Origin of the sequence: Saccharopolyspora thermophila (genome assembly GCF_014646075.1) — a bacterium.
Lineage (GTDB): Bacteria > Actinomycetota > Actinomycetes > Mycobacteriales > Pseudonocardiaceae > Saccharopolyspora > Saccharopolyspora thermophila.
Map to the genome: position 1 here is coordinate 1 of NZ_BMMT01000005.1, position 229,772 is coordinate 229,772.

At 70.6% G+C, this 229,772-nt stretch carries 208 protein-coding genes, 7 tRNA genes and 3 pseudogenes (1 of these 218 running past the window's edge); 94 read left to right on the forward strand and 124 right to left on the reverse strand.

Going from position 1 to position 229,772, the window contains the following annotated elements; translation table 11 throughout:
• The 4 genes and pseudogenes from IEY17_RS09135 to IEY17_RS09150 all read left to right on the forward strand — a co-directional run.
• Positions 1-530 (forward strand): annotated as a pseudogene (locus IEY17_RS09135) (hypothetical protein); the annotation flags it as partial.
• A gap of 122 nt (positions 531-652) precedes the next feature.
• Complete coding sequence (locus IEY17_RS09140; protein WP_188986894.1) at positions 653-2,113, forward strand: replication initiator; 1,461 nt, start codon at positions 653-655, stop codon at positions 2,111-2,113.
• A 2-nt stretch (positions 2,114-2,115) separates the two neighbouring features.
• Positions 2,116-2,298, forward strand: a complete 183-nt coding sequence (locus tag IEY17_RS09145) for a helix-turn-helix domain-containing protein (RefSeq protein WP_188986895.1) — start codon at positions 2,116-2,118, stop codon at positions 2,296-2,298.
• Positions 2,298-3,509: a tyrosine-type recombinase/integrase gene (locus IEY17_RS09150; RefSeq protein WP_188986896.1), complete on the forward strand. Its 1,212-nt coding sequence runs from the start codon at positions 2,298-2,300 to the stop codon at positions 3,507-3,509. The genes IEY17_RS09145 and IEY17_RS09150 overlap by 1 nt, the downstream gene beginning before the upstream one ends.
• 103 nt (positions 3,510-3,612) lie before the next feature.
• Here the strand turns inward: IEY17_RS09150 and IEY17_RS09155 are convergent.
• The 4 genes from IEY17_RS09155 to IEY17_RS09170 form a co-directional block, all read right to left on the reverse strand.
• Positions 3,613-3,685, reverse strand: a tRNA-Arg gene (locus tag IEY17_RS09155).
• Positions 3,686-3,726: 41 nt separating this feature from the next.
• Positions 3,727-3,816: transfer RNA gene (locus IEY17_RS09160), tRNA-Ser, on the reverse strand.
• Positions 3,817-3,918: 102 nt separating this feature from the next.
• Positions 3,919-5,913 carry an acetoacetate--CoA ligase gene (locus tag IEY17_RS09165; protein ID WP_188986897.1) on the reverse strand — a complete coding sequence of 665 codons (1,995 nt, stop codon included), beginning with the start codon at positions 5,911-5,913 and terminating at the stop codon, positions 3,919-3,921.
• A gap of 49 nt (positions 5,914-5,962) precedes the next feature.
• Positions 5,963-6,661 carry a dienelactone hydrolase family protein gene (locus IEY17_RS09170; protein WP_188986898.1) on the reverse strand — a complete coding sequence of 233 codons (699 nt, stop codon included), beginning with the start codon at positions 6,659-6,661 and terminating at the stop codon, positions 5,963-5,965.
• A 203-nt stretch (positions 6,662-6,864) separates the two neighbouring features.
• On the opposite strand from IEY17_RS09170, the gene hisC reads away from it, so the two are divergent.
• Positions 6,865-7,926 (forward strand): histidinol-phosphate transaminase, encoded by a 1,062-nt coding sequence (hisC, locus tag IEY17_RS09175; protein WP_188986899.1) that lies wholly within the window; start codon positions 6,865-6,867, stop codon positions 7,924-7,926.
• A gap of 226 nt (positions 7,927-8,152) precedes the next feature.
• Here hisC and IEY17_RS09180 read toward each other — a convergent pair whose 3' ends face one another.
• The 5 genes from IEY17_RS09180 to IEY17_RS09200 form a co-directional block, all read right to left on the reverse strand.
• Entirely contained in the window at positions 8,153-8,668 is a 516-nt protein-coding gene (locus IEY17_RS09180) for a hypothetical protein (protein ID WP_188986900.1), read from the reverse strand.
• A gap of 49 nt (positions 8,669-8,717) precedes the next feature.
• Positions 8,718-9,503 (reverse strand): L,D-transpeptidase, encoded by a 786-nt coding sequence (locus IEY17_RS09185; protein WP_188986901.1) that lies wholly within the window; start codon positions 9,501-9,503, stop codon positions 8,718-8,720.
• Between the two features lie 432 nt (positions 9,504-9,935).
• Entirely contained in the window at positions 9,936-10,706 is a 771-nt protein-coding gene (locus tag IEY17_RS09190; protein WP_188986902.1) for an ABC transporter permease, read from the reverse strand.
• Positions 10,703-11,686, reverse strand: a complete 984-nt coding sequence (locus IEY17_RS09195; protein WP_188986903.1) for an ABC transporter ATP-binding protein — start codon at positions 11,684-11,686, stop codon at positions 10,703-10,705. Before IEY17_RS09195 ends, IEY17_RS09190 begins: the two co-directional genes overlap by 4 nt.
• Positions 11,670-12,143, reverse strand: coding sequence for a MarR family winged helix-turn-helix transcriptional regulator (locus tag IEY17_RS09200; protein WP_229679972.1), 474 nt, complete (start codon positions 12,141-12,143; stop codon positions 11,670-11,672). The genes IEY17_RS09195 and IEY17_RS09200 overlap by 17 nt, the downstream gene beginning before the upstream one ends.
• A 100-nt stretch (positions 12,144-12,243) precedes the next feature.
• Here IEY17_RS09200 and IEY17_RS09205 point away from each other — a divergent pair, with 100 nt between their 5' ends.
• The gene (locus IEY17_RS09205) at positions 12,244-12,708 is read left to right on the forward strand and encodes a MarR family winged helix-turn-helix transcriptional regulator (protein ID WP_188987099.1); all 465 of its coding nucleotides are present in this window, start codon (positions 12,244-12,246) and stop codon (positions 12,706-12,708) included.
• 49 nt (positions 12,709-12,757) lie between these two features.
• Positions 12,758-12,842: transfer RNA gene (locus tag IEY17_RS09210), tRNA-Ser, on the forward strand.
• Between the two features lie 334 nt (positions 12,843-13,176).
• Here IEY17_RS09210 and IEY17_RS09220 read toward each other — a convergent pair.
• Together IEY17_RS09220 and IEY17_RS09225 are read right to left on the reverse strand one after the other, a co-directional pair.
• Positions 13,177-13,560, reverse strand: coding sequence for a hypothetical protein (locus IEY17_RS09220; RefSeq protein ID WP_229679973.1), 384 nt, complete (start codon positions 13,558-13,560; stop codon positions 13,177-13,179).
• Positions 13,561-13,690: 130 nt separating this feature from the next.
• Positions 13,691-14,104 (reverse strand): hypothetical protein, encoded by a 414-nt coding sequence (locus IEY17_RS09225; RefSeq protein ID WP_229680004.1) that lies wholly within the window; start codon positions 14,102-14,104, stop codon positions 13,691-13,693.
• A gap of 164 nt (positions 14,105-14,268) precedes the next feature.
• On the opposite strand from IEY17_RS09225, the gene IEY17_RS09230 reads away from it, so the two are divergent.
• Entirely contained in the window at positions 14,269-14,556 is a 288-nt protein-coding gene (locus IEY17_RS09230) for a hypothetical protein (protein ID WP_229679974.1), read from the forward strand.
• A gap of 68 nt (positions 14,557-14,624) precedes the next feature.
• Here IEY17_RS09230 and IEY17_RS09235 read toward each other — a convergent pair whose 3' ends face one another.
• Entirely contained in the window at positions 14,625-15,785 is a 1,161-nt protein-coding gene (locus IEY17_RS09235; RefSeq protein ID WP_188986904.1) for an endonuclease/exonuclease/phosphatase family protein, read from the reverse strand.
• A gap of 60 nt (positions 15,786-15,845) precedes the next feature.
• Entirely contained in the window at positions 15,846-17,360 is a 1,515-nt protein-coding gene (locus tag IEY17_RS09240) for a M28 family metallopeptidase (protein ID WP_188986905.1), read from the reverse strand.
• Positions 17,361-17,526: 166 nt separating this feature from the next.
• Between IEY17_RS09240 and IEY17_RS09245 the strand changes: the two genes are divergently transcribed.
• Positions 17,527-18,504: an NAD(P)H-quinone oxidoreductase gene (locus tag IEY17_RS09245; RefSeq protein WP_188986906.1), complete on the forward strand. Its 978-nt coding sequence runs from the start codon at positions 17,527-17,529 to the stop codon at positions 18,502-18,504.
• 112 nt (positions 18,505-18,616) lie between these two features.
• Here IEY17_RS09245 and IEY17_RS09250 read toward each other — a convergent pair whose 3' ends face one another.
• Entirely contained in the window at positions 18,617-19,816 is a 1,200-nt protein-coding gene (locus tag IEY17_RS09250; RefSeq protein WP_188986907.1) for a cysteine desulfurase-like protein, read from the reverse strand.
• Positions 19,817-20,044: 228 nt separating this feature from the next.
• Here IEY17_RS09250 and IEY17_RS09255 point away from each other — a divergent pair, with 228 nt between their 5' ends.
• The 6 genes from IEY17_RS09255 to IEY17_RS09280 all read left to right on the forward strand — a co-directional run bounded on the left by IEY17_RS09255 (position 20,045) and on the right by IEY17_RS09280 (position 27,372).
• Entirely contained in the window at positions 20,045-20,575 is a 531-nt protein-coding gene (locus IEY17_RS09255; protein ID WP_188986908.1) for a bacterial proteasome activator family protein, read from the forward strand.
• Between the two features lie 102 nt (positions 20,576-20,677).
• A complete protein-coding gene (gene wzm / locus IEY17_RS09260; RefSeq protein ID WP_188986909.1) occupies positions 20,678-21,529 on the forward strand; it encodes a galactan export ABC transporter permease subunit Wzm/RfbD in 852 nt (283 codons plus the stop codon).
• A gap of 17 nt (positions 21,530-21,546) precedes the next feature.
• Entirely contained in the window at positions 21,547-22,365 is an 819-nt protein-coding gene (gene wzt / locus IEY17_RS09265) for a galactan export ABC transporter ATP-binding subunit Wzt/RfbE (RefSeq protein ID WP_188986910.1), read from the forward strand.
• Positions 22,362-23,276, forward strand: a complete 915-nt coding sequence (gene glfT1, locus IEY17_RS09270) for a galactofuranosyltransferase GlfT1 (RefSeq protein ID WP_188986911.1) — start codon at positions 22,362-22,364, stop codon at positions 23,274-23,276. Before wzt ends, glfT1 begins: the two co-directional genes overlap by 4 nt.
• Before the next feature lie 213 nt (positions 23,277-23,489).
• Positions 23,490-26,792 carry an arabinosyltransferase domain-containing protein gene (locus tag IEY17_RS09275; protein ID WP_188986912.1) on the forward strand — a complete coding sequence of 1,101 codons (3,303 nt, stop codon included), beginning with the start codon at positions 23,490-23,492 and terminating at the stop codon, positions 26,790-26,792.
• A gap of 310 nt (positions 26,793-27,102) precedes the next feature.
• Positions 27,103-27,372: a hypothetical protein gene (locus IEY17_RS09280; RefSeq protein ID WP_188986913.1), complete on the forward strand. Its 270-nt coding sequence runs from the start codon at positions 27,103-27,105 to the stop codon at positions 27,370-27,372.
• Positions 27,373-27,521: 149 nt separating this feature from the next.
• On the opposite strand, the gene IEY17_RS09285 is transcribed toward IEY17_RS09280, so the two are convergent.
• A complete protein-coding gene (locus IEY17_RS09285; RefSeq protein WP_308423967.1) occupies positions 27,522-27,953 on the reverse strand; it encodes a GtrA family protein in 432 nt (143 codons plus the stop codon).
• A 176-nt stretch (positions 27,954-28,129) separates the two neighbouring features.
• On the opposite strand from IEY17_RS09285, the gene dprE1 (IEY17_RS09290) reads away from it, so the two are divergent.
• Genes dprE1 (IEY17_RS09290) through dprE2 form a run of 3 tightly spaced genes read left to right on the forward strand, consistent with a single transcriptional unit; the run spans position 28,130 to position 31,598 of the window.
• Positions 28,130-29,494, forward strand: coding sequence for a decaprenylphosphoryl-beta-D-ribose oxidase (gene dprE1, locus IEY17_RS09290; RefSeq protein ID WP_188986915.1), 1,365 nt, complete (start codon positions 28,130-28,132; stop codon positions 29,492-29,494).
• Positions 29,491-30,846 carry a decaprenylphosphoryl-beta-D-ribose oxidase gene (gene dprE1 / locus IEY17_RS09295; protein WP_188986916.1) on the forward strand — a complete coding sequence of 452 codons (1,356 nt, stop codon included), beginning with the start codon at positions 29,491-29,493 and terminating at the stop codon, positions 30,844-30,846. Before dprE1 (IEY17_RS09290) ends, dprE1 (IEY17_RS09295) begins: the two co-directional genes overlap by 4 nt.
• Complete coding sequence (gene dprE2, locus IEY17_RS09300) at positions 30,843-31,598, forward strand: decaprenylphospho-beta-D-erythro-pentofuranosid-2-ulose 2-reductase (protein WP_188986917.1); 756 nt, start codon at positions 30,843-30,845, stop codon at positions 31,596-31,598. The genes dprE1 (IEY17_RS09295) and dprE2 overlap by 4 nt, the downstream gene beginning before the upstream one ends.
• Positions 31,599-31,650: 52 nt before the next feature.
• Here the strand turns inward: dprE2 and IEY17_RS09305 are convergent, their stop codons facing one another.
• Positions 31,651-32,010 (reverse strand): hypothetical protein, encoded by a 360-nt coding sequence (locus IEY17_RS09305; protein WP_188986918.1) that lies wholly within the window; start codon positions 32,008-32,010, stop codon positions 31,651-31,653.
• Between the two features lie 431 nt (positions 32,011-32,441).
• Here IEY17_RS09305 and IEY17_RS09310 point away from each other — a divergent pair, with 431 nt between their 5' ends.
• Positions 32,442-32,651, forward strand: coding sequence for a DUF397 domain-containing protein (locus IEY17_RS09310; RefSeq protein ID WP_188986919.1), 210 nt, complete (start codon positions 32,442-32,444; stop codon positions 32,649-32,651).
• On the opposite strand, the gene IEY17_RS09315 is transcribed toward IEY17_RS09310, so the two are convergent.
• On the reverse strand, positions 32,627-32,968 hold the full coding sequence (locus IEY17_RS09315; protein WP_188986920.1) for a hypothetical protein: 342 nt from the start codon (positions 32,966-32,968) through the stop codon (positions 32,627-32,629). The genes IEY17_RS09310 and IEY17_RS09315 overlap by 25 nt on opposite strands.
• Complete coding sequence (locus IEY17_RS26060) at positions 32,965-33,201, reverse strand: HC3 family zinc finger protein (protein WP_373289861.1); 237 nt, start codon at positions 33,199-33,201, stop codon at positions 32,965-32,967. The genes IEY17_RS09315 and IEY17_RS26060 overlap by 4 nt, the downstream gene beginning before the upstream one ends.
• A gap of 211 nt (positions 33,202-33,412) precedes the next feature.
• Here IEY17_RS26060 and IEY17_RS09325 point away from each other — a divergent pair, with 211 nt between their 5' ends.
• Together IEY17_RS09325 and IEY17_RS09330 are read left to right on the forward strand one after the other, a co-directional pair.
• Complete coding sequence (locus IEY17_RS09325) at positions 33,413-34,252, forward strand: helix-turn-helix domain-containing protein (protein WP_188986921.1); 840 nt, start codon at positions 33,413-33,415, stop codon at positions 34,250-34,252.
• 15 nt (positions 34,253-34,267) lie between these two features.
• Positions 34,268-34,465 (forward strand): DUF397 domain-containing protein, encoded by a 198-nt coding sequence (locus IEY17_RS09330; protein ID WP_188986922.1) that lies wholly within the window; start codon positions 34,268-34,270, stop codon positions 34,463-34,465.
• 54 nt (positions 34,466-34,519) lie between these two features.
• On the opposite strand, the gene IEY17_RS09335 is transcribed toward IEY17_RS09330, so the two are convergent.
• Positions 34,520-36,613: an ATP-binding protein gene (locus IEY17_RS09335; RefSeq protein WP_188986923.1), complete on the reverse strand. Its 2,094-nt coding sequence runs from the start codon at positions 36,611-36,613 to the stop codon at positions 34,520-34,522.
• A 378-nt stretch (positions 36,614-36,991) separates the two neighbouring features.
• Positions 36,992-38,482, reverse strand: a complete 1,491-nt coding sequence (locus tag IEY17_RS09340; RefSeq protein ID WP_188986924.1) for a glycosyltransferase family 87 protein — start codon at positions 38,480-38,482, stop codon at positions 36,992-36,994.
• A gap of 183 nt (positions 38,483-38,665) precedes the next feature.
• On the opposite strand from IEY17_RS09340, the gene IEY17_RS09345 reads away from it, so the two are divergent.
• The 5 genes from IEY17_RS09345 to IEY17_RS09365 all read left to right on the forward strand — a co-directional run bounded on the left by IEY17_RS09345 (position 38,666) and on the right by IEY17_RS09365 (position 47,721).
• Positions 38,666-41,842, forward strand: coding sequence for an arabinosyltransferase domain-containing protein (locus IEY17_RS09345; protein ID WP_229679975.1), 3,177 nt, complete (start codon positions 38,666-38,668; stop codon positions 41,840-41,842).
• A gap of 186 nt (positions 41,843-42,028) precedes the next feature.
• Entirely contained in the window at positions 42,029-45,052 is a 3,024-nt protein-coding gene (locus tag IEY17_RS09350; protein ID WP_229679976.1) for an arabinosyltransferase domain-containing protein, read from the forward strand.
• A 2-nt stretch (positions 45,053-45,054) separates the two neighbouring features.
• Complete coding sequence (locus IEY17_RS09355) at positions 45,055-46,056, forward strand: glycosyltransferase family 2 protein (protein WP_188986925.1); 1,002 nt, start codon at positions 45,055-45,057, stop codon at positions 46,054-46,056.
• The gene (locus tag IEY17_RS09360; RefSeq protein ID WP_188986926.1) at positions 46,043-46,444 is read left to right on the forward strand and encodes a GtrA family protein; all 402 of its coding nucleotides are present in this window, start codon (positions 46,043-46,045) and stop codon (positions 46,442-46,444) included. The genes IEY17_RS09355 and IEY17_RS09360 overlap by 14 nt, the downstream gene beginning before the upstream one ends.
• Complete coding sequence (locus IEY17_RS09365; RefSeq protein WP_188986927.1) at positions 46,441-47,721, forward strand: NAD(P)/FAD-dependent oxidoreductase; 1,281 nt, start codon at positions 46,441-46,443, stop codon at positions 47,719-47,721. The genes IEY17_RS09360 and IEY17_RS09365 overlap by 4 nt, the downstream gene beginning before the upstream one ends.
• A 63-nt stretch (positions 47,722-47,784) precedes the next feature.
• Here IEY17_RS09365 and IEY17_RS09370 read toward each other — a convergent pair whose 3' ends face one another.
• The 5 genes from IEY17_RS09370 to glf all read right to left on the reverse strand — a co-directional run bounded on the left by IEY17_RS09370 (position 47,785) and on the right by glf (position 54,573).
• Positions 47,785-49,365: an alkaline phosphatase D family protein gene (locus IEY17_RS09370; protein WP_188986928.1), complete on the reverse strand. Its 1,581-nt coding sequence runs from the start codon at positions 49,363-49,365 to the stop codon at positions 47,785-47,787.
• A 237-nt stretch (positions 49,366-49,602) separates the two neighbouring features.
• On the reverse strand, positions 49,603-50,724 hold the full coding sequence (locus tag IEY17_RS09375) for a decaprenyl-phosphate phosphoribosyltransferase (RefSeq protein ID WP_188987105.1): 1,122 nt from the start codon (positions 50,722-50,724) through the stop codon (positions 49,603-49,605).
• A 91-nt stretch (positions 50,725-50,815) separates the two neighbouring features.
• Positions 50,816-51,397: a phosphatase PAP2 family protein gene (locus IEY17_RS09380; RefSeq protein WP_188986929.1), complete on the reverse strand. Its 582-nt coding sequence runs from the start codon at positions 51,395-51,397 to the stop codon at positions 50,816-50,818.
• 22 nt (positions 51,398-51,419) lie between these two features.
• A complete protein-coding gene (locus IEY17_RS09385; RefSeq protein ID WP_308423968.1) occupies positions 51,420-53,381 on the reverse strand; it encodes a glycosyltransferase in 1,962 nt (653 codons plus the stop codon).
• 1 nt (position 53,382) lies between these two features.
• Positions 53,383-54,573, reverse strand: a complete 1,191-nt coding sequence (gene glf, locus IEY17_RS09390; protein ID WP_188986930.1) for a UDP-galactopyranose mutase — start codon at positions 54,571-54,573, stop codon at positions 53,383-53,385.
• Between the two features lie 318 nt (positions 54,574-54,891).
• Here glf and IEY17_RS09395 point away from each other — a divergent pair, with 318 nt between their 5' ends.
• The gene (locus IEY17_RS09395; protein ID WP_229679977.1) at positions 54,892-56,115 is read left to right on the forward strand and encodes a glycosyltransferase 87 family protein; all 1,224 of its coding nucleotides are present in this window, start codon (positions 54,892-54,894) and stop codon (positions 56,113-56,115) included.
• 75 nt (positions 56,116-56,190) lie between these two features.
• Here IEY17_RS09395 and IEY17_RS09400 read toward each other — a convergent pair whose 3' ends face one another.
• A complete protein-coding gene (locus IEY17_RS09400; RefSeq protein ID WP_188986932.1) occupies positions 56,191-57,003 on the reverse strand; it encodes an HAD family hydrolase in 813 nt (270 codons plus the stop codon).
• 195 nt (positions 57,004-57,198) lie between these two features.
• Between IEY17_RS09400 and IEY17_RS09405 the strand changes: the two genes are divergently transcribed.
• The gene (locus IEY17_RS09405) at positions 57,199-58,071 is read left to right on the forward strand and encodes an LLM class flavin-dependent oxidoreductase (RefSeq protein WP_188986933.1); all 873 of its coding nucleotides are present in this window, start codon (positions 57,199-57,201) and stop codon (positions 58,069-58,071) included.
• A 1-nt stretch (position 58,072) separates the two neighbouring features.
• Here IEY17_RS09405 and IEY17_RS09410 read toward each other — a convergent pair whose 3' ends face one another.
• From IEY17_RS09410 to IEY17_RS09425, 4 genes are all read right to left on the reverse strand, one after another.
• Positions 58,073-58,678, reverse strand: a complete 606-nt coding sequence (locus tag IEY17_RS09410; RefSeq protein ID WP_229679978.1) for a helix-turn-helix domain-containing protein — start codon at positions 58,676-58,678, stop codon at positions 58,073-58,075.
• Positions 58,679-58,770: 92 nt separating this feature from the next.
• Positions 58,771-60,033, reverse strand: a complete 1,263-nt coding sequence (serS, locus tag IEY17_RS09415) for a serine--tRNA ligase (RefSeq protein WP_188986935.1) — start codon at positions 60,031-60,033, stop codon at positions 58,771-58,773.
• A gap of 54 nt (positions 60,034-60,087) precedes the next feature.
• Positions 60,088-61,257 (reverse strand): glutathionylspermidine synthase family protein, encoded by a 1,170-nt coding sequence (locus IEY17_RS09420; RefSeq protein WP_188986936.1) that lies wholly within the window; start codon positions 61,255-61,257, stop codon positions 60,088-60,090.
• 3 nt (positions 61,258-61,260) lie between these two features.
• Positions 61,261-61,944: a hypothetical protein gene (locus IEY17_RS09425; RefSeq protein WP_188986937.1), complete on the reverse strand. Its 684-nt coding sequence runs from the start codon at positions 61,942-61,944 to the stop codon at positions 61,261-61,263.
• A gap of 178 nt (positions 61,945-62,122) precedes the next feature.
• On the opposite strand from IEY17_RS09425, the gene IEY17_RS09430 reads away from it, so the two are divergent.
• Positions 62,123-63,058 carry a septum formation family protein gene (locus IEY17_RS09430; RefSeq protein WP_229680008.1) on the forward strand — a complete coding sequence of 312 codons (936 nt, stop codon included), beginning with the start codon at positions 62,123-62,125 and terminating at the stop codon, positions 63,056-63,058.
• A 19-nt stretch (positions 63,059-63,077) separates the two neighbouring features.
• A complete protein-coding gene (locus IEY17_RS09435; RefSeq protein WP_188986939.1) occupies positions 63,078-63,428 on the forward strand; it encodes a metallopeptidase family protein in 351 nt (116 codons plus the stop codon).
• Positions 63,429-63,495: 67 nt separating this feature from the next.
• Here the strand turns inward: IEY17_RS09435 and IEY17_RS09440 are convergent, their stop codons facing one another.
• Both IEY17_RS09440 and pheA read right to left on the reverse strand, forming a co-directional pair.
• On the reverse strand, positions 63,496-64,146 hold the full coding sequence (locus tag IEY17_RS09440; protein WP_188986940.1) for a histidine phosphatase family protein: 651 nt from the start codon (positions 64,144-64,146) through the stop codon (positions 63,496-63,498).
• The gene (gene pheA, locus IEY17_RS09445; RefSeq protein WP_188986941.1) at positions 64,143-65,066 is read right to left on the reverse strand and encodes a prephenate dehydratase; all 924 of its coding nucleotides are present in this window, start codon (positions 65,064-65,066) and stop codon (positions 64,143-64,145) included. The genes IEY17_RS09440 and pheA overlap by 4 nt, the downstream gene beginning before the upstream one ends.
• Positions 65,067-65,191: 125 nt before the next feature.
• Here pheA and IEY17_RS09450 point away from each other — a divergent pair, with 125 nt between their 5' ends.
• From IEY17_RS09450 to IEY17_RS09460, 3 genes are all read left to right on the forward strand, one after another.
• Positions 65,192-65,803, forward strand: coding sequence for a macro domain-containing protein (locus IEY17_RS09450; protein ID WP_229680009.1), 612 nt, complete (start codon positions 65,192-65,194; stop codon positions 65,801-65,803).
• Positions 65,804-65,970: 167 nt separating this feature from the next.
• Positions 65,971-66,477, forward strand: coding sequence for a DoxX family protein (locus IEY17_RS09455; RefSeq protein WP_188986943.1), 507 nt, complete (start codon positions 65,971-65,973; stop codon positions 66,475-66,477).
• Positions 66,478-66,534: 57 nt separating this feature from the next.
• On the forward strand, positions 66,535-67,197 hold the full coding sequence (locus tag IEY17_RS09460; RefSeq protein WP_188986944.1) for a response regulator: 663 nt from the start codon (positions 66,535-66,537) through the stop codon (positions 67,195-67,197).
• 8 nt (positions 67,198-67,205) lie between these two features.
• Here IEY17_RS09460 and IEY17_RS09465 read toward each other — a convergent pair whose 3' ends face one another.
• From IEY17_RS09465 to IEY17_RS09495, 7 genes are all read right to left on the reverse strand, one after another.
• Complete coding sequence (locus tag IEY17_RS09465) at positions 67,206-68,357, reverse strand: GAF domain-containing sensor histidine kinase (RefSeq protein WP_188986945.1); 1,152 nt, start codon at positions 68,355-68,357, stop codon at positions 67,206-67,208.
• Positions 68,358-68,412: 55 nt separating this feature from the next.
• Positions 68,413-71,715 (reverse strand): thiol reductant ABC exporter subunit CydD, encoded by a 3,303-nt coding sequence (gene cydD / locus IEY17_RS09470; RefSeq protein ID WP_188986946.1) that lies wholly within the window; start codon positions 71,713-71,715, stop codon positions 68,413-68,415.
• Between the two features lie 75 nt (positions 71,716-71,790).
• Entirely contained in the window at positions 71,791-72,801 is a 1,011-nt protein-coding gene (cydB, locus tag IEY17_RS09475) for a cytochrome d ubiquinol oxidase subunit II (RefSeq protein ID WP_188986947.1), read from the reverse strand.
• 17 nt (positions 72,802-72,818) lie between these two features.
• On the reverse strand, positions 72,819-74,318 hold the full coding sequence (locus IEY17_RS09480; protein ID WP_188986948.1) for a cytochrome ubiquinol oxidase subunit I: 1,500 nt from the start codon (positions 74,316-74,318) through the stop codon (positions 72,819-72,821).
• A 184-nt stretch (positions 74,319-74,502) separates the two neighbouring features.
• Positions 74,503-75,189 (reverse strand): IclR family transcriptional regulator, encoded by a 687-nt coding sequence (locus tag IEY17_RS09485; RefSeq protein ID WP_188986949.1) that lies wholly within the window; start codon positions 75,187-75,189, stop codon positions 74,503-74,505.
• A gap of 4 nt (positions 75,190-75,193) precedes the next feature.
• A complete protein-coding gene (locus tag IEY17_RS09490) occupies positions 75,194-76,399 on the reverse strand; it encodes a fumarylacetoacetate hydrolase family protein (RefSeq protein ID WP_188986950.1) in 1,206 nt (401 codons plus the stop codon).
• Positions 76,396-77,262, reverse strand: a complete 867-nt coding sequence (locus tag IEY17_RS09495; RefSeq protein WP_268240315.1) for a hypothetical protein — start codon at positions 77,260-77,262, stop codon at positions 76,396-76,398. Before IEY17_RS09495 ends, IEY17_RS09490 begins: the two co-directional genes overlap by 4 nt.
• A gap of 329 nt (positions 77,263-77,591) precedes the next feature.
• Between IEY17_RS09495 and IEY17_RS09500 the strand changes: the two genes are divergently transcribed.
• Positions 77,592-78,371, forward strand: coding sequence for a DUF2470 domain-containing protein (locus IEY17_RS09500; protein WP_188986951.1), 780 nt, complete (start codon positions 77,592-77,594; stop codon positions 78,369-78,371).
• Positions 78,372-78,435: 64 nt separating this feature from the next.
• Here IEY17_RS09500 and IEY17_RS09505 read toward each other — a convergent pair whose 3' ends face one another.
• Positions 78,436-78,792 (reverse strand): hypothetical protein, encoded by a 357-nt coding sequence (locus IEY17_RS09505; RefSeq protein WP_229679979.1) that lies wholly within the window; start codon positions 78,790-78,792, stop codon positions 78,436-78,438.
• Between the two features lie 122 nt (positions 78,793-78,914).
• Here IEY17_RS09505 and IEY17_RS09510 point away from each other — a divergent pair, with 122 nt between their 5' ends.
• From IEY17_RS09510 to IEY17_RS09520, 3 genes are all read left to right on the forward strand, one after another.
• Positions 78,915-79,724, forward strand: a complete 810-nt coding sequence (locus IEY17_RS09510) for a CPBP family intramembrane glutamic endopeptidase (protein WP_229679980.1) — start codon at positions 78,915-78,917, stop codon at positions 79,722-79,724.
• Between the two features lie 116 nt (positions 79,725-79,840).
• A complete protein-coding gene (gene arcA, locus IEY17_RS09515) occupies positions 79,841-81,043 on the forward strand; it encodes an arginine deiminase (protein ID WP_188986952.1) in 1,203 nt (400 codons plus the stop codon).
• A 255-nt stretch (positions 81,044-81,298) separates the two neighbouring features.
• Positions 81,299-81,862 (forward strand): ferritin, encoded by a 564-nt coding sequence (locus IEY17_RS09520; RefSeq protein WP_188986953.1) that lies wholly within the window; start codon positions 81,299-81,301, stop codon positions 81,860-81,862.
• Between the two features lie 58 nt (positions 81,863-81,920).
• Here IEY17_RS09520 and IEY17_RS09525 read toward each other — a convergent pair whose 3' ends face one another.
• From IEY17_RS09525 to IEY17_RS09550, 6 genes are all read right to left on the reverse strand, one after another.
• Positions 81,921-82,409 carry a hypothetical protein gene (locus IEY17_RS09525; protein ID WP_188986954.1) on the reverse strand — a complete coding sequence of 163 codons (489 nt, stop codon included), beginning with the start codon at positions 82,407-82,409 and terminating at the stop codon, positions 81,921-81,923.
• Complete coding sequence (locus tag IEY17_RS09530; RefSeq protein WP_373289862.1) at positions 82,409-82,987, reverse strand: SigE family RNA polymerase sigma factor; 579 nt, start codon at positions 82,985-82,987, stop codon at positions 82,409-82,411. Before IEY17_RS09530 ends, IEY17_RS09525 begins: the two co-directional genes overlap by 1 nt.
• Before the next feature lie 140 nt (positions 82,988-83,127).
• Positions 83,128-84,078, reverse strand: a complete 951-nt coding sequence (locus IEY17_RS09535; RefSeq protein WP_188986955.1) for a DUF5926 family protein — start codon at positions 84,076-84,078, stop codon at positions 83,128-83,130.
• 21 nt (positions 84,079-84,099) lie between these two features.
• Positions 84,100-84,951 (reverse strand): glycerophosphodiester phosphodiesterase, encoded by an 852-nt coding sequence (locus tag IEY17_RS09540; RefSeq protein WP_188986956.1) that lies wholly within the window; start codon positions 84,949-84,951, stop codon positions 84,100-84,102.
• Between the two features lie 75 nt (positions 84,952-85,026).
• Positions 85,027-85,938, reverse strand: coding sequence for a DUF4328 domain-containing protein (locus tag IEY17_RS09545; protein ID WP_229679981.1), 912 nt, complete (start codon positions 85,936-85,938; stop codon positions 85,027-85,029).
• The gene (locus tag IEY17_RS09550; protein WP_188987112.1) at positions 85,935-86,258 is read right to left on the reverse strand and encodes a rhodanese-like domain-containing protein; all 324 of its coding nucleotides are present in this window, start codon (positions 86,256-86,258) and stop codon (positions 85,935-85,937) included. The genes IEY17_RS09545 and IEY17_RS09550 overlap by 4 nt, the downstream gene beginning before the upstream one ends.
• 232 nt (positions 86,259-86,490) lie before the next feature.
• On the opposite strand from IEY17_RS09550, the gene IEY17_RS09555 reads away from it, so the two are divergent.
• Complete coding sequence (locus IEY17_RS09555; RefSeq protein WP_188986957.1) at positions 86,491-86,766, forward strand: hypothetical protein; 276 nt, start codon at positions 86,491-86,493, stop codon at positions 86,764-86,766.
• Here the strand turns inward: IEY17_RS09555 and IEY17_RS09560 are convergent, their stop codons facing one another.
• From IEY17_RS09560 to IEY17_RS09605, 10 genes and pseudogenes are all read right to left on the reverse strand, one after another.
• Positions 86,767-88,389 (reverse strand): solute symporter family protein, encoded by a 1,623-nt coding sequence (locus IEY17_RS09560; protein WP_229679982.1) that lies wholly within the window; start codon positions 88,387-88,389, stop codon positions 86,767-86,769. It abuts the gene before it with no gap.
• Positions 88,390-88,568: 179 nt separating this feature from the next.
• Positions 88,569-88,871 (reverse strand): annotated as a pseudogene (locus IEY17_RS25305) (DUF485 domain-containing protein); the annotation flags it as partial.
• Positions 88,872-89,191: 320 nt separating this feature from the next.
• Positions 89,192-90,940 carry a sodium/solute symporter gene (locus IEY17_RS09570; protein ID WP_188986958.1) on the reverse strand — a complete coding sequence of 583 codons (1,749 nt, stop codon included), beginning with the start codon at positions 90,938-90,940 and terminating at the stop codon, positions 89,192-89,194.
• 26 nt (positions 90,941-90,966) lie between these two features.
• Complete coding sequence (locus tag IEY17_RS09575) at positions 90,967-91,374, reverse strand: hypothetical protein (RefSeq protein WP_188986959.1); 408 nt, start codon at positions 91,372-91,374, stop codon at positions 90,967-90,969.
• Positions 91,375-91,390: 16 nt separating this feature from the next.
• Positions 91,391-92,218 carry a LytR/AlgR family response regulator transcription factor gene (locus IEY17_RS09580; RefSeq protein ID WP_188986960.1) on the reverse strand — a complete coding sequence of 276 codons (828 nt, stop codon included), beginning with the start codon at positions 92,216-92,218 and terminating at the stop codon, positions 91,391-91,393.
• A 289-nt stretch (positions 92,219-92,507) separates the two neighbouring features.
• Positions 92,508-93,416 carry a S49 family peptidase gene (locus tag IEY17_RS09585; protein WP_188986961.1) on the reverse strand — a complete coding sequence of 303 codons (909 nt, stop codon included), beginning with the start codon at positions 93,414-93,416 and terminating at the stop codon, positions 92,508-92,510.
• Positions 93,417-93,425: 9 nt separating this feature from the next.
• Entirely contained in the window at positions 93,426-94,679 is a 1,254-nt protein-coding gene (locus tag IEY17_RS09590; RefSeq protein WP_188986962.1) for a GAF domain-containing sensor histidine kinase, read from the reverse strand.
• Positions 94,680-94,843: 164 nt separating this feature from the next.
• Positions 94,844-95,695: an Fpg/Nei family DNA glycosylase gene (locus tag IEY17_RS09595; protein WP_188986963.1), complete on the reverse strand. Its 852-nt coding sequence runs from the start codon at positions 95,693-95,695 to the stop codon at positions 94,844-94,846.
• A 46-nt stretch (positions 95,696-95,741) separates the two neighbouring features.
• Entirely contained in the window at positions 95,742-96,179 is a 438-nt protein-coding gene (locus tag IEY17_RS09600) for a DUF983 domain-containing protein (RefSeq protein WP_188986964.1), read from the reverse strand.
• A gap of 182 nt (positions 96,180-96,361) precedes the next feature.
• On the reverse strand, positions 96,362-96,943 hold the full coding sequence (locus IEY17_RS09605) for an RNA polymerase sigma factor (RefSeq protein ID WP_188986965.1): 582 nt from the start codon (positions 96,941-96,943) through the stop codon (positions 96,362-96,364).
• A 70-nt stretch (positions 96,944-97,013) separates the two neighbouring features.
• Here IEY17_RS09605 and IEY17_RS09610 point away from each other — a divergent pair, with 70 nt between their 5' ends.
• Both IEY17_RS09610 and IEY17_RS09615 read left to right on the forward strand, forming a co-directional pair.
• The gene (locus IEY17_RS09610; protein WP_308423969.1) at positions 97,014-97,469 is read left to right on the forward strand and encodes a PPOX class F420-dependent oxidoreductase; all 456 of its coding nucleotides are present in this window, start codon (positions 97,014-97,016) and stop codon (positions 97,467-97,469) included.
• A gap of 73 nt (positions 97,470-97,542) precedes the next feature.
• Positions 97,543-97,615 (forward strand) — tRNA-Gly (locus IEY17_RS09615).
• An 84-nt stretch (positions 97,616-97,699) separates the two neighbouring features.
• Here the strand turns inward: IEY17_RS09615 and IEY17_RS09620 are convergent.
• Complete coding sequence (locus IEY17_RS09620; RefSeq protein ID WP_188986966.1) at positions 97,700-97,936, reverse strand: dodecin; 237 nt, start codon at positions 97,934-97,936, stop codon at positions 97,700-97,702.
• A gap of 72 nt (positions 97,937-98,008) precedes the next feature.
• Here IEY17_RS09620 and IEY17_RS09625 point away from each other — a divergent pair, with 72 nt between their 5' ends.
• From IEY17_RS09625 to IEY17_RS09650, 6 genes are all read left to right on the forward strand, one after another.
• On the forward strand, positions 98,009-98,563 hold the full coding sequence (locus IEY17_RS09625; protein ID WP_188986967.1) for a TIGR03086 family metal-binding protein: 555 nt from the start codon (positions 98,009-98,011) through the stop codon (positions 98,561-98,563).
• Between the two features lie 313 nt (positions 98,564-98,876).
• Complete coding sequence (locus tag IEY17_RS09630) at positions 98,877-99,185, forward strand: YbaB/EbfC family nucleoid-associated protein (RefSeq protein ID WP_188986968.1); 309 nt, start codon at positions 98,877-98,879, stop codon at positions 99,183-99,185.
• Positions 99,186-99,191: 6 nt separating this feature from the next.
• On the forward strand, positions 99,192-99,497 hold the full coding sequence (locus IEY17_RS09635) for a hypothetical protein (protein ID WP_188986969.1): 306 nt from the start codon (positions 99,192-99,194) through the stop codon (positions 99,495-99,497).
• The gene (locus IEY17_RS09640) at positions 99,494-99,811 is read left to right on the forward strand and encodes a hypothetical protein (RefSeq protein ID WP_188986970.1); all 318 of its coding nucleotides are present in this window, start codon (positions 99,494-99,496) and stop codon (positions 99,809-99,811) included. Before IEY17_RS09635 ends, IEY17_RS09640 begins: the two co-directional genes overlap by 4 nt.
• Positions 99,812-99,836: 25 nt before the next feature.
• Positions 99,837-100,511 carry a hypothetical protein gene (locus IEY17_RS09645; protein WP_229679983.1) on the forward strand — a complete coding sequence of 225 codons (675 nt, stop codon included), beginning with the start codon at positions 99,837-99,839 and terminating at the stop codon, positions 100,509-100,511.
• Positions 100,512-100,834: 323 nt separating this feature from the next.
• Positions 100,835-101,116 carry a hypothetical protein gene (locus IEY17_RS09650; protein ID WP_188986971.1) on the forward strand — a complete coding sequence of 94 codons (282 nt, stop codon included), beginning with the start codon at positions 100,835-100,837 and terminating at the stop codon, positions 101,114-101,116.
• A 417-nt stretch (positions 101,117-101,533) separates the two neighbouring features.
• Here the strand turns inward: IEY17_RS09650 and msrA are convergent, their stop codons facing one another.
• Positions 101,534-102,208: a peptide-methionine (S)-S-oxide reductase MsrA gene (gene msrA / locus IEY17_RS09655; RefSeq protein ID WP_188986972.1), complete on the reverse strand. Its 675-nt coding sequence runs from the start codon at positions 102,206-102,208 to the stop codon at positions 101,534-101,536.
• A gap of 21 nt (positions 102,209-102,229) precedes the next feature.
• Entirely contained in the window at positions 102,230-104,326 is a 2,097-nt protein-coding gene (locus IEY17_RS25765) for an acyltransferase family protein (protein WP_188986973.1), read from the reverse strand.
• Positions 104,327-104,547: 221 nt separating this feature from the next.
• Here IEY17_RS25765 and IEY17_RS09665 point away from each other — a divergent pair, with 221 nt between their 5' ends.
• Positions 104,548-105,744 carry a hypothetical protein gene (locus IEY17_RS09665; RefSeq protein ID WP_188986974.1) on the forward strand — a complete coding sequence of 399 codons (1,197 nt, stop codon included), beginning with the start codon at positions 104,548-104,550 and terminating at the stop codon, positions 105,742-105,744.
• Between the two features lie 262 nt (positions 105,745-106,006).
• On the opposite strand, the gene IEY17_RS09670 is transcribed toward IEY17_RS09665, so the two are convergent.
• Positions 106,007-109,228 carry a glycosyltransferase gene (locus IEY17_RS09670; RefSeq protein ID WP_188986975.1) on the reverse strand — a complete coding sequence of 1,074 codons (3,222 nt, stop codon included), beginning with the start codon at positions 109,226-109,228 and terminating at the stop codon, positions 106,007-106,009.
• Between the two features lie 201 nt (positions 109,229-109,429).
• On the opposite strand from IEY17_RS09670, the gene IEY17_RS09675 reads away from it, so the two are divergent.
• The 3 genes from IEY17_RS09675 to IEY17_RS09685 are packed head-to-tail and all read left to right on the forward strand — an operon-like array spanning position 109,430 to position 111,793.
• Positions 109,430-109,666: a hypothetical protein gene (locus IEY17_RS09675; RefSeq protein ID WP_188986976.1), complete on the forward strand. Its 237-nt coding sequence runs from the start codon at positions 109,430-109,432 to the stop codon at positions 109,664-109,666.
• Positions 109,656-111,134 carry a sensor histidine kinase gene (locus tag IEY17_RS09680; protein ID WP_188986977.1) on the forward strand — a complete coding sequence of 493 codons (1,479 nt, stop codon included), beginning with the start codon at positions 109,656-109,658 and terminating at the stop codon, positions 111,132-111,134. The genes IEY17_RS09675 and IEY17_RS09680 overlap by 11 nt, the downstream gene beginning before the upstream one ends.
• Positions 111,131-111,793: a response regulator transcription factor gene (locus IEY17_RS09685; RefSeq protein WP_188986978.1), complete on the forward strand. Its 663-nt coding sequence runs from the start codon at positions 111,131-111,133 to the stop codon at positions 111,791-111,793. Before IEY17_RS09680 ends, IEY17_RS09685 begins: the two co-directional genes overlap by 4 nt.
• A 5-nt stretch (positions 111,794-111,798) precedes the next feature.
• Here the strand turns inward: IEY17_RS09685 and IEY17_RS09690 are convergent, their stop codons facing one another.
• Positions 111,799-112,920 (reverse strand): baeRF11 domain-containing protein, encoded by a 1,122-nt coding sequence (locus IEY17_RS09690; RefSeq protein ID WP_188986979.1) that lies wholly within the window; start codon positions 112,918-112,920, stop codon positions 111,799-111,801.
• A 322-nt stretch (positions 112,921-113,242) separates the two neighbouring features.
• Here IEY17_RS09690 and IEY17_RS09695 point away from each other — a divergent pair, with 322 nt between their 5' ends.
• Entirely contained in the window at positions 113,243-114,142 is a 900-nt protein-coding gene (locus IEY17_RS09695) for a DMT family transporter (RefSeq protein WP_188986980.1), read from the forward strand.
• Between the two features lie 158 nt (positions 114,143-114,300).
• On the opposite strand, the gene IEY17_RS09700 is transcribed toward IEY17_RS09695, so the two are convergent.
• From IEY17_RS09700 to IEY17_RS09710, 3 genes are all read right to left on the reverse strand, one after another.
• Positions 114,301-114,894, reverse strand: a complete 594-nt coding sequence (locus tag IEY17_RS09700) for a hypothetical protein (RefSeq protein WP_188986981.1) — start codon at positions 114,892-114,894, stop codon at positions 114,301-114,303.
• A 507-nt stretch (positions 114,895-115,401) separates the two neighbouring features.
• On the reverse strand, positions 115,402-117,210 hold the full coding sequence (locus tag IEY17_RS09705; RefSeq protein ID WP_188986982.1) for a gamma-glutamyltransferase family protein: 1,809 nt from the start codon (positions 117,208-117,210) through the stop codon (positions 115,402-115,404).
• A gap of 97 nt (positions 117,211-117,307) precedes the next feature.
• On the reverse strand, positions 117,308-118,600 hold the full coding sequence (locus IEY17_RS09710) for a UDP-glucose dehydrogenase family protein (RefSeq protein ID WP_188986983.1): 1,293 nt from the start codon (positions 118,598-118,600) through the stop codon (positions 117,308-117,310).
• Positions 118,601-118,737: 137 nt separating this feature from the next.
• Here IEY17_RS09710 and IEY17_RS09715 point away from each other — a divergent pair, with 137 nt between their 5' ends.
• The 3 genes from IEY17_RS09715 to IEY17_RS09720 all read left to right on the forward strand — a co-directional run bounded on the left by IEY17_RS09715 (position 118,738) and on the right by IEY17_RS09720 (position 120,800).
• A complete protein-coding gene (locus IEY17_RS09715; RefSeq protein WP_188986984.1) occupies positions 118,738-119,694 on the forward strand; it encodes an aldo/keto reductase in 957 nt (318 codons plus the stop codon).
• A gap of 120 nt (positions 119,695-119,814) precedes the next feature.
• Positions 119,815-119,937: a hypothetical protein gene (locus IEY17_RS25770; protein ID WP_268240316.1), complete on the forward strand. Its 123-nt coding sequence runs from the start codon at positions 119,815-119,817 to the stop codon at positions 119,935-119,937.
• 104 nt (positions 119,938-120,041) lie between these two features.
• Positions 120,042-120,800 (forward strand): SDR family NAD(P)-dependent oxidoreductase, encoded by a 759-nt coding sequence (locus tag IEY17_RS09720; protein ID WP_188986985.1) that lies wholly within the window; start codon positions 120,042-120,044, stop codon positions 120,798-120,800.
• Between the two features lie 85 nt (positions 120,801-120,885).
• Here the strand turns inward: IEY17_RS09720 and IEY17_RS09725 are convergent, their stop codons facing one another.
• Positions 120,886-122,517 (reverse strand): TM0106 family RecB-like putative nuclease, encoded by a 1,632-nt coding sequence (locus tag IEY17_RS09725; RefSeq protein WP_188986986.1) that lies wholly within the window; start codon positions 122,515-122,517, stop codon positions 120,886-120,888.
• 172 nt (positions 122,518-122,689) lie between these two features.
• Between IEY17_RS09725 and IEY17_RS09730 the strand changes: the two genes are divergently transcribed.
• Positions 122,690-123,301, forward strand: a complete 612-nt coding sequence (locus tag IEY17_RS09730) for a DUF6474 family protein (RefSeq protein ID WP_229679984.1) — start codon at positions 122,690-122,692, stop codon at positions 123,299-123,301.
• 52 nt (positions 123,302-123,353) lie between these two features.
• Here the strand turns inward: IEY17_RS09730 and IEY17_RS09735 are convergent, their stop codons facing one another.
• From IEY17_RS09735 to IEY17_RS09760, 6 genes are all read right to left on the reverse strand, one after another.
• Positions 123,354-124,358: a glycine betaine ABC transporter substrate-binding protein gene (locus IEY17_RS09735; RefSeq protein ID WP_229679985.1), complete on the reverse strand. Its 1,005-nt coding sequence runs from the start codon at positions 124,356-124,358 to the stop codon at positions 123,354-123,356.
• Positions 124,355-125,122, reverse strand: coding sequence for an ABC transporter permease (locus tag IEY17_RS09740; protein ID WP_188986987.1), 768 nt, complete (start codon positions 125,120-125,122; stop codon positions 124,355-124,357). Before IEY17_RS09740 ends, IEY17_RS09735 begins: the two co-directional genes overlap by 4 nt.
• The gene (locus tag IEY17_RS09745) at positions 125,119-126,294 is read right to left on the reverse strand and encodes an ABC transporter ATP-binding protein (protein ID WP_188986988.1); all 1,176 of its coding nucleotides are present in this window, start codon (positions 126,292-126,294) and stop codon (positions 125,119-125,121) included. Before IEY17_RS09745 ends, IEY17_RS09740 begins: the two co-directional genes overlap by 4 nt.
• Positions 126,287-126,934 carry an ABC transporter permease gene (locus IEY17_RS09750; RefSeq protein WP_188986989.1) on the reverse strand — a complete coding sequence of 216 codons (648 nt, stop codon included), beginning with the start codon at positions 126,932-126,934 and terminating at the stop codon, positions 126,287-126,289. The genes IEY17_RS09745 and IEY17_RS09750 overlap by 8 nt, the downstream gene beginning before the upstream one ends.
• A gap of 3 nt (positions 126,935-126,937) precedes the next feature.
• On the reverse strand, positions 126,938-128,602 hold the full coding sequence (locus tag IEY17_RS09755; protein ID WP_188987119.1) for a BCCT family transporter: 1,665 nt from the start codon (positions 128,600-128,602) through the stop codon (positions 126,938-126,940).
• Positions 128,603-128,972: 370 nt separating this feature from the next.
• Positions 128,973-129,188: a hypothetical protein gene (locus tag IEY17_RS09760; protein ID WP_188986990.1), complete on the reverse strand. Its 216-nt coding sequence runs from the start codon at positions 129,186-129,188 to the stop codon at positions 128,973-128,975.
• 328 nt (positions 129,189-129,516) lie between these two features.
• Between IEY17_RS09760 and IEY17_RS09765 the strand changes: the two genes are divergently transcribed.
• Both IEY17_RS09765 and IEY17_RS09770 read left to right on the forward strand, forming a co-directional pair.
• Entirely contained in the window at positions 129,517-130,227 is a 711-nt protein-coding gene (locus tag IEY17_RS09765; RefSeq protein WP_188986991.1) for a YcnI family copper-binding membrane protein, read from the forward strand.
• A complete protein-coding gene (locus IEY17_RS09770; protein ID WP_188986992.1) occupies positions 130,224-130,760 on the forward strand; it encodes a copper resistance CopC family protein in 537 nt (178 codons plus the stop codon). The genes IEY17_RS09765 and IEY17_RS09770 overlap by 4 nt, the downstream gene beginning before the upstream one ends.
• A gap of 69 nt (positions 130,761-130,829) precedes the next feature.
• On the opposite strand, the gene IEY17_RS09775 is transcribed toward IEY17_RS09770, so the two are convergent.
• The 6 genes from IEY17_RS09775 to IEY17_RS09800 form a co-directional block, all read right to left on the reverse strand.
• Positions 130,830-131,027, reverse strand: a complete 198-nt coding sequence (locus IEY17_RS09775) for a DUF397 domain-containing protein (RefSeq protein WP_188986993.1) — start codon at positions 131,025-131,027, stop codon at positions 130,830-130,832.
• Positions 131,028-131,045: 18 nt separating this feature from the next.
• Entirely contained in the window at positions 131,046-131,249 is a 204-nt protein-coding gene (locus IEY17_RS09780) for a DUF397 domain-containing protein (protein ID WP_188986994.1), read from the reverse strand.
• Positions 131,250-131,553: 304 nt separating this feature from the next.
• Positions 131,554-134,211 (reverse strand): L-tyrosine/L-tryptophan isonitrile synthase family protein, encoded by a 2,658-nt coding sequence (locus IEY17_RS09785; RefSeq protein WP_229679987.1) that lies wholly within the window; start codon positions 134,209-134,211, stop codon positions 131,554-131,556.
• Between the two features lie 393 nt (positions 134,212-134,604).
• Entirely contained in the window at positions 134,605-134,904 is a 300-nt protein-coding gene (locus IEY17_RS09790) for a hypothetical protein (RefSeq protein ID WP_188986996.1), read from the reverse strand.
• 148 nt (positions 134,905-135,052) lie between these two features.
• On the reverse strand, positions 135,053-135,958 hold the full coding sequence (locus tag IEY17_RS09795) for a phosphotransferase enzyme family protein (RefSeq protein ID WP_188986997.1): 906 nt from the start codon (positions 135,956-135,958) through the stop codon (positions 135,053-135,055).
• Between the two features lie 52 nt (positions 135,959-136,010).
• The gene (locus tag IEY17_RS09800) at positions 136,011-137,381 is read right to left on the reverse strand and encodes a helix-turn-helix domain-containing protein (protein ID WP_188986998.1); all 1,371 of its coding nucleotides are present in this window, start codon (positions 137,379-137,381) and stop codon (positions 136,011-136,013) included.
• Between the two features lie 315 nt (positions 137,382-137,696).
• Between IEY17_RS09800 and IEY17_RS25315 the strand changes: the two genes are divergently transcribed.
• Both IEY17_RS25315 and IEY17_RS09810 read left to right on the forward strand, forming a co-directional pair.
• Complete coding sequence (locus IEY17_RS25315; protein ID WP_229679989.1) at positions 137,697-137,849, forward strand: hypothetical protein; 153 nt, start codon at positions 137,697-137,699, stop codon at positions 137,847-137,849.
• Between the two features lie 13 nt (positions 137,850-137,862).
• Entirely contained in the window at positions 137,863-138,201 is a 339-nt protein-coding gene (locus tag IEY17_RS09810) for a hypothetical protein (RefSeq protein WP_188987000.1), read from the forward strand.
• Positions 138,202-138,606: 405 nt separating this feature from the next.
• Here the strand turns inward: IEY17_RS09810 and IEY17_RS09815 are convergent, their stop codons facing one another.
• Entirely contained in the window at positions 138,607-142,041 is a 3,435-nt protein-coding gene (locus IEY17_RS09815; protein ID WP_229679990.1) for an L-tyrosine/L-tryptophan isonitrile synthase family protein, read from the reverse strand.
• Between the two features lie 526 nt (positions 142,042-142,567).
• On the opposite strand from IEY17_RS09815, the gene IEY17_RS09820 reads away from it, so the two are divergent.
• Complete coding sequence (locus tag IEY17_RS09820; protein WP_308423972.1) at positions 142,568-143,146, forward strand: TetR/AcrR family transcriptional regulator; 579 nt, start codon at positions 142,568-142,570, stop codon at positions 143,144-143,146.
• Here the strand turns inward: IEY17_RS09820 and IEY17_RS09825 are convergent.
• Positions 143,116-144,294, reverse strand: a complete 1,179-nt coding sequence (locus IEY17_RS09825) for an alanine racemase (protein WP_188987002.1) — start codon at positions 144,292-144,294, stop codon at positions 143,116-143,118. The two genes, IEY17_RS09820 and IEY17_RS09825, sit on opposite strands and share 31 nt — an antisense overlap.
• A gap of 85 nt (positions 144,295-144,379) precedes the next feature.
• Between IEY17_RS09825 and IEY17_RS09830 the strand changes: the two genes are divergently transcribed.
• The gene (locus tag IEY17_RS09830; RefSeq protein WP_188987003.1) at positions 144,380-145,684 is read left to right on the forward strand and encodes a D-arabinono-1,4-lactone oxidase; all 1,305 of its coding nucleotides are present in this window, start codon (positions 144,380-144,382) and stop codon (positions 145,682-145,684) included.
• Here the strand turns inward: IEY17_RS09830 and IEY17_RS09835 are convergent.
• The 5 genes from IEY17_RS09835 to IEY17_RS09855 all read right to left on the reverse strand — a co-directional run bounded on the left by IEY17_RS09835 (position 145,657) and on the right by IEY17_RS09855 (position 149,382).
• Complete coding sequence (locus tag IEY17_RS09835) at positions 145,657-146,334, reverse strand: SDR family oxidoreductase (protein ID WP_188987004.1); 678 nt, start codon at positions 146,332-146,334, stop codon at positions 145,657-145,659. The genes IEY17_RS09830 and IEY17_RS09835 overlap by 28 nt on opposite strands.
• A gap of 171 nt (positions 146,335-146,505) precedes the next feature.
• Positions 146,506-147,135: a hypothetical protein gene (locus tag IEY17_RS09840; RefSeq protein ID WP_188987121.1), complete on the reverse strand. Its 630-nt coding sequence runs from the start codon at positions 147,133-147,135 to the stop codon at positions 146,506-146,508.
• Between the two features lie 293 nt (positions 147,136-147,428).
• Positions 147,429-148,217, reverse strand: coding sequence for an IclR family transcriptional regulator (locus IEY17_RS09845; RefSeq protein WP_188987005.1), 789 nt, complete (start codon positions 148,215-148,217; stop codon positions 147,429-147,431).
• A 214-nt stretch (positions 148,218-148,431) separates the two neighbouring features.
• Positions 148,432-148,878 (reverse strand): HD domain-containing protein, encoded by a 447-nt coding sequence (locus IEY17_RS09850; protein ID WP_188987006.1) that lies wholly within the window; start codon positions 148,876-148,878, stop codon positions 148,432-148,434.
• A 421-nt stretch (positions 148,879-149,299) separates the two neighbouring features.
• Positions 149,300-149,382: transfer RNA gene (locus IEY17_RS09855), tRNA-Leu, on the reverse strand.
• A gap of 212 nt (positions 149,383-149,594) precedes the next feature.
• Here IEY17_RS09855 and IEY17_RS09860 point away from each other — a divergent pair.
• Genes IEY17_RS09860 through pknB form a run of 7 tightly spaced genes read left to right on the forward strand, consistent with a single transcriptional unit; the run spans position 149,595 to position 159,084 of the window.
• The gene (locus IEY17_RS09860; RefSeq protein WP_188987007.1) at positions 149,595-150,956 is read left to right on the forward strand and encodes an FHA domain-containing protein; all 1,362 of its coding nucleotides are present in this window, start codon (positions 149,595-149,597) and stop codon (positions 150,954-150,956) included.
• A gap of 53 nt (positions 150,957-151,009) precedes the next feature.
• Positions 151,010-151,474 carry an FHA domain-containing protein FhaB/FipA gene (locus IEY17_RS09865; protein WP_188987008.1) on the forward strand — a complete coding sequence of 155 codons (465 nt, stop codon included), beginning with the start codon at positions 151,010-151,012 and terminating at the stop codon, positions 151,472-151,474.
• The gene (locus IEY17_RS09870) at positions 151,471-152,925 is read left to right on the forward strand and encodes a PP2C family protein-serine/threonine phosphatase (RefSeq protein WP_188987009.1); all 1,455 of its coding nucleotides are present in this window, start codon (positions 151,471-151,473) and stop codon (positions 152,923-152,925) included. The genes IEY17_RS09865 and IEY17_RS09870 overlap by 4 nt, the downstream gene beginning before the upstream one ends.
• Positions 152,925-154,349: an FtsW/RodA/SpoVE family cell cycle protein gene (locus IEY17_RS09875; protein WP_188987010.1), complete on the forward strand. Its 1,425-nt coding sequence runs from the start codon at positions 152,925-152,927 to the stop codon at positions 154,347-154,349. The genes IEY17_RS09870 and IEY17_RS09875 overlap by 1 nt, the downstream gene beginning before the upstream one ends.
• The gene (locus IEY17_RS09880; protein WP_188987011.1) at positions 154,346-155,800 is read left to right on the forward strand and encodes a peptidoglycan D,D-transpeptidase FtsI family protein; all 1,455 of its coding nucleotides are present in this window, start codon (positions 154,346-154,348) and stop codon (positions 155,798-155,800) included. The genes IEY17_RS09875 and IEY17_RS09880 overlap by 4 nt, the downstream gene beginning before the upstream one ends.
• Before the next feature lie 3 nt (positions 155,801-155,803).
• Positions 155,804-157,126: a serine/threonine-protein kinase gene (locus IEY17_RS09885; protein ID WP_188987012.1), complete on the forward strand. Its 1,323-nt coding sequence runs from the start codon at positions 155,804-155,806 to the stop codon at positions 157,124-157,126.
• Positions 157,123-159,084, forward strand: a complete 1,962-nt coding sequence (gene pknB / locus IEY17_RS09890) for a Stk1 family PASTA domain-containing Ser/Thr kinase (RefSeq protein ID WP_188987013.1) — start codon at positions 157,123-157,125, stop codon at positions 159,082-159,084. Before IEY17_RS09885 ends, pknB begins: the two co-directional genes overlap by 4 nt.
• Positions 159,085-159,140: 56 nt before the next feature.
• Here pknB and IEY17_RS09895 read toward each other — a convergent pair whose 3' ends face one another.
• The gene (locus IEY17_RS09895) at positions 159,141-159,782 is read right to left on the reverse strand and encodes an aminodeoxychorismate/anthranilate synthase component II (protein WP_188987014.1); all 642 of its coding nucleotides are present in this window, start codon (positions 159,780-159,782) and stop codon (positions 159,141-159,143) included.
• 237 nt (positions 159,783-160,019) lie between these two features.
• Here IEY17_RS09895 and crgA point away from each other — a divergent pair, with 237 nt between their 5' ends.
• Entirely contained in the window at positions 160,020-160,286 is a 267-nt protein-coding gene (crgA, locus tag IEY17_RS09900; protein WP_188987015.1) for a cell division protein CrgA, read from the forward strand.
• Positions 160,287-160,439: 153 nt separating this feature from the next.
• The gene (locus IEY17_RS09905) at positions 160,440-160,853 is read left to right on the forward strand and encodes a PH domain-containing protein (RefSeq protein WP_229679991.1); all 414 of its coding nucleotides are present in this window, start codon (positions 160,440-160,442) and stop codon (positions 160,851-160,853) included.
• Here the strand turns inward: IEY17_RS09905 and IEY17_RS09910 are convergent.
• Together IEY17_RS09910 and IEY17_RS09915 are read right to left on the reverse strand one after the other, a co-directional pair.
• A complete protein-coding gene (locus tag IEY17_RS09910; RefSeq protein WP_229679992.1) occupies positions 160,850-161,776 on the reverse strand; it encodes a rhomboid family intramembrane serine protease in 927 nt (308 codons plus the stop codon). The two genes, IEY17_RS09905 and IEY17_RS09910, sit on opposite strands and share 4 nt — an antisense overlap.
• 33 nt (positions 161,777-161,809) lie before the next feature.
• The gene (locus IEY17_RS09915; RefSeq protein ID WP_188987016.1) at positions 161,810-162,358 is read right to left on the reverse strand and encodes a peptidylprolyl isomerase; all 549 of its coding nucleotides are present in this window, start codon (positions 162,356-162,358) and stop codon (positions 161,810-161,812) included.
• 143 nt (positions 162,359-162,501) lie between these two features.
• Between IEY17_RS09915 and IEY17_RS09920 the strand changes: the two genes are divergently transcribed.
• The gene (locus IEY17_RS09920; RefSeq protein ID WP_188987017.1) at positions 162,502-163,071 is read left to right on the forward strand and encodes a hypothetical protein; all 570 of its coding nucleotides are present in this window, start codon (positions 162,502-162,504) and stop codon (positions 163,069-163,071) included.
• Positions 163,072-163,164: 93 nt separating this feature from the next.
• On the forward strand, positions 163,165-163,656 hold the full coding sequence (locus tag IEY17_RS09925; protein WP_188987018.1) for an SRPBCC family protein: 492 nt from the start codon (positions 163,165-163,167) through the stop codon (positions 163,654-163,656).
• A 245-nt stretch (positions 163,657-163,901) separates the two neighbouring features.
• Here IEY17_RS09925 and IEY17_RS09930 read toward each other — a convergent pair.
• The 11 genes and pseudogenes from IEY17_RS09930 to dnaA form a co-directional block, all read right to left on the reverse strand.
• Positions 163,902-163,977, reverse strand: a tRNA-Ala gene (locus tag IEY17_RS09930).
• A gap of 131 nt (positions 163,978-164,108) precedes the next feature.
• Positions 164,109-164,216, reverse strand: a pseudogene (locus IEY17_RS25320) (DLW-39 family protein); the annotation flags it as partial.
• A gap of 63 nt (positions 164,217-164,279) precedes the next feature.
• Positions 164,280-164,353, reverse strand: a tRNA-Ile gene (locus IEY17_RS09935).
• 116 nt (positions 164,354-164,469) lie between these two features.
• Positions 164,470-165,228 (reverse strand): DUF3566 domain-containing protein, encoded by a 759-nt coding sequence (locus IEY17_RS09940; RefSeq protein ID WP_188987019.1) that lies wholly within the window; start codon positions 165,226-165,228, stop codon positions 164,470-164,472.
• 54 nt (positions 165,229-165,282) lie between these two features.
• Entirely contained in the window at positions 165,283-167,781 is a 2,499-nt protein-coding gene (gene gyrA / locus IEY17_RS09945) for a DNA gyrase subunit A (RefSeq protein ID WP_188987020.1), read from the reverse strand.
• A 74-nt stretch (positions 167,782-167,855) separates the two neighbouring features.
• Entirely contained in the window at positions 167,856-169,832 is a 1,977-nt protein-coding gene (gene gyrB, locus IEY17_RS09950) for a DNA topoisomerase (ATP-hydrolyzing) subunit B (RefSeq protein WP_188987021.1), read from the reverse strand.
• Between the two features lie 400 nt (positions 169,833-170,232).
• Positions 170,233-170,772 carry a DciA family protein gene (locus IEY17_RS09955; RefSeq protein ID WP_229680013.1) on the reverse strand — a complete coding sequence of 180 codons (540 nt, stop codon included), beginning with the start codon at positions 170,770-170,772 and terminating at the stop codon, positions 170,233-170,235.
• Positions 170,773-170,893: 121 nt separating this feature from the next.
• Positions 170,894-172,069: a DNA replication/repair protein RecF gene (recF, locus tag IEY17_RS09960; protein WP_188987023.1), complete on the reverse strand. Its 1,176-nt coding sequence runs from the start codon at positions 172,067-172,069 to the stop codon at positions 170,894-170,896.
• 167 nt (positions 172,070-172,236) lie between these two features.
• The gene (gene gnd, locus IEY17_RS09965) at positions 172,237-173,124 is read right to left on the reverse strand and encodes a phosphogluconate dehydrogenase (NAD(+)-dependent, decarboxylating) (protein WP_188987024.1); all 888 of its coding nucleotides are present in this window, start codon (positions 173,122-173,124) and stop codon (positions 172,237-172,239) included.
• A gap of 134 nt (positions 173,125-173,258) precedes the next feature.
• Positions 173,259-174,383, reverse strand: coding sequence for a DNA polymerase III subunit beta (gene dnaN / locus IEY17_RS09970; protein ID WP_188987025.1), 1,125 nt, complete (start codon positions 174,381-174,383; stop codon positions 173,259-173,261).
• Positions 174,384-175,553: 1,170 nt separating this feature from the next.
• Positions 175,554-177,272, reverse strand: coding sequence for a chromosomal replication initiator protein DnaA (dnaA, locus tag IEY17_RS09975; RefSeq protein ID WP_188987026.1), 1,719 nt, complete (start codon positions 177,270-177,272; stop codon positions 175,554-175,556).
• 589 nt (positions 177,273-177,861) lie between these two features.
• On the opposite strand from dnaA, the gene rpmH reads away from it, so the two are divergent.
• The 8 genes from rpmH (at position 177,862) to IEY17_RS10015 (ending at position 183,209) form a co-directional block, all read left to right on the forward strand.
• Complete coding sequence (gene rpmH, locus IEY17_RS09980; RefSeq protein WP_081722460.1) at positions 177,862-178,005, forward strand: 50S ribosomal protein L34; 144 nt, start codon at positions 177,862-177,864, stop codon at positions 178,003-178,005.
• A gap of 13 nt (positions 178,006-178,018) precedes the next feature.
• Positions 178,019-178,453: a ribonuclease P protein component gene (rnpA, locus tag IEY17_RS09985; protein ID WP_188987027.1), complete on the forward strand. Its 435-nt coding sequence runs from the start codon at positions 178,019-178,021 to the stop codon at positions 178,451-178,453.
• Positions 178,453-178,779: a membrane protein insertion efficiency factor YidD gene (gene yidD / locus IEY17_RS09990; protein ID WP_188987028.1), complete on the forward strand. Its 327-nt coding sequence runs from the start codon at positions 178,453-178,455 to the stop codon at positions 178,777-178,779. Before rnpA ends, yidD begins: the two co-directional genes overlap by 1 nt.
• Positions 178,780-178,784: 5 nt before the next feature.
• Positions 178,785-179,714, forward strand: coding sequence for a membrane protein insertase YidC (gene yidC / locus IEY17_RS09995; protein ID WP_188987029.1), 930 nt, complete (start codon positions 178,785-178,787; stop codon positions 179,712-179,714).
• Between the two features lie 33 nt (positions 179,715-179,747).
• A complete protein-coding gene (locus IEY17_RS10000) occupies positions 179,748-180,278 on the forward strand; it encodes a Jag family protein (RefSeq protein ID WP_373289863.1) in 531 nt (176 codons plus the stop codon).
• 245 nt (positions 180,279-180,523) lie between these two features.
• Positions 180,524-181,222 (forward strand): 16S rRNA (guanine(527)-N(7))-methyltransferase RsmG, encoded by a 699-nt coding sequence (rsmG, locus tag IEY17_RS10005; protein WP_188987030.1) that lies wholly within the window; start codon positions 180,524-180,526, stop codon positions 181,220-181,222.
• A 101-nt stretch (positions 181,223-181,323) separates the two neighbouring features.
• A complete protein-coding gene (locus IEY17_RS10010; protein ID WP_229679994.1) occupies positions 181,324-182,223 on the forward strand; it encodes a ParA family protein in 900 nt (299 codons plus the stop codon).
• Positions 182,220-183,209 (forward strand): ParB/RepB/Spo0J family partition protein, encoded by a 990-nt coding sequence (locus IEY17_RS10015; RefSeq protein ID WP_188987031.1) that lies wholly within the window; start codon positions 182,220-182,222, stop codon positions 183,207-183,209. The genes IEY17_RS10010 and IEY17_RS10015 overlap by 4 nt, the downstream gene beginning before the upstream one ends.
• 111 nt (positions 183,210-183,320) lie before the next feature.
• On the opposite strand, the gene IEY17_RS10020 is transcribed toward IEY17_RS10015, so the two are convergent.
• Together IEY17_RS10020 and IEY17_RS10025 are read right to left on the reverse strand one after the other, a co-directional pair.
• On the reverse strand, positions 183,321-184,271 hold the full coding sequence (locus IEY17_RS10020) for a D-alanine--D-alanine ligase family protein (RefSeq protein WP_188987032.1): 951 nt from the start codon (positions 184,269-184,271) through the stop codon (positions 183,321-183,323).
• Positions 184,272-184,359: 88 nt separating this feature from the next.
• Positions 184,360-185,703, reverse strand: a complete 1,344-nt coding sequence (locus tag IEY17_RS10025) for an aminotransferase-like domain-containing protein (protein ID WP_188987033.1) — start codon at positions 185,701-185,703, stop codon at positions 184,360-184,362.
• 310 nt (positions 185,704-186,013) lie between these two features.
• On the opposite strand from IEY17_RS10025, the gene IEY17_RS10030 reads away from it, so the two are divergent.
• Positions 186,014-186,640, forward strand: a complete 627-nt coding sequence (locus IEY17_RS10030) for a GNAT family N-acetyltransferase (protein ID WP_188987034.1) — start codon at positions 186,014-186,016, stop codon at positions 186,638-186,640.
• 116 nt (positions 186,641-186,756) lie between these two features.
• Here the strand turns inward: IEY17_RS10030 and IEY17_RS10035 are convergent, their stop codons facing one another.
• The 9 genes from IEY17_RS10035 to IEY17_RS10075 form a co-directional block, all read right to left on the reverse strand.
• Complete coding sequence (locus IEY17_RS10035) at positions 186,757-187,905, reverse strand: N-acetylmuramoyl-L-alanine amidase (RefSeq protein ID WP_188987035.1); 1,149 nt, start codon at positions 187,903-187,905, stop codon at positions 186,757-186,759.
• Between the two features lie 288 nt (positions 187,906-188,193).
• Positions 188,194-188,523, reverse strand: coding sequence for a thioredoxin (gene trxA, locus IEY17_RS10040; RefSeq protein WP_188987036.1), 330 nt, complete (start codon positions 188,521-188,523; stop codon positions 188,194-188,196).
• A gap of 34 nt (positions 188,524-188,557) precedes the next feature.
• Positions 188,558-189,550: a thioredoxin-disulfide reductase gene (trxB, locus tag IEY17_RS10045; RefSeq protein WP_188987037.1), complete on the reverse strand. Its 993-nt coding sequence runs from the start codon at positions 189,548-189,550 to the stop codon at positions 188,558-188,560.
• A 168-nt stretch (positions 189,551-189,718) separates the two neighbouring features.
• On the reverse strand, positions 189,719-190,510 hold the full coding sequence (locus IEY17_RS10050) for an anti-sigma factor (RefSeq protein ID WP_188987038.1): 792 nt from the start codon (positions 190,508-190,510) through the stop codon (positions 189,719-189,721).
• Complete coding sequence (gene sigM / locus IEY17_RS10055; RefSeq protein ID WP_188987039.1) at positions 190,507-191,115, reverse strand: RNA polymerase sigma factor SigM; 609 nt, start codon at positions 191,113-191,115, stop codon at positions 190,507-190,509. Before sigM ends, IEY17_RS10050 begins: the two co-directional genes overlap by 4 nt.
• A 257-nt stretch (positions 191,116-191,372) precedes the next feature.
• The gene (locus IEY17_RS10060; RefSeq protein ID WP_188987040.1) at positions 191,373-192,950 is read right to left on the reverse strand and encodes a protein kinase family protein; all 1,578 of its coding nucleotides are present in this window, start codon (positions 192,948-192,950) and stop codon (positions 191,373-191,375) included.
• Positions 192,951-193,049: 99 nt separating this feature from the next.
• Positions 193,050-194,903: a murein biosynthesis integral membrane protein MurJ gene (gene murJ, locus IEY17_RS10065; RefSeq protein ID WP_188987041.1), complete on the reverse strand. Its 1,854-nt coding sequence runs from the start codon at positions 194,901-194,903 to the stop codon at positions 193,050-193,052.
• Between the two features lie 99 nt (positions 194,904-195,002).
• Entirely contained in the window at positions 195,003-197,255 is a 2,253-nt protein-coding gene (locus IEY17_RS10070) for a DUF6049 family protein (RefSeq protein ID WP_188987042.1), read from the reverse strand.
• The gene (locus IEY17_RS10075; protein ID WP_188987043.1) at positions 197,252-197,809 is read right to left on the reverse strand and encodes an NUDIX hydrolase; all 558 of its coding nucleotides are present in this window, start codon (positions 197,807-197,809) and stop codon (positions 197,252-197,254) included. The genes IEY17_RS10070 and IEY17_RS10075 overlap by 4 nt, the downstream gene beginning before the upstream one ends.
• Before the next feature lie 218 nt (positions 197,810-198,027).
• Between IEY17_RS10075 and IEY17_RS10080 the strand changes: the two genes are divergently transcribed.
• Both IEY17_RS10080 and IEY17_RS10085 read left to right on the forward strand, forming a co-directional pair.
• Positions 198,028-199,464 carry a CCA tRNA nucleotidyltransferase gene (locus tag IEY17_RS10080; protein ID WP_373289866.1) on the forward strand — a complete coding sequence of 479 codons (1,437 nt, stop codon included), beginning with the start codon at positions 198,028-198,030 and terminating at the stop codon, positions 199,462-199,464.
• A 140-nt stretch (positions 199,465-199,604) separates the two neighbouring features.
• A complete protein-coding gene (locus IEY17_RS10085) occupies positions 199,605-200,180 on the forward strand; it encodes a YqgE/AlgH family protein (protein ID WP_188987045.1) in 576 nt (191 codons plus the stop codon).
• Between the two features lie 134 nt (positions 200,181-200,314).
• Here the strand turns inward: IEY17_RS10085 and IEY17_RS10090 are convergent, their stop codons facing one another.
• Entirely contained in the window at positions 200,315-200,728 is a 414-nt protein-coding gene (locus IEY17_RS10090; RefSeq protein ID WP_188987046.1) for an SdpI family protein, read from the reverse strand.
• Between the two features lie 66 nt (positions 200,729-200,794).
• On the opposite strand from IEY17_RS10090, the gene IEY17_RS10095 reads away from it, so the two are divergent.
• A complete protein-coding gene (locus IEY17_RS10095; protein WP_188987047.1) occupies positions 200,795-201,862 on the forward strand; it encodes an esterase-like activity of phytase family protein in 1,068 nt (355 codons plus the stop codon).
• 196 nt (positions 201,863-202,058) lie between these two features.
• Positions 202,059-204,959, forward strand: a complete 2,901-nt coding sequence (gene leuS, locus IEY17_RS10100; protein WP_188987048.1) for a leucine--tRNA ligase — start codon at positions 202,059-202,061, stop codon at positions 204,957-204,959.
• A gap of 48 nt (positions 204,960-205,007) precedes the next feature.
• On the opposite strand, the gene IEY17_RS10105 is transcribed toward leuS, so the two are convergent.
• Positions 205,008-205,526: an ester cyclase gene (locus IEY17_RS10105; protein WP_188987049.1), complete on the reverse strand. Its 519-nt coding sequence runs from the start codon at positions 205,524-205,526 to the stop codon at positions 205,008-205,010.
• A gap of 385 nt (positions 205,527-205,911) precedes the next feature.
• On the opposite strand from IEY17_RS10105, the gene IEY17_RS10110 reads away from it, so the two are divergent.
• Positions 205,912-206,244 (forward strand): glutaredoxin family protein, encoded by a 333-nt coding sequence (locus IEY17_RS10110; RefSeq protein ID WP_188987050.1) that lies wholly within the window; start codon positions 205,912-205,914, stop codon positions 206,242-206,244.
• A 334-nt stretch (positions 206,245-206,578) separates the two neighbouring features.
• Here the strand turns inward: IEY17_RS10110 and IEY17_RS10115 are convergent, their stop codons facing one another.
• Positions 206,579-206,863, reverse strand: a complete 285-nt coding sequence (locus tag IEY17_RS10115; protein ID WP_188987051.1) for a hypothetical protein — start codon at positions 206,861-206,863, stop codon at positions 206,579-206,581.
• A gap of 211 nt (positions 206,864-207,074) precedes the next feature.
• Between IEY17_RS10115 and ptsP the strand changes: the two genes are divergently transcribed.
• On the forward strand, positions 207,075-208,715 hold the full coding sequence (gene ptsP, locus IEY17_RS10120) for a phosphoenolpyruvate--protein phosphotransferase (RefSeq protein ID WP_188987052.1): 1,641 nt from the start codon (positions 207,075-207,077) through the stop codon (positions 208,713-208,715).
• Between the two features lie 55 nt (positions 208,716-208,770).
• On the opposite strand, the gene IEY17_RS10125 is transcribed toward ptsP, so the two are convergent.
• The 8 genes from IEY17_RS10125 to IEY17_RS10160 all read right to left on the reverse strand — a co-directional run bounded on the left by IEY17_RS10125 (position 208,771) and on the right by IEY17_RS10160 (position 216,028).
• Entirely contained in the window at positions 208,771-209,043 is a 273-nt protein-coding gene (locus tag IEY17_RS10125; RefSeq protein ID WP_188987053.1) for a hypothetical protein, read from the reverse strand.
• Positions 209,044-209,341: 298 nt separating this feature from the next.
• The gene (locus tag IEY17_RS10130) at positions 209,342-210,121 is read right to left on the reverse strand and encodes an AfsR/SARP family transcriptional regulator (protein ID WP_188987054.1); all 780 of its coding nucleotides are present in this window, start codon (positions 210,119-210,121) and stop codon (positions 209,342-209,344) included.
• Between the two features lie 235 nt (positions 210,122-210,356).
• The gene (locus IEY17_RS10135) at positions 210,357-211,712 is read right to left on the reverse strand and encodes a hypothetical protein (RefSeq protein WP_188987055.1); all 1,356 of its coding nucleotides are present in this window, start codon (positions 211,710-211,712) and stop codon (positions 210,357-210,359) included.
• Between the two features lie 175 nt (positions 211,713-211,887).
• On the reverse strand, positions 211,888-212,073 hold the full coding sequence (locus IEY17_RS10140; protein WP_188987056.1) for a hypothetical protein: 186 nt from the start codon (positions 212,071-212,073) through the stop codon (positions 211,888-211,890).
• Between the two features lie 89 nt (positions 212,074-212,162).
• Positions 212,163-212,363 (reverse strand): hypothetical protein, encoded by a 201-nt coding sequence (locus tag IEY17_RS10145; RefSeq protein WP_188987057.1) that lies wholly within the window; start codon positions 212,361-212,363, stop codon positions 212,163-212,165.
• A gap of 402 nt (positions 212,364-212,765) precedes the next feature.
• On the reverse strand, positions 212,766-213,440 hold the full coding sequence (locus IEY17_RS10150) for a response regulator (RefSeq protein WP_188987058.1): 675 nt from the start codon (positions 213,438-213,440) through the stop codon (positions 212,766-212,768).
• On the reverse strand, positions 213,437-214,621 hold the full coding sequence (macS, locus tag IEY17_RS10155) for a MacS family sensor histidine kinase (RefSeq protein ID WP_229679995.1): 1,185 nt from the start codon (positions 214,619-214,621) through the stop codon (positions 213,437-213,439). The genes IEY17_RS10150 and macS overlap by 4 nt, the downstream gene beginning before the upstream one ends.
• A gap of 219 nt (positions 214,622-214,840) precedes the next feature.
• Positions 214,841-216,028, reverse strand: a complete 1,188-nt coding sequence (locus IEY17_RS10160; RefSeq protein WP_188987060.1) for an AI-2E family transporter — start codon at positions 216,026-216,028, stop codon at positions 214,841-214,843.
• A 198-nt stretch (positions 216,029-216,226) separates the two neighbouring features.
• On the opposite strand from IEY17_RS10160, the gene IEY17_RS10165 reads away from it, so the two are divergent.
• Positions 216,227-217,039 (forward strand): hypothetical protein, encoded by an 813-nt coding sequence (locus IEY17_RS10165; RefSeq protein WP_188987061.1) that lies wholly within the window; start codon positions 216,227-216,229, stop codon positions 217,037-217,039.
• 172 nt (positions 217,040-217,211) lie between these two features.
• Positions 217,212-218,450: a hypothetical protein gene (locus IEY17_RS10170; protein WP_188987062.1), complete on the forward strand. Its 1,239-nt coding sequence runs from the start codon at positions 217,212-217,214 to the stop codon at positions 218,448-218,450.
• 58 nt (positions 218,451-218,508) lie between these two features.
• Here IEY17_RS10170 and IEY17_RS10175 read toward each other — a convergent pair whose 3' ends face one another.
• Entirely contained in the window at positions 218,509-219,816 is a 1,308-nt protein-coding gene (locus tag IEY17_RS10175) for a glycosyltransferase 87 family protein (RefSeq protein ID WP_188987063.1), read from the reverse strand.
• 292 nt (positions 219,817-220,108) lie between these two features.
• Here IEY17_RS10175 and IEY17_RS10180 point away from each other — a divergent pair, with 292 nt between their 5' ends.
• Complete coding sequence (locus IEY17_RS10180) at positions 220,109-220,972, forward strand: sensor domain-containing diguanylate cyclase (RefSeq protein WP_188987064.1); 864 nt, start codon at positions 220,109-220,111, stop codon at positions 220,970-220,972.
• Positions 220,973-221,134: 162 nt separating this feature from the next.
• Here the strand turns inward: IEY17_RS10180 and IEY17_RS10185 are convergent, their stop codons facing one another.
• Together IEY17_RS10185 and IEY17_RS10190 are read right to left on the reverse strand one after the other, a co-directional pair.
• Complete coding sequence (locus IEY17_RS10185; RefSeq protein WP_188987126.1) at positions 221,135-222,232, reverse strand: inositol-3-phosphate synthase; 1,098 nt, start codon at positions 222,230-222,232, stop codon at positions 221,135-221,137.
• Positions 222,233-222,252: 20 nt separating this feature from the next.
• Entirely contained in the window at positions 222,253-222,822 is a 570-nt protein-coding gene (locus IEY17_RS10190; protein WP_188987065.1) for a PadR family transcriptional regulator, read from the reverse strand.
• Positions 222,823-223,045: 223 nt separating this feature from the next.
• Here IEY17_RS10190 and IEY17_RS10195 point away from each other — a divergent pair, with 223 nt between their 5' ends.
• The 4 genes from IEY17_RS10195 to IEY17_RS10210 all read left to right on the forward strand — a co-directional run bounded on the left by IEY17_RS10195 (position 223,046) and on the right by IEY17_RS10210 (position 228,587).
• Entirely contained in the window at positions 223,046-223,450 is a 405-nt protein-coding gene (locus IEY17_RS10195) for a DUF5318 domain-containing protein (protein ID WP_229679996.1), read from the forward strand.
• A gap of 102 nt (positions 223,451-223,552) precedes the next feature.
• On the forward strand, positions 223,553-226,591 hold the full coding sequence (locus tag IEY17_RS10200) for a transglycosylase domain-containing protein (protein ID WP_188987066.1): 3,039 nt from the start codon (positions 223,553-223,555) through the stop codon (positions 226,589-226,591).
• Between the two features lie 67 nt (positions 226,592-226,658).
• Complete coding sequence (locus IEY17_RS10205) at positions 226,659-228,299, forward strand: glycosyltransferase family 87 protein (protein ID WP_373289865.1); 1,641 nt, start codon at positions 226,659-226,661, stop codon at positions 228,297-228,299.
• A gap of 96 nt (positions 228,300-228,395) precedes the next feature.
• Positions 228,396-228,587, forward strand: a complete 192-nt coding sequence (locus IEY17_RS10210; protein WP_188987067.1) for a PspC domain-containing protein — start codon at positions 228,396-228,398, stop codon at positions 228,585-228,587.
• Positions 228,588-228,648: 61 nt separating this feature from the next.
• Here the strand turns inward: IEY17_RS10210 and IEY17_RS10215 are convergent, their stop codons facing one another.
• On the reverse strand, positions 228,649-229,772 hold the 3' portion of the coding sequence (locus IEY17_RS10215; protein ID WP_188987068.1) for a M20/M25/M40 family metallo-hydrolase. It continues 292 nt past the right edge of the window; the window shows 1,124 of its 1,416 coding nt (coding positions 293-1,416); the start codon falls outside the window, past its right edge — the gene reads right to left on this strand; its stop codon occupies positions 228,649-228,651.

Here is a 229,772-nt window from a genome sequence, read left to right on the forward strand (position 1 = left end):
ACGTCATCCCGCAAGTTATGCCGCTGATCCGCGGGCAGTGGGAGACGTTCAACCCGGGTTCGGCGGCGGTGCACGCCATCATCCCGGTGATCGTCTACGGCATCGCCGAGGTCATCCCGGTCATCCAAGCCCGGCAGCGACAGGTCCTCCTGCTGATCTACCAGGCCGCCGACACCGCCCACGTCGACGGCGACCAGGCCGACGACACCACTGACGGCGACGAGGACCAGGCCGACGAGCACGACCGGGCCGACGTCGACCAGTCCCGACCGGTCGACCAAGCCCCGGCACCCGCGGTTCCGGCACCGGCGCAGGAACCGCCGGCGGTGTCCCCGCCCCGGGTTCCGGGAACCGCGCTGCGACTGCCGCCGGACATGCTCCAGGCAGTCAAGGACGCCTACACCCGCGTCGCCAGCGAGGGCCGGGAGTTCACCACCGCCGACGTCCGCCAGGCCGCCCGGGTACCTGAACAGCTGGCGGAAAAGATCGTGGCCGAGTTCCAGCTCCACAATGGCCACACCTTCGCCTGAAAACCGCTACGACACAACTGAATACGCGATCCGTTCCACCACGCTCGGCGGGCAGTACCGCACAGGGCAACGGGGCTCGGGCGGCTGCTGTCCGCCGGGCCTTGCTCCATGGAGGTCACTGCATGGTGTTGCCCGCTGTCCCTGATGTGGACCGCATGAAGCGGCGCATCCAATCCCCCGACTACCGCGACTGGCGCAAGAAGGTCGAAGACATCTACGGCTGCCTGCACCCGGTCCGGCTGACCGGGCTGTGGGAGATCGCGGACAAGACCTCCGGCGAAGTCCTCAAAAGCACCGGCGGGCACATCTTCGCCCCCTGCGGCAACCGCCGCGAGAGCGTCTGCCCCGCCTGCTCCGACCGCTACGCCGCCGACGCCTTCCACCTCCTACGGGCGGGCCTCTCGGGGGGCTCGAAGGGCATCCCGGTCGAGGTCGCGGACAAACCGCGGCTGTTCGTCACCCTCACCGCCCCGAGCTTCGGCCCGGTGCACAACCGCCGGACTCGTCACGGCAAGCTCCTGCCTTGCCGCTGTGGCCGGTACCACCACGAGCACGATCCGCTGATCGGCCAGCCGGTCGACCCCGAGTCCTACGACTACGTGCGGCACGTGCTGTGGCAGGCGCACTCCGGCAAGCTCTGGAACCTGTTCACCAAGGCGCTGCGGCGTCAGATTGCCCGGGCCGCGGGGATCACCGTCCGCGAGTTCGGCGCCCACGCGCGGCTGTCTTACGCCAAGGTGGCGGAGTTCCAGCGGCGGGGCGTCATCCACTTCCACGCCGTGATCCGCCTCGACGGCCCCGACGGTGCGGTCGACACCACCCCAGCATGGGGCACGACCGAGTTGCTCGCCGACGCTGTGCGGGCCGCCCACGCGGTCACCGAGGTCACGATGAAGACCTTCACGATCGACGGGGCACCCGTGCGGTTCACCTGGGGTGACCAGGTCGACGTCCGGCCGATCCGGGCTGCCGATGCCCACCAGGTCGAAGAGGCCGACGGCACGATCAGTGATGACCGGATCGCCTCGTACGTGGCCAAGTACGCCACCAAGGGCACCGGCAAGTCCGGATCCGCCGACCGCCCGATCCGCTCCCGCGCCCAGATCGAGCGCCTGGCCACCACCGAACACCACAGGGAGATCATGCGCACCGCGTGGGACCTCGGCGCGCCGGTCGTCTGCCCGGACTGCCACCCCCACGGTCCCCACCAGGTCGACGGCTGCGGCTGCGCCGGGATCGACCACTGCGCCACCTGCGGCAACGGCGGGTACATCCCCGGCCCGCTGGACGGGCTCAACCTGCGGCGCTGGTGCCACATGCTCGCCTTCCGCGGGCACTTCCTGTCCAAGAGCCGTGGGTATTCCACCACCTTCAAGCGGCTCCGCGAAGACCGGCAGATCTGGCGGTTTGAACAGAACCTCGCCGACCTCGGCCGCTCCGCCGACACGGTCACCGTGATCAACCACTGGGACATGACCAGCGTCGGCCACCGCAGCGACGAGGAACGCGAGCTGGCAGCTGCCATCGCCGAACGCACCCGCGCCGCCCGCAAACACCGCTACCAGACCGAGAGGAAAGACTGACCATGATCCGCAACCTGTGGGGCATCGAGGACGTCTCCAACTACCTCGGCGTGCCCGTGAACACCCTTTACCAGTGGCGCACCCGCGGCTACGGGCCGACCGGCCGCAAGATCGGCAAGTACCTCCGGTTCAAGCCCGATGACGTCGAACGATGGTTCGAGTCCCAGGCAGAGGGGGTGATCTGATGGCCGGTCGACTCCCGCTTCCGCTGGGCGGCACGGGCGAGATCTCGGTGAAGAAGGTCGGCACCTCCTGGTCCGCCCGCGTCCGCTACCGCCGCGAGGACGGCACCTACTCCGACGTGCGCCGCCGGGGCCGGACCAAGGAACTGGCCAAGCAGGCCGTCCGGGATGCGATCAAGAACCTCGCCCCCTCGGCGGCTGCCGGTGCGCAGGTGACGGCCATGTCGCTGGTTGATGAGGTGGCGCAGTTGTGGCTGGCGCAGTTCCGGGCTGATGCGGAGAACGGGATCTACTCGCTCGGGTCGGTGGACACCTACAGCGACACCTACCGCAATCACGTCAAGCCCGCGCTGGGTCGCCTGCGGGTGTTCGAGGTGACGACCCCGGTTGTCGACAGGCTGTGCCAGGCGAAGCTGAAGGAGCACAGCGTGAGCCTCGCCAAGCACGTTAAGGCCGTGATCAGCCACATCATGACCTTCGCGATGCAGGCCGAAGCGATCGAGAGGAACCCGGTCCGCGGTATCGCCCCGTTGACGGAGCGGAAGGCCAAGACCAAGCGGAAGAAGGCGCGAGCCCTCACCAAGGACCAGGTGGTGGACTTGCTGGGCAAGCTCGATGCTGATGAGGAAGCCCGGCGGCGGGATCTGCCGGACCTGGTGCGGTTCTTCATCGCGACCGGAGAGCGGCGCGGGGAGGCGCTGGGCGCGCACTGGGAGGACTTCGACCCCGAGGCGAAGAAGCTTCGGATGAGCGGCAACATCATCCAGGCGCGCGGCAAGGGCGTTGTCCGCAACGACGGCAAGTCGGAGTCCTCGGCTCGGGACATCGCTCTGCCGGACTGGTGCGTGCAGATGCTCCTGGAGCGCATGGCCCGGCTGGGGGTCACCGACCTGTCCAAGCCGATCTTCACCAACACGCGGGGCGGCTACCTCAATTTCGCCAACGTGACCAACCGGGTGTGGCTGCCGTTCCGCACACGGGCCGGGTACGAGTGGGTGACCTTCCACACACTCCGCAAGACGTTCGCGACCCTGCTCGATGAGGCCGGGCTGACCGCCCGCCAGGTGGCCGACCTGCTGGGGCACTCGCAGGTGTCGATGACGCAGGACAACTACTTCGGCCGGGGGCAGGAGTCCCGCGCGGGCGCTGAGGCGCTGGCCTTTCTGGAGGACTTCCAGGAGCCCGGCGAGCGACCGAGGAAAGTTGGCAATTAGTTGGCAACCGGGGCTTGAGCGGCTGGCAGCCGCCCGCCCGTTCAGGCCCCGGAAAAACAAGAAACCCCCTGGTCAGGGGGTTTCTTGCTGTCTCGACCAGACGCGCGCCCGTAGGGATTCGAACCCCAAACCTTCTGATCCGTAGTCAGATGCTCTATCCGTTGAGCTACGGGCGCATGTTCAGTTTTGGGCTCCCACCTGGCGGCGGGAACCGCTGCGGAGGCTCCGGGATTTGAACCCGGGAGGGGGCATAACCCCCAACCGCATTAGCAGTGCGGCGCCATAGACCAGACTAGGCGAAGCCTCCCGGCGTCCTTCGCGGCCACCGGTGAAAAGACTACACAACCCCGCAACCGCCCCGCACAGGGGGGTCGATATTGGGCCACCGCAGGGTCCCCACGGCGGCCGATCACCTCGCCATCTCGGCTCTGAGCTGCACGAACGGCTCCAGGGCCGCCGGGTTCTGCAGGGCGTCGCGGCTGACCGCCCGCTCCGGCGGGGTGCCCGTGAGGATCTTCTTCACCGGCACCTCCAGCTTCTTGCCGTTGAGGGTGCGCGGCACCTCGTCGACGGTGACGAAGCGGTTCGGCACGTGGCGGGGCGACAGCTCGGTGCGCAGGGCCGCCCTGAGCCGTGGCTCGACGTCCGCCAGCGCGGCGCCCTCGGCCAGCACCACGAAGCACAGGAGTTCACCGTCGGTCTCACCGGCACCGGAGGTGTCGATCACCAGTGAGTCGACGATCTCGTCGAAGCCCTCCACCACCCGGTAGAACTCCGCGGTGCCCATCCGGATGCCGCCGCGGTTGAGGGTGGAGTCGCTGCGGCCGTAGATCACCAGGGTGCCGCGGTCGGTGATCTTCACCCAGTCGCCGTGTCGCCACACGCCGGGGAAGGTGTCGAAGTAGGCGTCGCGCAGCCGGGAGCCGTCCGGGTCGTTCCAGAAGAACACCGGCATCGTCGGCATCGGCCTGGTCAGCACCAGCTCCCCGACCTCGCCGTGCAGCTCCCTGCCGCGCTCGTCGTAGGAGGCCACCGCCGCGCCGAGCATCGGGCAGGAGATCTCACCCAGCCACACCGGCACGTCCGGGGCCGCGCCGACGAACGCCGTGCACAGGTCGGTGCCGCCGGAGACACTGGCGATCTGCACGTCCTCCCCCACCGCGTCGGCCACCCAGCGGAACCCGTCGGTGGTCAGCGGCGCGGCCGTGGAGCCGACCGCCCGCAGCGCGGAGAGGTCGAACTCGTCGCGCGGCCGCAGTTCGTGCTTGAGGCAGCTCTGGATGAACGGCGCCGAGGTGCCGAAATAGGTGACCCGGTGGCGCGCCGCCAGCTCCCACAACACGGACAGCGACGGGTAGCCCGGGCTTCCGTCGTACAGCACCAGCGCGGCACCCGCGAGCAGGCCGCCGACCAGGAAGTTCCACATCATCCAGCCGGTGGTGGTGAACCAGAAGAACCGGTCGCCCGGCCCCAGGTCGCAGTGCAGCCCGATGGCCTTGAGGTGCTCCAGGACCATGCCGCCGTGGCCGTGCACGATGCCCTTCGGCAGGCCCGTGGTGCCCGACGAGTACAGCACCCACAGCGGGTGGTCGAACGGCACCGGGTCGAACTCCAGCGGGGCACCGCGGTGGCGCGCCAGCAGCTCGTCCCACCGCTCGCTGCCGGCGAGCTCGGCACCTCGGCCGAGGTAGTCGATCAGCACCGTGGCCGCCAGGCCCGGCATCGCCGCGCGCAGCTGCTCGACGGTGGACCGGACGTCGAAGGTGCGGCCGCCGTAGCAGTAGCCGTCGACCGCGATGAGCACCTTCGGCTCGATCTGCACGAAGCGGTCGGCCACCGCCCGCGCGCCGAAGTCCGGCGAGCAGGACGACCAGGTCGCGCCGAGACTCGCCGCGGCCAGGAACGCCACCAGCGTCTCCGGGCTGTTCGGGGCCAGCGCCGCCACCCGGTCGCCCGTCCGCACGCCCAGTTCCACCAGGGCGGCGCGGGCGGCGGCGACCCGGGCACGCAGCTCGCCGTAGGTGATCTCCTCGGTGCGGCCGTCCTCCCGCACGAAGATCACCGCGAGGTCGCCGTCCGCCTTGCCCTCGCCGTCGCGCAGCGCGTGCTCGGCGTAGTTCAGGGTCGCGCCCGGGAACCACTCCGTGCCCGGCATGACCTCGGCGACCAGCACCTGCTCGGCGCGGTCGTGGAAGCGGACGTCGAAGAAGTCCGCGACCGCACCCCAGAAGGCACTCAGATCGGACACCGACCACTGCCACAGCGCCCGGTAGTCCCGCAGGTCCAGGTCCCGTTCGGCGCGCAGCCAGGCGCGGAACGCCGCCATCCGGCTGGCCGCCGCGCGCTCCGGGCTCGGTTGCCAGAGCAGCTCGGGGGTCGGTTCTGGCTGTGTGCTCGACGTCATAGCTTCTTCCTAGCCCACGAACACCTCGTTCAGCCAGACTCCGCCGCGGTCAGCGCAGGTGCAGGTCGAACCAGTTGCGGGCGCGCTGCCACGCCTCCGCCGCGGCGTCGGGATCGCGGTCGAAGCGGTGCCCGACACCCGGGTAGCGCACCACGTCGGTGGCCACCGGCGCGGTGTCGGTGACCTCGCGGAGCTTGGCGACCTCGCCCGGCTCCAGCTCCCCGTCGCCGTACAGGCCCAGCCACGGGCAGGCCAGTTCGCCGGCGATCTCCACCAGCGGCGGCAGGGTCTCGGTCAGCGGGTCGAGGATGCCGCGACCGCCGATGCTGACCGCCGCGCCGATGGTGCGGCTGGCCGCCACCACCAGTGCGGCTGTCCCGCCGATGTCGAAACCGATGACGCCCTGCCGGTCGGCGGCCACGCCCTGGTCGGACAGCCACACGAAGGACGTGTCGGTGTCGGTCAGGATTGATTCGCCGGACAATCGCTGCACCTGGGCGTGCACGTGTTGCTCCGGGTGGTGGTCGGGGAACTCGTCGGTGCCGTCGCGGTGGTAGAGGTGCGGCGCGACGGTGAGCCACCCCTCCGCGGCGAGGGCGCTGCTCAGGCGACGCACCCGCGCGGTGACACCACGGGCCTCGTGCAGCACGACCAGCCCACCGCGGACCACCCCGTCCGGTTCGGCGACGGTGAGCCGGAGCTGGTTTCCATCGGTGAGCGCAAGCGTCTCGGTCCGGGTCTGGGTCATGCCGTGCAGGTAATCACGCCGAGATGAACACGAGACAACGAGATCAGCCGGTTGGACGAGCGTTTTCCCTCGATGATCACCGAAACGAGGCCCCACATTCGCCTGTCCGACGGACAACGGTCGTCGAGGGTGCGGTGGTGCTCGACACCCCTGGGGCGAGCTACCGTCCCACTGCGGTGACCCACCGGAACTAGGAGATGCCAATGAGCGTGCGCACCCGTGCCGACCTCGATCAGCTGCCCGCCTACGTCGCGGGACGCACCGTTCCCGGTTCGATCAAGCTGGCCAGCAACGAGGTCTCCGAGGGCCCGCTGCCCAGCGCGGTGGCGGCCATCAACCAGGCCGCGGGTGAGGTGCACCGCTACCCGGACATGGGCGTCGGGCGGCTGACCGAGGCGCTGGCGGCGAAGTACGACGTGCCCGTGGAGCGGATCGCCGTGGGCTGCGGTTCGGTGGCGCTGTGCGAGCAGCTGGTGCAGGCCACCTGCACCGCCGACGACGAGGTCGTCTTCCCGTGGCGGTCGTTCGAGGCGTACCCGATCATCACCCAGGTCGTGGGCGCCAAGCAGGTCCGCGTGCCGCTGACCGGCGAGCACGCGCTGGACCTGGCGGCGATGGCGGCGGCGATCACCCCGGCGACCCGGCTGGTGTTCGTGTGTACGCCGAACAACCCGACCGGCACCCTGCTGCGGCGCGCGGAGCTGGAGGCGTTCCTGGACCGGGTTCCCGAGGACGTGCTGGTGGTGCTGGACGAGGCGTACTTCGAGTTCGTCACCGACCCGGAGGCACCGGACGGTGTGGAGATCGCCAAGCGCCGCGGCAACGTCGCGTCGATGCGCACGTTCTCCAAAGCCTATGGGCTGGCCGGGCTGCGGGTCGGCTACACCGTCGCGCCGGTGGAGGTGGCTGCGGCGCTGCGGAAGGTGTGCATCCCGTTCAGCGTCAACGCGTTGGCCCAGGTCGCCGCGATCGCATCGCTGGACGCCCAGGACGAGCTGCGCAAGCGGGTCGCCAACGTGGTGGCCGAGCGGGAGCGGGTGCACCGCGAGCTGGTCGCCCTCGGTTACGAGGTCCCCGAGACGCAGGCGAACTTCGTGTGGCTGCCGCTGGGCGAGCGCACCGCGGAGTTCAACAAGCACTGCCTGGACAACCGGGTCGTGGTCCGCGCGTTCGCCGGCGACGGCGCGCGCGTCACCATCGGACGGCCCGAGGAGAACGACGCCTTCCTCGCCGCGGCCCGGTCGTTCCGCCGATCGGCTCGGTGATCGTGCGACGGATCGCCGATTCCGGTGCGGTGATGCCCGGCGAAGAGAGGGGGATTACTCCGCCGGGCATCACCGTTGGGGTGTGGTCGTCCGAGCCGAACCGACCACGTGGAGTGCGTAGCGATCTACGCAGCACCGGAATCTAGTGACGTCAGCCGGGGCCTGCCAGCGACACTCGCGACCTGTCCCCCTTCGAGTGATCGCTGGCCGGTCCTGCCCGGGTCGCTCAGCCGGTGACCGCGTGGTGCCCGCGGACCGCGACCGGCGTCGGAGCGGTCGGCACGGACGGGTCGGTCACCGACGATCCGGTGTCCCGGTCGTGCATCGGGGGCTGCCCGACGCCCGGGGGCTGCGTGCAGTGGTCCGGCCACTGGCCCCACTTGTCGTGCCACTGGCCCCACTTGTCCGACCACTGGCTGCCCGGCCACTGGATCGGCGCCCACTCCTCGCAGGTCGGAGGCGTCGGCGGCTTCGGGTCGTGCGTCGGCGGCTTCGGGGTGCTCGGGTGGTCGACGATCGGCGCGTTGCCGCAGTGGTTCAGCTGCGGCGAGAGCAGGGAGACGACCGCCCCGAGCACCGCGACGTTGTTGCCGCACAACTGGACCGGCAGCACGCTGAGGTTGTTGTCGTTGCCGATGTTGATGCCGTCGTTGTCGGCACTGTCGGCGAACGCCGGTGCGGCACCGGCGAGCACTCCGGCACTCGCGGCGACAACGCCCGCGAGGCCCACTGATTTCCGCATCAATCGCACATCCTTCTCGTGTGTTCTTCGGGGGTTCCGCCAGCGGTGTTCACCGCAGGTGGACGAGGGTGCCCAGCGGCAGGGTGGCCAGCAGACGCAGTGCGTCGTCGGGCACCCGGACGCATCCGTCGCTGCTGGCCTTGCCGAAGACCGCGGGGTCGGGCCAACCGTGCAGGGCGACCGTGCCCGGGCCTCCGCCGTAGGTGCTGAAGGTGTCCGAGTGCGCGCCCAGCGGCAGGATGATCGGGCTGAACGTGGTCACGGTCTCCTGGATCGCCGCCATGATGTAGGTGCGTCCGCGGGGGGTCGGCGAGTCGGGTGAGCCGACGCCGACGACCCATTCGCCGACGACCGCGCCGTTGTTGCGCACCACGAGCCGGCGCGCGTCGATGTCGACGTCGATGGCGTAGGGGGTGCGGGCGCGTTCGACGGCGCCGTCGGTGCGGATCCAGCCGGTGGAGCCGTTGGGGCGGGACGGCAGGAGCACCTGCGCCCATGGGCCGCGTTCGGCGATGACCGGCACCCAGGTGGGGTTGTCCAGCTGGGTGGCGGGCAGGCGCGCGAACACCGCGCCGTCGGGCGCGTCGTGCACGGCGATGTCCCGCGTGACGTGCAGGACGATGCCGTCGGTCCCGGCATCGGGTGCCGGGTCCCGCGGCGCGGCGGGGAAGTCCGCGAAGGTGGTGGCGGACGACTGCATGCCGAGGTCGGCGCGGGCCATCGCATGCGCCGGTGCGGGTGGCGGGGGCGTCGCGCAACCGGCGAGCGCCAGGCACAGCGCCCCGATCGCGGCCACCGCGGCGGCGCGTCTGGCACGACTCGTACGACGATTCATGATCGGCTCCTGGCCCGAGTGGCATACCTGGTTTGGGCAGCGTCCGGCGAAGGCCGCGAAGCACCTGTTGCGGACGACCTGACCTGGGAGATCAAGTGCCGAACGGAAGCTAACGCGGGCCCCAGGCCCACCCGGCCACCGCCAGCGCTGCGGGACAGACCGGTGCAGCGGGTCTGATCAGGACAAACGAGTCAGAAAACCTGTCGACTGTGGAGTGTTACACAAAGTCGGTCACTCGATGGTGTGGGGTTTTTACCTCTGTTGAGCGACAAAAAGCCGGGCCGACCGAGTCGAGGGGACGCCTCGGACGGCCCGGCTCGGACCGCGTCACCTCCGGATGGCGACGGTGACGTCGGTGCCCGGCGGAACGCGAAAACCCGCTTCCACCGGGTGCTCGCGGAGCCGGAGTCGGCGCTGCGGTGAACGGGCTGGTCAGTCCAGCGCCCGGCGGAGGAAGAACCGGATGCCGAGTGCGCCGAAGACCACGCACGACGCCAGCAGCGCCAGCACACAGATCCACGGCGGCATGTGCGGGACGTCCGGCAGGAGCGCTCCGCGCATGCCCTCGCTGACGTAGGTCAGCGGGTTGATCGCGCACAGGACCTGGAACCAGCGCAGGTGCTCCAGCTGGGCCCACGGGAACTGGGTGGCGCCGGTGAACATCAGCGGCGCGAGGATCACCGCGAACATGATGTTGATGCGCCGCGGGGGCACCGCCGCCCCCACCGTCAGCCCCACCGCCGCACCGGCCAGCGACCCCAGCAGCATGCACAGCAGGGCGAACGCCAACCCGCCGAGGTGCCAGTCGATCTCGCCGAGCATCACCATGCCGATCGGCACCATCAGCACCGCGGCCAGCAGCCCGCGCAGCGCGCCGAACAGCATCTTCTCCACCGCCACCCAGCTGATCGGCAGCGGCGCGAGCAGCCGGTCCTCGATCTCGCGGGAGTAGGAGAAGTCGAGCACCAACGGGAACGACGTGTTCTGCAGCGACACGAGGAACGCGTTGAGCGCGATCATCCCGGGCAGCAGGATCTGCGCGTAGCCGGGTTGGGCGTAGCCGAGTTCGCTGAGGACCTTGCCGAAGATGAACAGCAGGGCGACCGGCTGCACCAGCACCTGCGCCAGGAAGCTCGGCAGTTCCCGGCCGGTCACGAAGACGTCGCGGCCGAGCACGGCCGTGAACGCGCGAACCGGACTCATCGCAGTTCCCTCCCGGTCAGGTCGATGAAGACGTCTTCGAGCGTGGCGGTGCCCAGCGACAGGTCGGTGACCGCCACCTGCCGCTCGTGCAGGGCCTGCGCGACCGGCCCGAGCAGACCCGCGGGCTCGCCGCCCACGTAGAGCCGCAGCCGCAGCTCGGCGGCGCCGTCCGGGGTCGTGTTCGCCGCGATCTGCTCGACCCGCTGCACGCCGCGCACCTCGGCGAGCAGGTCGGAGATCTTCGCGGCGTCGTAGCCGTCGGGCCGCAGCGTGGCGTCCACCGTGCCGCTGCCCGGTAACGCCCGGATCAGCGCCTCGGGAGTGTCCAGGGTCAGCAGCTTGCCGTGGTCGACGACGCCGACCCGGTCCGAGAGCTTCTCGGCCTCGTCCATGTCGTGCGTGGTGAGCACGATGGTGACGCCCTCGGCGCGCAGTTCGTTGATGCGGTCGTGGACGAACAGCCGCGCCTGCGGGTCCAGTCCGGTGGACGGCTCGTCCAGGAACAGCACCTCCGGGCGGTGGATCAGGGCGCGGGCGATCATCAGCCGCTGCGCCTGCCCGCCGGAGAGTTCGTCGACGCGGGCCTTCGCCTTCTCCCCCAGGCCCATGCGCTCCAGCAGCTCGTCGGCCCGCCGACGCCGCTCGGCGCGCGGGACGCCGTGGTAGGCGGCGTGCCAGAGGAGGTTCTGCCGCGCGTTCAACGACCGGTCGAGGTTGACCCGCTGCGGCACCACGGCGACCTTGCTGCGTGCGCCGACCGGATCGGCGGCCACGTCGACGCCCGCGACGCGGGCGGTTCCGCTGGTCGGCAGCACCCGGGTGGTCAGGATGCCGACGGTGGTGGTCTTGCCTGCGCCGTTGGGGCCGAGCAGGCCGAAGATCTCGCCGGCGGCGACCTGGAAGCTCAGGCCGTCCACGGCGTTGGTGGAACTCTTGGGGTACCTCTTGACCAGGTCGATCACTTCAACCGCTGGGGTCACATCCGCCTTCTTCCTCGTCCAGTCCACTCAGGACGGCAAGCAGGTACTTCCTGATCACGTCCGCTTCGGCCGGGTTGATCTCCGGCTCGATCCGGTGGAACTCCGCCCCCACCCCCTGCCACGCGGAGTGCAGCGCCGCGCGCCCCGCCGGAGTGATGCGCAGCCGCACGACGCGCCGGTCAGCGGTGTCGCGCTGCCGGGTGAGCAGCCCGTCGGCCTCCAGGGCGTCGATGACCGGGGTGAGCGTCGCCGGGCGCACCCAGCAGTGCTGCGCGACCTCGCGGTGCGTCCGACCGTCCTGCTCGTCGACCGCGGTGAGGGCGATCAGCGCGGTGCGGCTGAGGTCGGTGCTGCGTGCCACGGCCCGTTCCCAGTGCTGCGTCAGGCGCCGTCCGACCAGTGCGACCAGTCCGGTCAGCGGCATCCGCCGCGGATCGCGCTCCAGGAACCCGGCCACACCGAGATCGTAGCCGGAAAGAATGGTTAGGTGGCAAATCGTTTTTCGCTCGCGGCGAAGAGGCACCCAGTGCCGGTAACCTGATCGAGTGACCGAGGTGATGGGGCAGCGGACCCATTGGCTGGACGACTGCGAAATGGCCTCCTGGCGCGCCTACATCGTCGGCAGCGCGCTGCTGGAGTACCGGCTCAACCGCGAACTGCAGCAAGCCCACGGCCTGTCGCTCGCGGACTACGAGATCCTGGTCCGCCTGTCCGAGCGACCCAACCGCCAGATGCGGATGAGCGAGCTGGCCAAGGACATCGCGCACTCCAAAAGCCGCATCTCGCACCAGATCCGCCGGATGGAGTCGGCGGGCCTGGTGCGCCGCGACGATTGCCCCAGCGACGGCCGCGGAGTCCTCGCGGTCCTCACGGACACGGGGATGACCAAGCTCCGGGAAGCGGCCCCCACGCACGTGGCGGGCGTCCGAGCGCACATGATCGACCTTTTGGCGCCGGAGGAGCAGAAGGTCCTGGCGAGGGTCTTCGAACGTCTGACCGACCACCTCCGTGGTATCGACTGACCCCGACCGGCTGTCGGCGGACGCTCCCGCGTTGGCTACGCTGCGGCGTGGAAGCGTGGCAGAGCGGCCGAATGCACTCGCCTTGAAAGCGAGCGTCCCGAGAGGGACCGCGGGTTCGAATCCCGCCGCTTCCGCTACACCGCCCCTGACCTGCGCGAACGCCGGTCAGGGGCGATCTTGTTGGTACTGAGCTGAGCGAGCACAACGCTCGCAGAACGCTCGCCTGGTGACCTTTCGACACCAGGATTGAGATCATGAAAGGCCAGTACAAGTACGCCCCCGGCGAGTGGGGGACGCTGGCACGGGAGTACCGCCGCTCCCTCGAAGCTGACCACAAGTCACCCAACACGATCCGCATCTATCTCGGTGTGGTGTACCAACTCGGCTCGTGGGCGGCTTCGCTGGATGAGCCCGTCGACCCCTACACGATCACCAAGTCGGAGCTCCGCGACTACATCAGCAAGGTCCTCAAGGAGACCAGCGCAGGCAACGCGCACAACCGCGACCAGCACGGCCCGTCCGTCTCGGTGCGGGCGCATGTCGAGGACTCCCGCCGACTGGTTCGCTCGACCAGCGGCGAGGAACGGACACGTCACGGATCGTGGCAAAGCAGAGCTTGCCGCCGGTGCGGTAGAGCAGGACGCGACCGGCCACACCAACCCGCTCGCCGGTGTACTCGTCCGGGCCGAGGTGACCGTGTTTCTCGCGAACCTCGCCGATGGACACCGTGCGCGGTGAGCGCTCCATGAAGGGGTCGACCCCGGCTGCGCGGAGCCGGTCAAGCTTGCGACGACGGACTCGTACCTGTTCGGGAAGGTCCGCGTAGTCGTCGGCGTGATGCGCGTGAGTCACGGAGAGCAGCGTATCCAGCCTGCGGAAACGCCTGTCGGTGACCCTATGTGATCACTCCTCCGTTCCCGGCTCCATCGTGAGCAGCCCGGCCACGCGGCAAGCGGCCAAGGAACGCAGTCAGCGGCGGTAGCTATGCGTCGGGGTCCGGGGTGGCTTCGTGGCCTGGGAAGGGTTCGCCGTGCCGGTCGACGGTTCGCTCGCGTTCCTTCATCTCCGCTTCGTAGACGTGGCGCCTTCCCGCCAGGAGGGCTTCGCGGGTTTCTCGTTCCAGGTTCCGGAAGCAGGTCCAGTAACCGTCGTCGAACTCTTCCACGATCTGGAACGTCCAACGGCCGGGGAGGACGTTCCGACCCACCAGGTCCCGGTCGATCCGGTCCGCCAGGTCGGCGTGGCCCGCTCGGCGGAGCTGCCCGACCGCCTCGCACAGGGCTGCGTCTCCCGAGCCGATCAGTTGGTGGAACTCGTAGAGGTGCCCTCGGGCTCTCTCCACCGTCTCGAGCGCCTCCGCCAGCTTGCCCACCGCCTCGACCGTCAGGTCGTCCACGCCCTCCGGGCGGCGGTGCTGCGGTGCCGGGCAGTCCGCGCGCTCGTTGTTGGTCGCTGTTCGCCTGGGCAGGCCGTCGGTGTTCACACGGCGATTCTGCGGGACTTCGGCAGCCGCCGCGAACGCTCGCCGTTTCGCGATCTCCGCTGGCGGGAAGACACGACGTGACCCTTCTCCCCGGCCGCTCGCCGCCGGGGGACACCGACTCGACGACCAGGGGGCTGGCCATGTTGCACATGGTGCGGAAGTGGGGAATCACCTCGAACCACATGTTCGCCGCCGGAATCGCCTCGATCGGGCTTTCGGTGCTGAGCTGGCTGACGTCGCTGCGGGCCGAGGGCGTCTCCCGGGCCGACCGGTGGGGCATCTTCGTTGGCGAGTGGGCGCCCACGTTCTTCGCGCTGGGCGTGGGGTTGCGACTGGACGAGCAGGAGAACCCGAAGCTCAAGTAGCGGCGTCGTTCCGCAAACCCGCTCGCCACCTTCGGAAGATTGGGACGCAGGGCCTGGGTGGTCGCCGGTCAGACCAGTAGGTCTGTCCAGACCAGGTGGTGGTCGGAAGTGGTGTTCAGACGGGCCAGCGGGTCCTGTGAGGTTGGCCAGAACACCCCGGCGCGCAGCGGGATCAGCGGCGCGGCGGGCAGGACGTAGTCGACCCGCAGGTTGCCCGGGGCCTCGTCGCCGAAGTCCCCGGTGTCCAGGAACGGGTTGCCGCGCTGGTCCGCGTTCGCGCCGCCCTGGGTTGTGCCGGCCTCGACCGCTCCCGCGCTGCCGGGGCGCGGGTCGATCACCCGCGGCGCGTGCAGGATCTGGTTGGCCCCGGTGCTGTCGCCGTCCACCGGGTCGGAGTTCTGGTCGCCGGCGATGACGAACCGCGCGCCCGGCTCCAGCCCTCCGCGCACGCCCGCGTCGTCGTAGAGGTAACCGCCGCGGCCCGGCGTCACGTAGTCCGCCCAGAAGCGGATCTCGTCCTGGTTGCGTAGGCCGTTGCGGTCCTCCGGCCCGTCGAAGGCCGGCGGGGTCGGGTGTGAGACCAAAAGGTGCACGATGCGGCCGTCGACGTCAATCGGCAGGTCCCAGTGGGACTTCGACGACAACCGCAGCGACTCCAGCTCCTGCGGCGAGTACCAGTCCGCCGGTTGCGGGGTCGCCGGGTCGTCGGGCAGCCGCGCACCGGGCAGATCGACCCAGCGGAACAGCTGGAACGTGCGGGCCTGACCGATCGGGTACTTCGACAGCACGAGCATGCCGTACTGGCCGGGGAACTGCCCGAAGCCGTAGGCGTCGTTGGCGCCGCCGACGGTGCCGTCGTTGTCCAGGTCCATCCCGGACGGCACCCCGGTGTTCACCGGAGCCGTGTAGGCGTACGGGTAGTCGATCGGGGCGGCGCCGTTCTGCCCGATCGCCAGGTAGTTCGCCAGGAAGGCGCCGACGGCCCCGCCGGTCCGGTCATAGTCGAACTCGTTGAGCACGAGGACGTCCGGCCGCACCCGCTGCACCACCTCGGCGACCTGCCTGGCCTGCGGGTCGTCCGGTGTGGACAGATCGGCGAGCAGCTCCCCCTCGGCGGCCCGGTTCAGCGACGCGTTGAACGTCGCGAAGCGGACCGGCTCGGCGGCGTCCGCCGCCGGCACCACCAGAGCGGCGATCACTGCCGCGACGGCCAGGACGGCACGTTTCACGATGTCTCCTCCCCGGGGGAGGTGGCCGTCCCGGTGCGGGCCGGGACGACCACCCGCGGATCAGGCGCGGTCGAGGTGGCCGATGTGCTCGGCCGCGGCGAGGCGCTGCGCCATCAGCCCGATCTGTGCGGAACGCAGCTTCGCGCGCTCCGCGCGGCTCTGCATCCCGTTCACCGCCTCGGTGCTCTGCGCGTAGCCCTCGATGACCGTCGCGAGCGCCTTCACGTTGCGCTCCAGGGCGACCCGGTCCACATTGGCCAGGTTGTCCTGCGTGGTGTGGTAGTTCGGGTCGAACGCCACGCCCGCGGTGCCGCCCCACTTGGCGGCCTGCTCCTCGGTCTTGAGGTCCTCGACACCGGTGTGCAGCCCACCGGACGGGATGCCGACGGCGATGAACTCGCCGTAGTCGGAGCGGCCGTCGAAGTCGTCGCCCTCCACCTCGATGCCCTGCGCGGCCATCGCGGCGATGAAGTCCTGCTCGATCTGGCCGGAGCCCTGCGGGCCCGGACCGGCGCCGACACCGTCGGAGTTGTCGCCGTCGTAGGTGAAGTAGCCGGCGTTCGGGGAGCCGATCATGTCGAAGTTCAGGTACAGGGCGATGTCGAGCTGCTGCTCGAAGGTGAGGCCCTGCACGTACTTGGTGGAGCCGACCAGGCCGGACTCCTCCGCGCCCCAGAACGCGAACCGCACCGCGTTGTTCACCTTCGGGCTGCCGCCCATCCGCAGCGCGGTCTCCAACAGACCGGCGCTGCCGGTGCCGTTGTCGTTGATGCCCGGGCCCTCGGGGACGCTGTCCAGGTGTGCGCCGGCCATCACGACGTTGTCGGTGCGACCGGTCCTCGTCTGGGCGATGACGTTGCGGGTGGTCACGGTCTCCAGGCGGGCCTGGATGTCCAGTTTCACCTCGGCCCCGGCCTGCCCGGCCAGCGCCTCACCCACCTGCTTGGTGACCCCGGCGGTCGGGATGCGTGCCGCCTCCGGGTCGCCGAGGGTGCCGTTGAGCGAACCGTCGACGTTGTTGTAGATGATCGCGGCGGTGGCTCCCCGCTCGGCCGCGACCTGCTGTTTCTGCGCGAACGTGCAGGAACCGCGCTGGATCAGCACCACCTTGCCGGTCACGTCGGTGCCGTCGTAGTCGGTGGCCTCGCAGCCCGGGGTGTCGTCCACCGGCGCGACGACCAGCGGCGCGGTGAGCCCGCCCTGCGGCGTGGCCGGGGAGTACTCCATGACGTCGCCTTCGACCGGCTGGCCGGCCACCGCCAGGCTGAAGGAGTCGAGGAAGTATGCCTGGTAGGTGAATTCCGGGGTGGTGACGTCGAATCCGGCGCGGCGCAGCTTGCCCGCAACGTAGTCCACGCTGGCCTCGTAGCCCGGGTGCCCGGACGCGCGGTTGCCGCCGTTGGCGTCGGCGATCCGCTGGAAGGCGATGAGGTGGCGGTTCACCGCGTTGGCGGTGATCGTCGAGCCGAGGTCGGCCGGAGCCGCGGTGGCCGGGGCGACCGTGAACAGCGCGGCCGCGCAGGTGGCGGCGAGAGCCGTGGCCGAACGCCTGGATGTGATGGTTCGCGAACTCATCATGCTCCCCGCTTCGGGTGGATTCTGTGCTGGTTAGCCTCGAAAGATCACTCTGCGAAGTCAAGAGCGCACAGGTAAGCGTGAAACCAGGAATCTTTCCCGTTTTTCCCGCATTGTCTGGCTGCTGGGTGCGTCCCGCACATGCGGTACTACTACCGTCGCGGACATGTACGCGATCGCGATCCGAGAGCCGGGCGAACCGGACGTGTTGGAATGGACCGAGCATCCCGACCCGCGGCCGGGTCCGGGCGAGGTGCTCATCGAGGTCGTGGCCAGCGCGGTCAACCGCGCGGATCTGCACCAGCGGCAGGGAAACTACCCGCCGCCGAAGGGCGCGAGCCCCATCCTCGGGCTGGAGTGCTCCGGAACCATCGCCGAACTCGGCGAGGGTGTCGAGGGCTGGCAGGTCGGCGACGAGGTGTGCGCGCTGCTCGCCGGCGGAGGTTACGCCGAACGAGTGGTGGTCCCGGCGGCGCAGGTACTGCCGAAACCCGTTGGGGTGGACCTGGTCGAGGCGGCCGGGCTGCCCGAGGTCTGCTGCACCGTGTGGTCCAACGTGGTCATGGAGGCCGGGCTCCGCAGTGGACAGCTGCTGCTGGTGCACGGCGGCTCCGGCGGCATCGGGACGTGCGCGATCCAGGTCGGCCGGGCGCTGGGCGCGCGGGTCGCCACCACCGCCGGGTCGGAGGCGAGCCGCCGGCTGTGCCGCGACCTCGGCGCGGACCCGGTGATCAGCTACCGGGACGAGGACTTCGTCGCGGTGGTCAAGGAACTGGGCGGCGCGGACGTCATCCTGGACAACATGGGGGCGTCCTATCTGGACCGGAACCTGTCCGCGCTGGCCCCGGACGGGCATCTGGCGATCATCGGCATGCAGGGCGGCCGCAGAGCCGAGCTGGACCTGGGCAAGATGCTGGTCAAGCGGCTGCGGGTGTCGGTGCTCGGGCTACGTGGGCGGCCGGTGGAGGGCCCGCACGGTAAGGCGGCGATCGTCGCCGACGTGCGGCAGCGCCTGTGGCCGCTGATCGAGTCGGGCCAGGTGCGGACCCTGGTACACGACCGGGTGCCGATGCGCGAGGCGGCGCGGGCGCACGCGATGCTCGAAGCGGGCGACGTGCGCGGCAAGATCCTCCTGGTTCGCTGACCAGCACCGGCGTCCGGGGGACTCCTCGGGTGACGGAGCCCGGCCTACCCGGCTGCGCTCCGTCACCGCACCACCGCGGTGCGCGCGCATTCCGACCAGGTTTCCGAGGACGTCAGCCGAGTTCGGCGACGGCGCGGATGAGCTGGTCCACTTCGGAGGCGTTGGTGTAGTGGGCCAGGCCCACGCGGACCGCTCCCCCCACCTCGCCGACGCCCAGGACCGCGAAGACGCCGTGCGTGCCGGGGTCGGCGAAGGCGCACACCCCGCGCTCCGCGAGGTGCTCGACGGCGTCCACCGCCTTCACCCCGTTCACCGTGAACGCCATGGACGGCACCCGGCGCATCGCGTCGCCGATCACCATCACGTGCCGCATCCGGCGCAGCCCGTTCGTCAGGTTCGCCAGCAAACCGGCCTGGTACGACTTTACCGAACCCAGCGAGGTCAGCAGCCGCTCGCGGCGCGGCCCCACGGCCGCGTCGTCCAGCCCGGCCAGGTAGTCCACCGACGCGACCAGCCCCGCCAGCAGCGGGTAGGCGTGCGGGCCCAGCTCCAGCCGCTCCGGACCCCGGGCACCTGGCTCCAGCGCCACCGACGGCAGCTGGTCGAGCATCGCCGGGTTCCGGAACACCAGGGCTCCCACGGGCGGCCCGCCCCAGGCCGAGGCGTTCACCGCCACCACGTCGGCGCCCATCGCGGTGATGTCCAGCGGCACGAACGGCGCGGCGGCCGCGGCGTCGACCACCACCAGCGCGCCGTGCTCGGCCGCCGCCTCGGCGGCCGCCCGGACGTCCGGGCGGGTGCCGACCGCCCCGGACGCGGCGGTGAGCGCGACGACCTTGGTGCGCGGCGTCACCAGCTCCTGGTACTGCCAGGTCGGCAGCTCGCAGGTCTCGATGTCGACCTCGGCCCAGCGCACGGTGCCGCCGGAGCGCTGCGCGGCGCGCTGCCACGGCGCGACGTTGGACGGGTGGTCCAGCCGGGAGACGACCACGTCGTCCCCGATCATCCAGCCGTCGCCGAGCGCGTCGGCAAGCCGTTGCAGCAGCACGGCCGAGTTGGGGCCGAGCACCACCCCGGCCGGGCTGGCACCCACCAGATCTGCGATAGCGCGCCGGGCGGCCTCCACGATCGCCTCGGCGCGCTGCGACGCGGGGAAGATCCCGCCCGGCCCGGAGACGGGGGCCCGCAGCGCCGTGGAGGCCGCAGTCGCCACTTGTTCAGGTACCTGCATGCCTGCCGGAGCGTCCAGGTGCACCCACCCGTCGCCGAGCGCGGGGAAGAGCCCGCGAACCGCCGCGACGTCGAACGCCATGCCTGACACCGTACGGACAACCCGTCTGGATCTCGCTGCCGGGTGTTCGATATCGCATCATTCCGCCGCCTCCGGACCGCACGGAACGTACCGGCAGGTGGGTTGACGTACACCATCGCGCGGTACCGTCAGTCGAGCGGTGAAGCCGCTGGCCACCAGGCGCGCACAGCGACCACGCACGGTGACCGCGCTGGGCGATACGCAGTACCCGTGAGCCAGGATGGAGACATGACCCACGATCCGAGTGAGGGCAGGCCGCAGGTGTTCGTGGTCGGTGAGGACGGCAAGCCGATCGGGGCCGCCTCGGGCGCCGAGGAGCAGGCGGAGCGCGGCGAGGACATCAACGACCTGGTCGAGCAGCCGGCCAAGGTGATGCGCATCGGCACGATGATCAAGCAGCTGCTGGAGGAGGTCCGCGCGGCGCCGCTGGACGAGGCCAGCCGCACCCGTCTGAAGGAGATCCACCAGTCGTCGATCCGTGAGCTGGAGCAGGGCCTGGCCCCGGAGCTCGTCGAGGAGCTGGAGCGGCTGTCCCTGCCGTTCGCCCAGGAGTCCACGCCCTCGGAGGCGGAGCTGCGGATCGCCCAGGCCCAGCTGGTGGGCTGGCTGGAGGGCCTGTTCCACGGCCTGCAGACGGCCCTGTTCGCCCAGCAGATGGCGGCCCGCGCCCAGCTGGAACAGATGCGCCGGGGACTCCCGATGGGTACCAGCGGCGAAGCCGACCACGGCCACGGCCGAGGCACCGGCCAGTACCTGTGACGTTCGGTGGGCATGGGCGCGCTCGACGCCTCCGCAGGGGCGACGCCATCGAGTGATGCCCAGCCCTGGGCCACGGATGGGCGATCGGTACTCTGACGCACTGTGCAGGCCACAAGCACGGTAGACAGCCCCCCAACGCCCACCGATATCTCGTCGCGGTCCTGGCGCAGGGCGTTTAAGGACATCCACGACGGGCTGCGGCAGCGGCAGCTGTGGGCGCACCTCGGCTGGCAGGACATCAAGCAGCGTTACCGGCGATCGGTGCTCGGACCGCTGTGGATCACCATCGGCATGGGCGTGACCGCCGGTGGCCTCGGTCTGATGTACTCCACGATCTTCGGGCAGGACCCGGGCAAGTACGTGCCGTACATGACCGTCGGGTTCATGATCTGGTACTTCATCCAGGGCTGCCTGCTGTCCGGCACCGAGGTGTTCATCCACAACGAGGGCCTGATCAAGCAGCTCCCTGCGCCGATCAGCGTGCACGTGCTGCGCACGGTGTGGCGGGAGTTCCTGCTCTTCCTGCACAACCTCGTCATCTACCTGCTGATCCTGGCGATCTTCCAGCCGCCGGTGTCGTGGACGGTGATCACCGCGGTCCCGGCCATCTTCCTGCTGCTGCTCAACGGTGGCTGGGTGGTCCTGCTGTTCGGCGTCGCGAGCACCCGGTTCCGGGACATCCCGCCGGTCATCAACAGCTTCATGCAGCTGCTGTTCTTCATGTCGCCGATCGTCTGGCCGATCGACGTGCTGGAGCAGAACGCCGGGCCGCGCGCGTGGCTGGCCCAGCTCAACCCGATCTATCACTTCGTGGAGATCGCGCGGGCGCCCATGCTCGGCACCAACCAGTCCTGGCACCACTGGGTGGTCGTGGTGGCCTTCACCGTGGGTGGCTGGCTCGTGGCGCTGCTGGTCCTGCGCAACTACCGCGCACGCGTCCCCTACTGGGTCTGATCGGGAGCTGAGGAACTGTGGTCAGCATCGACGTCTGGAACGCCGCGGTCGACTTCCCGATCTTCGACGCGAAGTCGCGATCGCTGAAGAAGGCCGTGCTCGGCAAGGCCGGGGGCAAGATCGGCACCAACAGCCGGGTGCCGATCATCGAGGCCCTGCACGACATCAACCTCTCGCTGCGGCACGGCGACCGGGTGGCCCTGGTCGGTCACAACGGCGCGGGCAAGTCCACGCTGCTGCGTCTGCTCAGCGGCATCTACGAGCCGACCCGGGGCAGCGCCCGGGTGGTCGGCAAGGTCGCGCCGGTGTTCGACCTCGGCGTGGGCATGGACCCGGAGATCTCCGGCTACGAGAACATCATCATCCGTGGGCTGTTCCTCGGCATGACCCGCAAGGAGATGGAGAAGCGGGTCGACGAGATCGCCGAGTTCACCGAGCTCGGCGACTACCTGGCGATGCCGCTGCGCACCTACTCCACCGGTATGCGGGTGCGGCTGGCGCTGGGCGTGGTCACCTCCATCGACCCGGAGATCCTGATCCTCGACGAGGGCATCGGCGCCGTTGACGCGGAGTTTCTGGAGAAGGCCCGTGACCGGCTGCACGACCTGGTCCGGCGCTCGGGCATCCTGGTCTTCGCCTCGCACTCCGACGAGTTCCTGATCGAGCTGTGCAGCAGCGCCATCTGGATGGACAAGGGCGGCATCCGGGAGCAGGGGTCACTGCGCGAGGTCCTGACCCACTACAAGGGGTACGACCCCTTCGAGCACCTGAGTGAGGAAACCCTGGCCCGGATCGGCGAGTCCGCGGCCACGATCGGGAGCAAAGAAGGCGCATGAGCACCGACTCCGCACAGCAGCTTCCTGCCGGGTCCGTAGTCGCGGTGATCGTCACCAGGCACCGTCGCGAGCTGCTGGCCGAGTCCCTGAAGGTCATCGCGAGCCAGACCCGGGTGCCCGACCACCTGGTGGTGGTGGACAACGGTCCGGACGAGCCGGCGGCCGATGTCGTGGCCGACTGCCCGGTGCCCTCGACGTACCTGCCGTCGCAGCGCAACCTCGGTGGCGCGGGCGGGTTCGCGCTGGGCATGCTGACCGCGCTGTCGCTGGGCGCGGAGTGGGTGTGGCTGGGCGACGACGACGGCCGCCCGGCCGACGAGCACGCGCTGGAGACGCTGCTGGAGGTGGCCCGCAAGCGGCGGCTGGCCGCGGTGTCGCCGGTGGTGGTCAACATCGACGAGCCGGACCGGCTGGCGTTCCCGCTGCGCCGCGGCCTGACCTGGAAGCGGCGGGTCAGCGAGCTCGGCGTGGGCGACTTCCTGCCAGGTATCGCGTCGCTGTTCAACGGGGCGCTGTTCCGGGCGAGCACGCTGGACGTGGTGGGCGTGCCGGACTACCGGTTGTTCTTCCGCGGCGACGAGGTGGAGATCCACCGGCGGGTGGTGCGCTCCGGGCTGCCGTTCGGCACCACGCTGCGCACCCGGTTCCTGCACCCGGACGGTTCGGCGGAGTTCAAGCCGATGCTGGGCGGCCGGTTCCACGCGCAGGACCCGTCGGACGCGGTGAAGCGCTACTACACCTACCGCAACCGCGGCTACCTGCTGTCGCAACCGGGCATGCGCCGGATCGGCGCCCTGGAGGTCCTGCGGTTCGGGTTGTACTTCATGGGGCAGCGGCGCGATCCGAAGGCGTTCCGGGAGTGGCTGCGGCTGGTGCGCCAGGGGCAGCAGGAGAAGTTCTTCCGGCGCTGACCGGACCGCGCGGGGATCGCCACCCGCGGTCTCCGCGCAGTCGATCCGGCCGGAATCGGATGCCGCCGAATTGGTCACCGCGGGGTCACGGAATACTGAGAACGGCCTGAGAGCAACCTGAGTTCGCAGCTCACGGCGTTGGCCAGGGTGGCCATTCGCACACCCGCGGAATGCCGCGAAAAGGCCCGGACCAGCGACTACTATTCTCCACCCGTGCTCAGTGGCCAGGAAGAAAGCCGCCGAACGGACGATGCTTCGGCGCACGCCGAGATCAACCGCCCGCAGCAGTCGGCCAGGCGCCTGAAGCTTTTCGCGACGGTCCTCGGTCTGCTCGGCACGGTGTTCGCGCTGGCGGTGCCGTTCCTCCCGGTCAACTACAACATCACCACGCTGAAGTGGCCGACCGCCGAAGGCACCAAATCGGTGTCCGCGCCGCTGGTCAGCTACTCGCCGGTCTGGTTGACCGCCTCGGTGCCGTGCGCCTCGGCGCGCAGCCTCGACGCCCGCACCAACGGCCCGGGCATCCTGCTGAGCACGAACCCGCCGTCGTCGGACTACGGCAACCTGACCGGTCTGGTGCTGCAGGTCGACAACGGCCACCTGACCCTGCTCACCAAGGGCCAGCAGGTGGGCACCGTGCCGCTGCCTGCCGGGGACTGCTCGATCGCGCTGCACTCCGACGCCTACGGCACCACGGCCAGCGTCGGTGACGAGTCGCTGGCGAACCTGCGCGGCGACCAGCGCCCGCAGCTGACCGGGATCTACTCCAGCCTCGACGACGCCATCGACGACGTGCGCGGCCTGTCCTTCCAGGCCCGCGTCGACAACCGCTACGAGAGCACCGCCACCGCCGTGAAGGTCGTGGTGATGGTTCTGGCGGTGCTGGCGTTCATCGGTTCCGTGGTGTGCCTGCGGCGGCTGGATGTGCGGGCCGGTCGCCGCCCGCCGAAGCTCGTCCCGCGCGGCTGGTGGAAGCCGACGTTCCGGGACGTGTCGGTGATCGGCGCGCTGCTGGTCTGGTGGGTCATCGGCGCGATGACCTCGGACGACGGCTACATCCTGACCATCGCGCGGGCGCGCGAGAGCTTCGGCTACATCAGCAACTACTACCGCTGGTTCGGCGTGCCCGAGGCGCCGTTCGGCTGGTTCTACGAGCTGTACTCGGGGTGGGTGCAGATCTCCACGGCCACCCCGTGGGTGCGGTTGCCCGCGCTGCTGATGGGCATCGTCAGCTGGCTGCTGATCAGCCGCGAGGTGCTGCCCCGGCTCGGCCAGCAGGTGCGGCGCAGCAACGCCGCCGGCTGGGCCGCTGCCGCCGTGTTCCTGGCGTTCTGGCTGCCCTACAACAACGGCCTGCGCCCGGAGCCGGTCGTGGTGCTGTTCTCGCTGCTCGCGCTGTGCGCCGTGGAGCGGGCGGTGGCCACCGGGCGGCTGATGCCCGCCGCGCTGGGCCTGGTCGTGGCGGCGCTGTCGGTCGGCGCGAACCCGCACGGCATGGTGTCGGTGCTGCCGTTCATCGCCGCGCTCAAGCCGCTGTACCGGCTGGTGCGCAAACGGGCGAGCGAGTTCGGGTGGCTGCCGGTGCTGGCCCCGATCTCCGCGTCCGGGTTCGTGATCCTGACGCTGGTGTTTTCTGACCAGACCTGGCAGTCGGTCATCGACGCCACCGAGCTGCGCACCGACCTCGGCCCCAGCCAGAGCTGGTACGAGGAGCTCAGCCGCTACAACCTGCTGTTCAGCCCCACCCCGGACGGCTCGATGACGCGGCGCTTCCCGGTGATGCTGGTGCTGCTGTGTCTGGCCACCTGCGCGGTGGTGCTGCTGCGGCGCGCCCGCATCCGCGGCGCGGCGCTCGGCCCGAGCCGGCGGCTGCTCGCGGTGACCGCGCTGTCCTTCGGCGTGCTGGTGCTGACCCCCACCAAGTGGTCCCACCACTTCGGCATCTTCGCCGCGTTCGGCGGCGCGCTGGCGGCGCTGACCGCGTTGGCCACCAGCAGCACGGTGCTGCGCTCCAAGCGCAACCGCGCGGCGTTCTTCGCGATGCTGATGGTGATTCTGGCGTTCGCCGCCACCGGTCCCAACGCCTGGTGGTACGTCTCCGGCTGGGGTGTGCCGTGGTTCAACATGCCGCCGCAGCTGGGCGGCCACCACCTGAGCACCGGGTTTTTGATCATCGCGGCGATCGCGTTGATCGTGGCGTTCATCGAGCACCTGCGCATCGACGAGAACAACCCGAAGGTCGTCGACGAGCGCTTCGGGCGGCAGGAGAAGCGCAGCCGGGCGCTGCGGCTGGGTACCGCTCCGCTGTCGATCCTGTGCGCGCTGCTGGTGCTGTTCGAACTGGCGAACTTCGGCAAGGTCATCCAGAAGCAGTGGGGCAGCTACAGCCTCGGCGCGGACAACATCAAGCAGATCGTCGGCTCCAGCTGCGGTCTGTCGGACTACATCTACGTCGAGACCAACCCGCAGGTCGGCATGCTGCGGGTGTCGGCGGAGCAGCCGAGCAAGGCGGCGCCGTCCGAGGATCCCAACATCGGCATCCCGCCGAAGCGGCTGCGCGGCAAGGAGGACGCCGACCAGTACATGCGGGCCAAGATGGTTGGCTTCAACCGGCCCGGCCTGCCGCCCGGCGACGGCTCCGACCCGCAGGAACCGGACTGGAAGCCGCCGCACCAGTTCGGCAACGACAACGCGCCGGTGTGGGGCAGCTACGACGAGGCCGGCATCGGCACCGGTGAACTGCGCACCCAGTGGTACGACCTGCCGGAGCGGGCGAAGACCGGCGAGGTGCCGGTGGTGATCTCGCTGGCCGGCGCGGAGCTGGGCGCGAACTCGATCGCCCTGGAGTTCGGTCACGACACCGACCACGGGTTCCTCATCACCGAGCGCAAGTACGTGGTGCAGGGCCCCGGGCCGGCCTGGCGCGACTTCCGGTTCACCGTCGGCGGCAAGTCCGAGGGCGCCACGAAGGTGCGCGTGGTGGCGGTGGACAACTCGCTCGGCCCCAACGGCTGGGTGGCGGTCAGCGCACCGCGCGCCCCGCAGCTGGTGAACATGACGGACTTCGTCGGGGACCAGCCGACGTTCGTGGAGTGGACGACCGCGCTGGTGCACCCGTGCCTGCAGATCCCGGGCGTGCACAACGGCATCGCGGAGATTCCGAAGTTCCGGGTGGCGGCCGGTGCGGAGGTGCGCGAGATCGGGCAGGGCTGGTCGTCGCCGGACGCGGGCGGGCCGTTCGGTTGGCTCAACGTGGCGACCAGCATGCGTGAGCTGCCGACGTACCTGAAGAACAACATCCACCGCGACTGGGGTTCGCTGTACGCGGTGGACCCGTACGAGCCGGACGCCCTGCCCGCGCAGGCGGCGATGGACGTGCACACCGAAACGCACTGGGGAACCTGGACCCCGGGTCCGCTGTCCAAGACGGTCCAGTTGCCGGGCGACGTGCCCAGCAGCGACGACCGCAACGACGTCAAGGGCTTCGACGTGGAGGAAGAACAACCCGAACAGTAACCCCCACCCGGGAGGCGCCCTCCGACTTCCGGCAAACCCGGAAGGCGCCACCCAAGTTTCGGCGAACCTGGGAATCCCCCCGGCACCCACGTTTCGTGGCGGGGGTTGGTACGCGGTGAGCGAAAGGGGCTGGTGGGGGTGGGCGGTGGGGTCCGCTGAGGGTGAAACCGGGTGTCGGTGGGGCTCCGGGCGTGGTGTGTTGGGGATGCGGGAGTCAGTGCTCGCCCGCGTTGGGGGCGGGAGCTGGTGCCCGCACGCAAGGAACCCGAGACCCGTCCTGGCGTTGGGGCGGCCGACCGTGGGAGATCTCATGCCCGACACGCGACCCGGATTGGTGCTGCACCTGGCTGGGGTCAGCCAGCCGCTGCACGTGGCCCTCGACAACGCCGAGGCCGACGCGCTGCGCGACGTGCTGGCCGACCTGATGGCCAACGGCCAGACCAAGGCGCTCACCACCGCCGACGGCGGGAGCTTCGCGGTGAACTTCGCGCACGTGGCGACCGCGCACATCGAGACCACGCGCTCGGACGCGAACGCCTACGGCGCGCCGGCCCGCGGCACCGGCTTCGGCCGCAACTGACCGGCGGGTGAGGGACACCGGTCACCGAGGAACGCCGGTGTCGGTGCCCCTTCCCGGCGCACGCCTCGCGCGATGCCGGCTCACACCACTCCAGCGTGACACGGATCCTCCGACGGGTGATGGTCGTGACACGCGGGAGTGTCACCTGGTCAGTCGCGGAAAATCAGAACCCTGAGCATGATGAAGTTGATCAGGGTGCCGAGGCCCTGCGCGATGACCCAGAACAGTGTGAACTGCCACGGCTCCTGCGCGTCGAACACCACGCACAACACCTGGTTCGAGCCCATGTTCACGAAGAACGTGATGGTGTAGAGCAGGGCGAACGCGCCCGCCTTGGCCTTGGTGTTGCCGGTGTTCGCGCCGCTGAAGGTGAACTTCCGGTTGATCAGGTACGACGCCGTGGTGCCGAAGATGAACGAGATCGACTTCGACAACCACACCGGCCAGCCGAGGACGCCCAGCAGCAGCGAGTAGGTGCCGAAGTCGATGACAGCGCAGCCACCACCGATGACGATGAAGCGGAACAGCTGGTTGAAGACGCCCAGGCGCTTCGGTTCTGCGGGGGCTGCGGATTCGGCCACGGCCACTGGTTCACCTCGAAGCTCGACGACAGGGCCACCGGGGACGCGCGGGTGCCGCCACCGCGAACCGACCACGCACACGTCCCGAGCGAGTGTAGCGACGACCCGCCGCACACCGCCGAGGACCGCACGCACCCGCCCGTGTTGGCCCCGTCCGCGCAGATAGACTCGGCTGGGTGGGATCGGTAAAGGACGAGCTTCAGACGCTGACCGGCTGGGGGCGCACCGCGCCCACCAGGGCGCACGTCGTGAGCACCCCGGACGTCGAGGCGATCGCCAGGGCGGTCCGTGAGGCCGGTGAGCGCGGCGTCATCGCGCGCGGTCTGGGCCGCAGCTACGGCGACCCGTCGCAGAACGCGGGCGGCACGGTCATCGACATGACCGCTCTCAACCGGGTGCACCGCATCGACGTCGACGAGGCGACCGTGGTCGTGGACGCCGGCGTGTCCCTGGACACGCTGATGCGCCGGCTGCTGCCGTACGGGCTGTGGATCCCGGTGCTGCCGGGCACCCGGCAGGTCACCATCGGTGGCGCGATCGGCTCGGACATCCACGGCAAGAACCACCACTCGCAGGGCTCGTTCGGCAGCCACGTGCTGTCGCTGGATCTGCTCACCGCGGACGGCGAGATCCGCACGCTCACGCCGGACGGCGAGGACGCCGAGCTGTTCTGGGCGACCGTGGGCGGCATGGGCCTGACCGGCATCATCCTGAACGCGACGATCAGGCTCAAGCGCGTGGAGACCGCATACTTCCTGGTCGACAACGTGCAGACGAAGAACCTGGACGAGCTGATCGAGCATTTCACCGACGGTTCGGACGACAACTACGTCTACTCGGTCGCCTGGTTCGACTCGCTGGCCCGCGGCGACCAGATGGGTCGCGCGCTGCTGACCCGCGGCAACTCCGCGAAACTGGAGGACCTGCCGAAGAAGCTGCGCAAGGACCCACTGAAGTTCAACGCGCCGCAGCTGATGACCGCCCCACCGATCTTCCCCAACGGCCTGGTGAACAAGTTCACCATCACCGCCTTCAACGAGCTCTGGTACCGCAAGGCGCCGACGCGGTACGGGCTGGTGCAGAACATCACCCAGTTCTTCCACCCGCTGGATCTGGTCGGCGAGTGGAACCGGGTGTACGGCCCGAACGGTTTCCTGCAGTACCAGTTCATGGTGCCCTTCGGGCAGGAGGCGATGTTCCGCCGGTCCATCGACAGGATCAGCTCGTCCGGTCACGTGTCGTTCCTCAACGTGCTCAAGACGTTCGGCCCGGGCAACCAGGCGCCGATGTCGTTCCCGCGCGAGGGGTGGACGCTCACCGTCGACATCCCGATCACGCCCGGCCTGGACCGGTTGTGCACCGAGCTGGACGAGATGGTGCTGGAGGCGGGCGGCCGCCTGTATCTGGCCAAGGAGTCGCGCACCACGCCAGAGATGATCGAGCGGATGTACCCGCGGATCGAGGAGTGGCGCAAGATCCGCGCGACGGTCGACCCGGAGGGCGTGTTCCGCTCCGACCTGTCCCGGAGGCTGAGCCTGTGACCATCACCGTGAAGACCCTGACCGGCTGGGCACGCACCGCGCCAACCCGTGCCCGGGTGCTCAGCACCCCCGATGTGGACGCGATCGCGGAGGCGGTGCGCACCGCCGACGAGCGCGGCGTCATCGCCCGCGGCCTGGGCCGCAGCTACGGCGACACGGCGCAGAACGCGGGTGGCGTGGTCATCGACATGACGCCGCTGAACCGCATCCACCGCATCGACCCGGACACGGCGGTCGTGGACGTGGACGCCGGGGTGAGCCTGGACCAGCTGATGAAGGCCGCGCTGCCGCACGGCCTGTGGGTTCCGGTGCTGCCGGGCACCCGGCAGGTCACCGTGGGCGGCGCGATCGCCAACGACATCCACGGCAAGAACCACCACAGCGAGGGCAGTTTCGGCAACCACGTGCTGTCGATGGACCTGCTCACCGCGGACGGCCAGGTCCGCGAGATCACCCCGGACGGCCCGGAGTCGGAGCTGTTCTGGGCGACCGTCGGTGGCATCGGCCTGACCGGCATCATCCTGCGCGCCCGGGTCCGGATGATCCGGACCGAGACGGCGTACTTCGTCGCGGACCTGGACCGCACGGACAACCTGGACGAGACGATCGAGCTGTTCAAGAACTCCGACGACAACTACACGTACTCGTCGGCGTGGTTTGACTCGATCTCCACCGGTCCGCGGCTGGGCCGGGCCGCGTTCGGCCGCGGCTCGCTGGCCACAGTGGACCAGCTGCCGCCGAAGTTGCAGGCCGATCCGTTGAAGTTCGACGCGCCGCAGTTGGCGACGCTGCCGGACATCTTCCCGAACGGGCTGGCGAACAAGCTGACGTTCAGCGCGATCGGCGAGCTGTACTACCGGAAGACGCCCAAGAAGGCGCACGGCAGGATCCAGAATCTGACGCAGTTCTACCACATTCTGGATCTGTTCGGGGAGTGGAACCGCGCCTACGGGTCGAAGGGTTTCCTGCAGTACCAGTTCATCGTGCCGCTGGCCGCGGAGGACGAGTTCCGCCGTATCGTGCGGCGCATCGCGGAGTCCGGCCACGTCTCGTTCCTGAACGTGATCAAGAAGTTCGGTGCGGGCAACCAGGCGCCGCTGTCGTTCCCGATGCCGGGCTGGAACATCTGTGTGGACTTCCCGATCAAGCGCGGGCTCGGCGAGTTCTGCCGGGAACTGGACGCACGCGTGCTGGAGATGGGCGGTCGGCTGTACACCGCGAAGGACTCGCGGACCACGGCGGAGACGTTCCACCGGATGTACCCGCGAGTCGACGAGTTCCGCAAGATTCGCCAATCCGTTGACCCCGAAGGCATTTTCGCCTCAGACATGAGCCGGAGGCTTGAGCTGTGATCGACGCCGTTGGAAACCCGCAGTCCTTGCTCGTCCTCGGCGGGACCTCCGACATCGCGCTGGCGACCGCCGAGAAGTACGCGGCACAGCGCCCGCTGCGGATCGTGCTCGCCGCTCGCCCGTCGGAGCGGCTGGACGCCGCGGCCGAGCGGCTGCGCAGGACCGGCAGCACCGTGACGACGGTGCCGTTCGACGCACGCAAGCCGGAGACGCACGGCGAGGTGATCGAGAAGGCGTTCGCCGAGGGCGACGTGGACGTCACGCTGGTGGCGTTCGGCATCCAGGGCGACAACGAGCAGGGCTGGACGGATGTCGAGGCCGCTCGCGAGGTCGCCGAGGTGAACTATGTGGCGCCGATGACGCTGGGCGTGCGGCTGGCCGAGCGGCTGCGCAAGCAGGGCCACGGCCGCCTGGTGGCGATCTCGTCGCCGGCCGCCGAGCGGGCCCGCCGCTCGAACTTCGTGTACGGCTCGTCGAAGGCCGGGATGGACGCGTTCTACACGGGGCTGACCTACGCGCTGGCCGACTCCGGGGTGAAGGTCACCGTGGTGCGGCCGAACTTCGTGCACACCAAGCTGACGCAGGGCATGAAGCCCGCGCCGATGGCGCAGACGCCGGAGCAGGTCGCCGAGGTGATCGTGGACGCGGTGCGCCGGGGCAAGGAGCAGGTGTGGGCGCCGGCGCAGATGCGCTGGGTGATGATGGTGCTGCGGCACCTGCCGCGGGTCATCTTCCGCCGCCTGCCGTTCTGATCGGCTTTCCAAGTCGGGCCGCCGGGGCGATAACTCCGGCGGCCCGCACGGTTCAGGACACGACGAAGCTCGGGCCCGGGATGCCGCGGACCTCGGCGCCGCGCTGGCCGTTGTAGATGGCCGAGCCCAGGTAGCGGTCCCCGGTGTAGACGTCGAACTGCTCGTTGGTGGTGCCGCGGAGCCGGTGTGTCACGCAGGTCACCTTGCCGGGGACCTTGCCGGTGGTGATGGTGAGGCCCCCGCGGCCCGGGAACGTCACCCTGAGCGGGAAGTCCTGACCGCTGCAGATCGTCAGGTGTTGGGGGGTGGCGGCGGCCTGCGCGGACCCGGCGAAGGCCAGCGTGGCCGCCACGCCCACCGCGCCGATCGTCCCCGCCGCCTTGGCGATCCGGCCCTTCAGCGCCTTACGCATCTCGTTCATTCCTTTCGGCCGTGTGGTCTTACGGACGGACATCGTCTTTGGTACGCGGCGTTATGCCGCGTGTCCGCTCCATCGGGCCGTTCGGGGTAGAGGTGGGTCTGATTCCTGCCCGAAAGTCCGCCGCTGCACAATTCGGGGCAACTTCGCCGTTCCCAGCAACGTTCGGGGGCGCTGCGGCGATCAGAGTGGTGAGGACGTCGGTTCCGGCGTGTGACTTCCCGCAGCGCTACGCGCCCAAGGAAGCACGGATGCCTGGTGAAGTGGGGTTCTCCGGGTGTCCGTGGTCCGTGGGTCCTCCTCCTGCCCAGTTCGTTCGGGAGGACCCACGGAAATCCGGACGAATGCTGTTGCTTCCCGCGAAGCGGGGTTCATCGCACGAACGGGCGATCCACGAGTGCAGGGACCAACGAGAGGATGCTCGGATGGACCACAACTTTTCGGGCACGACGTGGCACAAATCCAGCTACAGCAATGCTTACGGCGGCGACTGCGTGGAAGTCACCTTGACGCCCACGGCAGTCGGTGTCCGGGACAGCAAGAACCGACAGGGAGGCATACTGGTCTTCAGTCGTGACCAGTGGCGCGCCTTCCTCGGCAGCCGCAGGACTTACCGCAGTGCTGCTGGGGGATAACAGACGTCCATCGGTAGCGGGAAGCGTCGGCGGCCTTGGCCGCCGTGTTCGACGATGGCCGTGGCTATGCGGTGGCAGAGCATGTCGACGTTGACCATGCGATGTCGGCCGGTGTCCGGATCCTCGTCCGGCCACACGATGTCCTCCGGCTCCGCGATGTCCTGCTGCGCGGCGATCACCTCGCGGAGCCGCCAGACGTCCACGGTGCCGGGCCCGGCATGCGCGTGCTGCCCGTTTCCGCCGCGCAACGGCATCACCCCCACCAATGCTGCGAAAACCACGAGTGCAGCAAGGAAAATCCACACCGCTCCGGTCATTTCTTACTCCTCCGATCCCTCTCGTCGCGCAGTTGCCGCGCCTTGTCCATGCACGTCGGGCACGTCGGATCCAACCAGTCCACTTCGGACGGATCAGTGAGCGTGATGGTGCTGCCGCACACGGTTTCCCGCGTCTGACCCGCACGAGGGAGTTCCGGCGGCCACAACGCGTGCCGCAAACCGCCGTGCGGCCGCCAGTACACCACAGGTCCAAGCGACGACATCGGCAACATCCCAGCCTCCCAAAGGGAAAATCATTCGGAAAGGGCGGCGGCCCGGTCGGGGGAAGGGGTTGCGAAATCTCGGGCCGCCACCTAGATCAACAGTAGAGGCTGTAGTTTCCCGAACGCATTTACACAGTAGGGTGATCATTGTTGCCACCTTGCAGGAAACTGCCGAAAAATTGGTACTTGCAGGGAAACCAAATCCGAAAGGCCCTCTCCCATGCCGATAACCACTCCTCCTGTCGCACGAATCCAACTCGGCCAACTGCTGCGCAAGCTGCGGGAGCAAGCTGGGAAGACGCAGGAAGCGGCGGCCGAGGCCCTCGAATGCCAGAAACCGCGCATCAGCAAGATCGAGACCGGCAAGGCCACGATCAGCGCCGGTGACGTCCGCTTGCTGATCGACCTCTACGGCGCGGACGAGGCCACCGGCCAGACGGTCGTCCAACTCGCCCGTGAAGCCCGCAAGCGCGCCACGGCGCGCATCCCGGACTGGGCCCAGCGCTACGTGGCGCTGGAAACCATCGCGTCAGCGATGCAGGTCTACGAACCCGAACTCGTCCCAGGACTGCTCCAGACGGAGGACTACGCCCGAGCCATCACCCGCGCGACAGATCCAACGCCGACCGAAGAGGAAGTCGAACGGCTCGTGGTCACGCGTATGGAACGAACCGCTCGCATCCACAGCGGCAACCCATTGCACCTCTCAGTTGTGCTGAACGAGGCAGTTCTCCGTCGTCCGGTCGGCGGTGCCAAGGTCATGGCGGACCAACTTCGCTACCTCCGCGAGGCGACTGAACTGCCGAATGTCACGCTGCAAGTCCTGCCCTTCAGCGCAGGCGCGCACGTCGCAATGGGGTCGTCCTTCTACATCCTCGAAATCGAGCATCCTGCGAAGGCAACCGTCGTCTACGTCGAATGCCTGACCAGCGGCGACTACGTCGACAACGCTGCTCAGATCGAGCGATTCGTGTCTGCCTTCAAACAGCTTCAGGTTTCCTCTTCCAAGGAAACCGAAACTGCCGCTACACTCGAACGGGCGATGAGAGACCTCACCTGACGAGGGAGGCGCGCAGTGCAGGACTACGACTTATCGCGTGCAGCGTGGCGCAAATCCAGCCGAAGCAACGGCTACGGCGGAGCCTGTGTAGAAGTAGCGGTGATGCCTGAAGTCATCGGCGTACGCGACAGCAAAGACCGAGACGGCGGCACCCTGACCTTCGGTCCTGAGCAGTGGCGCGCCTTCCTCAACAAACTCAACGACAGCATGTGAGCTGCTGGGTGAGGGCCCTTCACCAAGATACTTGGCGAAGGGCCCTCACCTACGTCAGAGTCGCGCTAGATCCTGCCGCACCTCGTCGGTCTCCGGGTCACGGAGTTCCTCGAAGATGGCCAGGGCTTGTTGCCAAGCCCGTCTCGCACCGTCGTTGTCACCCTCTGCGTGACAGGCAGCGCCCAACCCTCGGAGGCTTTGGGCGTGTCCTGGACGATTGCCGATCTCGGCCCGCAGATCGGCGGCTTGCCGGTACAGGCTTGCCGCTTCAGCTGCTCGACCAGCGCTGAGTGCGATCTCTGCCAGGTGGTGCAAGATGAAAGCTTCGCCGAACTTCTCGCCGGCCCGACGGTAGAACGCCAAACCTTCGGAGAAGATCTCCGTCGCTTTCTCGGGCTCACCGCGACGAACGTGCAGCACTCCCAGCACGGTGCACGCGTAGCCCTGACCGTGGCTGTCGTTGAGCTGTCGCTGGATTTCCAGCGCTCGTGACGCTGACTGGTACGCGGCGTCGTACGACTGCAACTCGATGTAGTCCTCAGCCAACGCGGTAAGAGCGGTGCCGGTCGAGTATTGATCACCAGCAGCCTCGAACAAGCCAAGCGCCTGTTCCTGGAAGTGCGCCGCCGTCTCGAACTGCTTGCGGGCGAAGTACGGGATTCCCAGTTCGTAGAGCAACTGTGCTCTGGCGGCGTCGTCTCCGAGCTCGCCGGCCGCAGCGATCGCCAGCTCGTAGCTGCTGATCAGGTCGTCCAGGTGTCCGCGGAGGCGGAGGAAGTACATCAGCGAGTAGGCGAGTTGCCAGGTGCGCTGGTGCTCGTGGGTGGCCGCCGCTTGGCGGACCGCGGCCACCAGGTTCGCGTGCTCCGTATCCCACCAGGCCAGCATCTGGTCGTCATGCTCGAAGGAGAGGCCGGTGATCGACGACTCCGGCAACCGGGGTGCGAACTTTCGGGAATGGCCGACCAGGTGCCGGTCGATCGCACTGCTTGTCCGCAGGTAGTGGTCGAGCAATCGGCGTACGGCCGCTTGGCGGGCTGCTGGTTCCTCGTCGGCTGCTGCGCATTCGGCCGCGTAGGCGCGGATCAGGTCGTGGAACTGGTATCGGCCCGGTTTGTACTGGTCGAGCAGGTTGGCTCGGGTCAGTTCCGCCAGGAGGGTTCGGGCCTCCCGCTGTGGCAGTCCGGCGAGGTCCGCTGCCGCCGCGAGGCCGATGTCCGGGCCGGTGGGGAGGCCGAGGAGGCGGAACATGCGGGCCGCTTCCGAGGTCAGGGAGCGGTATGACCAGGAGAACACCGCTCGGACGCCCGTCACGCCGCCCCCGTCGAGGGCGTCCAGACGGTCTCGTTCGTCCTGGAGTTCCGCGACCAGTTCGTCCAGCGGGAAGTCCGGGTTCTCCGCCGCGCGCACGGCGGCGATGCCGAGCGCGAGCGGCAGTCCGGCGCAGTGCCGGACCAGAGCCCGCACCGCGACCCGCTCGGTCGCCACCCGGTCGTCGCCGAGATAGCGGGCGAGCAGGTGCTCCGCCTCGTCGGGGTCGAGCACGTCGAGCGCGATGCGGGTCGCTCCTTCGCGGACCACCAGCTCGTGCAGCTGGTTCCGGCTGGTGACCAGCACCAGGCAGGTCGGGCTGCTCGGCAACAGCGGCCGCACCTGGTCTGCCGTGCGCGCGTTGTCCAGCAGGATCAGCATGCGTTTGTCGTGCACCAAACTGCGGAACAGCGCCGCCCGGGCCTCGGTGTCCTGCGGCATGCGCTCGCCCGAGACGCCGAGCGCCGCCAAGAACGACGCGAGAACGTCGGCAGGCTTCACCGGCTCGGCCGCCGGGTCGAAACCTCGGAGGTTCGCGTACAGCTCGCCGTCCGGGAAGCAGTCGCGCACTCGGTGCGCCCAGTGCACCGCCAGGGTCGACTTGCCCACCCCGGCGACCCCGTCGACCGTCGAGATCAGCACGAAACCTTCGGTGTTCGCGCCGTTCAGCAGGGTCGTCAGTGCGTCCAGCTCCACTGCCCGGTTGACGAAGTGCCGAGCCGCGAGTGGCAGTTGGCGCGGCACGACCCGCTCCTCCGGTGCGCGGTGGAAGTGCACGTCACCGTGAATCTCCCCCGCCTGCACGCTGTCGCCGCCGACCACCGACTGGTTGTGCACCCCGTTTGCTCCCGACAATCCTTGCGCTCGTTGATCACTGCGACGGAGGTTGGCAGAAGCGCGCACGCTGCGCTACCGCCAGACGTGCGCCATGAGCGTGACGCAGACCGCTCCGGTCAGACCGGCACGCTGGGCCGACGCCACGGTCGAAAAGCGGCAGGCCCGGAATCAGGGTGGTGCGTACCTTGGTGCGGCATGGAGGACCGCGACGACCGGCTCCGCGCCCTTCGCGAGGTCGCCGCGTGCTGCCGCCCGGCGGAATCCTGTTCGCCGCGGTGGTTTCCCGCTACGCGTCCACACGGATCGCATGCAGCCGCCCTTCGGGGCACACCGCAGTGCACCCCACCGACGCCGAGCCACTCGGTCGGGAGTGCGCCTTCACTCCGACGTTTCCGGTTCGGGTTCGCCCGGTAGGAGGGCGAGGTGGGCGGGTTCCGCCCACGTCGTGCCGATCCGCCAGAGCGGGTCCGGGCCGGGGCCCGGCTCGCGGCGCAGCACGTAATCCACCCGGAGCGGCTCGGTCGGCTGGAAGTGGCGGTAGTTGAGCTCCAGCAGCGCGCGGGTCAGCGGCGACGCGTCGGCCAGGCGCTTCTCCAGCTGGGCCGCCAGGTAGCCGCGGTCAGAGAAGGTGTCGACGATCGCGCAGTCGCAGAAGTACGCGAGCGCGCCGATCTCCCCCGGGCTGGCGACCGTGCCCGTGCCGACCACCCGGCCGAGCTCCGCACCGATGCGGGCGTAGTCGGCCGAGGTGGCCCAGTTCGTCGTGATCGCCGCCTCCCGCCACGGCAACCCGTGCTGCAGCGCGAACCAGCCCTGCGCGCCGAAGACCGCGCAGCCCGCCAGCACCGCGGGCACCACCAGCCGACGCGACGCGAGTAACCCGACACCACCGACCAGCAGCACCGTCAGGCCGATCAGGCTCGGCCCGTAGTACCAGTGGTACGGCGGCACGCCCATGAGCGTGTAGACGTAGTAGTGCGCGACAGCGCCCAACCCGATCAGCGCCCACGGCCACACCCGCGCGGCCCGGCGGAACAGCCGCAGCACGCACAGCCCGACCAGGCACACCAGCCCGAGCACCGCCGGGACCAGCGAAATCACCACCGCGGTCGGGAAAACCTGGTGGTAGAGCTGCAGGCCGTTGTGGAAGTCCCAGTCACCCCACGACCGCTGCACCTGCTTGATGACCAGCGTGTCCGGCACCGCCGAACCGAAGTAGAACCAGCTGAAGACGAACCACGGCAGCGCCGTCACCGCCGCCGCCAGCAGCCACCGCCACCAGCCGCGCCACAGCCCCGGTCGACCGATCAGGACCGCCAGCACGAACACCCCGAGGTCCAGCCGCGTCAGCGCCAGCAGCCCGGCGGCCACGCCGAACAGCACGTATCGCCGCCGCACGGCGGCGAACAGCAGCATCCCCAGCAGCGCCGACGCGAGCGTCATCTCCAGCCCGACCGTGGACAGCAGCAGCGGGTTGGCCGCCACCAGCAGCGCCCCGAGCGGCCCGATCCAGCCGGGCAGCCCGCTCGCCCGCGCGGTGGCGTGCAGGAACACCGCGAGCGCGACGTTGGCCAGCACGAACACGATGCCCAACGCGAGCACGGGATGCCGGACCACGGCCGTCACCGCGGCCAGCACCAGCACGTTCAGCGGCGCGGTCGCGGAATTCGAGACCTCGGCGGTGATCAACCCCCAGTGACCGTAAAACGCCAGGTTCCGGGCGTAGCTCAGCGTGATGTAGCTGTCGTCGATCAGTGAGCCGCGCACCAGCCAGAACAACCCGGCGGACAACACCGCCGCCACCCCGGCCGACCAGCCATACCGCGACCATCGCGGCCGGTCGGCCGCCATCCCGTCGGAAACGAACACCTTCTGACTCCTGTCTGCTCCACACGGAGCACGCCGTTGCGGCCCGGTTCGTTGCCCTGCGGCGGCAACCTCATACGTTGCCTGGGTCGTCAATCGGCCGGTTGAATCTAACGCGCCGCCGTTACTGGGCGCACTGGGTGTTCGCGAGGATGATCCGGGACACACCTTCGTCTCCCCCCAGGAGTGCGGTTGAGGCACTGGAACAGCACCGCGCAGCTCGACATGCCCGCCGAAACCCGGCTACCCGGCGGGGAAGGCCGGCAACCGTCCCGGCTCGGCGCGTGGCTGGCGCACCTGCTGTCGGTGTGCGTCGGGGTCGCCGGGCTGGTCTGCGCGGTGGCCCTGCCGTTCGCCCCGGTGTGGCTGGACCGGACGGAGGTGCGCTGGCCGTCCGGGCCCGCCGAGTCCACGACGGCACTGTTCACGCCCTACCGGCCCGCCGTGTTCGACGCGTCCGTGCCGTGCCCGGTGCTGCGGGCCGCTCTCGCCCGCCCCGGCCGGACCACCGTGCTGTCCACCCTGCCGCCGGGCAGCGACCGCGAAGGCATGGTGCTCACCACCCGCCTCGGCAGACCGGAACTCGTCCTCGGCCAGCACCAGGTGCCGCTGCCGCCGCTCGGGTCCGCCTGTGACCTGCGGGTGCACGCCGACTCGCAGCGGTCCGTCGTGACCTTCGGCGACCACCCGCCCGTGGAGCTGCCCGGCATCGCCGCGCCGGAGATCTTCACGTTCAGCACCGACCTGCCGCCACCGCTGACCGGCGGGCTCGCGGTCACCGCCACCACGTTCTCCTGGTTCGACACCGCGCCCACGGAGTTCAAGAGTGCGCTGATCAGCGCCGCGCTCGTGCTGGCGTTCGTCTCGCTGGTCCTGCTGTTCGCGCACGCGCCGCCCGCGCTGACCACCGTGCGGATCTCCGCGCCGCTGCTCGTGGTCGACGCCGCGGTGCTCGGGGTGCTCGCCGGGTGGCTGATCATCGGGCCGCTCACCGACGACGACGGGTTCGCGATGATGACCATCCGCAACTACGACGTCGCCGGCGACATCGGCAACTACTATCGCTGGTTCAACGCGTCCGAAACCCCGTTCACCCTGGTCCAGCACCTGATGCGCGTGGTGGCGGAGCACAGCCTCGCGCCCGCCTGGCTGCGGGTGCCCAGCGCGGTGGCCGGGCTGGTCACCTGGCTGCTGGTCAGCCGCGGCATCGTCAGCCCGGTCTGCCGCGGCACCCGCCGGTTCCCGCTGCACCTGCTCGCGGCGGTGTTCTTCCTGGCCTGCTGGTTGCCGTACGGGCTGGGTATTCGGCCCGAACCGTTCGTCGCGCTGGGCACCACCGCGCTGGTGGCGGCGCTGCTCAAGCTCGGCCGGACGCGCGCGCCGCACTTCTGGCTGGGTGTGGCCGCGCTGGCCGGCGGCCTCACCGCGGCCATCACGCCGACCGGCGTCAGCGCCCTGATCATCGTCGCGGTCTTCACGCCGCGCATTACCCGCGTGCTCGGGCAGGCCGGGCCGGTGCCCCGGTGGATCGCGGTGCCGACGCGCGTCGCGCTGGTCGGCAGCGTGGCCGCGGTGGGGCTGGTGGCGATGTTCGCCGACTCCACCTGGAACGGGCTGCGGGCGGCGACCGCGATCCACCACGAGTTCGGGCCGAGCTTCGGCTGGTACCAGGAGATCGAGCGCTACACCGGGCTGCTGGGCACCACCATCTGGGGCGCGTCCGGCAAGCGGATGGCGGTGTTTCTGGTGGTGGCCGGGGTGCTGATCGCCGCGGCGTGCGCGGTGCGGCAGGTGCACCGCTGGGTGGGGATGACCGACCTGCCGGTGGTGGTCGGCAGCGCCGCGGCCGTGCTGGCCGGGCTGTGGCTGACGCCGTCGAAGTGGTCCCACCACTTCGGGGCCCTGGCCGGGGTGGGATCCGCGCTGCTCGCGGTCAGCGTCGTGCTGCTGGTGCGCATGGGCCGGCACGCGCCAGCCGGGCGTGAGGCCGTGCTGCTCGGAATCTTCGGCGGCATCGGTGCCTCGGTCGCCGCGGCGCTGTCGTTCATGGGCCCGAACGTGTGGCCGATGCAGTCGGATTTCGCGATGCCGTGGTCGGACACCCCGGTGGAGCCCGGCCTGCCGTTGCCCGACCCGCTGCTGTGGATGGCCGCCGGGGCGGCCAGCGGAGTGCTGGTGTTCGCCGTGGTGCGCCTGCGGGCACTGGTCAAGCACGTCGAGCCGGGTCCCCGGAATCTCGTGTGGACGGTCGTGCCGGCGTCGGTGCTGGGGCTGGCCGCGCTGGCGTCGGTGCTGGTGCTGCTCGGGTCGTTCCTGGCCGCGCCGCGCACCATGGGCGACCGGTTCTCCATCGCGAGGATGAACAAGCAGAGCATCCGGGCCAGCACCTGCGGGCTGGAAAGCGACGTCGAGACGCTGCCGATCGCCACCCGCCTGACACCGGTGGACGGCGTCGACGAACTCGACGGGTTCACCCGCGGCGGCGACCCCCCGCAGGAGGCGGACCTGCGCGAAGGCAACCCCGGGGAGCCGCTGCGGGTGCCGACCGACGACCCCGAGTCCGACGAGGTGCAGGCCACCACGTCCAGCCAGTACTCCTGGACCAGCCAGGTCGGCGGACCGCAGACCACCGGCACGCTCACCTCCGCCTGGTTCGGCCTGCCGCAACTCACCAGCGACCAGGCACTGTCGTTGTGGGTCGCCGGGCGGCCGGAGCAGGGGAACTCGCTGGCGCTGGAGTTCGGTACCGCCGCGGGTCCACTGGAGGTGCGGGAACTGCGCGACCCGCCGCCGACGGAACTGCCGTTCGACGACCCGCGCCACGGCCGCCCCATCGACTGGCGCGACTTCCGCGGCTGGCGGCTGCTCACCATCGACGCGCACGACCTGCCCGCCGCGGCCGACCGCGTGCGGGTGCGCGCCGAGGACCGCACCAGCGACGAGCAGGGCTGGCTGTCGATCAGCGGCCCGGCGGTGCGCGACGTGGTGCCGCTGCGGCAGGCCCTCAACGCGCTGCCGCCCGCGCTGATCGACTGGCCAATGAGCTTCGTGTTCCCGTGCTGGTACGCATATCCGCAGGTCGGGCACGGTCTCGCGGGCAGCCCGCGGCTGCTGGTGACGCCGCCCGCCGGGGAGGCGTCGATGGCGTACGCGCGCGAGTGGGGTGGGGTGTTCGCGGGCGTGCCGATGCAGTCCCGCCGCCTGGAACTGCCCAGTCGTCTGCGCGACGCCCCCGGCCACACCTGGGGCCACCTCTACGCGGTGCGTTACGAGATCGACCGCGACGCCTACACCACGACCCAGCGCCGGGAGCTCATCGGCGGCGCCCACGGCGACCCGCCCTACCCCTTCGAGGAGCACTGACCGGCCGAGCATGCGCCACCGGGAGCCCGACCGCGGGGCCGGTGACGCTCGGCGACCGTGCGGGGTAGGGCGTCACCCGGTGGTGGCGCGTTTGTCGTGCGGTGGCGCGGGTTTCCGGGCACGGGGTGCAGGCGCTGCGGGATCGGTGGTTTTCCCCGAGACTTGGATTCGCCGCAGACCAGCCACGTGACCAGGGGGAACGTTTCGGTGCCGGACGGGATCGGACAGACCGCAGCACAGCTGTGCGACCCCGCGCCCGCCCAGATCGACGCGCCAGGCCGCCGACGACTGTCCACTGTGGTGCCCGTGCTCGTCGGAATGCTCGGCGTGCTGGCGGCGGTCGCGGTGCCCCTCGCGCCGGTGGTGACCCAGCAGGTCACCGTCACGTGGCCAAAGGCCGGGGAACTCCCCGAAGGAACCCTCGCGTTCGTCGTCCCCTACGAGCCGCCCGAGGTGCACGTGCGCGTGCCCTGCGCGGTGGTGCGGGCAGGGCAGCAGCGCGGCGTTCCCACCACACTGGTCGCCAGCCGCCTGCCCGGCCAACCCACCGAGGGCTTCGCGGTCACCACGGCCCGCGACCACGTCATCGCCCTGGTCGCGGGCCGCGAGGCGCTGCGTGCCCCCATCGGGCCGGGCTGCGACGTCGCCATCGACGCCGACAGCGCAGGCAGCCGGGCCAGCATCGGGGCGCAGGTCGCCGAACTGCCCGGCGCGCGGGTGCGCGACATCGTCGCCTTCACCACCGACCTGACGCCACAGCAGGCCGCCGGCCTGCACGTGCGGGTCACCACCGCCACCTGGTTCGAAAACTCCCCCACCGCCACCAAACAGGCCCTGATCGCCGCCCAGCTCCTGCTGGTCGCGGTGGCGTTCGCGCTGCTGCTCGCCCGCGACCGCGGCCGCCACGCCGCGCGCTCGCCGAGGCGTCCCGGGATGCGCCACCTGGTCGACGCCGGGGTCGTCGTGGTGCTCGGCGGCTGGTGGGTGCTCGGACCGACCACAGCGGACGACTCGTTCGCCGCGATGACCATCCGCAACGCCCTGGACACCGGCGACGTCGGCAACTACTACCGCTGGGAGAACGCCTCCGAAGCGCCGTTCGCGCTGGCGCAGCAGCTGCTCGAACCGGTCGCCGCGCTCAGCACCACCCCGCTGGTCATGCGCATCCCCAGCGTCGTGGCGGCCGTGCTGACCTGGCTGGTGCTCAGCCGCGGCATCCTCGGCGCGGTGCTGCCGGAACACGGGCGGCGCAGCGCCGTCCGGCTGCTGGCGGCGGTGAGCTTCCTGGCCTGGTGGTTGCCCTTCGGGCTCGGCGTCCGCCCCGAACCGTTCGCCGCGCTCGGCCTGGCCGCCGTGCTGGCCTGCGTGCTGCGGGCCGTGCGGACCGAGCGCGTCACCTGGCTCGGGCTGGCGGCGCTGGCCGCCGGGCTGTCGGTCGCGGTGACCCCGATGGGCATCGCCGCCCTCGCCCCGTTCGCCGTGCTCGCCCCGCGGATCCGGCACCTGCTCAGCACGCCGGTGGTGGCGCTGCTGGCGGGCATCGCCGCCACCGGGATCGTGGCGATGTTCGCCGACCAGTCCCTGTTCGGCGCGCGCAGGGCCACCGCGCTGCACACCCTGTACGGGCCCGACGTGCCGTGGTTCCAGGAAATCCTGCGCTACCAGTACCTGCTGGGCTTCGACCTGCAGGGCGACCTGGCCCGCCGCGCCCCGGTGCTGCTGACCTTCGTCGTGGCCGTCCACACCGGACTGCTGTTGCTGCGCGGGGCGGGTCGGCTGCCGGGGCTGCGGTGGGCGCACGTGCCGCCGCTGTGCCTGGCGGTCAGCGTCGCGCTGATGACCCTCACCCCGTCGAAGTGGACGCACTACTTCGGCGCGCTGACCGGCGTCGGAGCCGCTACCGTGACCGCAGGCGTGGTGCTGATCACCGCAACGGCCCGGCAGGTGTCGCGTGATCGGGTGGTTGTGCTGGCCGGCCTGCTGGGCACGGCGATGGCCGCGGTGGCGGCGGCGTTGGTGTTCGCCGGAAAGAACAACTGGTTCCTGCACTCGCAGTACGGGGTGCCCTGGGGAGAGCAACCGCTCCGGCCGCTGAACAGCCCGCTGCCGTGGTTGCTGGTCGCGGTGGTGCTGCTGCTGGTGCCCGGCCGCTCCCGGCAGATGCTCGTGCGGATGCCCGCGGTGATCGGTGCGGGAGCAATGGGGGTGACGGTGGCGGTCGTGCTGTCCTCGTTCGTCGTCGCACCCGTGCGCCAGGCCGGCGGCTACTCCATCGGCGGGCAGAACCTCACGGCTGGCTGTGGCATCGCGGACCACGTGGTGGTCACCCCCGACGTCCCCGGCGGCGCACTGACCAGCCACGACGACGCCCACGCCGCCGGATTCGCGGCCGGTCGCGGACACGCGCCGGGGTTCGACCCGCCGCCGGGCATACGCGAGTTCTGGGGCAGCCTGGACGGCGGCCAGATCTCCACCGGCACGCTGACCACCGGCTGGTACGCGCTGCCCGCGCTTCGCCCGGACCAGGAGCTCGCCGTGGCCGTGGCGGGCCGCAGCGGCGACGGCAACCGCGTCGTCCTGGAGTTCGCCTCGCCCACCGGGACCGTCGGCGAACGGGTCCTCGACGACACCTGGCTGGACACCGACGAGCGCCCCGCCTACCCCAGCGACCACGTCGTCCAGGACCGGCCGCAGGACCACCCGGCCTGGCGCGACCTGCACGTCCCCGCCCGCGACGTCCCGTCCGGGGCCGACCGGGTGCGGATCCGCGCGGTCGACGCCACCACCGACGCGGCGGGCTGGGTCGCCGTCGCCGGCCCGCGCGTGCGCGACGTCATCCCGCTGGCGCGGTACCTGCGCGGCCGGGCGCCGATCCTCGTCGACTGGTCGATGACCTGGAACGCACCGTGCCTGCGCGAGATGCCGCGGGTGGCGCACGGCCTGGCGGAGCCGCCCGCGTACCTGCTGAACCCGCCCGCGGCGCTCGGTTTCGGCGGCACCGCCGCCTACGAACGCGGGATCGGCGGGACGTTCGCCGGAGTGGCTGAGGTCGGCACCCAGGAGGAGGTGCCCACCCGGCTGGTCGGGGCCGAGCGAACACCCGACTACGCCGAGTGGGGGCACCTGATCGCGGTCCGTTACCCGCTGCCGGGCAACCGCTTCGACGTACGGAGCGTGTCCGTTCCACGGTGGGGTTGGCGAGGGGAGTGACCATGGCCGACGCGATGCGCCAGCGGGTCCCGGTTCCACGACGACACACCCACCAGTCCGGTACGCCGCCGCTGATCTCCTACGTGCTGCCGGTCTACAACGAGGCGGCGGGCATCCGCCGCTTCCACACCGAGCTGACCGCGGCCACCGCCACCCGGCCCGAGTTCGGCTACGAGTTCATCTACGTCAACGACGGTTCGGCCGACGGGTCACTGGAAATCCTGCAGGACCTGGCCAAGAACGACCCGCGGGTGCGGGTGGTGGACTTCGCCCGCAACTTCGGCCACCAGATCGCCATCACCGCCGGGCTGGACCACGCCGGGGGCGACGCGGTCATCGTGATGGACACCGACCTGCAGGACCCGCCGCAGGTCAGCCTGCAGCTGATCGACGAGTGGCTGGCCGGCGCGGAGATCGTGTCCGCGCGCCGCCGCACCCGCCGCGACAGCGCGTTCAAGCGGTTCACCGCGCACACCTACTACCGGCTGCTGCGGCGCTGCGCCGAGGTGGATATCCCGGTGGATACCGGGGACTTCCGGCTGCTCGACCGGCGAGCCGCGGAGGAGCTGCGCGGATTCCGGGAACGCAGCCGGTTCATCCGCGGCATGGTCGCCTCGATGGGCTTCCACCAGCGCGAGGTGCTGTTCGACCGCGACGAGCGGATCGCCGGCGAGACGAAGTACCCGATGCGCAAGATGCTGCGGCTGGCCGCCGACGGCGTCACCAGCTTCTCCACCGTGCCCCTCAAGCTCATCACCCGGATGGGCTTCGCGGCGTTGGCGCTGGCGCTGCTCGGCATCGTCTATGCGGTGACGCTGCGGCTTTTCTTCCCGGCCGTGACCGTGTCCGGGTGGACCATGCTGATGGTCGCGATGCTGTTCCTCGGCGGGCTGCAGATGCTGTCGCTGGGCGTGATCGGCAGCTACGTCGGCCGCATCTACCAGGAGGTGCAGCAACGACCGCTGTACATCGTGCGGGACGTGATCCGGCATGACCAGGACTGAACAGCTGCGCGCACCGCTGGGCAGCGGTTCGCTGGTGCGCTACGCGGCGATCGGCGCGAGCGGCGTGGCGCTGGACTACCTGCTGTTCCTGCTGCTGTTCAACCTCGCGGGCCTGCACGAGCAGCTGGCGAACGCGATCAGCACGACTGCCGGCATCACCAACAACTTCGTGCTCAACGCGCTGTTCAACTTCCGCAGGCGGGACCGGATTCTGGTGCGGCTGCTGCGGTTCTACGCGGTGGGCGTCGCCGGGATCGGGTTGACGTTCCTGCTGCTGCAGGTGTTCTCCGGCTGGCTGGGCGTCGACCCGAACCTGGTGAAGGCCGGGTCGCTGCCGGTCGTGCTGGTCTTCCAGTACACGATCAACAAGAAGTGGAGCTTCGGATGAGGGTGGGTGTGGTCGGGGCCGGGGCGACGGGGCTGACCGCCGCGTTCGACGCGGTGAAGGCCGGGCACGACGTGACGGTGCTGGAGGCGTCCGCGGAGCTGGGCGGGCTGGCGGCGTCGATCGAGGTCGGCGGCACCCCGCTGGAGCGGTTCTACCACCACAGCTTCCGCACCGACCGGGCGATGATCGAACTGGTCGAGGAGCTGGGCCTGGGCCACCGGCTGCGCTTCCACAGGCCCCGCACCGGGGTGTATGCGGACGGCCGGTTGTATGACTTCGGCACTCCGCGCGAGATGCTGATGTTCCCGAAGTTCTCGCTGCTGGACCGGGTGCGCTTCGGCGCGTCGTCGGCGGTCCTGAAGGCGATCCGCGACGGGCAGCGGTTCACCTCGGTGCGGGCGCTGGACTGGATGCGTCGCTGGGCGGGGCCGCGGGTGACCGGGATGATCTGGGAGCCGCTGCTGGTGGGCAAGTTCGGGGCCAGTGCGGAGCGGATCTCCATGGCGTGGCTGTGGGCGCGCATCCACTACCGCACGTTCGAGCTGGGGTACGTGCACGGCGGGTACGAACAGGTCTACCGGGCACTGCTGCACGCGGTGACCGAACGCGGCGGGAAGGTGGAGTTCGGCAAACCGGTGTCGACGATCCGCCAGCCCGGCGCGGCCGTTGAGATCGGTGCCGGGGACGGCAGCAGCTACGCCTTCGACCACCTGATCGTGACGGTGCCGCAGCCGGTGTTCGCCGAGGCGGCGGGCGTGCCGACGGACCACGTGCTGTGGCGCAACCAGTACCTGGGGGCGACGTGCTTCGTGCTGGAGTGCGACCGCAGCGTCATCCCGTACTACTGGCTGAACATCAACGACCCGGCGTTTCCGTTCCTGGCGGTCGTGGAGCACACCAACATGGTCGACCGCAGCGAGTACGGCGGGCGCCATGTGGTCTACGTCGGCAACTACGTGTCGCGCGACGACTGGCGCTTCACCACCGACCCGGCCGAGCTGCTGGAGCGCTACCTGCCGTGGCTGCGCAGGCTGAACCCGGACTTTGACCGCTCCTGGATCAACAACTGGCACTTTTCCAGGGCGGGCTTCGCCCAGCCGATCGTGACGCCGGAGTACCGGGCGCTGATCCCGGGCCACCGCACGTCGATGCCGGGCGTCACGCTGGCCACGATGTCCCAGATCTACCCGCAGGACCGGGGCCAGTCCTACGCGATCCAGATGGCCCACGACGTGGTCGACCGCCTGGGCCTGAACCGGGACCTGGAACGCACCTGAGGTCCCCAAAATCGGTGGACTCCGCGGCGCGGCGCGCGGTGGGGCCGCGCGCCGCCTCGGGGGTCAGATCCTGTTGAGGCCCGGCCTGCCGTCCTCGATCACGAAGGACGCCAGCGTTTCCACCGGCGCTCCCGGCCTGGAGACGTACGGCAGGACCCGGTAGTCCGCGCGCAGCCCGCCCGGGGTGATCTTCGTGCTGATGTAGCCGCGCTGGTTGCTGTACAGGCGGACGTGCGGGTTCTCGCGGAGGTAGGCCCGCTCCTTGTCCGTCAGGTTCGCAGAACCGTCGCCGCCGCTGGTGATCGAGGTGGTGGTCAGCTCGGTGCCCACGATCCGGTCGCCGTCGTGGATCTCGTTGGCCCAGTGGGTGTGCACGTCGCCGGTGAGCACCACGGGGTTGCGGGTCTTCGCCTGCTGCCAGCCCTGCATGACGCGCTGGCGGGACCCCACGTAGCCGTCCCAGGCGTCCGGGTTGTAGCCCCGCTCCTCGCCGTTGCGGTAGTCGATCTCGGCGAACATGACCTGCTGGCCGAGGATGTCCCAGCGGGCGTTGGACTGGTGCAGGCCCCTGAGCAGCCAGCGCTCCTGCTCCGCGCCGGTGAGGCTGCGCTTCGGGTTCAGCCGCTGCGGGTCCTGCGTCGGGAACCTGTCCCCACCCACCTGGTCGTCGCGGTACTGGCGGGTGTCGAGCATGTGGAAGGTGGCCAGTCGGCCCCACCGGACGCGCCGGTACAGCCGCATGTCGATGCCGCGCGGGATCTGCGCGCGGCGCAGCGGCATGTTCTCGTAGTACGCCTGGAAGGCGGCCCTGCGGCGCTCCAGGAAGTTCGGTTGCGGGATCTCCGGCTTCTCGTAGACCTCGTCGGCCCAGTTGTTGTCGACCTCGTGGTCGTCCCACACCACGACCCACGGGGCCATCGCGTGCGCGTACTGCAGGTCCGGGTCGGTCTTGTACTGGGCGTGCCGCTGCCGGTAGTTCGCCAGCGTCACGGTCTCCGGGCCCTGGTGGTCGCGCGGGTTGCCGCCCGGCGCCACGTAAACCCCGGCCTCGTACTCGTACTGGTAGTCGCCGAGGTGCAGCACCAGGTCCGGGTGCTCGTCGGCGAGGCGCCGGTAGGCGGTGAAGTAGCCGTGCTCGTACTGGGAGCACGACGCGAACGCCATCGCCAGGTCGGTCATCGCGCCCGGCAGCGGCGCGGTGCGGGTGCGGCCGGCCGGCGACAGCGACCCGGCGGCGCGGAAGCGGTAGAAGTACTCGCGGTCGGGGCGCAGGCCCGTCAGCTCCACGTGCACGCTGTGGCCCAGCTCCGGCGCGGCCTGCGCCTCGCCGCGCTGCACCACGCGCGTGAACCGCTCGTCCTCGGCGACCTCCCACTGCACCGGCACGGCCTTGTTCGGCATGCCGCCCATGCCGTCCTCGGCCAGCGGGTTCGGCGCCAACCGGGTCCACAGCACGACCCCGTCCGGCGTCGGGTCGCCGGAGGCGACGCCCAGCGTGAAGACCTCGCCGCGCGGGGCCACCCCGGCGCCCGGCAGCGCAGCCGCCGCCGGAATGGCTGCAGTGGACAGTGCTGCGGCGCCGGCGAGGGTGCCGCCCAGCAGCACGCTCCGCCGCGAGACGCGTTCAGGCACAACGACCTCCATCGTTCGGCAACGAGCCCACTCTCACCCCGAACGATGAAGGGCTTCTGCCCTCCGGGTGATCAGCGCATGAACACGCCGCCACTCACCGCGGCAGCAGGTGAGCCGGGTCGATCTCCAGCTCGGCCGATGTGTGCAGCCACATCGTGGTGGATTTTCCGCGGGTGGCGCACCCGGAATCCGGGCCGGACAGCGCAACGCCCCCGGCCAGGGGGTGGCCGGGGGCGTTGGTTGGTGTGGCTACAGGTAGAACGCCAGGAACAGGCAGCCCGCGAGGATGACGCCGAGGACCATCAGGACCTTGTCCTTCAGCACCACTTCCTCGGGCTCGCCCGCGACACCCTTGTCGATGTCCACCGCGTATCGCAGGATCGCGATCACCATCGGGATGATCGAGATCAGGCCCCAGCGGGAGTACACGTCCTCCTGGATGCTGTAGGCCCACAGCGAGTACGCCATGATCGTGATCGCCGCCGCGATGGCCCACACGAACCGCAGGTAGGACGGCGAGTACGCCTTCAGCGACTTGCGGATCTTCGCGCCGGTCTCCATCGCCAGCTTCACCTCGGCGTAGCGCTTGCCCGCCACCATGAACAGCGAACCGAACGCCACGACCAGGTAGAACCACTGCGTGATCCGCAGGTCCGCGGCCGCACCACCGGCGATGGCGCGCAGCAGGAACCCGGACGCCACGATGCACAGGTCGATCACCGGCTGGTGCTTGAGGCCGAAGCAGTAGCCCAGCTGTACCGCGATGTAGACCGCCATCACCACCAGCAGCGGCCCGCTGGTCAGCCCCGAGATCAGCAGCGACCCACCGAGCAGCAGCACGCACACCACGTAGGCGACCGGTACCGGGATCAGTCCGGCGGCGATCGGCCGGTTCCGCTTCGTCGGGTGCTGCCGGTCCGCCTCGACGTCGATCGCGTCGTTGACGAAGTAGATGCCCGACGCGGCCATCGAGAACACCACGAACGCGATGACCGAGTGCCACAGGATGCCCGGGTCCAGGATCCCGCCCGCCGCGAACGGCACGGCCAGCACCAGGATGTTCTTCACCCACTGCTTGGGGCGCAGCTCCTTGACCAGGCCGGTGACCAGGCCCGCGGTGGTGCCCGCCTTGGCGGTGACCTTCGCGTGGTAGGCGTCCGAGGACTTGTCCTTGACGTCGTCGGACCTCTTCGGCTCCGCCTCCAGCACCTCGTCGCCGAACTCGGCGCCGATGGTGCCCTCCGCGTCCGCCTCGATCTCGGTCTGCTTGGGCCGCGCGGCCCCGGTGTCCGCCCGGTCGGTCACCTCGCCGGACTTGCCGGTCGCGCCGTCCTCGGACACCGCGGCCTTCTCGGCCGCTCCGGCGTCCATCAGCACCGCGTCACCGACGTGGGCACCGTTGGCCGCGTCGGCCTCGGCCGAGACATCGGGATTTCCGGTCTCGGCCTCGGTTTCCTTCTTGTCAGCCACGGTTCCTCCGCCGTCTCATGAATCGCCGCACGCCCCACGCCACGACTCCGCCGAGCGCCGAGCCGGCGACCACATCGCTCGGATAATGAACCCCCAGGACAAGACGGCTGACCATCATCGGCGGCACCAGCACCGGGGTCAGCTTCCTGCCCGTCAACCCGCCGTAGAGCACCGCCGCAGCCGTCGTGGACGTGGCGTGCGAGGACGGGAAGCTCAACTTGCTCGGGGTGCCCACCAGCACCTGCACCTCGGGGTCGGCCGGCCGGCGGCGCCGCACCACCCGCTTGACGGCGATCGACGCCGCGTGGGCGGCGGCCACCCCGGCGGCGGCGGTCAACCACTCGCCGCGGCGCCTGCGGTCCACCAGCGCGCCGAGGGCACCGATGGCCAGCCAGCCGCCGGCGTGTTCGCCGAACAGCGACATCGCCTGGGCGGTCCTGACCACCGCGGGTTTGGCGAGAGCGGCCTGCACTCTGCGCAGCGCGATCGTCTCGGGGGTGACCGCCGTCGGCGCTCCGTCGGTTTCGGCGGCGACCGGTTCTTCGGGGGCGGTCGCCGTCGTCAGCTCTGCCACATCGTCTCCGGTTGGTCGGGGGTCACTTTCGGTCGAAGACCTGCTTCCAGGACTCCGCGCTGGTCAGCTCGGGCAGGGCCGCCCGGTAGGCGGCGCGCAGTCGCGACCACTCCCTGCCGAGCCGCTTGTAGTTGGCCACGGCGCGCAGGCCGAGGCGGCGGAACTCCTCGGGGTCGCGGCGGCGGAACGCCACGCCGCTGCCGTCGGCGTTGGACACCGTGGCGCTGTCCAGGTTGCCCAGCAGGAACCACCGGGCGCTGGCCGCGGGCACGTTCAGCTGCGGCCGGTCCGCGGCCTCCTTCGACGGCTCCTTGAGGTTGTGCAGGAGCGCCTTGGAGGCACGGGCCGCGATGACCGCCGGGTTCACCGGCGGCTTGAGCAGGCCCTCGGCCATGATCGGGTCCGCCGACGGCGGCGGGAACTCGCGCGCCGAGGGCAGGGTCCGGGCGTCGTCGTAGTGCTTGCGCAGCTCGCGGACCTCCGGCAGGGCCGTGCGGAGGCTGTCGAACAGTCCCTCCGGACCCGCCATGAAGTCCTCGAGTGCCTTCTGCTGGACCGCGACCGTGGAGTACTCCATCGACAGCAGGTGCCGGAGGGTGAGCTTGAGGCCCTGCTTGATGATGTTGGTGCGGACCTCCTCCGGGCTGTGCAGGGCGGCCAGGATCAGCCGGTTGCGGGTGTGGAAGTAGGCGGTCCAGTCCGTGGCGTCGTTCTTGTCGGTCCACGGCATGTGCCAGATCGCCGCACCCGGCAGCGTCACCGTCGGGAAGCCGTGGCCACCCGCGCGCAGCGAGTACTCGGAGTCGTCGTGCTTGATGAACAGCGGCAGTGGCAGCCCGGTGCGCTCGATGACCTCGCGCGGGAACAGGCACATCCACCAGCCGTTGTAGGTGGAGTGGATGCGCTGGTGCAGCTTGGGGGTCTTGCGCAGCGGTTTCTTGGCGAAGTCGTGGTCGGTGACCGCGCCCGGCGCGGCCCGCCAGTTGCCCTGCGCCAGGTCCACGACCTCACCCATCGTGTGCAGTCGCGAACGGGCCTGGAGGTTGAGCATCTGGCCGCCGACGATCACCGGCTGCGAGGCGGCGCGGGCGAACGCGTTGGCCCGCAGCACGGCGTCCGGCTCCAGCGCGATGTCGTCGTCGATGACCATGACCTGGGCGGCGTCGGAGTTGTAGACGCCCTCGTACATCACGCGGGTGAAGCCGCCGGAACCGCCGAGGTTGTCCTGCTCGATGACCTGCAGCTTGTCGCCGAGTCGCCGGGCGGCCTCGTCGAAGCCCTCGGTGTCGCGGATCTTCTGCGGGCCCTGGTCGGCCACCACGACCCGCTCCACGACCGCCATGACCTGCGGGTCCTCGCCCAGTGTCCGCAGCGCCAGCACGCAGTCGGCGGGACGGATGGTGGTGGTGCCGATGACCACCTGCTGCTTGGGCAGCGGCAGGTCGGTGGTCCACGCCGCGTCGTCGATCTCCAGCGCGGCGTCGTTGGTGAACACGTCGAACCAGATCCACCCGCCGTCCTCGAACGGCGTCAGCGCCACCCGGAACTCCAGCGAGGTCCAGTCCTGGCTGGCCACCGGCGTGCCCTGCAGGTGGACGCTGTCACCGTTGGCCTTCGAGCGGTAGACGTCGAGCCGACCGGCCCCCCGGACCTTCAGCCGCAGCACGACCTCCTCCACCCGGGTCCACCGCTTCCAGTAGCTGGCCGGGAACGCGTTGAAGTAGGACGCGAAGGAGATCCTGCTGTGCGCGGGCACCAGGACGTGGCGGCGGGACACCACGGTCGCGGTACTGGTCAGCGCCGCGGGCTCGTCGATGTACAGCGGCCGGACGTCCAACGGGTCCTCGTCGCGCGGGAACACCACGCGCTGCAGCACCTGCTCGGGCGCCGCATCAGCGGTCCCGGCGCGCACCGAAGTCACGTCGCTGAGCTTGCTCTCGCCCGCGGCGGCGGAAGGGGCCTCTCGGGGGGTCCGGTCGGTCACGTCAGTCCTCCAGCGAGCCGTCCAGGGAACGACCCTCGGTGAAGTAGGGGGCGATCTTGTTGTCGAACATGCTCAGTGCCGAACCGATGGCCATGTGCATGTCGAGGTACTTGTAGGTCCCCAGCCGACCGCCGAAGACGACCTTGCGCTCCTTGGCCTCCTTCTTGGCCAGTTCGCGGTATGCCTCCAGCTTGCGCCGGTCCTCCGGGGTGTTGATCGGGTAGTACGGCTCGTCGCCGCTCTCGGCGAACCGCGAGTACTCCCGGACGATGACCGTCTTGTCCTTCGGGTAGTAGTCGCGCTCCGGGTGGAAGTGCCGGAACTCGTGAATTCGCGTGTAGGGGATCTCCTCGTCGGCGTAGTTCATCACCGACGTGCCCTGGAAGTCCCCGGTTGGCACGACCTCCATCTCGAAGTCCAGGGTCCGCCAGCCCAGCTCGCCCTCGACGTAGTCGAAGTAGCGGTCCAGCGGGCCGGTGTAGACCACCGGGACGTCCGCGGGCAGGTCGGCGCGGACGTCGAAGAAGTCCGTGCTCAGCCGCACCTCGATGTTCGGGTGGTCGGCCATCTTCTGCAGCCACGCGGTGTACCCGTCGACCGGCAGGCCCTCGTAGGTGTCGTTGAAGTAGCGGTTGTTGAAGTTGTAACGGACCGGCAGCCGGCTGATCGTGGCCGCGGGCAGCTCCTTGGGGTCGGTCTGCCACTGCTTGGCCGTGTAGCCGCGGATGAACGCCTCGTACAGCGGCCGGCCGATCAGCGAGATGGCCTTCTCCTCCAGGTTCTGCGCGTCCGCGGTGTCGATCTCGGACGCCTGCTCGGCGACCAGCGCCCGGGCCTCGTCCGGGGTGAACGCCCGACCGAAGAACTGGCACAGCAGGCCCAGGTTCATCGGCAGCGAGTAGATCTGCCCCTGGTGCCTGGTGAACACCCGGTGCTGATAGTCGGTGAAGTCGGTGAACTGGTTCACGTAGTCCCACACGCGCTTGTTCGAGGTGTGGAACAGGTGCGCACCGTAGCGGTGCACCTCGATACCGGTCTCGGGCTCCGCCTCGGAATAGGCGTTGCCCCCGATGTGGTCACGACGGTCCAGCACCAGCACCCGCTTGTCCAGCTGGGTGGCGGCGCGCTCTGCGATCGTGAGGCCGAAGAATCCGGAACCAACAACGATCAGGTCATAGCCTGCGAAGCTCACAGCCGTCGAGGGTAGCGGGGACGACGCGCCGGGCCGAAACCGCGTTGACGTTCTCCGCTACACATCGCTACAGGGCGTGTCGATAACACCTCGATGGGCCGCGATTCCGCGTGTGCGCTGGAAGTTTACCCCCACAAGGGGTGACACGCTCAGTACTGCCCGGAGTCGGTTGCGCGCCCGCGGCGCCCTCATCAGGGGACCCGCCCGGCGAGTCGGGACCGGTAGCATCGCCACGGCGTTGACGCGCCCCGTTTCCGCCGCTCGATGCAGGTGTCCGGCGGTGTGCGGGCACTGTTTTCCAGGGTGGTGAGCATTAGGTTGGCACGGGCTCACGTAGGCCGGTTTCTGCTGGTCGCGGCGGTCATCATGGAGATCCTGGCGATCTGGTTCGTGCACTGGATCGACACCCGCGGCTACATCGATACCGAGATTTATCGGCTTGGTGCCCGCGCGTGGCTGAACGGTTACCAGGTGTACGGCGACGACCTCACCCCGGAATCTCCGGACACCGCCACGTTGCCGTTCATTTACCCGCCGTTCGCCGCGCTGCTGTTCGTGCCGCTGACCTGGCTGTCGTCGGACGGGGCGGTCGTGGCGATGACCGTGCTGTCGCACCTGGCGATTCTTGTCACGGCCTACGCGCTGGCCCGCTCCTCGCGGTACCTCGCGCCGCGGGCCGGGCACGTGGCGGTGGCGACCGCGCTGCTGATGCCGTGGTTCACGGTGATCGAACCGACCCGGGAGACGATCAACTACGGGCAGATCAACCTGGTGCTGATGGCGCTGGTCGCCGCGGACTGCCTGCTGCCGCGCACCCGGTGGCCACGCGGGCTGCTGGTGGGCCTCGCGGCGGCGATCAAGCTCACGCCGCTGGGCTTTTTGCTGCTGTTCCTGCTGCGCCGGGACTTCCGGGCGCTGGCCGTGACGGTCGGGACGTTCGCCGCCACCGTGGTCATCGGGCTTCTCGCCGCGCCGCGGGACTCGGCGGACTGGTGGCTGGACAAGATGCTGTCCACAGCGGACTCCTTCGGCACCGTCTACGCCGGCAACCTCACCCTGCGCAGCCTGCTGGCCAAGCAGGAGCTGACCGGGGTCACGCTGAACTCGCTGTGGGTGCTCGGCTCGGTGCTGCTGCTGGTGCTGACCGTGCTCGCCATGCGGTACGCGCTGGCCGCAGCGAACACGCCGCTGGCTCTGGTGTGCAACGCGGTGTGGGTGCTGTTGGTGTCGCCGATCTCCTGGTCGCACCACTGGGTCTGGGCCGGCCCGACGCTGGCGCTGCTGTTCGCGATGGCCGTGCGGCACCGCTGGTACGGGGTGCTGCTGACGGTCGGGCTGGGCGCGCTGACCGTCCTGGTGGGTCCGCAGTGGTATCTGCCGAACACCGACAACCGGGAGCTGGACTGGACGTTCTCGCAGCAGGTGGTCGGCAACGCCTACACGCTCATCGGAATCGGGTTCCTCGTCGCGGGAGCGGTCGCCTACCTCCGCTTCCGCCCGCGCTGCCGGCAGCCGGTCCCGGTGTCCACAGCAGACGCATGATCGAGCGCGCCGGCCGCGACAGGTGGTCACGCTGACCCGGCGGGCGATATCAACCCCGGCCCCGCGTCGAACCGGTTACCACCAGCGGGCGAGGAGGTGGGCCACGCCGTCCTCGGCGTTCGTCGTCGTCACCTCGTCCGCCGCGGCCAGGGCCGCCGGGTGCGCGTTGCGCATCGCCACGCCGCGGCCCGCCCACTCCAGCATCGGCACGTCGTTGGGCATGTCGCCGAAGGCGATCACGTCCGCCTGATCCACCCCCAGTTCCTCGGCCACCGCCGCCAGCCCGGTCGCCTTGTCCACGCCCGGTGCGGACAGCTCGATCAGACCGGCGCTGGTCGAGTAGGTGAGCTGAAGCTGCGAGCCGATCACCGCCTTCGCCGCGGTGGCCATCTCCGCGCTGGTCATGTGCTCGTGCAGGACCAGCAGCTTCACCGCGGGACAGCCGGTCAGCTCGCCGACCCCGGCCACCCGGATGTCGGAGTTCGGCCAGATCCGGCGGAAGTCCGACTCGGCAAGGCACTGCTCGTGCACCCGGTCGAGCGCGCCGTCGGTGGTCCGCTCCACCGCGAAGGCGCAGCCGGGCAGCTCGCGGCGCAGCTCGTGCACCACGTCGTGCAGCAGCAACGCGTCGATGACATGGCTGTGCAGCACCCGGTCGGTGGCCGCGTCGTAGCGCACCGCGCCGTTCGCGCAGACCGCGATCCCGGCCACGCCGAGCCCGTCGAACACGCTCGGCATCCAGCGCGGCGGACGGCCCGTGACCAGCACGAACGGCGTCCCCGAGGCCACCACACGCTGCACCGCGCGCGCGGTGCGCGGGCTCACCCGCTCCAGGGGATCGAGCAGGGTCCCGTCCACGTCGGATGCCACCAGTCCAGGTCTGCGCACCCCTTCATCCTGCCTGGTAGAAGACCTACGCGGGGCCGGACAGCGGGGCGCTGCCCGCCGGCGGCCCGGGGCACCCGGGCGGCACGGTCGGGTGGCGCGGTTCGTCGGCGGATCGGGCGGGGTGGTGACCACGTCCGAGCGGGGTCTCACTCGATCGGGTCGAAAGCGGTGGGGGCCGACCAGTACGGTCGACACGTGCGAGTTGGGATCGTGATTCTGCCCGAACACCGGTGGTGGGCCGCCGAGCCGCTGTGGCGGATGGCCGAGGAGTACGGCTTCGCCCATGCCTGGACCTACGACCACCTCGGTTGGCGGTCCCTTGTGGACAAGCCCTGGTTCGACGCGGTGCCGACGCTGACCGCGGCCGCCATGGCCACCTCCACCATCCGGCTGGGCACCCTGGTCGCCTCGGCGAACTTCCGGCACCCGGTGCACTTCGCGCGGGAGCTCACCGCGCTCGACGACATCGCCGACGGGCGGATCACCCTCGGCGTCGGCGCGGGCGGCGGCGGCTTCGACTCGGTGGTGCTCGGCCAGCCCGCGCTGTCCGCCCGGGAACGCGTCGACCGGTTCACCGAGTTCGTCGAACTGCTGGACCTCATCCTCACCCAGGACCGCACCGACTACACCGGCACCTACTACTCGGCCGTGCAGGCCCGCCGCGCACCCGGCTGCGTGCAGCAGCCGCGGCTGCCGTTCGTGATCGCCGCCAACGGGCCGCGCTCCATGCGGTTGGCCGCCCGCCACGGCCAGGGCTGGGTGACCACCGGGCGGCAGTCCGAGAGCCTGGACAGCTGGTGGCGGTCGGTCGGCGAGCTGTCCCTGCGGTTCGACGCGGTGCTCGCCGAGCAGGGCCGCGATCCCACGGAGGTCGACCGCTACCTGCAGGTCGACGCCGCCCCGGTGTTCTCGATGTCCAGTGTGGAGTACTTCCGGGACGTGGTGGGCCGGGCCGCCGAACTCGGCTTCACCGACGTCATCACCCACTGGCCGCGCGCCGACGGCCCGTACGCGGGCAAGGAGTCCACCGTCGAGGAAGTCGCCTCGGAGGTCCTGCCCGAGCTGTAGTTCAGCCCTCGCAGCGCGGCGAGTTGAGCAGCGCCGCGCCGACCGCCAGGAACTCCGCGGGCCGGTCGCCCAGGGCGGACAGCCGGTGCGGGACGCGCGCGCTGAAGCTGACGCTGTCCCCGGCGCGCAGCGTGGTCGACTCGTGGTCGAACTCCACGTGCAGCTTGCCGTCGAGCACGTACAGCCAGTCGTGGCCCTCGTGTCGCACCGGCCGGACACCGGACGTCGTCGGCAGGATCCGGTAGCGCGCCGCGTACAGGCCGGGGATCACCGAGCGCGGGGTGAGGACCTGCAGTGCCATGCCCCCGGAGTCCACCGTGGGCACCTCGTTGCCGCGCAGCACCACCACCGCCGGGCCCGGTTTGATGTCGCTGAACAGCTCCGACAGCCCGACGTCCAGCGCGGTCGCCACCTGCGCGAGCACGTCCAGCGACGGCGTCGCGTCACCGCGCTCGACCTTCTCCAGGTGCTCTGCGTCGAGTTCGGCGTGCTCGGCGAGTTCGACCTGGTCCATCCCGCGCGCCACCCGCAGGCGGCGAATCCGGTCACCGAGACCGGCCAGCGCGAGGGACCTCGCGTCGCGGGGGGCATCCGGTCGATTCGGCACGTCCCCCACCATAGGCCCGGTGGCGCGGCTGCGCCGCGACGATCGCCCAGGTCACGTGGGCGGTCCGCCCCGCAGCGGACCGCCTCACGGCGTCACTTCGGTTCCAGGACCTCGCGGCCGCCGAGGTACGGGCGCAGCGCCTCGGGAACCCGCACCGAGCCGTCGGGCTGCTGGTGGTTCTCCAGGATGGCCACGATCCAGCGGGTGGTGGCCAGGGTTCCGTTGAGCGTGGCCGCGATGCGGGTGCGGCCCTCCTCGTCGCGGTAGCGGGTGTTCAGCCGCCGCGCCTGGAAGGTGGTGCAGTTCGAGGTGGAGGTCAGCTCGCGGTAGGTCTGCTGGCTGGGCACCCACGCTTCGCAGTCGAACTTGCGGGCCGCGCTGGCGCCGAGGTCGCCGGCCGCGGTGTCGATCACCCGGTAGGGCACCTCGATCTTGGCCAGCATCTCCTCCTCCCAGGCCAGCAGGCGCTGGTGCTCGTCGCGGGCCTCCTCCTCGCGGCAGTAGACGAACATCTCCAGCTTGTTGAACTGGTGCACCCGGATGATGCCGCGGGTGTCCTTGCCGTAGGACCCGGCCTCGCGGCGGAAGCAGGTGGACCAGCCCGCGTAGCGCAGCGGGCCGTCGGAGAAGTCCAGGATCTCGTTCGCGTGGTAGCCGGCCAGCGGAACCTCGGAGGTGCCGACCAGGTAGAGGTCGTCCTCCTCCAGCCGGTACACCTCAGTGGCGTGCGCCCCGAGGAACCCGGTGCCGTCCATGATCTCCGGGCGGACCAGCACCGGCGGCACGACCAGGGTGAACCCGGCGGCGGTGGCCTGGGCGGCGGCCAGGTTCAGCAGCGCCAGCTCCAGCTGGGCACCGACGCCGGTGAGGAAGTAGAAGCGGGCGCCGGACACCTTCGCGCCGCGTTCCATGTCGAACGCGCCGATCGCGGTGCCCAGCTCCACGTGGTCCCTGATCTCGAAGTCGAACTCCGTCGGCACCCCGACGTGCTTGAGCACCGCGAAGTCGGCCTCGCCACCGGGCGGGGTCTCGGGCTCGATGATGTTGGAGACCGCCTTGTGCGCCAGCAGGAGCTCCTCGTCGGCTGCGGCCTGCTCGGCCTCGGCCTCCTTGACCTGCGCGGCCAGCTCCTTGGCCTTGGCCAGCAGGGCCTCGCGCTCCTCACCCCTGGCCTTGCCGACCTGCTTGCCGAGCTGCTTCTGTTCGGCGCGCAGCGTGTCCGCACGGGACACCGCGGACCTGCGACGCTCGTCGGCGGACAGCAGCGCATCCACCAGGGACGCGTCCTCACCCCGGGCGCGCTGCGATGCGCGCACGGCTTCCGGGTCATCGCGTAGCGTCTTCAGGTCGATCACAGCAGGTCAGCCTAGTCGCCCTGGCAAGCACCCCCAACGCTGGGGCGGCGTCCATCACGAACCGGCGGGGATGCGGTGCGGGACGAAGGCCGCGCCGTCGTCGGTGATCAGGCCCGCGGTCTCGCGGATACCCAGGCCCGCCGCGGCGTCCCCGACGACCCACGCGCCCAACGCCGGGCGCATCCCGTCGAACTCCGGCAGCGGGTCGAACGCCTGGTAGACGTAGCCCTCCTCGCCGTACACGCCGCCGGTCCGGGTCTCCCAGCCGGGCGCGACGATCGTGATGTTGTTGCCCTCCCGGCCGAGCCGCGGCTTGCGCACGTACTCGGTGAGCAGCCCGGGCTGGTCCAGGAACGTGGGCAGCAGGTTCGGGTGGCCGGGGTGCATCTCCCACAGGATCGCCAGCAGCGCCTTGTTCGACAGCAGCATCTTCCACAGCGGCTCCACCCACTGCGTGGCCGGCAGCCCGTTCACGGCGTGCGTGCCGAACTCGTCGTCGACCATCCACTCCCAGGGGTAGATCTTGACGACGGAGTTCATCGGCGCTTCCTCGAGGTCGACGAACCGCTCCAGCAAGCTGTCCCAGCCGATCTCCTCGATCGCCAGCCCGACCGTGTCCAGTCCGGCCTCCGCGGCGGTCTCCTGCAGGTAGGCGGCAGTCAGGTTGTCCTCGCCGGTGACGTCGGCCGCGGACCAGGTGAAGTGCACCTCGTTGGTGGCCAGCTGCGACTTGATCTCGCCCCAGCGCTCGACGAGCTTCTCGTGGATGGAGTTCCACTGGTCGTCGCCCTCGTGGCACTCGGTGAGCCAGTGCCACTGCACCACCGCGGCCTCCAGCAGGGAGGTCGGGGTGTCGGCGTTGTACTCCAGCAGCTTGGCCGGGCCCGTGCCGTCGTAGCGCAGGTCGAACCGGCCGTACAGGTGCGGGTCGTGGCGCTTCCAGGACTCGGCGATGTGCGGCCACACCCACTCGGGGATGCCGAAGTCCCGGTAGCGCTCGGTGGTGACCACGTGGTCGACGGCGTCCAGGCACATCGAGTGCAGCAGTTCGACGTCGGCCTCCAGCGACAGCACCTCGTCGAGGCTGAACTCGTAGTGCACGCCCTCGTCCCAGTAGGGGCGCGCCGAGCCGTCGGCCATGCGCGCGGGCGTGCCGAAGACGAGCCCGAGCTTTTCGACCTTGGCCTGCCAGTCCGGCCGTCGTGGGGTTGTTCTGCGCCGCACTCGTCAGCTCCCGCTGCTGCCCGACTTGCTGTTGATGCCGAAACCACCGCGCTGGATGGTCTTACCGCTGGTGTCCTTAATCGTCGTCCCGGTCGGCTTGGTGAAGCTGGAGCCGGGCACCGTGCTGCCGACGCTCGGGGGAGGTGCTCCGGGCGCGGTGTAGGCGTAGCGGTACTGCGGCACCGGAGGGCCGCCGATGAACAGCGGCATGAAGATGAAGCCCGAGTCGTGATCGATGTACCCGCCGTGCGAGGTCACGTAGGTCTCGTCGCACTTCTCGACGTCCGCGACGACGGCCTGCCCGTTCTGTTCGGAGGCGCAGTACCGGGTGACGGCGTTGGTCTCGTTGCTGATCTCCGACGCCGAGTACATCGCCGCGACCAGCGCCACGACGCCGACGGTCGCGCCGCCGCCGATCATGACGCGGCGCCGCTTCTGACTCCGGCGCTCGGCGGCCTCCAGCTCGGCGCGTCGCTGCTCCTCGCGGCGCTTCTCGGCCGCGATGCGGGCGCGCTGCTCCGCCAGCGTGGGTTCACGCGGTGTGGTGTGCTCGGGGTCCTGGTAGCGGATCCGACCGCGAACCGCGTCGCTGGTCTGTTCCGCAGGCTGCTGGGCCGACTCGAGCGGGGTCGCCTCGTCCCGCCGCGGCCGCTCGTCGTCTGCCAGTGGCTTGCCATTCTCCGTCATAACCCCACTCCCGGTAGCCACAGTACCCAGACAAGCGACGCGCCCGGCAACCAATCGGTTCCGAAGGCATGGGCGGGGTCTCGCGCAACCGGGTCCGTGGCGGGGCATGATGACATCGATGGCCCCGCCCGAACCCACCCCCCGCCCGAGCCGGACAAGGTCGAAGCTCCGGCTCGTGATGATCTCGGCCGCCCTCGGCGCCCTGGTCATCCTGGTGATCAGCGTGCTGACCTGGCCCAGCCGGAACTCCGGCGTCGGCGGGTCCGGCCGGGTCGGTTCCGCCCCGGCACCGCAGGTGGTGTTCGACGCCCCGGCGGGCACCTGCCTGAACTGGACGGAGCCGGACGCGACCGACATCAGCCAGGTCACCTGCGCCGAACCGCACCTGTTCGAGGTGACCGGCAAGACCGACCTGCGAGCCGAGTTCGGCGACGGCGCTCCGTTTCCGAACACCGAGCAGTGGCAGCAGCTCAAGCAGCAGCGCTGCATCGACGTGTCCAGGCAGTTCCTGGCCAACCGGTTCGACCCGTACGGCCGGTTCAGCGTCGGCGCGTTCACCCCGAGCGAGGAGGGCTGGGAGGCCGGCGACCGGACGCTGCACTGCGGCCTGCAGCAACCGGGACCGTCCGGCAAGCTGTACCGGACCACCGGCAGCGCGGCCAGCGTCGACCAGTCCAACACCTACGAGGTGGGCCGCTGCCTGGGCATCAACGGCACCGCGGTGTGGGACCCGGTGAGCTGCGACCAGCCGCACGCGGTGGAGATCACCGGGCTGGTCGACCTGGGCGAGCAGTTCCCCGGCGGATACCCGCCCGAACCGGACCAGGACGGCTTCCTGGCCACCCGGTGCGCCGACCTCACCGCGCAGTACGCGGGCGCGCCGACGGCAGCCCGGGACAAGGGCCTGGTCACCTACTGGGACACCCTGGCGCAGGAGAGCTGGGACGCCGGGTCGCGCAAGGTGAACTGCAAGGTCAGTGCACAGCTGCCGGACGGCAGCGGGCTGGCGCCGGTGACCGGCAGTGTGAAGGGCCAGGTCACCGTGGGCCGCGAGCCCGCGCCGCAGGTCACCAGCCCGGAGCAACCGGGCGTTCCTGCCACCGAACCGCGCTGAGCTGGGGTAGAACGGGGTCATGCCGGTGGAGATGACCCGCGCGCGGTTCGAGGAACTGGTGGCCGACGCCCTGGACCTGGTGCCCGCGGAGTTCGCGTCGGCGATGACCAACGTGGTGGTCCTGGTGGAGGACGTCAACCCCGACGACCCGTCGCTGCTCGGGCTGTACGAGGGCATCGCGCTGACCGAACGGGACCACACCTACAGCGGGGTGCTGCCGGACCGAATCACGATCTACCGGGAGCCGCTGCTGGAGATGTGTGACGACGAGGACGAGGTCGTCGACGAGGTGGCGGTGACGGTGGTGCACGAGATCGCGCACCACTTCGGCATCGACGACGACAAGCTGCACGCCCTCGGCTGGGGTTGACCAGCGGGCTCTGCCCTGGCGGGGTTGCCGGGTTCGCCTGAATCTGGAAGCCTTCGCCCGCCCCGGGTCAGTGGTCGCAGGTGCACGCGTCCCAGGCGACGCAGGTCCAGCCGGTGGGCACGTCGGGGTCGGCCTCCAGCACGATCAGGCCCGTGTTCGGCAGGTGCGTCGCGTTGGCCAGGGCACCGGTCACGTCGGTGGCCAGGATGTTCGCCGCCAGGCGCAGCATCGCCCCGTGGCTCACCAGCACCACCGCCCCGTCCCCGGCGCCGTCGATGGCGGTCCGCACGCCGGCGACGAAGCGGCTCACCGCCTCGTACCCGGTTTCCCCGCCGGGCATCGGCACGTCCAACCGGCCCGCGTGCCAGCTGGCGTAAATCTCGTCGAACACGCGCAACGCCTCGGCGTCGCTGCGCCCCTCCAGCTCGCCGACGAAGACCTCGTGCGTGCCGTCGACGACCGTCACCGGCAGCTCGTGCCGCTCCGCCAGCGGCTGGGCGGTCTGCTGCGCCCGCAACGCGCGACTGGCGTGCACCGAGACGACCTTCTCCCCGGCCAGGCGCTGCGCCAACCGCTGCGCCTGCTGCCGCCCCAGCTCGGTCAGGCCCGGTCCCGGCGGCACCGTGTCGAGCACGCCCCGCACGTTGGCCGGGGTCTGCCCGTGACGGACCAGGACCAGGCGGAGCCCGGTGGGAGCCTCGATCGCGAACTCGGTCATGCCAGCCGTCCCGCGCGCACGTCCTCCAGCCACTTCGCGGAAGCCCGGAACGCCTGCTCCGAGGCGGACGGGCGCACGGTGGCCGGTGCGCGGTCCGCCTTCGGGTAGGAGCCGAGGAAACGGACCTCGTTGCACCGGCGGCGCAACGCGGTCAGCGCGTCACCGATCCGCGCGTCCGCCACGTGCCCGTCGAAGTCGAGGAAGAACCGGTACTCGCCGAGCCGGTCCTTGGTGGGGCGGGACTCGATGCGGCTGAGGTTGATGCCGCGCAGCGACAGCTCGGAGAGCAGCTCGGTCAGCGACCCGACCTCGTCGCCGATCACGGCGGCCACCGAGGTGCGGTCGGCGCCGGTGGGTTCCGGCAGCGGGCCCGGTCGGCGGACCAGCAGGAACCGGGTGACCGCGTCGCGCACGTCGGCGAGCCCCCTGGCCAGCGGCACCAGCGAGCGGTAGTGCTCGGTCACGACCGGGGCCGCGAGCGCCGCGTCGAACTCGCCCGCCTCGGTGGCCTCGGCGGCGGCCGCGGTGGAGCTGGTGACCCGCTGGGCGGCGTCCGGCAGGTTCGCCGCCAGCCAGTCGCGGACCTGCGCGAGCGCGTGCGGGTGGCTGGCCACGGTGCGGACCTGCGCCAGCTCCACGCCGGGCCGGGCGAGCAGGTCGAACCGCACCGGCAGCAGGACCTCGCGGACGGCGACCAGCGGTTCGCCGGTGACCAGCGCGTCCAGCGTGGCCGGGACCGAGCCCTCCACGGAGTTCTCCACCGGCACCCCGGCGGCCAGCACCTCGCCCGCGCGGATCGCGGCCAGGGCACGGGGCACCGTGTCGTAGGGGATCAGCGCTGCGTCGAAACCCTCGGTCAGCGCGCGGGTGGCCTGTTCGGTGAACGTCCCGGGCGGCCCGAGGTACGCGATTTCTGGCACCCGCCCAGATTAGGGGGCCCGGTTGGCCCTGCTCGCACTGCCGGGTGGCCGCCGTCCGGGCAGGCCCGCGGGCGAATCATCGAATGTGTGACCTACCCGATGTCGCCGCGCCGGGCTTTCCTGCGATGCTGTGGGGTGTGACCGCGGATTCGGGGCGCTCAACGGAGGGAGCGGAGCCGGAGCTGCAGCTCGTCCTGTGCGCGTTGGACGAGCCACTGGCCGCAGCCTGGCAGGAGATCGTCGAGGGGCGGGCAGGACTCGCCGTGCACCGGGGTTCGGTGTTGGACCTGCAGGTCGACGCGGTGGTGAGCCCGGCGAACTCGTTCGGCTGGATGCGCGGCGGGATCGACGCCGTCTATGCCCGCGCCTTCCCCGACGTGGAGGAGCAGGTGCGCAGCGCGGTGCTGGCCTACCACGGCGGCGAGCTGCCGGTGGGCGAGGCGCTGCTGGTGCCGACCGGCGTCCCCAGTCCCATCTGGCTGATCAGCGCTCCCACCATGCGGGAGCCGGGTGAGCGGCTGCCGGTCGACACGGTGCACCCGTACCTGGCGGCGCGGGCCGTGCTGCGGCTGTGGTCCGACGGGGTGCTGGAGAACGGCGCACTGGTGCGGCAGGTGGTGCGCTCCATCGCGATGCCGGGCCTGGGCACCGGCGTCGGCGGGGTTCCGCCGGAGCTGTGCGCGCGACAGGTCGCCGCGGCCTGGGACGAGGTCTTCACCCGCGTCGACCAGATCTGAACGCGACGCGAGCCTGCCCGGCGTCTCGATCCAGGTCGGACGCGCCGACTCCGTCCCGTTCGGCGAAGCAAACTTGAGTCGCGCTGGCGCAGGTCTGGATGATCGAGCGGACACGGGTGGAAGTGAGTACCGTCGGGCGCACGGTCGACCACCGAGGAGGTCCCCAGATGCTCATTCGCCGCCTGGCCCGGCCGATGCTCGCCGCGATCTTCATCTACGGGGGCATCGGATCGCTGCGCGACGTGCAAAGCCACGCCAAGAGCGCGACCCCGCTGCTGGAGAAGGTCGGGCCGATCAAGGAGTCGCTGCCGGAACAGATCCCCACCGACCCGGAGACGCTGGTGCGCATCGACGGTGCGGTCAAGATCGGTGCCGGAACCATGCTGGCGCTGGGCAAGTTCCCCCGCCTGGCGTCCCTGCTGCTCGCCGGGAGCACCGCGGCCACCACGCTCGCCGCGCACCGGTTCTGGGAGATCGAGGACCAGGAGCAGCGGACCAACCAGCAGATCCACTTCCTCAAGAACATCGGGCTGCTGGGCGGGCTGCTGATCAGCGCCGTGGACACCGGCGGCAAACCGTCGGTCGGCTACCGGGCCCGGCGCGGCGCCCGCCGGTTCGCCGACCGCACACACCACACCGTCGACGTCGTCAAGGGCGCCGCGCACTGGAAATAGCGGGGAAAACCGGCACCCTCCGCGCGGCCGGCTCCGGGACGTACGTAGCGTGGGGTCGTGCCAGTGAGGGTGCTGCTTGTCGACGACCATGAGGTGGTCCGGCGCGGTCTGCGCGACCTGCTGGACACCGAGGACGACGTGACGATCGTGGCCGAGGCCGGCGGCGTCGGCGAAGCCCTGGTGCGAGCCCAGGCAACCCGGCCGGACGTCGCCGTCATCGACATGCGGCTGCCCGACGGCGACGGTCTGGAGCTGTGCCGCCGGCTGCGCGCCCTGCCCGAACCGCCGCACTGCCTGGTGCTGACCGCCTTCGACGACGAGCACGCGCTGGTCGAGGCCATCAACGCCGGCGCCTCCGGCTACCTGCTCAAGCAGGTACGTGGGCAGGACCTGGTCAACGCGGTGCGCGAGGTGGCCGCCGGGCGGTCGCTGCTGGACCCGGTCACCACCAGCCGCGTGCTGGCCAAGCTCCGGGAGTCGACCAACCCGGAACCGGACGAGCTGGCCGCGCTGACCGAGCGGGAGCGCAAGGTGCTGGAGCTGATCGGCGAGGGCCTGACGAACCGGCAGATCGCCGAACGGCTGTTCCTGGCGGAAAAGACCGTGAAGAACTACGTGACCTCGGTGCTGGCCAAGCTGGGCATGGAGCGCCGCACCCAGGCGGCCGCCTGGGTCGCCCGCCGCCAGGGCGCCGGGCCGTCGGAGCACACCAATCCCTGAACGCGAAGTCAGGTGGTCAGCGGCACTTCCCAGGTGACCGTGGTGCCGCTGTCCGGCGAGGACGTGATCACACACCGGCCGCCCGCGGCGACCGCCCGCTCCTCCAGATTCCGCAGCCCCCGCTTGCTCACGTCGCGAGGGATTCCGCAGCCGTCGTCGACCACCTGCAGCAGCAGCCCCGACTCGGCGCGGCGCACCCGGACCAGCACCGTCTTCGCCCCGGAGTGCCGCACCACGTTGGACAGCGCCTCACGCAGCGCGGCGCGCGCATGGTCGGCCACGTGCACCGGCACGTCGCTGAAGTCGCCGTCGATCTCCAGCGTCGGCGGACGGCCCAGCAGCTCCCCGGCGATCTGCACCTCGGCCCGCATCGAGTCGTCCAGCGCGGGCGCCTGGGCGGGGGTTTCCGGGTCCGCCGAGCGCAGGGTGCGGGCGGTGGCGCGGACCTCGGCGATCGCCTGGTCGATCTGCTCCATGGTCTCCGCCAGCCGCGACGCGTCAGCGCCGTCCAGGCGCCCGGACAACCTCCGCTCCAGCACGTCCAGCTGCACGCCGACGGCGTAGAGCCGCTGCACGATCACGTCGTGCAGATCGCGGGCGATCCGCTCCCGCTCCTGGTAGACGGCGATGCGCTGGCGCGCGGTGGAACCCTCGGCGAGCACCAGCGCGAGACCGGCCTGCGCCGCGAACGAGGTCAGCACGTCCACCGCGACGCGGGTGAAGGTGCTGGCACCGCGCCGCCGGTACACCGCGAGCGCGCCGAGACGGCGTTCCCGGGTACCGAACGGTGCCACCGCGAACGGGCCGTAGACCCGCAGCGCCGCGGGCACGAACGGGGCGGTCAGCGGGTCGTCGATCAGGTCGTCCACGACGACCGGGACACCGCTGCGCGCGACGCGCGCGGCCGCGGAGCGGGAGGACAGGACGGTGCCGACCGGGTCGGCCAACGGGCCGGTCGCGGACGGGGCTCCGTAGGCGGCCTCGACGGTCAGGCGGCCGTCCTCGCCGCGCACGGTGACCACGCCGAGATCGGCCTCGGCGAGTTCGGCGGCACGGCGGACGACCAGCGGCAGAACCGCATCCGGGTCCTCCGCGGACAGCGCCACCCGGGTGATCTCGGTGGACGCCGCCAGCATGCGCCGGGCGAGGGTGGAATCCATGACGTACATGAGGCTATAGCTCTCCGGAGCCGGAAGTGCGGCACGACGACGCAGGTCACAGGGCGGTTGCGGGGGTCCGGACCGCGCCGTTGCCGACGTGCACGACGAGGTCGGCGTGCTCGGTCTCCGACCAGCGGTGCGTCACGTGGACGACCGTGCGGCCGCGCAGGGCCCGCCGCAGGCGCTCCAGCAGCAGCTCCGCCGTCGGCACGTCCAGGTGCGCGGTGGGTTCGTCGAGCAGCACCAGGTCCGCGTCCTTGACCAGCAGCGCCCGCGCCAGCGCGAGGCGCTGCGCCTCCCCGCCGGACAGCGCCGCCCCGCCGCTGCCGACCACGGTGTCCAGCCGGTCCTGCCACCCGGGCAGCCCCGCCAGGTCCAGCGCCGCGACGAGTTCCTGGTCGTCGGCCCCGGGCGCGGCGAGCCGCAGGTTCTCCCGCACCGTCGTCGACACCAGCTGCGGTTCCTGCGGGCACCAGGCGATCTTCCCCGGGACGCGGACCGTCCCGCGCTCCGCCCGGAGGAAACCCAGCAGCAGGGCCAGCAACGTCGACTTGCCGCCACCCGACGGGCCGACCACGGCGACGTGCGCCCCGGCCGGCACCCGCAGGTCCACGCCGCGCAGTGCCGCCTCCCCCGCCCCGGGCCACCGCACGTCCACACCGACCAGCTCGATCCCGGAACCGTCCTCGGGTTCCGGAGCGCCCGCGAGCTCCGCACGCGGAACACCGGAGCCGTCCGCTCCGGGATCTCCAGGCTCGCGTCCTGCCGCGAGCAGCGGCGCGAGGCGATCCTGCGCCGCGCGCAGGGAACGCCACTGCTGCGCGGCGGGGGGCAGCAGCGCAACGGCTTCCGCCGCCGCCAGCGGCACCAGGCCGAGCAGCGGCGCCAGGTCGGGAGCCAGACGGCCCTCCGCCACCGCCGCAGCACCGAACCACGCACCACCCAGCACCGCGACGCCGACCAGCAGCGTGCTCACCGCCGTCGCCGCACCCGCCCCGAACGCCGCCCGCCGCGCCCGCTTCGCCAACCGCGCGTCCTCCGCCGCAAGCTCCGCCCGGCGCTGGACGTGCGCGCCGAACGCGAGCAGCTCCGCCGCGGCGTCGAGCAACCCGAGCACCCGCGCCGCGACATGCCGACGGCCTTCCGCCACCGCCGCCGTCGCGCGGCGCTCCGCCACCACCGCGGCCAGCGGGCTCGCCACGCATGCGACGAGCAGCGCCACCGCGAGCACGGCACCCGCCTGCGGCAGCACAAGCCACTGCAGCACCACCGCCGCCACCACCACGACCGCCGCGACCAGCGGCGGGAGCACCACCCGGGGCTCCAGGTCGCGGACGGTGTCGACGTCGTCGACGAGCCGAGCCACCCCCTCGTCGCGGCGCAGCCCGGCGGCGCGCACCGGACCGAGGGCCACGAGGGCGTTCCACAGCTGCCGCCGCAGGCGGCCGGCGAGCCGGAAGGCGGCGTCGTGCGTGACGAGCCGCTCCACGTAGCGGAGCACCGCGCGCGACAGCGCGAAGGTGCGCACGCCGACCACGGCCACGGACAGCGTGAGGATCGGCGGCTGCTGCGAGGCTCGGGCGATCAGCCAGGCCGAGGTCGCGGTCAGCGCGAGGCCCGACAGCAGCGACAGCGCGCCGAGGCCGACGCCGAGGAGCGTCCGCGGTGTGCTCAGGTCGCGGAGCCGGCCGCGCGCCGCGGGCAGGTCGGGCGCGGCTGCCGGGGCGGCCGCGAGACCCGCTTGCGGTTCGGGCGCGGCAGCATCCGGTCGGTGGCTGGCGAGCACCACCGCGGCGCCCGCCTCCGCGGCCCGGTGGATGGCGGCGTTGACCCGGTGCGCGGTGGCGGCGTCGAGGTGCGCGGTGGGTTCGTCGAGCAGCAGCAGCTCGGCGTCGCCGCGCAACCGCAGCAGCGCCCGCGCCACGGCGATCCGCTGTCGCTCCCCTGTGGACAGATCATCGATGCGGCGGTCGCGGAGGTGGCTCGCGGCGGCTTCGGCCAGCACGTCGTCCACGTGCGCGGTGAGGTCGGGTTGGTCGGCGGTGGCGACGGCCAGTTCGTCGGCGACCGTGCCGCCGGTGAACGCCGGGCGCTGCGGCACCCACGCGACGCGCCGCCGCCACTGATCGGGGGCGAACTCGGCGATGTCCACCCCGCCCCAGGTGATCGTGCCGCCGTCCGGGGCGGCGAAGCCGAGCAGCACCGCCATCGTCGTCGACTTCCCGCTGCCGCTGGGCCCGATCCCGTCGAAGCCCTCCAACCGCACCACCTCGCCGGGCCGGGCGTGGAAACTCAACCCGTCCGGGGCGAACCCGCCTCGCCGGGCCACCCGCAACCCCTCGACCGCGAGCCCATCGCCCGAGGTGGCGCTCGGTTCAGCACGGCGCGATCGCGGGTCGGTGGGCGGGGCGTCGGCGACGACCTCGTCCACGCGGCGGACGGCCTCCACGCCGTCCTCGCTGGCGTGGTGGGCCGCTCCGGCGGCGCGCAGGGGCAGATAGCACTCCGGGGCCAGGATGAGGACCAGGAGGCCGGTGGCCAGGTCGAGGTCGCCGGACACCAGGCGCAGGCCGATGCCGACCGCCACCATCGCCACCGACAGCGACGACAACAGCTCCAGGACCAGCGCGGACAGGAACGCGATGCGCAGCGTCACCAGGGTGGTGCGGCGGTGCGAGTCGCTGACCCGGCGGACCACCTCGCCCTGGGCGCGCGCCCGCCCGAACGCGGTCAGCACCGGCAGCGCCCGGATCAGCTCGAGCAGCTGCCCGGACAGCCGCTGCACCGCGTCGGCGGCCCGCGAGGTGCGCTGCTCGGTGTACTTGCCGACCAGCCACGCGAACAGCGGGATCAGCGGCACCGTGATCACCACGACCAGCGCGGACACCCAGTCGGAGACCAGGATCCAGGCACCCACCAGCGGCGGCACCACCGCCGCGGTCACCAGCGCCGGGAGGTACCTGGTGAAGTAGGCGTCCAGCGCGTCGAGCCCGCGGGTGGCCAGCGCGGTCAGCTCGGCGGGGCCGCGGCGCTGGATCCACTCCGGACCGTGTCGCAGCGCCGCGTCCAGGAGTTGGCCGCGCAGTTCCTCCTTCGCCCCGGCGGCCGCCCGGGCGGACACCGCCTCAGTCGCCCAGCCCAGCACGGCCCGCGCGACGATCGCGCCGGCCAGCACGACGAGGTGGCTGGTGATCCCGGCGGGGTCGACGCCGCGCACGACCACGGCGGCCAGCGCGTTGCCGAGCGCCCATGCCTGCACGATCAGCGCGACCGCGTTGCCGACCGAGAGCAGCCCGGCGACCACCAGCGCCCGGCGGGCCGAGGCCGAAAGCCGCGGCAGCGCTCCCAGCGGGCTCATCGTCCACTCCAGGGCGCGCTGCGCTGGTGGGGTGTTGGGATTCCGGGTTTGGCTGGCATTGGGGGTCCGTTGGCGTTACGACGGGACGTGGACCGGGGGGATGTGGTGGGTGCCGATGCGCTTGCGGAACACCCAGTACGCCCACGCCTGGTAGACCACCACCGCCGGGGTGCCGAACGCCGCCACCCACGTCAGCACCGTCAGCGTGTACGGGCTGGACGCGGTCTCGGCGATCGGCAGCGACCACGCCGGGTCCAATGTCGAGGGAATGACGTTCGGCCACAGCGCGCCGAACAGCGTCACCACCACCCCGGCCAGCGCGATGCCCTGCAGCGCGAACGCCTGCCCCTCACGGCCGCCGAGCAGCCGGACCAGCCCGGCCAGGGCCGCGACCAGCGCGATCACCAACGGCACCCACGTCCACGTCGAGCCCTCCCGCACCTGCGCGATCAGCACCAGCGCGACCACCGGCAGCAGCAGCGGCACGCCGGCGCGCAGCGCGAACCGCCGCGCCCGCTCGCGGATCTCGCCCTCGGTCTTGAGCGCCACGAACACCGCACCGTGCAGCAGCGAGAAACCGCAGACCGCGAGGGCACCCACCACGCTCGGCAGCGTGAAGATGGTCCACCAGCCGCCGACCCGGTCACCGTTGGCGTCCAACGGCAACCCGAACACGTTCGCCGACAGCACGAGCCCGACCACCAGCGGCGAGATCCAGGACGCCAGCACGATCACGGCGTCCCAGGTGCGGCGCCACCGCACGGTGTCGACCTTGCCGCGGTACTCGAACGCCACACCGCGCCCGATCAGCGCCACCAGCAACAGCAGCAGCAACAGGTATGCGGTGCTGAACAGCGAGGCGTACCAGCCGGGGAACGCCGCGAAGGTGGCGCCGCCCGCGACGATCAACCACACCTCGTTGCCGTCCCATACCGGACCGATGGTGTTGATCAGCACCCGCCGCTCGGTCTCGTTCCGGCCCAGGATCGGCAGCAGCATCCCGACGCCGAAGTCGAAGCCCTCCAGGAACAGGTAGCCCAGCCACAGCAGGGCGATCACGCAGAACCAGAAGGTGGGCAGATCCATCGTTGCCTTCCAAACCGTCAGTACGCGAAGGACAGGGCTTCCTCGTTCTTCTCACCCTCGGGTGGCTCCGATGGCAGCACCCCGGCAAACCCGCCGCGCACGTAGCGGACGATGAGGAAGATCTCGACGACCGCGAGCACCCCGTACAGCACGGTCAGGGTGATCACCGAGGTCAGCAGCTCACCGGGAGTCACCCCGGCGGACACCGCGGACGCGGTGTACATCCACACCCCGTCCACCCCGGACGGGTCGGGGTTGGGCACCACGACGAACGGCTGACGGCCCATCTCGGTGAACACCCAGCCGGCGATGTTGCCCAGGAACGGCAGCGCGATGCTCAGCACCGCCAGCGGCGCCCAGAAGCGCCCGGCCGGGAACCTTCCCCGGCGGGTCAGCCACAGCACGAGAACGGCACCGAGCGCGGCGAGAGCACCGAAGCCGATCATGAACCGGAAACCCCAGTAGGTGACCGGCAGGTTCGGCACGTAGTCGATCGGCTGCCCGGCGTACGGGCCCAGCCGGGGGTCGTCCGGGTAATGCGTGCCGTACCTGGCCTGGTACTCGGGCACCAGCGCCTGCACGCCCTTGACCTCACTGGTGAGGTCGCCGTTGGCCAGGTACGACAGGACGTAGGGCACGGTGAAGCTCTTGACGTCCTCGCAGTTGGGCTGGCGGACGTCGCCGATCGCGAAGATCGAGAAGCTGGCCGGTGCCTCGCTGTGGCACAACGCCTCGGCGGAGGCCATCTTCATCGGCTGCTGCTGGAACATCAGCTTGCCCTGGACGTCGCCCGAGATGGCCAGCCCGGCGAAAGCCACCACCGCGACCCAGGCGCCCAGCCGCAGGGACGCGTGCCAGGCGCGGCGGTCCTCGTCGTCGGGGCTGGAGTCGCGGTGGTGCCGGGCGATCTGCCAGGCGGCGATGCCGATCAGGAACGACCCGGCGACGGCGAAGCAGCCGAAGACGGTGTGTGGGAGCGCGGCCAGCACCGTGTTGTTGGTCAGCAGCGCCGAGATCGAGGTCAGGCGGGGTCGGCCATCGATGAGCTCGATGCCCACCGGGTGCTGCATCCAGGAGTTGGCGGCCAGGATGAAGTACGCCGACAGCACGGTGGCCAGCGAGAACGCCCATGCGCACGCCAGGTGCACGCCCTTGGACAACCGGTCCCACCCGAAGATCCACAGGCCGAGGAAGGTCGACTCGACGAAGAAGGCCATCAGCCCTTCCATGGCCAGCGGGGCGCCGAACACGTCGCCGACGAACCGGGAGTAGGCGCTCCAGGCCATGCCGAACTGGAACTCCTGGACGATCCCGGTGACCACGCCCATGGCGAAGTTGATCAGCAGCAGCTTGCCCCAGAACTTGGTCATCTTGAGGTAGCGCCGTTTGCCGGTGCGGTACCACGCGGTCTGCATTCCGGCGACCAGCACCGCCAGCCCGATGGTCAGCGGAACCATCAGGAAGTGGTAGACGGTGGTGATCCCGAACTGCCAGCGAGCGATGTCGAGCAGGTCCACGAGATCCACTGTGCCCGACGTGGCTGCGCTGCGCGTAGGGGCAACCGCCCCGCGTTCCCCGGCCGAGGGTCCCGGTCCGGACAGGACCTAGGTCCTGTCGACGCTGGGTGACAATCTCGGCGGGTCTGTTCCTTCTTACCAGCCGTTCGGGCGCGGCGGAAGATGTCAGCAGAAGGAATCGCGGTCAGCGCAGGGCTTCGGCGACCGCCTCGGCCGTTTCCAGGACGAGCGGTCCGATCTCGTCCGCGGTCAGCGGTTGCAGCGCCACCACCCCGACGCTGGCGCGCAGGCCCGGCACGCCCCGCACCGGCGCGGCCACCGTGAAGGCCCCGGGCTGCAGGTCCCCGCTGCTGGTGATCCAGCGCGGCCCGCCCGGCGGCAGGTCCACCGCGCGACCGGCCGCGCCGCGCTGAACCGGGTGCCGACTGCCGACCCGGTACGACACGTGGTAGCTGGTCCAGGACGGTTCCACGACCGCCACCGCCTGCGCCTCGCTGCCGTCGGCCACCGTCAGGTGGACCGTGGCCCCGACCTTCTCCGCCAACGCCCGCAGCGCGGGTGTCGACGCCACGCGCAGCTGCGGCAGTACGCGCCCGGCCAGCCACAGCACGCCGAGCCCGAGCCGCACCCTCGAGCCCTCGCGGCGCACCAGACCCCGGCTCTGCAGCGGCCCGAGCAGCCGGTACACGGCCGCGCGGCTGACCCCGATGGTCGCCGCCAGGTCGCTGATCGTGGGCGCCTCGCTCTCCGCGTCGGCAACGGCCTGCAGCAGGCTGAGCCCGCGGTCGAGCGTCAGCGAGCTCTCCTTCGGGTTCGCATCGCGTGGCAGGCCCAGCGGCGCCCGGATCGGCTCGGGGGTCGGTTGGACCATCGCGTCACCTCCGAGCCGCGGCCAGCACCGTGCCGGTCACCTCGCCGAGTCCGATCACCGTCCCGCCGGGCCCCGGCGCGCTGCCCCCCAGTGTCACCCGATCACCGTCCTGGAGGAAGGTGCGCTGCTCACCGTCCTGCAACGTGATCGGTTCCGCACCACCCCAGGTCAGCTCCAGCAGGCAGCCGCGCTGGTCGCGTTCCGGCCCGGACACGGTCCCGGAGGCGAACAGGTCGCCGGGCCGCACCGGGGCGCCGTTGACGGTCATGTGCGCGAGCTGCTGCGCGGGCGACCACGACATGTGCTCGAACCGCGGCCGCGCCACCACCGTCTCGTTACAACGCACCTCCAGCCGCAGGTCCAGGCCCCACGGCTCGTGCTCGACGAGGTAACGCTGCAGCGGTTGCTCGGGGCCGGGCAGCGGGATGCGGGCGTGCTCGAGTGCCTCCAGCGGGGTGATCCAGCCCGATATCGAGGTGGCGAACGACTTGGCCAGGAACGGTCCCAGCGGCGTGGACTCCCACATCTGGATGTCGCGCGCCGACCAGTCGTTGACCAGCACCACGCCGAACACGTGCTCCGGGAACTCCGAGGTGGGCACGCGGGCGGCCGGTTCGCCACCGCAGACGAACCCCACCTCGGCCTCGAAGTCCAGGCGTCGGGTGGGCCCGAACGCGGGGTGCAGGTCGCCGGATGCCTTGCGCTGTCCACTGGGCCGGTGGATGTCGGTGCCCGAGACGTACACCGTGCCGGAACGGCCGTGGTAGGCCACCGGCAGGTGCGACCAGCTCTCCGGCAGCTGCGCGACCGCCCGGTGGGCGATGCGGGCGACGTTCTCGGCGTGGTGGCGGGAGGAGAAGAAGTCGACGTAGTCGGCGACGGTGAACGGCAGCATAAGGGTGTGCCAGTCGGTGCGCACCAGCTCCGCGCCAGCCGGGGCGCGATCGGCGGTGACCAGCTCGGTCAGCCGTTCCCGCAGTTCGCGCCAGTGCGCGCGGCCCGCGGCCAGCAGCGGGTCCAGGGAGTCGCCCGCGACGAGGTCGGCGAGCCGAGGACCGAGTTGCCCGGCGATGCCCCGCAGCGGCAGCGCGTGCCGCCCGACCCGTACCGCCGCGACCGGGCCGCTGCCGGTCACCAGCACCCCGTAGGGCAGGGTCTGCGGGCCGAACGGCTTGTCCGGGGCGAACTCGGGGTCCTCGATCCAGGTCACAGCAACCCCAGCCCTTCCAGCTCGGCGATCGGGTCCTTCAGCGAGCACGAGCCGTAGGAGGCGAACACGTCCCGCACCGCGTTGGCGGCGTCGTCGGACAGCGACCGCGCCTCCTCGGCCAGCGCCGCGCCGTCGGTGCTGCGCAGCGCCTCCCGCACGTCCTTGCCGGACAGCGAGCGCGCGGTGGCGACGAGGAGGTTGAGGAACCCGTGGTGGGTGAAGCCGGTCTCCGGATCCGTGCTGCGCACCGCGGTGTGCAGGCCGGTGGTGGCCTTGAACGGCACATCCAGCGTGGCCGCGACGGCGAGGAAGTCGGTGACCACGTCGATGGAGGGCACCGACTCGGCGGTCTGGCCGCCGGTGCGCAGCTTCGGCCAGCAGCCGTGCTCGGCGACCCGGCGGATGCCGTCCAGCCAGCCGTCGCCGCCGCGCCGCGGTTCCACCACTCGGATGATGTCCTCGGGGACGAACTCGGAGACACGCTCGAGCCAGATGTCGTCGACGTCCGACGGCGCGGGCATCTCGACCATGCGCAGCGCGAGCAGCTCCTGGCGGCCCTCGATGATCGACAGCGCCTTGGGCACGCCGCCCAGCCCGGTGTCGCACACCAGCGAGAGCGGCACCGGCTCCGGCGGCTTCACCTTGGCGAGCTCGGTGATCAGCTCGGCCAGCCGGGACGCCCGGCACAGCATCGGGCCCAGCACGCCCGCGTACTCGCCGCTGCGCGCGTCGAGGTGGTCGGCCACGGCCTGGGGCACCGACGCGGTGCCCGGCGGGAACAGCGCGGCGTCGTCAACCAGTCGGGCGAACAGGGGCGGAATGCCGCGCGGACCGGGCGCGCGAAGCTCAACAGCGCTTGACACGGCAGACACGCTAATGCCGTGCCGCCCAGTGAACAAAGGTGCCCGATAACCGGACGTGTGGCGAGTTCATGGGGGCCTCCTCACCGCGTTTGGACATCATCATCCACCTGCCGCGACACGGCACGGCACACCCCCTGCCGGCGCCGCTTTCGGCTGACCACCCGCGACCGCGTTGGAGCTGGTAATAAGAGGAGGTGCGAACCGGGCGCCGGAGCCTGGCGCGGATCACCCGTCCGGGGGGCTTTGCCGGGTCGGGACGGACGACGTGCGGTGAACAACTTCCCCGCACCCGCCGTTTAAGTTAGGCTTGCCTAAGTTGGAGGTGAGCAGTGGGCGACACGACCAGGCACCGACCCGCGACGCCGAGCCCCGCGGAGCGCGCCAGGAGCATCGCCAAGCGCGGCGGCCGGGCCGCGCTCCTGCCGTCCGGCGAGGCTTCGACGCGCATCGCACCGCTCCTGCACCACGTGCACCCGGACGGCACCGCCACGGTCCTGCTGGCCGACGAACACCCGCTGATCTCCGCCGCCTGGCAGGCACCGCGCGGCGAGATCACCGCGGTGCTCGAACTGGCCGACCCCACGCCGGTGCGGATGCGCGAACCGGTGCGGGGCCTGCTGTGGCTGACCGGCTGGGTCCGGCTCCTTGACGGCGCGGAGGCCCGCGCCGAGGTGCTGTCCGTAGCCGAGCAGCGCCCGGACCCGAGGCTGCTCGACGCCGGACACGGGGCGAGCGTGCTGCACCTGGAGTCGGTGTCGCTGGTGCTGGCCGACGCCGAAAGCACCAGTTCGGTCGACCCCGCGGAGTTCCGGGCCGCCGACCCGGACCCGTTCTGCCTGCAGGAGGACACCTGGCTGCGCCACCTCGAGCTGTCGCACCGCGACGTGGTGGGCCTGCTGGCCCGGCACCTGCCGGAGTCATTGCGCGGCGGGCACATCCGCCCGCTCGGCCTGGACCGGTACGGGCTGCGGCTGCGGGTGGAGTCGGCCGACGGTGACCACGACGTCCGGCTGGCGTTCTCCCGCCCGGTCAGCACCACCGAGCACCTGGGCGCGGAACTCCGTCGCCTGGTCGGCTGCCCGTTCCTGGCCCAGCAACGCACCGCCTGAACCTGATGAGGTGACGGGAGTCCGCCGAACGTGAATCCGGGCTCCCGGCCGGCAGCGGACTCGCTCAGTCGTCCGGCCATCCGGCGCCGAGCGGGGTCATGCGGTGGATGCGGCCGCGGTGGAAGCGCAGCGGCTCCGCACCCGCGCCCGTCAGCACCGCCTCCTCCACCCACGGTCGCCGGGTGATCATCCACAGGAACGAGTGCGCCGCGATCGACGCGCGCCCCGGGGTCGCGCCGTCCTCGAACCGCACCAGCAGCCCGCCGGGGTCGCTGTGGCGCAGCTCCACCAGGACGCCGTCGCGCACGCCCACCACGTCGGCCGGCCCGACCGGGCCGTCCAGCACCTGGAAACCGCGCAGCGCCCGCAACGCGCGCACGGCGTGGTCGGGGCTCACCGCACCCCACACGAACACGTCCACGCCCCACCTCCGCCGGGCCAACACCGATCCGACGCCGCGCCCGCGTCACCAGTTCCGCCGGCCGCTTTCCCGGTATTGCCACCAGATCCGGCGACCGAACCCCGCCGGGTACGGTTCGTCGCGTGAGCACCCTCCGTGCCTGGTTGTCCCCGGCCCGCCCCGGTGAACCGGCGGCGATCACCGACCCCGGCGAGCGCCGGGCGATCCTGGTCGAGCTGCTGCTGGTGTTCACCGTGACGCTGGGGCTCTCCGGACTGCAGAGCCTGCTGTCGCTGCTGGACGCGCTGCTGCGGCCCGAGCCGCTGGCCGACCAGCACGTGGCGATCAACGCGCCGCAGGCCGAGCTGGGCCTGATCGACATGCTGCAGCAGCTGGCGAACGTGCTGCGCCTGTGCGCCTGGGGCGGCCTGGGCGCGTTCCTGCTGTGGCGCAGCGGCATCGCCCTGCGCCGGGTCGGCCTGGACCGCTCCCGACCGGGCCGGGACCTCGCCGCGGGCGCCGGTCTGGCCGCGCTGATCGGCATCCCCGGCCTGGCCCTCTACCTGACGGCGCACGCGATGGGGCTCAGCCTCACGGTGCAGCCGTCCACGCTCGACGCCGCCTGGTGGCGCGGGCCGGTGCTGACGCTGGCCGCGTTCGGCAACTCGTTCGCCGAGGAAGTGCTGGTCGTCGCGTATCTGCTGACCCGGCTGCGGCAGCTCGGCTGGTCAGAGAACCGGGCGTTGTGGGTGTCGGCGATGCTGCGCGGCAGCTACCACCTGTACCAGGGGTTCGGGGGGTTCGTCGGCAACGTGGTGATGGGCCTGGTCTACGGGCGGGCGTGGCAGCGGACCAACCGGCTGTGGCCGCTGATCGTCGGTCACGCGCTGATCGACGTCGTGGCGTTCGTCGGCTACGCCGCGCTGCGCGGCAGGGTGGGCTGGCTACCGTAGTGGCGTTTCCCGACACGCAATGATTCGATGGCATGCGCGCCCAATCGTTTAATGATCGATCGAAAGCTCCTCGGATTACGGACGTTTTGATTCGGCCGGAGCTAGGCTGGGAGCTCGTGAGCGAAGCACACGTCCAGAGCGAGGTCGGCCCGCTGCGCACGGTCCTGCTGCACCGTCCGGGCACCGAGTTGAAGCGGCTCACGCCGCGCAACAGCGATCAGTTGCTGTTCGACGCCATCCCGTGGGTCGACCGGGCGCAGGAGGAGCACGACGCGTTCGCCGAGGTGCTGCGCTCCCGAGGCGTGGAGGTCCTGCTGCTACGCGAGCTACTCACCGAGACGCTGTGCGACGCCCGCGCGCGGGCCGCCGCCGTGCTCTCGAGCGTGGACGAGCTCCGGGTGGGCACCGACATCGCCGACACCCTGCGCTCGCACCTGTCCAGTGTGGACCAGTCGACGCTGGCCGAGATCCTCATCGCGGGCATGACGTTCGAGGAACTGCCCGCCGCCGAAGGCCAGTCGCTGGTCCGCCGCATGCATCATCCGCACGACTTCGCCATCGACCCGCTGCCGAACCTGCTGTTCACCCGGGACTCGTCGATGTGGGTCGGGGACCGGGTGGCGATCGCGGCCCTGGCGATGCCCGCGCGCCGCCGCGAGTCGGCGCTGACCGACCTCGTCTACGCTTACCACCCGCGCTTCTCGCGCTCCGCCCGCGCCTACGGCGCGCACTCCGCGCCGGTCGAGGGCGGCGACGTGCTGCTGCTGGCGCCGGGCGTGGTCGCGATCGGCGTCGGGGAGCGCACCACCCCGGCCGGCGCCGAGTCCTTCGCCCGGTCGATGTTCGCCGACAACCTCGCGCACACCGTGCTGGCGGTGCCGATCGAGCAGCGGCGGGCGTCGATGCACCTGGACACGGTGTGCACGATGGTTGACCGCGACGCGGTGGTGATGTACCCGGCGGTCCAGCATTCGCTGCAGGCGTACACGATGCGCCCGCTGGATGGCGAGTTCGCGGTGTCCGGACCGACTCCGTTCTTGACCGCGGCGGCGGAGGCGATGGGCATCGACCACCTGCGGGTGATCGACACCGGTCTGGACCCGGTGACGGCCGAGCGCGAGCAGTGGGAGGACGGCAACAACACGCTCGCCGTGGCGCCGGGTGTCGTGGTGGCCTACGAGCGCAACGCCGAGACCAATGCGCGTCTGGAGGACGCCGGGATCGAGGTGTTGCGCATCAGCGGCTCCGAACTCGGCTCCGGTCGCGGGGGCCCGCGCTGCATGTCGTGCCCGATCGTCCGCGCGGCGCTGTCCCGCTGATCGCGAACGCGGCGGTGACGTGGAAATCGCATTCTCGTGATCCGCCCACGGATTATTCGACGCGGAAACGCCGCGATACGCGCAGGAAAACGTCACCGCCGCACAGCAGCCGCCTACCTGGGTAAACGTGCAAGGTTTGGCTTGGCTACCCTGTTTGAGGATTGCCTCATCTCACCATTGCGAACCAAGGCTGACCACATTTTTCTTAGGCGATCCTGAAATGAATCTGGACTGATTCCAGAGTATATTGGCGGCATGGCTATCACCGCGAAAAAAATTCATCACAAGGAATCGAAGTTCGAGCACCTGCTGCAGGAGCAGATCCGAAACGAGTTCACCGCCTCGCAGCAGTATGTCGCGGTCGCGGTGTGGTTCGACAACGAAGATCTGCCCCGGCTGGCGTCGTACTTCTACCGGCAGGCGCTCGAGGAGCGCAACCACGCGATGATGATCGTCCAGTACCTCATGGACACCAACGTCAAGCCGATCATCCCGGCCGTGGAGCAGGTCCGCAACGACTTCACCGAGGCCCGCGAGCTCGTCGCGCTCGCGCTCGAGCAGGAGCGCGAGGTGACCCGCGAGATCGAGACCCTCGCCAGGACCGCCCGCGAGGAGGGCGACTATCTCGGTGAGCAGTTCATGCAGTGGTTCCTCAGGGAGCAGGTTGAGGAGGTCTCCTCGATGACCACGCTGCTCAACGTGGTGGACCGCGCCAAGGGCAACCTCTTCGACGTGGAGAACTACCTCGCCCGCGAGTCGATCGGCGACGAGGGCGGCCTGGATGCCACGGCCCCGAAGGTCGCCGGCGGCGCCCTCTGATCCCGCGCCGGCAGGCACCTCCGCTGCCCCAGGGTGGAGGTGCCCGCAGCGCATGCGGTCACGGCGTGGCGGGATTCGCCTCGCTGGTCGGGTGCTGCGATGACGACTGGTTCGGGGCGCTGGTCTCGGACGGCTTCGTGGACGTCGGCTCCGGTCGCGTGGTCTCCGTCCGCAGGATCGTCGGCGACGGCGTGTGGCTCGGCGGCGGGACGGTGATCGCCGGGGCCGGCGGTATCTGCCCCGGCGGCAGCGGCACGGCCGGAGGCTCCGACGGGTGGCGCGTGGTGGTGGAGCTCGGTTTCGGCAGCGGATCCAGGACCGTCGGCACCGCCGGTCGCACCGGCTGGTCCGGCTGGTGGCTGACCAGCGCCACTCCGCCGCCCACCAGCAGCATCGCCGCGAGCGCGCTGCCCGCCGCGGCCATCATCCCGGCGCGCTGACGACGGCGGCGCGCGCCCGCGACCAGCGACCACTCCGCCCCGGTCCGCACCGGGATGTCCAGCCGGTCCTCCCGGAAGATCCGCCGCAGCTCCTCCTCCAGATCCATCACACGCCACCCCCCTCCACCAGTGCCCCGAGCCTTTTGCGCAGCGTCGCCAGCGCCTTGCTCGCCTGGCTCTTGACCGTCCCGCAGCTCACGCCGAGCGCCTCGGCGATCTCCGCCTCGGAGAGACCTTCGTAGTAACGCAGCACGACCACGGCGCGTTGCCTCGGCGGCAGACCGCGCAGCGCCTGCCACAGCGGCTCGTCCTCCAGGCGGTCGTGCCGGGCCGCCGCTGGGACGTCCGGGAAGTCGGCGAGCAGCGTCTCGCGCCGGGTGCGGCGCCATCGGCTGACGTGGGTGTTCGCCATCGCCCTGCGCACGTAGGCGCCCGGGTCCGCGCAGGTGCGGCTGATCTTCGCCCAGCGGGCGCCGACCTTCTCCAGCACGGTCTGGACCAAATCGGCGGCGTCGTGGGGGTTTCCGGTCAGGGCGTGGCCGTAGCGCATCAGCCCGGGCAGCGCCACCCGGACGAACTCCGCGAAATCATCTTCGATCGCCGCCATGTCCCCCCGACGCGCCCGCCCGCGGTAGGCGCCCGACGCCTCGGTGGCGGCCGGCACTGCGGGCAGGTGCGCGGTCACCCTCCACCCCCTCCAGGTCGGATATCGCCGTGGAGGGACACGCCGTCACAGCCCGCGGGGGTTGCCCGTGTATCGGTTTGATCACGCGAACGGCGCACCGCCGACCTCGGTTCCGGCGGGAACCGCGGTCGGCGGCTGGTTCAGCGGATGGTGACCTGGCGGCCGCGCAGGCCGTCGCGGGCGCGGCGCTCGGCGGCGTTCAGTGGCTCGTCGTCCAGCGACGCGAGGGCCTCGGTCAGCCGCCGCCCCATCGCCGCGGCAGGCTCGTCCCACTCGCGCGCGTGCTTCTCGCGGTCCAGGTCCCACACCGGGACCAGCAGGCCGTGCGCGCGGAACGATCCGGCGTACCGGCTGTCCTCGCCGAGGGAGAGCTCACCGCGCGCGGACAGCCGGGCGAGCGCCGCCAGCAGCTGCTCCTCCGGCTCCGGGCGCACCCACCGCAGGTGGGCCTTCTCCCCGGCGTCCACCCAGTAGGCCGACCGCACGCCCTCGGCGGTCAGCCGGTCGGTCGGCATGATCGCCGCGTTCGCCCGCTCCAGGGACAGCGCCACCTCTCCGGTCGGCTCCACGTCCTCCGGCAGCCACCAGGAGAAGTCCGGGTGCAGCTCGACCTCCAGGCCGGCGTCCGGGTCGAGCAGGTCCTGCAGGCGGGTCGGCACCGTGCCGACCTCGGCGGTCTCCGGCCCCACCACCGACAGGGACTGGCCGGGTTCGGCGGCCCGCACCCACTCCACCGCGCGGGCGAGATCCCGGCTGATATCACCGGAATGGGTCTGCACCTGGAGGCCGACGAACGACTTGTCGTCGTTGCGGCGCAGGGCCGCCGCGGCCATCGGCAGCACGGTCGCGAGGGTGACCTCGCCCTCCTCGCGCAGCGGCAGTCGTGCCGTCGCCGACGGCACGAACTCGCGCAGCGCGACCAGTTCGCATTCCGCGGCCAGCCCCTCGAAGGGCCTGGTCACGATCACGTCCGCGGCCCCGCCGGCGGCGCCGTGGCATGCCTTGTAGCGCTTGCCGGAACCGCATGGGCAGGGCTGCCGCGGCTTGATCCCGGTGTCCGCTGGAGGCTTCGTTGCGGTTCGCTTCGACACTGCGGGTCCCCTTACTCGCGGTTACTTCACCGTGACGCTACCGAACTGCCCGTTCCCCGATTCAGCCAGGTGGACGCGGGTGGCGGCGGGTGAGTTGGTGGCCACGAACCGCACTCCGGCGCGGTGGCAGAGAGCGACGTCGGCCGGGTCGTCCACAGTCCAACAGTAGGTGTCGCGGCCGCTCGCGGCGGCCCGGGCGACGAAATCGGGGTCGCGGCGCAGCAGCCGGATGTCCGGCCCGGCGAGGTCCGCCCATGGCGGCAGCTCGCCGGAGCGCCAACCGCTGCGGAACCGGTCGAACAGCAGCACCGTCGGGATCCGCGGCGCAGCCTTCCGGAAGCGGCGCACCGCGGACTGGGAGAACGACATCATCAGCACCTGCGACTTCTCCCGGTCCACCGGCGCGGCCAGGCCGTGGCGGGCCAGCAGGGCGACGAGCTTGTGCTCCACCAGCCCGCCGTAGCGGACGGGGTGCTTGGTCTCGATGAACAGCCGGACGTCGCGCGCGGTGTCGCGGACCAGGCCGAGCAGTTCGTCGAGGGTGAGCACGCCGTGCTCGCTGTTGTCCGGCGGCGGGCGGAGCAGGTCGTCGGCGGATTCGGGGAATTCACGGTGCCAGCCGCCGAAGTCGAGCGCGGACATCGCGGCGACGGTCAGTTCGCTGACGACGCCGCGGCCGCTGGAGGTGCGGTCGATACGACGGTCGTGCACGCACACGAGGTGTCCGTCACGGCTGACGCGGATATCGCATTCGAGAGCGTCGGCGCCCTGCTCGAGAGCCAGTTCGTAGGCAGCCCGGGTGTGCTCGGCACGGTGCGCGGAAGCCCCCCGGTGCGCAACGACGTCGGGGGTCGGCTGTGGCACGCGGCCCATTATGCGGGCGGCACCGGCTCCGCGCCGTCAGGTGTGACATAACGCTGAAATTCACCCTGGCCGGGGAACGTCGGGTCAGCGGGGGGCGGTGCTCGGGCGGGGCGCCCGCGGCGGCGGTGGCGCCGCGCGGACCGCGCGCACCCACAGGTGCCTGAGCTCGGTCGGGTTCACCGGGAGCAGCAGGCGGTTGAGGTACCTGATCACCCGGACGGTCAGCATCGCGAGGACCGCGACGAGGGCGTCGTTGAGCGCGTGCAGCACCACGCCGTCGGCCAGCGCCTGCACGCCGGTGCGGAATCCCCACGCGAAGGTGAACCAGCCCAGCAGCAGGGTCGCCGTCCACGTCACCCACCAGAACCGCACCAGCAGCGTCGGGTACGGTCGCGCACCGCGCTCCCGCTCGCCCTCCGCGGCCAGCACCGTGTGCTCCAGCTCGGCCAGGGCCGACCCGGGCACCAGCAGGTTGAGCCCGGGCACGAGCACGCCCACCACGACCTGCCAGTCCGGGCGGGCGTTGCGCACCCCGATGCGCTGCGCCGCCGCTGCCCGCGCCCGCAGCGCCCACAGCACCACGAACAGGCCGCTGAACGCACCGAGCGGCCACAGGATCAGGCCGGTCGTGCCGACCAGGGCGTCGGAGATCGCCAGCACCGTGCGCGACAGCGCCTGGCTGCGGCTGATCAGCAGCAGGACGTAGCGCCAGCCCTCGGCGAAGGCGGCCAGGCCCGCCACCCCGGCGGTGATCCACAGCGTCGCGACCGCGGTCGCGCCGGTCGCCTCGGCACGGCGCGCCGGATCGCCCTGCTGCTGCACCGGCAGGGCCAGCGGCCACCGCCACGCCAACAGCGGGAAGCCCCAGCGCGGCACGGCCGGGTAGGCGGGCGGACCGGTGTAGCGGCGCGCCCGCCGCGGCGGCCGGACGGGGCGCGGCCCACCCGGCGGAGTGGCGACCCACTCCACCCGGGCGGGCGGAACTCGGCTGCTCACAGCACGTACGGCTCGCCGTCGGCGTCGTCGGAAACCAGCGGACGGCCGAGGGCCGCCCACCCGTTCATGCCGCGCTCGACGTTGACCGCGTCCCAGCCGTTGGCGTTGAGGTACGCGGTGACCTTGGCCGACCGGCCGCCGGAGCGGCAGATCACGTAGAGCTGGTCGGCCTCCGGGATCTCGTCGAGCCGCTGCACGAGCTCGCTCATCGGGATGTGCACGGCGCCGGGCGCGTGCCCCGCCTGCCACTCGTTGGCCTCGCGGACGTCGAGGAGCACGCTGCCCGCCGGCAACTGCACGGGCAGCTCCTCGGGCTGCACGCCGGGCACCTGATGACCGGGAACTGGGGTAGTCACGCACCCGATGCTGCCACGCGGCGCGTACCAGCGGTGTGAGGGTCGTGTCGGCCCGGCGCTGACCAGGCAGGACGCGAGGTCGTTTCGGGGTTGCTCACGCTTTCGGAGGGAACTTCGGCGGGAAGACCGGTTTCAAGATCATTACGTGCCACAGTGGGCTGCGGTTGATCCAGCCGCCGACCGAAGGGGGACCCCCATGTCATGTCGAGCCATTCTCCGCTGGCCGAACGGCAGTCCGTGGGGACATCTGGCCACCGTCGGCCACGACGGCGGGCTGCCGCGCTTCGCCGGGTTCGTGCGGATGGACGATCCCCGGGTGCGTGCCCTGCTGGACCGCGTTTCGGTCCGGCACGTCGACGGCGACATGCTCGAGGTGCACTTCACGACCGAGTCCGAGCTGCCCACCGTGCACGACAGGGCGCCCCGCCCGGCGCACGGCCGGACAGGGCGCCCGTCACCCACGAGAACGTGATCAGTGCGAGACGGCCTTCTCCGCACCGGCGCCGGTCAGCGACCGGACCTCCATCTCGGCGTACTTCGCGTCGTTGAACGGCTCCTTGCTCAGCACCGTGCCCAGGTAGCCGAGCAGGAACGACACCGGGATCGACACCAGCCCCGGGTTCTTCAGCGGGAAGAACGCGAAGTCCAGCGACGGGAACATGGCGGTGTCGCTACCGGACACCGCGGGCGAGAACACGATGAGGCCGATCGTGACCGCCAGACCGCCGTAGATGCTCCACAGCGCGCCGGTCGTGTTGAACCGCTTCCAGAACAGCGAGTACAGCAGCGTCGGCAGGTTCGCCGAGGCGGCGACGGCGAAGGCCAGCGCCACCAGGAACGCCACGTTCTGCCCGTTGGCCGCGATGCCGCCGAGGATCGACACCACGCCGATGACCACCGCGGTGATCCGGGCGACCCGAACCTCCTGGGCCTTGTCGTCGACCGCGCCCTTCTTGACCACGTTGGCGTAGATGTCGTGCGCGAAGGAGGCCGACGCGGTGATGGTCAGCCCGGCGACGACCGCGAGGATCGTCGCGAACGCCACCGCGGAGATGAAGCCGAGCAGCAGCGGGCCGCCGAGCTCCAGCGCCAGCAGCGGCGCCGCCGAGTTCACCCCGCCCGGGGCCTTCTTGATCACATCCGGCCCGACCAGCGCCCCAGCGCCGTAGCCCAGGACCAGCGTGAACAGGTAGAACAGGCCGATCAGCCAGATCGCCCAGACCACCGAGCGACGGGCCTCCTTGGCGGTGGGCACGGTGTAGAACCGCATCAGCACGTGCGGCAGACCGGCGGTGCCGAGCACCAGCGCGATGCCGAGCGAGACGAAGTCCAGCTGGGTGATGCCGGTCTTGCCGTACTGGGCGCCCGGGTTGAGCACCTTCTCACCGGCGATCTCGGCCGCCGAGCCGAGCAGCCCGGACAGGTTGAAGCCGTACCGGCCCAGCACCCACACCGTCATCACGAAGGCGCCGGCGATGAGCAGCGTGGCCTTGATGATCTGCACCCACGTGGTGCCGCGCATGCCGCCGACCAGCACGTACAGGATCATCAGCGCACCGACGACGGCGATCACCACGGCCTGCCCGGCCTTGCTGGTGATACCCAGCAGTAGCGCGACCAGACCACCGGCACCGGCCATCTGCGCCAGCAGGTAGAAGAACGTCACCGCCAGGGTGGACAGCGACGCGGCGGTGCGCACCGGCCGTTCCTTCATCCGGAAGCTGAGCACGTCGCCCAGCGTGTACTTGCCGGTGTTGCGCAGCAGTTCCGCGACCAGCAGCAGCGCCACCAGCCAGGCGACCAGGAAGCCGATCGAGTACAGGAACCCGTCGTAGCCGTAGACCGCGATGGCCCCGGCGATGCCGAGGAACGAGGCGGCCGACAGGTAGTCACCGGCGATCGCGACACCGTTCTGCGGGCCGGTGAACGCGTGCCCGGCCGCGTAGTAGTCCGACGCGGTCCTGGTGTTGCGGCTCGCCCGGAAGACGATGACCAGGGTGACCGCGACGAACAGCGCGAAGATCCCGATGTTCAGCAGCGCGTTGTCGGAGGTGTCGCCCTGCGCCTGGGCGAGCGGGGACAGTGCGGCGATCACTTCGTGCCTCCCTCGACCACGTTCTGCTTGGCCGCGTCGGCCTCGTCCTTCTCGGTGACGTGCTCGGCGGCGTCCTTCTCGGCGGCGTCGGCGTCAGCCGCCTTCTCCTCGGCCGCGTCGGCGTCAGCCGGGTTCTTCTCGGCGGCGTCGGCGGTCTCGGCCGGGCCGTCGACAGAGGAGCCCTCGACGGTGCCCCTGATCTGCTCGGCGACCGGGTCGAGGTTCCGATTCGCGTACCGCACGTACCAGGTGGTGATGGCGAACGTGGACACGAACTGCAGCAGGCCCAGCATCAGGCCGACGTTGATGTTGCCGACCAGCTTGGTGCTCATGAAGCCGTGCGCGTAGTCGGCGAGCAGCACGTAGACCAGGTACCAGGCCAGGAACAGTGCCGAGACCGGGAAGACGAAGGTGCGCAGTTTGCGCCGCAGGGCGGCGAATTCGGGGCTGCTCTGCGCTGCGGCCCAGGTTTCGGCGTCCATACCGGACCCGGACCTGCTGTGGTCCGTGGCGCTCACGGCTCTCCTCCCACAACACAAGGCTCCGCCCCGGGTGACCGGACGGGAGCCCGCTGACCAGTTCAACGCGGGAACGCTACGTATTTCAACGACAGCTGTGAAGGCCCGTTGGGAGTACGCAAGCTAACGATCGAGTGAAGCTGAAAATCCAACTGTTGGCATCGAATTGCACCAATTTCGCAGCTTTTCACTCGTTCGTCCTATTGGACGGCGCACGCCAAACGTCGTGTTGATCGATCGTATTTCGGGATCAACACGATTGCGTCAAAATATCCGGCGCTCGCTCACGTCCGGCGCTCGTGGCGGCCTCGGGTCGGCCGCTGCTCCGGCGCGCTCGCCGACAGCCGCGTGTCCAGGAACCCGAGCCGATCGGGCGCGTGCAACCGCAGCATCACGCGCCCCACCCCGGCGGGCACCCGGGCCTTGGTCGCCAGGCTCACCACGTACGTCACCGCGAACGCGATCGGCACCGTCACCAGCGCGGGCTGCCCGGCCAGCGTTGCCCACCAGGTGCCCGCATCCCCGGCCACGTGCGTCACCACCACCGCGACCAGCACCAGGCTGCCGCCCACCACCATGCCGCAGGCCGCGCCCGCGGCGGTGAGCCCGCGCCACCAGATGCCCAGCACCAGCACCGGGCAGAACGTGGACGCGGACATCGCGAACGCCAACCCCACGCTGCGCGTCACGTCGTAATTCTCCGTGGGCAACGCCAGCAGCGCCGGGACGAGGCAGGCCAGCACCGCCAGCAGCCGGAAGTCCAGCGTCCAGCCGCCCAGCGCATCCCGCGACGACAGCACGCCCGCCACGCTGATCACCAGCCCGGACGACGTGGACAGAAACGCCGCGAAAGCCCCCGCGGCGGTGATCGCCGCCAGCAGGCCCCCCACCCAGTTACCCAGCATCGCGTGCGGCAGCAGCAGGACCGCCGCGTCGGCCTCACCGGTGACCAGCAGCTGCGGCACGAACAGCCGGGAAAGCAGCCCGAAGATCGTCGGGAACAGATAGAACGCACCGAGCATCGCCAGCACGTAGAACGTGGTCCGGCGGGCGCCGGTGCCGCTCGGGTTGGTGTAGAAGCGGGCCAGCACGTGCGGCAGGCCCATCGTGCCCAGGAAGGTGGCGACCAGCACCGAGTACGTCTCCAGCAGGCCGGAGATCCCGTCGTTGCCGGGCCGCAGCCAGCTGGCGTTGTCCGGTTCGGCGTCCACCACGACCGGGACCGCCGCGCCGGCCGGGAAGCGCAGCTCGGTGCCCTCACGCATCGAGTACTCGCCCGGCTGCAGGTACACCGTGTCCCCGCCCTCGGTCAGCCACACCGGTGCGGTGACCCGCAACCGCACGTCGGTGTCGATGCGCACCATGGTGTCCCGCTGGAACACCGGCGGCAGCGGCTGGTCCAGCCCCGGCTGCCGGTCCCCGCCCAGGAACACCAGGAACAGCGCGAAGGCCGGCACCGTGATCGCGAACAGCTCCACCCAGTACTGGAACGCCTGCACCAGGGTGACCGCCCGCAGCGCCCCGGTGGCCACGCAGGTCAGCACCATCACCGCCACCGCGAGAACGCCCACCTGGTACGGAAAACCCACGATCGCCGCCAGCGTCAGCCCGGCCACCTGCAACTGCGGCACCAGGTACAGCAGGCCGATCACCACCACCAGCACGGTGCACAACCAGCGCAGCCGCAGCGAATCCAGCCGCGCCTCGGCGAAGTCCGGCAGCGTGTAGGCGCCGGAGCGGCGCATCGGCGCGGCGACGAACAGCATCAGCGCCAGGTACCCGGCCGCGAAGCCGATCGGGTACCACAGCGCGTCCACGCCCTCCTTGAGCACCAGGCCCGCGACGCCGAGGAACGAGGCCGCCGACAGAAACTCTCCCGAGATCGCCGCGGCGTTGCGCTCCTCGCGCACCAGCTTCCGCGCGGCGGTGAAGTCCGAGGTGGTGTGCGCCGACCGGGAACCCCAGATCCCGATCGCGAAGGTCGCGAGGACGATCAGCACGACACCGAACAGGGACCAGGCGTTCGAGACCATCGCACCGACCTAGCGTCCGTTGTCCACTACTGCTCCACCATGTGGATGAAGTCGCGCTCGTGCCGCTCCGCGCTGCGCATGCACAGATACCCCACCAGCAGCAGGAACGGGTAGGCCAGCACGCCCAGCAGCAGCCACGGCAACCGGATGCCCAGCACCTGGACGTCACCGAGCCCCGGCATCACCCAGAACAGTACGGGTAGGCCGAATAGCGCCACGATGACCAGCCCGGCCAGCAGCAGGGCGCTGCGCAGCTGGACCTTCACCAGGTGCTTGACCAGCACCTCGCCGACGCTGGTCTGCTCCTCCAGTTCCATGATGGTGCGGGCGACCTGCCGGGTCCGGCGGTCGGCGAGCACGACCCGCTTGCGCCGCGGTCGGGGGGTGGTCTCCCCGAGTCTGGCGCGGATGTCGAAGCCGTGGTCGCCGCTCATGTGCCTGGACCGCGGGTCACGACGAGCCCCAGTTCTGCCGCGGCGCGCGCACCAGCCGGTCCTTGAGCTCGCGGGTGTGCCGCCGGCTGACCGGGAGTTCCTTCGGCGGACCGCCGCCGAGCACCACGGAGTAGCCTGACGATGACATGCGCAGCTCGGTGACCAGCGGCAGCGACACCAGATACGAGCGGTGGATCCGCAGGAATCCGGCCTCGGCCCAGCGTTCTTCCAACTGCGCCAGGGGGATTCGCACCAGGTGCGAGCCGTCGGTGGTGTGCAGGCGCGCGTAGTCGCCCTGCGCCTCCACCCAGCGCACGTGTTTGCGCGGGATCATCTTGGTCGTTCCGGCCAGTTCCACCGGGATGACCTCGTCGTCGTCCGGGGCGGCCTCGATCGCACGGGCACCCTTCGCCGCCTGGAGCTTGTTCTTCTCGATGGTGCGCAGCGCCCGGTCGACCCGTTCGGCGTTGGCGGGCTTCATGATGTAGTCCAGCGCCCCGACCTCGAATGCCTCCAGCGCGTTCTCCTCGTGCCCGGTGATGAACACCAGGGCCGGCGGGTTGCGGAAGGCGGTGAGCACCCGGGCCAGTTCCATCCCGCTGAGCCCCGGCATGGACACGTCCGCAAACACGGCGTCCACAATGGACTCATCCTGGTCCCGGCGGCCGATCAGCTCCGGATCATCGCTGCGCAGCAACCGCAGTGCCTCGGCCGCGTCGAAGGCGGTCAGCACCCGCCCGACCCTCGGGTTGTTGCCGAGCAGGTACTTCATCTCGTCCAGCCCGGCCATCTCGTCGTCGACGGCCAGGACGACGAGCCCCCCGGAACTCTCTCGCGTACTCACAGCATCGCCACATCCTGCCGCGCCCACCGCGCACCGTCCATGAGCGGGCGTACCTCCCACCCGCCGGGGCGCAGCGCCGCGTCCAGTCCAACAAGTGAGATATCAGTCACGCCCGCCAACAAAACTAGTTGTTCACGGAACGCGCAGGACAGCAGGGGGTGCGAGGCGCAGAATCCGGCTCAATGGATCGATTTTTCGTCCAAACGGCCGATCAAGTCGCGGCCGAATGAGTGACGCGAACCCGACGTGATCCACGCAGCCCCGAACACGCCGGTTACGGTCCGCTCGGTCAGAGCCCGAACCGGTTCCACAGGGCGCGGTGCTCCAACGCCTCCACCGCGGAGAGCACTCCATCAGCCACGGCACCGCGGCCGAACCGCACCGACGACGCGACGCCCAGCCGCGCCAGCAACGGCTTGCGCGACTCCACCGTCGTCAGGTGCGCGTCCGGGAACTTACGCTTCACCACCTCGCGCAGCGTGCCCAGGCCGTCGACCAGACCCAGGGACTCGGCTTTCGCGCCCGTCCACACCTCGCCGGAGAACAGCTCCTCGTCCGAGCCGTTCAGCCGGGAACCGCGGCGCTTGCGCACCCACTCGCGGAACTGCTCGTGCAGCTCGTCCTGCAGGCCCCGCAACCACCGCACGTCCTCCTCCTTCTCCGGGCGGAACGGGTCCAGCCGGACCTTGTGCTCACCGGCGGCGTGCACCCGGCGCTCCACGCCGATCTTCGCCAGCAGGCCGTCCAGCCCGAAGCTCGCGCTGACCACGCCCACGGACCCGACCATCGACGTCGGGTGCGCGTAGATCTCGTCCGCCGCGCACGCCAGCCAGTAGCCGCCGGAGGCCGCGACATCCTCGCAGAACGCCAGCACCGGCACCTGCTTCTCCTCGGCCAGGCCGCGGATCCGGTCGGCCACCAGCGCCGACTGGGTCGCGGCGCCGCCCGGGGAGTTGATCGACAGCGCCACGGCGCTCAGCCGGTCGTGCCCGAAGGCGCGCGTCAGCGCGGTTTCCACGGTCTGCAGCGAGATCATCGGCCGGGTCATCGGCGACGGCGTCGGGGTGATGACGCCGTGCAGCTTGACCACGGCCACCACCGGCCCGCGCTCGGCACGCTCGGCCAGCTTGCCGGGCAGCTTCGCGGACAGCTTCCCGGTCAACAGGTCGGTGAACTTCTGTGGCGCCTTCTCGTCCATGCCACGACGTTACCGGCTCGGCTGCGGCTCGGCCGCCAGCCCGACCCCCGGCTCGTCGATCGACTGCGGCGGCACCGGCCGCACGCCCGGCGCGAACTTGGGAACCCGCATGATGACCTTCATGCCCGCCCCCTTCTCGGTCTCCACGACCAGCCCGTAGTCGTTGCCGAAGGTGGCCCGCATCCGGTTGTTGATGTTGCCCAGGCCCACGTGGGCACCGGTGAGGTGCGCGTTGGTCAGCTCCGCGTCGAGCCGCTCCGGGTCCATCCCGATGCCGTCGTCGTCGACGCTGATCAACGCCTCCGTGCCGCGGTCCTCGGCGATCACCGTGACCGTGCCGCCGCCGGGCTTGTTCGCCAACCCGTGCCGGACCGCGTTCTCCACCAGCGGCTGCAGCGCCAGGAACGGCACCACCACCGGCAGCACCTCGGGCGCGATCTTGAGCTGCACCTTCAGCCGGTCCGGGCCGAACCGGGCCCGCTCCAGCGTCAGGTATCGGTCGATGTTGCGGATCTCGTCGGCCAGCGTGGTGTAGAGGCCGCTGGTGCGGAACGAGTAGCGGGTGAAGTCGGCGAACTCCTGCAGCAGGTCCCGCGCGTGCTCCGGGTCGGTGCGGATGAGCGAGCCGATGGTGTTCAGCGCGTTGTAGATGAAGTGCGGGGAGATCTGCGCCCGCAGCGCCCGGACCTCCGCCTTGGCCAGCCGCTCCTTGGACTCCTGCAGCTCGGCCAGCTCCAGCTGGGTGGACACGTGGTTGGCGACCTCGGCGGCGGCCCGCAGCAGCCGCTTGCGGTCGCCGGCCGCGATCACCGCCAGGGCGCCGCGGTTCTCGCCCTCGACCTCCAGCGGGACGACGACCGCGTGCCGCATCGGGCATGGCCGCTGGTCGCAGGTCACGTCGCCGTGGTCGAGGAACTCGCGTTTGCCGGTGCGCAGCACCTGCTCGATCTTGGTCCGCAGGTCCGCGTAGTGGTGGTTGGCTTCGCCGTCCCAGCTGAGTAGGGTGCCATCGGCGTCGATGATGCCGACGGCCACGCAGGCCAGCAGTTCCCGCAGGTGCGGCGCGGTCTTGTCGGCGGACTCCTGGGTCATGCCCTGCCGCAGGTAGGGGGCGGCGCTCGTGACCCGGTGCAGAGCCGCCAGCGTGGCGTCCTCCACAGAGGTGCTGACCCGGCGGGCGCGGCACAGCAGCACGAACATCCCGAGCACGGCGATCGCGGCGAAGGTGGTCAGCACGGTCCGCTCTGTCAACAGCTCCGGCACAACATCAATCTTCAACTACCACAACGCGGGGAATCAAGGCGACTACGCTCAGTGCACAGTTTCCGTCGGTGAGCGGCACCTCGCCCTTCCGTCCAGCGAAAATACGCGGCTCGACCAGCGGCACCGTGCACAACCGACCGAGTTGTCCACAGGTTGTGGACAACTCACTTGAGCAGGCGGGACAGCCGCCGATCGGCGAGCGGTCTGCCCCCGGTCTGGCACGTCGCGCAGTACTGCATCGAGCGATCCGCGAACGACACCTCACGCACCACGTCACCGCACACCGGGCACGGCAACCCGGTACGCCCGTGCACCCGCAGCCCCGACCGCTTCTCCGCCTTCAACCGGGCCGCGTCCTGCCGCAGCGCCCGCTGCACGGCATCCCGCAGGATCTCCCGCATGCTCGCGTGCAACCGCTCGACCGCAGCATCGTCGAGCCGACCCGCCGTCGCGAACGGCGACACCTTCGCGGCGTGCAGGATCTCGTCGGAATAGGCATTGCCGATCCCGGCCAGCGCCGACTGGTCGGTGAGCAGCGTCTTGATCCGCTCCGACCGCCCGGCCAGGATGGTGGCCAACGCGTCCCGGTCCACGTCCACCGCGTCCGGCCCCAGCCTCGCGATCCCCGGCACCTCGTCGGGTGCGGAAACCACCCACACCGCGAGCTTCTTCTGCGTCCCGGCCTCGGTCAGGTCGAAACCCGGACCACCCAGATGCACCCGCAACGCAATCGGCCCCCGTCCCGGCTTCGGCGGCACCGGCGACAACTCGTCCACCCACCGCAACCACCCGGCCCGGGCCAGGTGGCACACCAGGTGCAGCCCGTCGCAGTCCAGATCCAGGAACTTCCCGCGGCGCACCGCACCGGTGACCGGCCGACCATGCAGCTCCGTCCATGGCGGGCTCGCGGTCTTCAACACGCTCATGGACGCCACGTCGACGCGGGCCACGGTGCGGCCCACGGCGTGGTCGCGGAGGTGCTGGGCCAACGCCTCCACCTCGGGGAGTTCCGGCACCACCCCAGTGTGCCGTACGAGCCCGACACACCGGGCCGGCGCAAACTCACTCCACCGGCTGCAGGCCGCCGTTCATGTCCGGCTCCGCGTACAACTCGATGTGCCGCGCCACCTTGGACATCTCCTGGCGCACGCTGACGAACCCGCGCACGACCCCCACCCAGGTCTCCGGCGGGTGCTCGTCCTGGTCGCCGGGCGTCGCCGCGGTGATCGTCCACGGCCGCCGCAGCACCCAGCGCACCGGGAAGAACAGCACCGCCGCCACCAGCAGCAGGACCAGCCAGCCTGGCACCACCACCTCGGCGGGCGTCCACACCACGAACATCACAACCAGGAACACGAACACCGCGCCCATCAGGAACGCGGGCGCCGACCCCCCGTTCACGTCGTGCTCGAACTCGTCCGCCGAAATCGGGTTGGACCACTCCAGGTCCGCCCTGATGGTCCACTCGCGGCCGTCGGAGCCCCGCACCACCCGGTTCATCGTCGCCTCCCCGCCCACCCGGGCTGGTCGCCTCGCCACATGTCTCGCCACTCGACACCGTCGGTCACCGAGCGTGAAGCAACGGTACCGCGCGCGTCATGAGCCTGACGGGTGACAGTCCGCGCCCCGCAGGCTCGTTTCGCGCGACCATTGTCGATCAAGGCGAGCGATCGGGCCAGCCGTCATGACCGCCGCACACACGGGGAGTCCGCCGCCTGCCGGTACGCCTCCCGCAGGCCACGCCGCGCGCGGTGTGCCAGCACCGCGGTCGCGTTCGGCGTCAACCCCAGCTGGCCGGCGATGCTGGCCGGGCGGTGCCCCTCCACTTCCGTGGCCCACAGCACCTCCCGCCACCGAGCGGGCAACCGGTGGAACGCGCGGGCCAGCAACTCGCCCTCCGCCTGCACCGCCTGGTGGTCCCGCTGCCGCGGGGCGTACTCGCCGAGCTGTTCGGAGTTCATCAACTCGTCCCGCCGGGCAGCCGCCCACTCCCCGAGCACCCGCCGCACCACCGTGAGCAGGTAGGTGCGGATCGCGTCCCGCGGCCCATGCCCGGTGCGGACCGCGCGCAACACCCGCATGAACACCTCGGCCACCACGTCATCCACGTCGATGCCCGGCCGCGGCATGCTCAACGCGAACCGCCGCACCGCGGGCGCGTGCCGCCGGTACAGGTCGCCGTAGGCGCGGTCGTCCCCGGCCCGCAGCCGCTCCAGCAACACCCGATCGTCCGACGACAACCCCCCACCGACGACTTCGCTCATCCCCATGTCTCCCCCCAGCCGCCGGACGCCGCACCGCGCGCGCCACCAGCGGACATCGATACCGTGGGACGTGCCCGGACCGCGGTGGTCCCAGGCCCAGCACCCGGAGGTCGACGTGGATCTCGACGAAGCCCTCGCCGTCGTCCGCAAGCAGCACCGCGCCGTCATGAGCACGCTGCGGTCCGATGGAACCCCCCAGATGACCCCGGTGCTGGTCACCACGGACAGCGCCGGGCACGTCACCGTCAGCACTGTCGCTGGCTCCGCCAAAGTGCGCAACCTGCGCCGCCGCCCGCACGCCTGGCTGTGTGTCCTACCCGACCAGTTCTTCGGCCGCTGGATCCAGGTGGAAGGCGACGTGGAGATCGTCGGACTGCCGGACGCCATGCCGCTGCTCGAGGAGTACTACCGCGGCATCTCCGGCGAACACGAGGACTGGAACGCCTACCGGCAGGCCATGCGGGACGAGCACCGGGTGCTGCTGCGGATCACCCCGACCCGCGCGGTGGACTCCCCGACTCGTTAGGGGACCCCCTGTGCGAACGCCCCGCAACGATGGGTTAGAGTAGGCACCAACAGCCCACCGGGGCGGTAAAGATGCGGATGTAGCGCAGTTGGTAGCGCATCACCTTGCCAAGGTGAGGGTCGCGGGTTCGAGTCCCGTCATCCGCTCGGACCAGGAGCCGTGTGCACCGCACACGGCTCCTTCGTCGTTTCTGGGGTGCCCTGCGGTGGGGGCTGGCTCGAGTGGGTCACTCAGGGGGTGGTTGTGGGTCGCTCGTCCTGGGTTTCCAGCCGGAAGCCTATTTTCAGGCCCACCTGGTAGTGGGACAGTTCGTTGTGCTCCACGTGGCCTCTTATTTCTGTCACCTCGAACCAGTCCACGTGTCGCAGCGTTTGGGCTGCTCTGTCCACTGCTTTTCTTATTGCGTCCTCCACTCCTTTTGTCGAGGAGCCCACCACTTCTGTAACTCGGTATACGTTGTCCGACATGGGTTTATGGTTGGGGGTTCCGTTGGGGTTTGCAACTCGGGGGTGTCGGGGTGGTGCACTACGCTGAGGTTCATGCAGATCAACAATGCCGCGGAGCGCGGTCTTGAGTTGTTCGGTTCCGTTGTTCGAGGTGTTCCCGGCGATCAGTGGGGCGTTGCCACGCCCTGTGCCGGGTGGGACGCTCGGGATCTCGTCGGGCACGTGGTCGGCGTTCTGGAGATCGGTGTCTCCGCGATTCGCGGTGGTTCGCTGGGCGGGTCGCTTTCACCGGTTTCCGTCGGGGACGATCCCGTTGGTGCGTGGGAGCGGACCGCCGCTGTTTTTCGGAGCGAGGTGGCCGACGCGGACCTGGACGCCGTTCGGGAAACCGCGCTCGGTGCGCAACCGCTGTCGTTCGCGTTGACCTTCCCGACTTTCGACCTGTTCCTGCACTCGTGGGACCTTGGACGGGCCACCGGGCAGGAGGTTCGCATTCCCGACGACGTCGTGTCGTGGATCGACGGTTTTCTCCGGCAGCTCCCGCCGGAGCGGCTGCGCAGCCCGAACACCTTCGGTCCCGAACAACCCGCGCCGGCCGACGCCGATCCCACCACCCGCCTCATGGCGTTCCTCGGCCGATCGGTCTGACCCCCCGGGCCTTGTGCTGCGCCGGCGCCGTGGCGCCGTTGGACCATCTGGGTGAGATCGGTTTCGAGACGTGTGGTTCGAGGCCGATCTGCCCATGCCGAGAAGGCTGCTGGATATCCTCAACCGGCGAAGATCACGACGGCAGTGGGGGAGTTCTTGTCAGGGCGCTGGGATTCGACGCAAGCATGTTCGGCCCGCTCTGCTCCCACGCAGGACTCGCGCCGTAGGAAGGCAGCGAGCAGCGTCTGGTACCGCTGCCCCCCGGTCTGCCATAGGTACTAGCCGAAGCTGGCAACGAAATCTTGGAGCAGTCGTGACGGAAGTCCCAGATATCGAGTCGATGCTCGCTGACCTGAACGAAAAAAGGGAGCGGATGCGCGCGTTGCGTGAAGAAGCAGCGACGAGATATTTCACGGCAACGTCGGAAGATCGTGCTGTATCCGCTCGCGTGGATGGACTGGGAAAGCTGCACGACCTGTCGATACCCGACAGGGAACTACGCTCGGGCCATCCAACTGCGCTCGGTCCGAAGATCGCGTCTGCGATCAACGCAGCACGCACTCAGGCGATCGAGGACTCCAACGCAAGGCTACTAAGAGCCCTGCCTGGTTTTGGGAGCTGAACACCTTTGCAAAAGCTACCATCAGAACAGATCAAGAATGAACTTGCGAATGCCAGAGATCGCTACAACGAAGCGGTCCAACAGACACAGCAGCTTGCCAGCAAGCAGATCAGTATTGATCTGGACAGCGACCTTGGCCAGCTCATATTAACGGCATACGGCCAGTTGGTCGATGTACGACTGAACACCGACCAACTCGCCTTCGCCAACGGACGAAGCCTGGCCACCGCCGTCATGCGCGCCCTCGAACGCGGAGAGGAGGAAGCGCGCCGACTTCGCGAACCCAAGGAACCGAAGGGCTATCTTCGATGACCGATTACAGCGTCGTACCGCAGGCGCTGCGCGCCAACGTGAAGCTTCTTTTCGAGGCAGCAGACGCCTGGGACAGGGCATACCAAGCTTTGTCCGGCAACGAATTGTCCGATGACGACCTCGGTCTTCTCGGTGAACTTTCAGCAGCCACCAAAAATTACAACGCGGCGCTTGCCGAGGCACTCCAGCGGCTCAAGAAGGGACAAGAAGTCCTCGAAAAGGCAGCGAACAGCCTCAAGGCAGTGGCCGATGACTACGAAAGCCGGGACGCCGAGTACTATGAAAAGTTCGGCTACCTCAAGGCAAACATGTAGTTCAGATCTTCGTTAGGAGGAAGCCGTGACCGCGACCATCAATCTGGTTCCTCTTGAACCCTTTCCTGAAGCCGAAGCTCAAAAGGTTCTGGAGTACGCGAAGAAACTCGGCATGGATGGCATAACCGGGATCATAGACATGATCCGAGACCTTTTCGGCCATCCGGAGAACATCCTTGCGCGCATAGAAGCATGGGGCGACGAAGGAAAGCGAGCAATCGATGACTCCATAGATTCGATCACCAACGCAAGAGCGGACCTCAAAGCATACTGGGAAGGCCCCGCATTCGACAGCTTCGGAATTTACATCGATCACCTCGAAAAAGTTTTCACAGGTGCGGCGACCGTGTTCGGCAAGATGAAGGAGCACCTTCAAGACATTGCTTCCACGATGACCGACCTGTACAACCAGGCGATAGGGTTCCTGATCGATTGCGCTGACGCCATCATCCGGGCGACAGGTGGCGTGATCGCGAGCTTCCAAGAGTTCATCATTGGGGTTGCCGAACCGGTCGCCGACGCCATTGCCACCTTCATCACCATTGTGGGCGAGGTTCTCACCGAAGCGAACACCGTAATCCAACAATACCGACAGGCCAGCCAAAACCTCAAGATGGAAATCACCAACCTCAAAGTTCCCGAGACAATCCCATCCTCGTCGGTGGACACCGAGGGCTGGAAAGTCCGAAAGAGGGATTAGTGGGCATGCGGAAGTACTCTCGTTCTGCGCTACCTGGCGTCTTGATCACAACCACACTGCTCGGGGCGTGCACCGCGCAGCCAGCCCCTCCAGATCCATTCACCTCACTACCCGATGTCTGCGGCACGGTCAGCCAGCAAACCCTTCAAGAGATCGTTAGTGGCGCACAGGGCGATTCAGCAGACGGCAGGCGGAGCAAGTCTTGCCACTGGTGGTACCGCCCCAAAGAAACACCCGACCCTCCCCCGCAAGGGGTAATACCGTTCGCGCAGAAATTGGAGATTACGCTTTACCTCCACGAAAATCTGACCAGTCAGGATGACATGAGTGGCGTCGAGATCGCCAAAGCCTCATTTTCCGCCATGCGCAGGAACCGCGACATGGCCAACAAAGGAACAATCAGCGGAATCGGCGACGAGGCTTATGGCGAGTTCAACGACGCGAACGGGTACATCGAGTTCCGGAAAGGAAACGTCACAGCAGACGTGAGCTACCACGGCATTGTCGTGTCACAGCAAGGTTCGACCGGAATGGGGCGAGAAGCAATCCAAGCGGCTCTGACCAAGGCAGCGAACGACGTCACCCAGCACCTTCTGGCGAAGTGAGGACGACATGAGGAAAAAGATTTCCGCGATTGTGGGGAGTGTTGCGACCGCAGCGATGCTCGTCGTCGCCATGAGCAGTTGCGCCCGCAACCCCGGCCTCGATCCCAAGAACGATCGGTACAAGGCATTGCCAGACCTATGTGGTCTCCTCTCGGAAAAGTTCGTGTCAGACATCTTCGGCGGGCGCATCAGCAGCGTGATCTGTTCACGTTCCCCGAGGCTGCGACATGGACGCCGACTACCTGGAGAACGAGCGCGGTGTCCTGTGGCCAGAGTTCCTGTTCGCCCACAAGGCAAGCAGATACGCCTAACCTGGTCCGCGTGTTTCCGAGCGAGCCCGGGTGAGTCGGTCGGCGCCCCCACCCCGGCACCCTCTCGGCAGGCCGCACGTCGCGGCCCAGTACCGCAGCTCGGCACTCAGCTCTGCTCGCCGGGCGTCACGTTGAGGCCGATGGGGCAGGTGACGCCGGTGCCGCTGAGGCGGCAGTAGCCGTTCGGGTTCTTCGCGTCCGAGAGGTACTGCTGGTGGTAGGTCTCGGCATAGTAGAAGCTCTTCAGAGGCGCGATTTCCGTGGTGATCTGGCCGTGGCCTGCTGCGTGCAGGGCGCGTTGGAAGGCTTCCCGGCTGGCTTCGGCTTCCACTCGCTCGTTCTCGTTCTGGTAGTAGATCGCCGAACGGTACTGGGTGCCGATGTCGTTGCCCTGGCGCATGCCCTGGGTCGGGTCGTGGTTCTCCCAGAAGACCTTCAGGACCTGCTGGTAGGTGATCCGGGTCGGGTCGAAGACCACCAGGACCACCTCCGCGTGACCGGTGCGGCCCGTGCAGACCTCCTCGTACGTGGGGTTCGGGGTGAAGCCCCCCGCGTAGCCGACCGCTGTCGACCACACGCCGTCGGTGCGCCAGAACGCGCGCTCCGCGCCCCAGAAGCAGCCCATGCCCACCACGGCCGTGGCCAGGCCGTCGGGGAACGGTGGCACGATCCGGCGGTCCGGGAACACCGTGTGCCGCTCCGCCACCGGCATCGGGGTGTCGCGGCCCGGCAGGGCCTCGGACGCGTCGATCAGCCTGGTCTTGTCACCGAAGAGCGCCATAGCACCGAGAGTACGCGTCGCTCACGGGCGATCCAGCCCGCTGGGACGGCGCTGGGCCGGCCGGGTGTCCTCCTCCGGTACCGGCGGCTCCGGACGCGCGTGGCGACCACCCGCGCGGCGGGCCGGGGGCCGCGAGCCATCCAGATCACGGGACAGCCGCTTCGCCAGCACCGAGTCCTCCGGCACCGGGGCCGCGCGGTCCTCCGGCACCGGGGCCGCGCGCCGACCCGGCGGGAGGTCCACCGCTCGGTGCCTCGCCGGAGGCAGGGGGGCGCGGCCGGTGAGGCGGGAACCGGGCTGCTCCTGCGTGACGCTGTTCACCCGGGCTCCGTCGCCGCGGTCGGCCGGCCCGTCGCGGCGCGTGCCGTTGTCCGGGGCACCGGGGCGCTTCTTCGGCATGCCGCTCGGCGGCGTGGCCGGACGGCGCGCGGTGTCGGCGTCGGGCACTGACGCCGCCGGTGCTTCCGGGCGCACCCGGGTCTCCGCGCCTGGACGCCGGGACCCGCCCGAAGCCGCCAGCCGCTCCGGATCGACCCAGGCCGTCGTCTCCGCGCCCCGGCGCCGCCGCTCGTCCGACGCCACCGGACGTTCCGGACGGATCCGCGCCGACGGTGTGCTCGCATGCCGGGTTCCCCCCGACGCCAGCCGATCCAGGTCCCCCGTGAGCTTCCTCTCGGCACCTCGACGCCGTGGTTCGGCGTCGGCGGTCGCCGGCGGCCGAGGTCGCACGCGCGTGGGCTCCGAGCGCCGTGCTTCCGCGTCGGCGGACGAGGTCGTCCGCCGATCCGGGCGCACTCGTTTGACCGTCGTCTCCCGGGACTGGTCCGAGGCCGGTCCTGGACGGGGTCTGCGGGCCGGTCTCGCCGGTGGACGTTGGTCCTCGGTCGGGCCGGGCTCTGCGGGGCGACGGGGGCTTCGGCCCACTGCTGGAAGGACGGTTGTTTCCTCGGCGTCGGGCTCCCGGCGGGCGTCGTCGGGCTCATCGAGCTCGTCGAGGTCGTCGACGTCGTCGGGCTCGTCGAGGTTTTCCTCGGGCTCTTCCTGCTTCTTCGGCGCCGGGGTCACATAGTGCCGCAGCCGCATCGTGGGTTCTTCGATGAACTTCCAGGAGAGTGTGCCCATCACGTATGCCAGCGGCGCCGCGCACAGCAGCATCAACCACTGGTTGCCGATGCCCGCCATCGCCAGCAGCTGCTGGATCGGGAACCCCCACACGTACACGCCGTAGCTGCCGTTGACCCACAGGCCCGGCACCGTCAGCCGCGCCGGCCAGAAGTGGCCCGCGACCACCACCGCGTAGCTGACCACGAAGGTCATCAGGAACGACGCCGCGATGCTGTTCGGCATCAGGGCCAGCACCGCGATGCCCGCCCCCGCCGCCAGCGGCGACAGCGGGATCCGGTACAGGTTCAACACCACGCCGAAGGCGAAGGCGACCAGGAACGCCACCAACGACTCGATCGGCACGCTCAGGAACGACCCCGCCGACTCCGCACCCGGCAGCTGCTCCAGGTGCCGGTCCCACACCACCAGGCCGACCAGCGCCACCACGGTCAGCCAGCGGTATTTCTGCTTCCCGGCGCCCAGCAGCAGGAGGACGAACAACCCGCCGTAGGCGAGCAGCTCCATCGGCAGCGTCCACAGCGAGCCGTTCACCGCGTTCGGCCACGGGTTGTCCTCGAAGACGCCGGGCAGCTCGTGCTTCAGCGTCAGCAGGCCCGCGTTGTTGACGATGTAGCCCCAGGTGCCGTGCGCGGCGAAATAGTCCCCGACGGACAGCTTGGTCACCATCGGCCCGACGATCAGGGCCATGCCCAACGAGACGGTGAGCATCGGTGGCCACAACCGCAGCACCCGCTTGGCGGCGAACCGGGCCGGGTGGGGGTCGCGCATCCAGCTCTCCGTGATCTGGAAGCCGCTCATCGCGAAGAACCCCATGAGCACGCCCTCGTCGGGCTGCACCGGCCACTCCGGGGGGAACAACTCCCCCGTGCCCACCAGCGGCGAGCTGTGCCCGTAGATGACCAGCATCGCACCGATCATCCGGATCCATGCGAACCCGTGGTGCGGTTCGGCGAACCACTCCGGGCGGGTGTGGACGACCCGCGCGTCACCCACCCAGATCACCCCACCCCGTCATGCCCCCGCCGGAGAAGTCAACGCTGCGTAGCCTAACCCGGTGCCGGAGTGTTGTGGACCCATTACCGCCTGACGGCCCGCGGCGACCAGAGCACCGGCCGGATCGTTATCTGGCCGGTGCACCCCCGAGCCTCCGCCAGGTGCCAGAATGGCGGTCGATCGCAAATGGGGGCGTTCGCTAATTCCGGAAAGGGCGCATCGTGACCTGGCAAGACGAGCTGCAGAATCTCGACGCCGAACTCGCGGCGGGACGGATTTCCGCCGAGGAGTACCGGCAGCGGCGAGACGCCGTGCTCGGCCGGGCGCAAGCCGGACAGAACGGACCATCCTCGGGCGGGTTCCCGCAGCAGCAGCCCGGCACGCCGTCCGGGGGAGCGCCGCAGCAGCCCAATCCGTTCCCGCCCGCGTTCAGCTGGGGCGACGCCGCCGCCCAGGGCGCCCAGCAGCAGGGCGCGCGGCCGGAGGAGACCACACAGATCGTGCCGAACCCGCTGGCTGGGTCCGCGCCGCAGCCGCCGCAGGGCGGCTCCGAGACCACGCAGGTCGTCAACTTCGTCCCGCAGCAGCAGCCGCCGCAGTGGCCGACGCCGCAGCCGCAGTGGGGTCCGCAGCAGGGCTGGGGTGCGGCCGACAGCGTGGGCACGCCGTGGGGCGACGACCTGCCGGGCAGCACGCCCGAACACGGCGACGCGTCGTGGATGCGGCAGGGCCCGGAGGTCTTCGAGACCGCGGGCAAGGGCGGCAGGGGCAAGCTGATCGCCGGGGTGTCCATCGGCGCGGTGCTGCTGGTCGGCGTGATCGTCGCCGTGATCTTCTACTTCACCTCGTCCGGGGGCACCGATCCGGTGCCGCCCACCGCCGCGCCCCCGCCACCGGTGAAGACCAAGGAACTGCCCGCCCCACCCGCGCCGCGGGCCAACCCCCCGGCCAGCTCGCAGGAGGTGCTGGTGCCGGTCGCCGGCCCGGCGCACCCGTGGACCGGGGCGCTCGATGTGCCGAGCCTGCAGGGCGCGAAGGGCGGCCTGCTGCGACCGCAGTCGGTGCTCGACACCGCCATTCAGGGCGGGCTGGTCGACGGCTGGTTCAACGGCACCGAGGGCACCACGCCCAAGACGACGCTGCTGGCACTGCAGATGCCCGACTCCAACGCCGCGAAGAGCGTGGTGGACGCCTACCTCGAGGCACAGGAAGGTCTGTCCGCTGTGGACAGTCTTTCGTACCAGGGTGTCAAGGTGGTCGCCACCGGCGGCACCTTCCGCACCGCCTACGTGGCGCACAACTGGGTGGTGATCATCGACGTCAGCGGCTCGTCGGCTGAGAAGTCGGTGGCGCAGGAGATGTTCCGGTCGATCCTCGACCAGCAGATCAACCACCTGCCGCCCACCGTGCGCGACTGACGCCCACCAGCGCTCCCTGGGGCCTCGGCGATCCGCCGAGGCCCCGCGCCGTTCCCAGGCCCGGTTCGGGTGCGGCGGCCAGCGCGGTGGGCCGTCGTGTTCCCAAAAACAGCCTGAAGTTGGGAGCCTGTGGTGTCCCAGTTTTGCCTGAATGTGGGAGCCCCTACCCCGGTGCGGGGTCCCGAGCTCCCAAATTTGCTCGAAGTAAAGAGCTCTCGGGTTCCAGGTTTGCCGGAAATCGGGCGCTCCCGGCGGGGCGGGGTCAGGCTTCGTGGTGGGCGGCGTCGAGGAGGGCGCGCAGTGCTGCGCGGGAGACGTCGGGGCCGAACTGCGCCGCGATGGCCTTCTTGCCCGCCTCCGAGATGCGCTGCCACGCGTCGTCGTCGGTGAGCAGCCGCACCGTGGCCGCGGCCAGACCGGCCGCGTCGTCGGCGACCAGCACGTCACGATCGTCGACGAGGTGCATGCCCTCGGTCGCCACCGTCGTGCCGACCACCGGCACCCCGAGGCTCAGGCTCTCCCCAACCTTGCCCTTCACCCCGGCGCCGAACCGCAACGGCGCGAGCGTCACCCGGCTCACCGCGTACATCGGCTTCAGCTCCTTGACCCAGCCGTGCACCTTGACGCTCGGCCCGGCCAGTTCCCGGACCTCGTCGGTCGGGTTGCTGCCGACCACGTGCAGCACCGCGTCCGGGCATTCGTCCCGCACCAGCGGCATGATCTCGCGCGCGGCCCAGCGCGCCGCGTCGACGTTCGGCGGGTGGTCGAAGCTGCCGACGAACAGCACGTCCCGGCGTCCCTCGACCTGCGCCGGGCTTTGGTCCACTTCGTGCACGTTGGACAACACGCGGACGTCGGCGTCTGGCACGAGTTCCCGCAGCAGCGCCCGCTCGGCCTCCGACACGACCAGCGTGATGTCGCAGGCGCGGGTCAGGCCCAGCTCCATCTGCCGGGAGGCGAACGCCTTGCGGCGCAGCGCCTCGGCGCGCGCGGTGTCGCCCTGCTGTTCGGCGAGCTCGGCCTGCCGTTCCAGGCGCAGGAAGTGCACGTCGACGGTGTCGTAGGCGATCACTGCCTGCGGCGCGCAGGTGCGCAGTTCCTCGACGAGGCTCCAGGCGACCTGCGGTCGCGACAGCAGCGCCAGGGAGATCTCCGAGCCCGCTTCGTGCAGGAACGCCTGCTGGAGCTCCGGGGCGGGCAGCACGGTCACGCCGAGCTGCTGCAGGTCGGTGGTGTAGGGCTGCAGGGCCGCGTGGTTGCCCGGGAAGAACACCACCCGGCAACCGAGTTCGACGAACTGCTCCAGCACCCGGCGGATGCGCACCGAGCCGGAGTCGAAGTCCGGGCGCGGCACCTGGTGGTCCTTGACCAGCACGATCGGCCCGTGGTGACCGCGGGTGCCGCGCTGCCGCGCCAGCCACAGGTTGCGCGGCGATGCCTCGGGCAGGTTCTCGGCGGCGAGCGTGTCGGCCCACTTCTCGACGAACACGCGACGATTGAGCTCCTGGTGCTTCTTCACCCCGCTGCTCAGGTCGGTGCCGTTGGACACGCCCTCGTGGTGCACCACGACCGCCCTGGGCTGCACCACGGTGCGGTATCCGGCGGCGCGCACCGCGAACGCCAGGTCGGTGTCCTCGTAGTAGGCCGGGGCGAACCGGGTGTCGAAGCCGCCGACCTGCCGGAACACGTCGGTGCGCACCAGGATCGCCGCGCCGGAGCAGTAGTCGACGTCGCGGACCACGTTGAACTCGGCGCCGTTCGGGTCGGTGCCGCGACCGTAGTTCCAGCCGGTGCCGTCCGACCACACGATGCCGCCGCACTCCTGCAGTCGGCCGTCCGGGTAGACGAGCTTGGCGCCGACCAGCCCGATGCGCTCGTCGGAGCGCATCGTGTCCATCAGGATGTCCAGCCAGGACTCGGTGACCTCGGCGTCGTTGTTCAGGAAGAACAGGTACTCGCCGCGCGCGTGCTCGGCGCCGAGGTTGCAGGCACCGATGAAGCCGAGGTTGCGCTCGGCGCGCACCAGGCGGACGCCTTCGCAGGCGGCGAGCTTCTCGGCGCTGTCGTCCGGGGAGGCGTCGTCGACGACGATCACCTCGAACGGCACGGACACGATGTGCCCGCCGAGGAAGCGCAGGCACTGCCGGGTGTAGGGCCACTTGCCGTGCACCGGCACGATCACGCTGACCAGCGGGTTGTCGCTGCGGGGCACCGGCAGCGGCCCGGTCTCGACGGTCTCCTCGACCTGCGGGATGCCGGGCTTGCGGCCGAGGATGATCTCGTAGGCGTCCCGCCGCGCGGTGCCGCGCGGCGCCACTCGCTCGACGAGCTGGCGGTACCTGGTCACCGCGCGCTGCACCAGCGCGGAGTTCTGCGCCGCGAGCTCCGCGTTCTCCGCGGCCAGTTCCTCGGCCCGCCGCTCGGCGGCCGCGACGCGTCCTTCGAGCCGCGCGACGGTGTCGCGCAGCCACTCGATGCGCGCCGTGTCGCGCTCCGCGTTCTGCTGGGCCTCACGCAGCTCGCTGCGGAGTTTCGCCTGCTCGCGGATGCTGCGCTCGGCGCGCTGCTCCTCGCCCTGGCGCAGCTTTTCGAGCCGCGCGATGGCGGCTTTGAGCTCGTCGGCCTCGGCGCGGTTGCGCTGGTAGAGCTCGTTGAGCTTGGCGACGTCGGCCACGGCCGCGTCGCGCTGTTCGATGATCGGCGCGACGTCGCCGCCGCGGCGAATGAGGGTGAGGTCGGCGTCGGTGAGGACGGCGGCCGCGGGCAGTTTCGGCAGGTGCCTGTCGGAGGCGATGCCGAGCAGGTAGGTGTGCGGCACGCCCTGGCGGACCGTCCAGGAACCGTTGTCCTGCTTGATGGTCTGCAGGCGCACGCCTTCGATCGCGGTGTCCGGGTCGCCGTGGTCGGCGGGCGCCAGCAGCGAGCCGACGGTGACGTTCTGCTTGAGCACGGCCACGTGCCGGAACGCCCCTTCCAGGAGTTCCTCGTACTCCCGGGCGGTGAGTTCCTTGACGTGGTACGGGTTGTCGTTGCCGTGCTCGTGGCTGTAGACGGCGGTGTCGGGGGTGCTGCTGAAAAACAGCCCGCCCTGGACGAGGCGCGACTTCACCAGGCGCAGCACGGCGTCGTGGTCCTCGACGTGCTCGATGGCCTCGAAGCAGACGATGACGTCGAAGGGCTTGGCGTCGGCCAGCAGGTCGGGGTCGGTGATGGACCCGACGTGGAAGGTGACGTCGCGGCCGCCGTAGTTGCGCTGCGCGTGCTCGACGGTCGCCGGGTCGATGTCGACGCCGACGACCTCGGCGCCTTCGGCGGCGAGCAGGGCGCTGCCGTAGCCCTCACCGCAGGCCAGGTCGAGCACCCGCTTGCCGCGCACGAAGCGGGCTGCCAGGGCGTAGCGGTGGTAGTGCTCGTAGACGACCTGCACGTCGTCGGTCCACGGGACGCAGCGCTCCCCGGTCCACTCGATCAGCCGCTTGTCCATCCGGTCCCTCACTGCGGAAGAAAGTCCCCCAGCAGGCTAGCGCCCCCGATCAGGTGACCGTGGGGATATGCCGTCATCCGATACCTTCCACGATGCGGTCTCGATCTTCCGCATGCGCCCGTCCTCGGCAGGCGCGAAGATGAAAAAGCTCTCATCTGGGTTTCATGTTGCCGGTGCGGTGCGCGGAACAGAGTGGCAGGCATGAGATCGGTTCCCAAGGCGGTGCTGTTGCTGGCGGCGGTGGCGCTGCCGATCGCCGCGGTGCTGGTGAGCTTCGCGGTCACCGACGGTCCCCGCACGCCGCACGTCCCCGCGACGGTGCGGATCGGCAGCTCGGCCGGTCCGGACCCCAGTCACATGCCCCCCGTCTCGACGAACCCGCCCGCCGAACTACCGCCGCCACCGCCGGACGATGATGACGACGACGATGACGACTGAGCGCGCCGCCCCGGCGGCTCGTCCGGCGCGCCCACCGAAGCGGCGCGGCACCCGCGTCCCGGCACGCGCCCAGATCATGGGCTGGCTGCTGCTGGTCCTGGTGGTGGTGCTGCTGGCGGTGATCCTCATCGTCCGCCAGTTCCTGCACAACGACGTCAACAACCAGGTCACCGCGTCGCTGGAGCAGGAGGCGCGCGAGTTCGTGGCGTTCGCCGAACGCGGGCGCGACCCGGTGACGCTGCAGCTGCTCAACGACGCGCCGAGCCTGTTCGACTCCTACCTCAAGCGCCAGTACCCCGACCGCGACGAAGCGCTCATCGGTGTCTGGGAAACCCCGGCGGGGCTGGCGTTGCTCTCCCAGGAGCAGGACGACACCCACGTCAAGAAGGTCGCGCACGACCGGACGGTGCTCGGGCGAATCGCCGCGGCCCCGGACCACCACGGGGTGATCGAGACGCCGTTCGGCGACATGCGCTGGTTGAAGGTGGAGGCGAACCTGGGCCAGGGCGGGCGGGCCTGGTTCGTCATCGAGCGGTTCAGCGCCGACGCCATCGCCGAGGCCGACCGGACCGTGCAGCTGCTGGTTCTGGTCAGCGCGCTGGGCGTGGTGCTGGCCGCGGTGTCGTCGTGGGTTGTCTCCGGGCTGATTCTGGCTCCGGTGCGGCAGGTGCGGCTGACCGCGGCCGAGATCAGCGAGCACGACCTGACCAGGCGCATCCCGGTCGAGGGCCGGGATGACATCGCCGCGCTGGCCGACCAGTTCAACGCGATGCTGGACCGGCTGGAGGACGCCTTCCGCATCCAGCGCCAGTTCGTCGACGACGCCGGGCACGAGCTGCGCACCCCGATCACCATCGTGCGCGGCCACCTGGAGCTGCTCGGTGACGATCCCGCGGAGCGGGAGGAAGTGGTGCGGCTGTGCACCGACGAGCTGGACCGGATGACCCGCATCGTCAACGACCTGCTGGTGCTGGCCAAGGCCGACCGGCCCGACTTCGTCACCCCGGCCCCGGTGTCGCTGGCGGAGCTGACCAGCGACATCGAGGCGAAGGTGCGGTCGCTGGCGGACCGCCGCTGGGTGCTGGCCGACGTCGGGGAGGGCGAGGTCGTCGTCGACGAGCAGCGGGTGACCCAGGCGATGGTCCAGCTGGCCCAGAACGCGGTGCAGCACACCGCGGAGGGCTCGGAGATCCGCATCGGGTCGTCGCTGGTCGACGGGGTGGCGACGCTGTGGGTGACCGACCGCGGTCCGGGCGTCGCCCCCGAGGAGGTGGAGAAGATCTTCGAGCGCTTCGCGCATGGCAGCGGCCCCGGCAAGGGCGGTGCGGGGCTGGGCCTGGCAATCGTGAAGGCGATCGCGGAGGCCCACCACGGGCGGGTGCGCGTGGTGTCCACCCCGGGCGAGGGCGCCACCTTCGGCCTGGAACTGCCCGCGAAACCGCCACACAACGAGGAGACCAGCGGATGAGCAAGATCCTGATCGCCGAGGACGAGGCGGGCATCGCGGCGTTCATCGAGAAGGGCCTGCGCGCCAACGGCTTCACCACCACCGTGGTCGGCGACGGCGACACCGCCCAGAACTACCTGCTGACCGGCGATTTCGACCTGGTGGTGCTCGACCTCGGATTGCCCGGTAGGGACGGCTTCTCGGTGTTGCGGGCGGTGCGGGCGCAGCACGTGACGGTGCCGGTGATCATCCTGACCGCGCGGGACTCGGTGCACGACACGGTCGCCGGGTTGGAGGGCGGCGCGGACGACTACATGACCAAGCCGTTCCGGTTCGAGGAGCTACTCGCCCGGGTGCGGCTGCGGCTGCGCCCGGCGGACCGCGTCCCGGAGGTCACGGTGCTGCGCGAGGGCGAGCTGTCGCTGGATCTGCGCACCCGGCGCGCCCAGGTGCCCGAAGGCGTCGTGGACCTGACGGCGCGGGAGTTCGCGCTGCTGGAGCTGTTCCTGCGGCACGCGGGCCAGGTGCTGTCGCGGGAGCAGATCCTGTCGCACGTGTGGGGCTACGACTTCGACCCGGGGTCCAACGTGGTCGACGTCTACGTGCGGGCACTGCGCCGCAAGATCGGCGCGAAGCGGATCAGCACCGTCCGGGGTATGGGCTACCGCCTCGGCGCCTAGGCGGGTCAGGTGAGGGTGTAGCGGAGGATCGCGGCGGTGGGGCCGCCGTCCGGGATGTCCTTGGCGCGGACCGCCATCACCCGGCCGCCGGACAGCCACACGCGGCGGGCGATCTCGTCGAGCAGCCCGTAGGAGCGGGCGTCCTCGGTCTCCTCGTAGCGCACCCCGCCCGCCTCGTCGATGAAGCCCGGCGTGGTGTTGTCGATGTCGACGAAGACGGTGTCCACCGCACCGAAGGTGGCGTGCCGCGCCACGTCGGAGATGTCGGTGACCGTCCGGCCCTGACCGGTGCGCTGCTCGTACCGCTCGTGCAGCGCGCGCAGCCGGTCCGCGTAGACGTCGTCGAGCACGTCCCGGGCGGCCGAGGCCAGCTCGCGGTCGCTGCTCTCCTCCGGGTTGCCGGTCAGTCCCACCCGGGCCAGTTTCGGGGCGCCGCTGACGGAGCGGAAGATGCTCTGCAGCGGCTCGGTGGCGGCGAGGATCAGCGGCACGTCGTCGCGCAGCACCGGCCGCAGTGCGCGGTCGACCTGGCGGGCGAACTGGGCGATCCGCACCTTGCGGCCCTCGTCGGCCTGCAGCCGCCGGATCGGCGAGCGGTCGGCCGGGTACTCCCGGCCCACGGCGCTGTCGATGTCGGTGGGCATACCGCCCACGTCGACCCGGATGGGCTCCATCTCGGGCAGCACCTCCAGCAGCCGCACCGAGTTCTGCGCCAGCGCGAGCAACAGGGCGGTCTGCGGGAAGGTGATCGAGCGCAGCAGCGGTTTGATGTGGAAACGGTCGGAGACCTCGACCACCTCGCGCAGGTGGTTGGGCAGCCGGAAGGTGTTGATCGCCGCCGGGGTGGCGAAGACGGCGAGGCAGCGGGCCTGGTAGCGGAAGAACTCGTCGTCCTCGGCGAGGTCGGCGAGGTACTCGCCGATCGCGGCGATGCCGGCCTTGTCCGCCCCGGCCTCACGGAGCTGGTCGAGCGCCCGTTCGGCGAGGTTGCGCAGCTGGATGCGCTCGGGTTCGCCGTTGGACGCCGGGTCGGTCGGCAGGTAGATCGACACGCTCTCCGGCGAGCGTGCGGTCAGCAGCGCGTCGACCTGGGCCCGCGTCGGGATGTCGGTGTGCAGGATCGCCATCGAGGACCTCCAACCCGAGACGGTGCGCGCGGCTCCACCCGCCGGGTCGCCCGCGCGCGGCGGCGCGAAACATCCGCCGGGCTTTCCTGTTGGGGGTTCCGCCTGAGTGACCACCCACCCGAATCGGGTGGGAAAGCGGCTAGGGTGGGGCGCGTGAACTCGCACTGGCACCGCGTCCTGCCGCCGCCGTCCGCCTGACGGGCGGCGAACCCACCCCGCGCGCCGGACCTGATCTCGCGCCGGCCGTGCCCGCGCAGCTGTCGCGCTGACTTCGTACGCCCGTTCCGAGTCCCCGTCGGTTCTCGAAACGGAAGAGTTCACCGTGTCCAACGATCTGCTCACCGCATCTCGTGCTACCCGCGGTTTCGCCTCCGGGCCGCTGCTCGTGCTGCTGGCCGCCACCCTGTGGGGCACCACCGGCACCGCCGCGAGCTTCGCCCCGCAGGGGGCGAGCCCGCTGTCCATCGGTGCCGCCACCATGGGTTTCGGCGGCCTGCTGCTGCTCGCCGTGGCCGGCCGGTCGGCGCTGGGCGTGCTGCGGTCCGGCCAGGCCGGGCTGCTGGTCACCGGCGCGCTGGCCGTGGCGGTGTACCCGCTGGCGTTCTACTCGTCGATGGCGCTGGCCGGGGTGGCCATCGGCACGGTCGTCACGCTCGGTTCGGCCCCGGTGTTCGCCGCTGTCCTGGAACGCGTGCTGGACGGCGTTCGGCTCGACGGCCGGTGGGCCATCGCGGCCACGCTCTCGGTGCTGGGGCTGCTGCTGATCACCGGGGGCGGTCCGGCCGGGACGGGTTCGGCCGTGGTGCTGGGCGCGCTGCTGGGGTTGCTCGGCGGCGCGGCCTACGTCGTGTACTCGTGGGCGGCGGCACGGATGATGCGCGGCGGGCACGGGTCTCGTGCGGTGATGGGGGCGATGTTCGGCTGCGGGTCGCTGGTGCTGCTGCCCGTCCTCGCGGTCACCGGTGGTGCGCTGCTCGGTTCGGCGTCGGGCCTGCTCGTCGCGGGTTACCTTGCCCTGGTGCCGATGGGCCTGGCGTACGTGCTGTTCGGTGCGGGGCTGCGGCACACGTCGACGAGCACCGCGACGACGTTGAGCCTGCTGGAGCCGGTGGTGGCCGCGCTGCTCAGCGTCCTCGTCGTCGGTGAGCGGCTGGGTGCGGCGTCATGGCTGGGCGTGGCGCTCATCGGGATCGGGTTGGTGCTGGTCAGCACCCGCCGCTGACCAGTTGTCCACACCTGTGGACAACTCTCTCCACAGCTGTGCACAACCTCCCCCACCAGGAGACGTGTTTCCGCAGGTCAAGACCCTGTGGGCACAGTTGTCCACAGGGGTGTGGAAATCTCCCTCCGGGAGAAGATGAGGCGCTCCTCATCGACCGTTCACGCCCGGCTCAGCACCGCATCCGAGGGTTGGGACGTCGTTTCGCGCGCACCGGTGGTTCGTGAAGATTTTTCACCCCGGGCAATGCTGTGGAACCACTCGAGGGCGTCGAAGAGCACGTCCCGCGCCTGCGGCTGGCGCAGCAACTTCAGCGCAAAGCCGGGTCTGAAGTCGAGCTTCACCGCCGGCAGATCAACGCCCTCGATCTTGTTGAGGCGTTGCCGGAATTCGTCCCGAAGGGCGTCGTCGTCAAACGGGACCCGGACGCGCAGGTGCTGGAAGACGATTTCGAACTTGCCGCTGGGGTACACGGTGCGCGAGAGCAGGAAGCACGACGTCTCGCTGGCTGCGACTCCATAGGACAGGGTTCCGCCCATCTGCGTCCAGGCATTGAGGACCATGAGGACCGCGCTGGCGATCTCGTCGCCTTGCCAATCCTTCAACTGCTGGACGAAGCGGTCCCGCAGTTCTGGATCTTGACCCGGGGCCGGGTCGGGCACGAGCTCGTCGAGATCAGCGCCGATCAACGCGGCCAGTTCCGTGGTGCTGATGCGCTGGCTCTGCGCGGCTCGACCGTGCTCAGTGAAAGTCACGCCTTCAGCTTCGAGGACGTCCCTGGGATCATCGGAGCGCCCGGATTCCAGCCACGCGAAATCCCTTCGAGATCGTGCCGCCGGACTGCAGGACGCGATGCGCGTTCGGCGCTGGCTTGCTGGCCAGCCGCTGCCCGACCGCAATCGGGGAGCTGCCGATCAGGGCCGCGAGATCACATATCCGCGCAGCGTCGCGGTGAGCAGGCTGGTGTCCAGCGGCTCGGCGTGCGCTCAATTATCTCCCGAGCCGCCGCACCAACCTTCGTCTACGCGGCGACGACCGCGGGCTCATCGATCTTCCGCGCCGCATCACCGACCACCACCTCAACGCACCCCCGCCCCAGCCGTCGTCACATCAGGTTGCCCGGGAACAGCAGCAGTGACAAGGAGTCTGTCCCTGCGGGCCAGCGCCTTCGGCGCAACACCGCCCCCAGTCGGCGCTGTTCGTCAAGTCGAGCACCGAATCCCGGCACGGCGTACTCAAGCTGGCGTTGCCCGGGCGGACCGTCAGCGGCCTGCGGCGTAGCCCTGGGCTCCGCGGGCGTTGGCCGCGGCTCGGAGGAGTCCCGTCTCGGGGTCGCGGGAGACCGCCGAAAGGCGGCCCAGGGCCCACGGACCCGCGTCGACGACGTCGTGGCCGCGGCGGCGCAGGTCGTCAAGCGTTCGTTCGCCGAGGCGGGACTCCGCCACCACCCGGCCCGGCTCCCACGCGCGCGGATAGAACGAGCCCGGGAGCGCGCCGGTGTGCCAGGCCGGCGCGTCGATCGCCTCCTGCAGGTTCAGTCCACCGTGGACGTGCGCCAGCCAGAAGCACAGCTGCCACTGGTCCTGCTGGTCGCCGCCGGGCGTGCCGAACGCCAGCACCGGCATCCCGCCGCGCAACGCCAGCGACGGGCTCAGCGTGATCCGCGGCCGCCTGCGCGGCTCCAGGGAGTTCGGCAGCCCGCGATCCAGCCAGAACATCTGCGCCCGGCTGCCCAGGCAGAACCCCAGTTCCGGGATGGTCGGCGAGGACTGCAACCACCCGCCGGACGGCGTCGCGGACACCATGTTGCCCCAGCGGTCCACCACGTCCACGTGCACCGTGTCGCCGCGGCTCTCTCCGGTTGGCAACACGGTGGGCTCGCCGATGCCGACGCCGCTGGGGTCCTTCGCGCCGTCCACGCCGCGCCCCTCGGCGACGTGCGCGGGCAGCACCGGCTGGCGGCCGCCGGGCGAACCCGGGCGCAGCTCCAGCGAAGCCCGGTCGCCGACGAGTGCGCGGCGCTCGGCCGCGTAGTCGCGGGACACCAGGTCCGCGAGGACGCCCGGGGCGGCGGAATCGCCGTACCACGCCTCACGGTCGGCAAAAGCCAACTTCGCCGCCTCCACCGCGACGTGCACCGTGTCGGCATCGGCCACCCCGTCGACGTACCGGATCCGGTCGGTGAGCCCCTCCAGGATGCGCAGCTGCTGCGCCAGCGCGGGCCCCTGGGACCAGATGCCGAACTTCGCCAGCGTCCAGCCACCGGGCAGGTCGACGGTGAGCGGGGTCTCGTAGCTCGCCTCGAACTCGGCCATGTCCTGCGCGGTGATCACCCCCGCGTGGTCCCGGCCGGAGTTGTCGCGGTGCGGGATGCGCACGAACTTCTCCACCGCCTCGGCCACGAAGCCCTGCGACCAGGCACGGCGGGCGGCGTCGAGCTGCGCCTCGCGCCCCGGGCCGACCGCCTCGCCCTCCGCGAGCAGCCGCTCCCACGTGTCGGCGAGCGCGGGATTGCGGATCAGACTGCCCGGCCGCGGCGCGGCGCCGTCGATCAGCCAGAGCCGCGCGGAGGTCGGCCAGTGCTCGACGAACATCTCGCGCACCGTGTCGATGGTCTCGGTGATCCGCGGGACGACGGGAAATCCGCCGCGCGCGTAGCCGATCGCGTACTTCAGCACGTCCCGCAGCGACTTGGTGCCGTGGTCACGTAGCAGCAGCAACCAGCCGTCCCAGGCGCCGGGGACGGTGGTCGCCAGGAAGCCGGTGCCGGGCACCAGGTCAAGGCCGAGTTCGTCGCGGTAGTGGCTGATGGTGGCCGCGGCAGGCGCCGGACCCTGGCCGCACAGGGCACGCGGGCGCGGGTCGGCGGCGGTGGCGAACAGCACGGGGACCTCGCCGCCCGGGCCGTTGAGGTGTGGTTCGACGACCTGCAGGACGAACCCCGCGGCGACCGCGGCGTCGAAGGCGTTGCCGTCGTCCTCCAGCACCGCCATCCCCGCCGCGGAGGCGAGCCAGTGCGTCGAGGTGACCATCCCGTGTGTACCGGCCAGTTCCGGGCGAGTGGTAAACACGTCAACCACCTTAGGCGTGCATCACCCTTACGAGCGGCCGCGTCCGGTCGTCCGGGGCACGACACGCGCGAGCGCGATCCTCGGCGGTATCGCGGAGTCAGCGGGTGCGGCCGACGCCCCGCCAGGACAGGCCCGCCCGGTGCAGCACGTCCGGGTCCAGGTGGTTGCGGGTGTCGACCACGACCGGCCCGGTGAGCACCTCCGCCACCCGGCTCCAGTCCAGCGTGCGGAACTCCTGCCACTCGGTCAGCAACACCAGCGCGGCAGCGCCCTTCGCCGCCTGGTACGGGTCGTCGACCAGCGTCACCGAATCCGGCAGCTCCGGCTCGTCGCCGCGCAGCCCCGGGTCGTGCGCGACGAGTTCCGCGCCGCGCTCGGCCAGCAGGTGCGCCACCTCCAGCGCCGGCGAGTCGCGCAGATCGTTGGTGCCCGCCTTGAACGTCAGACCGAGCAGCCCCAACCGCACCCCATCGAGGGAACCGCCGCAGGCGTCCTGCACCTTCGCCACCATCCGCTCCCGCTGCCGCTGGTTGGACGAGATCGTCGCCCGCAGCAGCGGGAAGTCGAAGTCCACCGCCTCCGCCACCTGCAGCAGCGCCGCGGTGTCCTTGGGCAGGCAGGATCCGCCCCATCCCGGGCCGGGACGCAGGAACGACTGGCCGATCCGGCGGTCGTAGCCCATGCCCTCGGTGACGTCGGCGATGTCGGCGCCCAGCCGCTCGCACAGCTCCGCGATGGCGTTGACGTAGGACAGCTTGGTGGCCAGGAAGCAGTTCGCCGCGTACTTGACCATCTCGGCGCTGGCCGCGTCGGTGAGCACCGTCGGCGCGCCGAGCCGCGCGTACAGCGCCGCCACCCGCTCGGCCGCGTCCTGGCTGTCCGAGCCCACCACGATCCGGTCCGGGTTGAGGAAGTCGTGCACCGCCGAGCCCTCGCGCAAAAACTCCGGGTTGCTGACCACCGGGACGTCCTCGCGGCCGACCAGCTCCCGTAACCGCGCCGAGGTCCCGACCGGCACCGTCGACTTGGTCACCAGCACGCAGCCCGCGGGAAGCACCCCGCGCACCTCGCGCGCCACCGCCTCCACCGCGGCCAGGTCCGCGCCGCCGCCGGCCCCCATCGGCGTCGGCACGCACAGGAACACCACCTCGGCCTCGGCGACCGCGGCGGCGGAGCCGACGACGAACTCCAGCCGACCGGCGGCGATACCCTCCCGCACCAGCTCGGCCAACCCCGGCTCGTGGATGCGCACCTCGCCGCGCGACAGCTCCTCGACCTTCGCGGCGTCGACGTCGCTGCACACCACGCGGTGCCCCAGCGAGGCCAGGCACGCACCGGTCGTCAACCCGACGTACCCGGTTCCCACGACGACGATCCGACGGACGAACACCAGTCCCCTGCCCCTTCGCTCGCGCCCCCAGCGAATCGTGGCACATACCCCGGTCAGCGGAAGTGGCTTCGCGAAGTGTTCACGCGCCGTACGTCCTGCACGACGAGCAGGTGACCGGCCGTTTAGGCTCACCAGCCGTGGAACAGCGACGTCTGGGCGAATCCGGCCTGGTGGTCAGCGCGGTCGGCCTCGGGTGCAACAACCTGGGCCGCCCCGGCACGGCCACCGAATCCCTGTCCGGTGCGCGAGCCGTGGTGGACGCCGCGCTCGACGCGGGGATCACCTTCTTTGACGTGGCGGACGTGTACGGCTCGCCGCGCGGGCGCAGTGAGGAACTGCTCGGGCAGGCGCTGTCCGGGCGCCGCGAGCACGCCATCATCGCCACCAAGTTCGGTATGGACATGCAGGGCAACAACGGGCCCGACTTCGCCGCCCGCGGCTCGCGCCGGTACGTGCGGCGCGCCGTGGAATCGTCGCTGCGGCGGCTCGGCACCGACTGGATCGACCTGTACCAGCTGCACCGGCCGGATCGCCTGACGCCGCTGGAGGAGACCCTGTCGGTGCTCGACGACCTGGTCCGCGAGGGCAAGATCCGCTACGTCGGGCACTGCAACCTGGCGGGCTGGCAGATCGCCGACGCCTCGTGGACGGCGAAGTCGGCCGGGCTGGCGCCGCCGGTGTCGGCGCAGAACCACTACTCGCTGCTCGCGCGTGAGGCCGAGCGCGAGGTCATCCCGGCCTGCAAGCGGTTCGGGGTGGGGCTCATCCCGTACTTTCCGCTGGCCAACGGCCTGCTCACCGGCAAGTACCGGCAGGACCAGGAGCCGCCGGCGGGCAGTCGGCTGGCCAGCCGCAACCAGGTGCTGGCCGACGCCCCGTGGGAGCACATCGAGAAGCTGCGGGCCTTCGCCGAGCAGCGGGGCATCCCGATGACCGCGGTGGCGGTCGGCTGGCTGGCCGCCCAGGAGGTGGTCGGTTCGGTGATCACCGGAGCGACCACGCCCGAACAGGTGCGGGCGAACGCGCTGGCCGGTGAGTGGCGTCCGTCCCCGGACGAGCTGGACATCATCAACACCATCTGCCCACCGCACTGATGGGGTACACGTCTCCCGCTGCTGGATCACCCTGTGTGACAACGGATTTCGCCCGGACGGACAGCAGGTACGCACCGCTGGCCGAAGCGGCGGGGGCTGACGACCGATCACCCTCTTCGCATGGAACTCATCGGGATCGCCGCGCTGTTCGTCGGCCTCGCGTTGCTGGCCGCGCTGCCGCTGATGGGGTTGCTCACGCTGGCCGAGGCGACCTCGAGACGACAGGTGCAGCGCCATCACTGACCGCGGCTTCGCCGCCTGCCCGTTCCGCGTCCGGTGCTGGGCAACGCCGTCCCCAGGTGTTAGACATGCCGGGGTAGCAGCAACGAACGCAAAGGAACGAGCAGATGCTGATCACCGACACCGCGGCGATCGTCACCGGCGGGGCTTCCGGCCTTGGCGCGGCCACCGCCCGAGCGCTCGCCGCACGCGGGGCGCAGGTGTTCGCGGTTGACCTGCCCGACGCCATCGCCAAGGCGCCGGTCGTCGACGGTGTCACCTACACCGCGGCCGACGTGACCAGCGCCGAACAGGTGCAGACCGCCGTGGACCAGGCCGCCGGGACGAGCAGTCCGCTGCGGATCGTGGTGAACTGCGCGGGAATCGGGCCGTCGGCCCGAATCGTCGGCCGCCAGGGCCCGCACGACCTCGACCTGTTCCGCAAGGTCATCGAGGTCAACCTGATCGGCACGTTCAACGTGCTGCGGCTGGCCGCGGCGGCGATCGGCCGGACCGAGGCCGACCAGGACGGGCAGCGGGGCGTGGTGGTCAACACCGCGTCGGTCGCCGCGTTCGACGGGCAGATCGGGCAGGCCGCGTACGCCGCGTCCAAGGGCGGCGTGGCGAGCCTGACGCTGCCCGGTGCGCGGGACCTGGCCTCGTCGGGCATCCGGGTGGTGACCATCGCGCCGGGCATCGTCGACACGCCGATGCTGGCCACCGTCAGCGAGGAGTTCCGCACCGCGCTGGCCGAGAGCGTCCCGTTCCCGAAGCGCCTGGGCAAGCCCGAGGACTTCGCGCAGCTGGCGATCGACATCATCGAACACGACTACCTCAACGGCGAGGTGATCCGGATGGACGGTGCGCTACGCATGCCCCCACGCTGAGCCCCCGCCAGGGGTTCCCACATTCGCCTGAATTGGGAGGTCTGGGCTGGGTGCTTGGGTGGGGTGAGGGCGAACGGTGGGGGTGCTACAGGTCGGCGGCGTAGGGTACCTGGAGGACGTCTTCGGAGGCCATCCACTGCCGGATCGTCCAGGTGGCCCGCACGTCGTCCTCGTTGTAGCGCAGGATCCGGTCACGCTGGGACAGCACCGGCGCGCGCCCGCCGAGCCCCACCGCGTCGCGGTACCAGCGCATCGAGTTCTCCCCGCTGGCCTCGGCGTCCCGCCACCCGAACCCGGCGCTGGGCGCGATCACCTTGAGCCCCTTGCCGTTCGGGCACAGGAACTGCTCGCGGACCGTGGCAAACAGGTCGACCCACTCGGCGGAACCGATGAACTCGCGGACCTCCGCCACCGACGGCACCCCTGGTTTGCCCGCGAACCGCTCCGCGGACGCCAGCAGCCAGCGGTTCTCCGCCAGCTCGTTGTAGCAGTACGCGCGGAACGTCAGGCCGCGCTCGTACGCCCGGCGACGCACCGAGCTCAGCCACGTCCAGAACTCGGCGAACGACCGCGCCTCGTCGTCCGACGGCAGCGGTTCCCAGCTGACGAACGCCCGGTAGCCGGGCGCCTCGCCGACGTCCGCGCCGGACAACAGGCACCCCCACAGGTAGGCGCCCGCGTCGGCGTAGCTCTCCATGTCCACGTCGACTTCCACGTCGGCGCGCGGCACCGTCAGTTCGGGGACCCGTCGCACCAGCGGCAGATCGCGCAGCCACGCCTTGGCGAGCAGCACCGCGTCCCCGTTGCGGACCCCGGTCAACGGCAGCTCATCCACGTCGTCCGGCGACATCGCGGCCAGCTGGTCCACGGTGGACACTCCGATGTCGCGCAGCACCGCGGCGTCCTCACCGCGCACCACCAGGCTCACGTCGCGGGACTCGCGCAGTTGCAGTTCGCAGGTCGGCCACCACGGGCAGCCCTTGCACTCGGTGATCCGGGACGGCAGCGCCAGCGGTTCGGCGCCCGCCGCGGCGGCGGTGGCGACCGCCAACCGGTCGGCGAACCGGGCCTCGTACTCGGCGAGCGCGGTGCGCCCGCCCGGCCAGTTCGGCGTCCGCAGGTCGTGCCACACCACGACGTCCGCCTCGACCCCGATCACCCCGCCGACGTGCCCCGACGCCGCCATCCCGCACGCCTGAAGCAGGCGCACCGCGTGCGCCAGGCGGAGCTGGTCGCGGGGCTGCGGGCGGACCTTGCGGGCCTGGTCGATCGAAGCCGCCTCGGGCACCGGGCGGTCGAGCGGCGACACACGGGCGCCGCTCCCCGGATCGGTGATCTTGTGCCGCACCACCAGCACCGGCACGTAGCCGCTGCCGCTGCGCACCAGCAGGTCGACAGTGCCCCGCCGCCCCCCGGCCGGGTCATCCGGCAGCTGCGCCGCCGAGATGAACGGGGTGCCCGCGCGCATCGCGGCCAGGGTCAGCTCGGCACGGCTGTCGGTGACCCCGCGCGGGATCTCCGTCCACTCCTCACCGAGGACGGCGCTCAGCCACCTCGCCACGGCCTGGCGGTGCTCGGCGGCGTCCGCGATGCGCTGCTCGATGCCCAGGTCGAGCGGGGCCTTCGGCTGGTCAGCCATGGCGGGATCGTGTTCCAGGTGCACGCGTCGACGACAACGCGTCACGACGCCGGCGTCGAGCAGCACCTTCTCCTTCACGGCGCAAGGGTATGCCGTCGCCCCGACACACGCGCCCATCACCCCGGTGACACGACCCGCGTCATCGCTACTCAGCGTGCCCATCCGGTTTCCTTCTGCTGTCGTGGCTCACGGGGTTCGGACTTAGAGTGGCCGCAGCGCAACGGCGGGGGAAGGGGAGGTGTCGGGTTCGGTGAGGAAGCGCACCACCAGGCTCCGGAGGGTCTCGAAGAAGGCCCGCCCCGCCCGGGCCGCCCGGCAGGCCCGCAGGGCCGGCAGGAAGGCGCGCCGGGCCGACGAGAAGCTCACCAAGAGAGTCGACAAGAAGCTCGCCAAGAGGATCAGCGAGGGCGAGCACGGCCGCATCACGCCGGGCAGGGCGAAGAAGGTCATCGGCGTGGCCAAAGTGGTCGTCCCGGTCCTCGTGCCGTTCGCCCGGCACGCCGCGACCGCCGCGCGGGAGCGCTACGACCGGATGCGCGCCCGACACCTCGGCGTACCGGTGGACCAGCTCGGCTCCTTCAGCGGCCGCGGAGCAGCGCTGCACGCCCGCATCGCGGGGGACGCCGAAGCGCTGCGCGACCTGCGGACGCAGTCGGCCGGCAACGACGAGGTGAGCCTGGCCGCGGAGCAGTACGCGGAGCGGACGGCGGCGCGGCTGGCGCAGCTGACCAGCGCGGTGCGCGCCGCGGAGCGGATGCCCGCGCAGCGGCGGAGGTCGGCGCACCGCGCGGTGGACGCGGAGCTGGGCGAGATCGAGGACGAGCTGCTGACCCGCTTCGGCATCCGCGCCCGCACCAGGTAGCCCCCGGCGCGGGACCGTTCGGGTACGCGACGCCACCCGCGCCCGCCCGTGCTCACCGGGCGGAGCCGGGGAGGGTGACGAGGCCCTGCTCGACCATCCAGTCGCGGGCCACCTCGGCCGGGTCCCGGCCCGCCACGTCCACCTGGGCGTTGAGCCTGAGCAGCTCCTCGTTGGTCAGCTTCGCCGACACCGGCTCGAACACGCTGGTCAGCTGCGGGTACCGCGCCAGCAGCTCGGCCCGGGTCGTGATGCCGATGTTGTAGCGGGGGAAGAACGACCGGTCGTCGGCCAGCACCTTCAGGTTCAGCGCCTGGATCCGGCCGTCGGTGGTGAACACCTCGCCGAAGGTGCAGGTCCCGTCCGCGGTGGCCTGGTAGATGCTGCCCTCGGTGAGGACCTTGATCTTCGATTGGTCCACAGTGAATCCGTACTCCTGCTGCACCCCGGGAAACCCGTCGTTGCGGTTGGCGAACTCGGTGTCCACGCAGAACGTGGCGTCCTCCGGGTGCTCCGCGACGATCCGCGGGATGTCCGACAGTTTCGTCACGCCGAGCCGCCGAGCCGCGTCCTGGTTGACCGCGAACGCGTACGTGTTGTCCACGTTGTAGTCGATCGCGGTCCAGGCGATCCCGTGGCGCTGCAGATCCTGCTGCCGGACCGCCTCGAACTGCGCGCGAGCGTCCGGGATCGGGTCGGGGTTGCCGTTGTAGCTGATCCACGACGTCCCGGTGTATTCCCACAGGATGTCGATCTCGTCGTTCTCCAGCGCGTGCCGGGCCGTGGAGGATCCGACGATCGCGCTGAGGTCCCGCACGTCGGCCCCGGCCGCGGACAGCGCGAACTGGGCGATGTAGCCGAGGACGATCTGCTCGGTGAAGTTCTTCGACCCCACCGTGATCGTGACGCCCTCCAGCTCCGGGATCCGCTGGATGGAGCCGGGCTCCACGGCCAGCGGGATCGAGCCGCCGGAGCTCAGCCCGCAGCCGGACAGCAGCACGCCGGCCATCGCCACCGAGGCCAGCTTCAGTGCGCCGCGACGCGACGTCCGCAGGTTCATCGCAACCCCCTCGGCGACAGGAACGTCTCGGCCAGCGCGCCGAGCCAGTCGACCAGCAGCGCCAGCGCCATCGCCAGCACCGCGCCGACGATCATCACGGTCCAGTCGTTGAGCTTGTAGCCGGTGTCGATCATCTGGCCGAGCCCGCCGGCGCCGACGAACAGCGCGAGCGTCGCGGTGCCCACGGCCAGCACCAGCGCGGTGCGCAGTCCGGCCAGGATGTAGGGCACCGCCAGCGGCAGTTCGATGCGCACCAGGACGCGCCGGGCCGACATGCCGATGCCACGGCCGGCGTCGACCAGCGCGGGGTCGACCTGCTGCAACCCGACGATGGTGTTGCGCAGCACCGGCAGCAGCGCGTAGAAGGCGATCGGCAGCACCGCGATCCAAAATCCGGTGGCACCGCCGGTGACCAGGAAGAACAACACCAGCAGGCCCACCGACGGCGCGGCCTGGCCCACGTTGGCGATGCCGACGACCACCGGTGTCGCGCGGCGCGCCCACGGCCGGCTGAGCAGCACGCCCAGCGGCACCGCGACCAGCACCACGATCACCGCGACCACGAAGCTGATCAGAAAGTGGGTCCAGGTCAGGCTCAGGATCGTGGCCGCGTTGATGTTGCGCGCGGTCACCTCGTTGCCGTCCTGGCCGAACGCCCAGACCAGCACCGCGGCCACCAGCGCCACGACCGCCACCGGCTGCGCCAGCAGCCGCAGCCGCTCCGCCCGGCGGAAACCGGAGTCCGAGGCGAACTGGCTGCTCATGACTGGTCCTCGCCCGGATCGGCGTGCTCCTCGCGCAGCGCCTTGATGGTGTTCATGACCGTGTCGATGTCCACCACGCCGACGTACTCGCCGCGCGAGCCGGTGACCACGGCGACACCGTCGTCGTCGGTGAGGATGGCCTCCAGGGCGTCCTGCAGCGTCGACGACATCGCCACGCTGTCCTCCACCGGTCGCCCGGCGCGCTCCAGGGACGACACCGCACCGGCGTCGCGGGCGGTGGCCCAGCGTAGCGGGCGGTTGCGCCGGTCCAGGACCAGGCCGATCGCGCCCCGGCGGGAGCCGAGCCGCTCCCGGAGCGCCGACGGCGGCTCGTCGACGGTCGCGGTGGGCACCTGGCTCACCTCGATCTCGCGCACCCGGCGCAGCGTGAGCTGCTTGAGCGCGGCGCCCGCGCCGACGAACCCGGCGACCGTGTCGTCGGCCGGGTTGGCCAGGATCGCCTCCGGCGTGTCGTACTGCAGGATGCGGGACCGCTCGCCGAGCACCGCGATCCGGTCACCGAGCTTGACCGCCTCGTCAAAGTCGTGCGTGACGAACACGATCGTTTTGCCCAGGTCTGCCTGCAGGCGCATCAGTTCGTCCTGCAGCACGCCGCGGGTGATCGGGTCCACCGCGCCGAACGGCTCGTCCATCAGCAGCACCGGGGGGTTCGCCGCCAGCGCCCGCGCCACGCCGACGCGCTGCTGCTGGCCACCGGAGAGCTGCCGCGGGTAGCGGTCGCGGAACTCCGCGGGGTCCAGGTTGACCAGGTCGAGCATCTCGTCGACCCGCTCGCGGATCCGCTTGCGGTCCCAGCGCAGCAGGCTGGGCACCATGCCGACGTTCTCGCCGACGGTCATGTGCGGGAACAGGCCGGCCTGCTGGATCGAGTAGCCGATCTCGCGGCGCAGCAGGTCCGGGTCGAGGCCGAGCACGTCCTGTCCGCCGATGGTGATCCGCCCGGAGGTCGGCTCGATCAACCGGTTGATCATCCGCATGGTGGTGGTCTTGCCGCTGCCGGAGGGCCCGACCAGCACGACGGTCTCGCCCGCCGGGATGGTCATGGTCACCGACTCCACCGCGGGCAGCTTCTGCCCCGGGTAGCGCTTGGAGACCTCTTCCAGGCGGATCTCCACGCCGTGCCCGTTTGTCGGAGGGTTGTTGTCAGCCACGGATACCTCTCGAAGTCGTCAACCGCCCGATCAGCACGAAGACCGCGTCCAGCAGCAGGGCCAGGACGATCACGCCGACGGTGCCGGCGACGGCCATGTTCAGCGCGTTGGCGCCGCCGAGCTGGCCGAGCCCACTGAAGATCAGGTTGCCCAGGCCCGGACCCTTGACGTAGGCGGCGATGGCCGCGATTCCCATCAGCATCTGCGTGCTGACCCGCATGCCCGCCAGGATCGCGCGCCAGGCCAGCCGCAGCTCGACGCGCGTGAGCACGGCGAACCGGCTCATGCCGATGCCACGCGCGGCGTCCAGGATCGGTTGGTCGACCGTAGACAGTCCGACGATCGTGTTGCGCACGATCGGCAGCAGCGCGTAGAGCACCAGCGTCACCACCGACGGCGCCACGCCCAGCCCGAGCACCGGAATCAGCAGGCCGAACAGGGCGAACGACGGAACCGTCAGGATCGCGCTGGACAGGGCGGTGGCGATCGCCGCCCCGGCGGGGCTGCGGTAGACCGCAACCCCGACCAGGACGCCGACGATCGTCGCCAGCACGATGCACTGCACCACCATGCTGGCGTGCTGGAACGAATCCACCAGCAGCGACTGCCACCTGGACGCGACGTAATCCAGGAAACTCACTCGCTACTTTTCCTTCTTCTCGTCACCGTTGTCCTCGACGGGCGTGGTGACCAGCTGGAACTCGCCGTCGTGCTCCTCGGTGCCGATGATGACCGCCTGCTCCAGCACCTCGGCGCCCTTGGCGTCGCGCAGCGTGATCGGGTCGCTGCGCAGGTCCTTGAGCAGGGCCACGCACATCAGCACCATGACGATGGCGAACGGGAGCGCACCGATGAAGGTCAGGTTCTGGATGCCTTCCAGCGCCTTGTCCCCACCGCCGCCGATGACCAGCATGATCGCGGCGACGGCACCGGTCGCGGCACCCCAGAAGATCACCACCCACTTGCTCGGCTCGATGGCGCCGCGCTGGGACAGCGTGCCCATCACCACCGACGCCGCGTCCGCACCGGAGACGAAGAAGATCGCCACCAGGAACATCACCAACACCGCGGTGACCAGCGGGAACGGCAGGTGGTCGAGCACCGCGAAGGTCTGCGCCTCCGCCGAGCCGTCGCCGTAGACGCCGTTGCCGGCCTTCTGGCTGTCGATCGCGGCACCGCCGAAGATCGCGAACCAGATCAGGCTGACCACGCTGGGCACCAGCAGCACGCCGCCGACGAACTGGCGGATGGTGCGGCCCCGGCTGATGCGGGCGATGAACATCGCCACGAACGGCGTCCAGGAGATCCACCAGGCCCAGTAGAAGATGGTCCAGCCGGCCAGCCACTCCTGCATCTCCGCGCCGCCGGTGGCCCCGGCCCGCGAGGCCATCTCGCCGAACTCGCTCAGGTAGGACCCGACGGCGGTGGGCAGCAGGTCCAGGATGAACACGGTCGGCCCGACCACGAACACGAAGACCGCCAGCACCGCGGCGAGCACCATGTTGATGTTGGACAGCCACTGGATGCCCTTGGCCACGCCGGAGACCGCCGAGAGGATGAAGCAGACGGTCAGCACGGCGATGATGGCCACCAGGACGTTGGTGCCGGCCTCGCCGATCGGCCAGCCGGCCGCCTGCATCCCGCTGCGGATCTGCAGGGTACCGATGCCCAGCGAGGCGGCGGACCCGAACAGCGTCGCGAACAGCGCCAGGATGTCGATCAGCTTGCCGATCGGCCCCTCGGCGTTGCGCTTGCCGATCAGCGGCAGGAACACGCCGCTGATGGTCTGCTTGCGGCCGCGGCGGAAGCTGCTGTAGGCGATGGCCAGACCCGCCACGGCGTAGATCGCCCACGGGTGTAGCGTCCAGTGGAACAGCGAGGTCGCCATGGCCGTCCTGATGGCCTCCTCGCTCTCGCCGGGCACGGTGCCCGGTGGCGGGGAGACGAAATGGCTCAGCGGCTCGCTGACGCCGAAGAACATCAGACCGATGCCCATACCGGCGCTGAACATCATGGCTATCCAGGACACCGTGCGGAACTCCGGCTGCTCGCCGTCCTTGCCGAGCGGGATCCTGCCGTACTTGGAGAAGGCCAGGAACAGGGCGAAGATGACGAACGCGGTGGCCGCCAGCACGAAGCCCCAGCCGGTGTTGGCGAGCAGCCAGCTCAGCGCCGCGGACGAGGCGGTGCTGAGCGAGTCGGTGCCCACCGCGCCCCAGACCACCACCGCGAACATGATCAATGCGGTGACGCCGAAAACCGCCCAGTCGGTGCGGGGTTTCCCGGCGAACTCGGGGCTGCCTTGCAGTTCGGTTGAATGGTGAACCCTGGTTGGGTCACCACTTCGTTCTGTTTCGGTCGACACAGGTTTCGGCGTCGACTTTCGGCGACGCCCCCTCCTCTCCGTCGTCGTCAGTTACGACGATCCGCACTAATCGGGCCAGCGGGTGTGCAGGTTGGGTAGCTCGGACCGTCTGCAACCCGTAAACCGTGACCCAGTTGGGTGAACAAGGCAAGCGCACCTGCGGTCAGCGTGGCCGAACCGACACCTAGACTTGATGCTCGTGGCGGTCCAACTCGCACCTACGCAGGGCGCACTGCGCGTCCTGCGGGGGGGCGGCGTTGCCCTCACGTCAGCGTCACTGTCCGTGGCCGCGCACGCGGCCGCGGGCGGTTCGTTACCCGATCCGGGGCCGACCGCCGTGATCACCGCCCTGCTGGCCGGTGCCGGGGTCGCGCTCGCTGACCGCCAGCGCGGGCCGGGGGGCATCCTCGGGGCGCTGGCGGCCAGTCAACTGGCACTTCACGTGTTTCTCCAGCTCGTGGCGTCGCACCAGGACGGCGCCGGGCACCCCGGGATGCCGTTCTCGCCGCTGGCCATGACGCTGGGCCACGGCGTGGTGGTGCTGCTGACCGGGCTCGCGATGGGCCACGCGGAGCGTGCACTCTTCGTAGCTGCCCGCCTGCTGGCCCGGGTGCTGCCGCGCCGCCCGAAGCCGCTACTGATCGTGACCGCGCTGCGCACGGTGTGCATTCCCGCGACCACGGTGCGTATCCTCGCGCAGCTCTTTCATCAGCGCATACACGCCCGCAGAGGGCCTCCGAAATCTCCCGCACGAGCGACCGGTCGCGCGGATTCCGCCACGTGGCGGTTGCTCTTTCGTCATTCCAGCGCCTATACGCGCGCGGATATAACAAGACAACGGGAGATTTCAAGTGAACATGTCGACAAATCGATTCGCGGTGCGATCCGCGGCGCTGACGGCGGCCTGCGGGATCGTTGCACTGTTGGGAACGGGGACGGCTTTCGCACACGTGACGGCACAGCCGGGCAAGGCGGAGAAGGGCGGCCACGCAAAGATCGCATTCCGCGTCCCGAACGAGCGGCCGAACGCCTCGACCGTGCAGGTCAAAGTGACGTTCCCGGAGCAGTTCCCGCTCAGCTCGGTGCGCACCAAGCCGATGCCCGGCTGGACCGCGCAGGTGGAGCGGGTGAAGATCGCGCCGGTTGTGGTGGAGGGCGCCCAGATCGACGAGGCTGTGCGCAGCATCACATGGACCGCGCAGCCCGGCACCCGGATCGGGCCGAACGAGTTCACCGAGTTCGAGGCAACCCTCGGAACCCTGCCGGTCAACACCGACCGGCTCGTGATGCCCACCACACAGACCTACGACAACGGCGAGGTGGTGAACTGGGACGCGCCGCCACCCGCCCCGGGTGCCGAGGAGCCGGCGCACCCGGCTCCGACGCTGGAGCTGGTCGACGAGGCCGAGGGCGAGCACTCGCACGGCGCGGCACCCGCCCCGGAGGCGAGCGCGGGGTCCGCCGACGACACCGCCCGCTGGCTCGGTGGTGCCGGACTCGGGGTCGGCGCGCTGGGCCTCGGCGTCGGGGTGGGTGCCCTGGTGCGCAGCCGGAAGGCGCAGCCATGAGGCGCGTGCTCGCGATCGCCGCGCTCGCGCTGGTGGCGCTGTTCGGCGGCGCGGGCACCGCGCTGGCGCACAACGTGCTGGTCAGCAGCGACCCGCCGGAGGGCGCGCAGCTCGCCGTCGGGCCGAGCGAGGTCCGGTTGACCTTCGACCAGCCGGTGCGCGCCGGCGAGGGCTACAACACGGTGACGGTGGTCGGCCCGGACGGGATGTACTGGACCGACGGGCAGGTGCGGGTTGAGGGCACGTCGGTGATCGCGCCGGTCCGCCAGCTCGGCCCGGCCGGGACCTACACGATCGGCTACCGGATCCTGTCCAACGACGGCCACCCGGTCCCGGGCAAGGTCACCTTCACCCTGACGGCCCCGGGCGGCGGCACCCCGGCCCCGCCCCCGCAGCACGCGGACCACCCGGACCAGCAGGCGAACCCGGCGGAGCCGGGGGGCATGCCGGTCTGGCCGTGGATCGCGGGTGCGGTGGTCCTGGTGGTTCTGGGCCTGGTCCTGGCCCTTCGCCTCGGCAAGCCCAGGAGCTGACCCGATCAACCGACGAGTGACGGGCACCTTTCGACCGAGCAGGTGAAGGTGCCCGTCACCGACAACGGCTCAGCGGTCGAACCGACCGGCCTTCACGCCACCGATGAAGCTGCGGAACGCAGCGGCGGACGTGGCGAGAACGGGCGAGGAGTCGCCCAACTTCGAGTCGCGCACCAACGCGCGCCCCGGCAGGTTCACCGCGACTTCGACGCAGGCGTTGGCCTGCGCGCTGCGGCTCGACTTCCGCCACTGGGATTGGGTGCTCACGATCTACTCCTTCGGACCTCAGCCGTCGTACCTGCCGCTCTTGATCGCGGCGACGAACGCTGCCCACTGGTCGGCCGTCGCGGTGAAGTACCCGGCCGCGCGGTTCTTGGTGTCGCGGACGGCCGCACCGTCACCAACTCGACCGACCTCGACGCAGTTGGTCTCCTGGCTGCTCCGGCTCGACTTCCGCCAGCCGACGACAGCGGGCTGCTCTAACGTCACTTCATCGTCTCCTTCTGGTTGAGGACGCGAGCGACAAGTCCGGCTGTGGCGTCCGAGCTTATTCGCCACCCGCTCGAGATCTTCTCGCGCTGAGACGAATGCTTTCACGTCTGTCTCGTCACACAGAAACGCCGATGACGTGTGCGGTGATCATCACCGGGTAAGTTGGCCTGCCTTTCTGGGGCGGGTCGACGGAGTCGACGAGTGGTCACCGGCGTCGGCCGTGGTTCGGCGTCGGTGTGCTGGTCTGGGGTATTGGTCTTGGGCTTTCGAACCAGCCTCTGGGCTCTGAGCTCCTTCTGGCCTATCGGTTCCGGATGGTGATTCGCTGGTGTAGCTCGGGATCGAGGTGGCCGGCGCTGAGGTCGCGCAGCGGCACCATGAACCAGGGCTGGGGGCCTCCTCCTGGCCGGTAGATCGGGACGAAGGCTTGGTGGGCGAGGGAAATCGCGTAGTCGACCGAGACTTCGTGGTGGGCGTTGAGAACTGCCGTACCGTGCCAGGGCATCACGCCTGAGCCGCCGAGCGGGATGAAGCGGAACCGGCCCGGGGTGGGGCGGATCGAGAAGCTCATACGGACGCGGTCGCGGCCCCACAGGGCCCCGTAGTTCAGGTCCGCGTCCACGTGCTTGTTGGCCAGGTAGGTGATCGTCTCCCGCCAGGTCAGGTCGAGCAGGTCGGCCCGGGCGGCCCGGACCTCCGCGGGCACTGTTCGGTCGCTCAGCTCGTAGGGGTCGGCGTAGATCTGCTGGGACCAGGCAAACGGGTCACCGCCGCGGTGCGGAACATCGACCGCGTGCAGGACCGAGCGGAACAACTCGACGAACCGCGGCTGGCCGGGGTGGCCCGGATCGCGGGCGTCGGCTTCGGCGAGGACCGCCAGCGGGTCGCGGCGGATGTCCAGGCCCTCGAACGCGGCGGTGTACCGGGCCCGGTGCTCGTCCAGCAGTGCCGGGCGTTGCGCGCGGTCGCCGCAGTCCGGGTGCTCGTCGGCCGCGTCGTCGATGTCGCGCACCACGACGATGTCCCGCGCCCCGGTGCTGTCCAGCAGGTCCGCGAACGCCTCGTGGTAGCCCTGGTAACGCCCCGGCGCGCGGAACCGGAAGTGGCTGGGGTCCGCCAGCGCCGTCACCCGGATGCCCGGCGGGTGGATCTGCCGGATCGCCGCGTCGAGCTGGAGCAGCCGCGCCAGCATCGCCACCTCAGCCAGGTCCGGCAGCCCGCCCAACGCCTTCAGCCGCGACCCGTCCTGCTTCGTCGGCGGGCCGAGCATCACCAGCGGCACCGGCAGATTCGCCTCGACCGCCGCGCGCATGTCCGACTCGGCCGCCTCCGGCGGGTACGCGGACCTCGCCGCGCCGAACGGCTTGGCCGTGATCACCCGCCACAACGCCCGCACGACGCCCTCCGTCCCGGCACGGACCCGCCGGCCCAGCTGCCGACCTCGCTCGATGGCGTTGCCGCACAACGACTTCACGATCCGCCGCTGCTGCTCGGCGGTCAGCTCCACACCCCGGCGCCACACCGCGGGATGCGTGCTGAACTCGCCGACCCGCAGCTGCGCGATCGACGTCGCGTGCGACAACCGCGGTTCGGCCGCGCGCGGCTCGCCCGCGACGTGCACGACGTGCCCGCGCCCGAGCGGGAGCGGGTGCGGCACCGACTCGAATGTCGCGACGCGCCACGTGTCCTCCACGCTGTCCTGCGCGGTGAACCCGGGCGCGCCGACCGCGACGACCACGGCGTCCGGGAACGCGGCCCGCAGCGCGCGGCGGTTGGCCGCCGAGTCGTCGAACGCCGCGATGAGCTCGTGGCCCGCCATGCCACGCAGCGCCGCCACCTTCTGATCGGCGATGCCCGCCACCGGGCCGTCGTCGGTGGTGTGCAGCGGTACGTGCCCGAGACCGCACCGGGCGAGGAGTTCCTCGGTGGCGTCCCGCATCCGGTGGCGCCGACCGGTCAGCCAGACGACCCGGCCCCCGGCGTGCTCGACGTCCCGCACGAAGCGGACCAGGCCCGGCGCCACCTCGTCGGTGAGCAGCGCGGTGCGCTGCCACGACAGGGCACCGCGGAACTCGGCGTAGCAGGCGTCCCAGTCCAGCCCCGGATGCCGGGCCGGCAGCCCGGTGCGTTCCAGGAACGGCCGCCAGGCCGCCTGGTACAGCCCCGGCAGCACCGGCAGGCTCGCCGCGTCGACGAGTTCGTCGACGTCATACCGCTTCCCCACCGCGGACAACGCCTCGCGGACGCGCCGCCGCGGGTGCAGCGCGCAGAAGTCGAGGTCCACCGCGACGAGCGGCTGCGGCGAGCGCTCGTCACGTCGGCGTCGGGCGCCGGCCTCCCGGACGAGCTGGAGCACGTGCCGCACGAGTTCGTCCTGCTGCGCCGCAACGCAGTGCACGAACGGCCGCCACGGGTGCTCGCCCGCGAACGCCGCCGCCGCGTCCTCGGACAGGTAGCGCAGCTCCTGCGTCAGCACATCGTCCACGGCGGACAGCGCTCGCTGCTGCTCGACACCGGTGATCTCCGCCGCCGCCAGCACCAGGTCCACGAGCTGCTGGTGCACCGCGGAAACGGCCCGGGACACCGCCGGCTCGGATTCCGCGGTGATCACCTCGGTGAGCAGGACCCGCCCGGTGGCCCCCAGCTCGGCATCCGCTTCCACACCGATGTCCCCGGCGGGCAGCAGGCCGGCGACGAGCAGCCCGCGGAACGTCACGACCACGGGCCGCACCACGAACTCCAGCAGGTAGTCCAACTCCGCCCACGAATCCGGCCTGCTCTCCAGGAACCGCTTCACCGGCAGCGCTTCGCCGCGGAACTGCTCACCCAGCAGATCGCGCAGCAGCACCGCCTCCGCCGCCTCATCCGGCGGCACCACCTGGCAGTGCAGCGGCAGCAGGGCGTCCCGCGCGATCAGTTCCCGCGCACGTTGCCGCAGTCGGCCGGGACCGTACACCACTTCTCCAATCGGATCTTCGCTGTTGCTGGGCACGTTGCGGCACCACGGGAGCGCGCGAACCGCGACACGGGGGATCAACGCCCCCGCACCAGGGCGCGACAGAAGCACCGAATCATCCGGAGGAACGCGTGGCGAATCCGCGTTGTTCGGACCACGTGGCGGCCGCGATACATCAGGAATCGATCACGTCATGCCGCGGTTGGCGTGTTCCCGCCCCGCGGTGCATCCCCCGCCTGGGGCACGGGAACCGCTCGACAGCCCGGCCCGGGGTGGGCCGCGAAGTTCGGCCCGGGTGAACTCGTTTCCGCCGACCACCGAAAGCCCCGGTCAACGGGGGTGGCAGCGGGGCAGAGACGCGTCAACCCCAGGGATGACGCGTCTGTCGCCGAATGGTCATTCGCCGTCGGTGAGTTGCACCAACGGAACGTATCCGCACTGCTCCATCCGGCGCAGTGCGGCTCGGCCGCGCTTGTCCAGTTCTCGCCGGGAAATCCAGCCGGCGGCGTAGTGCCGGTAGGACTGTGCGAGCAGCACCAGTTCCGCGAGGTGGTCGGCGTGCCGGCGCCGGAGTTCGTCCGGCAACTGCGGCAACGTCTCGACCTGGGCGTCCACCACGTCGTCGAGCAGCTGCGCGGACCGCAGGGCGCGCGTCCGGCGCCAGCGCGGCAGGCCCGAAAGGAACTTCGCGATCATCGACAGCCCATCCAGTAGCAATGCACCGATGCACCAGTTCGCTCGTATGGTTTACCCCTTATGAATCAGCCCGCCACTAGGAATGACCAAGAGATCGCTCTGAGTGCCGAAATATCGCCCGTTCGGACGCACCCGGTCGGCCGCCGAGTCAGCTGTACGGAGCCCACTGCGTGACGAGATCACCCTCTCGGAGGGTGCGCAGCCGCCGGTGCAGCTGCTCCCGCACCCCCGGTTTGCTGCGCAGGATCGGCAGGACTCCCGTGGTGATCTTGAGTTCGCGCAGCTCGCGCAGGACCGGGAAACCCTCCCACGCGGTGATGTCGAACCCGTAGGCCCGCGCCAGCTCGTCCTGCCACGACGGCGGGTGGCCCATCCGCAGCCGCCCCACCGCGATCGGCGTCAGATCCCACTCCGGCGGCCCGATGCACACCGAGTCCAGATCGCACAGCACCGGACCATCCGGCCCGCCGATCACGTTGCCCAGGTGCGCATCCGCGTGGATGACGCTCCGCGGCAGCGGAAAACTCAGCTCGGCCAGGCGCTCCTCGAGGTGGTCGCAACGCTGCTCCAGGAACGCCCGGTCCGCCGGGTCGATCTCCACCGCGTCGGCCAACCGGCGCCGGATGTCGGCCATCGGCTGCCAGTCCAGAAAGTTCGGAGACGCCGGCTTCGAGTGCATCCGGCGCAGCAGTTCCCCCAGATCGGCGCCGCTGGGCATCGGCCCGATCTCCGGGACGTGCTGCCACAGCGTCGCCAGGTGCTCCCCCACCTGCACCGGCTGGTCCAGTCCCGGCAGCAGGCGCACGGCCGGGACGTCGTGCACGGCCAGCCAGCGCGCCGCCTCGACGGCGTTGAAAGCGCGGTAGGTGAACGACGGGGAGAGCACGACGCGCACGATGACGGGCTGCTCGCGAAGCAGGAAAACCCCGTTGTTGACGAATCTGATCAGCCGCGCGCCACGCGGATCCAGGCCGACGGACGCGCACACTTCGGTCAGTGCCAGCTCCAGCTCCGGCGGGGCGGACCGACCCTGTTCCACCTGGTATGTCTTCATGCCCATGTTCTCAAACCGAGGGTGCCGGACCGGCTTACCCGCATGGTCCGCCTCATGCCTGGCGGAACCGCCGGACGTCCTCGAACAGGTCGCGGACATCGGAGTTCATCCGATGCTTGCCCGCTTCCAGCTCCAACGGCTTGAGCCGGTCGGCGACCCGCGCGGACTTGACCCGCTCACCGAAATGCAGCGCCTGCCGCCCGACCTTGACACCCTCCTGCAGGTCGCCGGCCCGGAAGTGGTTGGTGGCCTGCAGGCTCAACCCGAACACGTGGGTGCGCTGCATGTCCGTCCCGTACGCCTCGTTGCACTTGATGGTCTCGGCGACGGCGATCGATGCGTGCTTCTTCGGGTCGAAGACGGCCAGCGCGTCGTGCGCGGAGCCGATCATGCCGTGCAGGTCGTTCTCGGTGAAGAAGCGCACCCAGTCCGGCGCCTCGTCCACGTTGGCGCGGGCGAACTCGTCCTTGGTGCGGCCCACCATCTTCTGCACCTGGTCGGGCTTGTTGAGCATCCCGTAGGCCCATGCCTCGTTGGCGCACAGCACGGCCACGGTCAGCGCCGAACCCGACTCCTGCGCGGCGATCTGCCCGAGCTGGAACAGTTTCAACGCCTCGTTCGGCTCCTGGTAGTGCAGGTAGACCCGGCCCATCCGGTAGAGAACGCTGGCCACCAGGCCGTCGTCATCGGCCTGCCTGGCGAACTCCAGGGCCTTGCCGAAGTGCCCACGTGCGGGGTCGAGCAACCCGATGTCGAACGACGTCCAGCCGGCGAGGCTGTGCATGTCCGCCAGGGCCACGAACAGCTGCTTGCGCACCGCCTCCGTGGCGGAGGACTCCAGCAGCTGCTGGGCCCAGGACAGCTGGGCCACCACGGCGTCGCGGCAGGTCCCGCCGCCGTAGCGGTAGTCGAGGTCGCGCAGGGCCTTGGTGGCGGCCTGGATCTGCTGCACGTCGGTCATGCCGATGCGTGCCGGTGCCGGGGTCTGGGCGCTCGCCGGTACCCAGGAACTGTCCTCCGCGCCGAACACAGCTGCACCCATGGTCACCGCCGCGGCGTGGGACAGGAACTTCCGACGCTTCACCGACTCGTCCTCCTCAGCATCGGGGGCGTTGCGTGCTTTCGCGACCCGCATCGCGGTAGCCCCGTCGTAGGCGAGGCCCATGTAGCCCCGCGGAATTCCCAACCCGTCGGCGATCCGGGCCAGCACGTCGTAGGCCATGACCTGCCGCCCCTTGAGGATCTCGGACACCTCGGACTGCGACTGCCCCGTGGAGGCTGCGATCTGACGTTGCGAGACGCCATGCCGACGGAGTTGCCGGTAGATCTCACTGACGTCGCGCCGCGCCAGCGCATCCCGCATCTCCCGATCGTTCCAAACGTCGGGTGTAACGGGAGAGCCGCCAGAACCGATTCCGTTCATTTAGACCCCCTGACGCTCTGCACGGGCGTTGGTCGCAGGGTAAGGGCACTGCGGCAACGCGGTGAAGTGCGGTTCGGTAGAGGTGATCGGCGGGGCTGAAGTCCGCCGACCGCTCGTCGTTGCCGTTGGCCCGGTCACCGCCCTGCCACTAGGCGATGAGGGCCATCCCGTTCCAATCTAGTCAGCACAGGCGAACCGAGCACGGATGGGAACGGACGAACAATGCGGAATGCCCACGGCGCGAACGGCCAACCGGCCGAGGACACTGCGCCGTCCGCGGTTCGTCACCGGTGGTGGCGGGTGGAATGCCGGGATGTGGCGAACACCCACCGCGTCCTGACCGTGCTGGTCAACCGGGACAGGGTGGTGCTCGTCGGACCGCCCGGCCGCGCCGCGGTGCTGTCGAGGGTCGGCCTCGCCGGGCTGACGACCGCGCTGCGGGACGCCGCTGTGCAGGCGAGAAAGTGACGGTGACGTTTCGGTGGATGAGATCCTGGGGCAGGTGCTGCGCAACGCGGTGCGGGAGCGGCTCGACATGCTGAGCGAGCTGGCGAACCGCGCTGACGCCCCGTCCCTGCTCTCCGTTGCGCGTTCCGAGCTACCTCGGCTCACGGAGGGATGGCGAACGCTGCTCGCCGCTCACGACGCCGACGACAAGGGCAACTGCCCGGAGTGCTCGAGCCGCTGGCGCCCGCAGAAGGCACCGTGCTCGGTGTGGCGCTCGGCCTACGACCACCTGGTGGCAGGTGCCCTGGCACCCCGTCCCGCACGGCACCAGCGCCCGGCGCACGCTCTGCGCCCGGCGGCGCCGGTGCCGTAAAGCCGGCGGACTCGGCCCCGGACAGCAACACCTCCTCCCCGACCCGGGGTGCCGAGCAACCGCCAGGTGGCGGCCGACGGGCGATCAGTCGTGCATCCCCGACCTCGGCTGGCGCCCGCCGGCCGCCACCGCGAGACCACAACTGCACAGACTTCCGCGGGCTGGTGCTGACGCACTCCCCTCCCCCCGACCGGTGCCGGTCCGCGGACTCCAACCACTCCGGACACCCGTTTCCCCGGACGGACCCGGAGTTTGGAAGGGTCCTGGTGCTCGTTTCCCCGACCGAGCCCCAGGACCCTTCTTGTCGGTACGTCCGGCACCCCCGTTCCCCGCCAAGTCCGGTCCCGGCACCCGGCTGGCTCCCGAAGACCTCGGCGTTTGCCTGAAGTTGGGCGACCGGCGGGGTTACCTGCGGCGGAGGCGGGCTCGGGCTGCGAAGTCCTCGTCGAGGCGGACTCCTGGGTGGGGGGCCGTGCCCCGGGGTGTCGGGACCGCTGGTCGGTCGACCAGGTGGGTTCGGTCCGCTGGGACCATTGCCCAGGGTTGGCGGGGGCCCAGCAGCGGCGAATACACCGGGACGAATCCCTGGTCCAGCAGGGAGATCGCGAAGTCCACCGCCACATGACCGCGCGGGTCCAGCACCCCCGTGCCCTGCCAGGGCAACAGCCCCGAGCCGCCGAGGTAGGTGAAGCCGAGGCAGCCCTTGCGGACCGCGCTCAGCGTCAACCGCACCCGGTTCGGAAACATCCGCTCGTAGCCGAGCTCGTCGTCGACCTGCATGGTCGCCAGGTAACGGATGACGGTGTGCCACGCGCGGCGCAACACCGCCCGGCGGGCCTGCCGCACCTCCGCCGACACGCCCTGGTCGGTCACGTGGTAGATGTCGGCATAGACCAGGGTGGACCACTCCAGCCGGTCGATGCCCTGCGGCACCGTGACCGGCACCGAGTACACCAGCGACATCAGGATTTCCCGGAACAGTCCGATGACGTGCGGCGCGAACTCGTCCGCCGTCGCCGTCCACCGGTGCACCCGCTCCAGCGTCCGCAGCGGGTTGTCGGTGATGTCGAAGCGGCGCAACGACTCGCTCAGCAACCTCCGGTACCGGGCGACACGCTTCGCCCGCTCCGCCTGGATGCCCGGGCCGAGCCGCCGCTCGGCCACCACGTCGATGTCCTCCACCGCGGTGCGGTCGCCGATGCCGACCAGGTCGACGTACTCCCGTAGCTTGCGCTGGTAGGCGTCGGTGATCGAGGCGGGCCGAGTCCGGAAGTGCCGCCCGTCGGTGAGGATGTGGAAGCGCAGGCCCGGCGGGTACACCGCGCTGACCGCGCGATGCATCTCCCGCAGCCGGGCCATCCCGCCGAGCTCAGCGAGGTCGGGCAGCGGGCCGGCGGCCTTCAACCGGTTCAGGCACTGCTTCACCGGGAAGCCGAGCAGCACCACGTCGATCGGTTCGCCGCGCCGCACGAGCGGTTCGGCGTCCGCCCGCAGGTCCGCCAGCTGGTAGTTGGACCGCGACCCCTTGATGAACTGCTTGCGGGTGAACACGTGATGCAGCGCGGCCAGCACGCGCTCGTCGTCGCGCTGCTCGTCCAGCCCGAACTTGGCGACCGCGCCGCGTCCGGTGCGGGCCGCCGCGCGGTCCGCGTCGGCCAGCACGGAGTCCACAATGGAATACGTCTCGCGGGCGGTCAGGTGCACGGCCCAGCGCTGCGCCAGCCGGTTCCTGCGCAGCGCGCCGATCTGCAGTTCCTCCAGCGAATGCGTGTTGGACAGCCGCGGGCCGACGCGCGCGCCCGGGCGCGGGGTGGTCTCGAAGGTGGCGATCACGCCCGCGCCGTCGGCGACCGGCCGGTCCGGGAGGCGTTCCACGGCGAGGCCGGGGATCTCCACCGCCACCGGCAGCGCTTCGCCAAACTCCTTGGTGACCGCGATGCGGTTGGCCAGCGCGTCGTCGAAGACCGCGACCACGTCGAGGTCGCCGAGCTCGCGCAGCTTCTCCACCGTCAGCTCCGAGTGCGAGCGGGCGCTGTCCTCGGGCAGGCACAGCAGCGTCGCGTCCGGCACCCCGGCGGCGGCCAGGACCTCCTCGGTGTGCGCCCGGAACCGCTTGCGCCGACCGGTGTAGAACACCACCCGGCCGCCGGCGTCCTGCACGTCCCAGACGAACCGAGCCAGGCCGGCGTTGACGCTGTCGGTGCGCAGCTTCTCCCGCGGCCGGGACAGAAAAGCCCGGACGAACTCCACCCGCACCTGCTCCCAGTCCACCGCCGGGTAGCGCTCGCGCAGTCCGCTGAGCTCGACGAAGTTGCGCCAGCTGCCGGGCGCATGAGTGGGCAGCACCGGCAGCGTGCCGGGACCGGCGAGTTCGAAGATGCCCTCCGGCGCGCCGGGCCGCGGTCCGGCGACCGAGCGGGCGGCGTCCAGAATGCGTTGCAGCGGGACGAGTCCGCACAGGTCGATGTCGATGACCACGGTCGGCTGCGGGACCCGGGCGTCGCGACGGCGTCGCTGGGCGCGCTGCTCGACCCTCTCGAGCACCGATCGAAGCACCGCGTCCTGCGATTCCGGCACGGTGTGCGCGTAGCACTGCAACGGCTGTTCGCCGGAGAGCAGGTCGGCGGTGTGCGGGGCGAGGTAGCGCAGTTCCTCGGCGATGACCCGGTCGACCGCGCCGCGCACCCGGCCTTCGTGGCGCCCGGCATCCAGGCGGCTGAACCCGGCGCTGAGCCGGTCCAGCGTGCTGACCAGCGCGCGCACCCCACCGTCCACCTCGGACTGGTCGGGTTCGTGGCTGATCCGCGCGTAGTCGGTGACCACGATCCGGCCGGTGGCCTGCAGTTCCGGGGACAGCTCGAAGGCGACCCCGGTCTCGTCCAGGTTGAACAGCCCGACGCGGTGGCTGTCCAGAGCCAGCCGGAACGCGCGCAGCAGCGGTCGGACGAAGTGCTCCAGGAAGTACTCGAGTTCGTCCTCGCGGCGCTCGAAGCGGTTGTCCAGCACGACCCGCAGCAGCCCCGGGGTGCCGTCGGCGGCCGGGCGCAGCAGCGCGGGCAGCGTGGCGGCGATGGTGCCGCCGGGGTGGGTCGGGTGCGCCGGGGCGGGTTCGGTGAGGCGGGTCAGTGCGGTCGAACCGGTGGCGGTGTCCACCACGGCCGCGGGCACCGGCTGGGTGGCGCAGTGCATCCGCAGGTTCGGGTCGGACTCCACGATGGACGAAAGCCGTTCCCAGCCACGCAGCTGGGTCAGCGCGCTCTCCCGCGGACCGCTGGCCTGCAGCTGCACGGTGCACCGCGGGCTGCTGATGGTGATCCGGTCGTCGGGGAACGGGACGCTGCGGTCGGGGCCGGTCACCGCGGCGAGGCACTCCTCGGCCAGGTCGTGCCGCGCGCAGACGAGCAGGTCGACGCGTTCGGAGGGGACGGCGACCGCGCGGTCCGGGCGAGTGTCGGCGGTGAGCGTTCGGGTGAGCCGGTGCAGCCAGGCCGCATCGAAGGTGCGGCGGGTGCGGCGCAACCGGATCAGGGCCCGGTACAGGTCGGCCCAGGTGGGTGCCTCGCCGAGCGGCAGGCCACTGCCCACGCCGCGGAGCACGACGCCCTGCGCGGACCACTCGATCCACAGGTCGTAGCCGCCCTCGGCGAGTAGCGCGTTGGCGGCGTGGCGGGTCAGCGGGTGCCAGAGCTCGGGCGCTGGCCTCGGGTCGTCGGCGGCGAGGTGCTGCTCCGCGGGGGCGGGCAGTTCCGAGGTCAGCCGCGCGGTCACGGTGTCGCGGTGCGCGTCGTGCGCGGTGCGGCCGAGCAGGCACGGGTGCCACAGCACCGGGGCCCGGTCCACCGGGAAGGCACAGCACGTGGAACGGCGGAGAGACGAGGGGCAGCCTCGCAGTGACCCACAATAACCCTTCTGTCACGGAGAATAACGACCCGACTACACTAGATAGTGACCTTGAGCGCTGACAACATGACGCACTGCATATCTCATGGGTGTAACGCGACCGGAACCGCAGGTCAGCGACACGCCGACCAACCAGTCGGTGACCGACGTCGGGGTGGTGGTCAAGGCATCAACCATTGATTCACCCAAACGAGTGATAGCGTCCTCGGCATGTCCGGAGCGCACGACCGCCCACAGGCCGGGAAACTGTGGACAACACCGGTGTGCGGGCCCTCCTCGCAACCCCCGGTGACGCAGAGCCGGGTCGAGCTCGGCACCATCTCCACCCAGGATTCCCCTGAAAGAGATTCACGGTCATGGTCGGCAAGATGGACAGAAAGATGATCAAGGAGTCGCCTTGCCCGCCGAAGTAGCCCCGCTGCGCCGCAGGCCGGTCCAACAGCGCAGCGCCCAACGCGTGGAGAAGATGTTGTCGGCCTGCGCCGAACTGATCGACGAAGTCGGCTACGACGGCTTGACGACCACCCTCATCGCCGAGCGTGCCGGAGTCGCGGTGGGGTCGCTGTACCAGTTCTTCCCGGACAAGCGCGCGGTCGTGCAGGAGCTGACCCTGCGCAACCTCGACCGCTTCGTGCGCACCGTCTCCGCCCGCTTCGAACAGCTGGAGCTGGAGCACTGGTGGGACGCGGTCGACGCGGTCTTCGACGTCTACCTGACCATGCACCGCGAGGTCCCGGCGTTCAGCCGGCTGCACTTCGGCGACGTGGTGGATCTGCGGCTGCTGGACCCGAGCAAGGACAACAACGCGGTCATCGCCGAGAAGCTCACCGGGCTGATCGCCGAGGAGTTCGGCCTGGACCCGGCGGACCTGCTGCTGCCGCTGGCCGTGGCGGTGGAGGCGGCGGACGCGGTGCTGCACCTGGCGTTCCGGCGCGACCCGGCGGGTGACCGCACACTGGTCGCCGAGGCCAAGGAGTTGGTGCGCGGCTACCTGTCCAACCGGATGCCCGACGGTCACCCGAAGGATTTGCCCTCACCGCGGTAGGTCGGCACGGTCGCGGCCACCCGGTCGCCAGTCACCAGGTGATAGTGCGCGAAGCGCTCGGCGAGCTCCCCGGCCTTGGCGTGCCGGAACCACACCCGGTCGCCGAGGTGGAGCCCCCGGGCCGCGTTGCCGACCACGGGCGTCTGCACCTCCCCGGCGCTCTCGGTGGCGATCAGCCGCAGCCCCGCGGGCAACCACGGCGTGGGCACCCGGTCCGCGCCGGGCGGACCGGACGCCGGGTAGCCGCCGCCGAACAGGGTCGCGATGCGGCTGCTGGGCCGGTGCACCACGGGCAGCGCGAACAGCACCGCCGGGCGCGGCCGGAAGCTGCGGTAGCCGTCGAACAGGGTCGGCCCGATCAGACCGGAACCGGCGGCGAGTTCGGTGACGGCCGGCTCGGCGGCGGTGCGCTCCAGGCTTCCGGTACCCCCTCCGTTGACGAACTCCAGCTCGGTCATCGACCGCACGGCCCGCACCACCGCGGCCCGGCGCTCGGCGAGCTCGGCGGCGGAGCGCCGCTGCATCCAGCGCAGCGCCGCCGCGCGCAGCGGGCGCCCGGTCGGCGCGTCGCCGAGACCGGCGATCTGGCCCTCGTAGGCCATCAGGCCGACGAGCCGGAACCCGCGGCGGCGCAGTACCAACCCGGCGACCCGCCGGACCTGCTCCACGGAGTGCAGGGGCGAGCGGTGGGCCCCGACGTGCAGCCCACGCAGCGGGCGCCAGGAGGCGTCGACCTCCAGGCAGAGCCGGATGTCCGGGCGGTTCGGCCCGACCGCCCGGTCGATGAGGTCGAGGTGCTCAACCGAGTCGACGACCAGCGCGATCGCCGCGGCCGCGGCCGGGTCGGCGGCGAGTGCGCGCAACGCGCCGCGGTCCACCGTCGGGTAGGCGACGAGGATGTCGTCGCTGAGCCCTTCGCGGTGCAGCCAGAGGGCTTCGGCAAGGGTGTAGCACATCAGCCCGGCGAAGCCCGGGAGGCGCAGGGTGCGTCGCAGGAGTTCGCGGCAGCGTACGGACTTGGTGGCGACCCGGATCGGCCGCCCTGCGGCGCGCCGGGCGAGGTCCGCCGCGTTGTGGTCGAAGGCGTCCAGGTCGACCACCGCGAACGGGGGGTCGAGCTCGCCGGTGATGGTGTCGAGCCGGAGCACGGCACAACCGTAGGCCAGGAACCCTTGTTATGCGAATTAGATTCACATAATTTCTCGATCACGGCACCCGAAGGAGTGGTCGGCCATGCAGCGATGGACCAACTGGGCGGGAACCGCGACCGCCACCCCCGCGTCCGTGGTGCGCCCGCGGGACACCGCCGAAGCCGCGGACGCCATCCGCGCCGCCGCCCGCGCCGGCCGCACCGTCCGGCCGCTGGGCACCGGCCACTCGTTCACCGCGATCGGCTCCCCGGACACCGGATGCGCGCTCGACCTCACGCACTGGTCCGGGATCGTCCGCGCCGACCCCGACACCTGCCTGGTCGAGGTGCGCGCGGGCACCCCGCTGCACCGGCTCAACGCCGAACTCGACGACCTCGGCCTGGCCATGGCCAACCTCGGCGACATCGACCAGCAGACCATCGCCGGGGCCATCTCCACCGGGACGCACGGCACCGGCGGTCGGCTCGGCGGCCTCGCCACGCAGGTTGAGCAGTTGCGGCTGCTGCTGGCCGACGGCACCGAGGTCCGCTGCTCGGCGACCGAACGGCCGGAGCTATTCGCCGCCGCCCGCGTCGGACTCGGCGCTCTCGGGGTGATCACGACCGTGACGCTGCGCTGCGTGCCCGCGTTCGCGCTCGCCGCCGACGAGCACCCGGAACCGCTGGACGAAGTGCTCGACCGGTTCGACGAGCTCGTCGCCGACAACGACCACGTCGAGTTCTACTGGTTCCCGCACGGGTCGAACACGCTGGTCAAGCGGAACAACCGGCTGCCGGCCGAGCAGGAGCCGCGTCCGCTGCACCCGGTCCGGCACTTTCTGGAGTACGAGGTGCTGGAGAACCGGCTGTTCGGCGCGGTCTGCCGGATCGGCCGCGCGGTGCCCGCCCTGGTGCGCCCGCTGAACCGGCTGTGCGGCTCGACCTGGTCGGCCCGCGCCTACAGCGACCGCTCCCACCGGGTGTTCACCACCCCGCGCACGGTGCGGTTCGTGGAGAGCGAGTACGCCATTCCGCGGGAGTCGCTGCGCGAGGTCATCACCGAACTGCGGTCCGCGGTGCGCCGGGTGGAGCACCCGGTGATGTTCCCGGTCGAGGTGCGGGTGGCCGCGGCCGACGACATCTGGCTGTCCACCGCCCACCAGCGCCCGACCGCCTACGTCGCCATCCACCAGTTCCAGGGCATGCCGTACCGGCACTGGTTCGACACCTTCCAGGACGTGGTCGACACCGTCGGCGGGCGGCCGCACTGGGGCAAGATGCACCGACTCGACGCCGCCGCGCTGCGCGAGCGCTACCCGCGGTTCGACGACTTCCGAAAGGTGCGGGCCGAGGTGGACCCGGGCGGGGTCTTCCGCAACGCCTACCTGGACCGCGTCCTCGGCTGGTGAACAGCCGCGCGGACCGCCTCCGCGACCGGGGTGTCGCCGTTGACCAGTTCCAGGGCGCGGCGCGCCGAGGCCGGTTCGTCCAGCAGCGCCACCAGCACCGCCGCGACGTCGGCACGGGTCACGTCGGCGCGTTCCACCGAGTCGCCGAGCACGACCCGGCCGGTGGGCGGATCGTCGGTCAGCCGCCCCGGACGCAGGATCGTCCAGTCCAGGTCGCGGCGCTGCAGGTCCTGCTCGGCGGCCCGCTTGGCGTCCAGGTAGGCGCCGAACACCGGGTCCACGCCGGGCGGGTTCGGCCGGGCTGCGCCCATCGCGCTGATCTGCAGGAAGCGGCGCACCCCGGCCCGCTCGCAGGCGTCGGCCAGCAGCACCGACGCGGCTCTGTCCACAGTGTCCTTGCGCGGTGCGCCGCTGCCCGGGCCGGCTCCGGCGGCGAACACCGCGGCGTCCACATCGGACAGAAGCGCGGCCAGCGCCGCGACATCGAGCCGCTCCAGGTCGGCCAGCTCGGGCTCGACGCCGTCGGCGCGCAGGTCCGCCGCGTGGTCCGGGTTGCGGATCAACCCGAGCACCGAGTCACCGCGTTGGACCAGCAGCGCCCCCAGCCGGCGGGCGATCTTCCCGTGGGCTCCGGCAACAACGATTCGCATGCTCCCAAGCTAGCCGCCACGCGCCGCAGCGGTGCGGACGTCGCGAGGTGCGGGCTGGTCGGGTGACGGGTCATGCACAGGTTGTGGACAACTCGGCTGAACCTGTGGACAAGTCGCGGTTCCAGCCGGTCCCGACCACTTGGGACCACCTGGAACCGCATTCCCAGGGGTTCAGCTGCGGGACGGCGCCGGGGCCTCGCTCGCGAGCAGCTGCTGGTAGATCACCTCGTTCACCCAGCGCGACACCGCGGTGTGCGCCACCGGCGGGGCGTCGTCGAAGCAGCGGCCGGGCAGTTCCTCCTGCACGCTGTCGCCGTCCGCGCTGAGCACCGCGATGCCGAACTGGCGGGCCCGGAACAGGCAGGTCGCGGCGAAGTCGGGGGCCACCGCGACATGCCGCGGCACCACGATCGCCGCGCTGGTGAAGCGGGCGAACGGCACCGCAGCCGTCAGCGCGCTGCGCCAGTGCCGGGCCGGGGCCAGCACCCCGGTGATGCGGGCGGCCGGGGGCGGCACCCGCCCGTCCATCTCCGGCCACACCCAGGTCGCGATCTCGGCCCGGTCGAGCACCGGTCCGCTGCCGAAGCACAACCGCTCGGCGTGCGCGTCGGGCAGCAGCTCGGCCACCGCGATGATGTGCCGCCCGAGCAGCTTCACCGGCGGCAGCACGCTGCCCGACCAGCACAACGCGTCCACCGACTGTTGGGCCAGCCGTCCCATGGAGGCGGCATGGCCGAGCGGGGACCGGACCTGGGTGCTGCAGATCCGGAACTCGTCTTCGGTCAGGGCACGTCCCGGCATTCCGGTCACAGCGTTCCGCCTCCCTATGCGCTGCGCTTGCTCTCTACGGCCCCGCCCGCGACGGGTCCAACTGCGACTAAAACAGCTCAAGGCCGTTCCTGCGCTGCTCAACCGGGGTCGCTGCGACCGGCGGCGGACATCGGTCGGTGACTGGTCGATGAACGACAACAGGACTTCAGCCCAGCGATGCGGCCATTCAGGTGATTCCCGGCGAGACGGAGCAACCTCACGCCGTTCTGACGTCAGCGGCGGAGCCGCTTGCCCGCCACCATCGCGGGTCGACCCGAGCCGCGTCAGCGGGAGAGCCGGTCGCAGCTGCTGCGCTCCTCCTCGATCAGCCGCTGCCGGATCGCTTCGGCCGCCGACAGCAGGGTTTTCACCAGCTTCGGGACCTCGGCGCGGACGCTGTGCGCCACCACGCCGAGCGCGGCGATCACCACGCCGCCGACGTCGTGCACCGGGACGGCCACCGAGCAGCTGCCGAGCGTCATCTCCTCGTTGGCCTGCGCGAACCCGCGGTTGCGCACGACCTGCAGTTCGCGCCCGAGTCGCCCGGGCTCGGTGATCGTGTACGGGGTGTGCCGGGACAACCCGCGTTCGCAGTACTGGTGTATGACGCTGGCCGGGGCGTGCGCCAGCAGCACCTTGCCGACGCTGGTCGAGTGCAGCGGCAGCCGGCCACCGCTACGGGACATGATCGGCACCGCGCGCGGGGTGGTGAGCTTCTCGACGTACACCACCTCCATCCCGTCGCGAACCGCCAGATGCACGTTGTCGTGGGTGCTCTGGCACAGCTCCTGCAGGTATGGCAGGGCGATCTCCCGGAGCCGGCTGTTCACCGGGGCGAGCTGACCGATCTCCCACAGCCGCAGGCCGATGGCGTAGCGCCCGTCGGAGTCGCGTTCGAGCGCGCCCCAGAGCTCCAGCTCGCGGACCAGCCGGTGCGCGGTGGCCAGCGGGATGCCGGCGCGGCGGGCGATGGCGGTGAGGGTCAGGCGGGTGTGGTCGCTGTCGAAGGCGGTGAGGACGCTCAGCGCCCGAGCCGTCACGGACCGACCGGGATCCCGGCTGTTCCCCGCCATCGTCGTCCTCCTGTGCCGCGGCTCCGGTGACCGCGGGCCTCCCGAGGTGGCACGGGCTCCGTGCCGCCGCAAGTACTCACCCAATCGATCGACAAGCCCAGCACATGGTCCGCTCGCCGCCAAGCCCGTTTCGCCGAACCGGCGGTCAGCAGCGGGGAGAGGAGGGCGGTGAACTCCGATCATCGCGGCGTAGATCGCCATCCACCACCCGCGTTCACAACCCGAGCAGTTCTCGCATCCGCGCGTACTTGCGGCCGAGCCGGTCGCGGGTCGATTCGTTCAACGCGGCCAGCCGCACCGGGTCGGCATTGTGCGCCAGGTCGGCTTCCTTGACCAACAACGCGCCGGGAGTACGCCGAATCCGGGCGGCGTAGTCGGCGAGGTCTTCGCCGGGCCGTCTGGTCAGCGCGAGCACGATGTCCTTGGTCCGCTGCGGCAACGCCGCCTCGACGAGCCACTGCTCGGACAGCACCCCGTCCTCCACGGAGTCGTGCAGCCACGCGGCGCATATCTGCGCGTCGTCGCCGCCCCGGGCGCGAACCCGGGCGGCCACGGCGGCAAGGTGCTCGGCGTATGGTCGTCCGGCCTTGTCGACCTGGCCCGCGTGGGCGCGCCGGGCGAGCTCGGCGACCTCGTCGACCGGCAGTGCGCGTTCACCCACGGCACCACGGTAACGCCGGAGCAACCTGAGTAACCCAGCTCGACCAGCCCTCGTCAGACGGGACTTTCGCCACACCCGCGAGCGAAAACCAAAGGATGCCAACGAAAAGCGCCACCGCACCGTGGCTGGTCCCTGCACGGCACACGCGCAAGAAGCACGCCCTGAGCGACCACCGCACCGTGGGGGCGTGGGGGCTCGGGCCCCCACAACAAAACACGAAGAAGACCCCCGGCCAAGCACGAGCCAGGACTTCGAAGCACGAGCCGAGGGCGTCAGGCTGGTCCCTACCCAGGCCGGGAACGACAACACGCGCAAGAAGCACGCCCTGAGCGACCACCGCACCGTGGGGGCGTGGGGGCTCGGGCCCCCACAACAAAACACGAAGAAGGCCTCGGCGAAGCATGAGCCGAGGCCTTCGAAGTGGGCGAGGAGGGAGTTGAACCCTCACGTCCTTTCGGACACACGGACCTGAACCGTGCGCGTCTGCCATTCCGCCACTCGCCCGTGGCTGGCTGGAAGCTTATCCCACTCGCTTCCGACCGTTGGCACCGGGGTCACTCTCGCTTCCCGCTGCCCTGTTGGCGTGAGAACATTAGCACGGCTTGACGCGCGGGTTTCACAGGGGGGGTTGCTCCAGTTGGGAACTGGGCGGTGTCCCGCCCCGTTGACCCGGATACGATGGGCGCCAGAAGTCGTACGCGTGGAGGGATTGTGCCGTGGGCCTCGTGCAGCGCTTTGAGCGCCGACTCGAAGGCATCGTCGGTAACAGCTTCGCGCGCGTTTTCGGCGGGAAGGTCGTTCCCCAGGAGGTCGCCCAGGCGCTGCAGCGGGATGCCGAGCTGCAGGTTCGGGAGCTCGCCGGGGGGCGACTGCTCGCGTGCAACCACTACGTTGTGCAACTGAGCCCGTCCGATCACGATCGGCTCACCGACGACGAGGCCAGGGTGACCGACCTCCTCGCCGACTGCGTTCAGGAGCATCTCACCGAGCAGGGGTGGGACACATATGGTGACGTCGTAGTCTCCCTGATGCGCTCTGAGACGCTGCACACGGGACAGTTTCGAATCAGCTCGACCGTCGACCCCGACGTGACTCGACGGCCGGCACAACCGCGTACCGCAGGAGACCGACCCATGAGCCAGCCCAGCCAGCCACCAGGCCACTACCCCCAGGGAGATCCGTACAACCAGCAGGGCCAGTACGGCTACGACCAGGGCTACGGCCAAGGCCAGGACCCCAACTACGGCTACGGCCAGCCCGGCGGTTACGACCAGGGCGGCTACGGCCAGCAGCCTGCTCCCGGTTATGACCAGGGTTACGGCCAGCAGCCTGCTCCCGGTTACGACCAGGGCGGCTACGGGCAGCCCGGCGGCTACGACCAGGGCTACGGCCAGCAGCCGGGCTACGGACAGCCGCCCGCTGCCGGTTACGACCAGGGCGGCTACGGCCAACCCGGCGGCTACGACCAGGGCGGCTACGGCCAGCAGCCGGGTGGCGCCTACCCGCAGTCGGGCGGGTTCCCGGACCAGGGCGGCTACGGCCAACCCGGCGGCTACGACCAGGGCTACGGCCAGCAGCCGGGCTACGGACAGCCGCCCGCTGCCGGTTACGACCAGGGCGGCTACGGCCAACCCGGCGGCTACGACCAGGGCGGCTACGGCCAGCAGCCGGGTGGCGCCTACCCGCAGTCGGGCGGGTTCCCGGACCAGGGCGGCTACGGCCAACCCGGCGGGGCCTACCCGCAGAGTGCTCCGGGCGGCTACCCCGCGGGTGGTCCGCGCCCGCAGATCACCGCGACGCTGCACCTCGACGACGGTTCGAACCGCTCGTACACGCTGCAGCCGGGCTCGAACATCATCGGCCGCGGCCAGGAGGGCCAGTTCCGCCTGCCGGACACCGGGGTGTCCCGCAAGCACATCGAGATCACCTGGGACGGCCAGAGCGCGATGCTCGCCGACCTCGGTTCCACGAATGGCACCACGGTGAACGGCACTCCGGTGCAGACTTGGCAGTTGGCAGACGGAGACGTGATCAGGGTCGGCCACTCGTCGCTGATCTTCCGCGCGCAGCAGGCGTGATGAGGCCGCGCGCAGACCGCGTCCAGACAACGGAGTAGGAGCGTTCACGACAGGTGCCAGAGCTGGTGATTCAGCTGACCAGAGCAGGGTTTCTCGCCCTGCTCTGGTTGTTCGTGCTGGCTGCGCTTCGCGTGGTTCGCTCGGACCTCTACTCGGCGTCCGGGATGCGGGTCCCGATGCCAGGTGCGGGTCGGCTCCCGGGCAAGCAGGCCCGGGGCAAGAGCAGGGCGCCCCGCCAGATGGTGGTGACGCACGGTGCTCTCGCCGGAACGCGCATTTCCCTGGACGGTCGGCCGATCCTCATCGGCCGGGCGGACGACTCCACGTTGGTCCTCGACGACGACTACGCGTCGACCCGGCACGCGAGGCTGTCGCTGCGGGGATCGGACTGGTACGTGGAGGATCTGGGCTCCACTAACGGCACATACCTCGATCGGGCGAAGGTCACGGGGCCGACCAAGGTCCCGCTCGGCGTTCCGATCAGAATCGGCAAGACGGTGATCGAGCTGCGCTCATGACCCTCGTCCTTCATTACGCAGCCCGCAGCGACCGCGGTCTGGTTCGTTCGAACAACCAGGACTCGGTCTATGCCGGCCCACGACTACTCGCCCTTGCGGACGGCATGGGTGGCCATGCCGCCGGCGAGGTCGCCAGCAAGGTCGTCATCGCGGCGTTGGCGCCGTTGGACGACGACGAACCCGGCGACGATCTGCTGGGCCAGCTCCGCGACGCGGTGCTGGCCGGCAACAACGCGATCGCCGAGCTGGTGGCCAACGACCCGGACCTGGAAGGGATGGGCACCACCCTCACCGCTGTGCTGTTCGCGGGCAGCAAGCTGGGGTTGGTGCACATCGGCGACTCCCGGGCGTACCTGGTCCGCAACGGCGAGCTGACCCAGATAACCCACGACGACACCTTCGTGCAGTCGCTGATCGACGAAGGCCGGATCACCGAGGAGGAGGCCGCCAACCACCCGCAGCGCTCGCTGCTGCTGCACGCGTTGACCGGCCACGAGGTGGAACCGAGCCTGGCGATCCGGGAGGCGCGCGCCGGCGACCGCTACCTGCTGTGCTCGGACGGCCTGACCGGCCCGGTCAGCACGGAGACGATGGCCGAAGCGTTGCGCATCCCGGACCCGCAGCAGTGCGCGGACCGAATGATCGAGCTCGCCCTCAAGGGCGGCGGCCCGGACAACGTGACCGTGATCATCGCCGATGTCGTCGACGTGGAGTTCGGCGACGACGCCCCGATCGTCGGGGGCGCGGCGGGAAATGGCGATGAGCACCCGCGACCTGATTCGTCTGCGGCGCGCGCTTCCGCGGTGACCATGCCGCGGCCGCAGCCGCAGCGTTTCGAGCCCACCTCACCGCCGCCGGAGCAGCCGCGCAAGCGGCGTTGGCTGCGCTGGCTGCTGGTGACGTGCGGCGTGCTCATCGTGTTGGCAGCAGGTGCGCTGGGTGGGCGTTGGTGGGTGCTCAACCAGTACTACATCGGTGCGAACAGCGCCGACGAGGTGGTGATCTTCCAGGGAGTGCAGGGCAGTGTGCTCGGCGTGTCACTGAGCTGGCAGGTCGAGACGTCGTGCCCGCCGGACTCGGCACCCGACTGCAAGCCGATCAAGGTCGGGGACCTGCAGGAAGCCCAGCGCCCGGACGTGCGTAACGGCATCACCGAGGTCAACGGGCTGCAGGACGCCCGCGAGGCGATGCGGCGACTGCGGATGACCGCGCTGCTGCCGGAGTGCCCGCAACCGCAACCCACACCGACGCCGAATCCGACGCCGAGCAGCCAGACGCCGCCGCCCGGGCAGCCCCCGGCCTCGGGCGAGCCCCCGGCTTCGGGCAAGCCCCAGGCTTCGGGCGAGCCCCCGGCTTCGGGTGAGCCCCAGGCGCCGGAGCCGGGCTCGGAAGCCACTCCGCTGGTGCCGGAGGAGCAGAAGCCCGGCGTGACCTGCCGGATGGTGAGCTGATGCCACAGCCGACGGCCGCGACCGGAGCGACCAGCGGGGCCCCGCGAGTCACGACTCGGCGGGGCACCGAACTGTTCATGCTCGTCTGCTCCGCGGTGATCACCACGGCAGCGCTGATCCTGGTGGAAATCTCCCAGGAGCAGACGATCACCCGGGAGCTGTTCTTCTACGGGCTGGCGTTTCTCGCGCTCTACGGTGCCGCGCACTTCGCGGTGCGCCGATGGGCTCCGTACGCCGACCCGCTGATCCTGCCCCTGGTGGCGTTGATCAACGGGATGGGCCTGGTGATGCTGCACCGGCTCGACCTGGCCGAGGTGGTCGGGTTCCCGTACACGCCGAAGCAGATCGTGTTCACCACGGCGGGCGTGGTGCTGTTCGTGCTGGTCCTGGTGTTCGTCAAGGACCACCGAACGCTCGCACAGTACGGCTACACCTGCGGATTCGTGGGGCTGGCGCTGCTGGCCCTGCCCGGTCTGCTGCCGTCGAGCATCTCCGAGGCCAACGGCGCGAAGCTGTGGATCAATCTCGGCTTCGTGTCGATCCAGCCCAACGAGTTCGCGAAGATCCTGCTGCTGATCTTCTTCGCCTCGTTCCTGGTGTCGAAGCGGGAGCTGTTCACCACGGCGGGCAAACGGTTCCTCGGCGTGGACTGGCCGCGGCCCCGCGACCTGATGCCGGTGATCGCGGCCTGGCTGCTGTCCATCGGCATCGTGGTGCTGGAGAAGGACCTGGGCACCTCGCTGCTGTTCTTCGGCATCGTGCTGGTGATGATCTACATCGCCACCGAGCGCGCGGTGTGGGTGTTCCTCGGCCTGTCGATGTTCGCGCTGGGTTGCCTCGTGGCGTTCAACCTGTTCGACCACGTGCAGGACCGGGTGAACAGCTGGCTGGACCCGATGGTGCGGGTCCCCGACGGCGCGCGCGATCCCGGCTACCAGCTGCGCACCGCGCTGTTCGGGATGGCGCACGGCGGCATCGACGGCACCGGCCTCGGCGCCGGCATGCCGCAGATCACGCCGCTGTCGTTCAGCGACTTCATCATCCCGTCGCTGGCCGAGGAGCTCGGCCTGGCCGGGCTGATGGCGCTGCTGATGGTGTACCTGCTGCTGATGATGCGGGGCCTGCGTAGTGCGCTGGCGGTGCGCGACTCGTTCGGCAAGCTGTTCGCCGGTGGTCTGTCGTTCACCATCGCGCTGCAGTTGTTCGTGGTCACCGGCGGGGTCACCGGGCTGATCCCGATGACCGGTCTGACCGCGCCGTTCCTGGCCTCCGGTGGTTCGTCGATGCTGGCGAACTACATGCTGATCGCGCTGCTGCTGCGGATCTCCGACGCGGCTCGCCGCCCGCAGACTCCGCCGAAGCCGAAGCCGAAGCAGGCGCCGATCGCGGAAGCGCATACCGAGTTGGTGGAGCGTCCTCGATGAACAAGCCGCTGCGCCGGGTGGCGCTGGCCATGATGGCGATGGTCGTGTTGCTGATGGGCAACGCGACCTACGTCCAGGTCATCAAGGCCGACGAGCTCAGCGACGACGCGCGCAACGTCCGCAGCCAGCTCGCGGAGTACTCGCGGGAGCGCGGCCAGATCATCGCCGGGGGCCAGTCGCTGGCCAACTCGGTGGCCAGCGACCACGAGCGCTACAAGTTCAAGCGGACCTACCCGCACGGCCCCGTGTTCGCGCCGGTCACCGGGTTCTACTCGTTCTTCTACGGCTCCAACGGCATCGAGCGGGCCGAGGACAAGATCCTCAACGGTACCGACGACAGCCTGGCGTTCGGCCGGTTCTCGGACATGATCACCGGGAACAAGCCGCGTGGCGGCAGCGTGGAGCTGACCATCAACCCGGCGATCCAACAGGTGGCCTACGAGCAGCTGACCAGCAAGGGCTACCAGGGCTCGGTGGTGGCGCTGAACCCGTCCACCGGCGAGATCCTGGCCATGGTCAACGCACCGTCCTACGACCCGAACCTGCTGACCTCGACGAACCGCAACGAGGACGCCGCGCATTGGCGGCAGCTGGAGGACGACCCGAAACGGCCGATGGCCAACCGGGCGGTGTCCGAGATCTACCCGCCGGGCTCGACGTTCAAGCTGATCACCACGGCGGCCGCGCTGCAGAACGGCTACACGCCCGACAGCAGGGTCGAGGACGCCGCGTCGATCATCCTGCCCCACACGAGCACCCCGCTGCCGAACTACGGCAACAGGCAGTGCGCGGGCAACACCCTGACCGAGGCGCTGGCGCACTCCTGCAACACCGCGTTCGCCAAGATCGCCGGCGAGGTGGGGGCGCAGAAGATGCGGGAGACCGCCGCAGCCTTCGGCTTCGGTCAGGACCTGCAGATCCCGATGAGCGTGGCCGATTCCAGCCTGGGCGAGATGGCCGACGCCGCCGCGCTGTACCAGAGCGGCATCGGGCAGCGCGACGTGCGCGTCACCCCGCTGCAGAACGCGATGGTGGCCGCGGCCATCGCCAACGGCGGCAAGCTGATGAAGCCGCAGCTGGTGAAGGCCACCCGTGCCCCCGACATGGAGGAGCTGGACTCCTTCCGGCCGGAGGAGATGAACCAGGCCGTCTCGCCGCAGATCGCGCGCATGATCCGCGACATGATGATCAAGTCGGAGAAGAACACCAAGGGCGTCGGCAAGATCTCCGGCATCACGATCGCGTCCAAGACGGGTACCGCGCAGCACGGCGACGCCGAGGACAAACCGCACGGCTGGTACGTGGCGTTCGCCCCGGCGGAGAACCCGGTTATCGCCGTGGCGGTGATCGTGGAGAACGGTGGCGACGAGGGCGCCGAGGCCACCGGTGGTTCGATTGCCGCGCCGATCGGCCGGGAGGTCATCCGGGCCGGTCTGCAGGGAGGTGGCTGACCAGTGCTGACCTCCGGCCAGTTACTCGCCGACCGGTACCGGCTGGGCAACCGCATCGCCGTCGGCGGCATGGGCGAGGTGTGGCAGGCGGTGGACGTGCGGCTGGACCGCACCGTGGCCATCAAGGTGCTCAAGGCGGAGCTGTGCGGTGACGCGGAGTTCCTGCACCGCTTTCGCACCGAGGCCCGCACCACCGCGTCTCTGAACCACCCCGGCATCGCCGCCGTGCACGACTACGGCGAGACCGCGGCCATCCCGGACGGCCCAGAGGACACCGCCTACCTGGTGATGGAGCTGGTCGAGGGCGAGCCGCTGGCCGCGATCCTGGCCCGCGAGGGCCGGATCAACACCGACCACACGCTGGACATGCTGGAGCAGGCGGGGCGGGCGCTGCAGGCCGCACACGAGCGCGGCCTGGTGCACCGCGACGTCAAGCCGGGCAACATCCTCATCACTCCCGACGGCAAGGTGAAGCTGACCGACTTCGGGCTCGCGAAGGCAGCCGACGCGGCACCGGTGACCCGGTCCGGGATGGTGATGGGCACCGCGCACTACATCGCTCCGGAGCAGGCGCTGGGCAACGACGCGACGCCGGCCAGCGACGTGTACTCGCTGGCCGTGGTCGGGTACGAGTGCCTGATGGGCCACCGCCCCTTCCGGTCCGAGAACGCGGTGACGGTCGCGATGATGCACATCCGCGACATCGCGCCACCGCTGCCGCCGGACGTGCCGCCGGGTGTGCGCGCGCTGATCGAGACGACGCTGGTGAAGGACCCGCGGCGACGCTACGCCGACGGCGGCGAGTTCGCCAACGCGGTCGCCGCGGTGCGCGCCGGACTGCCGTTGCCGATGCCGTCGACGCTGGTCCCGCAGCAGCAGCGCCAGCAGCTCAACGTCGGTGTGCCCGCCAACACCGGGGTGCCCCAGGTCACTGGATCGCACTTCCCGCCGATGGGCAACACCTATCCGCCGGGGCTGATCCCGCCGCAGGCGCCCGCGCCGCAACTGCCGCCGCCGTCGGGCGCGTCGCGCGGCAACAGGGTCGTGCTGTGGGTGCTCGCGGCGGTGCTGGCGGTGGCCCTGCTGGCCGCCGTCGGGCTGATCACCCTCTGGGTCGTCGACCGCGGCGACCTCGGTCTCGGCACCGGCCCGGTCTCCCCCGCCGCCGCTCCGGGCCACACCGTGCCGCGGCAGGCCACCGGGCCGGACCTGGTGGGGTGGTCGACCGAAGTCGGGGAGGCACCGGACCTGGGTGCTGCACCACCGGCCGGCGCAACGCACGTGATGGGACGATCGTTGACAAGGATCGGAACGACGCTTCGATGAGTTCGCCTCGACTTCTCTCCAACCGCTACGAGCTCGGTGAGACTCTCGGATACGGCGGCATGTCGGAGGTCTTCCGCGGCCGCGACACCCGTCTAAGCCGGGACGTCGCGGTGAAGATCCTGCGCGCGGACCTGGCCCGCGACCCGACGTTCCAGCTGCGGTTCCGGCGCGAGGCGCAGAACGCGGCGGCGCTGAACCACCCGGCCATCGTGGCGGTCTACGACACCGGCGAGACGGAGTCGGAGAACGGGCCGCTGCCCTACATCGTCATGGAGTACGTCGACGGCCGGACGCTGCGCGACATCGTCAAGACCGAGGGGCCGCTGGCGCCGCGGCGGGCCATGGAGGTCATGGCGGACGCGTCAGCCGCGCTGGACTTCAGCCACCGGCACGGCATCGTGCACCGGGACGTGAAGCCGGCCAACATCATGATCACCCGCTCCGGCGCGGTGAAGGTGATGGACTTCGGCATCGCCCGCGCGCTGGCCGACGGGCAGGCCGCGGTGACGCAGACCGCGGCGGTGATCGGCACCGCGCAGTACCTGTCGCCGGAGCAGGCGCGCGGCGAGGCGGTGGACGCCCGCAGCGACGTCTACGCCTCCGGCTGCGTGCTGTTCGAGCTGCTCACCGGCGAGCCGCCGTTCACCGGTGACTCCCCGGTCGCGGTCGCCTACCAGCACGTGCGGGAGGAGCCCCGCAAGCCGTCCGACGTCAACGCCACGGTGCCCGCGTCGCTGGACGCGGTGGTGCTCAAGGCGCTGAGCAAGAACCCCGCCAACCGCTACCAGTCGGCCGCGGAGATGCGCGCCGACCTGGTCCGGGTGCTGTCCGGGCAGCGCCCGAAGGCTCCGATGATCATGTCGGAGGAGGAGCGGACCGCGATGCTCACCCAGACCTCCGCGACCGAGCTGCTGCCGCCCGGTCGGCACCGCTCCGCGGAGCGCGCCAAGCCGGAGGAGGTCGCCCCCGCGCAGGAGCGCAAGCGCCGCAAGCACTGGCTGATCGCGCTGGTCACCGCGGCGTGCGTGGTGGTCTTCGCGCTCGCGGCGTGGTTGGCCACCAGCCTGTTCCAGAGCCAACCGAAGGGCGAGGTCCCGCCGAACTTCGTCGGCAAGGAGAAGGCGGCGGCGCAGGCGGAGGCCGCGGAGACGGGCTGGGGCGACGTCGTGCGGTTCACCGACTGCGCATCGACCGTCGATGCGGTCAACCGGGTGGTCAACCAGACTCCGCCGTGGCCGAACCCGGTCGTCAAGGGCAGCCAGCAGATCGTGCTGTGCGTCGGGATGGGCCCGGAGACCGTGCAGGTCCCGAACCTGAAGGGCATGGACATGACCGAGGCGTCGGAGACGCTCGAGGCGCACGGCCTGAAGCTCAACCTGAACCCGAAGTACCAGGAGACTAGCGACAGCTCCCTGGTCGGCAAGATCATCGACTGGAGTCCCCGCGGCGGCGTCGCCAAGAACACCACGATCAGCGTGACCCTCGGCAAGGAGATCGAGACGGTCAGCGTCGGGAGCGTCCGGGGCATGCCCTACGAGACGGCCAAGGCGTTCCTGGAAGGCGCCGGGTTCCAGGTGCAGCGAAGGGTCGTCGACTCCGACCAGCCGGCTGAGACGGTGATCGACCAGAACCCGGCGGGCGGCACCAAGGCCCGGCCCGGTTCGGTGGTGTTGCTGGTGGTGTCCAACGGCCAGCAGATCAGCATGCCGGATTTGCGCGGCATGTCGGCCGACGAGGCGGAGGCCACGCTGCGGGCGCGGGGCTGGAACGGCACGATCAACGAGGTCAAGCAGTCGACGACCGACCCGAACATGGACGACAAGGTGATCAGCTCGTCGCCGGCCGCGAACCAGAAGATCAGCCGGAACCAGGCGGTCACGATCTACATCGGCCGGTACGACTCGTCGTCGCCGACCAGCACCCCGTCCGACGGCGGCATCTTCCCGTCGTTCGGCTGAGCGAGTGAGCGGGTGCCCCTCGACCGGGTGTCGAGGGGCACCCGCTCGTTCCAGGGTCAGCGGTGCGCTGCGGCGGCCACCTCGCGCATGCCGCGTTCCAGCTCGGCGACCAGGCGCTCGTCGACCGGGTGCCCGGCCGCGGCCATCCAGTTCGCCAGCATGCGGTGCCCGCCGTCGGTGAGGACCGACTCGGGGTGGAACTGGACGCCCTCCACCGGCAGCTCCCGGTGGCGCATGCCCATCACGATGCCGGACGCGGTCCGCGCGGTGATCTCGAACTCGTCCGGGATGGTGTCGGCGCGGACGATCAGCGAGTGGTAGCGGGTCGCGATGAACGGCTCGGGCAGCCCCGCGAACACCCCGGTGCCGGAGTGGTGGATCTCGCTGACCTTGCCGTGCAGCAACTCGGGCGCCCGCTCGACGACGCCGCCCCACACCGCACCGATGGCCTGGTGGCCGAGGCACACGCCGAACACCGGTCGGCGCTCGGCGGCGCAGCGCTCGACGAGTTCCATGGTGCGCCCGGCGCGGTCCGGTGTGCCGGGTCCGGGGCTGAGCAGGACACCATCGGCGGCGGCCACCTCGTCGTCGGTGACGACGTCGTTGCGGCGCACCACGCAGTCCGCGCCGAGCTGGGCGAGGTACTGCACCAGGTTGTAGACGAAGCTGTCGTAGTTGTCGACGACGAGTACGCGCACCCGCCCAGCGTACGCGGATCGGCGCGGCGACCGCGCGCCCCTGGTCCGTGGTTGCCCGCAGCGGGTGGTGCGGCAGCTGCGGCCGGTCGGTCGGTGCGGGATCCGGATTGTGATTACGTTAACGTGGTACGTGGAACACGAGCCGCACCGTGGGAGGTGTCGCCCTCCCCGTCCCCGGCGCGGGAATCCTCGGTGCGGTCCGCCCGACCACGGCCACCACCTGGCGAGGACACACCCATGCCGAAGTCCAAGGTCCGCAAGAAGGACTCCTCTACCCCGGTGACGGATCGACGCACGCCGGTGAAGGCGAAGGCGGTCGGCCCGTCGCACCCCATCTACGTCGCCGTGATGCTCGGCATGATGTTGATCGGCCTGCTCTGGCTGGTGGTCAACTACATCGCGGGCGACAAGATCTCGTTCATGGCCGAGCTGGGCGGGTGGAACTTCGCGGTCGGCTTCGCGTTCATGATCATCGGACTACTGATGACGATGCGCTGGCGCTGATCGCGGGTGATCGGCGTCCGGGAGGAGCCATCCCTGGCGGGGCTCACCCGTCCCGTGGATCTCCTGACGTGTGGTTAGTGAACGACATGGGTGTAACTCATCCCCATTGGGGATAAGCCCTGTGGATAACTCGCGGGTAACCGGTGGACAACGGTGGATGAGCACTCGGACGGACCTCTGCAGTGGGCGACCCCGGTGGGCCTCGTCGCGGCCGGGTGGGTCCTCGCGGCCCTCGCGGCGGCGTGGCTGCTGCTCGCCGACACCGCCGTGGACCGGGTGTTCATCGGCGCCATCGTGCTCGCCCTGGCCGCGGTGTCCGCGCACGCCAGCATCTGCCGACCTCGGCTGGAGGCCGACCGCAGCGGCATCACCGTCCGCGGGGTGCGGGGCGAGCGACGCTGGTCCTGGCCGACGGTGACCATCCGGGTGCGCCGCGACCGGCGGCTCGGCCGCATGGTGCAGTCCCTGGAGCTGGACACCGACGCCGACCTGGTGGTGCTCACCCGGCTCGACCTCGGTGCGGATCCGCAGGACGTCGCCGACGCCCTGCACGACCTGCGCCGCTAGCCGCCCAGATCGCAGCGCGTCTCGGCACCCGAGCCGAAACAGACCACGTTCCCGAACTGCGCGTCCCGGGTCACCAGCACCGCCACCAGCACCAGCAGCAACGCGACCAGACCCCCGGTCTGGACCAGCACCCGCCGGTTCCGCGGCGCGTAGACCAGCGCGGCCGTCGCGGCCACGCCGAGCGCCAGGCCGCCGAGGTGCCCCAGCAGCGAGACGTTCGGGATGACCACGCTGGCCACGATGTTCAGCGCGATCACCGCAAGCACCGGCCGCAGGCTGACCTTCAGCCGCAGCGCGGCGATCGCGATCCCGCCCATCAGCCCGTACACCGCGCCGGACGCACCGGCCACCGGCTGCACGGCATCGCCGAACACGAACACCGCCGCGCTGCCGCCGAGTAGCGACAGGAAGTACACCGCGGCGAACCGCACCCGCCCGAGCACCAGCTCCAGGTCCCGGCCGATCACCCACAGCGCGATCATGTTCAGCGCCAGGTGCAGCAGGCCGAGGTGCAGAAAGCCCGAGGTGATCAGGCGCCACCACTGCCCGCCCGCGACCAGCACCGGCCACAGCGCGAAATCGTCGAACAGCGCGGCCGTGTGGTTGGCGGTGGGGCTGCCCGCCTGCACCGCCGTGAGCACGAAGACCACCACGTTCGCGGCGATCAGCAGCGGCACCAGGATCGGTTTGTCGGACAGCCTGGCCCCGGCCACCGTCACCGGTTGCCGGGCCACCCGGCGCCCCTGCGCCACGCAGTCGACGCATTGGTAGCCGACGGCGGCCTCACGCAGGCACGCCGGGCACGCCGGGCGCTCGCACCGGGTGCAGCGCAGCCCGGTGGGGCGGTCCGGGTGCCGGACGCAGGTCGGCAGCTGCGGCGGCGCCCCGTCCGCCCCGGGCCACGATCCGGGCGGAACAGTCACGTGGAGGACCTGCCCTCTGGGTCGGCGGCGGCGTCAGCCGCGTTCGATCGAAACCTTCTCGATGACGATGTCGGTGACCGGGCGGTCGTTCTTCCCGGTCGGCGTGCGGGCGATCGAGTCCACCACGTCCCGCGACGCCTGGTCGGCCACCTCGCCGAAGATCGTGTGCTTGAAGTTCAGCCAGTTGGTGGCCGCCACGGTGATGAAGAACTGCGATCCGTTGGTGTTCGGCCCCGCGTTCGCCATCGCCAGCAGGTACGGCTTGTCGAACTGCAGCTCCGGGTGGAACTCGTCGGCGAACTGGTAGCCGGGGCCACCGCGTCCGGTACCGGTCGGGTCACCGGTCTGGATCATGAAGCCCTCGATGACGCGGTGGAAGATCACCCCGTCGTAGAACGGCCCCGAACGCTCGCCCTTGGCGTTCGGCGCGGAGTAGTCCTTGGTCCCTTCGGCGAGGCCCACGAAGTTCTTCACAGTCTTGGGCGCCTTGTCGGGGAACAGGTTGATCCGGATGTCGCCCTGCGAGGTGTGCAGGGTCGCGGTCACCTTCGTCCCGACGAGCGATCCGTTGTCTTCAGCCACTCGACCATCCTGCCATCGAACAGGCCGATCGCGGCTTCTGGGTGCAGTATGGGGGCTGATCGCCGCCTGTCTCGCGGTGTCGGCGCCGTGGACATGGGTGATGACGTCGACCGGCGAACGCCGGGCCAAGGAGGCAACGCACGATGGACGAGGTGAAGGCTATGGCCCGAGCTGGTGAACGCGTGGGCAGAGCGCTCGGGACGGGTCTGCGGTCGGCGCGCCTCGGCGCCCGACGCGCCGGTGCGGTGGGGATGGCGCTGTCCCGCCAGGCCGCGGCCCGCGCGGAGCAGGAACTCGCCAGCCGTGGCATCTCCACCGAAGAGCTGCCGGAGCTGATCGCGCAACGCGCCACCGGCATGTCCCGCCGGGAGCTGGCCAAGCGCAGCCGGAAGGCGCGCCGCCAGTGGGAGCGGAAGGCGGCGCGGTCGCGCAAGCAGCTCGCGAAGAACGCCGTGGCGGCCCGCAAGGAGCTCGCCGCCCGCATCGACCCGTCGCTGCGTCGGCGCCGCCGCCGGTGGCCGTGGGCGCTGCTGGTGCTGACCGGGATGGTCGTCGCGGTGGCGGTGGCGTTCTCCCGCCGCCCCGAGGAGCTGCCGGTGGCTGGTGAGGACGACTTCGCCCAGCGCAACACCAAGGCGCGGCACCGCGCGGAACGCGCGGACGTGCCGACGCAGGCGGACTCCCCGGTCGACGCACCGGAGCGGTCGCGCTGAGCTGACCGGAGGCCGGGGCCGAACCGCGACTCTGGCCTCCTTGTTGCGCACATCACATGCGCGCGGGTCGTCCTGCTGGCGACGATGCAAGGCATGAGCGAGCAGAGCTACGACCTGAGCGCGTCGACGCGGGTGGCGGCCCCAGCGGCCGAGGTGTACCGGATCGCCAGCGACATCACGCGCATGGGCGAGTGGAGCCCGGAGTGCGTCGGCGGCCGGTGGTTGTCCGGTGAGCCGGGGACCGTGGGCGCGCGGTTCGAGGGCCACAACCAGAACCGCGACCGGCACTGGACGGCCGAGTGCGAGGTGATCGCGGCCGAGCCGGGGCGCCGCTTCGCCTGGGCGGTGCTGAGCCACTCCCCCACGCCGGACAACTCGGTGTGGTCCTTCGAGCTGGAGCCGGACGGTGACGGCTGCACGCTGACCCAGCGGTTCCGGATGAAGCAGCCGCCCAGCCGCCTGCTGGCGATCCGGGACAGCCTGCCGCCGGAGAAGGCCGCGACGTTCCTCGACTTCCGCCGGCAGCAGCTGCAGGAGGCGATGCAGCAGACGGTGGACCGCATCAGGGCGGCCGCCGAGCAGTAGCCCGGTCGTCCGGGACTCGTCCGCCGGGCGCCGCCGGGCCGGACCACGGCGTCCGGCGGCGCCGAGGGCAGACGACCACGGCGAGCGCGTAGAGAGCAGACAGACGACCAACAAAAACAACCCCCCGAAGAGTGGGGTTCGGAAGAACAGCGGCGGAACAACGGATGCAGGGCCCTACATGCGCCCCGAATGCGCCCCGTAGCTGAACACGAAAAAAGACCAAGTCCCCCTGACCTGGTCTTTCGTGGTGGAGACGAGGGGAATCGAACCCCTAACCCCCGCCTTGCAAAGGCGGTGCTCTGCCAATTGAGCTACGTCCCCGGACATCGCAGCACCACGCAGGACCGGTGACGCTCGCGACGGCTTACCGGCCACGTCGAGCGGGGCTCGACGCATGAGCTCGCAGCGCCCGAGCCGGTTTCACAGCGCCCAGCGGCAGGCGATCACGCCTCGGCGGTGGCCTCGCGCCACAGGTCGGCCTCGGCCTTGGCAGCACGGTTGCGCCGGATGACGAACAGCACGACTCCAGCAACTGCGGCGAGTACGAGCAGCTTCTTCACTTCCGGTCGCCTCCTAGCACGGCGTGCAGACCGTGACGCTCTCGGATCAGAAATAGTGACCAGTGGGCCTAGAAGGACTTGAACCTTCGACCTCTTCGTTATCAGCGAAGCGCTCTAACCGCCTGAGCTATAGGCCCTTGGTGTGCCTCAAACATTACAGGAAGCCTTCCGGCGCCCGAAACGGGGGGTCCCCTTTCCGGTCGGGCCGGACGTGGCGATCCCGGTCCGGGACCGGGATCGCCACGTCAGCGGCTCACTCCCGCTCGGACAGCGTGACCTCAATGCCGCCGGCGAAGTCGGCCGCCACGTTGTAGATGAACGCGGCCACCGTCGCCAGCGCGGTCACCAGCACGATGTTGATCGCGCCGATGATCGAGGCCACCCCGAACACCCGGCCCGCGCTAATCAGCGGCTCGCTGGCCGCGTCGTCGGGCTGGGTGAGCTCGGTGAAGGTGCCGTTGAGCTGGTCCCACACGCCCATGCCGTCCAGCACGCCGTAGAGCACCGCGACGGCGATCATCCACACGAAGAACAACGCCACGCTCAGCACCAGCGCGAGCTTGAGCACCGACCACGGGTCCAGCCGCTTGATCTGCAGGCTGGCCCGCCGCGGACCGCGGCTGGGACGCCGCGCGGACGCCGCCGTGGCGCGCGCGGCGCCGGTGCCCGGAGCACCCGCGAACGACACGGTCGTCCGCGCGGCCTGGGGCACCTCGGTGCGCACCGTGTCCTGGTCCTGCACCTGCTTCGGGATGTGCTGCGTGTCGTCGGGCTCGGCGCTCGGCGTGCTCGGCGCGGCCGACGAGCTGTCGGCCCCGGTTGCCGACGCGCGCTGCCACGGCGGCGGCGTGTCGGTGCCGTGCAGGGTGTCCCCGCCGTCGGCGGGCTGCTCCTGCTTCGAGCCGGACTCGGCGACCGCCCCCGTGCTGTCCTCGACTGTCTGGGTGCTGACCGGAGCCCGGTCCGCATCCTGCTGCGGGTCGGCGGACTCCGGCTTCTCGGAAGGTGTCACGAGCGATCCTTCGGTGATCGTCGGCTGCGTTGTGCGGCGTGGTGTCCCACGGTGTTACTTCTGCTGCTGCTCCGGCCCCGCAGCGTCCGGGTCGGCGGCTTCGTCGGCGTTGCGCGCGATGGCCACCAGCGTGGACCCCTCGTCCAGGTTCATCAGACGAACCCCCTTCGTCTGCCTGCCGGCCTTGCGCACCTCCTTGGCGGTGGTCCGGATGACCCCGCCCGTGGAGGTGATCGCGTAGAGCTCGTCATCGATGTCGACGATGAGCGCCCCCACCAGCCTGCCACGCTTGTGGTCGTGCTGGAGAGTCAGCACGCCCTTGCCGCCGCGGCCCTGCACCGGATAGTCGTCGATCGGGGTGCGCTTGGCGTAGCCGCCGTCGGTGGCCACCAGCACGAACCGGCCGGCCCGGACCACGCCCATCGCCAGCAGCTCGTCCCCGTCGTTGAACCGCATGCCCAGCACGCCTGACGTGGCCCGACCCATCGGCCGCAGCGCCTCGTCGGTGGCGTGGAACCGGATCGACTGGCCCTCGGCCGACACCAGCAGCAGGTCGTCCTCCGCCGAGCACAGCACCGCGCCGACCAGCTCGTCGTCATCCTTCAGGTTGATCCCGATAAGACCACCCGATCGGTTGGAGTCGAAGTCGCTCAGCCGGGACTTCTTCACCAGCCCGTTCCGGGTGGCCAGCACCAGGTACGGGGCCGCGTTGTAGTCCTTGATCTGCATGACCTGGGCGATGTGCTCGTCCGGCTGGAACGCGAGCAGGTTCGCCACGTGCTGGCCGCGGGCGGTGCGGTTGGCCTCGGGCAGCTCGTACGCCTTCGCCCGGTAGACCCGGCCCTTGTTGGTGAAGAACAGGATCCAGTCGTGCGTGGAGCAGACGAAGAAGTGCGAGACGATGTCGTCCTGCTTCAGCTGCGCGCCCTGCACGCCCTTGCCGCCGCGCTTCTGCGCCCGGTACAGGTCGGTCCGGGTCCGCTTGGCATAGCCGGTGCGGGTGATGGTGACGACCACGTCCTCGTCGGCGATGAGGTCCTCCATGGACACCTCGCCCTCGTACGGGACGATCTTCGTGCGCCGGTCCTCGCCGTACTTGTCGACGATCTCCATCAGCTCGTCGCGGATGATCCGGCGCTGCCGCTCCGGCTTGTCGAGGATGTCCTTGAGGTCCTCGATCTCCCGCTCGATCTCGGCCAGCTGGTCGACGATCTTCTGCCGTTCCAGGGCAGCCAGGCGGCGCAGCTGCATCTCCAGGATCGCGTTGGCCTGGATCTCGTCCACGTCGAGCAGCTCGATCAGGCCGGTGCGCGCCTCCTCCACCGTGGGCGAGCGCCGGATGAGCGCGATGACCTCGTCCAGCATGTCCAGCGCCCGGACCAGACCGCGCAGGACGTGGGCGCGTTCCTCGGCCTTGCGCAGCCGGAACCGGGTGCGCCGGACGATGACCTCGACCTGGTGCCTGACGTAGTAGCGCACCACCTGGTCCAGCCGCAGGGTGCGCGGCACCCCGTCGACCAGCGCCAGCATGTTGACGCCGAAGGTGGTCTGCAGCTGGGTGTGCTTGTAGAGGTTGTTGAGCACCACCTTCGGGATCGCGTCGCGCTTCAGCGTGATCACGATCCGCATGCCGCGGCGGCTGTTGGTCTCGTCGGCGATGTCCGAGATGCCGGTGAGCCTGCCCTCCCGGTGCATCGCGGCGATGTTCTCGATGAGGTTGTCCGGGTTGACCTGGTAGGGCAGCTCGGTGACGACCAGCGTGGTGCGGCCCTTGCTGTCCTCCTCGATGGTGACGACGGCCCGCATCTTGATGGAGCCGCGACCGGTGCGGTAGGCGTCCGCGATCGCGTTGGTGCCCAGGATCAGACCGTGGGTCGGGAAGTCCGGCCCCTTGATCCGCGCCATCAGCGCGTCGAGGAGCTCCTCGTCGGTGGCCTCCGGGTTCTCCAGCGCCCAGGCGATGCCGTCGGCGACCTCACGCAGGTTGTGCGGCGGGATGTTGGTGGCCATCCCGACCGCGATCCCGCCACCGCCGTTGACCAGCAGGTTCGGGAACCGCGACGGCAGCACGGTGGGTTCCTGGGTGCGGCCGTCGTAGTTGTCGGTGAAGTCGACGGTGTCCTCTTCGATGTCGGCGAGCATGTGCATCGCCAACGGGGTCAGACGGCACTCGGTGTACCGCATGGCCGCGGCCGGGTCGTTGCCCGGCGAGCCGAAGTTGCCCTGGCCGTCGACCAGCGGGTGGCGCATCGACCACGGCTGCGCCAGGCGGACCAGGGTGTCGTAGATCGCCGCGTCGCTGTGCGGGTGGTAGTTACCCATCACGTCGCCGACGACGCGGGAGCACTTCACGTAACCGCGGTCCGGGCGGTAGCCGGAGTCGTACATCGCGTACAGGACGCGGCGGTGCACCGGCTTGAGGCCGTCCCGCACGTCGGGCAGTGCGCGCGAGACGATGACGCTCATCGCGTAGTCGATGTAGGAGCGCTGCATCTCCTGCTGGAGGTCGACCGGTTCGATCCGGCCGTGTTCCGGCGGCAGGATTTCCGTCATGCTCGTCCTTCTCGTGCTGCGTGGGGCCGCCGGGCGGCCCGGGGTGGTCGGGGTCTACGGGCGCCGGGACGCGGTCAGACGTCGAGGAACCGGACGTCCCTGGCGTTGCGGGTGATGAAGGAGCGCCGCGCCTCGACGTCCTCGCCCATCAGCACGCTGAACAGCTCGTCCGCGGTGGCCGCGTCGTCCAGCGAGACCTGCAGCAGGATCCGCGTCTCGGGGTTCATCGTGGTGTCCCACAGCTCGTCGGGGTTCATCTCGCCGAGACCCTTGTAGCGCTGGATGCCGTCGTCCTTGGGCAGCTTGCGGCCCTCGGCGGCGCCGCGCTCCAGCAGCGCGTCGCGCTCCCGGTCGCTGTAGGCGTACTCCGGCTCCGACCGCGGCCACTTGATCTTGTACAGCGGCGGCTGCGCGAGGAACACGTGGCCGTTCTCGATCAGTGGCCGCATGAAGCGGAACAGCAGGGTCAGCAGCAGGGTCCGGATGTGCTGGCCGTCGACGTCGGCGTCGGCCATCAGCACGATCTTGTGGTACCGCAGCTTGGACAGGTCGAACTCGTCGTGGATGCCGGTGCCCAGCGCGGTGATGATCGACTGGACCTCGTTGTTCTTCAGGACCCGGTCGATCCGCGACTTCTCCACGTTGATGACCTTGCCGCGCAGCGGCAGGATCGCCTGGAACCGCGACTCGCGGCCCTCCTTGGCCGAGCCGCCCGCGGAGTCACCCTCCACGATGTAGAGCTCGCACTCCTCCGGGTTGTTGGACTGGCAGTCCTTGAGCTTGCCCGGCAGGCCGCCGATGTCCATCGCGCTCTTGCGGCGCACCAGTTCCTTGGCCTTGCGCGCGGCCACCCGCGCCTGCGCCGAGGACACCGCCTTGTTGACGATCACCTTGGCCTCGGCGGGGTTGCGCTCGAACCAGTCGGTGAGCCACTCGAAGGCGGTGGTCTGCACGAACGACTTGACCTCGGTGTTGCCCAGCTTGGTCTTGGTCTGGCCCTCGAACTGCGGTTCGCGGACCTTCACCGAGACGATCGCCGCCAGGCCCTCGCGGACGTCGTCGCCGGTGAGGCTGCCGTCCTTGTCCTTGATGAGCTTCTTTTCCTTGGCGTAGCTGTTGACCACGCGGGTCAGCGCGGCGCGGAAGCCCTCCTCGTGGGTGCCGCCCTCGTGGGTGTTGATGGTGTTGGCGAAGGTGTAGACCGACTGGTTGTAGCCGGAGTTCCACTGCATCGCGACCTCCAGCTCGTGGCCCTTGCCGGACGCGCTGAAGGACACCACCTTCTTGTGGATCGGCTCCTTGGTGGCGTTGATGTGGCGGACGAAGTCCTCCAGACCACCCGGGTAGTGGAAGACCTGCTCGGTGGCGCGGGCCGGGGTGCCGCTGGCGTCCTCGCCGGCCTCGCTCTCCTCCTCGGCCACGCGCTCGTCGCGCAGCACCATGGTCAGGCCCTTGTTCAGAAACGCCATCTCCTGCAGCCGGCGGGAGATCGTCTCGGCGTTGTACCGGGTGGTTTCGAAGACCTTCGGGTCGGCCCAGAAGGTGATGGTGGTGCCGGTCCGGTCGGTGCGCTCGCCGCGCTCGAGGTCGGACACCGGCTTGGAGTCCTCATAGCGCTGCCGCCACACGTAGCCGCCGGTGTGGATCTCGGCCTCCAGCGCCACGGACAGCGCGTTGACCACCGAGACGCCCACGCCGTGCAGACCGCCGGAGACGGCGTAGGCGTCGCCGCCGAACTTGCCGCCCGCGTGCAGCACGGTCAGCACGACCTCGAGGGTCGGTTTCTTCTCCACCGGGTGCATGTCGACGGGGATGCCGCGGCCGTCGTCGACGACGCGCACGCCGCCGTCGGGGAGCAGGGTGACCTCGACCCTGGTCGCGTACCCGGCCATCGCCTCGTCGACCGAGTTGTCCACGACCTCCCACACGAGGTGGTGCAGCCCGCGCTCACCGGTCGAACCGATGTACATGCCGGGACGCTTGCGGACGGCCTCAAGGCCCTCGAGAACAGTGATGGATGAAGCGTTGTATTCGCTCTTCTTCGGTGCCACGGGCCTCGATTTCTCCTTGCGCCGACTGTGCTGTCAGGGTGATCGGTGGTACCGGCGCACGCGCGCCCGGCGACCGCACCGAGGACCACTTCGGGGCGACTCATCTCCTCGTCGGCCGCACGCTGGTGCGACCGACGTCGTGGAAACACCGCGTCGCGCGCGATGTCGCACGGTGCCGAACACGGCGCTGACGCGGTGTCGAACACCCGTGTCAACCATCGTGGCGGCGGTCCGGCCGACTGCACCCTCACCCGATTCTACTGGGGCCCCGCAGCAGAAGTGGGGCAAGGACACCCCTGACTTGCTCACAGAGCGGAGAACTCGAATCAAGCCACCACCCGAGAGCCGTCGCTGACCGTCGGGGGATCTCTGCGGCGATCGGACGGTCGCCGCAGGGGTGCTAGCCGTAGGTGTCCCGCGGGCCGCGCCCGGGGATGTGCCGCGGCCCGTGCCGCCAACTCGGCGCGGCCGGACCCTGCACCCTGATGCGGCGGACCACGTCGCGGCCCACGTCCTCGCCGATGCGCTTGAGGATCTGCCGCTGCAGCAGCCGCAGCTGGGTGGCCCACGCGGTGGACTGGGCCTGCACGGTGAGCTCGCCGTCCTTGAGCGCCACCGGCTTGGTGTGCTCGGCCACGTCGGCGCCGACCAGGCTGGCCCACCGGGCGAAGACCTGGCCGCCGGAGAGCCGGTCGACCCAGCCGCGCTCGGTGGCGATGCGGGCGGCGAGCCGCCCCAGCGGCTGCGGGTCCCTGTCGTCCGGCCGGGGCCCGGACCAGCCACGACGCCGACGCGGCGCGGCGAACCCCGGCTTCGTGCGCCGGGTGCGGCGGCGGGCCGCGGACTGCTCGCGGGCGGCCTGCAGCGCGGCCCGCGCGAGGTCCGGACCGGTCAGCGCGAGGTCCGGACCGGTCAGCGCGGCGCCGGCGCCACCCGCGATGCGCTCGACCGATGCCGACGAGTTATCCACACCATCCACAGAGTTATCCCCAGATGTGGGTAGTTGGGGAGCACGCGGGGCATGATCCGTCACTCCGGGTGCACGAGTCGCCTGCGGACGGTCACCGGACACGGCTCACCTCGCCTTCGCAGACGTCGAATCGGGCACCGGTGAGCTCCGGTGGCACATCCTCCGGCACCGCCGCGGTGACCAGCACCTGCTCGGCACCGGCCACCAGCTCCGCCAGCCGGGCCCGGCGGTGGCGGTCGAGCTCGGCGAAGACGTCGTCCAGGATCAACACCGGCTCGGCGCCATCCTCGGTGAGCAGGTGGTAGGAAGCCAGCCGCAACGCCAGCACGAACGACCACGATTCGCCGTGGCTGGCGTAGCCCTTCGCGGGCAGCTCGCCGAGCAGCAGCTCCAGGTCGTCGCGGTGCGGTCCGACCAGCGACACACCGCGCTCGATCTCCTGCGGCCGCACCCGTTCCAGCTCGGTGAGCAGCGCCTTCTCCAGCTCCGCAGGGTCGGCGGGCGGGCCCTGCGGCACGCCGTAATCCTCCGGCAGCGCGTCACCGAGGCTGCTGCGGTAGCGCACGTGCGCCACCCGGCCGGACGGCAGGGTGGCCTCCTCGGTGGCCGCCACACTGGCGTAAGCGCTGGTCACGTGCGGTGCGATGGCGGCAACCAGGTCGAGGCGGCCGGCGAGCAGCTCGGCACCGAGGCGCGCCAGGTGGCCGTCCCAGACCTCCAGGGTGCGCAGGTCGGCGGAGCCACCGCTGCGGCGGGCCGCGCCCGCCGACTTCAGCAGGGCACTGCGCTGCTTGAGCACCCGGTCGTAGTCGGCGCGGACACCCGCGAAGCGGGGGGCGCGGGCGACCAGCAGGTCGTCGAGGAAGCGGCGCCGCTCACCGGGATCGCCGCGGACGATCGCCAGGTCCTCCGGCGCGAACAGGACGATGCGCAGGATGCCGAGCACGTCCCGCGGCCGCCCCACGGCCCCGCGGTTGATCCGCGCGCGGTTGGCCTTGCCGGGCGTGATCTCCAGCTCCACCAGCAGTTCGCGACCGCTGTTGACCACCGCGGCCCGCACCACGGCGCGCGACGCGCCGTCGCGGACCAGCGGCGCGTCGGTGGCCACCCGGTGGGACCCGAGGGTGGCGACGTAGCCGATGGCCTCGACCAGGTTCGTCTTGCCCTGCCCGTTGGCCCCGATCAGCACGGTGCTGCCCGGCTCCAGGGCCAGGTCGGCGTGCGGCCAGGACCGGAAGTCGGTCACCTGCAAATGGCGGACGTACACAGCGGTCCAACTTAGGGTGCGGTGCTCGTGGGTGATCTCCGCGGTGGAGAAACCCGAAGCTTACTCACGCGCGTCGGGGTGGCCGGTCCGCGCGTCGGCCCCTGTCGATCTGTCGACATATCGACAGGGGTGCCGGGTCGATGTGTCGACAAATCGACCCGGCACACTCAGTCCTCGCTCTTCTGCACGGCGTGCCCGCCGAACTGGTTGCGCAGCGCGGCGACCGCCTTCATCGCCGGTGAGTCCTCCTGGCGGGAGGCGAACCGGGCATACAACGACGCGGTGATCACCGGGGTCGGCACCGCCTTGTTGATCGCCTCCTCGACGGTCCACCGGCCCTCGCCGGAGTCGTTGACGTACCCGCGCAGCTCGGACAGCTCCGGGTCCTCCTCCAACGCCCGGACCAGCAGGTCCAGCAGCCAGGAGCGGACCACGGTGCCGCGGCTCCACGCCTTGATCGTCGCGGGCACGTTGGTGACCACGTCCGAGGCGGACAGCAGCTCGAAGCCCTCCGCGTACGCCTGCATCAGGCCGTACTCGATGCCGTTGTGCACCATCTTCGCGTAGTGCCCGGCACCGACCGGACCGGCGTGCGCGAACCCCTCCTCGCGCGGCCCCTCCGGGCGCAGCGCGTCGAAGATCGGCATGGCGCGCTGGATGTCCTCGGCATCACCGCCGGCCATCAGGCCGTAGCCGTTCTTGGCGCCCCACACCCCGCCGGAGACCCCGACGTCGACGTACCTGACGCCCTTCTTCGCCAGCAGCGCGGCGTTGGCCTGGTCCTCGGTGAACTTCGAGTTGCCGCCCTCGATCACCAGGTCGCCCTCGTCGAGCAGCCCGGCCAGCGCCTCGACGGTCTGCCGGGTCGGATCGCCGTGCGGCACCATGATCCACACGATGCGCGGGGCGGCCAGCTTCTGCACCAGCTCCGCGATCGAGGCGACGTCACTGACGTCCGGATTGCGGTCGTACCCGACGACGTCGTGACCGGCGGCGCGAAGCCGCTCGCGCATGTTGAAACCCATTCGGCCGAGACCGACAAGTCCGAGTTGCACCGGATCTCCCTAGAAGCGAGCTGTGTTTCGACTGGCCGCACCAGCTGAATCGATCTGCTTCGAGCCTAGCTCGCGACGCCGCAGGTGCCGAGTGGCCAGTGGGTTGGGTGTGACTCAGGCCCTCCGGGCGGTGCTCAGCCGGGCAGGCGGACAGGCATCAGCAGGTAGAGGTAGTCGTCGGTCACCTCACCATCGTCGCCGACCGGTTTGATGAGTGCCGGGCGGTTGGCCGTGGTGAACTGCATCTGGGCCCGGTCGGTCTTCATCGCGCCCAGGCCGTCGAGCAGGTAACCCGGGTTGAAGGCGATGGTCAGCGGCTCGCCGACCAGCTCCACCGCGAGCTCCTCCTCGGCGCTGCCCTCGTCGTCGCCGCCGGCGGTCAGCCGAAGCACCCGGTCGGAGAACTCCAGCCGCACCTGGGTGCCGCGCTCGGCGACCAGCGACACGCGCTTGATCGCCTCGACCAGCGGGCCCACGTCGACGTTGGCGCTCACCGCGCTCTCCGTCGGCAGCAGCTGGCGGTACTTCGGGAACTCCGCGTCGAGCAGCCGGGTGGTGTTGCGCCGCGCCGCGCCGGACAGGCCGAGCAGGCCGTCGCCGGAGGCGAGGGAGATCTCCACCTTGGTGCCCGCCGAGCCCAGGGTCTTGGCCGAGTCGGCGAGAGTCCTGGCCGGCACCAGCACCGCGGTGTCGGTGATCGACGTGCCCGGCTCCCAGCTGATCTCGCGCATCGCCAGCCGGAACCGGTCGGTGGCGACCATGGTCAGCTTGTCGGCCTCGAGCTCCATCCGGATGCCGGTGAGCATCGGCAGCGTGTCGTCCCTGCCTGCGGCGACGGCGACCTGGCCGACGGCCTCGCTGAACACCTCGCCCGGGACCGAGCCGGCGTGCTCGGGCATGGCGGGCAGCTCGGGGTAGTCCTCGACCGGCATGGTCGGCAGGCTGAACCGGGAGCTGCCGCAGGTGATGGTGACGCGGGAGCCGTCGACGGTGATCTCGACCGGGCGGGCGGGCAGCGCCTTGGTGATGTCGGCGAGCAGGCGCCCGGAGACCAGGGTGCGGCCGCTGGCGTCGATCGAGGCGTCGATGGTCACCTGCGCCGACACCTCGTAGTCGAACCCGGAGATGGTCAGCGCCTCCCCGGAACTGGCGTCGAGCAGCACCCCGCCCAGCACCGGGACCGGTGGCCGCGACGGCAGGCTGCGCGCGACCCAGGCGACGGCGTCGGCGAGACCGTCACGTTCCACGCGGATCTTCATGGGTGTCCTTTCGGTTCCAGCCGTGGCTCGGCTGCCGGAGAACCTGCGTCGAGCTTCAGCTCGTCACGTCGGTGTGCCCCAGTCCCCCGCACGCGGGGGCGGGGTGGTCCCGCGCGAGTGCCGCGACGCGACGTTCCCTCGGGCGGCCTTCGCGGGAGTTCCACCGTAGAGCGTGCGCCGCGATCTCCGCATCCGGGTCCGAGCAGTCCGCGACCCGCTTCGGCGCGTTCGGGCCGAGTTATCCACTTGTCCACCGCCCCTACGTCTCTTTGTTCTTTTTCTCCGTAAGGAGAAAGGAGCGCAGTCGTAGTAGGGGCTGTGAGTTGTGGGGATAAGTGCTGTTTGGGCTGGTCGTACGGCGTGGTCGGGTGTGGATGACCACGGGATGTGATCGTGGACTACGGCAACCGGGTGGTGGACAACTTCTGACCCCCTCCGGTTTATCCACAACCATCCCCAGTTGTCCACAGATCCATCCACAGTTGATGGGCCAGTTGTACCCAGCCCCTGTTGATTTTCCCCCTCTCACCCGATCCGGTTGTGGGCAAAGCTGTGGGAGAACTGTGGTCAACTGCCACCATCCTGTGAGCAGCTCGCGCCAACCTGTGCACAGCTTGTGGATGGATTGGGGATAACTCCAGGTCAGCCCTGGGGATCAAGGTTCTGTGGACAGCTCGGCGACCCGGCGGACTTTTTTGCCGATCGGGTGAGGCGAAGACCACCCCGGCTGCCAGAAAAGTTCGCCGCCCGATCCGCTCCCCTGGTGTATACGAAGCGGGTCGGCCGATCCTGCACCGTGGCTGTTCACCGCCCTGGCGGCGCGCGCGGGGTTTCCCGTGGCGGCCCCTGCCCTGAGCCGAGTGGTCCGGCAGAAAGGTTCCCGCGCGTCGCCAGGGTGTGGAAGCCACCGAGGCGCGTCCGCACTCCGCCTGGGCCGCCCGACCCCGCCCCTGCGGCGATCGACGCGCCACCTTTCTGTTGGCGTGGGTGGCTCGCAGCGGTGCGGTGCGGCAGAAAAGACGGGGACCGCGACCCGAGGCCCATCCACACCGGGGCGTTCGAGAAAGGGCGTCAGCGGGCTTCTCAGCGGGCGGGGTCTTTCCGGCCGTGGGTGGCCGCGGAGATCAGCAACCCGGACAGGCCCGGGCGCGTCGACCCGGGCGGCCGTGGTCAGCGGGACCGCTGCTTGATGCGGGCGGTGAGTTCCTGGACGTGCTCGTAGATGCGGCGCCGCTCGGCCATCTCCTTGCGGATCTTCTTGTCCGCGTACATCACCGTGGTGTGGTCCCGACCGCCGAAGTACTGGCCGATCTTCGGCAGCGACGAGTCGGTCAGCTCCCGGCACAGGTACATCGCGATCTGCCGGGCCTGCGCCAGTGCCTTCGTCTTGCCCGGCCCGCACAGGTCATCGATGGTCACGCCGAAGTAGTCGGCGGTGACCGCCATGATGGTCGGCGGGGTGATCTCCGGGGTCTGCGAGTCGGGGATGAGGTCGCGCAGCACGATCTCGGCCAGCTGCAGGTCGACCGGCTGCCGGTTCAGCGACGCGAACGCCGTGACCCGGATCAGTGCACCCTCCAGCTCGCGGATGTTGCGCTCGATGCGCGAGGCGATGAACTCCAGCACGTCGGCGGGCGCGTTCATCCGGTCCTGCGCCGCCTTCTTGCGCAGGATGGCGATCCGCGTCTCCAGCTCCGGCGGCTGGATGTCGGTGATCAGGCCCCACTCGAACCGGGTGCGTAGGCGGTCCTCCAGGGTCCGTAGCCCCTTCGGGGGCCGGTCCGAGGACACCACGATCTGCTTGTTCGAGTTATGCAGCGTGTTGAAGGTGTGGAAGAACTCCTCCTGGGTGCCTTCCTTGCCCTCCAGGAACTGGATGTCGTCCACCAGCAGCACGTCGACGTCGCGGTAGCGGCGCTGGAAGGCCACCTGGCGGTCGTCGCGCAGCGAGTTGATGAAGTCGTTGGTGAACTCCTCGGTGGACACGTAGCGGACCCGCATCCCCGGGAACAGCCGCTGCGTGTAGTGCCCGACGGCGTGCAGCAGGTGCGTCTTGCCGAGCCCCGACTCGCCCCAGATGAACAGCGGGTTGTACGCGCGGGCCGGGGCTTCGGCGGCCGCGACCGCGGCGGCGTGCGCGAACCGGTTCGACGACCCGATGACGAAGGTGTCGAAGGTGTACTTGGCGTTCAGCCGGGTCTGTGAGGTCGGCGGCGCGTGCTTCGGCGCGGTGAACGGCTGGCCCTGCTGCAGCTCCGTCGGCTGCCCGGCCCGCCCGAACGTCGGCCAGCCCTCGCTGGTCGGCTCCTCGCCCTCCGCCTCGGCGGCGCCGGGCTCCGGTTCGGCGTCCTCGCCGTCGCCCTCGGCGTCCAGCGGCTGCGGCGCCTCGCCGTTCGGCCACCTGAACTCGGTGGTCGGGAAGTCAAGCTCGGCCGACTCGGGTTTCGCGTGCCGCCCCTCGGCGCCCGGCAGCGGCCCGGCGGCGGAACCGGTGTGCGCGGTTGGGCCGAACGTCTCGCGGTAGCCGGGCATCGGCAGGTAGCCGCCAGGGGCCTGCTCGGTCGACCGCGGCGACCAGGTGTCGGCGGGGGCGGGCGCGGCCACCGGCCGCGTCGGAGCAGGCACCGCGGTGTCCACCTTCACCGCCAGCGACACCTCGCGGCCGAGGCGGCGGGACAGCGCGTCGGTGATCGGGTCGCGCAGCGCGCGTTCGATGGCTTCCTTGGCGAAGTCGCTGGGGGCGGCCAGCAGCGCGGTGCCGTCGAGCAGACCGATCGGACGAGTGACCCGCATCCACGCGCGCTGCTGAGGTGAGAGGGTGCCGGAGGACAGCTCCTGCACCACTTCGTCCCAAACTCGACCGAGATGATCGGCTTGGTGGTCGGACACCGCCGTGCTCCCCTCCCCTCGTTCGCGCAGCCCCCAGTGCGGTCCCGGGGGCCTGGCTCCCACGGTGCTCGGGTGCGGGCGGTGTCACGGGACGGTGGGGCCAGACTCCGCGGCCACCCGCTCTGGCAGGTGTCCACAGAGTTGTCCACAACTTGTGTATGAAGGTACGGCAGGGTGCTCCGGTGATCCCCCCTGGGTCCCGCAGTCGGTAGCGATCGAGGTCAGGACGTCCCCGGCGCGCTCCAGTGCTCCCACCCACCGGCCTGCGCTTCGCAGGGGGGCACGCTAACAAGGCGACGCCGTGCTCACAAGCACGCACCCGAAGTGTCGGGAAGACCGTGATGTGGCAGCCTGATGACCGCGTCGGCCACCCCGGTTGAGCCCCCGGAACCGGGAGTGCGTACCCTCGTACAGTCCCCCGCTTCCTCCAGCGGGCATGTCGTTGTGTCGATGTTCCGGCGTCGTGCACCGCTTGGTGGCACCGATGGCCGCACGGCCTGCGACACTGCGGCTTGCGGAACAGGGACACCTTGACCGAACCGTGGCTCACCGTGGCCAGCGGTGCCTGTAGTAACCGGGAGATCCGACCGTGAGCAAGGGCAAGCGCACTTACCAGCCGAACAACCGCCGCCGTGCCAGGAAGCACGGGTTCCGGCTGCGCATGCGCACTCGGGCCGGCCGGGCCATCGTGGCCGCGCGCCGTCGCCGCGGGCGCGCGCGGCTGACTGCCTGATCGCGTTCCGGCCGTGCTTCCCGCGGCAGCCCGGCTGACCAGGAGCCAGGAGTTCCGCCTGGTGGTCCGTCGTGGTCGCCGGGCCGGGCGAGTCCGCCTCGTGGTCCACGCCCTTCGCCCGGACCAGGAGCGGGACTCCGGTTCGCAACGCACGGTGTTATTGGACGCCGAGGCTGACACGGCACCCACCCGGACCGAATCGATTCGGGTGGGTTTTGTCGTGAGCAAATCCGTGGGTACGGCTGTGGTGCGTCACCGGGTCACCCGCCGTCTCCGGCACCTGATGCGCGACCGCCTGCCCGCGCTGACCGCTGGCACACTGGTGGTGGTCCGCGCCCTGCCGCAGGCGGCCGACGCCTCCAGCCGGGAGCTCGGCGCGGATCTTGACGCGGCGCTGCGCAAGCTCCGCGTGGTCGACCCGGGTGGTCCGGCGACGGGTTCCAGGTGATGGCTCAGGACCAGCAGCACGACGAACGGCTCCGCGCGCCCGCTCGGCGCCCGAGCCCGCTTGCCTGGGTGCTGCTGGCTCCGGTGCACGTCTACCGCACGGTGATCTCCCCCTTGCTGCCCCCGACGTGCCGCTTCTACCCGAGCTGCAGCGCGTACGCGGTGGAGGCGCTGACCGTGCACGGCGCGTTCCGTGGCGGGTGGCTGACCCTGCGCCGCCTGCTGCGTTGCGGTCCCTGGCACCCTGGTGGCCTGGACCCGGTGCCTCCGCCCCGCGAGCGATCCGCTGGGGGCGCCCGCGTTCCCGACGACCCTGCCGAGGAGTAGCCCGCGTGCTGGACTTCATCTACTACCCGGTGTCGGCCATCCTGTGGTTCTGGCACAAGGTGTTCGGTTTCGTCTTCGATCCGGCGAGCGGCTACGCCTGGGCGTTGGCGGTCATCTTCCTCGTCTTCACGCTGCGGGCGCTGCTGTTCAAGCCGTTCGTGCACCAGGTGCGGTCGCTGAAGAAGATGCAGGAGGTCGCACCGCAGATCCGCGAGCTGCAGGCCAAGTACGGCGACGACCGCCAGAAGTTGGCCGCGGAGATGCAGAAACTCCAGCTGGAGCAGGGGTTCAATCCGCTCAGCGGCTGCCTGCCGGTGCTGGTGCAGGTCCCGGTGTTCATCGGTCTCTTCCACGTGTTGAACGGGTTCAAGCCGGGCGCGCCGTCGAACTACATCTTCAACGCCGACGAGGTCGCCTCGTTCGTCGCCGCCGACCTGTTCGGCGCGAAGCTGTCCAACACGATCAGCCAGTCCGCCGAGGTGCTCGCCAGCTTCGGCACCGACCGGACGTCCATGATGCTGGTCGGCGTCCCGCTGATGATCGCGGCCGCGATCGCCACCCACTTCACCGCGCGCCACTCGGTGCAGCGGCAGAGCGCGGAGGCGGCGCAGAACCCGCAGACCGCGGTCATGAACCGGATGACGCTGTGGTTGTTCCCGATGTTCGCCATCATCGGCGGCCCGTTCCTGCCGCTGGCCATCCTGATCTACTGGCTCGCCAACAACTTCTGGACGCTGGGGCAGCAACGGGTGGTGTACCGCAAGATCGACCGCGAGGAGGCTGCGCGCGCCGGCGCGCCCGCGATCATCGACTCCACCGCCGTGGAGGGCACCATCCGTCCCGCCGATCCGGCGGCCAAGGACCAACCCGGTGAGGTCCCCGGGGTGATCGAAGACCGTTCTCGCGACACGGACAAGCCGGGTGAGTCCCGGTGAGGTTCGGCGCGAACCCTGGAGAGGAGACACCCAGTGTCTGAAACCGTGCAGGAGCCGGCCGCCCCGGTCGAGTCGGCTGCCGAATCCGAGATGTCCAGCACGGAAGCCCTTTTGGTGCGGGAGGGCGACATCGCGGGCGACTATCTGGAGCGGCTGCTCGACCTGCTCGACTACGACGGCGACATCGATCTCGACGTCGAGGCGGGTCGCGCGGTAGTGAGCATCGACGGCGGTGACGACCTGGAGAAGCTGGTCGGCAATCGCGGTCAGGTCCTGGAGGCGCTGCAGGAGCTGACCCGCCTCGCGGTCCAGCAGGAGACCGGGGTGCGCAGCCGTCTGATGCTGGACGTCGCGGGCTGGCGTGCGAGCCGCCGCCGGGAGCTCACCGAGCTCGGCCGTGCCACGGCGGAGGACGTCCTGGCGAGCGGCAAGGAAGTGCGGCTGCGGCCGATGACCCCGTTCGAGCGGAAGATCATCCACGACGCCGTGGCGGCGATCGACGGGGTGCACAGCGAGAGTGAGGGCGAGGAGCCGAACCGCAAGGTCGTCGTCTTCAAGAGCTGACCCCTCCTCCGCGCTGCGATGCCCCCGCCGGTCCGCCCGGCGGGGGCATCGGTATTCCCGGGGTGTTTCACGTGAAACACCCCGGGAATACCGCGTCGCGGTGGAATGGCGCCCGTTGATCAGCTCGCCCCCTTTCGGCGGTGTTTCACGTGAAACGTGGGTTGATGCTCGACCGCGGAGAGCGATCCGGCAGGCTTGTGGTCAACACCTGGTTCCACGTGAAACATCGACACGAGGTGACTGCATTGACCGGAGGTGCGCCGGAGGCGGCGCGGGTCGTGTTCGGTGCGCGGCTGGAGTTGGCCGAGCGGTTCGCCGACCTGCTACGCGAGCACGGGATCGAGCGCGGGCTGATCGGTCCGCGGGAACTCGACCGGCTCTGGGAGAGACATCTGCTGAACTCTGCGGTTCTCGCGGAGTTGCTACCCCCGAACAGCCGGGTGTTGGACGTAGGCTCTGGGGCGGGGTTGCCGGGCATCCCGTTGGCGATCGCCCGCCCGGATCTCACCCTCACCCTGTTGGAGCCGATGGCTCGACGGGTGACGTGGTTGCAGGAAGTCATCACCGAACTGGCGCTCACCGTCGAGGTGGTGCGCGGACGTGCCGAGGAGGGCCCGGTGCGCGAACGACTGGCCGGTCAGGACATCGTGACCGCGCGCGCCGTGGCTCCGATGGAGCGGCTCGCGAAGTGGTGCCTCCCCCTGTTACGGCCGGGTGGCCGACTGCTCGCGATGAAGGGAGCGAGCGCGGCCGAGGAACTCGAACGGGATGCGGCGGCGATCAGCGCGGCCGGTGGTGGCCGCGGCGAGGTGGTGTCGTGCGGCGGCGGCGTGCTCGAGGTCCCGACGACCGTCGTCGTGGTGAAACGGGTCGCGGCGACCCGAAGTGCGGCCGGTCGGCGTCGTGACGGTGGGCGTCGAACGAGAAAGGATCGTGGACGGTGAATCCGGAGTCGAACGGAGCGGGTCGTGTTTCACGTGAAACAAGGGGGCGCGGGATGGGGGCCATGCGCTTCCCTGCGAGGCCCACGGACGGCGATTCGCCGATGAGCGGCTTCGACAAGGACGACATCGGCTGGACTCCGATCATGGAGGAGGCGCAGCGGGCCACCCGGGTGCTGCACCCGGAGATGCTGGAACTCCCCCGTCCCGCGCGTCGGCGGATCATCACGGTCGCCAACCAGAAGGGCGGCGTGGGCAAGACGACCAGCACGGTCAACCTCGCGGCCGGACTGGCGCTGCACGGGCTGAACGTCCTGGTGATCGATCTCGACCCGCAGGGCAACGCGAGCACTGCGCTCGGCGTCGAGCACCGCTCCGGCGTGCCATCGGTCTACGAGGTGCTGCTCGGCGAGATCAGCATCGCCGACGCCGCGGCGCGCAGCACGCAGTCCAAGAACCTGTGGTGCGTCCCGGCGACCATCGACCTGGCCGGTTCGGAGATCGAGCTGGTGACCATGGTGGCGCGGGAAGCCCGGCTGAAGGAGGCGCTGAACTCCGAGGCGGTGGAGCAGATCGCGCCCGACTACATCTTCATCGACTGCCCGCCGTCGCTCGGCCTGCTCACGGTGAACGCGCTGGTGGCCGCGCAGGAGGTGCTGATTCCGATCCAGTGCGAGTACTACGCGCTGGAGGGCCTCGGGCAGCTGCTCCGCAACATCGAGCTGGTGCAGTCGCACCTGAACCCTTCGCTGTGGGTCTCGACGATCCTGCTCACCATGTACGACGCCCGGACCAAGCTGGCGGACCAGGTGAGCGCCGAGGTACGGAGCCATTTCGGGGACCTGACGCTGCGGACCGTCATCCCCCGCAGCGTCAAGATCTCCGAGGCGCCGGGCTTCGGCCAGACGGTGCTGACCTACGACCCGGGCTCGCGCGGTTCGATGAGCTACCTGGACGCAGCTCGGGAGATCGCTGAACGGGGTGCCGAGAGGAAGACAGCATGACCGAGCGACGAGGTGGCCTGGGTCGCGGGATCGCCGCGCTGATCCCCAGCGGTCCCCCGGCGGGCGCCGACGGTGCCAGGCTGCGGGGGCCGGGGCTGCGCGGCCCGAGCTTCGGGAACTCGGAACCGGCTCCGGAGGTTTCACGTGAAACGGGCGGCTCCGTGGCGGGCGCGGTGTACCGCGAGATCCCCGTCGCCGCGATCAAGCCGAACCCGAAGCAGCCGCGCCAGGTGTTCGACGAGGCGGCGCTGCAGGAGCTGGCACACTCCATCCGCGAGTTCGGCCTCATGCAGCCGATCGTCGTGCGCGAGCTGGGCTCGGACGAGTTCGAGCTCATCATGGGCGAGCGTCGGTTGCGCGCCTCGAAGCAGGCGGGGCTGGAGCTGATCCCCGCGATCGTCCGCAGGACCCAGGACGACGAGATGCTCCGGGACGCGCTCCTGGAGAACATCCACCGGGTGCAGCTGAACCCGCTTGAGGAGGCGGCGGCCTACCAGCAGCTGCTCGACGAGTTCGGCGTGACGCACGACCAGTTGGCCGACCGGATCGGTCGGAGCCGCTCGGTCGTCACGAACACCATCCGCCTGCTGCGGTTGCCTCTGGAGGTGCAGCGTCGGGTGGCGGCCGGGGTGCTCTCGGCCGGGCATGCCCGCGCGCTGCTCGGTCTGGAGGACCCGGGGCAGCAGGAGGACCTCGCGAAGCGGATCGTCGCGGAGGGCATGTCGGTCCGCACCACCGAGGAGCAGGTGAAGCTGATCAAGTCGGAGGCGCCGGCGAAGAAGAAGGCGGCGCCGAAGAAGCCGATCCAGGCCCCCGGTTTCGACCGGCTCGCCGATCGGCTGTCGAACCACTTCGACACGACGGTGAAGGTGGAGCGGGGCCGTCGGAAGGGGCGGATCGTCGTCGAGTTCGGGTCGGTCGATGACCTGGAGCGGTTGGCGGAGTTGATCTTGGGTGAACAGGCCCGTGACATCCGCGATCAATGACACCAGGTCATTTCGTCACGGTGACGATGACGCTGCGTAACTGATCTGCACCAAGGAAACGGGGTCGGTCTCCTCGGAGGCCGACCCCGTGTTTCACGTGAAACCAGGGAATCAGCGGGCCCGTGAGATCGCCCGCTCCACGAGCGTCGCGAAGACCTCCCCCAGCGACCGCCCCGCCGCCTCGACCGCCATGGGCAGGAGCGAGGTCTCGGTCAGCCCTGGCGACACGTTGACTTCCAGGAAGTGCGGCGTGCCGTGCCGGTCGACGATCGCGTCGGTCCGGGAGACGTCGCGCAACCCGAGGAGCCGGTGCGCCGCGATCGCCAGCTCGCCGGCCGCGGCGGCGGCCTCCGGCGAGAGCTCGGCCGGGGTGCGGTAGCTGGTGAGCCCTGCCGTGTAGCGGGCCGTGTAGTCGTAGACGCCGTCCGCCGGCTCGATCTGCACCGCGGGCAGCGCCTCCGGTCCGTCCGGTCCGTCGATGACGGTGATCGCCACCTCGGTCCCCTCGACGAACTGCTCGACGAGCACCGCGTCGCCGTAGGACAGCGCGCCCACCATCGCCGACGGGAGCTCGGCGGCGTCGCGGACCACGTGCGCCCCCAGCGCCGACCCGCCCTGGTCCGGCTTGAGCATCAGCGGCAACCCCAGCTTCGACACGAGCGCGTCCAGCACCGCCTGGGCGCCGAGCTCCCGGAACGTCGCGTGCGGCAGGGCAACCCAGTCGGGAGTCGCGAGTCCGGCGCGGGCCAGCTCCGCCTTGGCGGTCGGCTTGTCCCACGCGCGACGGCACGCGTGCGGGCTGGTGCCGACGTACGGGACGTTGAGCATCTCCAGCACGGCCTGCACCGCACCGTTCTCCCCCTCGCCGCCGTGCAGGGCGACCACCACCGCGTCCGGCCGCTCCTGCTCGATCCGGGACAGCAGCCGGGCGTCGGCGTCCCACTCCGCCACGGTCATCCCGACCGAGCGCAGCGCGGCGGACAGCCTGCGGCCGGAGCGCAACGAAACCTCGCGCTCGTGCGAAAGCCCACCCGCGAGCACGGCAACCCAGCGATCAGACACTCTTGGCACACCCCTGAAAACTAGTTAGTCCACTGCGCTCCGGCGGATCGGTGCGCAGTGGACTGCACGGTGATTCGGCGAAAGAACTCTACGCGGTGTCCGGGGACGGGGCCTGGGGGCCGGGCACGCTGCGCTGCGGCACGGTACCGAAGGTGCGCACCAGTTCCATCTCCTCGGTCAGCGTGTTGGCCAGCCTCCGCACGCCTTCGCGAATCCGCTCCGGCGTCGGGTAGCAGTACGACAACCGCATCTGCCGACTGCCAAAACCGTCGCGGTAGAACCCGGTGCCGGACACGTAGGCCACCCGCTGGGTCACCGCGCGCGGCAGCATCGCCTTGGTGTCCACGCCCTCCGGCACGGTCAGCCAGACGAAGAAGCCGCCGTTCGGTCGCGTCCAGGTGCATCCCGGCGGCATGTACTGCTCCAGCGCGCCGAGCATCGCGTCGCGGCGCTCCCGGTACTGTTCCTGGAAGATCTTGATCTGACCCTGCCAGTCGTGCGTGCTCAGGTAGCGCGACACGATCATCTGGTTCAGCGTGGGCGGGCAGAGCGTGGCCGACTCGGCGGTCAGCACCAGCTTCTCCCGGACCGCGTGCGGCGCGAGCACCCAGCCGACCCGCAGGCCCGAGGCGAACGTCTTGGAGAACGAGCCGAGGTAGACCACGTTCTCGGCGTCCATGCTGCGCAGCGCCGGGTACGGCTTGCCGTCGAAGCCCAGCAGGCCGTACGGGTTGTCCTCCACCACGAGGATGCCGTGCTGCGCGCAGATCTGGAGGATCTCCGCGCGCCGCGGCACGGCCAGCGTGATGCCGCCCGGGTTGTGGAAGTTCGGGATGGTGTAGAGGAACTTGATCCGCTTGCCCTGGGCGGTGACGTCCGCGATGGCCTGGCGCAACGCGGCCGGCTGCAGACCCTCCTCGTCCATCGCGACGTGCACGACCTCGGCCTGGTAGGCGGCGAAGGACCCCAGCGCGCCGACGTAGGACGGGCCCTCGGCGAGGATGACGTCACCGGGGTCGCAGAAGATCCGGGTGACCATGTCCAGGGCCATCTGCGAGCCCGCGGTCACCATCACGTCATCCGGGTGGGCCGAGATCCCCTCCAGCGCCATGACCTCACAGATCTGCTCGCGCAGCTCCGGCACGCCGTGCGCGGAGCCGTACTGCAGCGCGACCTGCCCGTCCTCGGACACCAGCCGCGCGACCTCGGCGGCCAGCGAGTCCAGCGGGAGCGCGGCCAGGTTCGGCATGCCGCCGGCCAGCGAGACCACCTCGGGGCGGCTGGCGACGGCGAAGAGAGCTCGGATCTCGGAGGCGGTCATCCCTGCGGTCCGCTCGGCGTAGTGCGCCCGGTACGCGTCGAGGTTGCGTGCGGGCGTTTCGGGCGGGCTGGGCTGTTCCGGCGTGGCCGGCTGGCTTCCGTGATCCGACATGTCGCGCTCCGGTTTCGGTTGTGCGCTCTGCTCGTCCGCCAGGGACGATCGGGCGATTCTACAAGGACTATCGTCGGCGCCCACCCCACGTGTAACGAGCGCCTCGCACACGTGCTGGATTCGGTTCGCGCGGCGACGCGGGTGGCGGGTGAGGGCGAAGCGGCCGGCGCCGCTGGCGAAACGCCTTCGGGCCTCACCTCTTCGGGGCGCTGACGCTGCCCCGCAGCGCTTCCACCGGCCGTGCGGCTTATCCTGACCACGTTCCCGCCTGTCCGTGTGCGGGTTCGGCGCGGGTTTTCCAGGAGGTCAGGTGTCGCGACGCGTCGTCGGCGTCACGCTGGACAACCTCGACCACCTGCCCCAGCGGTGTCGCCGGTGCGTTTTCTGGGAGCTGGCGCCGCACGTCCGGGAGCAGGCCGAGGAGTTCGGCGAGACCGAACTGGAGAAGGAAGCCTGGGTCTCCAGCGTGCTGCTGGAGTGGGGCTCGTGTGGCCGCATCATCTACGTGGACAACGTCCCGGCGGGCTACGCGATGTACGCGCCCCCGGCGGCCGTCCCCCGCGCCGCGGCGTTCCCGACCGCCCCGGTCAGCGCGGACGCGGTGCTGCTGACGGCGCTGCGGGTGATGCCGGAGTTCGAGCACGGCGGCCTCGGCCGCGTGCTGGTCCAGAACGTCGCGAAGGACCTGACCCGGCGCGGGGTCAAGGCGGTGGAGGCGTTCGGCGACCTGGCGGGCAGCAGCGAGAGCTGCGTCATCCCGGCGGGCTTCCTGCAGCAGGTCGGGTTCAAGACGGTGCGGCAGCACCCGAAGTGGCCACGGATGCGCCTGGAGCTGCGCACGGCCATCTCCTGGAAGGAAGACGTCGAGGCGGCCCTGGAGCGGCTGCTGAGCTCGGTGACGATCAAGACGGCGGAACCCGCCATCGGCCGCGCGTAGCGGCGATGCGGGCGGCCCCGCATCGCCACCTCTGGTGGGGGCTCCGGGGCGCCACGTCGACACATCGTCGGCCGCCCCGGGTTTGCGCACTCCGGGAGTCCGCCGGTGGGAACCGCTCAGGCGCCCTCGGCGCGGGCGAGTTCGTGGCGGAGCAGGTCGTCGAAGGTGAAGGTGCCGGTGGGCTGGTCGTCCTTGCCGAGCAGGTACAGCCGTTTCACCGCGACCAGCAGGCCCTCCGCGACGACATCCCGGAACGCCGGGTCCAGCAGCCGGGCCCGGTCCCGGTCGTTGGTCAGGTAGCCGATCTCCATCCGGACCGCGGGCATCCGGGTCAGCCGCAGCACGTCCCACGTCTTGGGGTGGATGTGGCAGTCCTTCAGACCCGTGCGGGCCACGATCTCGCGCTGCAGGAGGCCCGCCAGCGCCTCCCCCACGGTCGACGTGGTGCCGTTGCCGGTGCCGAAGTGGAAGCTCGCCACGCCCTCGGCCAGCGGCGACGGGTTGGCGTCGATGTGCAGCGACAGGAACATGTCCGCACCGGCCTCGTTGGCGAACGCGGCGCGGTCGGCGTCCGGCGGGCACGCGTTGGGCCCACGGGTGATCAGGGCCTCCATCCCGGTGGCCACCATCCGGCCCTCCAACCGGCGGGCCAGGTCCCAGGTCAGATCGGCCTCGGACACGTCACCGATGCAGGCCCCGCGGTCCGCGCCGCCGTGTCCTGGATCGATCACGATGCGCTTGCCGCGCAGCCGCGGCCCCGCGCGGCGCACCTTCTCCTGCTCGCGCAGGAACACCGGGCGGCCGCCGCGCACCTTCGGCGCGAGCTGCCTGAGCGCCCGCAGCGTGCCGGGGCCGCAGATGCCGTCGGGGTTGAGGCCGTAGTCGCGCTGGAAGCTGCGCAGCGCCTGCTCGGTCTCCCGGCCGAAGATGCCGTCCGGGCGGCCCGCGTCGTAGCCCAGCTCCAGCAGCCGCTCCTGCAGCGCGAAGACGTCGTCGCCGCTGATCGGTTTGGACACCAGGTAGGCCAGCGAGCGGTCGCCGAGCCGCCACCGCGCGTCGGTCAGCGCCCGGTAGGTCGCCGGACCCACCACGCCGTCCGTGATCAGCCCGCGTTGTTGCTGGAAGACCCGAACCGCCTGTTCCACCGCTTCGTCGAAGACCGCCGGGCCGGTCCGGCCGTTGGCCGGAAGCAGACCCAGCGCAGCAAGAGTGTTCCTGATCTCGGCAACGGCCGGACCGTCGTCACCGCGGTGGAGCAGCTGCATGCACTCCTCGCTCGATTCAGGCGCCGGTTCGACACCGACGCGAAGGATGGTCGGGGGAGCCCCGGTTTTCCCTTTCTGCGTGCCGGGTCCGCACCGGACCCGTCGGGTCATTGTGCCTTGTGTACCGGGACCCGGCGCTGCGGCCCACGGTCTGGCGGTGCGGACGTGCGACGACGGTCCGTGCGTGGACGATCTCCACGGGTGCGCAAAAACACGGTCCCGCCGTCACTGTTCTGTCGACTGGACGGCGGGACCGCGTTCTCAGGTTGCTTCAGTGGGTGCCCGAGGTCACAGGTACTCGGACAGGTCGGACAGCAGGGCCGCCTTCGGCTTGGCGCCGACGATCTGCTTGACCGGCTGGCCCTTGTCGAACAGCAGCATGGTCGGCACCGACATCACCTGGTAGTCGCGCTGCAGGCTGGGGTTCTTGTCGATGTCCAGCTTGGCGATGGTGATCTTGTCCTTGTGCTCGGCGGCGATCTCCTCCAGCACCGGGGCGACCATCTTGCACGGGCCGCACCAGGTGGCCCAGAAGTCCACCAGGACCGGCTTGTCGCTCTCCAGAACCTTGCTCTGGAACGTGTCAGCGTCCACGACCACCGTGTGGGTGTCGGCCATTTTCTCTCCCTTTGGTTGCTGCTGGTTGGCGGGGTCAGTGCGCGGAGCCGGGCCCGTAGCCGCCGCCGACGAGCTCGGTGGCGACCTCGGCGGTCGGGGCGTCGTGCTCGGCGAGCCAGCGCTCGGCGTCGATGGCCGCGGCGCAGCCGGAGCCGGCGGCGGTGATCGCCTGCCGGTAGGTGTGGTCCACCAGGTCGCCCGCGGCGAACACGCCCGGGATCCCGGTGTGCGTGGTGGGCTGCTGGACCTGCACGTAGCCCTCGGCGTCGACGGTGACCTGGTCGCGCACCAGCTGGCTGCGCGGGTCGTGGCCGATGGCGACGAACATGCCGGTCACCTCGAGGTCGGAGGTCTCGCCGGTGACCGTGTCGCGCAGCTTCAGGCCGCTGACGCTGGTGTCCCCGACGACCTCGGTGACGACCTTGTTGGTCAGCCACTTGATCTTCTCGTTGGCCCGGGCGCGCTCCAGCATGATCTTGGAGGCGCGGAACTCCTCGCGGCGGTGGATGATCGTCACCGACCGGGCGAACCGGGTCAGGAAGGTCGCCTCCTCCATGGCGGAGTCACCGCCGCCGACGACCGCGATGTCCTGGTCGCGGAAGAAGAAGCCGTCGCAGGTCGCGCAGGCGGACACGCCGCGGCCCAGCAGCCGCTCCTCACCGGGCACCCCCAGGTAGCGGGCGGCGGCGCCCATCGCCAGGATGACGGCCTTGGCGTGGTACTCCACGCCGTTGGCGAGCACCGTCTTGACCTCGCCGGTCAGGTCGAGCCGCTCGACGTCCTCGGCGCGCAGCTCCGCGCCGAAGCGCTCGGCCTGGGCGCGCATCTGCTCCATCAGGTCCGGGCCCATGATCCCGTCCCGGAAGCCCGGGTAGTTCTCCACCTCGGTGGTGGTCATCAGCGCGCCACCGAACTGGGTTCCCTCGAAGACCAGTGGTTCGAGCTCTGCCCGGGCGGCGTACACCGCTGCGGTGTACCCGGCTGGACCGGAGCCCACGATGATCACGTTGCGGACGTCGCCAGTCACCGCGCCCCTTCCGTCGTAGCGTCCCCGCCGCGCTCGGCGCGCGACCGTACTCGGTAGAACGCGATCCTATTCGGCTCTGTTCCCGATCACGGGCGCGCGTGCCCCATGGCACAGTGCGCCGGCTCCCGTCCTGCGGGACGGGAGCCGGGCGAACGGCCCGGCGGCTGGTCAGCCGCCGAAGGTGGAGTCCGAGATGGTCGCCGGGTTGCCTGGTCCGCAGTCGGGGCCGACCGCCAGCAGCCGGAACTGGCCGAGCCCGCCGGTGGGCAGGATCAGCAGCTGCGCCAACCGGCCGTTGAGCGTGATCTCCCGCGCCCCGAGCGGTGTGCCGCTGCTGACGCCGTTGGCCTGCAGGCAGCCGATGAGCTGCTGCGGGTCCGTCAGCGCGCTGACGTACTGCTCGGAGCCCATGACCTCCGAGAACTGCTGCCCGTTGAGGGTCACCCGGTCGCCCTGCAGCGCCAGCGGCCCCCGGCCGGGTGCCGTGGTGGCGTTCGGCTGCGCCAGGTCGCTGCTGGTCTGCGTACTCGGCAGCACCGAGAACACCACGGCGGCCGCCGCGGCCGCTGCCCCCACCAGGCCGGCGCCGAGGGTGAACCTGCGTCTGCGGCGCCGCTTGGCCGCGGCGAAGTCGACGATCTCCGCGCCGGGCTGGTCGGCCGGCGCCGTCGCGGGCGCGCTGCCCTGCTGCTCGGCCCAGGCCCGGACCTCGTCCTCCAGCGCTGCTTCGATACGGGCCGACACGTCATCCGGGATGCTCAACGGCGGCAGCGCAGCGAGGTCGGCGCCGGTGGCGTCCAGCGCCGCCAGGATCTCCCTGGCCTCCGGGTCGTCCTGGACCTGGACTCGCAGTTCGTCAGCGGTCTGCTGGTCCAAGACCCCCGCGTGGAGATCGGCCAGTAGGTCCAGGGACCACGGTGGCCCCTGCGGCGCCCCCGAGCGCCGTTGTTCACCACTCATCGTCCCTCCCGTCGACGCGTGGCCATCGCGTCATCTGGGACGTTCGCATCTGCACTGGGGTTCCGCAGGTGTCCCAGAAGTTTTGCGAGTTTGACCCGGCCGCGTGCACACCGGCTCTTGACCGTTCCCTCGGCCACGCCGAGCATCGACGCGGTCTCTGCCACGGAGTATCCCTCCACATCGACCAGCACGATCGCGGCACGTTGATCTTCGGGCAGTTCGGCCAGCGCCTCCTGCACCGCCATCCGCGTGTCCTGCTCCTCGATGGCGTCACGGGGTACCGCTGGTTCGGTGGGTCCGGTTTCGGGGAGCGGGACCGTCGGTCGGGCCTGGCGGCGGCGGATCCGGTCCAGGCAGGCGTTCACCACGATGCGGTGCAGCCACGTGGTGACCTGGGATTCGGCGCGGAACGACGAAGCGTTGCGGAAGGCCGAGATCATCGCGTCCTGAAGCGCGTCGGCGGCTTCTTCGTGGTCGCGCATGGTTCGTAGCGCCACCGCCCACAGCCGATCCCGATGTCGGCGGAAGAGCTCGGAGAACGCATGCGGATCTCCGTTGGTATGCGCCGCGATGAGGTCGGCGTCCGAGCTGACGGGGACAGACACGTCTCAGCACTTTACTGATGGTGAGAAGAGGCACAGTCGCCACACTGACGAGTGGTGCATCAGCCGTGTGCTCGGAGCTGTCTTCGCCCCCCGTTCTCCGCAGCGGGTCACCCAGCGAAACCCACCTGGACTGCGCTGATCCCCGACTCGGGGAAGCCCGCGGCGTCGGGCTGTCCGTCGACGTCCGAACCCGCGGGTGGTCTGGCCACGTGGCCATGCCGCTGCGAAGTCCGGGGAACTCACCGCACTCGGTCCGGTCAGCCCGCGGTGCCCCGGACGGTGATCTCGTTGATCTGCGCGGAAAAGCCGCCGTCCTGGGGGACCAGCTGCCTGATCACGACCAGGAGCTGCTGCACCGGGCGGTCCGCGTTCAGCTTGATCGAGGTGTCCCCGCTGGTGAGCGTCGCGGAACCGAGCAGCGTGCCGCCGTCCACGCTCGGTGACCCGTCCACCGTGCGCACCTCGACGACCGCGCCCGCGCTGGGCGAGGTGATCACCAGTTCGCGCGGCACCGCGGGCTGCTGGAAGAGCAGCAGAGCTCCCGTGCCGTCGCTGATCCCGCCCGGCCCGAGCTGCTGGTTGTAGCGGGAGCTGTGCCAGTCGGTCGACGGGTCGTCGTCGATCAGCAAACGAATCCTGCCCGGGTTGTCCGGCGAACCGTTGGCGCTGAACTGCGTCACGCCGCTGATGGGCACACGGATCAGGTCACCCTGCGGGGTTCCGGTGGGTTCCCCGCCGCCCGGGTGGTTGGCCGAGTGGCCGATGACCTGGCCGGTGCCGCTGTTGCGGTTGGACTCGGTGAAGATGCCGATCAGGCCGGTCGCGATCCAGCCGACCACCAGCAGGGTCGCCACCGCCAGCACGCCGACGCTGATCATCAGCTTCTTGCGCTTGGCCTGGTCCGGTTTCGGGTCCTCGCGCCGCCACACCTCGTTGTCGGCGGGCGGTGCGCTGGCGCCGCCCAGCGAACTGGTGGGCTCGAACGTCGCGTGCTGCTCCAGGACCCGCAGCACGGCGGCGCCGGTCCGCACGCCGCCCGTGGTGGTTGTGGAGTCCGGGTTGCCCAGCGCGCGGACGGCGACCGTGGACAGCTCCAGCGGCACGGTCGGGCGCAGCGTGCGCGGCGCGACGAGCGCGCCATCCGGACCGGTCGGTGCGCTCGGCAGGCCCTCGGGGCCGCCGTCGAGCGCCCACCGGCCGGTGAGCAGCAGGTACAGCGCGGCGCCGAGGCCGCGCACGTCGTCGCTGGAGGTGGCCTGCGGCATCGGGCCGGGAAACGCCATCCGGATCTCGCCGTCCGGGGTGACCCGGATGCGCTGCGGGTGGTCCGCGCCGAGCACCAGTCCGGCGTGGTGCGCCGCCTCCACCGCGGCGGCCAGCGGCTGCAGCAGCCGGGCCGCGGTGCCGGGCGGCAGCGGTCCCTCGGCGACCAGGTCCAGCAGGTCGGTGCCGTGGGTCCACTCGGCGATCACGATCCCGAGCACGCCCGCCGGATCGTTGGAGGACTGCGTGACGACGTCCAGCACCCGCGCCACGCCCACGTGGTTGAAGGTGCTGGCGTGCATCGCGCGTTCCAGCGTGCGGCGCGCGCCGGACGCGGCCTCGGAGTCGGACCGGTCCCCGACGAGGATCGTCAGCGCCACGTCGCGGCCCAGCACGCCGTCCTTGGCCCGCCACAGCTGGGCGTTGCAGCGGTGGTCCGAGCCGACCTGGGAGAGGAGTCGGTACCGGCCGTGATCCAGTACCGCGCCGGGTGTCAGCGCCTGCTCGGCCGAACCCTCGTCGCCGGATCCGTCGCGTTCCGCTGCGATCTGCTCGGTGGGTTTGCTGGTCACCTTCCCTCTCCCGCTCCTCCCGGTCCGCCAGGGGTTGCGTGCCACCCCTTCTTCCCTCGCGGGAGGAGACTTCGCCAACGAGGGTACGTGACGCGCCGGTCAGCGACGACGCAGCAAACCGGTGAGCCGCCCGATGGCCGGTTGGAGTTCGGACACCCGCAGCAACGACATCAGGCCGAAGATGGCCGCGAAACCGACCACGGTGCCGACGATTAGCTGCAACCATCCCGTTCCGGCACCGGCGTTTCCGGGGATGAGTGCGTCCACACCGAGCACGGCCGCCCAGGCCAGCAGTCCGCCGAGAACCGAGGAGATTAACGTTTTTCCCAGTGTGACAAGGAAACGCCGGCTGCCCAGCGGGCCGAGCCGGTGCCGCAGCCAGGTCTCGCCGACGAGCCACCCGACGACGAAGCTGAACGAGTTGACGAACGTCAGCCCGAACACCACGTTTTCGGGGTCGAGCAGCGCCGCCACCGCGATGGCCATCAGCACCTTGGCGGCGGTCATCACCACCATGATGAGCGTCGGCGTGCGGGCGTCCTGCAGCGCGTTGAACGTCCGCATCTGCATCATCGTCAGCGCGTAGGGCAGCACGCCGAACGCGGAGACGGCCAGCGCCAGGCCGAGCGTGGTGGCCTGCTCGGTCGAGGACTGCTTGAGGGCGAACAGCGCCATCGACAGCGGCACGCCGAGCGCGGTCATCACCGCGCTGACCGGCAGCAGGGTCACAGTGGACAGTCGGTTGCCCAGCGAGAGGTCGTCGATGACCTGCTCGTGGTCGCCGTCCGCGGCGGCGGCGCTCATCCGCGGCAGGATCGCGGTCATGATCGAGAAGCCGATGACGCCGTAGGGCAGCTGCAGCAGCATCCACACGTAGTTGTAGGTCGACCAGGCACCGGAGTCCGCGCCGGTCGCCACCCGGCTGAGCGCGACCAGCCCGAGCATGCTGATCGCGACGTAGCCGACCATCCACAGTGCGAGCCCGCCGAACTCGGACAGCCGCCGGTCCCAGCCCCACCGCCAGCGGAGCCGGAAGCCCGTCCGGCGCAGCGCGGGCAGCTGTACGACCGCCTGGCTGACGACGCCGAGGGTGGTGCCGATGCCGAGGGTGAGCAGATGCGCGTCGGTCATCCGGACCGGGTTGAGCGTCAACTCCCCCGGCAGCAGCACGTAGACCCCGATGGTGACGATCACGACCAGGTTGTTCACCACCGGCGCCCAGGCGGGCGGGCTGAAGATCTGCTTGGACTGCAGCACGGCCCCGGTGAGCGCGCTGAGCCCGTAGAAGAAGATCTGCGGCAGCAGCAGGTACGCCAGCGCGTTGACCAGCGCCGGGCTCGACGCGTCCGACTCGGTGACGAAGATCCACGTCAGCACCGGGGCGCAGACCATCGCGAGCACCGTGCCGACGCCCAGCACCACGGTGGCCAGCGTCATGAGCTGCTGCACGAACCGCTGTCCCCCGTCGGGGTCGCCCTTCTCGGCGCGGACCAGCACCGGCACCACGACGCTGGTCAGCACGCCGCCGAGGAGCAGTTCGAAGATACTGTTCGGCAGCGTGTTGGCCACCGTGAACGAGTCGTTGATGACCCCGAAGCCGACGGCCAAAGCCAGCATCAGCTTCCACAGGAAGCCGGTGATCCGGCTGGTCAGGGTGGCGATGGCCATCGAACCGCTGGCCCTGAGCAGCGACGGCTTGCCCGGGGAGACCGGGCGGATCACCTGGGTCTGCTCGGTGGCCTGCTCGGCGGCCTGGTCCACGCCCGGCTCGGGGATCACCGTCGGAATCGGCTGCGTCTCGGCGACGTGCCAGCCGCGGGGCTGGCTCGCGGCGGGGTGGCGGACCGGTGCGGCGGGGCGCTGGTACGGCTGCGGGGGGCGGTGCGGTGGCGGTGGCGCTGGGTTCGGCCAGTGGCCGACCCCCGGCGTCTCGGCGTCCCTGTCTCGGTTCACTGCCTCAATCCTTCGCCCGACGGGGCACCACCCGGTGTCACCCGCCGGTCTGCTCGACTCCGCGGAACATCACACCGCCGTGTGACGGTGCGCCGCCGCTCAGGATCTCAGTTCCCCGTCTCGATCACCCTCGGTGGTCGGGGTGTGGGCGCTCTCCGGTGTTTCGACCGCCGCGGCGTTCACCGCGCCCGCTTCCGCCACGGGCTGTTCGCTCTGCCTGGTGCGCTGCCTGCGGGCCAGCGCCCGCTTCACGATCCGCCGACCCGACATCAGCACCAGCAGCACCGCCGCGACCCCGGTCAGCCAGGGGATCAGCTCCCCGTAGTTGGTGGACTCCACCTGCATCCGCTTGGTGGTGCCCAGCGGGGTGCCGCCTTCGGTGGTCAGGCTCACGTCGATGGTGAACGTCCCGGCCCGCTGCGCATTGGTCTGCAGGGGGAACTGCCGGCGCCCGTTGGCCGGAATGAACGCGAGGCCGCCGAAGTCGAGCTGCATCTCGACCCCGGGCACCGGCGGGATGTGGAACATCACGCCCACCGCGATCGGCAGGTCGTTCACCACGGTCACCGGGATCGGGCTGTCGGCGGAGGACCGGGTGACCTGCCCGGGGAACTCCTCGACCCGGACTTTCGAGAGCACCTCGTCGATGGCGTTCGCGGCCTTCGACACCCAGTACCGGGCGCCTCCCGGGTTGCCGCGCCACGCGCTGGACACGCCGTGCAGCAGCCCGTTCGCCAGCGGCGTGGTCACCTGGCCCTTCTCCACGGTGCTGGACGGTTCCTCGCGCGACGACCGGTACAGGTCGCCGACCGCGAAGTTCTGCGCCGCCAGCTCGTCGATCACCGGCTGCGGGATCTCGTCAGAGCCCGCGGCCACCGGGTACGTCAGGTCGGCTTCCGGTAGCGTGGCCGGGTCGGGCCCGGGCAGCGCGGTGGGCCGCAGGTAGCCGGCGTCGGCGAGCTTCTGCATGCCGTCCAGCAGGCTGCGCAGGTCGTCGGCGCGCATGTTCCAGCGGCGCGGCGGGACCAGCACGGACGTGGCGTTGGCGACGAATCCCTGGGTGGCGCGGAAGACCAGCGCGGCCAGCGCGTTCTCGGCGGACAGGGAGCCGTTCTGCGGCGGCGACAGCGCCGTCACCTTCTGCGGGGTGTCGTGCAGCGGATCGAGCGCGCTGGTCAGCAGCGGGTCGATCGGCACCGCGGTGAGGTCGTGGCCGCGCACCCTCACCGGCGACAGCGACCCGGCCGGGATGCCCAGCGACTGCGGCTCCAGCAGCACGGTCTCGACGTCGCCGAGCTGGCCGGCCGCGGGTTCGTCCAGCGCGCCCTCGATCGGCCACAGCGCCCGGCGCGGTTCCACGTCCAGGATCTGGTGGACGTACTCGGTGCCGTAGAGCGCGTTGCGGATCACGTCGGGCAGCCCGGCCCGGCCGAGCGCAACGAGGTCCGCGTCGGCGTAGGGCAGCGCCAGCACGCAGCGCCCCGAGGTGGCTTCCTTCAGTTTGTTCAGCCACAGTTCGGCCGCACCGCCGCCGATGCCCTCGGCCAGCGAGCCGTTGGGCTGGCGCACCAGGTAGCCCTTGCGCATCGCTTCGACGGTGAGCAGCAGGTCCGGGTCGACGGCGAAGCACAGCGAGCTGCCCAGCGGGGAGCCGGGCCCGGCGCGTTCGGTGACCGCCTCGACCAGCTCATAGAGCCGTCCGCCGGGGGCCAGCGACGCGGACAGCTGATCGTCGATCAGCACCGTCGGCATGCCGGGGATGGCTTCCCGCTCCATCCGCGGGTAGTCGATGATCGGCACGACCATGCTGGTCGGCACGGGTTGCCCGGGGCGGACCGGGGCGCTGCCCGGGGTGGCCACGACGGGCAGCAGGAACCGCGCCTCGGCGATCCGCGCCCGGGAGCCGGAGCCGGGTGTCCCATTGAAGTTCACCAGCAGCGGGTAGCTGCCCGGCTGGCTGATCTGCAGGGAGTTCGCGCCGGTCAGCGGGATGTGCAGATCGAAGGAGACCTGCTGGCCGGGGGCCAGCCGGTCGGCGACGGTGCTGAACGCCGGTCCGGTGACCGTGGGCGTGTCGCCGCGCATCGCGCGCTGGGTGGCGGGTTCGGTGGTGGTCGGGTTGCCGCGCTGGACGCGGGCCTGGATGCCGCTGATGACCTGGTCGCTGGTGTTGGTCAACCGACCGGAGATGGTGACCTCGCCGGGCGAGTCGCCGGCGACCACCGACGGGGTGATCTTGGTCACGTCCAGTTGGGCGGGGGGCTCGCCCTGGGCGGTCGCCGCCGGGGGCCGCACCACCGGGACGAGTGTGCACAACACCACCGCGACGAGCGCGGCCAGCAGAAACCTCACCCCGGCTCCGTCCCGCTACCTCGTGCCGGCCGGGCCGTGAGCCGTCCGGTCGCGCCGTCCGCACCGCCGCCGCGCAGGTTCAGCGCGCGCCGCACCAGGCGACGCTCGTCGGCGTATGCCAGTACCTCGTCCAGTTCACCAAGCGGCACCCACGCCACCTCGGTGACCTCCACGTCCTCGTCGGAAAGCTCCCCGCCCACCGCATCCAGCAGGAAGTGGTGCACGGTCTTGTGTATGCGCCGGTTGCCCGCCACGAACCAGTAGTCGATCGTGCCGATCGGTGAGACCACCCGGCCGATGATGCCGGTCTCCTCGGCGACCTCCCGCACCGCGGTCTGCTCCGGCGTTTCCCCGGCCTCGATGTGCCCCTTCGGCAGCGACCACAGCAACCGGCCCTTGCGGTCCAGCCTCCCGATGATCGCAGCGAGCCCTTCGGCGCTGTCGACCACCAGTCCTCCGGCCGACGTCTCGTCGACGGTCCGCAGTTTGCGCCGCCGGCGTCGGTTCCGACGCCCCGGCTGGGCACCGCCGGAGCGGCCGGGCGACGGGGGCATGCCGTGATGGTAGTGCGATCAGGGGTGTCACCGGCACCACACGGAGCACGCGTTCAGGTTCTCGCGCCGGGCGAACCGCGACGTCGCCGCCCCGCCGCCGGGTTGACCGCGGACAGGTCAAAGCGCGCCCTGAGCAGGCGATACCCTGATATCTCGTGTCCCCTTCGCAGCACCACGACTCCGCCACGTCCGCCGACCTCCAGAGCCGGGAGCGCCAGGTGCAGCGCAACGCCGTCGTGGAGCTGGTGCGGGTCGCCCCGGTCGCGGAGGAACTCGCCGAGCGGTTCGTCGCCGCAGGTCACCGGCTGTACCTGGTGGGCGGCAGCGTGCGCGACGCGCTGCTGGGGCGGTTGGGCACCGACCTTGACTTCACCACCGACGCCCGGCCCGAGCAGGTCCGCGAGCTGCTGACCGGGTGGGCGGAGACGATCTGGGACACCGGCATCCAGTTCGGCACGCTGGGCGCCTACCGGCGGGGCACGACGGTGGAGATCACCACCTTCCGTGCGGACACCTACGACCGGGTCAGCCGCAATCCCGAGGTGGCCTTCGGCGACACCATCGACGGCGACCTGGTGCGCCGCGACTTCACCGTGAACGCGATGGCCATCGAGCTGCCGGGCCGCCGGTTCATCGACCTGCACGACGGGATGGCCGACCTGGTGCAGCGGCGGCTGGACACCCCGGCGGCCCCGGAGGACTCCTTCGCCGACGACCCGCTGCGGATGCTGCGCGCCGCGCGGTTCGTGGCCCAGCTGGGCTTCACCGCCAGCGACCGCGTGGTGCGGGCCATGTCCGAGATGGCCATCGAGATCACCCGGATCACCCCGGAGCGGGTGCAGCAGGAGCTGTCGAAGCTGCTGTGCGGTGAGTTCCCGCGGCGCGGCATCGAGCTGCTGGTGGACACCGGGCTGGCTGATCACGTGCTGCCCGAGGTGCCGGCGATGAAGCTGGAGATCGACGAGCACCACCAGCACAAGGATGTCTACCGGCACTCGCTGACCGTGCTGGACCAGGCGATCGACCTGGAACGGGCGGCCGACCCGGAGGCTGAGCCGGACCTGGTGCTGCGGCTGGCCGCGCTGCTGCACGACATCGGCAAGCCCGCGACCCGGCGGTTCGAGGCGGGCGGCGGGGTGAGCTTCCACCACCACGAGGTGGTCGGGGCGAAGATGGCGCGCAAGCGGCTGCGCGCGCTGCGGTACCCGAAGGACGTCATCAACGACGTGGCCGACCTCGTGTTCCTGCACCTGCGGTTCCACGGCTACAGCGACGGGCAGTGGACCGACTCGGCGGTCCGCCGCTACGTCAACGACGCGGGCCACCTGCTGCCGCGGTTGCACAAGCTGGTGCGGGCCGACTGCACCACGCGCAACCGGCGCAAGGCCGCTGCCCTGCAGCGCGCCTACGACGACCTGGAGGAGCGGATCGCGCGGATCGCCGCCGAGGAGGACCTGGCGAAGGTCCGGCCGGACCTGGACGGCAACGAGATCATGCGGCTGCTCGGCGTGGACCCGGGGCCGGTGGTCGGCCGGGCGTGGAAGCACCTGAAGGAGTTGCGCCTGGACCGCGGTCCGCTGTCGCACGACGAGGCGGTGGCCGAACTGTTCCGCTGGGCGCGCGAGGAGGGCATCGAGGTCCCGAACGCGGGCTGACGCGCGTCTTATTAATAGTGCGTCTTGCTATTGGCGGGTTGTACCGGTTGTTGATCAACCAGTGACATCCGCGACAGCATGGTTTGCGCACTCGTTGGGTCGCGGTGGGTCCGTGAGCGGGCAACCAGTGAGATCATGCGATGGTGGGATCAGACGCGGACGTGGAACCGGGGACGCTGCTCGTCGCCGCCCCACAGCTGCTGGACCGGAACTTCCGGCGGACGGTCGTGTACGTCATCCACCACCGGGCCGAGGGGACGCTGGGCGTCGTGCTGAACCGGCCGAGCGAGGTGGCGGTGCACGACGTGTTGCCGAAATGGGGGCAGCACGCGAGCCACCCGCAGGCGCTGTTCGTCGGCGGACCGGTGGAGCAGCGCACGGCGATCTGCCTGGCCACCCTGCGCGCCGGTGAGGACGTCACCTCGATCGCCGGGATGGTCGGCGTCCGCGGCCCGGTCGGCCTGGTCGACCTCGACGGCGATCCGGCGGACCTGGTGCCCCGGGCGCGTGGCCTGCGGTTCTTCGCCGGCTACGCCGGCTGGGAGGCCGGTCAGCTGGCGGGCGAGATCGACCGCGGCGACTGGATCGTGGTCCCGGCGCTGCCGGACGACGTGATCGCCGATCCGGGTACGGAGCTGTGGGGCCGGGTCCTGCGCCGCCAGGGACCGCCCCTCGCCTTCCTGGCAACCCACCCCGGCGACGTCAAGCTCAACTGACCATCCCGACCTGTCGGGTTCCGAGGCTCCGCCCCGGTCACCGGGCGAAACGTGTTCGCACTCCGCACCGCAGAACGGTGCGGAGTTATCCACAGAAATCGGAGTTGTCCACAGGGCTGTGGACAACCGGGTGGTCAGTCCTGCTGGAGCCCGCCGCAGCACCCGCCCGCGCACCCGGCGCAGCCGCCGGTCGGCGCCGGCGCCGGCAGCGCCTCGGCCGCGCGGTTGCCCATCACGCCGCCTACGGTCATCAGGGCGAAGGCACCGACCAGGCCGATCACCGCAACCATCACCACGCTGAACGCGGCCGCCAGCATCGGCAGCGACACCCCGGCCAGCACGGCCACCGCACCCCCGGCCAGCATCGCCGGCCCCGCCACGCGGTTGGCGAGCTCGAACGCGTCGTCGCTGCGCATGGCGGCGGGCGTGCGGACACCGACGTAGCGGTTGCGCGGCAGCTGACCGCGCAACCCGCGGAAACCGAGGAGCAGCAGCGCCGCCCCACCCAGGACCAGGACCGCGCAGAGGATCACCTGAACAGCGAACACCCGACCAGACTAAGCCTCCATCCGGGTGCTACCTGCCGGACACCCTGGTCAGGTGTGCTGTCCCACATGGTCACCACATCTGTCCCGAGCGCCCTGCTGGCGCTCGCCCTGCTGGCCGGTGCGGCGCCCCCGGCCGCGGCGACGCCCGGCGAGGTGCGCCTCGTCGGCGAAACCACGCTGCCGCACGCCCTGCAGTTCGACGGCACCACGGTCGGCGGCCTGTCCGGAATCGACTACCACCCGCGCACCGGGGAGTGGCTGCTGATCAGCGACGATCCCTCGGATCACCAACCCGCGCGGAGCTACACCGCGCGCATCGACGGCGGACAGGTCCGGCTCACCGGCACCCGTCCGCTGCTGCGGCCGGACGGCACGACGTATTCCGAGGGTTCCGTGGACCCCGAGGACGTCCGGTGGGACCCGCTCAGCAGCGACCTGTGGTGGACCAGCGAGGGCCAGCGCGGCGCGCAGCTGATCGACCCGTCGATCCGCCGCGCCGACACCGACGGCGCCGCCACGGGCGAACTGCCGCTGCCGGCGAACCTGCGGATGGCTCCCGATGCCGGGCCGAAGCACAACGAGGCGCTGGAGGGCCTGACCTTCGCCGACGGCGGCACCCGCGTGGTCACCGCCATGGAGGGGCCGCTCCTGCAGGACGGCGAGTCGCCGACCGTCGACCACGGCGCGCTGTCCCGGATCACCGTGCAGTCCCGCTCCGGTCGGGTGCTCGCGCAGTACGCCTACCCGCTGGACCCGGTGTTCGCCGAGTCGCCGACCGGCGGCTTCGCTAACAACGGGGTGTCCGGGCTGCTCGCCGACCGCGGCGGACGCTACCTGGTGATGGAGCGCTCCTTCGTCACCGGCGTCGGCAACTCGATCCGGATCTACCGGGTCGACCCGCGCGGCGCCACGGACGTGCAGGACGTCGACTCACTGCAGGGCGCGGGCGTGCGCCCGGTGCGCAAGGAGCTGCTGGTCGACCTCGCCGACCTGGGCCTGCGCACCGTCGACAACGTGGAGGGCCTGACCTGGGGCCCGCGGCTGCCGGACGGCAGCCGCAGCCTGGTGCTGGTCAGCGACGACAACTTCTCGCCGCAGCAGACCACGCAGGTGATCACCCTGGCCGTGCGGTGAGGTGCGTTACCCTGGGACTCGTGAGCACGAGGCACCTGCTCCTTGCGAGGCCGCGTTGACCGCTCGTTGAACCGGCGGCAGCGCGGCGACCCCTCATGCCCGGTAGGGCTGGGGGGTTTTCCGTTTTTCGCAGGCGGCACACTTGGGGGCGCACACCCGAGCGCTCGCCGGAGTTGGTAGGGAAGGACGCAACGCGATGAGTGGCCAGGCAGACGGCTCGACGACGGTGGTTGCCGAGGAGGTCCCGCCGTTCCGCTACACCGCGGAGACGGCGACCAAGATCGAGCAGCGTTGGCAGCGCCGCTGGGAGGAACGCGGCACCTTCCACGCGCCCAACCCGGTCGGGTCGCTCAAGGGCGACGCGCCCGAGGACAAGCTGTTCGTGCAGGACATGTTCCCCTACCCGTCGGGTTCGGGGCTGCACGTCGGCCACCCGCTGGGCTACATCGGCACCGACGTCTACGCCCGCTACCACCGGATGCTGGGCCGCAACGTGCTGCACACCATGGGCTTCGACTCGTTCGGCCTGCCCGCCGAGCAGTATGCGGTACAGACCGGCACGCACCCGCGGACCACGACCGAGGCCAACATCGAGCGCTTCCTGCGCCAGATCCGCCGACTGGGTCTGGGCCACGACGAGCGCCGCCGGATCGCGACCACCGACATCGAGTTCTACCGGTGGACGCAGTGGATCTTCCTGCAGATCTTCAACGCCTGGTACGACACCGAGGCCGACGGCGGCCGCGGCCGCGCGCGGCCGATCAGCGTGCTGGAGGAGCAGTTCGCCAGCGGCGCCCGGCCCACCCCGGACGGCCGCCCGTGGGCCGAGCTGTCCCGGGTCGAGCAGCGCAGGATCATCGACTCGTACCGGCTGGCGTACCTGTCGGAGGCGCCGGTGAACTGGGCGCCCGGCCTGGGCACCGTGGTGGCCAACGAGGAGGTCACCGCGGAGGGCCTGACCGAGCGCGGCAACTTCCCGGTGTTCCGCCGCAACCTGAAGCAGTGGATGATGCGGATCACCGCGTACGCCGACCGCCTGGTCGACGACCTGGACCGGCTGGACTGGCCGGAGAAGGTCAAGACCATGCAGCGGAACTGGATCGGCCGCTCGCAGGGCGCGAACGTGGTGTTCCCGCTGGACGGCTCGGCCGGGCAGATCGAGATCTTCACCACCCGCCCGGACACCCTGTTCGGCGTCACCTTCATGGTCCTGGCTCCGGAGCACCCGTTGGTCGACGAGCTGACCGCGACGGCGTGGCCGGAGGGCGTCGACGAACGCTGGACCGGGGGTGCGACGACCCCGGCCGAGGCGGTGGCGCAGTACCGCCGCGCCGCGTCGATGAAGTCCGACCTGGACCGCCAGGAGAACCGGGAGAAGACCGGTGTCTTCACCGGCGCCTGGGCGACCAACCCGGTCAACGGCGCCCGCATCCCGGTGTTCATCGCCGACTACGTGCTGATGGGCTACGGCACCGGCGCGATCATGGCGGTGCCCGGCGAGGACACCCGCGACTTTGAGTTCGCGCAGGTCTTCGGCCTGCCCGTGGTCCGCACGGTGCAGCCCCCGGAGGACTTCGAGGGCGGCGCGTACACCGGTGAGGGGCCGCGGATCAACTCGGCGAACCCGCAGGCCGGCCTGGACCTGAACGGGCTGAACCTGGACGACGCCAAGAAGGCCGTCATCACGTGGCTGGAGGAGCATGGCCACGGCCGCGGCACCGTGCAGTACAAGCTGCGCGACTGGCTGTTCGCCCGGCAGCGCTACTGGGGCGAGCCGTTTCCGATCGTCTACGACGAGGACGGCGTGCCACTGGCCCTGCCGGAGGACCAGCTGCCGGTCGAGCTGCCCGAGGTGGAGGACTACTCGCCGCGGACCTTCGACCCGGAGGACGCCGACAGCGAGCCGGAGCCGCCGCTGGCCAAGGCCACCGCGTGGGCCAACGTCGAGCTGGACCTGGGCGACGGGCTGAAGCACTACCAGCGCGACACCAACGTGATGCCGCAGTGGGCGGGGTCCTGCTGGTACCAGCTGCGCTACATCGACCCGGACAACGACGAGCGGTTCGTCGACCCGGTCAACGAGCAGTACTGGATGGGCAAGAAGCCCGAGCTGCACGGTCCGAACGACCCGGGCGGGGTGGACCTGTACGTCGGCGGCGTGGAGCACGCGGTGCTGCACCTGCTGTACTCCCGGTTCTGGCACAAGGTGCTGTACGACCTGGGCTACCTGTCGTCGGAGGAGCCGTACCGGCGGCTGTACAACCAGGGCTACATCCAGGCATACGCCTACACCGACTCGCGCGGCGTGTACGTCCCGGCCGACGAGGTGACCGAGGAACACACCGAGCACGGCGTCCGGTATCTCTACCAGGGCCAGGAGGTCCGGCGGGAGTACGGGAAGATGGGTAAGAGCCTGAAGAACTCCGTCTCCCCGGACGAGATGGCCGACGCCTACGGCGTGGACACGCTGCGACTGTACGAGATGTCGATGGGCCCGCTGGACGCGTCGCGGCCGTGGGTGACCAAGGACGTGGTGGGGTCGCACCGCTTCCTGCAGCGGTTGTGGCGCAACGTCGTCGACGAGCACACCGGTGAGCTGCGGGTGACCGACGAGCAGCCGGACGTCGAGATGCTGCGGGCGCTGCACAAGACGATCGCCGGGGTCCGGGAGGACTACGCGGAGCTGCGGTTCAACACCGCGGTGGCGAAGCTGATCGAGTTCAACAACCGGATCACCAAGGCGTACTCCAACGCGGCGGGGACGCCGCGCGCGGTGGTGGAGCCGCTGGTGCTGATGGTGGCGCCACTGACGCCGCACCTGGCCGAGGAGCTGTGGTCCCGGCTGGGGCACGACGAGAGCCTGGCGCACGGGCCGTTCCCGGTGGCCGACGAGGAGTACCTGGTCGAGGACACCGTGGAGTACCCGATCCAGGTCAACGGCAAGGTGCGGTCCCGGGTCGTGGTGCCGGCCTCGGCGGACCAGGACGCGGTGCGCGCGGCGGCGCTGGCCGACGAGAAGATCGTGGCCACGCTGGACGGCCGGGAGCCGCGCAAGGTGATCGTGGTGCCGGGCCGCCTGGTCAACGTCGTCGCCTGAGCCGCACGACGCCCCGGTGGGGTCGCGGTCTTCGCGGCCCCACCGGCGTCAGGGCTGGAGGGTGTTGAGCGGGGTGCCGTCCAGCAGGGCGCGGACCTGTTCCGCACCGGTGACCGGCAGCCCGTCGCGCTCCAGCAGCCCAACCTGCACCAGCAGCGACGCCTGGTCCCAGTAGATGTGCTCGTAGGCCACCTTGCCGTTCTCGCAGCCCACCACCGCCACCACGGGGATCTCCACTCGGCGGCCGGTCGGGGCGATGCCGGGCAGCAGCGCGTCGATCACCCGGTCGTGGGTGAAGCTGATGACCATCTCGTCCACCACCCGCTCGCCGTCACAGGTGCGGGAGACGCGGTGGATGGCGACGTCGTCCGGCCACTGGCCGATGAAGTGCTCGGAGTAGAACCGGGTCACCGCGTCGCGACCGGCGCCCCCGGCCGTGGTGGGCACGTGGTTGACCACGGGGTGGTCGGTCATCGTCGCCATGGTGGCGGCGACGTCCTTCGCGACGAACTCGTCAGCGACGTGCTCGTCGAACAGGGCGCCGAGATCGGTGGGGTTCGAGGTCATGTGCACCTCCTGGCCTTCGCACCGGACTACGGGATCGAACGGCAGCGTGGTCGCCGCGACGCGACCACTGTGATCCTCGGTCGTGTCCGGGCCCGGTGCACTCCGCCAACAGGCCGCTGGTCCGTGGCCAAACTCGAGTGCTTCCCCCAGGGGCAGGGCGCCCAACTTCAGGCGAATCTGGGTGTCCGTGCCGGGTTTCGGCTGGTCGGTGTTCGATCGGGAAGTCCACAGAGGACACAAGGGGTGCGGCCCGGCCGCGCACCCGCACCGGATTCGGGCGTGGCGCGAATGATCCTGCCACCCGCGGCGTTGCACGTCAGTGCGGCCCGGTGGGCATCCAACGCCCACGAGCCCGGGCCGAAACCGCCAGATCAGGAGGCATCACATGACCGCCGCAGTGCAGGAAGTCGTCGTCTACACCAGGCCGGGCTGCCCGTTCTGCACCTCGCTGCGCGCCGGGCTCCGGCGCCAGGGCCTGCAGTTCACCGAAATCGACATCTGGCAGGACCCGGAAGCGGCAGCGGTCGTGCGCAGCATCGCCGACGGCAACGAGACGGTGCCGACGGTGGTGATCGGGGACTGGCAGGCGGTCAACCCGTCGGCGAGCAGCGTGCTGGCCGCCGTTGGTGAGCACGCCCCGCACCTCCTGCCGGAGCGGAAGCCGGGACCGGTGGACGGCGCGTTGCAGGCGTTGGGCCTGCGCAAGGTCCGCGACTGATCACGACGGGCGCCCCGGCACCGGGAGTCCGCGGCGCTGGGCCCCGGAAAGCGCCGGGCCCGGGCAACGCTGGGGGCCGACCGCACGGGGGGCTTTACGGTCGGCCCCCAGGTGGTTGCGATCGTCGGTGGCGCGATACCGGCGAGCAGCAACGCGTCCAGTTTGACGTCTGGGGTGCCGGAAAAGATCCAAAAACCGTGTCAATTTAGCTCGAACGGTGGACACCCGACGGAGATCCACTGTGGCCGCGGACACAGAATGGCCCGTCCGCCGGGGCAGTTCGGCGAACGGGCCCTTCCGTGTCGGGATCGGTTCGGGGACCAGTCCGGTGCGCTCACTCCGGGGACGGGGCAGCCCCGGCCGAGGCGGCCGGGGCCTGCGCGGGTCGTGCCTGGCTGGTGTCGACCGGCTCACCCGGCGCGAGGTGGGGCCGGTGGGGCAGCTCCCCCGTCGGCGGCGGCAGTCTGTCCGCGCTGGCCTCGGGGGTGCGCCGCGCCTCGGGGCGGTTCTCGTCGGGGTTCGGGAGCGGGGCGGCGAACAGGCTTGCGATCGCGGCCAGAGGCTCGGCGAACCAGTCGAGTCGGGGTGTCGGTTCGGTGATCTGCGTGCTGATTGCCATGCCCAAAGCCTCGTGGTCGCGAGGGGTCGACGGGATCCGTACGGCTACTCAGTTGTTACTCATCGGTACGGGCGAGGTTGCGACATTCGAGGGACGTAAGAACCACTGTTGTCACTGCGCGTGTCCACGCTGGTCGCGGCGGCCCGGCCGTTCGGCGTACCCCTGCCTACGATCGCCCCAGAGGCCGAACGAGGAGGGTATGGTCTAGACCATGTCGCGCTTGACTGGTGTCGGAGTCAGCTCCGGCCGTGCCTCGGGGCCGGTCGCCCGGGTCGCCGATCCGCTGCCCGAGCCGCCTGCAACCCCCGCTCCGGCCGATCCCACCGTCGAGGCCGCCCGCATCCGGCCGGCCGCCGAAACCGTCGCCGAGCAGCTCTTCGAGCGCGCCGCCCGCGTGGAGGGCGACGCGAAGGCGGTGCTGGAGACCACCGCCGCGATGGCGCTCGACCCGGCGCTGCTCTCGCAGGCCGAGCAGCTCGTCGCCACCCGCTCCCTGCCCGCGCCGCGCGCCGTGTTCGAAGCGGCCAACGGCTTCGCCGACGCGTTGCGCGCCGCCGGGGGCTACATGGCCGAACGGGCCCGCGACGTGCAGGACATCCGGGACCGGATCATCGCCGAACTACACGGCGTGACCCCGCCCGGCGTGCCCGAACTGAAGCAGCCCAGCATCCTGCTGGCCCGCGACCTGGCCCCCGCCGACACCGCCGACCTCGACCCGGCGATGGTGCTCGCGCTGGTCACCGAGGAGGGCGGCCCCACCAGCCACACCGCGATCCTGGCGCGGTCGCTCGGCATCCCGGCGGTCGTCGCGGTGCGCGGCGTGCTCGCCCTGCCCGACGTGGTCGGGCTGACCGTCGACGGCAGCAGCGGTGAGGTCGAGACCTCCGCCGAACCGGTGGCGGTGCGCGCCGCCGAACGTGTCGCGGCGGCCGAGTGGAACGGCGTCGGCGCGACCGCCGACGGGCACCAGGTCAAGGTTGTCGCCAACGTCGGATCGGCCGCGGACGCGCGCGCCGCCGTGGCGGCCGGCGCTGAGGGCGTCGGCCTGTTCCGCACCGAGTTCTGCTACCTCGGGGCCAACGACGAACCGACGGTCACCACCCAGCGCCGGGCCTACCAGGAGGTGCTCGCGCCCTTCGTGGGCAAATCCGTCGTCGTGCGCACCCTCGACGCCGGTGCGGACAAGCCGCTGGCGTTCCTGGACATGGGCGTGGAGCCGAACCCGGCGCTCGGCGTGCGCGGGGTTCGGGTGGCCTTCGACCGGCCCGACGTGCTGGACCGGCAGCTCGAGGCGATCGCCGGGGCGGCCGCCGACTCCGGTGCCGAGGTGTCGGTGATGGCGCCGATGGTCGCGACCGCCGACGAGGCCGCCTGGTTCGCCGAGCGGGTGCGGGCCGCGGGGCTGCCGCGCGCCGGGGTGATGGTCGAGGTTCCGGCGGCGGCGCTGACCGCGGCGGAGATCCTCGACGCGGTCGACTTCGCCAGCATCGGCACCAACGACCTCGCGCAGTACGTCTTCGCCGCCGACCGGATGGCCGGGGCGCTGGCCGAGCTCAACGACCCGTGGCAGCCGGCGCTGCTGCGCCTGATCGCCGAGGTCGGCCGCGCGGGTCGCCAGCTCGGCAAGCCGGTCGGTGTGTGTGGCGAGGCGGCGGCCGATCCCCTGTTGGCCGGGGTGCTCGTGGGCCTCGGCGTGACCAGCCTGTCCATGGTCGCCGCGGCGGTGCCGGCCGTCGGCGCGGCCCTCGCGGAGCACCCGATCGAGGCGTTCCGCCGGGCCGCCGAGCAGGCTCTGGCCGCGGCGACTCCGGCGGCCGCCCGCGCGGCAGCCGACGCCGCGCTGAACCGGTAGCGCTACGCAGCAAAGCCGCTCGAAACTGTGCGGCGGTCACCAGGCCCGGGTGTGGCTAGTGTGCGTGGTGGTGTTCCTGTCGGTGGTGTTGCTCCTGCTGGTTCAGTTCTTCCTGGGTGTGCTGGTGCTCGTGCTCGTGGCACAGGTAACCCTGGTCAGGCCCGTGGCAGTGGTGGTGGTTGTGACTCCCCTGCTGCGGGGCGACCTGTGCGGCGACGGCCGGGAGCTGGCTCGTGGCTGACGACCCGGCCAGGGCGAACGAGGTGGGCCCGAACAGCAGCGGCAACGCCAGCACGAGACCGAGCAAGCCGCGGGTGGTGGTACGCATCAGCGCTACTCCTCTGGTTCCTGGCCACCCCGGAAATTCGCTGGGAAAGGTCACCAACGAGGAAGCCATGACGAAGGACGAACAGTCCCAGGCTAGGAGCCGCGAAAGTATGCGATAACCCTTGTGGTCGTGATCCTCGGTATTCGTTACCAAAGTCCCGGCCGCGCCGAATTCGCCGCGGTAGCGCGCATGCGCACGCAATGTCGCGACTGAAGCCCCTGGTCAACGGCAGTCGACGCGGTATGGCAGGGCGCACGCACGAGCCGCGAATTCCGGCCGGGACCGCGACGGAAAACGCCTAGGCCCGGGAGCGGGCCAGCACGGGGCTGACCAGGTCGCGCAGGTTCGGCGACGGTGCGATCCCCAGCTCCCGGTGCAGCAGGCGCTCGTAGCGCTGGTAGTGGCGCACCGCCTGCGCCGGGTTCGCCTGCTGGAGCAGCACCTTCACCACCGCGCAGTGCGCCGTCTCGCGGAACGGCTCCACCTGCGTCGCCGCCTGGGCGATCTCCAACGCGCTCGCCAGGTGCCGCGACTGCACCAGCCGCTCCGCGGCGACCTCCAGCGCGTGCACCTGCAGCTGCTGGAGGCGCTCGCGCTCGGTGATGACCCAGTCGTCGTACCAGCCGGGCAGCAGCGGGGCGTGCCGGGCCAGGTCGCGGCCGATCTCCGCGCAGTCCGCCGGGGAGTCGGCCGACTCCTGGTTCAGCAGATACCGCCCGGCGGCGACCAGCCCGTCGACGTCCAGCGACACCAGCGGCGCCAGCTCCAGCTCGTGCTGCGTGCTGATCAGCGCGCCCCGCACCCGCTGGCGTACCCGCCACAGCGTGGTGCGGAGGTTCGCCAGGGCGCTCTGGTCGTCGCTGTCCGGCCACAGCACGGCGGCGGCGTAGTCGCGCTGGGTGCGTCCGCGCAGGGCGAGGAAAGCGAGCAGCCGCTGACCGTTGCTGGACATCGCCACGCTCTTGCCGTCGGCGTGCAGGCCCCAGCCGCCGAGCAGGGTCAGCCGGAGCGGTTGGTCGGGCTGGGCCGGCGTGCGCACCCGTCGGCGGGTCGTCGGACGAACAGTTGCACTGCTCATGGTTCCCCCTCGACAGGCCGGGAACCGCCTCCCCCGGGCGGTCGCGCGGCCTGGTTGTCTCCCCAGAAACCCTGGTCCAGCGCGGGACCAGGGCCCACATCCGTGCCTATCGAGGGTGTCACCGGAGGCCGTTACGGCACTACGCACGGTGATGTCCGACGACGATCCGCGCCCCGCCGACAGCGCACTCCGGCCCGCGCCGGAAGGCAGGGGCCGGAGTGCGCCGCCGATGCGTTCAGGAGGGCTGGAACGACCCCGGGCGTTCGGTCCGGCGCCGGTGCCGGCCCCGCGGTGGCCTGATGGCCCTGCGGCGGCGGTGCCGGTTGATCATCTTGGCGACGCGCCGGCCGGTGCGGATCGCGAAGGCGGTCGCGCCCAGCCACGGCAGCATCAGGACCACGACGGAGAAGATCGCCAGCAGCACGACGGCGACGTGCCCCTGGCTGACCGCGTTCATCGCGACCTCCCCGTACCGCCACGCCTGCGCGGTGCCGGTCGCCAGGTAGTACGGCAGCCGGATCAGCAGCGACACCAGCGCGATGATCAGCACCGGGACCACGATCAGTACCCAGGTGGTCACCATGGCCCGCACCCGCGGGTTCAGCTGGTGGGTCTGCGGCACCCGCTTGCCCTTCATCCGCTGCAGAACGGGCCGCACGAAGGCGAACAGGTTGGGCACGCCCACCAGGTCGCCGAGGATGTAGTAGCCGTCCAACCGCAGCAGCGGCAGCAGCTGCTGCAGCATCTGCAGGTGGTTGAGCACCATGAACACGAGCAGCGGCGGGTAGTGCGTCACCGCGTAGACACCGGCCGTGGCCACGATGAAGATCGCGTTGAAGTAGATCCCGCCCAGGTCGGTGCGCAGCCGCCCGCGCCGGTCCAGCCGGTAGGCGTCGGTGACGTTGGTGTAGAAGCACGGGTAGAGGATCAGGATGCCGACCCCGATCGCACCCGGTCTCGCGCCACCGTAGTGGCAGCCGGCGGCGTGCCCGAACTCGTGGAACAGCGTCGACCCCACCCACAGCGCCATCAGGCTCAGCACCAGGACCGGGTCGCCGGCCGAGCGGTGGAACGCGGCGTCGATCCCCCCGTTCCACACCAGCCACCCGTCAACGGCGACGAAGGCGCAGATCATGATGGCGATCGCCGTCGGCCGGTAGAACGGGGCGAAGATCGGCGCGATTGCCCGGACGACCGGCCCCGGCAGCAGCACGCGGTGCAGGGCCAGCGACAGCAGCGGCCTCGCCCGCGGCGGGTCCGGCACCGGTTCGGACAGGGTGGCCACGCCCATGGGGTGCAGCTTCTTGTTGACCAGGTACTCCACCCCGGTCGGGGATACCTCCTTGTCCTGGGCCAGGGTGACGCGCTCGGCCACCTCGCGCAGCGTCCGCTGCCCGTCGATCTCGCTCGCCACCTGGTACAGCAGCGGTGAGACGAGCACCATCTGCCCGTCGGCCCGGGAGACGAGGTAGCGCGGCTCCGCGTAGCCCCCGCCCTCGTACTCGCCGCACAGCCGCACGCCGTCGACCAGTCGCGGAACCGCGGTCTCGTCCGTCGAGCCCACTGCCTCGACGTCGGTAGCTTCTGACATGACAACCTCCTGTGAGCCGGCCCGCGGGCAGGCTCAAGCCGCGCGGAGGAGCGGTGCCGCCCCCGCGCGGGTCAGCGGTCCGCCGAGTGCGTGGACAACGCGCCCGCCCGACCGGCTCCGACTTCTGGCCGGGAGCGGACGCCGTCCGCCCCCGGCCAGACGGCACGACGGCGCATCAGAAATCAATGTCAACCACGTTGCTGGCGTCGATGTCCTGGTGGATGTCGTCGCCGATGTTGACCGCCACGATGATGTTGAACTGGTTGACGACCACGATGTCGCCGAAACCGAAGTTCCCGCTGAGCGCCTCGCGCGTGGGCAGCAGCTCCACCGCCTGCGTCGACAGCTCGAGTTCTTCCATGTCCTTCTCCTCAGGTGGATGGGACCCCGGCCGCCCACCACGCGCAGCTGCGGTGGGCGGCCGGGAACTCAGCAGCTACTGACAGGCCGTCAGTGGGCGTTCTGGTCCACGTTCGCGTTGTTGAAGGCCGTGACGTCCACGTCACCGGCGAAGGAGTCGTTGTCGACGTCGACGTCGACATCCTGGTCGATGTCGATGTCCTGGTCGACGTCACCGAACTTGTCCCACCAGCAGCCACCAAGGGCTTCGCGCTCGGGCAGCAGTTCGGCGAACTCGTGGGTCTCGAACATGGTTTGCTCCTGTTCGCATTGACGGAATTTCGACTGCGGCTCTCGCGCCGCTGGTGACGAGTACGCCAGAGGCCCGTCACCGGGCCGTCACTGCTGCGTCACGCACCCCCGCGACCCCCGTTCGGCAGGGTGGAGGTGACGGTTCGTAGTCAGCGTCGCGACCAGGGAGAACTCGGCGCGGGAAAAGGATTTCGTCCCCGGTCCGGGTGAACCGGGAAAATTCGCCACGAGATCGCCTTCACCGAACGAAAAAAGGACCCGCCTCCGATCTGGTAAGCAGGTCCTGAACTGGGAAAACGCCGGGTGTTACACGCTTTGCCCGGCGCTGCCACGCGACGTCGCCGGGGCGCTGAAGGAGTGACCCCCGCCGGGGTCCCGGTCGCCCACCGCGGACCCCGGTGGTCAGACGCTGTCGGGCTCGGCCTCCTGGTCGAGGCCGTGCTCGATGGCGTACCGGGCCAGTTCCACCCGGTTGTGCAGCTGGAGCTTGCGCAGCGTCGACTGGACATGGTTCTCCACCGTGCGGTGCGAGATCACCAGCTTCTTCGCGATCTGCCGCGCGGTGAGGCCCTTGGCGACCAGCCGCAGCACCTCCGTCTCCCGGTCGGTCAGCGACGGCGCCTGCGACTCCTGGTCGGGCGTGATCGCCATCCGCCGGTACTCGCCGAGCACCAGGCCCGCCAGCCCCGGGGTGAACACCGCGTCTCCCGCGGCCGTCCGCCGCACCGCGTCCACCAGTTCCTCCACCGACGCCGACTTCACCAGGTAGCCCGACGCGCCCGCCTTCACCGCCTCCAGCACGTCGTTGTGCTCGCCGCTGGCCGACAGCACCAGCACCCGTGTGCCGGGGATCTCCTGGGTCACCTGCAGCGTCGCGGCGACCCCCGAGCTGTCACCCAGGTTCAGGTCCATCAGCACCACGTCGGGCTTGACCGTCCGGGCGATGCGTAGCGCCGACGCGGCGTCACCGGCGGTGGCCTTCACCTCGAAGCCGCGCTCCGTCAGATCCCGGGCAACCCCGTCTCGCCACATCGGGTGGTCGTCGACGACCATCACGGTGACGGGCGGTTCGCTCATCGCTTTCCTCCTCTGCGGCGCCTGGCCGGGTTCGCACCGGGGCGGGGTACCCGGGCCTCCCACTCGGTTCCCTCCCCCGGAGCCGTGTCCAGCGTGATCGTGCCACCCAGGCCCGCTACGCGTCCCCGGATGGACTTGGCCACGCCGAGCCGTCCCTCGGCAGCGGCCTCCGCGAGCCTGCCGTCCGGGATGCCGGGCCCGTCGTCCCGGATGCTCAGCACCACCTCGTCCGGCAGTTCCTCCAGCAGCACCCACGCCTTGGCGTCCGGCCCGGCGTGCTTCTCGACGTTCGCCAGCGCCTCGCGGACCACGGCGAACAGGTCCGAACTCATCGGCTCGGGCAACCGCACCGGGTTGCCCGGCACCGACACCTGGACCCGGCCGCTGCGCAGCACCTGCAACCGGGCGGCCAGGTCCGTCTCGCCGTCGGCGGTGCTCTCCTGCGGCGTGGTCGCGATCAGCGCGCGCAGCGCGATCTCCTGCTCACCGGCCAGCTTCGCCAGCTCGGCCGCCTCGCCGCCCAGCTCCGCGCCGCGCCGGCGCACCCGGGCCAGCACCTGCAGCACACTGTCGTGAATGGAGCGCGCCAGTCGCTCCCGCTCGGCCGTCGCGGCTTCCGCGCGCAGCGCGCGGGCCAGCCGCTCGGTGGACTTGCGCGCGGTGTCGGAGGACAGCCCGAGCACCAGTCCGGTGCCCACCAGCAGCAGCGTGTCCAGCGACATGGAAGGGCCGTAGTGGCCACGGATCAGGTAGTTGCACGCGGTGGCGATGATCCCCGTGGACAGCCCGCCGAACAGGCCCCACTGCGCGGCGGCCGCGGTGATCATCGTCGGGTGCCAGACCGTGACCACCGACGGGTAGTCGTTGAGCATCTGGGTCTCGGTCAGGATGAACTCGTTGCTGAGGAACAGCGCGGTGACCACGACGGCGTCGATGGCCACCATCCGGTTGGTACGCCCGGCCCGCGTCCAGTAGCGCCAGACCGTGAACACCGTCCACAGCCCCATGAGTGTGATGACCACCAGCGCCAGCCACGGGCGCTGGTACTCATGGAACTGGACCACGACCCACGCGCACGCGTACAGGAACGTCACGACGCGGAACACGTTGTGCCCCCGCCACAGCGGTGAGCGGCCGTCGGCGACCTGCGGTTGTTCCGACGGTGGTTGCGGACTGCCCACTATCGCTCCCTCCCAGCGGACCATCCTGCCGTACGCCCAGGGTCGACAGAGACCGCCGGATCGACCACTCTGCGTGTTTGTGATCACCAGGCGGTCCTGATCAGGAACGTCTGCAGTGGCGCGCTCCGCGGGCACACGTGGTGCCAGGCCCGCCGCGGGAGGCGGCATCCGCACGCTGCCGCCGAGATGTCCTGCTGCTCGGCGTGGCCCGATCGGGCGTCAGTGGGTTTCGTCGGGTTCCTTGGCCGGTTGGTCCAGGGAGTCCGGCGGTGTCTCCTTCTGGTCCGTCGGTTCCGGCGGTGTCTCCTCGCGGTCCGTCGGCTCCGGCGGTGTTTCCTCCTCGGACACCAGCGAGCGGATCGCCGAGTTCAGCACCGCCACCAGCGGAACGGCCAGCAGGGCCCCGACGATGCCGGAGAGCACCACGCCGACGCTGATCGCCAGCACCACCCCCAGGGCGTGGATCTGCACCGCCCGGCCCAGGATCAGCGGCTGCAGCACGTTGCCCTCGAGCTGCTGCACCGCCAGCACGATGCCGACCACGATCAGCGCGACGACCCAGCCCTTGGTCACCAGCGCCACCAGCACCGCCACCGCGCCCGAGGCGACCGCGCCGACGATCGGCACGAACCCGCCCAGGAACACCAGCGCGGCCAGCGGGATCGCCAGCGGCACCCCGAGGATCACCAGCCCCAGTCCGATGCCCAGCGCGTCGACCACCGCGACCAGCGCGGTCGCCCGCACATAGCCGACCAGCGAGGCGAACCCTCGGCAGCCCGCCACGTCAACCCGGTGCCGGCTCGCCCGCGGCACCAGCCGGATTACGAACAACCACACCCGGCGGCCGTCGTACAGGAAGTAGATCAGCGTGAACAGCGCCAGCACCAGGCCGGTCAGGAAGTTGCCGAAGGTGCCCGCGGTGGACAGTGCACCGCTGGTCAACGCCGCCTGGTTCGCCTGCAACCAGTCCTGCGCCTGCTGCAGGTAGCGCTCGATCTGGGCGTCGTTGATCTGCAGCGGCCCCCGTGCCAGCGAGTCCTTGAGGGCGTTGAGGCTGGCCAGCACCTGCCGCTGTAGGTCCGGGAAGCCCTCGATGAACGCGTTGATGACGAAGGTGAGCACTCCGCCGACCACCGCGAGTCCGCCGATGAGCACCAGCGTGGTCGCCAGCGCCCGCGGCACGCCCCAGCGGGCCAGCGCCGAGACGGCCGGGGCCAGCAGCGCCGAGAGCAGCAGCGCGATCGCCACCGGGATCACGACGACGTAGATGCGCCCGATCACCACGCCGAGCACGTACAGGGCGCCGAGGATGACCAGTACCCGCCAGCTCACCGCGGCCGAGACACGCAGCACGCGCGGGATGGCGGACGCGGCGTCGTCTCGCGTGGTGATCTTCATGTCGGTCACCTTGTCACCGTAGCGCCGAGAAGGGGGCCCGGGCGCGGAACGACCACGCCGCGCGACCGGCCACGATCACCAGTAACACGATGTAGCGATGTTGTCGCGCTGCGCTTACGGAACGGGCGGGTGTTTTGGGAGAGTGCGCCTCGGCGAGGAGGAGCTCCAGTGGGGAGTCACACCAGCCGAGGAGGTTCTGGCACCGAGATGGCCCGTGGCGACGACAGGACGGAAGCCGCCCGACCGTGGCGGCTGCTCACCCGTGCCCTGGTCGTGGTCGGGGCCACGGTCGCCGGAACCTCCGCGGCCTGGTTGCTCGGCACCGGCCTCCCGGCGGACGCCGCGGATTTGCGGCCCGCCGCGGCGGACAGCGCCGAGCAACCCGCGGCACCGGAACCCGCCGACGCGCGGACCGGTCCGGCGAACTTCTCGCTGGGTGGCCTCGATCCGCTCGGCCTGGTCCGCTCCGACGCGCAGCGGCTGCTCGACGCGGCCCAGCCGGTGACCGGCGTGCTGCGCGACTCCTCGGCGGAGATCCACCAGGTCGCGCACGGCGCGCTCACCACCACGAGCGCGGGGGCCAACTCGCTGTCCGAGTCGGTCGACAGTGGACTGAGCGAACTCGGGGAGCCGTTGCTGTCCGGTGCGAGCAGCTCCGCGGCACCAGACGCGCCCCCTCCGCAGCAGAGCCCGGTGCTTGACGCGCGGCCCGCGCCGCCGGTGCCACAGCTCAGCGCACCGACGCGGTCGGCGGAGCAGTCCGAGAGCACCCCGGAGCAGCACACGCCCGAACCCGCGCCGGAACTGCCCGGCGTCCCGCCGCTGTTCCACCTGCCCGCACCGACCGGGGCACCCGGCTGCGGCGGCGCCGCCGACGGTCCGCTGCACGGCACCACCGCGCTCGGCTGTCACCCGGCCGCGCCGGTCGCAGCGCCCGCGTTGCGTAGCGCTCCCACGCACGACACCGCGGACGCCCTGACCGGCGTCCCCGAGCCGCAGCCCGGCACCACCCCCGACTAGTCGCGGCGGCGCTTCCCGCTGCCACGCTTCGGGAAACGCCAGCCAGTACAGCGTTGTCCAGCATTCGCAAGGCCCACCGTCGCGAACCCCGGTGATCAAATTCCGGTGACGGTGTGGCGCCCGCAGTTGATTTTCTCCCCCGACCGGGGAAGTCTTGTGAAGGAGAAATCCCATGCAGACTTGGGCGAAGCGTGGCGTGCAGGCCGCGCTGGTCACTGGTGGCATGTTGGCCGTCGGCACCGGAGTCGCAGCCGCCAGCGAGACCTGCCCGGAGCGTCCGACCGCGCCGTTGGGAGAGTCGGTGTTGCCACCCGCCCTCGATGAGCTCGGCGACGAAGCGGCCCACTCGGGTCGGTGCCTGGCCGGTGAGTTGCTGCGTGACGACGCCGGCCAGCGGCAGCACAACGCCCCGCTGGTGGCCTCGCGCGCCGACCACTCGCAGACCGCGCTCCGCGGAACCCTCGATCCGGTGCACGACCTGCTGCCCGCCATCGAGAACGAGCGGACCCGCGAGTTCCCCGCGCTGCGCGAGGTGAACTGGCTGCGCCCGACCGAGCCACTGCACCTGGCCGGCTGGGTCGCCGACCCGGCCGCCGCCCGGCCGCTGGAGCCCGGTCTGCCGCCCATCGACGGCCGCCGCCCGGTCACCCCCGCGGAAGGCTTCCACCGCTCGCTCAGCTGGGCCGGGCCCATCGGCGAGGTGATCCAGGGAGGTGCCGGCACCCTCGACGAGGGGGCGTTTCGAACGGGTGCGGTCCTGGATGTCCCTGCGGATCTCGTGATTCCGCACGACGACCTGGTCTACTTCGACGGCTTCGCCGACCGCCCCGGCGGAATCGTCGACCTCTGGGAGGGCGTGCTCACCGGCGGCCGCGGCCTGGTGTCCGCCGAGCAGGTCGACCTCACCTCGGCGGAACTGCCCGGTCTGCGCAACGAGGTGCACACCGTGCCGACCGACGTGGTCGTCAGCGCGCTGTCCGCGTTCGCCGCTCCCCCGGCGCCGCGCCCGGACGTCGTGCCGCTGCAGGTGCCGGGCGAACACCAGATGCAGGCGCACGAGGTCCCGGACCTCAACAGCCTGCCGATCATCGAGGTGTCGCAGACCCAGCGGTTCGCGCCGCGCACCGAGTCCCCCGGTGTGTCCGCACCGCTGCCGGTGCTGGGAAACCTGAACGCGCTGCGGGGCGGACAGACTGCGGTGCCGCAGGTCAATCGGATCGCCGCCGCCCTGGAGGGTGCCCAGCCGCGCAGCCGCGTGGCCCGCACCGGCGGGCTGCCGGTACTCGGCGGCGTCCCGGACATCACGGCGGCGCAGGGCGAGACGCTGCTGACCCCGGGCGTCACCCCGAACAACGGCGTGTTGCGCACCCTGTCCGATGCGGACACCGTGGTGTTCGACCGGATCAGCTGACCCGCCAACGACAACCGGGGCGGGGAGCCGACCAGCTCCCCGCCCCGGTTTGTGTTGCTCAGGGGACCGGGACGGGGGCCTCCGGGGTGGGGTCGCCGTCGGCGGTGGGCCGGGTGATGGCAGCGCGGGAACGCCACCACAGGACCGCGTGGTAGAGCAGGAACGCCAGTCCGAAGTAGACGTAGGCGTTGCCGATCAGGTGCTCGAAGACGTTCCAGTGCAGTTCCTTGCCGCCGCCCTGCGGCACCTTCCAGTGCGGGCCCATGGTGAAGAACCCGGCGGCCATCGCGGTCGCCAGCAGCAGTGGCCACTCACGGCGCGCGTATGCCCCGCCGGCGAGCAGCACCAACCCCGGGATCGCCCACACCCAGTGGTGCGACCAGGAGATCGGCGACACCAGCAGACCGAGGATCCCGTTGATGACCACCGCCAGCGGCAGGTCCTGCTGCCGGATCGCATGCCGCATGCCCAGCACCGCCAGCACCAGCACCACCGCGGCCAGCGCGGTGAACAGCACCGCAAGGCTCGGCACCGACATCTTGCTCAGCAGCGACCGCAGCGACTGGTTGCCCGCGTAGGTCGAGGCGTCCCCGGTGAACTTCGGGCCGAACGACACGTTGCTCGTGCCGAAGATCTCCTGCAGCCAGAAGCGCCGGGCGTTGTCGAAGGTCAGCAGGAAGCCCAGCAGCATCGTGCCCAGGAAGGTCAGCAGCGCGGTCGCGATCGTGCGGAAGTCCCGGCGCAGCAGCGGCAGCAGCAGGAACACCAACGGGGTGAGCTTGATGCCGGCGGCCAGCCCGATCAGCAACCCGCGCGGGTATGGCAGCTTCCGCGGTCCGCGCACCCGCCACAGGCAGTCCACCGCCACCAGCGCCATCAGCACCAGGTTGATCTGCGCGTAGGTGATGGTCTCCATCACCGGTTCGGTGATCGTCGCCAGCGGCAGCAGCGCCGCGGTCACCAGCAGCACCTTGTCCCGGTGCGCCTGCAGGAACGTCGAGGCGCTGAGCACCACGTACAGCGTGACCAGCAGCGACAGGTGGCTGACCACCGTGAGCACCACGGTCGAGCCGAGCTTCGGCAGCAGCGCCAGCGGCGCGAACAGGATCGCCGCGAACGGCGGGTAGATGAACGGCAGCGCCAGCCCCGACTCGGTGGCCGGCAGGTTGTTGTAGAGGTCCCGGCCACCCAGCAGAGCCTGCGCGCCGAGCCGGTACACCTCGCCGTCGATGTGGTCGTGCGGGTTGATCGTGGACACCATGATCAGCGCGACCAGCTCCGCGACCACGATGACCGCCAGCAGCGACCGGTGTTCGCGCAGCCGCTCCCCGAGCGGTCGGCTCATCGCGTTTCCGTGCACCGGCATGCACCGTCCTCTCGCCCGAAACTCCCCCCGGCCAGCGTAGAGATCCCGGGCGCGGCCGGGGCCGCGGTGGCGGGTTGTGCGACCCGCGCCACCGGCCGGTTTCACCTGCTCGATCTCTCAAGCACCGTTCGCTGAGGTGACGACCGGGAGAATCCGCGGTGAAGCCCTGACGCACCGTGATGTGCGTTGCGTGAATACCACCATTACGGGTGGTCGCCGGGCTCTTGAATTCGGACCGGCCCGGAGGGGAGGCTCAAACGGACTGCTCCGTTTGGCGGGAGGAGGGGGCCGAATGAGTGTCCTGCACGTGACCGAACCGGCTCAGCTGGCGCCAGAGTGGGACGAACTCATCAGCGGACTCAACATCGGCGTGCTGCTCACCGACGAGCGCGGTCAGGTGCTGGCCACCAACGACGTCGCCGCCGAACTCATGCAGCTGTCCCGGACCGACCTGCTCACCGGCGCCCGGCCGGCCGGCTGGCAGGTGCGCGACGACACGGGGGCCCCGATGCCCGACTGGGCGGAGCTGGCGGGGCAGGTGCTGCGCGCCGGGTCCTCGCTGTCCATCCCGCTGGTGATCGCCCGCAGCGGCCAACCGCTCAGCCGCATCTGGGCGGACTACCACGCGGTGCGGGTGCAGGGCCGCAGCCGGGTGCTGGTGGTGCTGCAGTCGGTGCACACCGACGTGTCGCACAGCCACGGCCTGCTGGACCCGCTGACCGGCCTGCCCGGTCGGGTCCTGCTGCTGGACCGGCTGGAGCAGTCCCTGGTGCGGGCCCGCAGCCGCGGCATGCTGACCACGCTGGTGCTGGTCGACGTCAACCGGCTGGTCGAGTTCAACGCCGAGTTCGGCTTCGATCGCGGCGACGACCTGCTGCGCACGCTGGCCGACCGGCTGCGCGAGGGCCTCAGCGACGAGTACACCGTGGCCCGCTACGGCGGCGACGAGTTCGCCGTGGTGGCCGAGCACCCGAGCGGCGCCGGCGAGGAGATCGCCGTGCAGGTCCGCGAGGTCGCCGGATGGCCGGTCCGGGTGGGCCGGCGGAGCGTTCGGCCCGGTCTGCGGGTCTCCTGGGTGACCACCGACGGCCACGCCTCGGTGCACACGGTGCTCGCCCGGGCCGAGCAGCAGCTCCAGTACGGAGGAAGGAGGTGACCGCGTGGGTCTGGGGACGGACCCGAACACGACGAGGGGCACCCGTGCGACCACACCGGGTGCCCCTCCTGCTTGCCGAACGGACCCGCTGCCGAGGGCTGGCCGGATGCGGTTGCGCTCTTCGGCACCGCTGCGCAGCACGAGCCTGGAACGGGTCCACCCTCAGCGGTCGACCTTGCCTGCGATGAAGTCCTCGACCGCCTGGTAGGCGGCGGAGTCGGAGTACTGGACCGGCGGGGACTTCATGAAGTAGGAGGAGGCGGACAGGATCGGGCCGCCGATGCCGCGGTCCTTGGCGATCTTGGCGGCGCGGATCGCGTCGATGATGATCCCCGCCGAGTTCGGCGAGTCCCACACCTCGAGCTTGTACTCCAGGTTCAGCGGCACGTCGCCGAAGGCGCGGCCCTCCAACCGCACATAGGCCCACTTGCGGTCGTCCAGCCACGGCACGTGGTCCGACGGGCCGATGTGCACGTTGCGCCTGCCCAGGTCACGGTCCACCTGGGAGGTCACCGCCTGGGTCTTGGAGGTCTTCTTCGACTCCAGGCGCTCCAGTTCCTTCATGTTCAGAAAGTCCATGTTGCCGCCGACGTTGAGCTGCATCGTGCGGTCCAGGTGCACGCCCCGGTCCTCGAACAGCTTGGCCAGCACCCGGTGCGTGATGGTCGCGCCCACCTGCGACTTGATGTCGTCGCCGACGATCGGCACGCCCGCGTCGGTGAACTTCTGCGCCCACTCCGGGTCGGAGGCGATGAACACCGGCAGCGCGTTGACGAAGGCCACCCCGGCGTCCAGTGCGCACTGCGCGTAGAACTTGTCGGCCTGTTCCGAGCCCACCGGCAGGTAGGACACCAGCACGTCGACCTCGGCGTCCTTGAGCGCCTGCACCACGTCGACCGGCGCCTCGTCGGACTCCTCGATGGTCTCCCGGTAGAAGCGGCCCAGGCCGTCATAGGTGTGCCCGCGCTGCACGGTCACGCCCAGCGGCGGCACCTCGGCGATCTTGATGGTGTTGTTCTCGCTGGCGACGATGGCCTCGGAGAGATCCCGCCCGACCTTCTTGGCGTCCACGTCGAACGCGGCGACGAACTTGACGTCCCGCACGTGGTAGTCGCCGAAGGTGACGTGCATCAAACCCGGCACCCGGCTGTCCGGGTCGGCGTCGGCGTAGTAGTGGACGCCCTGCACCAGCGACGCCGCACAGTTCCCGACGCCGACGATCGCCACCCGCACCGTTCGACCGGGACGCTGTCCGCCCATGGCAGGGCCCTCCTTCTTGGTCATCTGTCGTGTCCTTGCACTTCGTGCCCGAGCGCCGCAGCAGCCTGCTCGGCGCGCTCGTGTTCGATGATCTGGTCGAGCCAGCGGACCTCGTTCTCGCTGTGGTCGAGCCGCAGGCGGTGCCACTCCCGTGTGTAGCGGTCGAACCGGTCGGCGCGGGCGAGCGCGCTGCGCAGGCCCTCCCGGCGCTCCTCGACACGACGGCGGCGTCCCTCCAGAATCCGCAGCCGGACCTCGGCCGGGGTGCGGGAGAAGAACACCACGTGCACGCCGAACGCGTTGTCCTCGCAGGACTGCGGCCCGCACTCGCCGACCAGCTCGGCGAAGCGGCTTCTCCCGGCGGCCGTGATGCGGTACACGCGCCGGGCCCGGCGTCCCCACCCGCGCTGCCCGGCGGTCTCGGGCTCCTCTTCGATCAACCCGGCGCGTAGCAACCGCCGCAACGTCGGGTACAAAGTTCCGCAGGACAGGGCGCGGAAGGCGCCGAGCGTGTCGTGCAACCGCTTCCGCAGCTCGTAGCCGTGCATCGGGCTTTCGTGCAGGAACCCGAGCACGGCGAGTTCGAGCATCCGCACCTCCCGGAATCCAGCGCCCGACCCAGATCAGCGGTGGCAGCATCCCCGCACCGGAGCGAGTCCGCAGGCCACGTGCAGGAGTATATCGCGCCGATATATCGGCGCACGTCTTGTGAACTGCCGCCGCAGTGGTCGTCGTCACGGCGGCGGAGGACGGCGGCCGGGGCTGCCCTGAACGGCGCATGGAGCAGTCGCGGTGGACACGTACCCTGTGGTCGTGCAGACCCAACGGCAGGTGGTCGATTACGCGTTGCAGCGCCGAGCGTTGCTCGCGGAGGTCCACGCTGGCCGGGTCGGGGTGATGGAGGTCTGCGACGCCGATCCGTACCTGCTGCGGGCGGCGGAGTTCCATGGTGAACCGAGCGGGATTCCCTGCCCGGTGTGCCGGAAGGAGCCGTTGACCCTCGTGTCCTGGGTTTTCGGCGACGCCCTCAAGCACGCGTCCGGTTCGGCGCGCGCCCCGGAGGAGCTCGACCGGATGGCGACCATGTTTGAGGAGTTCAACGTCTACGTCGTAGAGGTATGCCGCACATGTAACTGGAACCACCTGGTGCAGTCCTACGTCCTCGGAACCGGTGGCTTGAACGACGGCCGGTCCCGGCGCAAGACTGCAGCAGAGTGACCTCGGCCGTGCCCCGACGCGACCGAGCGCGCCCGGTGCGGCGCACTCCCGACGTGAACGCATCACCCGGCGTCCGATGACGCCTGTCCTGGAGGCCCACTCGTGAACGACGAGCGCGACGACCACTCCCCAGGCCGCCGCCCAAGGCCGCACCCCGATGGTCGAGGCACCCCACCACCGCCGCCGCGTCCCGGACCGCCGCGCCCCGGCGGTGACCCGGGTCGGCCTCCGCAGCGACCCGCGCCCGGTCCCGGCGCGGGCGGTCCGGCGTGGCCGGGCGCGGAAACGAGGCCCGGCGGGCCTGCCCGGCGGCCCGCTCCGCCGCCCGGCGGTCCGCAGTGGCCGGCCGAGAACCCGGACATCCAGGACACCCAGAAGCACCCACCGGTGCCGCCGCCGGGCCAGCACGCACCTCGGCCGGGCGGCGAGCCCGCGCAGGAGCGCACCGATGCCTGGACGCCGTCGTTCGACGACGATGACCAACCGGACCTGGCCAAACGGTTGAACGGCGGTGACGCGCCGACGGACAACCGCGGGGGCCGCACGCTCGACCTGCCCACCACCTACGCCGCGGCGCCGCCCGCTGGTCCGCGGCAGGGGCCGCGGCCCGGCCCGCAGCAGAACCGGCAGCCGCCGCCACCGCCGGGCGACGAACAGCCGACCCAGCACATCCCGCAGACCCCGGCGGACGACGACCGGCGTCCCTCCGGGGGTGCTGCGGCGGCCGCGGCGGGTGCCGGGATGGCTGGTGCCGCGGGTGGTGCTGTCCGGGGCGGCGACCCGGTCCCGCCCCGGGAGCCGCAGCTGCTCACGCACCAGGAGCAGGGCAGCACCTACGACTACTACGCCGACGACCACCCGGTCGACGACCCGTACCCCAGCTACGACGACGATCGGAACGATCTCGATGGCGACTACGACGGCGACGACCGAGATCCGGACGACCTCGCCGACCAGGACGACGAGATGAGCGCCAAGCAGGCCAGGCGCCGGAAGCTGTGGCGGCGCGTCCGGCGCTGTTGCTACGTCGCCGTCGCGTGCGTGGTGCTGCTCCCGGTCGCGGTCTTCATCTACGGCTACCTCGCCTGGGACGTGCCGGACGAGGCCAAGGTGATGAGCGCGGCCCGGCCGATCGAGCTGCAGTACGCCAACGGCGCTCCGCTCGCGCGCGTCGAGCCGAAGGGCTCGCGGGAGATCGTCAAGAACATCAACGACGTCTCCGAGGTGATGCGTAACGCCACCATCGCTGCCGAGGACGCCACGTTCCGCACCAACCCCGGCTTCGACTTCATGGGCATCGCCCGCTCGGTCTACTTCCTGGTGACCGGCTCGGGTGTCGGCGGCGGCTCCACGATCACCCAGCAGTTCATCAAGCTGGACCTGGAGCTGAACAAGAAGGACCCGACGTACGTCCGCAAGATCAAGGAAGTCGTCCTCGCGTTCAAGATGACGCAACAGCGCGAGAAGGACGACATCCTCCTGGCGTACCTGAACACCGCGTACTACGGCCGCGGCGCGGACGGGATCACCGCTGCGTCGCGCGCCTTCTTCAACAAGAAGCCGAGCGAGCTCAACGCGGCGGAAGCGGCCATGCTGGCGGGCATGGTGCAGCGCCCGCGCGACAACGACCCCCGCGTGGACCTGGAACAGGCCACCACGCGCTGGAACTACGTCGTCGAGCAGATGGAGAGGAACGGGTTCCTGCAGCCCGGCGAGCGGCAGACCATGCGGATGCCCGAGACGCTGCCCCGCTCGGAGTGGAAGTCCAACAACAGGCTCACGCCCGAACAGGACGCCATCTGGGAGGCCATCAAGGACGAACTGGAGGGCCACGACCTCTCCGCGAGCGCGCTCTCCCGCGGCGGCTACACGATCCGGACCACCATCGACCCGGAGGCGCAGCAGAAGGCCGAGGCCGCGGTCCACGCGGTGATGGATGACGAGCCCGAGTCGCTGCGCACGTCGCTGGTCGCGGTGGACCCCAAGAACGGTGGCGTCCTGGCCTACTACGGCTCGAAGAAGACCGTCGGCGACCTGGACTGGGCCAGCCGGCCGCAGCAGCCGGGCTCCTCGTTCAAGCCCTTCGTCGTGCTCGCCGGTCTGGAGAAGGGCCGGGGCATCGGCGAGACCTACGACGGCAGCTCGCCGCAGACCATCGCCGGGACCGAGTTCGCCAACGCGCCGGGCGTCAGGTGCGACGTGCCGGAGCACTGCGGCATTCGTGAGGCCATGACCAAGTCGGTCAACACGGTTTTCGTCAACCTCGCCAACCAGATCGGGGCGTCGAACGTCGCGAAGGCCGCGCACCAGGCGGGCATCCCGGAGTCCACGAAGCTCGCCAACGACAACGGCGTGACCGAGGCCGGTATCGCGCTGGGCATGTACCCGGTGCGCCCGGTCGACATGGCCGCCGCGTACGCGACGTTCGTCAACGAGGGCCAGCGGGTCAAGCCGCACTTCGTGGCGGAGGTGACCAGCCCGGAGACGGGCAAGCTGGACCTGGACGTTCCCGAACCGGAGCCGGCCTACGGCGACGAGGAGACCAGCAAGGACATGGCCTTCAACGTCGGGCAGACCCTGACGAGGGTCGCCGAGCACTCCAAGGCGCCGCTGAGCGGCAACCGGCCGGTGGTGTCCAAGACCGGGACCCACCAGTGGGGCAACACCACCAAGAACCAGAACGCGTGGATGATCGGCGCCACCCCGCAGATCTCCACGGCGGTGGCGATGCTCAACGACGACAACGGCCCGAAGCCGTTGGAGGACGCCAACGGCGAGAGCTTCTACGGCGGTGGGTTGCCGGCCAAGGTGTGGCAGAAGTTCATGAACGACTACCTCAAGGGCAAGAAGGTGATGCCGCTGCCCACCGGGGAGAAGATCGGCCAGTTCGAGGACACCCCGCCGCCCCCGCCGCCGGCGCCGACGACCCAGCCGTCGACCACCTCGAATCCGCCGACCTCGGAGGACGATGATTCGAGCGAGTCGGACAAGCCGGACCGGCCCACGCACAGCCGGCCGCGGCCCGGTGACGACTGCGGGGGCTGGCTGGAGCCGCCGTGCGACGACACCGGCGGTGACGACGGTGACGGGGACTCCGGTCCGCCGAACCACGTGGCACCGACGAGAACGAGGACTCGGTAGCGCAGCAGGGGCATCCGCGGTCGGCGGGTGCCCCTGCCGCTGTCCGGGGCCCAAGTAGCATCCGGTCGTGTCCACGTCGAGCGAGCCCACCAGCACCGACCCGCCGTCGCCCGGCAACCGTCCCAGCGCCGCGGTGGACAGCGACTCGCTCGGCCCCGCGGACCGGGTGGTGCCGACCTGGACCGAGCCGCTGGCGTGGGCGCTCAGCCGCCCCTTCGGCGGCCGGATGGGCCGCCACGCCCAGGTGGGGCGGCAGTGGTTCTGGACCCCGCTGCGGGTGGTGCTGCTGCTCGCGGTGCTGATGCTGGCCGCCGCGTGGCTGTTCAAGGCCCCCTGCCAGGTCACCCACGACACCGGCAACGGACCGCAGCTGGACTGGCGCGACCACCGCCAGTACACGGCGATGTGCTACACGGACATCATCCCGCGCTACGGGATGGGCGATCTCGCTCCGGACACCGCCTTCCCCTACAAGACCGCCTGGCTGGAGAACCCGGGCACGCCGCAGCAGAAGGTGCGGTACATGGAGTACCCGGTGCTCACCGGGCTGTTCCAGTGGGTCAACGCGCGGGTCGCCGACGGGTGGGCGACGCTGGCCGGGTTCGGCTGGCTGCCCGGCGGCATGATCACCGTGCTCTACTTCAACATCTCGGCGTTCTGGCTGGCCGCGGCCTGGCTGGTGACCGTCTGGGCGCTGGTGCTGCTGTGCCGTCGGCGGCTCTGGGACGCCGCGCTGGCCGCCGTCTCGCCGCTGGTCTTCGTGCACGCCTTCACCAACTTCGACGCGTTGGCCGCGGCCCTGGGCACCACGGGGCTGCTCGCGTGGTCGCGGCGCCGACCGGTGCTGGCCGGGGTGCTGATCGGTCTCGGCGGGGCGACGAAGCTGTACCCGCTGTTCTTCCTCGGCCCGCTGCTGGTGCTGGCGCTGCGTGCCGGGAAGCTGACCGAGGCGATGCGGTCCGTGCTGGCGGCCGCCGTGGCGTGGCTGGCGGTCAACCTGCCGATCCTGCTGCTGTACCCGGCGGGGTGGCGGGAGTTCTTCCGGTTGAACGCCGAGCGGCCCGCCGACCCGGACTCGCTCTACAACGTGCTGATGCACTTCACCGGCTGGGCCGGTTTCGACGGGCCGCTGGCCGACGGGCAGGTTCCGGTGGTGCTGAACCTGGTCAGCCTCCTGCTGTTCCTGGCGGCCTGCGCGGGGATCGCCTGGCTCGCGCTGGCCGCGCCGACGCGGCCGCGGCTGGCGCAGCTGTGCTTTTTGGTGGTGGCGGCGTTCCTGCTGACCAACAAGGTGTGGAGCCCGCAGTACTCGCTGTGGCTGGTGCCGCTGGCGGTGCTGGCGATCCCCCGCTGGCGGCTGCTGCTCGGGTGGATGCTGGTCGATGCGGCGGTGTGGGCGCCGCGGATGTACTACTACCTGGGCACCGGGAACAAGGGCCTACCGGAGGGCTGGTTCCTCGGCGCGGTCGTCATCCGCGACGCCGTGGTGGTCGCGCTGTGCGTGCTGGTGGTCCGTGAGGTCCTGCGACCGGCGGAGGACAAGGTCCGCGTCGCGCTGGCGGCGCGCGGCGAGCGTCCCGCGGGCGCAGTGGACGACCCGTGCGGCGGTTTTCTGGACGGGGCGCGGGACCGGTTCGTGTGGCCGTGGCGGGGACGCCGCGGCGAGCTGTGCCCGAACAGCGGAGGGCACCTGGTACCGCGCCGGTAGTCCCCGCCGTCCCCGGGAGGTTCGAGACGGCGGGCCAGGGACATTTCGGGGTTCGCCCCTGGTGCGGCGGGCCGCCGTGGCGGGGAACCTGGAGGCATGACAACGTACCGAATGCCCCTTGCCCGGCCGCGAGACGAGGCGATGATCGCGGGTGTCTGCGCCGGACTGGCCCGGCGGTTCGGCATGAAGCCGTTCACCGTCCGGGTCCTGTTCCTGCTGTCCTGCCTGCTGCCGGGTCCGCAGTTCGTGTTTTACATCGTGCTCTGGATCCTCATGCCCAAGCGCTGACCGCGGAGACTCGGCGTGGCGGGCGAGCAGCGAGCCCGCCGGGGCCGTGCGCGCGGGGGCGTCAGCGGTGGGCGTGGGCGTCGAGGACGTAGGCGATCGCCGAGGTGACCTTGGCCGCGAACGCCAGGTTCAACGACTCGTCCGGCACATGCGCGTTGCTGCCCGGGCCCAACGCCCCGGTGACCACGAACTGGGCGTCCGGGTAGGCGTCATGCAGCAGCCCCATGAACGGGATCGAGCCGCCGAGGCCCATGGTCCGCCATGCCGCGCCGAACACCTCGTCACTCGCCCGGTCCAACGCCGTCACCAGCCACGGCGCCGGGTCCGGCGCGTTCCAGCCCGGCCCGGTCTCGGTGTGGCCGAAGGTCACCTCCGCCCCGTACGGGACGTCGGTGGTCAGCGTCTCCCGCAGCGCGCGCAGCGCCGCCTCGGCGTCGGCGGTCGGCGGCAGCCGGAAGCTCAGCAGCACCGTCGTGTGTGGCCGCAGCACGTTGCCCGCGTCGGCCGGCAGGGGCAGCCCGTCGGCGCCGATCACCGACAGCGTCGGCCGCCAGGTGCTGTTCAGGGCGAGTTCGACCTCGTCCTCGGACACCGGGCGCACACCCTCCAGCCACGGCACCGAGCCGCGCACCAGGCCCGGCGCGGCCTCGACCGCCGCCCGCGCCTCGGCGACCCGGTTCGCCGGGATCTCCACGTTCAGCTCCGGCACCAGGACCTCGCCGGTGGCGGAGTCCTCCACCCGGTCCAGCAGCTGTCGCAGCACACGGAACGAGCTGGGCACGATGCCGCTGGCGATCCCCGAGTGCAGCCCGCTGTCGAGCACCCGCACCCGCAGCTCCAGCTGCACCAGGCCGCGCAGCGAGTTGGTCAGCCACAACCGGTCGTAGTCGCCCGCACCGGAGTCCAGGCACACCACCAGGGACACCTCGCCGAGCCGGTCCGACAGGTGCTCCAGGTAGGCGGGCAGGTCCGGGCTGCCGGACTCCTCACCGGTCTCCAGCAGCACCACGCAGCGCGCGTGCGCGCCGCCGTTCGCGCGGACCGCCTCGATCGCGGTGATCGCCGCGTACCCGGCGTACCCGTCGTCGGCGGCGCCGCGGCCGTACAGCCGGCCGTCGCGCGCCACCGGGGTCCACGGGCCGAGCCCTGGCGACCAACCGCCGAGCGGCGGCTGCTTGTCGAGGT

Coding starts and splice junctions, on each gene's coding strand:
- IEY17_RS09140 (WP_188986894.1), top strand. CDS start 653: ATGGTGTTGCCCGCTGTCCCTGATGTGGACCGCATGAAGCGGCGCATC.
- IEY17_RS09145 (WP_188986895.1), top strand. CDS start 2,116: ATGATCCGCAACCTGTGGGGCATCGAGGACGTCTCCAACTACCTCGGC.
- IEY17_RS09150 (WP_188986896.1), top strand. CDS start 2,298: ATGGCCGGTCGACTCCCGCTTCCGCTGGGCGGCACGGGCGAGATCTCG.
- IEY17_RS09165 (WP_188986897.1), bottom strand. CDS start 5,913: ATGACGTCGAGCACACAGCCAGAACCGACCCCCGAGCTGCTCTGGCAA.
- IEY17_RS09170 (WP_188986898.1), bottom strand. CDS start 6,661: ATGACCCAGACCCGGACCGAGACGCTTGCGCTCACCGATGGAAACCAG.
- hisC (WP_188986899.1), top strand. CDS start 6,865: ATGAGCGTGCGCACCCGTGCCGACCTCGATCAGCTGCCCGCCTACGTC.
- IEY17_RS09180 (WP_188986900.1), bottom strand. CDS start 8,668: ATGCGGAAATCAGTGGGCCTCGCGGGCGTTGTCGCCGCGAGTGCCGGA.
- IEY17_RS09185 (WP_188986901.1), bottom strand. CDS start 9,503: ATGAATCGTCGTACGAGTCGTGCCAGACGCGCCGCCGCGGTGGCCGCG.
- IEY17_RS09190 (WP_188986902.1), bottom strand. CDS start 10,706: ATGAGTCCGGTTCGCGCGTTCACGGCCGTGCTCGGCCGCGACGTCTTC.
- IEY17_RS09205 (WP_188987099.1), top strand. CDS start 12,244: ATGGGGCAGCGGACCCATTGGCTGGACGACTGCGAAATGGCCTCCTGG.
- IEY17_RS09240 (WP_188986905.1), bottom strand. CDS start 17,360: ATGAGTTCGCGAACCATCACATCCAGGCGTTCGGCCACGGCTCTCGCC.
- IEY17_RS09245 (WP_188986906.1), top strand. CDS start 17,527: ATGTACGCGATCGCGATCCGAGAGCCGGGCGAACCGGACGTGTTGGAA.
- IEY17_RS09250 (WP_188986907.1), bottom strand. CDS start 19,816: ATGGCGTTCGACGTCGCGGCGGTTCGCGGGCTCTTCCCCGCGCTCGGC.
- IEY17_RS09255 (WP_188986908.1), top strand. CDS start 20,045: ATGACCCACGATCCGAGTGAGGGCAGGCCGCAGGTGTTCGTGGTCGGT.
- glfT1 (WP_188986911.1), top strand. CDS start 22,362: ATGAGCACCGACTCCGCACAGCAGCTTCCTGCCGGGTCCGTAGTCGCG.
- IEY17_RS09280 (WP_188986913.1), top strand. CDS start 27,103: ATGCCCGACACGCGACCCGGATTGGTGCTGCACCTGGCTGGGGTCAGC.
- IEY17_RS09305 (WP_188986918.1), bottom strand. CDS start 32,010: ATGCGTAAGGCGCTGAAGGGCCGGATCGCCAAGGCGGCGGGGACGATC.
- IEY17_RS09310 (WP_188986919.1), top strand. CDS start 32,442: ATGGACCACAACTTTTCGGGCACGACGTGGCACAAATCCAGCTACAGC.
- IEY17_RS09315 (WP_188986920.1), bottom strand. CDS start 32,968: ATGACCGGAGCGGTGTGGATTTTCCTTGCTGCACTCGTGGTTTTCGCA.
- IEY17_RS26060 (WP_373289861.1), bottom strand. CDS start 33,201: ATGTTGCCGATGTCGTCGCTTGGACCTGTGGTGTACTGGCGGCCGCAC.
- IEY17_RS09325 (WP_188986921.1), top strand. CDS start 33,413: ATGCCGATAACCACTCCTCCTGTCGCACGAATCCAACTCGGCCAACTG.
- IEY17_RS09355 (WP_188986925.1), top strand. CDS start 45,055: ATGGCCGACGCGATGCGCCAGCGGGTCCCGGTTCCACGACGACACACC.
- IEY17_RS09360 (WP_188986926.1), top strand. CDS start 46,043: ATGACCAGGACTGAACAGCTGCGCGCACCGCTGGGCAGCGGTTCGCTG.
- IEY17_RS09365 (WP_188986927.1), top strand. CDS start 46,441: ATGAGGGTGGGTGTGGTCGGGGCCGGGGCGACGGGGCTGACCGCCGCG.
- IEY17_RS09370 (WP_188986928.1), bottom strand. CDS start 49,365: ATGGAGGTCGTTGTGCCTGAACGCGTCTCGCGGCGGAGCGTGCTGCTG.
- IEY17_RS09375 (WP_188987105.1), bottom strand. CDS start 50,724: ATGGACGCCGGAGCGGCCGAGAAGGCCGCGGTGTCCGAGGACGGCGCG.
- IEY17_RS09425 (WP_188986937.1), bottom strand. CDS start 61,944: ATGACGGAGAATGGCAAGCCACTGGCAGACGACGAGCGGCCGCGGCGG.
- IEY17_RS09430 (WP_229680008.1), top strand. CDS start 62,123: ATGATCTCGGCCGCCCTCGGCGCCCTGGTCATCCTGGTGATCAGCGTG.
- IEY17_RS09435 (WP_188986939.1), top strand. CDS start 63,078: ATGCCGGTGGAGATGACCCGCGCGCGGTTCGAGGAACTGGTGGCCGAC.
- IEY17_RS09440 (WP_188986940.1), bottom strand. CDS start 64,146: ATGACCGAGTTCGCGATCGAGGCTCCCACCGGGCTCCGCCTGGTCCTG.
- IEY17_RS09450 (WP_229680009.1), top strand. CDS start 65,192: ATGCTGTGGGGTGTGACCGCGGATTCGGGGCGCTCAACGGAGGGAGCG.
- IEY17_RS09455 (WP_188986943.1), top strand. CDS start 65,971: ATGCTCATTCGCCGCCTGGCCCGGCCGATGCTCGCCGCGATCTTCATC.
- IEY17_RS09465 (WP_188986945.1), bottom strand. CDS start 68,357: ATGGATTCCACCCTCGCCCGGCGCATGCTGGCGGCGTCCACCGAGATC.
- cydD (WP_188986946.1), bottom strand. CDS start 71,715: ATGAGCCCGCTGGGAGCGCTGCCGCGGCTTTCGGCCTCGGCCCGCCGG.
- cydB (WP_188986947.1), bottom strand. CDS start 72,801: ATGGATCTGCCCACCTTCTGGTTCTGCGTGATCGCCCTGCTGTGGCTG.
- IEY17_RS09485 (WP_188986949.1), bottom strand. CDS start 75,189: ATGGTCCAACCGACCCCCGAGCCGATCCGGGCGCCGCTGGGCCTGCCA.
- IEY17_RS09520 (WP_188986953.1), top strand. CDS start 81,299: ATGGCTATCACCGCGAAAAAAATTCATCACAAGGAATCGAAGTTCGAG.
- IEY17_RS09525 (WP_188986954.1), bottom strand. CDS start 82,409: ATGGATCTGGAGGAGGAGCTGCGGCGGATCTTCCGGGAGGACCGGCTG.
- IEY17_RS09540 (WP_188986956.1), bottom strand. CDS start 84,951: ATGGGCCGCGTGCCACAGCCGACCCCCGACGTCGTTGCGCACCGGGGG.
- IEY17_RS09555 (WP_188986957.1), top strand. CDS start 86,491: ATGTCATGTCGAGCCATTCTCCGCTGGCCGAACGGCAGTCCGTGGGGA.
- IEY17_RS09570 (WP_188986958.1), bottom strand. CDS start 90,940: ATGGTCTCGAACGCCTGGTCCCTGTTCGGTGTCGTGCTGATCGTCCTC.
- IEY17_RS09575 (WP_188986959.1), bottom strand. CDS start 91,374: ATGAGCGGCGACCACGGCTTCGACATCCGCGCCAGACTCGGGGAGACC.
- IEY17_RS09585 (WP_188986961.1), bottom strand. CDS start 93,416: ATGGACGAGAAGGCGCCACAGAAGTTCACCGACCTGTTGACCGGGAAG.
- IEY17_RS09600 (WP_188986964.1), bottom strand. CDS start 96,179: ATGAACCGGGTGGTGCGGGGCTCCGACGGCCGCGAGTGGACCATCAGG.
- IEY17_RS09605 (WP_188986965.1), bottom strand. CDS start 96,943: ATGAGCGAAGTCGTCGGTGGGGGGTTGTCGTCGGACGATCGGGTGTTG.
- IEY17_RS09620 (WP_188986966.1), bottom strand. CDS start 97,936: ATGTCGGACAACGTATACCGAGTTACAGAAGTGGTGGGCTCCTCGACA.
- IEY17_RS09625 (WP_188986967.1), top strand. CDS start 98,009: ATGCAGATCAACAATGCCGCGGAGCGCGGTCTTGAGTTGTTCGGTTCC.
- IEY17_RS09640 (WP_188986970.1), top strand. CDS start 99,494: ATGACCGATTACAGCGTCGTACCGCAGGCGCTGCGCGCCAACGTGAAG.
- IEY17_RS09650 (WP_188986971.1), top strand. CDS start 100,835: ATGAGTGGCGTCGAGATCGCCAAAGCCTCATTTTCCGCCATGCGCAGG.
- msrA (WP_188986972.1), bottom strand. CDS start 102,208: ATGGCGCTCTTCGGTGACAAGACCAGGCTGATCGACGCGTCCGAGGCC.
- IEY17_RS09670 (WP_188986975.1), bottom strand. CDS start 109,228: ATGGACAAGCGGCTGATCGAGTGGACCGGGGAGCGCTGCGTCCCGTGG.
- IEY17_RS09675 (WP_188986976.1), top strand. CDS start 109,430: ATGAGATCGGTTCCCAAGGCGGTGCTGTTGCTGGCGGCGGTGGCGCTG.
- IEY17_RS09680 (WP_188986977.1), top strand. CDS start 109,656: ATGACGACTGAGCGCGCCGCCCCGGCGGCTCGTCCGGCGCGCCCACCG.
- IEY17_RS09685 (WP_188986978.1), top strand. CDS start 111,131: ATGAGCAAGATCCTGATCGCCGAGGACGAGGCGGGCATCGCGGCGTTC.
- IEY17_RS09690 (WP_188986979.1), bottom strand. CDS start 112,920: ATGGCGATCCTGCACACCGACATCCCGACGCGGGCCCAGGTCGACGCG.
- IEY17_RS25770 (WP_268240316.1), top strand. CDS start 119,815: ATGGAACTCATCGGGATCGCCGCGCTGTTCGTCGGCCTCGCGTTGCTG.
- IEY17_RS09720 (WP_188986985.1), top strand. CDS start 120,042: ATGCTGATCACCGACACCGCGGCGATCGTCACCGGCGGGGCTTCCGGC.
- IEY17_RS09735 (WP_229679985.1), bottom strand. CDS start 124,358: ATGAACCTGCGGACGTCGCGTCGCGGCGCACTGAAGCTGGCCTCGGTG.
- IEY17_RS09740 (WP_188986987.1), bottom strand. CDS start 125,122: ATGAGCAGCCAGTTCGCCTCGGACTCCGGTTTCCGCCGGGCGGAGCGG.
- IEY17_RS09765 (WP_188986991.1), top strand. CDS start 129,517: ATGTCGACAAATCGATTCGCGGTGCGATCCGCGGCGCTGACGGCGGCC.
- IEY17_RS09770 (WP_188986992.1), top strand. CDS start 130,224: ATGAGGCGCGTGCTCGCGATCGCCGCGCTCGCGCTGGTGGCGCTGTTC.
- IEY17_RS09790 (WP_188986996.1), bottom strand. CDS start 134,904: ATGATCGCGAAGTTCCTTTCGGGCCTGCCGCGCTGGCGCCGGACGCGC.
- IEY17_RS09795 (WP_188986997.1), bottom strand. CDS start 135,958: ATGAAGACATACCAGGTGGAACAGGGTCGGTCCGCCCCGCCGGAGCTG.
- IEY17_RS09800 (WP_188986998.1), bottom strand. CDS start 137,381: ATGAACGGAATCGGTTCTGGCGGCTCTCCCGTTACACCCGACGTTTGG.
- IEY17_RS09820 (WP_308423972.1), top strand. CDS start 142,568: ATGTTGTCGGCCTGCGCCGAACTGATCGACGAAGTCGGCTACGACGGC.
- IEY17_RS09830 (WP_188987003.1), top strand. CDS start 144,380: ATGCAGCGATGGACCAACTGGGCGGGAACCGCGACCGCCACCCCCGCG.
- IEY17_RS09835 (WP_188987004.1), bottom strand. CDS start 146,334: ATGCGAATCGTTGTTGCCGGAGCCCACGGGAAGATCGCCCGCCGGCTG.
- IEY17_RS09840 (WP_188987121.1), bottom strand. CDS start 147,135: ATGCCGGGACGTGCCCTGACCGAAGACGAGTTCCGGATCTGCAGCACC.
- IEY17_RS09845 (WP_188987005.1), bottom strand. CDS start 148,217: ATGGCGGGGAACAGCCGGGATCCCGGTCGGTCCGTGACGGCTCGGGCG.
- IEY17_RS09870 (WP_188987009.1), top strand. CDS start 151,471: ATGACCCTCGTCCTTCATTACGCAGCCCGCAGCGACCGCGGTCTGGTT.
- IEY17_RS09875 (WP_188987010.1), top strand. CDS start 152,925: ATGCCACAGCCGACGGCCGCGACCGGAGCGACCAGCGGGGCCCCGCGA.
- IEY17_RS09880 (WP_188987011.1), top strand. CDS start 154,346: ATGAACAAGCCGCTGCGCCGGGTGGCGCTGGCCATGATGGCGATGGTC.
- pknB (WP_188987013.1), top strand. CDS start 157,123: ATGAGTTCGCCTCGACTTCTCTCCAACCGCTACGAGCTCGGTGAGACT.
- crgA (WP_188987015.1), top strand. CDS start 160,020: ATGCCGAAGTCCAAGGTCCGCAAGAAGGACTCCTCTACCCCGGTGACG.
- IEY17_RS09920 (WP_188987017.1), top strand. CDS start 162,502: ATGGACGAGGTGAAGGCTATGGCCCGAGCTGGTGAACGCGTGGGCAGA.
- IEY17_RS09925 (WP_188987018.1), top strand. CDS start 163,165: ATGAGCGAGCAGAGCTACGACCTGAGCGCGTCGACGCGGGTGGCGGCC.
- gyrA (WP_188987020.1), bottom strand. CDS start 167,781: ATGACGGAAATCCTGCCGCCGGAACACGGCCGGATCGAACCGGTCGAC.
- dnaN (WP_188987025.1), bottom strand. CDS start 174,383: ATGAAGATCCGCGTGGAACGTGACGGTCTCGCCGACGCCGTCGCCTGG.
- yidD (WP_188987028.1), top strand. CDS start 178,453: ATGGCTCAGGACCAGCAGCACGACGAACGGCTCCGCGCGCCCGCTCGG.
- IEY17_RS10010 (WP_229679994.1), top strand. CDS start 181,324: ATGAGCGGCTTCGACAAGGACGACATCGGCTGGACTCCGATCATGGAG.
- IEY17_RS10015 (WP_188987031.1), top strand. CDS start 182,220: ATGACCGAGCGACGAGGTGGCCTGGGTCGCGGGATCGCCGCGCTGATC.
- IEY17_RS10025 (WP_188987033.1), bottom strand. CDS start 185,703: ATGTCGGATCACGGAAGCCAGCCGGCCACGCCGGAACAGCCCAGCCCG.
- IEY17_RS10035 (WP_188987035.1), bottom strand. CDS start 187,905: ATGCAGCTGCTCCACCGCGGTGACGACGGTCCGGCCGTTGCCGAGATC.
- trxA (WP_188987036.1), bottom strand. CDS start 188,523: ATGGCCGACACCCACACGGTGGTCGTGGACGCTGACACGTTCCAGAGC.
- IEY17_RS10050 (WP_188987038.1), bottom strand. CDS start 190,510: ATGAGTGGTGAACAACGGCGCTCGGGGGCGCCGCAGGGGCCACCGTGG.
- IEY17_RS10075 (WP_188987043.1), bottom strand. CDS start 197,809: ATGCCCCCGTCGCCCGGCCGCTCCGGCGGTGCCCAGCCGGGGCGTCGG.
- IEY17_RS10085 (WP_188987045.1), top strand. CDS start 199,605: ATGGTGGGATCAGACGCGGACGTGGAACCGGGGACGCTGCTCGTCGCC.
- IEY17_RS10095 (WP_188987047.1), top strand. CDS start 200,795: ATGGTCACCACATCTGTCCCGAGCGCCCTGCTGGCGCTCGCCCTGCTG.
- leuS (WP_188987048.1), top strand. CDS start 202,059: ATGAGTGGCCAGGCAGACGGCTCGACGACGGTGGTTGCCGAGGAGGTC.
- IEY17_RS10105 (WP_188987049.1), bottom strand. CDS start 205,526: ATGACCTCGAACCCCACCGATCTCGGCGCCCTGTTCGACGAGCACGTC.
- IEY17_RS10110 (WP_188987050.1), top strand. CDS start 205,912: ATGACCGCCGCAGTGCAGGAAGTCGTCGTCTACACCAGGCCGGGCTGC.
- IEY17_RS10115 (WP_188987051.1), bottom strand. CDS start 206,863: ATGGCAATCAGCACGCAGATCACCGAACCGACACCCCGACTCGACTGG.
- ptsP (WP_188987052.1), top strand. CDS start 207,075: ATGTCGCGCTTGACTGGTGTCGGAGTCAGCTCCGGCCGTGCCTCGGGG.
- IEY17_RS10125 (WP_188987053.1), bottom strand. CDS start 209,043: ATGCGTACCACCACCCGCGGCTTGCTCGGTCTCGTGCTGGCGTTGCCG.
- IEY17_RS10130 (WP_188987054.1), bottom strand. CDS start 210,121: ATGAGCAGTGCAACTGTTCGTCCGACGACCCGCCGACGGGTGCGCACG.
- IEY17_RS10135 (WP_188987055.1), bottom strand. CDS start 211,712: ATGTCAGAAGCTACCGACGTCGAGGCAGTGGGCTCGACGGACGAGACC.
- IEY17_RS10140 (WP_188987056.1), bottom strand. CDS start 212,073: ATGGAAGAACTCGAGCTGTCGACGCAGGCGGTGGAGCTGCTGCCCACG.
- IEY17_RS10145 (WP_188987057.1), bottom strand. CDS start 212,363: ATGTTCGAGACCCACGAGTTCGCCGAACTGCTGCCCGAGCGCGAAGCC.
- IEY17_RS10150 (WP_188987058.1), bottom strand. CDS start 213,440: ATGAGCGAACCGCCCGTCACCGTGATGGTCGTCGACGACCACCCGATG.
- IEY17_RS10165 (WP_188987061.1), top strand. CDS start 216,227: ATGGCCCGTGGCGACGACAGGACGGAAGCCGCCCGACCGTGGCGGCTG.
- IEY17_RS10170 (WP_188987062.1), top strand. CDS start 217,212: ATGCAGACTTGGGCGAAGCGTGGCGTGCAGGCCGCGCTGGTCACTGGT.
- IEY17_RS10175 (WP_188987063.1), bottom strand. CDS start 219,816: ATGCCGGTGCACGGAAACGCGATGAGCCGACCGCTCGGGGAGCGGCTG.
- IEY17_RS10180 (WP_188987064.1), top strand. CDS start 220,109: ATGAGTGTCCTGCACGTGACCGAACCGGCTCAGCTGGCGCCAGAGTGG.
- IEY17_RS10185 (WP_188987126.1), bottom strand. CDS start 222,232: ATGGGCGGACAGCGTCCCGGTCGAACGGTGCGGGTGGCGATCGTCGGC.
- IEY17_RS10190 (WP_188987065.1), bottom strand. CDS start 222,822: ATGCTCGAACTCGCCGTGCTCGGGTTCCTGCACGAAAGCCCGATGCAC.
- IEY17_RS10210 (WP_188987067.1), top strand. CDS start 228,396: ATGACAACGTACCGAATGCCCCTTGCCCGGCCGCGAGACGAGGCGATG.